The organism is Skermanella sp. TT6, assembly GCF_016653635.2.
Taxonomy (GTDB): Bacteria; Pseudomonadota; Alphaproteobacteria; order Azospirillales; family Azospirillaceae; genus Skermanella; species Skermanella cutis.
On record NZ_CP067421.1, the window covers coordinates 55200 to 285885 of the forward strand.

Sequence of the window (230686 nt, forward strand, 5' to 3'; positions counted from 1 at the left end):
GTCGGACCCTGGGTCGGCGCCCAGATCTCCACCGTATCGCCGGTCACGAGCGCCGTGGCGTTCATCGGCTCCATGGCCGCGTGGGCGACATGGTCGCTCATATAGTCCACGTCGATCACCGTCGCGGCCCCGGAGATCGCGGCCTGCGCGTCGCCGGCCGCATGGGCGGGAACGCCCTGCCTTGCCGGATCGCGGCCGATGGCGCGGTACTCGTCGAGCAGGCGCCGGCTCGTGTAGTCGCGGACCCGTGACCCGGTGCTCCAGGCGACCTTGAGCAGCTCCTTCGCCCGCCTGGTCGCCTCGACCGTCTCGCCGATGATGCCGACGCCATAGGGCAGCGGAACGATATGGGTGACGCCCGGCACGGCCCTCGCCTCGGCGTCGTCGATGGCCTCGGGCCGCTCGCCCTGGACCGGCGCCCGCAGCACCGCACCGTGGAGCATGTCCGGAAGCTGGACGTCGATGCCGAAGATGGCGGTGCCGTCGACCTTCGAGGGCACGTCGACCCGCCGGACCGTCCGCTTTCCGACATAGCGCCAGCTGTCGCTCGGCTTCAGGTCGGCCTCGCCCGCCTGCGGAAGCGGGTCCGGAAGCGTTCCGTTCACGGCGATCTCACCGTAATCGAGCGCGCGGCCCGAAGCCGGGTGGACGACCCTGTTGGGCTCGGTCGCAAGCTCGCTCACCGGCACGTCCAGCATGCCGGCGGCGGCCGCCAGCAGGACCATGCGGGTCTGGGCACCGGCCAGCCGGAGCAGCCCGTGGTAGCCGCGGGTGGACGCGCTCCCGCCGGTGAGCTGGATGCCGTAGAAGCCCGGATTGCCGTAGGTCTCCGCGTCGGAGGGGGCCTGGACGATGCGCACGCGGTCCCAATCGGCATCCATTTCCTCGGCGATGAGCAGCGGAAGCGTGGTCATGATCCCCTGCCCCATCTCGACGGCCGGCGAGACGATGGTCACCGAACCGTCGGCCGCGACCGTCACCCAGGCGTTCGGACGGAAGGCGCCCTCGGCGGCCCGGGCGATCGCAGCGCCGTGGGCCAGGTCGGGCAGGCTCCCGAACGCGACCGCGACGCCGAGGCCGCCGGCCGTGACGAGGAAGCTGCGCCGCGACAGCGCGCGGCTCCTGGTCTGCATGGTGCGGTCCATGGCTCAACCCTCCCGTGCGGCGCGCTGAATGGCGGCGAGGATGCGGACATAGGTCCCGCAGCGGCAGATGTTGCCGTCCATATGCTCGATGATCTGCTCGCGGGTGGGCAGCGGCGTGCGCCCGAGGAGCGCCGCCGCCTGCATGATCTGACCGGACTGGCAATAGCCGCATTGCGGCACCTGCTCGGCGATCCAGGCTTTCTGCAGCGGATGCCCGCCATCGGGCGAGAGGCCCTCGATGGTCGTGACCGCGCGTCCCTCGACATCCTCGAGCCAGGTAACGCAGGAGCGCACCGGCGCTCCATCGACATGGACGGTGCACGCACCGCACTGCGCGATGCCGCAGCCGTATTTCGTGCCGGTGAGCTTGAGGTGTTCGCGGATGACCCACAGCAGCGGGGTATCGGGCCCGGCGGCGATATCCACCGCGCGCCCGTTGATCGTGAACGCCGTCATGAACGCTTCTCCTCTGGCTGATGGCTTCCGAGACGGTGCGGAGCGCCGGCACCCGGGAAGCCGGAGCGGATTGCCCCCAGGATAGGCAGGCGCCGGAATACGGTCTATGCTGCGGGGTCCGAGTTATCTTCGAGATCGTCCAGGGAAGGTCCATGGATCCGCTGTCAGATGTGCTGGCCCTGCTGAAGCCGCAAAGCTACGTGTCCGCGGGGTTCGACGCCGGCGGCGACTGGTCGATCCGGTTCTCGAACCAGCAGAACCGCATGAAATGCTACGCCGTCCTGTCGGGAGAGTGCTGGTTGTCCGTCGAGGACGTCGCCGAGCCGGTGAGGCTGAGATCGGGCGAGTGTTTCGTGCTGCCGAGCGGGCGGGACTTCCGTCTCGCCAGCGACGTCGCGCTGCCGCCGGTCGAGTCCGGCGCGTTCTTTCCGCCGGCCCGGCCGGGGGGCGTCGTGACGGTCAAGGGCGGCGGCGATTTCTATCTGGTCGGCAGCCGCTTCGCGGTCAGCGGCAGGAACTCGGGCAGCCTCCTCCGAATGCTTCCGCCCATCGTGCATGTGCGCAGAGCATCCGAGCAGGCGGCGCTCCGCTGGTCGGTCGAGCGGATGCGGGAGGAGTTGCGCGAGCAGCGGCCGGGCAGCGCGCTCATCGCGCAGCATCTCGCGCACATGATGCTGGTCCAGGCCCTGCGTCTGCACCTCGACGACGGGCCGGCCGGCGGCGTCGGATGGTTCTTCGCGCTCGCGGACAAACAACTCGGCGCGGCGATCGCCGCCATCCACGCCGACCCGGCGTATCGCTGGACGTTGAAGGAACTGGCCGAACGCGCCGGCATGTCCCGGTCGAGCTTCGCCCTGAAGTTCAGGGAGATGGCCGGGGAGACCGCGATGGAGTACCTGGCGCGCTGGCGCATGCTGCTTGCCGGCGACAGGTTCGAGAATACCAGCCAGTCCGTATCGGCCGTCGCCCTGTCGCTCGGCTACGAGTCCGAAAGCGCCTTCAGTACGGCCTTCAAGAGGGTCATGGGCTGCACGCCCCGGCAGTATGGCCGCGATCCGGCGCCGACCCCTGTCCCCCGCGGGCAGGGGAACGGTCATTCACCGATGATGCGCGCCTCCCGCACGTAACCGAAGTCGCCGTGGCCCGGCCAGGCTCGCCCGTCGGGATAGCGCAGCTCGCTCCCGGCAAGATCGCCCTCGTCCGCGAGCCTCATGTTGACGCCCATCATGGTGTTTCCGAACTTCGCGACGGCGCCTTCGGTCAGCGTGAAATGCGTCGTCGATCCGCACCTAGGGCAGAAACGGATTTCAGCCCCCGGCTCCGCCTTGTCCTCCCGGATGTAACTGCTTGCCGTCCCCTCGACCCCGACCTGGGATGGATGGAAATAGGCCCAGCGGACGCCCGCCTTGCTACAGAGCGTGCAGTTGCACTCGTTGATGTAGTCCGGCCGCCTGTCCAGTTCGATGCGGACCTGGCCGCAATGGCAGGAGAGCTTCAGCATAAGGGATCTACCTCGGGGTTGGTGAAAAACGGGCGGCTGAAACGCAGGGAGTCCGCCGGCGGTTGCCCGGACGGACTTGTATCAGAATGTTCCAGGGTGCCGTGCGTCGGCGTTTCGGCCGCCGCGGCTGATACAAATCGGTACAAGGGCGGACAATCCCGGCACAGGGCTGCGACAGGCAGCCGTTACGGTGATCCTCGAACCGCGGGGAAGACTGAAGGGAATGTTCTCGCGGTTTCGCAGGGCAGAATCGGCGATGTCCGCGGCGCCTGCGTCTTGCAACATCGTTTCTCGGCAACATGGTCCCCTCGATCCCGGAAAGGAGCATGGCCGCTCCCTGGGATCACCGGACGGATCGGCACATCCAGTGGAGACTGCATGGTATCCCTCATCGTCACCGGCTTGATCGACGACATCGAAGCGATGGACGGCAAGCCTCTGCCGTGGCACCTGCGCGAGGATCCCGGCCGTCCCGCCGTCGCCAACCGGATGTTCGACGCCGCCGGCGAGCGGCGCACCCGGACGGCCGTGCCGGGAAGCGAGGCATGATGATCCCGAAATGCATCCATCCGCTCCCCGATCCGTGCGGCGGCGACCCGATCCCCCGGCAAGCCCGATGGTCGGATCGGGTGCGCTTCTTGCGATCCTGGATCACGGAGCCGTTGCGGGTCGCCGCCGTCACGCCGTCCAGCGCATCGCTCGCCCGGCTGATCACGTCGGAGATCGGCGCCGCGCAGTCGCCGGTCCTGGAGCTTGGCCCCGGGACCGGTGTCTTCACCAAGGCGCTGCTCGACCGCGGTTTGAACCAGACCGACCTGACGCTGGTCGAGTATGGGGCCGAGTTCGTGACGGTTCTGCGCGAGCGGTTTCCGCAGGCGAGGATCCTGCACCAGGATGCATCCAGGCTTTCGGCTCCCGATCTGTTTCCGGGTGCGACGGCCGGAGCAGTCGTAAGCGGCCTCGGCCTCGTCTCGATGCCGCCCCGGACCGTCATCGCCATACTCACGGGCGCGTTCGCCTGCCTGCGGCCCCGCGGGGCCTTCTACCAGTTTACCTATGGCCCGCGCTGCCCGGTTCCGCGGCCGATCCTCGACCGGCTCGGACTGAAGGCGCAGCGCATCGGCAGCACCGTCAGCAATCTGCCGCCCGCGGCCGTCTACCGCATAAGCCGGCGCGGACCGCATCTGCCGGAATGGAGGAAACCGTCACCATGACCGGCTGCCCCAACCGAAGAAAAAGGCCATGCGACCCATGACGAAATGGACCACGGACAGCATGCCCGCCCAGAACGGGCGCTCGGTCGTCGTCACCGGGACCGGCGGCCTGGGCTATGAATGCGCCCGGGTACTGGCGCGGGCCGGCGCGGACGTCGTCCTGGCCGGCAGGAACCCGGCCAAGGGCGACGAGGCGGTGCAGCGGATCCGAGCAGCCGACCGCGACGCCAGGATCAGCTTCGAACCGCTCGATCTGGCGGATCTGGCTTCGGTCGCCGCCTTCGGCGAAAGGATGCGGTCGGCCCGCACGGGCCTCGACCTGCTGATCAACAATGCCGGCATCATGATACCGCCGAAACGGCAGGAAACGGCCGACGGGTTCGAACTCCAACTCGGCACCAACTATCTCGGGCACTTCGCCCTGACCGCACAGCTCCTTCCCTTGCTGCGGCAGGGAAGGAGCCCCCGCATCGTCCCGATAAGCAGCGTCGCCGCCCGGAGCGGGACGATCGACTTCGACGATCTGAATGCCGGACGGAACTACGACCCGATGTCCGTCTACAGCCAGTCGAAGCTCGCCTGCCTCATCTTCGCCTTCGAACTGCAACGCCGCAGCGACGCCGGAGGGTGGGGCATCGAGAGCATCGCCGCGCATCCGGGAATAGCGCGAACCGACCTTCTTTACAATTCCACGAGCCGGTGGGACATCGGCCGCCTGGTGCGATCGACCCTCCCGTTCCTGTTCCAGCCGGCGGCGAAAGGGGCCTTGCCGGCGCTCTACGCCGCGACGTCGCCCGACGCCAAGCCGGGCGGATACTACGGTCCCGACAGGTTCAGCGAGACGCGCGGACATCCCGCTCCGTCCCGGGTCCCGCCGCGGGCCGAAGACAAGGCGGTGGCCGCACGGCTCTGGCAAGTTTCCGAGGCGCTGACCGGCGTGACCTTCGGTGGAATGGCGTCGGGCATCGGTCCGGGCGGCAGGGAGTTTTCCGCACCATGAACCCGCCGTCGGAGGACACCCCTGACGGTCCGTCGGACAGGAGGATCGCCGTGCTCCGGGGCTGCCGGCGCCTCGGCACCGCCCCGGCTGCGCACAGTGGACGGCGAAACCCCGAACACCGCCCGGAACTGGCGGGACAGGTGCGCGCAATCGGCGAAGCCGGCTTCCAGCGCGATGTCGGTGATCGTATCGTCGGTATTGACGAGCCTCCAGCGGACATAGCTGAGCCTCAACCGGCGGTAACAGGTGAGCGTCGGCATGCCGGTTTCCATCCGGAACAGACGGTCGAGATGGCGGATGCTCAGTTGCACCCGTCCGGCGATCTCGGCGGCCGAAAGGGGGAAGCTTAGGTTCTGTTCCATCAGGAGCATGGCCCTGCGGACGCGTTCGTTGGTCACGGGCGACGCGCTCGGCGGCTGGGGCTGGGGCTGACCCGGCTGCCGCATCCTGTCGGCCAGCAGGATATGCATGGCCTTCTGCGCCGCGGCATTGCCGACGTGCCGCTCGATCAGCCACGCGGCCAGGTCGGCCGCCGCCGTGCCGCCGGGACAGGTGATCCTGTCGCCATCGACCAGGAACAGCTGGTCGGCCACGAAAGGCTGGCCGGGGAACCGCTCCGCGAAATCGCGGTGATGGTACCAGCTCACGCAGCATCTGCGCCCCGCCATCAGGCCGGCCTCCACCAGCGCGAAGGTCCCCGTGCACAGGCCGATCAGCGTGACGCCCCTGGCGGCCGCCTCCCGAAGGTAGGCCAGCGTCATCGTGTCGAGCTGCGGCCCGTCGTCCAGCAGCCCGCCGACGACGACGATGCAATCGAAGTCGCGCACGTCCCGCAGGTCGTCCCAAGGAAGGATGTCCAGGCCGCAACTCGACCGGACCGGCTCCCGTCCCAGTCCCATGACGGTCCAGCGGCAGCGGATCTGGCGGCTGCCGTCGCCCTCGTCCGCGGCGAGGCGCAGCACATCCAGGAAGCTCGACAGCGGCGTCAGGGTGAAATTGCGGGCGAGCAGGAAACCGACCGACAGCCGCGGCCGGACCCCGTCCCACGACCGGGTGCCCCATGACCGGCTGCCGGTCCGGCGCGGCGCCGTCCCGCCGCTCGATACCGGCCGATAGGCGGGCGTGCCCATGTTCATGCCTCAGGTCCCTCCCCTTCCGCCGCCCCGGATGGGCGTCCCGGGGCCAAGCTGCCCCGGTCCGCAATCGGCTTCCAGCGTGTTTGCGACATGTTTCCGCGTTGGAGCGCACCGCGCGGCTGCCGAGGCTCCGCATGAGGCGGCCGATGGGCGTGGTCAGGCCTTTCCCGCGCCGCCGTCCCTGCCGAGCACGCTGCCCGCCGAGGCGCATACGATGAACGCGATGGCGGTCCACTGCACCCAGCTGAGCCGCTCGCCCAGCATGAAGAGGCCGATCAGCGACGCCACGGCGGGCGAGGCGCTGACGACCAGCCCGAACACGTGGCTGGGCAGGCGCCGAAGCGCCAGCATCTCCAGCGAATAGGGCGCCATGCTCGACAGGATCGCGACCGCGAGTCCGCCGAGCAGCACGCCCGGCGCCAGCAGGGCGCCGCCCGCATGAAGGATCCCCAGAGGCACCGTGAAGGTCGAGGCGACCAGCATGCCCCAGGCGACCGCCTGCCCGCCGGGCAGGGAGGAGGCACGTTTCCCGAAGACGATGTAGAGCGCCCAGCAGAGCGCGGCCCCCGCGGCGAAGGCCACTCCCAGCGGGTCGAGCGCAGCCCCGGTCCCCTCCACCGGCAGCAGCATCGCGAGCCCGGCCGCCGCGCAGGCGATCCACAGGAAATCCCTGAGCCGCCGGGAGCCGAACAGCGCCACCGCGAGAGGCCCCGTCACCTCGATGGCGATGGCGATGCCGATCGGGATCAGTTCCATCGCGCGGTAGATGCTGAGGTTCATCGCCCCCAGCGTCACGCCGTACACGAGCACGTTGCGCAGGTCCCGCCGGCCCAGACGGCTGCGCCAGGGCCGCCAGACGGCAGTCAGCAGCACGGCGGACAGCCCCACCCGCAGGGCAGTGACCCCCTCGGCCCCGACCAGGGGGAACAGCGATTTCGCCGAGGCCGCCCCGATATACTGCGACAGCAGCGAGGCCAGCAGGAACAGCAGCGGCAGTGCCGTGGACTCTTCCCTGCGGACGGGGTCGGGCTTGGAGGATGCGTCGGCCACGCGCTTGGCTCCGGATGCGGGCCGCGTCGGGCCCGGAAAGGTTCTGGAAGAAGGATAGTCCGGCAGAGCCGGGTCGGGCGGTCAATTCGACATCATCGCGTGCAAGGAGGCGCCGGATCGGCGCCCATGGCCGATTGCTCCTGCCGGAATGGCCGAACCGAACAAGCGCCGTCCGGTCCGTTGCCGCATGCTGGGAAGAAATGGAGGATCGCCATGGCGAACGATCATGCCCCCGTCCCGCTCTCCTGGCAGGAAGCCGGAATTCCCCGGATCCTGTGGGAGCAGCTTTCCCTCGCGTCCGCTCCGGTGCGCCTGCATCTCCATCCGCCCGTGCTCACCGTTCAGGACGCGGAGGAGCATTGGCGCGGCATCGACGGCGTCCATACGAAGAACCTCTTCCTCAAGGACGCGAAGAAGGTGTTCTGGCTGGTGACCCTGCCGCACGACCGCGCGGTGAACCTGAAGGACCTCGCCGGAATCATCGGCTCCGCCAAGCTGTCGTTCGCCTCGCCGGACGCCCTGGCCCAGGTGATGGGCGTGATGCCGGGCGGCGTCAGTCCGCTTGCCCTGGTCGCGGACGAGCGGCGCGTCGTCCGGCCGGTGCTCGACCGGCGCGTCCTGGCGGGCGACCGGATCAACCTGCATCCCATGACCAACCGGGCCACGCTGTCGATGCACCCGGACGACCTCTCGGCCCTCCTCGGCCGGCTCGGCTACCGTCCGGCAGTCGTGGACATCGCCTGATCCTCCCGTCACAGACCATTCCCATGGAGTTCCCGATGCGTCCGGACCAGAAGCATTTCTTCATGAACGTCGCCTGCCCCAGCCGGCCGGGCATCATTTCCGCCATCTCCACGCATCTGTCGGACCGTGATTGCGATATCGTGGAAAGCGCGCAGTTCGTCGATCCCGACGGGCAGCGATTCTTCCAGCGGATCGCCTTCGACGCCCCCGACGCCATCGGCGGGGAAGCGGAACTGGCCGAAGGCCTGCGGCCGATCATGCGCCGCTTCGACATGGACCTCGCCATCCGGGACGCGCGGCGACGCCCGAAGGTCCTGATCATGGTGTCCAGGATCGGCCATTGCCTGAACGACCTGCTTTACCGGCACAGCATCGGCGCGCTGCCGGTGGACATCGTCGGCGTGGGGTCGAACCACGACATGTTCCGGCCGCTGGTCGAGCGCGCCGGCATCCCGTTCTTCCGCCTGGACGTGAACCCTGCGACCAAGGCGGAGGCGGAAGCGGCCCTGCTCGATTTCATCAAGGGCAACAGCGTGGAACTGATGATCCTCGCCCGCTACATGCAGGTGCTGTCGGAGGAGTTCTGCGCCAGGCTGGCGGGCCGGATCATCAACATCCATCACTCGTTCCTGCCCAGCTTCAAGGGCGCCAAGCCCTACCACCAAGCGCACGAGCGGGGCGTCAAGCTGATCGGGGCCACCGCGCACTACGTCACCGAGGATCTCGACGAGGGACCGATCATCGAGCAGGAGGTCTCGCGGGTGGACCACGCCATGAGCCCGGACGACCTCGTGGCGATCGGCCGCGACGTGGAGAGCGTGGTCCTGGCCCGGGCGGTCCGCCTGCACATCGAGATGCGGACGATGGTGCATGGCCGCCGGGTCATCGTGTTCCGCTGAGCGCCCGCCCGATGTCGAACGCCTTGATGGTTCCGATCGACATCGGGATCACCGCCGCCTGGGCGGGATCGAAGCCGGTCGGAACCGCACACCGGATCGGTCCGGGACACTGTCGGAACCAAGGCGCCGGGCTGGATCGGCACCGACTCGGACGACGGTTTCATCGAGAGCGTGCCGGACCCGGAAACGTTCCGCCACGGCATCGCCCGCCTGGAAGGCCGTGCCGACCCGAGCGGGGCCGGATCAGTTCGCGGCGCGGACCTTCTCCAGCTGGGCGTTGATGTCCCGCACAAGGGCCTCGTCGGTCTCCTTGGTGAACTTGGCGATGACCGGCTGCAGCTTCTCCGCCATGCGGGCCCGCTCCGCGTCCGAAACCTCGGTCACGGTCATGCCCGATGCCTTCAGCTCTTCCAGCGCCGCCGCGTTCATGTCGCGGGACACCTTGCGCTGGTAGGGCTTCACCTCCTCCGCCGCGTCGAGCAGCAGCTTCTGCTCGTCCGCCGTCAATTTGTCCCAGAACCTCTTGCTGCTCAGGACGATCAGCGGATTGTAGGTGTGGTTGGTGGTGGAGACGTGCTTCTGCACCTCGTTGAACTTGGAGGAAAGGATCGAGGCGAGCGGGTTCTCCTGTCCATCCACGGTCCCCGTCTCCAGCGCCGTGTAGAGCTCCGGCAGGGGCAGCGGCACGGCGTTGGCGCCCATGGCGTTGAACGCGTCGATATAGAGCGGCACCTGGATCACCCGGATCTTCAGGCCCTGGATGTCTTCCCACTTTGCGACGGGATGCCGGTTGTTGGTCAGGTTCCGGAAGCCATGCTCCCAGTAGGACAGGCCGACGATCCCCTTGGCCTGGAGCTTGTCGATCAGCGACCGGCCGGCCGGGCCGTCCAGGATCGCGTCGCTCTCCTGGGCGTTCCGGAACAGGAAGGGGAAGTCGAACACGGAGAATTCCTTGACCAGGCCGACCAGCAGGGACGGCCCCATCATGGCCATCTCGACCGTGCCGCCCTGGAGCGCCGAGACGGTCTGGACGTCGCCGCCCAGGACACCGCCCGGGAACAGCTTGATCTTGATCTTGCCGCCGCTCTTCTCCTTGACGATCTCTGCGAACTTCTCGGCCCCCGCGCCCCAGTGGTTGTCGATGTTCTGCACGAAGGCGAACTTGACGGTGCGGTCGCGGATGTCGGCGGCGTGGGTCGTGCCGGCGATCAGCAGGGCTCCGGTCGCGAGCAGTCCCGCGCACAGGCTTTTCAGCGTGTTGCTCATGTCTTACCTGGTCTGTTCTGAAGGGGGAATGGCGCCTGGGCCGTCAGTAGGTCGTGCGGCCGCCGCTCAGGTCGAACACCGCGGCGGTCGTGAAGGAGTTTTCCTCCGACAGCAGCCAGGCCACCATGGCGGCGATCTCGGTCAGCTCGACGAAGCGGTCGCGCGGGATGCGGACCCGCATGTACTCGATGAATTCCGGCGTCAGCTGATCCAGGATCGGCGTCTTGGCCGTCGTCGGCGTGATGCAGTTGACCGCGATGCCCGTCTTGGCCAGTTCCTTGCCGAGCGACTTGGTCAGGCCGATGACGCCCGCCTTGGCCGCGCTGTAGGCGGCGAGGTTCGGGTTGCCCTCCTTGCCGGCGACGGAGGCGATGTTGACGATCCGGCCGTAGTCGTTCTCCTGCATGATCGGCACGACCGACCGGCAGCAGTTGAAGGTACCGGTCAGGTTCACCTCGACCACGCTCCGCCATTCCTCGGCGGAATAGCCCGTCAGCGGCTTGACCGGGCCGGTGACGCCGGCGCCGTTGACCAGCCCGTCGATGCGCCCGAAGGCCTCGCGGGTGCGCCGGGCCGCCGCCTCGACCGAGGCGACGTCGGCGACGTCCACGGCGCAGGCGATCGTGCCGTTCGCCAGTTCGCCGGCGCTCGCCTCGGCCTCGTCGCCCAGCCGATCCCACAGGGCGACCCTGGCGCCCGACCGCACGAGGCGGTCGGCGATCGCGTAGCCGATGCCGCGGGCGCCGCCGGTGACGACCATGCACTTGCCGGCCAGATCGATCTTGTTCATCGCTTGGCTCCCATTGTTCTTTCGCGGGCTCGTCTTTCCCGGCCGCTGGATCAGGCGGCGGCGACCTTCTGCCGCTGCACGCCCAGGCCCTGGATCTCCACGCGCATGGTGTCGCCGTCCTTCAGGTAGCGCGGCGGCTTCATGCCCAGCCCGACGCCCGGCGGCGTGCCGGTGGTGATCACGTCGCCCGGCATCAGGGTCATGAACTGCGAGATGTAGGACACCAGGAAGGGAACCTTGAAGATCATGGTCCGGGTCGAGCCGTCCTGGACCACCTCGCCGTTGACGGCCAGCGTCATGGCCAGGTCGTCGACGTTCTCCACCTCGTCCCGGGTCACCATCCAGGGTCCCAGCGGGCCGAAGGTCGGGCAGCCCTTGCCCTTGGTCCACTGGCCGCCGCGCTCCAGCTGGTACGAGCGCTCGGACACGTCGTTGCAGACGCAATAGCCCGCGACATGGTCCAGCGCGTCGGCCTCGGCGATGTAGCTGCCCTGCCTGCCGATCACGATGGCCAGCTCGACCTCCCAGTCGGTCTTCTCCGAGCCGGGCGGGATGAGCACGGTGTCGTCCGGCCCGACGATGCAGGACGGCGCCTTGTTGAACAGGACGGGCTCCTCCGGAACGGGCATGCCGCTCTCGGCCGCGTGGTCGGCGTAGTTCAGGCCGACGGCGATGAAGTTGCCGACGCCGGTGACGCAGGAGCCGAGCCGGGTGCCTTCCGGCACCGCGGGAAGCTGCGCGGGGTCGAGTGCGCGCAGGCGATCCAGGCTGTCCGGGGCGAGGGCCTTGCCATCGATGTCCGCCACGACGGACGAGAGGTCGCGCAGGCGGCCGTCGGCATCGATCAGGCCGGGCTTTTCCGCGCCCGGGGCACCAAAGCGAACCAGCTTCAAAACGTAACCTCCTGATCACGGACGCCGAAAGGCGTCGTGTTTTTGAATATGTTTCGTTATCATACTGATCACATGGTTTTTGTATGCAGTCAACATTTTTCGATGAATAGCAGGATTTTCGAAAATCCGGCCACCGAGGCGCGAGAGGGCAGCCATGACGGACCGTGACGAGCCGCGCACCCTGGCGGGCGATGCGTACGCGACGATCCACCAGGCGATCAGGACGGGCTCGCTCCGGCCGGGCCAGCGCCTGCGTTTCGCGGAGCTGCAGAGCCTGTGCAGGATGAGCGTCAGCCCCGTGCGCGAGGCGCTGGCGCGTCTCACCGCGGAAGGCTTCACCATCTCGGACGACCACCGAGGCTTTCGGGTGGCTCCCCTGTCCCGGGCCGAACTCCGGGACATCGTCGAGAACCGCAAGCTGCTGGAAGGCGAGGCCCTGCGCCTGTCCATCCTGCACGGTGATGCCGAGTGGGAGAGCCGCGTCCTGGCGACCCATCACCTGATGTCCCGCGTCCCGCGGGAGCGCGACGACATCCCCTCGGCCGTCCGGGAGGAGTGGGAGCAGAAGCACGCGGCCTTCCACAAGGCCCTCGTCTCGGCCTGCGGTTCCCCGATCCTCACGGACCTGTGCGGGAAGCTCTTCGGCAAGGCGGACCGCTACCGCCGGATGTCGATCAGCATCCCCGGGCAGACCCGCGACGCCGCCCAGGAGCACAGGGAGATCATGGAGCTGTCGATCGCGCGGAAATCCGACCAGGCGGTCGAAGCGCTGCGCGACCACTACCAGAACACGGCGGACGCCGTTGAGAAGCTGTTCGAGACCGACGCCGATTTCACGTCGGCCCTATGACCGCGTAGGCGCCGGACGGCAGCAGCGTCATGCGAATCCAGGTAACTTTCGGATTAACTCCGGCAAGAGGCCGAAACGTTACTTACAGTTGAGAATAACGTTATTACGGCCAGCGAGTTCGTTATTTGATATCCTGCGGCCGACTTCTGGCCAGGCGGGGGGTGTATAGTCACACGTTCATTTTATTCTCAAGTTACTCCCTGCGAGAACATCAGCCATACCAGTCCAGGTGGTAGGGTTTCCTTCAGCGGCAACCCACCGAAACAAATCCAAGAAAAGAGGCTGACATGGGATTTTCAGTTCGACAGGGCCGGCGGGCTTTCCCCGCCGCCTCGGCCGCCCTCGCCCTGGTGCCGCTGGCCGGCATCCTGCTGACCGGATGCGTCGAACCGGGAGTCCGGGAACCCCTGGTCGTCTCCCCGCCATCGGCCATAGCCCCCCTGCCCTCCGACGCCGGCTCCGGCGTCCCGTCCGCCGAGGCGGGCATGAAGCTCGTCCAGCCGTCCTTCGAGATGCGGACGGTGCAAGCGCTGGTCGGACAGGCAGAAAACACGGCGGCGTCGCGCCCGCCCCTGGACCATGGCGCGGTCGCGCTCCCCGCCAGGGCGTTCGAAACCCCGTCCGTCGCGCAGGCCAACCTGATCCAATCGCCGTCGATGCCGAGCTTGACGATGGCCGACCGGGTCGTGGCCCTGCAGACCCAGACCATGCTCGCGGGCCTGGCCTGCGGCCGGGTCTGGGCGGACCCGTCGGCGTTCCAGAGATACGCCGATTTCACCGTCCGCAACTCGTCCCTGCTCCGTCGCTCCCAGTCGGAGGTCGCCGGGCGACTGGGCGGCGTGGAAGCCTTCGACAGGATGCACACCCGCATATCGAACGGCGAGTCCAGGCGCCTGATCGACCTCGGCGACGCGGTCTATTGCGCGGAGATGAGAAAGCCGTTCTACGTCGTCGTGGCGCTCGACGAGCCCCGCCTCGCCGGGATGGCCATGGACCATGAAACCGTGATCGCGTCGCTGCAGTAGGGCGGAGCGGCCGGGGGCACGCACCCGGACGGTGCGGCCCGGGTGCGAGGCCACCATCTCCCGCCGCCGGCGGTCTCCGGCCAAGCTGACCCGACCCGCGGTCCGGCGCCCGCGCGACGGCACGCGGGGTATCGAGGTTCAGGACTGGGTCGCCGTCGTAGGCTTCGGCAACCAGGACTTCGCCGAGCACGCGCTGCCGAGGCGGCGGCGGGGCACCCCTCATCCGGCGGAGGAATAGGGCGGCCTGGTGAATCGCGCGGGTGAGAGGGTGAAGATCTCGCAGCCCGTCTCCGTGACGCCGACGCTGTGCTCGAATTGCGCGGAGAGGCTCCGGTCCCGGCTCACGGCCGTCCACCCGTCGCTGAGAACCTTCACGTCCGGCCGGCCCGCGTTCACCATCGGCTCGACCGTCAGGAACATACCCGGCAGCAGTTCCGGGCCTTCGCCGGCCCGTCCGTAATTCAGGATGTTCGGCGCGTCGTGGTAAACGCGCCCAAGGCCGTGGCCGCAGAAATCACGGACGACGGTGAAGCGCTCCGCCTCCACGCACCGCTGGATCGCAAAGCCGATGTCGCCGACCGTCCCGCCGGGCCGGATCGCCCCGATGCCGCGCATCATCGCCTCGTAGGTCACGTCGATGAGGCGCTGGGCGCGCAGGCCGATCTTGCCGACCCCGTACATGCGGCTGCTGTCGCCATGCCACCCGTCGAGGATCACCGCCAGGTCGATGTTGAGGATGTCGCCTTCCGCCAGCCTCCGTTCGCCGGGAATGCCGTGGCAGACGACATGGTTGAGCGAGATGCAGGTCGCGTGGGCGTAGCCGCGGTAGCCCAGCGAAGCCGGCTTGGCTCCGTGGTCGAGGATGTATTCGTGGCAGAGCCGGTCAAGCTCCGCCGTGGCGATGCCCGCCCCGACATGATCGGTGATCATGTCCAAAGTGGACGCGGCGAGCCGGCCGGCGGCCCGCATCCCGGCGAAATCCTCCGCGGTGTGCAGCTTTATGCTTCGGTGAACGGCAAGACGGGTCATCAGCGGTCCCGGATCAGCGGAGAGAGGGCGGCTGCGCCGCGCGACGGCCGGCTGCCCGCGTCCTGCGTGACGGCGACGGGCATCCCGGCATGGAGTTCGGCGATCATCCGCTCCGCGAAGGATGGCAGCGCAGCCCCCCTGGAGAGGTGGGGGCGCAGGATGGCGATAGGCGCGTCGAAGATCAGGAACCTGGCCCTCGCCAGTTCCTCGTCACGGACGGTGCCATCCCCGCACGCCACAACGCAGGCCCGGAAGGCGCCGTCCAACTCGTCCTCCAGCGTCTCGAGCGCCTCCCGCAGCGGCGCCGGGGGTGGGCTGTCCTCGAACAGGGTGACCGGCTCGTTCAGGAGCAGGAAGCGGGCGCGGTGCCCGTTCTCCCTGGACCAGGGCAGGATGGCCAGGGCCGCCTCCCGCGGACGCCCCTCGCGGAGCAGAGGAGCCAGGACCCCGACGAAGGAAGCGTAGGCCGTGTTCCAGGCCATGCCGATGACGGCCGCGCGGGACTCGAAGCGATGATAGATCGACCCCGTCGGCGCCCCCACCCGCCGGGCGATCGCCTGCATGGTGGCGGCAGCGGGGCCGCCCTCGGCCACCAGGGCCGTCGCGGCGTCGACGAAGTCCTTCTCGGAAAAGCGTGCGGTCCTGACCATGACAATTAGAATAATCGTTTTAGAATGTTCCGTCTACTTGATTCCGCGGCCGGGACGACAGTTCCTCCCGGCCGCCCGGCGGTCGAAGGGGCCGGTGGCGCGCGGAAGGTCGCCGCCGGTACCGGCCTGGATCCGATCGAACAGAAATGCCATCGTATCGTCGGTCATCATGCCTCTCCGGAATCCTGATCTCACCCCAGCGGAAGGACAATGGCACCGTGAAGGGAGGAAAGTACGACATGAGACCGATCTCGATCATGGTGGCGCCGAACGGCGCCCGGCGGACCAGGGGCGACCACCCGGCCCTGCCGATGACCGCCCGGGAGTTGGCCGACGCGGCGGCCCGCTGCCTGTCGGCGGGCGCCGCGATGATCCACGTGCATGTCCGGGACGACGCCGGCCGCCACGTGCTCGACGCGCCGCGCTATCGCGACACCTTCGCGGCGATCCGGGACGCGGTCGGCGACGGCCTGGTCCTGCAGGCCACGACCGAGGCGGTGGGACGCTACGCACCGCGGCAGCAGATGGCCCTGGTCCGCGACCTGCGGCCGGAGGCCGTGTCGATCGCCCTCCGGGAACTCGTTCCCGACGCCGCCGCCGAGCCGGCCGCGGCCGCCTTCCTCGGCTGGCTGGCCGAAGAGCCGATCGCCCCCCAGTTCATCCTCTACTCTCCGGACGAGATCGGCCGGTTCGACGACCTGCGGCGGCGCGGCGTGATGCCCGACCAGTTCCGGGACCTGCTGTTCGTGCTCGGCCGGTACGCCGAGAACCAGCAGTCCGATCCGGCGGACCTGCTGCCCTTCGTCGCGGCCAACGTGGAGCGCCACTCCTGGACCGTCTGCGCCTTCGGGCGCAACGAACTCGCCTGCGCGGCGGCGGCGATGGTTCTGGGAGGCGATGTCCGCGTCGGGTTCGAGAACAATCTGCACCTGAGGGACGGAACCCCGGCACCGGACAACGCGGCCCTGGTCGCCCAGGCCGTCCGGGCGGCCGAGGCGGTCGGAGTGGCCTGCCTCGACGGCCCCGCCGCGCGGGACCGGCTGCGGCGTCCTCCGTCCTGACGGCGGGCGCCAGAGGCGCCCGTGCACCGGCTTCGGCGATGGGAAAGCAGGGCACGGACGCCGGGGATGTCACCGATTCCCTCCCCGGGGTGCCCGGAAGCGCCTTCGGGTCCTTTCCCGCAGGCCGGCCGGGCCTCAGCGGCGGCAGGGCTTGACCGGCAGCAGGCTGCCCCGAAGATACGGGCCGGCTTGCTTCAGGGCCGGCTTACTTCAGGATCGTCCTGATTTTCTCGGCAACACCGTTGCCGATCGCCGCGTGGGCGGTCGCGGTGAAATGGATGCCGTCCACCCCGTCGGTCGCGGTCAACTTGCCGACGTCGAGGAAGTCGGCCCCGGCCGCCGTCGCGATCGCCTCGTAGTAGGCCGGCAATGCCTTCGACTTCTCGACCCCGCCCGCGAACCTCTCGGCCCGCTCCGGCGGCGCCACCGTGCCGAGCGGGGGCGGACAGAGGATCAGGACCTTGGGTGCGGGATAGGAGGTGCCGACCCCGCCCTTGGTCTGGGCCACGATGTCGGCCAGCTTTCCCACCCCGAGCGCGATCCGCAGGGGCGACCGGTTGAACATCTTCTTCACGTCGTTGGTGCCGAGCATGATCACGACGAGATCGAGCGGCAGGTGCGTCGCGATGGCGGCCGGCAGATAGGCCGACCCGTCGAGACCGGCCCCGGAGATCTGCGGCAGCGTCGGGTCGGGCAGGTCGGTCGTGCGCGCGCTCAGCCCCTCGTCGATGACCTCGTAATCCGGCCCGAGCGCCGCCTGGAGGACACCCGGCCACCGGACGTCCGCCGGATAGCGGGTGGTCGGGCCGCTTTCGACGGGAACATAGCCCCAGGTGTTGGAATCGCCGTAGACCATGATGCGCTTGGTCGCCCCTTCTGCCGCCTGCGCGGCGTTCCCGCCGAGCAGCACCAGGGCCGTCATGGCCCCGATCAGGCCGCGTCGGATGGTCGATATGAACCGCCGGCGTGTGATATGCATGATCCCCCCTTGTTGTCAGCATCGAACAGTTGCGGACCATTACTACCGCCCAATCACAGGTTTGACCATTTCAGATGTTCGCACGATGCCGGTTCCGCCTCAGCCGGCCCTGCATCCCCTCTCCCAAGGAGGAAGGATCGGGCCGCGGCCCGCCGATCCGGCGCACGCCCCTCACAGCACGGATCCGGCCATGACGACCGCCGATGCTCTCGACGCCCTGCCCACCCCGGCCCTCATCCTCGGCGTCTGCTCGCGCGACGACATCGCCCTGTCGGTGCTGACCACGGTGATCGGGCACCGGCGCGACCGCGGCTGGTGACGGAACCGGGACAGGCGGCCTGCCGCTTGGCCGGCCCCTCATCGGCGATCAGGGGGGATCCTGCTGAGCAGGAACACCGCGGAGGTTTCGCCATAGGCAGGCAGCGGCGTCGCCGCGATCCGCGGATTGCGCCGGAGGAATTCGTCGAAGGCGCGTTTTTCCCCAAGGTTCTGCGTAGCGAGCCCGCCCGCGTGCCAGTCATCGAACAGGACCACCGCATGGTCGGCGATCATCGGTTCGCAGAATGCCAGCGCGTCCCGGGCCGAAGTGTAGATGTCGCAGTCGATCATGATGATGCCGACGCGGCCGATCCGGTGCCTGCGGATCAGGTCCGGGACCAGGGTGTCCTTGAACCAGCCTTTGATCAGGAACGTCCGTTCCCAGTCCACGCCACGCCGGGCGAGCAGTTTTCGGGCGAACCGCATCGATGACTTGAGCTGGCCGCTGCTCCAGAGCTGGTTATCCTGATGATCCGCTTCGGGCGGCAAACCCTCGAAGCTGTCGAAGCCGAAGAGACGGACCGTCCCGGTTCCCGTTCGCACCAGGGCATCATGCATGCAGGCCATGGAGGATCCGTAGCAGACACCGAATTCCAGGTAATCTCCGGGGAACCCGCCGTCGTTGAGATCGTGCAAGCGCCGGAGGGCATCGACGTAGCAGGCGGTGAGATCCCCTTCAGGCACCAGCCCCTTGCCAGCCAGCGCGCACCGCTGGCTTCTCAGGCGATAGAACCATCTGTGGACCGCGCGCGCGGGATGGAACAGTCCGAGGCGCATCAGCAACCGGTATCGCGGCTTGTCGAAACGTCCGGGTCCCAAAGGCCGGGCGAACTGGTCGAAGTCGATCATCGTGCGAGAACCCCCAGTCGATGAACCATCGATCGATCCCGTTCCAGCTCACGATACCGGCACCACGGTCATCCAGGCGCGACACTCGGTCGACCTGCCGCGCATCGGGCGGTCCCGGGAATTCCCATCCGCAAAAGGTCCGTCAGCGGATCGCCGACCGCAGGGAAGGGAAACAAGGATGGTTCAGCGTAAAAACCCGCCCGATCCCGTAGAATTCCAAATCCACCACAGTCGAATGGGACGTATCATGATCGGATCAACGAAGACGGTATGCATCACGACCCGGCGTGTCAATGAACCTCTCGCCCTCTGATTGTATACTCTCCGCGGCAGCGCAGTATGGCTGAAGGTAATAGTTACCGGATCGACTTAAGAGTATCGCGATTACGGCATAGTACATGGATAGACATGATCCAGGAGATACCCGCGGGAGCCATGCTGGCGGCTCGGGTCCTCCAGGCTCATCATCGCCGGCCCTGGGACCGGACGACAAGGTCGATCAGTCCGTCGCTCCGGTCATCGTACCGCCGGATGCGCGTGGCCGCCCGTGCCGTCCACGCGCCTTCGGCGGCCTCGACCGCGGCCAGCCACTCGGAAACAAGAGGGCGAATGCCGTGCAGCCATGTCCACTCGTCCGGTCGTACCGCCACGAAGGTCCCGTCGTCCCGCTCGGAATACAGCCGGCCGGAGGTCGAAGCCGTATCCCAGGCAGCGGAGCAGCCGGTGCCGTGGCTGTGGATCCTGATCAGATCATCCGTGGTGGAGAACACGACCTCCAGAATATCCCGCACCGGCCGCTCGCGGCGGCCTGATACCGGGCAAGGCGGAGCGGCGGTCGGGACAGTGACCCGGCATGGCAACGGCATCATTCCTCCCTTCAGGATACTTGGCGGTTTTCCGTTCAAGCTTCTTGTTGATGGGGAATTTTTAAATGCCCGTCCTTCCGCTTTCCAGGCATAAACCTGCCTTGCCCGCGAGTCTTTCGGCAGAGGGAGTAGGACGTTGCGGAAGTCTATGCTCAAGACGCCTGTGCTATTGAGATATAGCGGCCGAGACAACTGTAATCTGTCCCTGATCTTGTGCTAAGGATGCAATCCTTGACTACACTTCGACCTCTGGAAGGGTCGGAAGGACCTCGGAAAAAGGCGTTCCGGCAATCCGTGGCGCAGGTCCCCGGGGGGCGCGCCCGCAACATCGATACCGGCCCGGCGCGTACCGCCAGGCCCTGTCCGGAAACCTTGCGCGATGCAGACAGGCGACACCGAAGGCGGCAGGGACATGGGAGATCGACGGTCCGAATTCCTGGGCAGTCTTCCGGACGGACTCGCCAGGCCTCCGGTGCCGCTCGATGAGCCGCAGCGGCTCATCGCGCTGAACCGGTACGATCTGCTCGACACGCCACCGGAGCGGGCCTTCGACCACATCACGCGACTGGCCGCGCGCGTGCTCGGCACGCCGATCTCGCTGGTCACGCTGATCGACGAAAACCGGCAATGGTTCAAGTCCCGATACGGCCTCGACGCTCCCTGGACCCGGCGGGAACTGGCCTTCTGCTCCTATACGATCCTCGATACCGAAACCCTGGTCGTTCCGGACGCCATGGCGGATGACCGCTTCGCCGCAAATCCCCTGGTGACCGGGGACCCGAACATCCGGTTCTACGCCGGGGCTCCGCTGGTCACGCCGGAGGGACATGCGCTGGGCACCCTGTGCGTGATCGACCGTTCGCCCCATCCGGAGTTCGGGGGCGAGCAGCGGCGGCTCCTGCGGGATTTCGCCGACCTCGTGATGACCGAGATCGAGGCCCGCTCAGCCGCGCTGGCCTTGCGGCGGAAGGTTCGCGAGCACCAGGAGACCGAGCGGCAGCGACAGCGGTCCCTGGCCGAGAAGGAAACCCTGCTGCGCGAGGTCCACCACCGGGTCAAGAACAATCTCCAGGTGGTCGACGCGCTGCTCGCCCTCCAGATCCGCCATACTCCGGTGATCGCCGAGAACCTGCGGGAACTGCGCTGTCGGGTGTACTCCCTCGGCCTGGTCCATCAAGAGCTTATGCAGTCGGGGGATCTGGAGACGATCAACCCAGGGGAGTTCCTCCGCGACCTGACCCGGACCCTGGCCATCCATCACGCAGCGCCGGGGAGCGGCCCGACGCTGGATGTCGCGGTCGAGTCCGGGAACGCCGCCATCAGGATCGACCTCGCGATCCCTTTGGGGTTGCTGGTCACCGAACTGGTCTCCGATGCGTACAAGCATGCCTTCGCGCCCGACCGACACGGCGCCATCGGTGTTTCGCTGACTTTCACGGGCGGAGGGAAGGCCCGCCTGATCGTCTCCGACGACGGTTCCGCCCTGCCGGACACGGTCTCTCCTTCCGCGATCGGTCAGCGGATCGTCACCGAGCTGGTGGATCAGCTGGATGGTGACGTCGCCAAGGACGAGGCCCATGGCACCCGGATCATCGTGACGTTCCCCTGCCTTACGGAACCGTCGTGCTGACCGGCGATGGCCCGGATCGCGCGCTTCCTCGCCCCGAAGTCCGGCCTGAGCATCAGCCCGGCCCCGTGGAACTTCCGGCGGTCGCCGCCTCGCTCTTCCGGGCGGGTCCCGATCATCGCGAAACCCGGACGAGCGCCTGCATTCCGTTGGTCCAGGCAAGCGTTCCGCAGGAACCGATCACGGGGAGCGTCTCCGGCCGCAGAACCAGGATGTACCGGGCCGGGATGCCTTCGCCATCGCACCCCTTCCGAAACAGGGCTTCGCGCCATTGCACGAGACCCCACCAGCGGTGGATTTCGTCCGCATTCGTGGGGACGAACTTCCAGCTCACCAAGGTCGGACGATCGAGCAGGCGGTGAAGGCCCACGAACTTGATGTCTATGTCGCCGATCGGCTCGACTACCACGACGTCCCGGGGCTCCGTGAGCGCCTGAACGGCCGCTATCGTTTCCAGGCCGCTCGGGGAGAGTCCGCTCCTCACTTTCAAAACGAACTGCAAGGCGACATTGCCAAGGAACAGGCCGATGATGCCGAAGATCAGGATCCGCTTTATCTGAACCATGTCCGGCTGCCGAACCGTCCGTACCAGCAACACTGAAGCCAGGCAGGCCAGCAACAGGGTCAGCGCCGCGGGACGAAACAGGTAGAACTTGCCGAACGAACCGGTATGGCGGTCGGCCCAGCTGATCGCCATCGCCAGCAGAAGATAGATGCCCAGCCCGGTCAGCATCAGCGCGAACACGCGCAGGGGCCGGGGCGCCATCTGCGCCGTGTAGTAACCGCAAACGCATATCACTGCCGTGGAAACGGCCCCCCTCGCCCACCGGTACAGGCCATTGGGATCAGCGAACGGGGCAACATGATGGGGATTGCGTATGATGGAGTATATGTAGTCCGCCGTCGGTCCATCCGTCCCGGCGGGCGGGGCCGCGGGGCCGATCTGGTCCCGCACGAGGATTACCAGCAAAGGCGCGATCAGGATCCCATAGAGGGCCATCGCCGACGCCGCCGTCCGCCACCGCCCATGCAGCGCGGCATACAAGGCGCCGGCAACCACCATCCAGAAGCCGCCGATCAGGAAGTGAAGGTATGTCGCGAGCACGCCGGCGGCGACGACGGACTTCCACCGGCCGGACACCGCCGCAGCGAACGCCAGGAACACGAAGCCATAGGCGAACGTCTTGGCCTCCACGCCCTCGAACAGCCATTCGCTGCCCATCAGGTCCGGGCCGAGCAGGTTGAACAAGGCCAGGACCAGGAGGCCGTCGAGCAGGGTCAAACCCAGGCTCCGCAGCAGGGCGGCGAAGCCAAGCGCATAGAGCGCCGCGCAAAGGACCCGCAGAACACCGTGGGCGGCGTCGTAGCCGAGCCAGGCAACCGCCTGTCCGGTCAGGAACATGTTGAGGAACCGCGCGTTCGACCGGTCGAAGATGGCGCTGTATTCGGAAAATGCCGTCGGAGCTACCCACTGATACGCCAGCATGAAATAATTTTCTTCGTTGCTGTGCCAGGAGACAGGCAGGAGCAGCACCGCGAAGACCATGAACATACCCGCCAGCAGGATCGGTAGCCGGTCCTGCCGGTCGGACCAGGCCATGGCTCGGGAGATCCAATATGCTGGCCATGCCGGACGCAGTGACCGGGCGGCAGCTCCCGGCCGAGCTTTCGACTTGTCGTCAAGAGCGAGCTCCGAGGGCATGCTTCCTTTTTCCTTCCTGATGCATCCTGGAGCCTTCTCCTGGTCGCGCCTTTTCAAAGAATACAAAATGCTTGTTGAGCAAGAAGCCGGCAGAGAACGTCACCAGAACCGAGCATAGCTTTGCGGCCAGGCTTGACATCGCGAACAAAGCCGCATGCAGGGCTAAAGTCGACAAACCAAGGCATAGGGCTGTCACACCTGCAAATCTGACGAAGCGATCCAGGCGAACGAATTCACTCCCGCTTCGTCGAAAAGTGAAAAGCCCGTTCATCCAGAAGCTGTTCACTGAGCCGAGCGAGAAACTGACCACGTTGGCCGTCAGCGGGTGGATTTGCAGAGCAACTGTCAACACAGTATAGACCAGCAGGTCGATCGCCGTGTTCATAACCCCGATGGCCGCGAAGGAGACAACCTTCAGGAATTGTCCCGACGCAACAGGTCTCAAGGCGGCGGCGTCACGGAAACGGGCATAAACCCTATGCATGCCGACGAATTTCATTGTGTCCGCCAGTTTCCTGGCCGTGCTCGCGGCGGTCCTGGATATCCGAGACCTGCCTGTACAAAGCAAGGATATGCCTTTGTTCGGAGGGTCTGAGGGAAGAGAAGTCGGCCGGCAAACCGTAAGGAACGCCGCCAATGAGCACTGTATCCACAAGGAAAAGGGGGCGGCCCTTTATTTCCTGGAACAAGCGGCCCAAATACTCTCCCAGGATCCCCAGCACCAGAAGCTGAGCTCCGGAGAATATCGCGATCGCGGTGACGACGCTGGCCCAGCCTGTGACCGTTGCACCCTGCCACCATTGCCAGACCGTATAGATCACCAGGAAGAATGCTATGATGGCGGTTCCCGCGCCGAGCCAGGACGCCAAGCGGAGCGGCACCGTCGAGAAGCTGGTGATGGCGTCGACCGCAAAGCGGACCATCTTCTGCAGAGGGTATTTCGTGGTGCCCGCAAACCGCGCATTCCGCTCGTAAGGCAATGCTACCTGTCGACCGCCGATCCAGCTTACCATGCCGCGGATGAATCTCTGGCGCTCCGGCATGGCCAGGAGCGCCTCGACCACCCGCCGGTTCATAAGTCGGAAATCACCCGCGTCGCGAGGAATGGGGACGGTCGTCAGGTGGGTCAGGAAGCGGTAGAACGTTGCAGCCGTGAGAAGCTTGAACCACGTTTCTCCTTCCCGCGATGTCCGCTTTCCGTACACGACGTCCGCGCCCAGGTCCATGGTGCCCATCATCGGCTTCAGCAGTTCGGGCGGGTCCTGAAGATCAGCATCGATAAGCATCACTCGGTCACCGCGGGCAACCGAAAGACCTGCAGTGGCGGCCAGCTGATGACCGTGATTTCTGAAGAGGCGGACCCCGACGACCCGGGGATCGCATTCGGACAGTGCCTTGATGATCGACCAGGTGCCGTCCTTGGATCCATCGTCAACCAGGATGATTTCGTAGTCCTGATCGACCGTGTCCTGGCATGCCGCGGTGACGCGCCCCCAGAATTCGCGAAGCCCCTCTTCCTCATTGTAACACGGAGCCACGACGGATACGGACGGCGGTCCGCTGGATACCCCATGAAGTTCCATGCCCAACATCTCATCAGCATACTCGCGCTGGCAGCCGATCGAAGCCCGGCGAGCGGAACATTTCGAAAATCTTTCAGAAGTCCTGAATGATCGTCTGGACGATCAAGACGATCAACATCTCAACGTGATAAGAACCGTCTCCGATAAGGCCACCTAATCGCAGCATAATTCCGGGCGTTCGGCCAATAACCTTCGAGATATGGGGGAGTGTACATAAGGTGAGTATTGCGTTCTCAAGCCATCGTTGTTCCATTTACCCGGGTTCACACCTCCAGCACTGAGCGGCTGTGCGCAAACGCGCAATGCGTATTTGGCTCGAAGGCTGCGGATCTGGCTTCGTCGCGGCGCTCCCGTGGTAGTCCGCCGGCCGATGTGGACTGCCCGGCCGTTGAGCGCTGGTCAGGACCTGTCGATGCCCGGGATGCCGCCAATCCCCTCGGTCAGGAATTCCACCAGCATCCGGACCCGCGATATGCCGGCACGCTCCGGCACGATAAGCATGCTCAGGGGCACGGACGGCGGTGCATGACCGCGCAGGACGATCTCGAGCCGGCCATCTGCCAGAAGATCGTCGACGAGCCATCGATGCGCGGGCGCGATGCCACGTCCGGCGACGAGAGCTTCTCGTGCGGCGAGCCCATGATCCACGCGGAGACGTCCCCTGAAAGACGCCTCGCCGTGCGAGCCATCCGAACCCCGCAGAACGAGCCTGTCGCTGCCTGCGATGTTCGACATGCGGATGCCTTCATGGCTTGACAGATCTTCGGGCACCGACGGCCTCCCTCGCTTCGCGAGATATGCAGGCGCCGCCACCAGAAGGCGCCGGGACTCTCCAAGGCTCCGGACTTTCATCGAGCTGTCGCTGAGCGGGCCCAGGCGCAGCGCAATATCGACGCCTTCCCGCACCAGGTCGATTCGTTCGTCGGTGAGGCTGAGATCGACGCCGATCTCGGGATAGCGATCCTGAAAGGCGAAGATCAGCCGGCTGACGTGCAAGACGCCCAGGGCCGCCGTACAGGAGATCCTGATCGTTCCGGCCGGAGCACCGCGAGCGCCAAGCGCCTCGTCGCCGGCCTGCTCCACCAGCCGCAGGATCTGGACGCAGTTGGCATAGTAGCCGCCACCTTCCTCAGTCAGCGTGACGCGCCGCGTGGTCCTGCTGAGCAACGGCACGCCCAGAGCGTCCTCGAGTTCCCTTAGATGCCGCGTCACCGTGGACTGTCCGACTCCCAGCTCGCGGGCGACTGCGGAGAGACTCGCCCGCTCGGCCACACGGACAAAGGTGCGCATGCGTTCGAGCGTGACTTCCGATTTATCCATTTTCCGGCTGGATGTTATCCATTCTTCACATCTACCGGATTATTCGGCCCGCGTCCATCCTGCGTCGGCGTCCCAAATCGGAGAACCGACCATGAAAACACTGTTCGTCTTTGCTCATCCTGACCCGCGCTCGCTCAACGCAGCGCTTCGCGACGTCGCCGTGGGCGAGCTTAGGTCGCGCGGGCACGAGGTGCTCGTTTCCGACCTTTACGCACAAGGCTGGAAGCCGCAGATCGACCGGGCGGACTTTCCGTCGCTTCCGCCGGATCGGCGGCTGAAGGTGCCCGCGGCGTCGGGAGAAGCGTTCGCGGCAGGCGCGCTTACGCCGGACGTCGAGGCGGAGCAGGAAAGGCTCCTGTGGGCCGACGCGCTGATCCTCCAGTTTCCGCTCTGGTGGTTCACCATGCCTGCGATCCTGAAGGGATGGGTCGATCGAGTTTACTCCTACGGCTTCGCCTATGGCGTCGGGGAGCACAATGATCGGCGCTGGGGAGATCGCTACGGAGAAGGCACATTGGCCGGCAGGCGGGCGATGCTGATCGTGACCGCCGGCGGCTGGGAGGAGCATTACTCCGCGCGAGGGATCAACGGGCCGATCGAAGACCTGCTGTTCCCGATCAACCACGGCATCCTCCACTATCCTGGCTACGACGTCCTCCCGCCCTTCGTTGTCTATCAGGCGGACCGGGTGGACCAGGAGCGCTTCTCGCTCACCGCCGAGCGCCTGCGCGAGAGGATGCGCACCCTCGCCGCGACGCCGCCGATCCCCTACCGGCAGCAGAACGGCGGCGATTATCTTATCCCGGGCATGCAACTGCGGCACGGCCTGGGCGATCCGGACGCCACGGGATTCGCCCTGCACCTGGACGATCGGGACATGGTCGCTTCGGCAGCCTCGGAACCCGGCGTCGTGCGGCGGCAGACTTCATCGGGTGAATCCGCCTTATCTCCAGCGGAGCCACGGAAGCGATGAACTCATGTCAGCGGACATGGCGGCGCGGCTGTCGGCGGAACGTCGTCGATGGCGTTCGGCGTCGCTTCGCCGGCATCAGGCGGCGGGAAGACCGCGCACCCCGGCCAGGAGTTCGTCGAAGAACGCCGCGTGCGGGTCCGGCAGGGTACCCGCCGCCCAATAGGCGAAGGCATCGCAGTACCACTCCTCGGCCACGGAGTTGTGGTCGGACAGGAGCTTCCGCGACACCGGATCGGCCAGCCAGCCGAGACGCCGCATGCGGCTCAGGAAGTCGGCGTGTTCGGCCGCGATACGTCGGCGCACTGCGCCGGCGCCGGTCTCCCGGGCCTCGAGAAGATCAAGGACGAAGTGGGCGTATTCGTGCAGGACGACGAAGGCGACCTCCCACTCGGGGTCTGCGGCCCGCTGCGCCAGGTCAGCGAGCCAGGCCAGGTTCAGCCGGATCTCGGCCGTGCCCTTGGTGTGCAGGCCGATCGCCGCGCCCGGCCGATGAAGCTCCTCGACGAAGTAGGAGACGCTGCACGGCGGCAGGCGGTCCAGGCCCCTGGCACCCAGCAAGCGGTTGGCCAGCGCCGCCGAGGGCGCGACGAACTCGTCGGCCACCTGCGACCGCTCGATGAACTGGGCCGATGACAAGAACCGCATGATGCCTCTCCGCTTCCCAGGGAATCCGCCTCCCCTGGGAACAGGTGGGGGCGAGGTACGGTCCTCCCTATGGGTCCTCTCCGTTCGAGGGTCCACGCGCCCCGGTACCGGACGCTCACGGGAGCTTGGCGCGCCACCAGCCGGAGCTTGCCTCCGCCCGCAGGATGTCGACCGCGATGCGTTCGACTTCCCGCGCGGCGCGGGTCAGGGGTCGGCTGTTGGCATGGGCGATGTGGACCGAGCGTTCGACGACGGGTTCCACGATGCGCGCGACCGAGAGGGCGGCGGCGGGCTCGTCGCTTTCCAACGCCGCGAGCGACAGGATGGTGTGGCCGGCGCCGCGGCGGACGAGGCGCTTGATCTGGCTGAAGGCGTCGATCTCGATCGTCACGTTCAGGCTGATGCCGGCACGCCGCGCCGATTGTTCGACCAGCGAGCGGAGGCCGTGCTCCCGTCCCGGCAGGACGAACTTGAGCGGCTCCAGCCGGTGGAACGGCGCCTCGCCTCCTTCCGCGACGCCGCGGAGGGAGGCTTCGTCACGGCCGGCGAGGTAAAGCTCCTCGGTCAGGAGCCTGGTGCTCTCGATGCCGGAATTGGGTTGCGCGCCGTAGAGCAGGCCGACATCGACCTGCCCCTCGAGCAGCCAGTGCGCGATGTAGCCGCTCATGCTTTCGACGACGCGCAATGTCACGTTGGGCAGCGCCGCCTGGGTCCGCTCGATCAGGGGAACGGCCAGGATGGTCACGAGCGAGGTCGGAATCGCGAAGGTCACGCGGCCGACCGGGCTGTCGGAGCGTGACCGGAGGCTTTCCCGGGCGTCGTCGGCGGACTTGAGGATCAGCCGGGCATGGCGGATGAGTTCCTGCCCCTCGCTGGTCGCCACGACGCCGCGGGCCGAGCGCTCGAAGAGGACGACGCCGAGCTCCTCCTCCAGGTTCCGCAAGTGGGTGCTGATCGAGGGCTGCGCCACGTGCAGCGCCTGGGACGCCTTGAGGATGGAGCCATGTTCCGCGATCGCGAGAAAATACCTGAGCTGGCGGAGATCCATCTGCGGCGGCGTCGTCCTTCGGGTAGCCGGTCAAGTCCGGCCTAATCTGGCGAGCGGGCGGAACCCCTGTCCACGGCGCATGCGGATATCGCTTCGTGCCGGATCAGCACCGCCCGCGCCTGGTCGACCACGGGAAGGTCGAGCATCCGGCCCTTGTGGCGGACGGCGCCCCTGCCCTCGCGCAGGCCGGCCTCGAAGGCGGCGATGATCTCCTCCGCGTCCCGGACTTCCTTGGCGGAGGGGGCGAAGGCCTCGTTGAGGATCGCCACCTGGTCGGGATGGATGCAGAAGCCGCCCTCGAAACCCAGCCGGCGCGCCTCCTGGATGACGCGGCGGAAGCGGTCCAGGTCGGTGTAGTCGGCCACCGATCCGACGTAGCCGATCGGCAGGCAGCCGGCCGCCCGCGCCGCCGCCACCGCCATGACGTTGGGGACGTAAAGGCTTCGGTCGTCGGGTACCATGCCCATGGACACCGCCAGATCCTCGGCGCCCACCGTGATGCCGAGGACGCGCGGGGATGCTGCGATGGCCCGCATCTCGCCGAGGCCGTCGGCGGTCTCGATCATCGCGACGAGGCCGGTGTGGCCGCGGGGCAGACCCTGCTCGAACTCCAACTCGTCCAGGATCTCGCCGACCGCGCGGATGTGGCTGGCGTCCGGCACCTTGGGCAGCGTCAGCGCCATGACCTCGGCGCAGACGCTGGACTCGATGTCGGCGACGGCCTGGCGCCACGGCCGGTTGATCCGGACGACGACCTGGACGCCCTCGCGGGCCAGGCGGGCCGCGGCGGCGCGGACCATGCCGCGGGCCTCGGCCTTCTGGTCGGGCGGGATGCTGTCCTCCAGGTCCAGCTGGATGACGTCGGCGCCCCGCTTGGGAGCGCCGGCGAGGAACCGTTCGTTGTTGACGGGAACGAACAGCATCGAGCGCCAGATCGGCAGCTTCTTGGTGGCCCAGGTCCGGGTCATACCGGCATCTCCCGTTCGCGCGGCGCCATCGCGGCCCCGAGTTCCGCCAGGATCTCGGCGTTGTGCTGGCCGAGGCGCGGCGCCGGGCGGCGCATGCCGCCGGGCGTGCCGGACATCCGGGGAATGACGTTGTGCATGGGAAGCGTTCCCATGTCCTCGTCCGGCAGCTCGACGATGACCTCGCGGCCGCGGACGAAGGGATGGTCGACCAGGTCGGCGATCGAGCAGACGGGACCGACGGTGACGCCCGCCGCCTCGAACAGGTCCAGGTTCTGCTCCTGGGTGCGCGTGGCGATGACGGCGCCGATGATCAGGTCCAGCTCGTCCCGGTGCCGGACGCGGTCGTCGTTGGTCCGGAACCGCGGATCGGCGATCAGCTCGGGGCGGCCGATGGTGGTGAAGATCCGCTCGGCCATGGATTGCATGGAGCCGGACATCGCCACGTACTTGCCGTCGGAGCAGAGATAGACGTTGCGCGGCGCCGTGTGGGTGGACTGGTTGCCGGCCCGGTTGGACGGCACGCCGGTCAGCCGGTACTGCGCGGCCTCCGCCCCGATCATGGAGAAGATCGGCTCGAACAGGGACAGGTCGATCACCTGCCCGCCCTTCTCGCCCCGGACGGCGTGGCGGAGTGCGGCCAGCACGGCCGACGAGCCGTAGAGCCCCGCGACCATGTCGGCCATCGCCAGCGGCGGCAGGACCGGCGGACGGTCGGGAAAGCCGTTGAGGTGGGCGTAGCCCGACATCGCCTCGACCAGCGTCCCGAAGCCGGGCCGCCTGGCGTAGGGGCCGGTCTGGCCCCAGCCGGAGATGCGGAGGATGACCAGGCCCGGATTGCGCCGATGCAGCGCGTCCGGCCCGAGGCCCCAGCGCTCCAGCGTGCCGGGAACGAAGTTCTCCACGACGACGTCGGCGGTCTCGACCAGGCGCAGCAGGATGTCCTTGCCGCCGTCGGTCTTGATGTCGAGCGCCATGCTGCGCTTGTTGCGGGAATAGACCTTCCAGTAGATCTCGACGCCCTCGACCCGCCAGTTGCGCAGGTCGTCGCCCTTCTGCGGGTGCTCCACCTTGATCACGTCGGCCCCCTGGTCGGCCAGCACGTGGGTCACCATGTTGCCGGCGACCAGCCTGGACAGGTCGAGTATCCTCACCCCATCCAAGGGGCCGCGGCTGTTCTCGTCATAATGCGGCATATGTCGCGTTCCAGTAGGGTGGGTGGTCAGATCTCGATGACGGGCTTGATTTCCTCGAACTTCCGCATCCGCTCCAGCGCGGTGTTGACCTCGTCCAGGCGAAAGCGGCCGGTGATCATGCGGTCGAACGGGATCGTCTCCTGGTGGCGTTGGACGAACTGCAGCGCCTTCCAATAGCTGGCGGCGTCGCCCGAGAACGAGCCGATGACCTGGAGGTTCTTCTTGACGATCATCGACGGCTTGATCTCGGTGCCGGCGTCGCCCAATTGGCCGACGACCAGATAGCGGCCTCCCTTGCGGGCGATTTCCAACCCTTCGGAGAAGGCGGCGGGGTGGCCGGTGAACTCCATGACGATGTCGGCGCCGCGCCCGCCGGACAGCTCGCGCACCCTGTCGGCGCGTTCCGCCGCGGAGGTCGTCTCGACCGGGATGACCTCGTCCGCGCCGAAGGCCAGCGCCATGTCGAGCCGGGCCGAGGGCCCGCCGATCACGATGACGCGCCTCGCGCCGCCGACCTTGGCGACCGCCGCCGCCAGCAGGCCCAGCGGACCGGCTCCCTGGATCGCCACCGTGTCGGTGGGGGCGATCGGCCCGATCTGCGAGGTGGCGTTCATGACCGAGCGGAAGGCGCAGCTGCACAGGCTGGCGAGGTCGTTGGGAACGTCGTCCGGCACGCGGATGCGGCCCGATTCCGGCAGGACGTAGCCGTATTCCGAAAATCCGCCCATCAGGAACGGCGGCTTCTCCATCGACTCGTACATATAGGCCTTGCGGTTGTCGCACAGCGTCGGCTGGCGGGCGACGGTGCAGTAGAAGCACGAGCCGCAGGCGGTGTGGGTGTAGACGATGCGGTCGCCGACCCGGAGCGGGTTGCCGATGCTGTCGCGGTCCGAGCCGGAGCCGAGCGCCACGATCCGGCCGACCATCTCGTGGCCGATGATGATGGGCAGATCGACCTTGAGCGACAGCGTGCCGCGCGACAGGTGGACGTCGGTGCCGCAGACGGAGCAGGTCTCGATCCGGGCCAGGATCGCGCCGGGCTCGATCTCGCGCGGGACCGGCACGTCCTCGATCCGGAGCGGCTCGCCGAACCGGCGCAGGACGGCGGCGCGGGAGCTGGTGGGAAGGGCTGTCATGAGGTGTCTCCGGATCAGAAAACGCGGTACCAGAGGGGCAGCGCGGGAATGTAGGTGATGGCGGCCAGCGTCAGCAGCGTCGCCAGCAGGAACCAGCCGAAATACGGCGCCATCTCGAACAGGCCGGCCCCGGTCGTCCGCGCCGCCACGTAGAGGTTGGCGGCGAGCGGCGGCGTCAGCAGGCCGATCTCGATGTTGGTCACCAAGATGATGCCGAAATGGACCGGGTCGATGCCGAACCGGTCGGCGGCGGGCGCCAGCAGCGGCCCCATCAGGAGCACGGCGGCGTTGGTCTCCATGAACATGCCGACCAGCAGCAGGACCAGGTTGACCATCGCCAGGAAGACCAGCGGACTGTCGGTCACGCTCACCGCGAAGCTGGCGATGTCCTGCGGGATCTGGGCCAAGACCAGCGCCCGGTTGAAGATGGCGGTGAAGGCGATGATCGTCAGGATCGCGGCGGCGGTCCGCGCCGTGGTGCCGAACACGCCCGGCAGCTCGTCCGCCCTCAGCGTCCGCTGGAGCAGCGTCACGGCGATGGTGTAGAGCGCCGCGACGGCCGCCGCTTCCGTCGGGGTGAACAGGCCGCTGTAGATTCCGCCGAGCACGAGGACCGGCAGCAACAGCGACGAGGCGGTGCGGAGATTGTGGCGGTTCCGCGAGAGCGCCCGCCCGGCCTCGGGGGCGGGACCTTCCCGGCCGCCGGCCAGGGCGCGGCGGGCCAGCATCGCGTGGGTCGCGAAGAAGGCGCAGGCCATCACCAAGCCCGGCAGGAGCGTCGCCAGGAACAGTTCCGTGATCGACACGCCGACGATCGAGCCGTAGAGGATCAGCGGGATCGACGGCGGGATCAGCACGCCGAGCAGGCCGGCCGCCGCGACGAGGGAGGCGATATAGCCGCGCCGGTAGCCGCGCCGTTCCATCTCCGGCCCGACCGTGCCGCCGATGGCGGCGACCGTCGCGACCGACGACCCGGTGATGGCGCCCATCAGGGCGCTGGCGCCGATCGCGATATGGCCGAGCCGGGCCGGCAGGCGCCGAAGCAGCAGGTCGCAGAATGCCGTCAGGCTCTCCGCCAGGCCGCCCCGGTTCATGACCTCGCCGACCAGCAGGAACAGCGGAATCGCCAGCAGCGGGAAGCTCATGACGCTGTCGTAGGGAACCGAGCCGAGGCTATCCAGCCACAGGTCGAAGGTCTCGACGTTCAGCAGCACGACCAGCGCGAAGGCGACGCCGATCGGCGTGCCGATCAGCAGGAGCATCGCAAGGCCGAAGATGATCGGCGTCATGACGATCCTCCGGAATTGGGCAGTCCTGGATGGGGCAGTCCTGGATGGGGCTGGCCGGTGACCAGGCGGTAGAGGTCGGCCAGCGCGTGGAGGATCATCAGGGCGCTGCCCAGGACCATGAACCCGGCCGGCACCGCCACGGGCGTGCCCAGGTCGATCAGGTTCTCGTTGGATTCATAGGCGTAGGCGAAGAATTCCCACGCGACGTAGAGGAAGATGCCGGCGAACAGGAGCTGCGACAGCATGGCGCCCGCGTGGGCGATCGACCGCAACAGCTTCGAGGGAAGCTGCTGGGCGATCTCGACGCTGATATGGGCGCGGGCGTAGGTGCAGAGCGCAGCACCTACGAAGGTCAGCGGCGCCATGGCGACGATGCCCAGTTCGCTGACGTTCGGGACCGGCAGTTCGAAATAGCGCGCGACGACGCTGAACACGATGGTGACGAGCATCACCACGAGGGATGCCCCGGCGATGAATGCCTCCACCCGGTAGATCCCGCGTTCGACCCGGTCGAGCGCCGAGGACCCGGGACCCGGCGCCACCGCGACGCCGGGTTCCATCTGGGTTTGGTCCATCTGGATTGGCTCCGCCATGGACATCAGTCCAGGTCCGCGATCTCGGCGCGCAGCAGCTTGACGCGCTCCTCCCCATAGATCTTGCCCAGGCCGTCCCACTGCGCCCGGCCGAACTCGGCGAACTCCTTCAGGGTCTCGGGGGACAGCTCGGTGACCTGGACGCCGCCGGCCGCGATCCTGGCGAGGAATTCCTTGTTGAGCGCCCGGTTGTTCTCGATCTGCTTGCGGCTGACCTCCGCCGCGGTGTCGCGGATCATGGCGCGCTGCTCGTCGCCGAGGCGGCTCCAGAACCGGTCGCCGGCGACGATGGTGCCCATGGCGTAGACGTGGTTGGTCGTCGTCATGAACTTCTGGGCTTCGAACAGGCGCGAGTTGTAGGTGATGCTCGGCCCGTTGTCCTGGCCGTCGACCGTGCCCTGCTGGAGGCCGGTGAACAGTTCCGGGAACGGCATCGTGACCGGCTGGGCCCCCGCGGCGGCGAAGAAGCCCTTGATGCCGGCGGAACCGGGCACCCGCAGCTTGAGGCCCTGGAGATCGGCGATCTTCTCGACCGGCCGGCGGGAGTTGGTGACCGAGCGGAACTCCAGCTCGAAGAAGCCCAGCGGCTCCATCCTGTGCTTGCGCAGCGTTTCCCGCAGAGTCTTCTGGAGGATGCCGTCCTCGTTGTAGAAGACTTTGTCGGCCTGCGCGAAGTCGTCGACGATGTACGGCAGGTAGTGGATGTCGAGCAAGGGATCCAGGCCGGTCAGCGAGCCGGGATTGAGGAACGCCAGTTCCAGCGAGCCCCGCGCCAGCTCGCGGCCCAGCGTCTCGTCGCCGCCGAGCTGGCTGTTGGGGAACACCGAGATGTCGATCTCGCCGTTCGACCGCTCCTTGATCAGGCGGGCGAATTCCTGGCTGGCCTGATCGACCGGGCTGTTGGTGGCGAAGACGTGGCCCAGGCGGCCCCGCATCTCGCGGGCCTCCGCCGGCATGGCGTCGAGGGCCGCGAAGGCAAGCGCGCAGGCACAGGCACCGAACAGGGCGCGACGGGACAACATGGGCGATCCTCCCCTTGGGATTTACGGTTGATTATCGTTGATTGGTCCAGGCTGGGCTTGGTTTAGGCTGGCGGCCTGACGGGCGGTCAGCCGTGCTTGAGGACGACCGTCTTCGCCACGGTGAACTCGCGCAGCGCCTCGAACCCCTTCTCGCGGCCATGGCCGCTCTTCTTGACGCCGCCGAACGGCAGTTCGATGCCGCCGCCGGCGCCGTAAGCGTTGACGAAGACCTGCCCGGCCCGCACCGCGCGCGCCAGGCGCAGCTGACGGGCGCCGTCCCTGGTCCAGATGCCGGCCACCAGCCCGAAGTCGGTCCCGTTGGCGATCCGGATCGCGTCGGCCTCGTCGTCGAACGGGATGGCGGACAGCACCGGCCCGAAGACCTCCTCGCAGGCCAGCGGGTGCTTGAGCGGCACGGGGCCGAACAGCGTCGGCTTGACGTAGAAGCCGCCTTCGGGAGCGCCCTCGGTGATGACGCCCTCGGCGAGGACCGGCACGCCGTCGGACTTGGCCTGGGCCAGGAAGCCCCGGACGCGGTCGAGCTGACCGGCGCTGATCACGGGACCGCAATCCAGGTCGTCGCCATGGGGACCGACGCGCACCGCCGCGACCCGACGGGCGAGATCGGCGATGAAGGTGTCGAAGATCGAGCGCTGCACCAGCACGCGGCTGCCGGCGGAGCAGGTCTGCCCGGCGTTCTGGACGATGGCGTTGACGATGCTGTCGATCGCCAGACGCTGGTCCGCGTCCTCGAACACGATCTGCGGCGACTTGCCGCCAAGTTCCAGGACGCAGGGAACATGGTGCTCCGCCGCCGCCTTCTGGACCAGCGTGCCGACCTCGGGCGAGCCGGTGAACGACAGGAAGTCGATGCCGGGATGGGCGGCCAGCGCCGCGCCGGCTTCCTCGCCGTAGCCGGTCACGACGTTGATGGTACCGGGCGGAAAGCCGATCTCCATGGCGATCTCGGCGAGCCGGATGCAGGACAGGCAGGCCTCCTCGGCCGGCTTGAGCACGGCGGCGTTGCCGGCGGCGAGGCTGGGGCCGAGCGTGCGGCCGAACATCTGGGCGGGGTAGTTCCAGGGGATGATGTGGCCGGTCACGCCGCGCGGTTCGCGCAGGATCATGACGGTGTAGCCGTCCAGGAACGGGATGGTGTCGCCGTGGATCTTGTCGGCGGCGCCGCCGTAGAATTCGAAGTACCGGGCGGCGTTGACGATGTCGGCGCGGGCCTGCTTGAGCGGCTTGCCGGTGTCGCTCGCCTCGATTTGGGCCAGTTCCTCGGCGTTCTCCAGGATCCGCTGGCCGAGACGGGTCAAGAGGCGGCCCCGCTCCAGCGCCGGGGTCTGGCCCCAGCCGCCCTCAAAGGCGCGGCGGGCGGCGCGGACCGCCTTGTCGACATCCTCGGCGGTGCCGCGGGCGATGCGGGAAATCTCTTTTCCGTCGCTCGGGCTCAGCATCGGAATTGTCTGGCCACTCGACCCCGAAGACCAATTGTTATTGATGAGAATCTGGTCGAAAGGCATGCGTCCTCACTCTCGTGGTGTGCGGTCCAGAGATTTTCTTTGAGCTCTGACGGAGGTTTTCGGTGTTTTTACTGATTGTGCTCAGTCGCACCGCTGGAGATGACGTATCGATACAACTCCATCTTCCCCCCTGCCGCATTTTTTTTCTTGTCGGCTTCGAGAATAGACGTGTCCGGAATATGTGGGAAATACCAATTAACGAACGTGGCTATCGGAATAAGCTATAACCAGCGGCAAGGGGCGCGGATGAGCCTATATCCGCAGCGGCGGTTGCTCGCCCGCGATCCCGGGAGTCATGGCGGGCGGAACGCTTTCGGGAGCGGCAACGCGCTGCGGCGTGCCGGGAAGTCGGGATGTTCGTGATGACGTCGGAACGGAAATGCCGCTCCCGGCCCGGATCACGGGGCCGCGTCTCCGGCCTTCCGGACGGAATAATGTATGGGCTTGAAGCTGCCGCCGTTGCTCGCCGGCGCCGAACAGGCCGTGAGGCCGATCACCAGATCCATCCGCGCCCTGAAGACGATGCGGTCTCCCGCCTTGCTCAAGGGCGGCAGCACCTTGAACCTGCCGGTCTCGCCGTCCACCGGCACGTTCATGAAGCAGTTGAACGCGACGGGGATGGCATCTTCCCCGATCCCGTAGGGACGCAGGGCCCCGGCGAGGTTGCCGTGGCAGCCCTGGTGGGGCGGCTCGTCGTCGTAGCAGAGCCGGAAGGTCGCTTCGCTGCAGGGGGTGAGCAGGAAATCGTGGCGCCCCACGGTATCCTCGACGATATCGAGCATGACGTTCGAGCGGTTCGAATAGAGTTTGTCGCCCGTCGTCAGATAGATCCGCTCGGCGTAATCGAGCGTCCTGCCCGAAGAGATCATTTCGCGGGTATCCGCCCGGGAGACGGCGAGAAGGTCGGCGACCTGGCCGCCTTCCGGATCGATCACCGCCAGCGTGTCCCCGGCATCCAGTTCGAATGCCGTGCCGCTGCGCGGCGGGATGGCGACGATTGTTCCGTATGCGGTTCCGTATGCCTCAGGCATCGCGTTTCCCCAGGAAATCATGCAGGGTGTCGATCGGGTGGGGGTGTACCGGCGGGGCAAGCTTCCGGCTGTAGGGACAGGCCCAGTCCGGTTCGATGATCCGGCCGCTGTACTGCCTTGCCTCCGAACTTTCACCGTGCCGGGCAAGCATCGGATTGACGTCGCCGGCAAGCTTCACGTCCCGGTCGAGGATGGCCGCGCGCAGCTTCTCATAGCGATTTTGATCGCGCAGCATCTGGAACTGGTCATGAAGGTTGAAGATCATGGCCGGATGGGAGAAACGGCGCGCCGGCCGGCTGGCTTGCGGATGGAGCCCGACGACGAAGAAGGCCTGTCCGCCGAAGCTGAGCGCGAAATGAGGGTCGTCGGGGTCGGCGCTCACACGGGGATCGTGTTGCTGGCCCCGCCAGGCATCCTTGTCGGTCAGGGATTGGACCCGATCCCACAGGTTGCGTTCGAAATCCTCCTCGGCAAGGCGGGCCGGCCCCTGGAAGATGACGGCGAAACTGGTGAAGAGCGTCGGGTCCTGGGTGTATTCCCAGGCGAAACGCATCAGCCGCTCCTGGATGGCGACGTCGTCCCAGGAGCTATCGATGCTCCGTGCGGTGTAGACCGTCATTCTTCCCTTCTGGACGGCCGACTTCGCGCCGACGCAGGGAAACCCCTGGTCCAGGATGAACTCCCTGATGTCCGCCTCCGGATTGAATTGCTCGCCCTTCGTGGCCGCGCTTGCGTCCGTCAACTTCGAGGTCCTCGATCGTGAACCACGTAAACCCATGTGTTCGCGAAAGGTTCCGCGAGGAGGGGCGGCGGCTCGGGAACGGGCGATCAAGGACCGGCAGGCACGGGCGCCCCCTCCGCGGCGCAGATCCGGATGACCCGGGGCGGCCCGCCCACGGCTCGCATTCCTTCGGCGCGTGGGCCGCATGCCGCGGCCGGTCAGTCGTTTCGGGGGCGGGGCGGCTCCTTTTCCAGCAGGGTCCGGATCTCGGCCAGTTCGGTCCGAAGTGCCGCCACCTCCCCTGCCACGGTCATGGCTTCCTCATGTATCATCGCCTTCTCGGCCTTGGTCTGGTCTTCCTGCAAGGTCTGCATCGAGTTGACGATGATCGCGATCACCAGATTGAGCACGGCGAAGCTGGTGACGATGATGAACGGCACGAAGAACAGCCAGGACCAGGGATAGACCTCCATCACGGGACGGACGATGCCCATCGACCAGCTTTCGAGCGTCATGAGCTGGAAGAGCGTGTACATCGAGGCGCCGATCGAGCCGAACCAGTCGGGGAAGCTGGCGGCGAACAGTTTCGTCGCCAGCACGGCCGACACGTAATAGATCAGCGCCAGCACGAGGCCGATCGACCCCATGCCGGGCATGGCGTGCATCAGCGCCTCGATGACGCGCCGAAGCTGGGGCATGACCGACAGCAGGCGCAGGACGCGAAGGATGCGCAGGGCGCGCAGGATCGAGAAATTGCCGGTCGCGGGAATGACCGAGACGCCGATGACCGCAAGGTCGAAGAGATTCCAGCCGCTGGCGAAGAAGCGGCGGCGATAGACCACCAGCTTGGCAGCCAGTTCCGCGACGAAGATGCCGAGGATGATGCGGTCGATGACGTACAGCGCCGCGCCGGCCCGGGCCATGGCCGTTTCCGAAGTTTCCAGGCCGAGCGTCACGGCGTTGATCAGGATGATCACGACGATGAACCGCTGGAATGACTCGGCTTCGACGACGCGCTTGAGGTGCTCGATTGACATTAGGACATCGGAAATTGTTCGACCTGTCATCAGGGGCGGTGGATACCTATCGATATGCACCGGCAAGCGCAGGACATACATCGGGAACTCTGCGGTTGTCCACCGTTCGCGACAGCCGCCGGATCCCGTCCCGGGCGCGGATCGGGGCTTTCGGGTCGTGGATGCGGCGGCGAAAGCCAACCTTTCCCGGCGCCCGAGCCGAGACTTCCAGGCATCCCGCGGGATAAGTCAGCCGACTATCGAAGCCCGTTTCGGGCCACGGCTGTCCGGCACGATGATTGCTGATCAACCCTAAGCTGATGCTCAGGATGCTTCATCTTCCCTTTTTCGTCATGCCCGGACTTGATCCGGGCATCGTTCACGGGAAGCATCGGAGCCTCCGTGCCTTGAGATCCGCGGGTCAAGCCCGCGGATGACGAACCGAAGGAGAAAACGGTCACTAGAAATGTTCTCAATGGTTGATTAGCAAGTACCGTGCCGGACAGTCGTGGTTTCGGGCCGTCCATGACGCCTGCCGGCCGGCCCAAGCTCTGGTCAGCCCTCCTTCAGGATTAAAACACGTCTCGGTTTGAACAGATGAGAATAAATTTGTTAAAATCATGTATATCGCGGCTGTGAATGAGGCGAAATTCCATATTCTTGAATGTTCTTCACCGATGATGCCTGCGGTTCGGGGGCTATCCGTCGTCGCCTGATACCGCGGCGCAGTGGGTGGAGCTTCTCCACATCGCCCTGACGCTGCCGGTGTCCTTCCGCCGACTGCTGCGTGCCCCTTCGGTCGGGCGAGCTTTTTGCCGATCCGGGAGAGCCTGCCATTCCTCGGTGCCGGCACCCTGGAAATCCGGGAAATCCCGACTGCGATCCTGATCCGGTCCACCAACTCGAAGCCGCTGGAGAAAATCATGGCGACTGTATACTTCTACGCGCCGCCCGTCGAACCCGACCCTCAGCAGACCATGTATCCCCACACCGCCATCGCGCTTTGCGAGGGCTTGGCCATGCTGGGCTTTTCACTTTACGCGCCGCGCCCCTACTGGCGGACCTCCGCGCAGACGAACGAAACCCTGTTCAGGCACGATCCGGACGTAACGCCCGACGATTGCGACATCGTGATCTTCGACTCAGGAATGATCCAGTTCCACGATGGGCTGGAATTCATCCTGAACCTGAAGCCGAACTCCACCCAAGTTCGGGTTCTTACGCACCACACCGACCAGAGCAGCCTTGACCAGCACAGGCTGGTGACGCTCTATCCGAAGCGGTTCGACCTGATCCTCAGCGCACATCGCTGCGTGGACCAGAAGTTGCCCTCCAACGTCAAGCCGTGGGCACTGGGGCTGTCGAAGCGCCAGCTTCGCGAACTCTCCCACATCCCGCCGTTCGACCAGCGTGAACGGACCCTGCGCTATAATTTCCGCCATGTCGGCAAGATGCAGTCGGTTCGAAAGGCGGCACAGGACCTCTTCTATCCGATTTCCGATGCGGCGCTCCCGGCATCCTTTTCCGCGATGGGCATGCCCGAAGAGGCTTACCATCATCTGATGTGGAAGCAGACAGGCCGGCGACATACCCCGGTCTTCTACGAAGAGTTGATGTCCGTGATGGCGACGGCGTCCTTCTGTGGCTGGTTCATTCCGTCCTGGCCCCGCAGTCAGGCCAATCCGCTGTTCGTCCTGATGTGGCGCCTGATGCGCCGGTACGACCTGAAGGGCAGGCGCATCACCCAGTGGGACAGCTGGCGCTTCTGGGAGGCCATGGCGGCCGGTTGCGTCAGCATCCACGCCGATTTCGACAAGTACGGCATGGCCCTGCCGGTGCGTCCGACCAACTGGGAACATTATATCGGCATTGATTTCGACCGCGCCCAGGACGCCATAGACCGGATCGTCGCCGAACCGGCGGTGCTCGAACGTATCTCGGTCCAAGGTCGCGCCTGGGTTCTCGATCATTACAGCCCGGTACCCGTCGCGGAACGGTTCCTCCGTCTGATCGGGCGCGAGGCACCCCGCATCGCCGATTCCGCGCCCCTGGAACGACGCATGGTATCAGCCGGCCGGTAGGGCGGGAACCCGTCCGCGGACGGGCATGCCAGCGAGGCCGCGCGCCGGCGGAAGGGGGCCTCGATCTTCCCTCGACATGGCGGCTCCGGCGCACTTCGCGGACTGCGAGGGTGTCAGGTCCGCCTGTCGGCAGGTCTCCACCGGCGGCGTGCGTCCGCACTGCGGGACCCGGTATCCGCCGTTTGATGGGGTCCATCATGGTCGGCGGCTTGTCTGCTGCTCGACTCGCCCCGGACGCCGACGGAGCCGGCCGGAGAGGTGGTTGCGGTTCGGACGGCGGCAACCATATGCTGCTGGCCCGGCAGCCGTTGACCGCAGCTCCGGACATGGCTCGCCGCCCTTTCGTCCTTCAGCCCAAGATCAGTTCGAAGTCACGCCCGGCTCGCCATAACGGTGATGGACTGTCCGTGAACCGCGTTCGAAGGAACTTCGGAGGAAACCGCCAAATGACCGTGATCGTCCATCCGACCCGACCGGCCGCGCCGGCGGAAGACCTGCTCGCCCGCTGGCGCAGGATTCCCGTTTCGGTCATCGTGGACCTCGTACCGGATCGCCAGATCGATCCGGCGATCGCGGCCCTGCGTCCGGCGGGCCAGCAGCCCGCCCTCTTCGGCAGGGCCGTCACCGCGCGCTGCGCCCCGCCCGATTTCGGCGCGGTGCTGCACGCTCTGGAACATGTCGAACCGGGCAACGTGCTGGTGATCGCAGCGGGGGGACACCCGGCGCATGCGATGATCGGCGACGTGCTCGGGGGACACCTCCATCGCAAGGGTGCCGCAGGCGTCGTCTGCGACGGCGCTGTCCGCGACACTGCGGTCCTGGCGACGATGACCGGGTTCGCGGTCTATTCTCGCGCCGTCAATCCCCGCGGACCGACCGCGGCTGCCGAAGGCGAGGTCAACGGAACGGTCGAGGTCGGAGGCTGCCCCGTCGATCCCGGAGACCTGATCATCGGCGACGGCGACGGGTTGGCGGCGCTCGCGCCGGCGCACCTGGAGAGCCTGATCGACGCGGCGGAGGCCAAGCTGACGCTCGAGGCGGAATGGACGGAGCGACTGGCGGCGGGCGACAAGGTCCGCGATATCTTCGGGCTGGCCTGAATCTGAACCGCGCCGGGATTTCCGGAGGCCGATTTGGTCGGGTCGCGCCGCCATGGCGACATCCTCGGTTTCAGCATGGTGCCGTGGCATCGATTCATCAATCGAATGGCGAACTTGGAGGGAATGGCTATAATCCCCACTTGATAGCCGATCCAGTCGATCCGAGGAGACAAGGCATGACAGCGCACGCTTACATCGTCGATGCCGAGAGCTTGCCGGCCCGCAGCTCCACGGAGGTGCAGGACAAGTGGGGCACGGTCGCCCGGGAAGTTCGTGCCAAGGGCCGCATCGCGGTCACGAGCCGCGGTCATGCGGATATGGTCATCATGTCCAGGGAGGAATACGACCGGGTGATGCAAGCCTTGTCCGTTCCAGGTGCAGCCGCGGAAGATCCCGTTGCCGATCTGACCCGGCGTTTCGATGAGCGTATCGCTCGGATGAAAGACGGGACAATGGCAGACAAGATCAAAAGGCTGCGCGCCATGACCGGCCAGGTCCCAAACCCGCCGATCGCCGGCGAGAGCTTCTGAGCGTTGCCGGAAATCCTGGTCCTGGCCGGTGTCAACGGTGCCGGGAAGAGCTCGGTCGTCGGAGCACGGCTGGCGGCGAACGATATCGATTGGTTCAATCCGGATGAGTATACCCGTGGCCTGATCGCCCATGGGTCCAGTCCGGGCGAGGCGAATGCCCGTGCCTGGGAGTATGGCAGGGAGCGCCTTGAGGAGGCTATCCGGACCAGGATGGATTTCGCGTTCGAGACGACCCTGGGCGGCAAGACGATTTTGTCGCTTCTCCGTCGGGCGGCGGCCACCCACGATGTTCATGTGCTGTATGTCGGATTGGCGAGCATCGATCTTCATCTCCAGCGCGTGGCCCTTCGGGTCTCCAGGGGTGGCCACCCGATTCCGGAGCAGAAGGTTCGTGAACGCTGGCAGGCGTCCCGGGCCAACCTCTGTCGACTGGTCCCGGTGCTGGCATCTCTCCAGGTTTTCGACAACAGCGTCACGGTACTGCCCGGAGCCGAAGTGCCTCCTCCGATCCTGGTGATCGACCACGAGCGCGGCAAACCTCCCTACCCCGCTCCCGATGATCTGGATCGCCTTGCGCCGGTTCCGGAGTGGTCGAAGTGTATTCTCGAAGCGGTTTTCCAGGTATCGCCCTGATTGCCCGGAGCGGGCACCGGCGAGCCGATGGGCGCAGTGCTCTCCCCCGTGTTCGCACACCATCCGCACGGCGCGCTCGCAATCTTCAGGAGAGTATCTCGGTGGGACGGGGCGGCAGCACGCCGCCCCTGGCATTCAAAGCTTGCGGGATCGGATCATGAAGGTCTGGTAGCTGTACTCGGCGATCTGGTGCCACAGATTCTGCTCGTTGCGGAACCCCGTCAGATGGTCATGGAGGCGCTTGAACATTTCGTTCTCGCCGCCGATCTCCGCGAACACTTCGTTGGCGGACTTGTAGCAGGCATCCATCACGTCCTGCGGAAAAGACCGCAACTGCGCGCCACCTGCCACAAGGCGCCGGATGGCGACCGAATTGAGCTGGTCGTACTTGGCGATCGTCAGGGTCATGGCATCTTGGGCGGCGACCCGCATCAAAGCCTGGTCGAACGGCGTCAGCGCGTCCCACCGGCCCTTGTTGATCAGGAGGAAGATCGTGGATGATGCCTCCCACCAGCCCGGATAATAGTAGTACGGCGCGATCTTGTAGAGCCCCAGCCGTTCGTCGTCGTAGGGGCCGACCCACTCGGCCGCATCGATCGCTCCCCGTTCCAGCGCCGGGTAGATGTCACCGGCGGCGATCTGCTGGGGCACCACCCCGAGCTTGGCGACGATGCGGCCCGCCAGCCCGCCAACCCGCATCTTCAGACCGCGCAGGTCCTCGACCGACTTGATCTCCTTGCGGAACCAGCCGGCCATCTGGGCATTGGTGTTGCCGATCGGCAGGCCGAACACGTTGTACCTGCCGAACAGCTCGTTCAGCAGGTTCAGCCCGCCGGCCTGGAACAGCCAGGAGTTCTGCTGGCGCGTCGTCAGGCCGAACGGCATGGCGGACCCGAAGGTGAAGGCCGGGTCCTTGCCGACATAGTAGAACGGGGAAGTGTCGCAGCATTCCACGGTGCCGTTCTGGACGGCGTCGAGGGCCTGCAGCCCGCCCACGATCTCGCCGGAGGCGAAGTGCTGGATCTGCATCCGCCCCTGCGACAGCTCACCGAGTACCTGGATGAAGATCTCCCCGGCTCCGTAGACGGCATCGAGCGAAGCAGGATAGCTCGACGTCATGCGCCAGCGCAGTTCCGTGGCGGCGGTCTGGGCCGATGCGGCACCGGCAGCCGCCAGGGTCGCGGCTGCGGAAACGCCGGCGATACTGCCGGCCAAGATGTCTCGGCGATTGATCACGGGGTGCCTCCTCCTGTTGTCTTGTTTTTGTACGTAAGCAACCTCTTTTTCCAACCCACACGCCCGAATTCGATAGCGGCACGACTACGGCATGCCAAGCATCGGTGTAGTCACGGATTTGCTCGCTGAGCCGACGGCATGGACTTGCCCGGGTTTTCGCCCCTCGGATCCCGTCACCTGCTCAGAATTTCGGTTCGTAACCGTTCTCCCCGACGGCGATCATTTCAGCTTCCAGGGTGCCTCCGCTACCTCTCTCGGCAGACGGAACGTAAACATGCGCACCTTCTCGAAGCGCTTCCATGTCGGTCTGGGAAGCCGTCAATATCGTGGCATCCGGCGGAATCACGACGGTAGCTCCCCCCTGAGGATATGATAATCCAACGACCCGGCCGCCGGGTTCGTCATGGATCTCCCTGACCACACCGTTTCGCATCATGCTGTCCGGCGTCAGGTTCCAGGTCAGGTAGGTTCCGCTTTCTCCGGATGAGCCTTGAGGATAGATAACCACGACCTTGGCCATGATCTTCTCTTCCTGCGCAGCCGGTCCCGCGACCGCGATCGACGCCTCGGTCGTCACCGAGTCCGGACTTGCGGGAGACAGGCTGTAGAAAGTCACGTCAGGCGCCAGCGTAAGGTCAGTTTCGCCGTGGGAAGTCGTGATGGTGATCCGGTTTTCGTCGATGCTTGAGATTCGGCCCTGCACGTGAACCGGTTTCTCATCCTTGTCGGTCATGGTCTGCGCCAGCGCGCCTGTCCCGAGCGCGAGAATGATGGCAATGGCTGGGGAGGTGATGCTGATACGGGCGATCATGGTCAATCCTCTGTGGCTCGATGATCTGCAGCCGGGATTTGGTGCTGCAGTGGCGCGTAACGGGGCTCGACACTCCGGTCGGGCCATTGCCCGACCGGAGTGTCCGCGAGATGAAGATCACGATCTCCCGCGGGGCCGGTATCATAAGGACGTCCCGGCAGATTACGCCGGCCGCAGATCCTGCCGACCGATCGGCAAGGTGCGGATGCGTTTACCGGTCGCTGCGAAGATCGCGTTGCAGAGGGCCGGCGCGAAGGGCGGAACGCCCGGCTCGCCGACCCCGCTCGCCGGCACATCGTAGCCGTGCGGAATGATGTGGGTCCGCACGACGAGCGGGGAGGTGTCCATCCGCGCGACCTCGAAGGTATCGTAGTTGCCCTGGACCGCCCTGCCCTCCTCGAAGGTGATCTCGCTGAACATGGTGGAACTCATCCCCATGACCGCAGCGCCCTCGATTTGCGACCGGATGCGTTCCGGATTGACCGCGAAGCCGCAGTCGATCGCAGTGTCGACCTGGGGAATAGTCAGATTGCCCTGATCATCGATCGCCACCTCCATCGCCGTCGCCACGTAAGTCAGGAAGCTGCGATGCACGGCGATGCCGAGACCATGCCCCTTGGGCATCTGGCGACCCCAGCCGATCTGCTCCGCCGCGACCCTGACGACGTTCGCAAGGCGCCCGGTGTCGATCGGATAGGTGTCGTAGGGATCGCCGTAGTTCCAGAAATCGTCCACCACGCCGGCTGCCTTGATGTCGATCTTCCTGGATGGGCCGATCAACTCCAGGAGAAAGTCCTTGGGGTCCCTGCCCAACTCGTGCGCGATCTCGGCCACGAAGGACTGGACGGCGAAGGCGTGCGGGATGTTCGATACCGACCTGAACCAGCCGATCCTGGTATGCGCCTCGGCCTCCCCGTTCTCGCACCTGATGTTGGGGATCGCGAACGGCACGTCGACGACGCCCATCGCGAGTTCGAGAGAGTGCTCGTACTTCGGGTCCGGCATGAAGGTGGACATCAGGCTGGGCGCCACGGTGCGGTGCAGCCAGCCCGTCACTTTACCGTTGCCGTCCAGGGCGGCTTCCAACCGATTGAAGCAGACAGTGTGATAGAAGCTGTGCTGGATATCGTCCTCCCGTGTCCAGTTCAGCTTGACCGGGGTTCCGCCGAGCGCCTTCGATATCAGGACCGCCTCCTGGGCGTAGTCGGACTGGGACTTGCGGCCGAAGCCGCCGCCCAGCAAGGTGACGTGCACCGTCACCTTCTCGATCGGCAGGTCGAGCAACTTCGCCAGATCCTCCCGGCAGCCGTAGGGATACTGCAGCGGCGCCCATACCTCGCACTGGCCGTCACCCGCCACGGCCGTCGCGACCATCGGCTCCATCGGGGCACAGGCGAGGTGCGGGACATAATATTCAGCCGACATCTTCTTCGCGGCACCGGCAAAGGCCTTTTCAGGATCGCCCTCATCCCGGACGATCTTGGCGGGGCCTCGGGCGGTTCGCTCCATCGCCGCCTTGTACGCCGCGCTGTCGTAGGACGCATTCGACCCGTTGTCCCACTCGATCTTGAGCGCCTCGCGCCCCTTGATGGCAGCCCAGGTGCTGTTGGCGACCACGGCGATACCACCCAGCGGGGTGTACTTGACCCTGGGATCCTGTGTCGGGATCTCGATGATCCTCTCGACTCCAGGAACCTCGAGGGCCTCCTTGTCGTCGAACGTCTTGACCCTCCCGCCGACGACAGGCGGCCGGGCGACGACGGCATACTTCATGCCGGGCCGTACGACATCCTGCCCGTACTGCGCCTTGCCGGTCGTGATGTCGTGCAGGTCGTAGATCCCGATGTTTCCCTTGCCCATATACCGGAACTCGGCATCCGGCTTCAGGTTGAGCTGCTCGATCGGCGGCACGGGAATGTCCATGGCGGCCTGGGCGAGGTCCCCGTAGCCCAGCTTGCGGCCGGATGCCTGGTGCAGGACCTCGTGGTTTCTGGCCCGGACCTCGCCGACCGGCACTTTCCACTGGTTGGCCGCTGCCTGTTCGAGCATCTGGCGCATGGCTGCGCCGCACTGCCGCATCGGCTGGATGAAATGGCGCATGCTGCGCGAGCCGTCGGTGTCCTGATTGCCGTAACGCGGCTCATCGGCAAGCGCCTGGACAAGCTTCACCCGAGTCCATTCGGCTTCCAACTCATCCGCGACCACCATGGGCAGACTGGTCCGGATGCCGGTTCCCATCTCCGACCGGTGCGTCACGATCGTGACCGTGCCCGAAGGATCTATGCTGATGAAGACATGCGGGTCGTTGACCGTTCCGTGCGGCATCTCGCCGGCGCCGGTGGCATAGGCCGCTGCCGCCGATGCCCGACCGATCGGCAGGAACTGCAGGGCCACGATCAGGCCGGCCGCGGAGCCGGCACCCTTGAGAAAGCTGCGGCGGCTGACATTCTGGATGAGCGCTCGTGCGGGCATGGCTCAGGCTCCCGTTCCGGCCGCTTTGACGGCGGCGTGGATCCGCTGGTAGCAGCCGCAGCGGCATAGGTTTCCCGCCATGGCCGTGGTGATCTGCTTGTCGTCCGGATTCGGCGTCGAGGCGATGAAGGCGGCGGCCTGCATGATCTGCCCCGACTGGCAGAACCCGCATTGCGGCACGTTGGCTTCGCGCCAGGCGCGCTGGACCGGATGGTCGCCTCGCGGGTCCAGCCCCTCGATCGTGGTCACCGGCCCCTGGACATCGCCGACGAAAGTGACGCAGGAGCGCACGGCCTCGCCGCCGACATGGACGGTGCAGGCGCCGCACGCGGCGATGCCGCAACCATATTTGGTGCCGGTCAACCCGATCGTGTCCCGGATGACCCATAGCAAGGGGGTGTCGGGCGGAACATCCACCTGGTGTTGCTGCCCGTTAACGGTCAACGTAATGGCCATCGAGCCTCTCCCTTCCAGCTTGTGGCTTGCCAGTTTCTCGGTTCCTGTTTCATTCAGTGCCGGCCCTGACGGATCGTTTTTCGGTAGGGAGGCCGCACTGTTCCCAGAGTTCCCTTACTGCTTCGGCGATCCGCCCGACGCGGTTTCATTGCCAAGGAGCGGCTCGGCGATGGATTGCGCTTTCTCCAGGTGCTGCCTCAGGACCGGCAGCTGCTGCGTTGCGAAAGCGCGGAGCCGGTCGTCCTCACTGACTGCGGCCTGGGCCTCGTAGAGCCTGACCGCCTCGACGTGACTCTTCACCTGGCCTGCCATGTACTCACGGTCGAACTCCTGGCCGGAGAGGTTCGAGAGGTTGCTCTCCTGCTGCCGGGCAGCCGCCTGCTCCGCACTCAGCGGCGTGCCGCCCTTGCTGCCTCCGGGCGGAAAGCCCTGCTCCTCGGCAATCCTCAGAAGTTCGGCATTCGCTTTCTCATGATCGCGTACCATGCTCTCGGCGAAAGCCTTGACGTCGGAGCCGTCCGCCTTGCTCGCCGCGAGCTTCCCAGCCTCGACCTCGGCCATTCCGGCGGCGGTGGCCTCCTCGACGAATTTGGCGTCGGATATCGCGGGCGTATCCGCGCCGGTGGTGACCGTTGTCTGGGCCTGGGAGGCGGAGCCGCAGAATGCGAGGACCAGCGCGCAGAAGGCCGCGGCTGTCGTGACACGGATATGGATGGACATGAGTCCTCCCCGAGGTTGTCTTGTTGATCCGGAGCGAGCCGTCATCTCTTTTCCATCACGTTCGCGAACACCTCGATCTCCAGCGAGGAGCCGGCACCCCGGACAGCCATGAGGCGGATGGTGTCCGCCCTGATCAGGGGCGTGGCCTTGCCGTGATGGACGTCGGTCGCCACCGTCTTGCCATCGGCCTCGACGTCGAAACGAACGTCATCGGGTCTGTCCGCGACGACCTTCCAGAGGATCTCGACGGTACGGGGTGGAAGCTTGAGCTGGAAGGGTTCGCTGCTCACGGGGCCGCCATCGGCCGCCGGTGCGATCGGAACGGTGCGGACGAGGGTTTCCTTCATACTCGGATTGTTGTGGGCAAGCGCCGTCTGGCCGAGGAGGCCGAGAAATGCCGCGCACAGAAGGCTTCGGCGCACTGCCGGGATGCCGGCCCCGGTCATGACGCGGAGGCCCGCGTCACCAGGACGCTTACGGAATCCTCATAGGTCTTTCCTTCCTGGCCGGCTCCCCGGAACAGGTTCGTCTGCATCCGGAGAGTGCGGCCGTCGATGGACTTGGTGCATTCCTGCTTGACGAACATGCCCCCTATCTCCGTCTCGCCGGCTTGCCGCGGGAGATCCCTGCACGTCCAGTCCCGGGGTCCGTAGTGATCCCGGACTTTCAGGGACAGGAGAAACGCCTTCTTCCTCAGGTACGGGCTGGCCTTCGAGTCCGTCACGATGCGCAGGTCCTCGATCATGCCGTTGTCCGCGACGGACATGGTGAGGATTACCGGGTGTCCGGCAATCTTGGTTCCCTCCCACCGGTCGGCGAACCTGGCCAGCTGCTTGTCCTCCTCGAACTCGAAGTGGATCCGGCGCAGTCCCCCGGCGTCGGCAGGACAGCTCCTGTACTCGGTCCAGTCCGAGAGAGGCGGCCCGGCCCGGTCCGCACAGGCGAACCCGGTCAAGCCGACCGCGGAATTCCCGTCGAGCATGGTGCCGACCGTGATCCGACGCACATCGGTCTGGTGCATATCCACGGCGCGGGCAGTGACAGGAGCCGCCGCCACAAGGCACGCGACCACCGCCGAAAGACATGATGTCATTTGTAGCTTCGGCATTGTTTCGCCTCTTCTCCCCAGAAGGCAACGCAATCCGCACGGTCGGGCTTGCCTTTGCCCTTCATGTTGGCGGTGACGTAGTCGGACACGGCTACGATCTCCTCCGGCGACAGGAACTCCGCGGCCTGCGGCGGTTGTTCGACGCCGGCCTCCTTCGGGTTCATCCCGTAGCACCCTTCCGATGACCAGGAATGCCTGTCGTGGAAAGGCATTCTGGTTCCCGGACGACCGCAACGGACCACTTCGATGAGCTGATCCCGGTCCATTCGAGTGTCGCGGAGGGAGAGTGCCGCGCCGCCGTATCCGCCGCCTCCACCACCGTGCCATTTGTGGCAGCCGACACAGTTCGCCTTCTCGTATATCGCCTTGCCTTGATCGGCACCAAGGACCGGGCCGGCCAGGAAAGCCGACGCCATGATCGCAGCGGTCAGAACCAAGCTGAAATTCTTCATTTTCTTGCCGAAACCCCCTGGATACTCCCCTGCTCTCCGATTGTTCCTTCAAGGCTCGAATGTTCTCCCAGCCGGAAAAGGTCCGGGCGGCGTTCGACCGCCGCCCGGCGGGAGATCAAAGGGAGAAGACGTAGAGCATGCTGCTGGGCTGAACCTTCTCCAGGCCCTTGGTTCCGTCGACGAACCACTTCGGCCAAGCTCCGCCCAGGCCCACCAGGATCGCGACATACTGCTTGCCGTTCACCGAATAGGTCATGGGAGGGGCATTGACCCCCGATCCCGTATTGAAGGTCCACAACGGCTCGAGGGTCTTCGCATCCAGGCCGTAGATCTCCCCGGAGGGATGACCCGTGAGGACCACGCCGCCCGCGGTGCTGAGCATGCCGCCAAGCAGGGGATAATGCGTCTTGAACTTGCCCGCGACCTCGCCGGTCGTGACGTCTATCGCCGTCACGCTGCCGTGGATCTGCTCGTGCTGCCGAGGCCCGCCACCGGTGAACCACTCTCGGGGCTGGTAGCTCTCACCGGGAATGATCTCCTCGTTGATCATTTGGTTGCAGCTCTCGATGACCGGGATGTACCAGAGCTTCAGTTGAGGATTGTAGGCGGTCGGCGGCCAGTTCTTGCCGCCCATGTTCCCGGGACAGGAGGTACCGACCGGATTCTCGCGGCTCGGCGCCGTCCCCTCGGCGTACTGCTGGACCTGCGTGGAAGGATCGTAGTTGAGAGGCTTGCCGGTCTTCTCGTCGAGCCCCGGCGTCCAGGTCACCTTCTCGACGAACTTGGCTCCCCACATGAAGTCCCCGGACTCGCGGTCGAGCGCGTAGCCGAATCCATTCCTGTTGGCGTGCAGGGCAAGCTTGCGCGGGGCGCCCCGGATGGTCTCCTCGACGAGCACGTGCTCGGAAACGGCATCGTAGTCATACGGGTCGTTCGGAGTGTACTGATAGTGCCACTTGATCTGGCCGGTGGCAGGATCGAGCGCCAGGGCGCTGTTGGTGTACAGATTGTCGCCCGGCCTGTATTGGCTGTCCCAGTCGGGACCGGGATTGCCGACGCCCCAGTAGATGACGTCCAGTTCCGGATCGTAAGTGCCGGTTACCCAGGTGGAGCCGCCCCCGGTCTTCCAGGCCTCGTAATCGTCCTTCCAGGTATCGTGACCGGGCTCACCCGGTGCGGGGATGGTATGCCGCCGCCAAACCTCCTTGCCGTCGTTCAGGTCGGTGGCCGCGATCCAGCCTCGGATCCCGTATTCCGCTCCGCCGACACCCGTGATGGCCATGTCCTTGACGATGAGGGGGGCACCGGTGATGGTCTCGGCGACGCCGGGATCGGCGATCTTACTCTCCCAGGCGACCTCGCCGGTCTCCTTGTCCGTGGCGATCAGCCGGCCGTCCAAGGTATGCGAAACGACCTTGTCGCGCCAGAGTGCCACCCCGCGATTGTTGACGCCGCAGCACGCCACGGCGCCGGACCATTCCTTGTCCGTCTTGGGGTCCATCTTCCAGACGAGCTTGCCGGAACCGTCACGGACATCGAGTTTGTAGACGCTGCCCCAGCCGTCGGTGACGTACATCATGCCGTCCTCGACGATGGGCGTGCCTTCCAGCCCGCCATGGGGCCATATGCCGCCTTTTTCGATGCCGCCCAAGGCGAAGGTCCAGGCGACCTTCATGTCCTTGATGTTGCTTGCGTTGATCTGGTCGAGCTTGGAATGGCGCTGACCGCTGTAGGATTGGTGATGATGCAGCCAGTTCTGCGGCTCGGCGTCCGGCGCCTTCAGCAGGCGGTCTTGCGTGATGTCCCCGGCCCGTGCCGACGGGGGGATCACCGTGCCCAGCAGAAGGGTCAGGGCCAGGACACTTGCCGCCGACGCTGAACGCCGGACAGCATTGAGCGAATGCTTCATAACTTCCTCCCAGGTAGACTTGGTTTTGTTTTTTATATCCCGAGGCTTGATCTGGAGTTGCGCAGGAGGCCGGCGAGCCGGGCGGTCCTGCAGGCGTCTGTGCGGATTACTTGCTGGAAAAGCGTTGCGGCGCTTCGAGGATCAGACTTCCGCGAGGCGATCGCGGAGATGCCCGAACCAGGGGCGGCACGGGAAATGCGGCGTCGGAAGCGGGGTGTCTCCCGTCTTTCGGAAGTTCAGGCATGATCCGTGCGAGCCTGCCGTGCGAGAGGCGTGCGGCCGGACTCCGCCCCATGGAGGAGACCCGCGGAAAGTTGTGCCGCCGTCAGAGACGACAGGCTCTTTCGGAATACAAGTCGCCGCCATTGTCTTTCCCCGGAATACAGGCTTTGCCGTTTCCATTGGAGCATAGCCTTGTTGATTATACCTACGGTGTCACTTGCCCCCTATTCTCAGGCATGCCTCAACCAGACCGTTCGATTTGCAATCAAAGCATGGTCCAGTCCTGGTGTTCAAGCGGCGAATATGGCGAAGGATGCCTTATTTGGTGACAAAGTCAAATTTCGCAGCGCAATATGAAATCGCTGCATTGCGATAAGGTGCCGCGCCGCGGAATACAGATGAATGGATGCATTCTTGCCCTAAATAACTTAAATAATTACGCGAAACTTGCGCCCCAAATGTGGCAGCTTTTCCGACGTATACCAACCGGGTTGATAGCTGTCCGATGGCAATGAAACTTTATTTGTCTAAAAAGTCGAGAGCCTTCGATGGGGAGCGTCACGAAGTCGAACGACCCAAGCTGGAACCGGCAGTGCCGCCGCCCGTGCCCTTCCGGCCTGCGTCAGGCGAAAACAGCAACCGACCGCCGCAACGACGCTGGCGCGTTGCCCGCATCTCCGCAGTCGCAACCACAGGTGAGGGTAGCGTGATTTTAGTTCAGGAGCGGCCTCCTCCAACCAGGCAGCCGGTCTCCGCGGCCCTCGCGGGAGGGTCCACCTCGGTGACGCCGTGTCGGTCTGGTTCCTGCACCTTCAGGAGTTTACGCCGCCAGCCAATCTCCTATCGACCAAGCGACGCGACCGGTTCAATAACGTGCCTTCAGTTCAAGGGATCGGGAAGGGAAGCCATGCTCAGGGAAAGACATATCCAAGCTGCGTCGGATTTGCTGTATCAATGCTGGCAGGACGGTCGCCGCATAACCGCCCTGCCTGACGAAGTGCGCCCGTCCACCCGTGCGGAAGGCTACGCCATCCAGGCCTTGCTGGATCATAGGACCGCCGGGCCCTTGTTCGGTTGGAAGATCGCCGCGACCAGTCTGGCGGGGCAAGCCCATATCGCTGTCGACGGTCCGCTGGCTGGCCGGCTGCTGTCGGAAAGGGTGTTCGGCGACGGCGCCCGGCTCTCGCTGGCGGGAAACCGGATGCGAGTGGCGGAGCCGGAATTCGCCTTCCGCATGGGCCATGACCTCGTCCCGCGAACATCCGCCTATGGCACGGATGAGGTATTGGACGCAGTGGAAACCCTGCATCCCGCGATCGAGGTGCCGGATTCCCGGTTCGAGGATTTCGTCCGTGCCGGCGCGCCGCAACTCCTCGCCGACGATGCCTGCGCCCATCTCTTCGTGCTTGGGGCCGCCACCGAGGCGCCCTGGCGGTCTATCGATATTGCGCGCCATCCCGTTCAGGCCATGGTCAACGGCGGCGCTCCCTTGACCGGCGGTGGCGAGAACGTGCTCGGTGATCCGCGGATCGCCCTGACATGGCTCGTCAACGAGGTGTCAGCGCTGGGTATCGTGCTGAAGGCGGGTCAGATCGTGACCACCGGCACATGCATGACCCCGATTCCGCTGGCTCCCGGTGACGCGGTCGAGGCGGATTTTGGTGCCCTGGGACGGGTTGCGGTCCAATTCGAGTCCTGAAGGACCTCGCAGCACTCCGGGCAAGTTGCTCAACCGAGAGGCGCCTGTCGCGCTGAAGCGCTTTCCGAACCCGCTTCACGCGGTGGCCTTCCGTCCTCGCCGATGGAGGGTCATCCCGGGGTCTGATTTCCTTGAGAAATCAGCAGTTTGAGCCGTCGCAGCCGTGGCCTGGGCTTGGACGCCGATCCTCATACGGGAAGTCCCGCGGTATAAGGCGACTTCGGATGCCCTGGCGTATGATTGCCCAAAATGTCGCCAGCCCTGGTGCCCACGTGGGCAGAATCTCGCCGCCCGCCCGGCGCGGGCCGGCGCGGTTGCCGCATTCCCAGGTATTCGGCGCTTGGCACGCCCTTTGAATAGCTCTTGGCCTCAGCAGCTAGGGTTCCGGCCGGAAGGGGTTCACATTCCTCCGGTGTTACTGGTCCGAGAGCAGCGACCCGTCCGGTGAACAGCGGACGGGCACACGGCGGGACAAAAGCCCGGGAGGTCTCAAACACGGAGGATGTTGCTCCGATGGGACGTCCCATTGCCCGGCACTCCTCCTATACCCGAGGTGTGACCATGGCGACCGTTCGCCCCGACCTGTTGTATCAAGACCAAATCGATGGCGGCAAACACTGGTCGTTCACGCTCCGGCGCGGCACGATCCTGCGCCTGATCGACCGCGAGGGCGGCGCCAATGTCGGCATGCTGTTCTACAATCCCGCCAACCTGCTGGAGCGATACAACGCGCCCGACACGCTGAAGTGCCAGCACACCTTCAAGCTGACCGCCGGACACTGCCTCTATTCCGACATGGGGCGGGTCTTCTGCTCCATCGTCGAGGACACCGCCGGCTGGCACGACACCGTCTGCGGCAATTCCACCAAGTCCCTGGTGGCGGAGCGCTGGGGCCGCAGGAGCTACCAGGAATACCGCAACGACTGGACCCAGAACGGCCATGACAGCTTCTTGGTCGAGGCGGCCAAGTACGGCCTGGGCCGGCGCGACCTGGCGGCCAACGTCAACTGGTTCAGCAAGGTCCGCACCGAGCAGGACGGCACCCTGGTCTTCGATCCCGAGGGTGCCCGCGCAGGGGCCCACGTGGACCTGCGGTTCGACATGGACACGCTGGTGCTGTTCCACACCTGCCCGCACCCCATGAACCCGGCGGCGGAATACCCGCGCAAGCCCGTCTCGTACGAACTCCGTCGCGGCGATCCGGCGGCAGAGGACGATCCCTGCCGCACCAGCCGCCCCGAGAACGGACGCGGCTTCGCGAACAACCACCTCTACCACCTGTGCGGCTGACCGGAACCGGGACCTGGAACAATGACGAAACAGAGCATCCTTTCCCCCGAGACCGCCGTCTACCGCAGGACCGTCCCCGCCGGCGACTACTGGATCCATGTGGTCAAGGCCGGTCAGGTCTTCCGCATCGTCGACCTGGAAGGGAACCAGGCGGCCGACACCCTCTTCTACAACGCCGCCGACCCGGCCGAGCGCTACAGCGCGGTCGATACCATCCGGGAGCAGCGCAACGTCTATCTCGGCGTCGGCACCCGGCTGATGTCCACGGCCGGCAATCCCATGCTGGAGATCGTCGCCGACACGGTCGGCCGCCACGACACGCTGGGCGGAGCCTGCTCGACCGAGTCCAACACCGTCCGCTACGCGCTGGAGAAGAAGTGCATGCATGCCTGCCGCGACAGCTACCTGCTGGCGGTGGCCGAGCACGAGGAGTTCGGGCTGACCAAGCGGGACATCACCCACAACATCAACTTCTTCATGAACGTGCCGGTCACCCCGGAAGGCGGGCTGACCTTCGCCGACGGCCTCAGCGGGCCGGGCCAGTATGTGGAGATGCGGGCCTGCATGGACGTGATCGTCCTGATCTCCAACTGTCCGCAGCTCAACAATCCCTGCAACGCCTACGACCCGACGCCGATCGAAGTGGTGGTCTGGGACGCGGCGGCATAACGGCGGCCCCGGCACGGATAATCACCATGTTCAGCAAAGTCCTGATCGCCAACCGCGGCGAGATCGCCTGCCGCGTCATCCGCACGCTCGACCGGATGGGCATCGCCTCGGTCGCGGTCCATTCCGAGCCCGACTCCCATTCCCTGCACGTGGCCATGGCCGGCGAGGCGGTCTGCATCGGCCCGGCCGCGGTGTCGGAAAGCTATCTCGACGCCGGCCGCATCCTGGAGGCGGCCCGGGCGACCGGCGCGCAGGCGATCCACCCCGGCTACGGCTTCCTGTCGGAGAACCCGGGATTCGCCGAGGCCTGCGCCGAGGCCGGCATCGCCTTCATCGGCCCGACGCCGGACCAGATGCGCGCCTTCGGCCTGAAGCACACCGCCCGCCGGCTGGCGGCGGAGAGCGGCGTTCCGCTGTCGCCCGGCAGCGGGCTGCTGGCCGGCGCCGGGGAGGCGCTGGAGGCGGCGGCCCGCATCGGCTATCCCGTGATGATCAAGAGCACGGCCGGCGGCGGCGGCATCGGCATGCAGCTCTGCCGCGAGCCGTCGCAGCTGGCCGGGATGTTCGAGGCGGTGTCGCGGCTGTCGCGCAACAACTTCAAGGAGTCCGGGGTCTACCTAGAGAAGTTCGTCGAGCACGCGCGCCACATCGAGGTGCAGATCTTCGGCGACGGGCGCGGCACCGTGGTGGCCCTGGGCGAGCGGGACTGCTCGGCCCAGCGGCGGAACCAGAAGGTGATCGAGGAAACGCCGGCCCCCCATCTCTCCGACGCGCAGCGCCAAGCCCTGTTCGACGCGGCGGAGCGGCTGGGGAAGGCGGTCGGCTACCGGTCCGCCGGGACGGTGGAATTCATCCACGACGCTGAGGCCGGGGAGTTCTATTTCCTGGAGGTGAACACCCGGCTCCAGGTCGAGCACGGTGTGACGGAGGAGGTGACCGGCATCGACCTGGTGGAATGGATGATCCGCCAAGCCGCCGGCGAGGCGCTTCCGCTGGCGGAACACGCGCGACGGGCCGAAGGCGCCTCCATCCAGGTGCGGGTCTATGCCGAGGACCCCGGCCGCGCCTTCCGCCCGTCGGCGGGCATCCTGACCCGGGCGGAATTCCCCGGGGATGCCCGGGTGGAGACCTGGGTCGAGCGCGGCACCGAGGTGACGCCGTTCTACGATCCGCTGCTGGCCAAGATCATCGTGCGCGGCACCGACCGCGCCGACGCCATCGCGAAGCTGCGGACGGCGCTCGACGCCTGCCGGCTCGACGGGATCGAGACCAACCTGGGATACCTGCGCCAGATCGCCGCCGACCCGGCTTTCGCGGAAGGCGGCTTCACCACCCGCTACCTGGAGACCGTGGCCTACCGGGCGCGCTCCATCGAGGTGGTGGCGCCCGGCACGCTGACCAGCGTCCAGGACCATCCCGGCCGGGTCGGCTACTGGGAGGTCGGCGTGCCGCCGTCCGGTCCCATGGACCCGCTGGCCTTCCGGCTGGGCAACCGGCTGCTGGGCAACCCGGAGGGAACGGCCGGGCTGGAGCTGACGGTTTCCGGGCCAACGCTGAAGTTCAACGCGGACGCGCTGGTCTGCCTGGCAGGGGCCGCCATGCCGGCGACCCTCGACGGCGCCGCCGTGCCGTTCTGGCGGCCGGTCGCCGTGCCGGCCGGCTCGACGCTCCGCGTCGGGGCGGCGACCGGCGCGGGATGCCGGGCCTATCTGCTGGTCCGGGGCGGCATCGACGTGCCCGAATACCTGGGCAGCCGGTCCACCTTCACCCTCGGCAAGTTCGGCGGCCATGGCGGCCGGGCGCTGATGCCCGGCGACGTGCTCCATGTCGGGAACGAGGCGGCTGGGGAAGCCGGGACGATCGATCCGGCCCTGGTGCCGGACTACGGCCATGCCTGGGAGATCGGCGTGCTGTACGGCCCCCACGGGGCGCCGGACTTCTTCACCGAAACCGACATCGCGACCTTCTTCGCCGCGGACTGGGAGGTCCATTACAATTCCAGCCGCACGGGGGTGCGCCTGATCGGCCCCAAGCCGGACTGGGCGCGGAAGGACGGCGGCGAGGCGGGGCTTCACCCCTCCAACATCCACGACAACGCCTATGCTGTCGGCACCGTCGATTTCACCGGCGACATGCCGGTGATCCTGGGGCCGGACGGGCCGAGCCTGGGCGGCTTCGTCTGCCCGGCCACCATCGTCCAGGCCGAGCTGTGGAAGATCGGCCAGCTCCGGCCGGGCGACACGGTCCGCTTCCGCCGGCTGACCGCGGCCGAGGCGGCCGGCCTGGAGGACGCGCAGGACGCCGAAGTCGCGACGCTCCGGCCGGTGGACCGGGCCGCCCTGCCGCCGCGGCGGGGCACCGGGCCGGACGAGGCCGTGCTGCACCGGCTTGCCGCCGTTCCGGGCGGGGAGGACGTGGTCTACCGGCGCTCGGGCGACCGCTACCTGCTGGTGGAGTACGGGCCGCTTGTGCTGGACCTGACCCTGCGGTTCCGGGTCCACGCGCTCCAGCGGCATCTGGAAGGTCTCGGGCTGGCCGGCATCCTGGACCTCACCCCGGGCATCCGCTCGCTCCAGGTCCACTACGACAGCCGGGTGCTGGCGATCGAAGACCTGCTGGACCGGCTGGTCGCGGCGGAGCGGGAGCTTCCCGCGATCGACGACCTGGAGGTTCCGACCCGGATCGTCCACCTGCCGCTGTCGTGGGACGACGAGGCGACCCGGCTCGCGATCTCGAAATACATGCAGTCGGTCCGGGCCGACGCCCCCTGGTGCCCGAGCAACATCGAGTTCATCCGCCGGATCAACGGGCTGGACGGCGTCGAGGCGGTCAAGGAGATCCTGTTCGGCGCCAGCTACCTGGTGATGGGGCTGGGCGACGTCTATCTGGGGGCGCCCGTCGCGACCCCGGTCGATCCGCGCCACCGGCTGGTCACCACCAAGTACAACCCCGCCCGCACCTGGACGCCGGAGAACGCGGTCGGCATCGGCGGCGCCTATCTCTGCGTCTACGGGATGGAGGGGCCGGGCGGCTACCAGTTCGTCGGCCGCACCTGCCAGATGTGGAATACCTACCGGAGCACGGCCGAGTTCCCGCCGGGCAAGTCCTGGCTGCTGCGCCACTTCGACCAGATCCGCTTCCACCCCGTCACCCACGACGAACTGATGGCCTTCCGGGCCGATTTCCTCCAGGGGCGGGCGTCGCTGAGGATTACCGAGGAGACCTTCCGCCTGCGCGACTACCGGCGCTTCCTGGAGGAAAACCGGGACTCGATCGAGGCCTTCAAGGCCCGGCAGCAGGCCGCCTTCGAGGAGGAGCGCGCCCGGTGGGAGGCTTCGGGCGAGAACCTGGTGATCGAAAGAAACGACTCTGACCCCATTCCGCTGGAGCATGCGGACATGCCCGACGGGGGCGAGGCCATCGCCAGCCCGGTGTCGGGAAGCATCTGGAAGGTGGCCGGAGCGGCCGGGACGGCCGTCAAGGCCGGCGACGTCCTGGTCATCGTCGAATCCATGAAGATGGAGATCGCGGTCCCCGCCCCCGCCGACGGCACCCTGGTCGAGATCCGGTGCGCCGAGGGGCAGGCCGTCTCGCTGGGCCAGCCGCTCGCCGTCTTCCTCCCCGCAGCATGATGATCGAAGCACCCGACATGACTGAACAGAGCCTCGAAATCGCCGTCCTTTCCCGAGCCTACGCGGACGGCAGCCTGACGCCGGAGGCCGTGCTGGACGGCGTCCATGCCCGGATCGGCGCGATGGGGCTCCGCCCCGTCTGGATCACCCTGCTCGACAAGGCGGACGCGCTGGCCCGGCTCGGCCGGGCGCGGGCCAGGAAGGAGGCGGGAGAGCACCTGCCCCTGTTCGGCATCCCCTTCGCGGTCAAGGACAACATCGACGTGGCCGGCGTGCCGACCACCGCCGGCTGCCCCGACTTCGCCTTCGTCCCCGACCGCTCGGCCACGGTGGTGGAGCGGCTGGAGGCCGCGGGCGCCATCCTGATCGGCAAGACCAACCTGGACCAGTTCGCCACCGGGCTGGTCGGGACCCGCTCGCCCTATGGCATCTGCTCGTCCGTGTTCGACCCGGCCTATGTGTCGGGCGGGTCGAGCTCCGGGTCGGGGGTCGCGGTCGGGGCGGGGCTGGTCAGCTTCGCGCTGGGGACCGACACGGCGGGATCGGGCCGGGTGCCGGCCGCGTTCAACAATGTCGTGGGGCTGAAGCCGACCAAGGGGCTGGTCAGCACCGCCGGCGTGCTGCCGGCCTGCCGGACCCAGGACTGCGTGTCGATCTTCGCCGGCTCCTGCGGGGACGCCGTGGCGGTTCTCCGGGCGGCGACGGGGTTCGATCCGTCGGACCCGTTCTCCCGGCGCGCGCCGGCGGGGGCGGTGCTTCCGGCATCGTTGCCGCCGGGGTTCCGCTTCGGCGTGCCGACGACCGAGGGACTGGAGTTCTTCGGCGACACGGCGGCCGCCGACCTGTTCGCGGCCGCGGTCGCCCGGCTGGAGGAACTGGGCGGCACCCGCGTGGAGTTCGACTACGCCCCCTTCGTGGAGGCGGCGCGGCTGCTCTATGCCGGTCCGTGGGTGGCGGAGCGGCTGGCCGCCATCCGCGGCTTCGCGGAAACGAAGCCCGAGGCGATCCATCCCGTGGTCCGCGAGATCATCCTGGGGGCCGGCCGCTACAGCGCGGTCGATGCCTTCGAGGCGCAGTACAAGCTGGCCAAGCTGACCCGGCGGGCGGAGACCTGGTGGGAACGCATGGACGTGATGCTGCTGCCCACGGCCGGGACCACCTTCACCATCGAGGACATGCTGGCCGACCCGATCCGGCTGAACAGCCAACTGGGCCATTACACCAATTTCGTGAACCTGATGGATCTGTCGGCCATCGCCGTACCCGCCGGGTTCCGCTCCACCGGGCTGCCCTTCGGCGTGACGCTGATCGGGCGCAGCTTCGAGGACGGCAGGCTGGCGCTTCTGGCCGACCGGTTCCACCGGGCGCAGGCTCCCTCCATCGGCGCCACCGGCCATGCCGTCGCCGGCCCGGCGCTGGAGGCGGCCTCGGAAGCGGCGCCTGCGGGAATGGTCCGGCTGGCCGTGGTCGGGGCCCACCTCTCCGGCCTGCCGCTCAACCACCAGCTTACCGGGCGCGGCGCGCGGCTCGTGGGAGCGGACCGCACGGCGGCCGGCTACAGGCTGTTCGCCCTGCCCGGCACCACACCGGCCAAGCCCGGCCTGCTGCGCGACCCCGGCGCTCCCGGCGGGATCGAGGTCGAGGTCTGGGAGCTGGACGCCGCCGGCTTCGGCGGCTTCGTCGCCGAGGTGCCCCCTCCCCTCGCCATCGGCACGCTGGAACTGGCCGGCGGCGGCCGGGTGCAGGGCTTCCTGTGCGAGGCCCACGCGACCGTCGGAGCGCAGGACATAACCAACCACGGCGGCTGGAAGAACTGGCTAGCCGCCCGCTGACCAACCCCGGAGGAGCCTTGCCATGCGGACCCTGTTCAAATCGGTACTCGTCGCCCTGGGCCTCGCCCTTGCCATGACCGCGGCGCAGTCACCCGCGGTGGCGGCGGAGAAACAGTCCTTCAGGATCGCCTGGTCGATCTATGCGGGCTGGATGCCCTGGGGCTACGCCGCCGACAGCGGCATCATGAAGAAATGGGCCGACAAGTACGGCATCTCGGTCGAGATCGTCCAGATCAACGACTACGTGGAATCGATCAACCAATACACCGCCGGAGCGTTCGACGGCTGCGTCATGACCAACATGGACGCGCTGACCATCCCGGCGGCCGGCGGCGTGGACTCCACCGCGCTGATCGCCGGCGACTATTCCGACGGCAACGACGGGGTGGTGCTGAAGGGCGGCGACAGCCTCGCCGAGATCAAGGGCCGGAACGTCAACCTGGTGGAGCTGTCGGTCTCCCACTACCTGCTCGCCCGGGCGCTGGACAGCGTCGGACTGTCGGAACGCGACGTCCGCGTGGTCAACACGGCCGACGCCGACATCGTCTCCGCCTTCGCGTCGCCCGACGTGACCGCGGTCGTGACCTGGAACCCGCAACTCAGCGAGGTGCGCAAGGCCGAAGGTGCTGCCCTGGTGTTCGACAGCAGCAAGATCCCCGGCGAGATCATCGACCTGATGGTCGTCAACACGGAGACGCTGAAGGACAACCCGTCGCTGGGCAAGGCGCTGGTCGGCGCCTGGTACGAGACGCTGGCGCTGATGCAAGACACCGGGCCGAAGGGCACGGAGGCGCTGACCGCCATGGCGACCGCGGCCGGCACCGACCTGGAAGGCTACAAGGCGCAGCTCGCCACCACGAAGATGTTCTACACCCCGGCCGAGGCGGTGGCGTTCGCGTCGAGCCCCGAGCTGGTCAAGGGCATGGACCTGGTCCGCACCTTCTCGTTCGACCATGGGCTGCTGGGCGAAGGCGCCCGGACGGTGGACGCGGTCGGGATCGCCTTTCCCGGCGGGACGGTGCTGGGCGACGACGGCAACGTCAAGCTGCGCTTCGACACCGACTACATGAGGATGGCCCAGGAAGGGAAGCTCTGACCCATGCGCCGGATCATCAACCTGCGTCCCGGCCGGGGCGGCATCGTGCTGTGGGGGGCGCTGCCGTTCCTGGCGGCCGGCGTCGCCTACGCCCTGGCCTCGTCCGCCCGGCTGGCGGCCAACCCGAAGGACAAGCTGCTGCCGCAGCTGGAAAGCTTCGCGGCGGCCATCGGCCGGCTGGCGCTCAACCCCGATGCGCGGACCGGCGACTACCTGATGTGGGTGGACACGCTGGCCAGCCTTCAGCGGCTGGGCATGGGGCTGGGCGTGGCGACCGCGCTGGCGCTGGTCCTCGGTCTGGCGATCGGGTTGATCCCTTATGTGCGGGCGGGCCTGTCGCCCTTCGTCGGCGTGGTCTCCATGATCCCGCCGATGGCGGTGCTGCCGGTCCTGTTCATCGTCTTCGGCCTCGACGAGCTGTCCAAGGTGGTGCTGATCGTGTTCGGCGTGGCGCCGTTCCTGGTGCGCGACCTGGCGCTGAAGGTCGGCGACCTGCCGCGCGAGCAGCTGATCAAGGCGCAGACGCTGGGGGCCTCCACCTGGCAGATCGTTGTGCGCGTGGTGCTGCCCCAGATGCTGCCCCGGCTGATCGACGCGGTCCGCCTGTCCCTGGGGCCGGCCTGGCTGTTCCTGATCTCGGCCGAGGCGATCGCCGCGACCGAGGGGCTGGGCTACAGGATCTTCCTGGTGCGCCGCTACATGGCGATGGACGTCATCTTGCCCTACGTCGCCTGGATCACGCTGCTGGCCTTCCTGTCGGACGCCGGGCTGCGCTGGGTCAACGCCCGCTTCTTCCCGTGGCTGAAGGCCGGAAAGGGGCAGTCATGAGCCGGATATCGGTCAGGAACCTGTGGAAGGAGTATCCCGGCCAGGTGGTGCTGGAGCGGGTCTCCCTGGAGATCGCGTCGGGCGAGTTCTGCGCCCTGGTCGGCCCGTCGGGCTGCGGCAAGACCACGTTCCTGCGCATGCTGCTGGGCGAGGAGAGCCCGACCCGCGGCACCATCGAGCTGGACGGCAAGCCGCTGGTCGCCGAGCCCGGCCCCGACCGGGGCGTGGTGTTCCAGCGCTACTCGGTGTTCCCGCACCTGACGGTGCTCCAGAACGTGATCATCGGGCGCGAGTTCGAGCGCTCGAGGTTCCTGGGGAAACTGTTCGGCCGGGAGCGGCGCGCCGCCGAGCAGGAGGCCTCCGGGATCCTGGAAACGGTCGGCCTGTCCGCCCACCGGGACAAGTACCCCGCCGAGCTGTCCGGCGGCATGCAGCAGCGGCTGGCGATCTCCCAGGCGCTCATCCGGAAGCCCAAGGTGCTGCTGCTGGACGAGCCGTTCGGCGCGCTGGACGCCGGCACCAAGGCCCAGATGTACGAGCTTCTTCTGGGCCTGTGGGACAAGCACAAGATGAGCATCTTCATGGTCACCCACGACCTGAAGGAAGGATTCACCCTGGCGACCCGCGTGCTCGCCTTCGACAAGGTCCGCGTCGATCCCCAGGAACCGGGCGCCTACGGGGCGACCGTGACCTACGACCTGCCCCTGGAGGCCAAGATCGCCGCGAGGCGGGAGGCGGCCCTCCACGCCCCGGAGCCGGTCAGGGAGCCTTCCCCGGCCGTTTCCCTGGTCCCGGCGACTTGAACAGCGCCGGATGCATGGCCTGGGCGCGGGCGCTCAGCAGCCGGTGCAAGACCGCGACCAGCGATCGGAGCCGGGATTTTCCCCAATCCAAGTTGGGATGCCGTAGGTAAGCCAAGCCTGTTCTCCTGCCGAGGTACAGGCTGGAAGCTGTTGCAAATACCGTTCCATCACGCCGGGCTGGCGATCCGTCCCGGTTGCGATGATGCCGCCTGCCGCTTGATCTCCCGCACGAAGCTCTGCACCAGGGCACGTCCCGCGTCGGCGCTGCGGGTCGCGACGAAGTGGGTCGAGGCGAAGTTGTAGGTCTTCGGCTTCAGGGGGCGCATCTGGCCGCGCTGCCTCCAGTCCTCGCCGATGTGGCAGGGCAGGAAGCCGATGAAACGGCCGGACAGGATCATCATGACCTGCGCCTCCATATGCATGACCGTCCCGCAGGGGCGCGGATGGTTGGCGCGGTAGAGGTCGTCGAAATGCAGGTAGCCGCGCACCGCGAAGGGTGCCTCCTCGATCGCCGCGCGGTCGATCCCGTCGTCGGGCACGCCGTAGAGCGGGTGCCTGCTGCCGCAATAGAGCGCGTGGGGTTCCCGGTAGATGGGCTGGTAGGTCAGTCCGGGCACCTTCTGCGACATGGGGCCGATCACCACGTCGCGCGTGCCGTCGGCGACGGCGGCCTCCAGCTCCGTCGGCGTGCCCAGCAGCAGATCCACGAAGACGTCGGGAGCATACTCGCAATAGCGGCCCAGCGCCGTCTGGATGCCCAGCTCCGGCGAGGTCACCACGCCGTCCACGATGCCGACGCGCAGCTGGCCCATCAGCTTGCCCCGGTCGCGGCCGATGCGCGACTGGAAGGCGTCGATTTCCACGAAGAGCCGCTTTGCCGCGTCGTAGGTCGCCTCGCCGAACTCGGTCAGGCGGAACCCGCGGCGCCCGCGCTCGCACAGCGGAGCGCCCAGCTTCCGCTCCAGCGCCGCGAGATGGGTGCTGAGCGTCGATTGCGACAGGTTGAGCACGATCTGGGCATCGGCGAAGCCGCCGGAATCCGCCAGGGTGACGAAAACGCGCAACAGGCGCAGGTCGATGTTGTCGAGGCGTCTCATGGTGCCGGTGCCGATTTCACATCGATGATTTTCAATATATCCGTCTATTAAACCTGATTTTTATAGATGTAAACCTGGGCGATGATCCTTCGAAAGCACTCCAGCGATGAGGGTCACCGATGTTCCGCACAAGTCGAATCGCAGCCGCCGCCCTGGTCCTCGCGACCGTTTCGGTACCCGCCTGGGCAGCCGACACGATCCGGGTGCTGTCCCCCACCTGGCCCGGCTTCGCGCCCGTTTTCGTGGCCGCGGACAAGGGCTATTTCAAGGAACTCGGACTGACGGTCGACATGAAGTTCGAGGACGACCGGGCCAACGTCATGGCGGCCATGATGCGCGGCGACATCGAGGTCGACATGCGCACCGTCGGCGAGCACCAGGGCCGCCCACGCGACGAGGCCACGCCGGGCGTCATCATCGGCACGATCGACAAGTCGGTCGGCGGCGACGGGGTCATCGCGGACGGGTCGATCGGCGGGGTGGCCGACCTGCGCGGCAAGAAGATCGCCGTCGAGCCCAACATCCCGGCCCGCCTGCTGCTTCAGCTCGCCCTGAAGAAGGAAGGGATGAGCCTGGACGACCTGTCGATCGTGGAGATCGCGACCGCCGACACGATCGCCGTCTTCGCCGACAGCTCGATCGCGGCGGTCGGGACCTACCAGCCGTTCCAGTCCCAGGCCATCACCGCCCTGCCGGCCCGCAAGGGCAAGCTCCTGCTGTCCTCGGTGGACAGCGAGATCATCATCGACGTGATCACCGCCCGCCAGGACGACCTGAAGAAGAACCCGACGAAGTACCGGAACTTCCTGGCCGGCGTCTACCGGGCGATCGACCTGTACAGGACGAACCCGGAGGAGTTCATCGAGCTGGCGGCCCCGCATTACAACCTCAGCGAGGATGAGGTGAAGGAGATCATCGACACCAGCCTCGCCTACACGCCGCTGGCCGAGGCCAAGGACCTGATCGGCACTCCGGACCGGCCCGGCCGCCTGCACGGGATCTTCGACACCGTCATGCAGCTGAACATCGAGAACGGCGCCGCCGACACCACGCTGACCGCCGCCAGCCAGATCGACGCCTCCGTCATCTCCCAGGTTTCCCCGTGACCCCGGGGCAGACGACGGCGCTTCGCGGTTCGGACCTCCAGGCCATGGACACCGCAACGAGGGCCGCCGGGACGGCGCCGCCTCCCCGGCGCTCGTCCCTCTGGGCCTTCCGCGGGACCCTGTCGCGCCCAGCCCAGGTCGGGATCGGCGTGGCCGCCAGCGTCGGCCTGCTGCTGGCGTGGGAGGCGGTCGCCCGGCTGGGGCTGGTGAACAGCCTCTTCCTGCCCGCGCCCAGCACGGTGCTGAACGCCATGCTGGTCATGATCCAGAAGCAGGACCTGCTGTGGCACGCCGGCGTCTCGACCCTGCGGGTCTGGGCCGCCTTCGCGCTGGCGGCGGCGATGGCGATCCCGATCGGCATCCTGATGAGCAGCTACCGGGTGGTCGGCGCGGCGCTGGAGCCGATCATCGACTTCATCCGATACCTGCCGGTCCCTGCGCTGGTGCCGCTCTCGATCATCTGGTTCGGCGTGGGCGAGGGAACCAAGCTGTACCTGCTGTGGCTCGGGACCTTCTTCCAGCTGGTCCTGCTGGTCGCCGACGACATGCGCCGCGTGCCGCAGGAATATATCGAGATCGCCCATACCCTCGGGGCCAACACCCGGCAGATGCTGCGCGACGTGGCCTTCCGGGCGATGCTGCCGGGACTGGTGGACAATCTGCGGATCACGCTGGGCTGGTGCTGGACCTACCTGATCATCGCCGAGATCGTCGCCGCGGACAGCGGCATCGGCTTCGTCATCTGGACGGCCCGCCGCTACATGAAGACGCCCGAGGTCATGGCCGGCGTGGTGGTGATCGGCGTGATCGGGCTGGTCACCGACCAGCTTCTCCGGGCGGCCCACCGCCGCGCCTTCCGCTACCTGTGAGCAGGCCCCCCATGACACAGTTCATGACACAGCCCTATCTCGCCTTCGACGGCGTCACCAAGCGGTTCGGCGACCTCGACGTGGTCGCCCAGCCCTTCGAAACCACCATAGCCCGCAACGAGTTCGTCGTCTTCCTGGGGCCGTCCGGCTGCGGCAAGACCACGCTGATGCGCATGATCGGCGGGCTGGACACGCCGTCCACCGGGACGATCCGCCTCGAAGGCGCGCCGGTCGGCGGCCCCGACCACCGGCGCGGCATGGTCTTCCAGTCCTACTCGTCCTTCCCGTGGCTGACGGTCGCCGAGAACGTCCATTTCGGCATGCGCTACCGCCGCGACCTGACGGAGCGACAGAAGCTGGCCCGCCGCGACCATTACCTGGAGCTGGTCGGGCTCTACGAGTTCTCCGACGCCTATCCGAACAAGGTGTCCGGCGGCATGCGCCAGCGCGTGGCGATCGCCCGCACGCTGGCGGCCGGATCGGACGTGATGCTGATGGACGAGCCGTTCGGCGCGCTGGACGCGCAGCGCCGGGAACGGCTTCAGGTCGAGCTGCGGAGCATCCAGCGGCGCGACGCCAAGACCATCGTCTTCGTGACCCACGACGTGGAGGAGGCGGTGTTCCTGGCCGACCGGGTCATCGTCTTCTCCAAGCGGCCCGCGCGGGTCATGGCCGATATCGACATCACCGGGCGCCTCGGCCCCGACCGCCCTCTGGAGCTGCGGGACAGCCCGGAATTCTTCCGGCTTCGGAGCGACGTGCTGAAACTGCTGCGCGAAGCCGCGGGAGACGAGGAATGACCCTGCCCCGCTTCGATAACCGCACTGTGCTGGTCACCGGGGCCAGCCGGGGCATCGGCTTCGGCATCGCCCAGGCCTTCGCCGCCGCCGGGGCGGACCTCCATGTCGCGGCGGAGAACGACGCGATCCACGCCGCGGCGGAGGCGCTGGGCGCCACGGCGCACCGGGCCGACGTGACCCGGGGCGACGAGGTGGGCGCCATGGCGGCTCGCATCGGCGCCTTGGACGTGCTGGTCAACAATGCCGGCCTGGAGCTCATGACCCCGCTGGACGACGCCGGCGCGGAGAACGAGGCGGCCTTCCGGCGCATCATCGAGATCAACATCCTGGGCACCTTCCTGGTGACCCGGGCCGTGGTGCCGGGCATGCGCGCGGGCGGCGCCATCGTCAACACGGCCTCGGTCTGGGGCCGCGTCGCGGAACCCCTGTTCTCCGCCTATGTCGCGTCGAAGCACGCGGTGATCGGGCTGACCAAGACCTGGGCCAAGGAACTCGGCCCCGCCGGCATCCGGGTCAACGCGGTGTGCCCCGGCTGGGTGCGGACGGAGGCCTCCATGCGCTCGCTCGGCCGGATGGCGGAGCGGGCCGGCCGCGGGGAAGCGGATCTTCTGGACGACATCATCGCCGGGCAGGCGCTGCCCGGCCTCATGGAGCCGCCGGACATGGCGGGTCCCTATCTGTTCCTTGCCTCCGACCTCGCGGCCAACGTTACCGGCCAGAGCCTCGGAGCCGACCGGGGGGAAGTGCCGTGGTGACGGATTTGAACGGCCTCAGGGCGCTGGTGACCGGCGCCGCGAGCGGGATCGGCCTCGCCGCCTGCGAGGCCCTGCGCGGCACGGGTGCCCGGGTCGTCGGGCTGGACCGCGCGCCGGCCTCGGCCGACGATGCCGGCCGGGTGGTCGCCGACGTGACCGACGAGGGCCAGGTGATCGAGGCGGTCGCCCTGGCCGCCGCGCGGCTGGGCGGCCTCGACCTGCTGGTGAACTGCGCCGGCATCGAGATCGAGGCACCGCTCCACGCGATCGACATCGCCGACATGGACCGCATGTACGCGGTCAACGTGCGCGGCCCCATCCTGGTCACCCGGGAAGCATTGAAGGCGATGAAGCCGGGTGCCCGCATCGTCAACATCGCGTCGGAGCTGGCCTATCTCGGCCGCCAGGGCGCCTCGGGCTACTGCGCCACCAAGGGGGCGGCGCTTTCGCTGACGCGGTCCTGGGCGCGGGAGCTGGCGCCCGCCATCCTGGTCAACGCCGTGGCCCCCGGCCCGATCGACACCCCGCTGCTGGGCTTCGAGCGCATGACCGACGCCCAGAAGGCGCTGGAGAGCGCCAACCCCCTCGGCCGCATCGGCCGCCCGGAGGAGGTCGCCGCCGCGATCCTCTTCCTGGCGTCCCCTGCCGCCAGCTTCATCACGGGACAATGCATCAGCGTCGATGGCGGCGCGGCGATGCACTGAGAGGAAAAGAACCCATGGTCGAAAGCGTCTTCATGGCCGAACTGACTTGGCCGGAGTTCGCCGCCAAGGTGGCGGAGGGCGTCACCGTCTTCCTGCCCCTGGGCACCACCGAGCAGCACGGTCCCCACATGGCGATGAACGTGGACGTGGTGCTGCCTACCGCCGTGTGCGAGCGGGTGGCGCGCAACGTCGGCGGCATCGTCGCCCCGACGATTCCCTATGGCTACAAGTCGCAGCCCCGCTCGGGCGGCGGCGAGGCGTTCCCCGGCACCACCAGCCTGGACGCCAACACCTTCTCGCTGGTCGTGCGCGACGTGATCCGCAGCCTCGGCACCGACGGCGTGCGCCGGCTGGTGGTGGTGAACGGGCATTTCGAGAATTGCTGGCCGGCGGTCGAGGGCGTCGACTTGGGACTACGCGAGCTTCGTCGCGACGGGATTCGCGACATGCAGGTGATGCGGCTGGAATACTGGGACTTCGTCGGCCGCGACACGCTGGACCGGCTCTTCCCCGAAGGGTTCCCCGGCACCGAGCTGGAGCATGCCAGCCTGCTGGAGACGTCGCTGATGCTTCTGCTGCGGCCCGACCTGGTCGACATGGACAAGGTGCCGTCCGACGGGCCCGCCCAGTTCCCCACATACGACCGCCATCCCGTGCCGGAGGGGTTCGTCCCGGCTTCCGGCGTCCTGGCCCGCGCCCAGGGGTCCTCGGCCGAGAAGGGGCGGCTCCTGATGGACGACCATGTCGAGCGGATCACCCGGGCCGTCCGCGCCGAATTCGGAGTTTGAGCACACAATGAGCGACAAGCGGTTCCAGCCCCTCGATTCCGCCGCCGTGCCCCGGTTCGCCGGGCTGCCGACCTTCATGCGGCTACCCGTGGCCTCGCCGGAGGAGGTGGACGTGGCCCTGGTCGGCGTCCCGTTCGACGGCGGCACGACCAACCGGCCGGGTCCGCGCCACGGCCCGCGCGAGGTGCGCAACCAGTCCAGCCTGGTCCGCCGGGTCCACCATGCGACCGGCATCTGTCCGTTCGACCTGGTGCGCGTCGGGGACTGCGGCGACGCGCCGGTCAACCCGCTCGACCTGATGGAGAGCATCGACCTGATCTCCGGCTACTTCGCCGGGGTGCGCCGGGCAGGCGCCGTGCCGCTGACGGTCGGCGGCGACCACCTGATCACGCTGCCGGTGCTGCGCGGGCTGATCGACCAGGGGCCGGTCGGGCTGATCCATTTCGACGCCCATTCCGACACCTACGACAGCTTCTTCGGCAACCGCTACAACCACGGCACCCCGTTCCGGCGCGCGGTGGAGGAAGGGCTGCTCGACCCGAAGCGCATGGTGCAGATCGGGCTGCGCGGCGCGATCTCGGACGCGGCCAACTACGACTTCGCCAAGGCCAACGGCATCCGCCTGATCTTCATCGAGGAATTCGACGAGCGCGGCCCGAAGGAGGTCATGGCCGAGGCGCGGGCGATCGTCGGCGACCGGCCGACATACGTGTCGTTCGACATCGACATCCTCGACCCGTCCATTGCGCCCGGCACCGGCACCCCGGAGATCGGCGGCATCACGTCGCGCGAGGCCCAGACCATGATCCGGCTGCTGCGCGGACTGGACATCGCCGGGGTCGACCTGGTCGAGGTCTCTCCGCCGTTCGATCCCTCGGGCGCCACGGCGCTGACCGCCGCGACCCTGATGTTCGAACTGCTCTGCGTGATGGCCGAGGGCATGAGCCGAAAAACCGTGCAGCCGTGACGGCGGCGCCTAACGATTAGGCATCGAAGCGCATTCCGCCTGCCGGCACTTCATCGGCGCGTGTCGCCGAAAAGCGCCGGCCGGCGTGAATGCACCGGGAACTCAGTTCAAGTTACTTGAATGGCATGCAAGTTGCTGGAGTGACCTGAGCGCCGGTCCAGGCGTCATGCCCCATCCCGCACAGGAGAGTGCCTTGCCCCTTTCCCAGTTCGTCCGCCTGCTCAAGACCGCGGCCGTGGTGTTCGCCGCCGGCGCCGCTTCCTCCCCCGCCTTCGCCGACCAGCTCGACGACATCCGGAAAAAGCAGGAGATCGTCATCGGGACCGAGGCGCAGTTCCCGCCCTTCGAGTACCTGGAGGACGGCAAGATCGTCGGCTACGCCAGCGACCTCCTGCAACTGGTCGCGGCCGACCTGCCGGGCGTCAGGCTGAACCAGCTGGACGTGCCGTGGCCGGCGATCCTGCCGGGCCTCAGCGCCGGCAAGTTCGACTTCGTGGTCACCTCCGTGACCGTGACCAGGGAGCGGGCCGAGCAGTACGCCTTCACCGTGCCGATCGCCGAGGCCACGGTCGCTCTGGTCAAGCGCAAGGGCGACACCTCCATCACCAAGCCGGAGGACATCGCCGGCAAGGCGGTGGGCTCCCAGACCGCGTCAGCCCAGCTCAAGGCGCTCCAGGCCTTCGACGAGAAGCTCCGCGGCGCCGGCGCGGGGGTGGACGGGATCACGGAGTATGTCAGCTTCGACGAGGCCTATGCCGACCTCGCCGCCGGCCGGATCGACGCCGTGTCGCAGGCGCTGTCCAACTTGGCCCCGCTGGTCAAGGCGCGCGGCGACATGTTCGAGATCGTCGGGCCGACCATCGGCCCCAAGACCTATTACGCTTGGGCCGGCCGCAAGGACCCCGCCAGCGCCTCCCTCGTGAAGCTGTTCAGCGACGGCATCGCAAAGGCCAATGCTTCCGGCAAGATGGCGGAGCTTCAGATGAAGTGGTTCGGCTTCACCATGGAGGTGCCGGCCGACGCGGTGCCCGAGCCGACGATGTGATCAGGCGCCGCGCGCACCCGGGGAACCCCTGATGTTCGATCCCGCCGTCATCGTTCCGTACCTGCCGACCCTGGCCGAGGGCGCCGGGATCACCTTCGCGGTGTCGATCCTGGCGATCCTGCTCGGCATCCCCTGCGGGCTGGCCCTGTGCTTCCTGCGGCAGAGCCGGAGGCGGGGGACGGCGACGGCGGCCGCCGTCTATATCAGCTTCTTCCGGGGCACGCCGCTGCTGGTGCAGCTCCTGGTCTTCTTCTACATCCCCCCGGCCTATGGGATCGAACTGCCGGCCTACCTGACGGCCGTCGCGGTGCTGACCATGAACACCACGGCGTTCCAGGCGGAGATCTTTCGCGGCGGGCTCCAGGCGATCCCGCGCGGACAGGTCGAGGCCGCGCGGATGCTGGGCTTCACCCACGGACAGGTCCGCCGCCGGGTGCTGGTGCCGCAGATGCTGCGCGTCACGCTTCCGGCCCTGACCAACGAGGCGATCGACATCCTGAAGAGCTCCTCCCTGGTATCGGTGATCGCCGTGTCCGAACTGCTGCGGCGCGGGCGGCAGGTCGCCGCCGCCACGTACCACCCGCTGGAGGCCTACGCGGCGACGGCGCTGATGTACCTGCTGCTGGTCTCCCTCATCGCCTATGCCGGACGCCGTGCCGGCCGGCGGCTCAGCCTGTCCCGATGACGCCCATGCCCGACCAGTCCGTCACCCTGCGCTACGCCGAACGGTTCCTCGACGGCTTCCTGACCACGGCGTGGATCTGTGGAGTCTCCATCTGCGCCGCCGTGGCTCTGGGGCTGGCGCTGTTCCTGGTGCGCCGCCTGCCCTTCGCGCCGGCCCGCTGGTTCTACGACGGCTATGTCGGGCTGCTGCGGGGCACGCCGTTCCTGATCCAGGTGTTCCTGCTGTATTACGGCGGCCCCAGCCTAGGCATCCGGCTGTCCGCCACGACGACCGCGCTGATCGGCCTCAGCGTCTATGGCAGCGCCTATTTCGCGGAGATCTTCCGCGCCGGGTTCGAAGCCGTGCCGCGCGGCCAGGTCGAGGCCGCCCGGACGCTGGGGTTCGACCGGGGGCAGATCCTGCGCAACGTCGAGCTGCCCCAGATGGCGGCCCTGATCCTTCCGCCGTCGGTCAACCAGTGCATCATCCTGATCAAGGAATCGGCCGTGCTGTCCGTGATCACCGTGCCGGAGCTGACCACCGTCGCCACGCGGGTCGTCTCGGAAACCTTCAATTTCGCCGAGCCCTACCTGCTGCTGGCGCTGCTCTACTGGCTGCTGGTCGAGACGACGGCCCGGGGCGGCCGGTGGCTGGAACGCGCCACCGGCCGCCATCTGACAACCAGCAAAGGCCCGACCCCATGACCAAGACCCAGGGCGCCGCCGTCCTCGGGCTGCGCGGCGTGCGCAAGAGCTTCGGCGACCATATCGTGATCGACGGGATCGACCTGGACGTCCACCGCTCCGAGGTGATCTGCATCATCGGCCCGTCCGGATCGGGCAAGAGCACCCTGCTCCGCTGCATGAACTTCCTGGAGGAGTATGACGGCGGCGAGGTGGTCATCAACGGGCGTCTGCTGGGATATTCGCAGGACGCCGGGGGAAAGCGCGTGCGCGACCGCGACGTGGTCGTGGACGAGACACGGCGCGGCGTCGGCATGGTGTTCCAGCATTTCAACCTGTGGCCCCACATGACGGCGCTGGAGAACGTCACCGCCGCGCTGCGCCTGGTGAAGCAGATGCCGAAAGCCGCGGCCGACGCGCTCGGGGCGGAGATGCTGGCCAAGGTCGGCCTGTCCGACAAGGCCGGGCAGTACCCGGCCCGCCTGTCCGGCGGGCAGCAGCAGCGGGTCGCGATCGCCCGCGCGCTGGCGATGCAGCCCTCCATCATGCTGTTCGACGAGCCGACCTCGGCGCTCGATCCGGAACTGGTCGGCGAAGTGCTCCAGGTGATGCGCGGCCTCGCGGCGGAGGGCATGACCATGGTGGTCGTGACCCACGAGATGGGCTTCGCCGCCGAGGTCGCCGACCGGGTCGTGTTCATGGACGCCGGCCGCATCGTCGAGCAGGGGCCGCCCTCATCCCTGTTCGGAGCCCCCTCCCATCCCCGGCTGCGCCAGTTCCTGGAGACCTGGAGGCAGCGCAACGCAGGCTTCGCCACGCTCATGTCGGGCGCGGCGGACCAACATCTTCGAGAAGGAAACCAGATCCATGCCCGCTGAACAGCTCGTGACCATTCCCGCCCGCAAGGGCAAGGCCGCCTTCGTCGCCAAGGGGCAGCTGGTCAAGGTCGTCAACACCCACGGCGAGCAGGTGGTCGACACCTGGGCGTTCCGGCGCGACGACATGTCGGAATTCATGTCGAACGAGCATACCCGCGCCCACATGCTGAAGATCATCCCCAAGGTCGGCGACGCGCTGCTGACCAACCGGCGGCGCCCGATCCTGACGCTGGTGGAGGACACCTCCGGCGGCATCCACGACATGCTGATCGCCGCCTGCGACCGCTACCGGTACGAGATGCTGGGCTGCGAGGGCCACCACGACAACTGCACCGACAACCTGGCGTCGGGACTGTCCGAGCTGGGCCTGACCCCGCCGGAGACGCCGAGCCCGCTGAACCTGTTCATGAACATCCCCGTGGCCGCCGACGATACCCTGTCGTTCGAGGCGACGCCGGCCCCGGTCAAGGGCGGCTACGTGGTGCTTCGCGCCGAGATGGACCTGGTGATCGCGTTCTCCGCCTGCCCGCAGGACATCCTGCCGATCAACGGCACCGCCTGCTCGCCAACCGACGCGCATTTCGCCGTGTACGACGCCTGAACGGATGCCGGCCCGTGTCGAAACCTCTCAGCGTTCCGGACGGAGACGGTGTAGAAAAGACGCGGCTTCCGTTGCTGAAGGCGATATAACCTTGACCAGTGCGACACAGGATCACGAAGCGGACATGGCAGCGCCGGAAGTTCCGGCTCCCGATATCCGGATCGGAATCAAGCTGCGCCATGCCCGTCTCGTCAGGGGCCTGCGCATGAGCGACGTGGCGCGGCGGGTCGGCTGCTCGGAAAGCCTGATCTCGAAGCTGGAGCACGACAAGGCGAAGCCATCCTTCGTCATGCTTCACAAGCTGGTGGTGGCGCTGGAGACCAACGTCGCCTATCTGTTCGCCGATGCCGACGATTCCGCCGGCCCGGTGGCACGGGCCGGCGAGCGTCCCGTCATCACCACCGATCCGCTCCGCAACGCCCACGGCATCCGCCTGGAACGGCTGATACCCTATGCGGAGGGCCACCTGCTCCAAGCGAACATCCATATCATCGACCCGGGCAGCGGCAGCGACGGCGAGATCGAGCACGACGGGGAGGAGGTCGGCTATATCCTGGAAGGCGCGCTTGAGCTGACCATCGGCGGACAGATTCACAGCCTGTCGGCTGGCGACTCCTTCGCTTTCCGCTCCGAGCTGAAGCATGGCTACCGCAACCCCGGGGACAGGATGACCCGGGTGCTCTGGGTGAATACGCCACCGACCTTCTAGAGTGGTTTCGCGATCAAATCGATCCGCCCCAGGGAAGCCGAACCGATGCGTTGCGCCATGGGCGCAACCTACGATCGGCGGTCCGCATCACCTCCGCCCTGCATCCAGCCGTAGGTTGCGCCCATGGCGCAACACCGTGCGGCGACTGGGACGGCCGACTGCGAGGACCGGAGCGGTTCAACCTGATCGGGGACTGCTCTAGAGCTGAGCCCGATCAGGCTCATCCGCCCAGGGCAGCCGGACCTGGCGCAAGGTCTATCTCAGTGATACCGGGCCGAGCACGGGGCATCTATCCCTCAGGTCGGAAGCCCACGATCCAGACCATCAGCGCCGCAAACCTTGTCCGGCGTCGAGGTTACTGGTGGCGGTACATGAACGGGCGATGCCTGCCCGCAAGGGGCGGCCGGGCAAGGTTCAGTTTCTCCGCCCCTCGCCCGGCACTCCCTGGCATGCTCCTTAGCCAATCAGGAAGTTTGCCTCGCTCAAGTCACTGGTCTGAAGGCCGACGAACGTGATCGCGCCGACAGTGTCGCCGAGATTGAGAGAGATTCCGTAGGCCTGCTGACTCAGATTGGCCAGGGGATCGAAGTCCCCGCCGAAGCCGCTCAAATCGATGACATCCTGGCTCTTGTCAAAATCAAGGATCGCATCGGTGCCGGCGGTATCGGGACGAAAAATGAACCTGTCTGCTCCGCCGAGCCCGACAAGGAGGTCGTTCCCCTCCCCTCCTTCGATGGTGTCATTGGCGTTCCCACCGATGATCACGTCATTGCCGGCATCTCCGACCAGGATGTCCGGTGCGTGATTCTCCAGATCCAGATTGGCTACGGCCCTGATCAGGTCGTCACCTTCCCCACCGAAGATCGCGTCTGCCGCGACGTCGCCGCCGCGCAGATTGTCATTTCCGGTTTCGCCGAAAACGCGGTCGCCGTCTGGATCGTTCCAGACGACGACGTCGTCGCCCTCGCCGCCATACACGACATCGGCCCCGGCCATGCCGCCGACAATGTCGTTGCCGGCGCCGCCGAAGACCAAGTCGTTGCCGGCTCCCGTGGTGATGGTATCGCTGCCAACGTTGCCATCGATGGTGTCGTCGCCCTCGCCGCCGTCGATCGCGTCGTCGCCCTCAAGTCCGTTGATGAGGTCCGCTCCAGCGAGGCCCTGGATCATGTCGGCTTCAGGAGTGCCAACCAGGAAATCGTCTCCGTCGGTACCAATAAAATCAGGCATTCTATCGTCCTGTTACTTGTTAGGGAAAGCCACTCGCCTCTCTCGCAAGATGCTTGGCGTGGACGTGTCAAAGTATTGACACAAAAGAAATGGAGTCTGTCATGTGTGTCCGAGGGTTCAGACCTTGACCCGTAGGTCTGGCCTCTGACAATGGATCGAGTACTGCTTGCCTTGGGGCGCTGAACGGGTCCGAACGCGGTGAGCATCATGATGCGGGATTGGGTAGACGGACGCTGCAACGCGGGTCGGCGGCGTCAGGACCCAGCACCCGTCCTCTGCTTTCCTGGTTCTCGATCAGGCCGGGTCCCAGCTGGCCATGAGCGTCTTGAGGCCGTGTATGGCGAAGTTCGGCTGCCATGAAGGTTCGTCGGCATCATGCAGCCGCATGCCGGGTAGACGGCTGAGAATGCCGACGAATGCCTCCTGGCCCTCGATTTGGGTAAGCTGGGCGCCCAGGCAGAAGTGTATTCCACCCCCGAACGAGAGCGGCCTGTTGTTCGAGCGGCCAAAGTCGAGAAGATCAGGTTCACCGAACTTGGCGGGGTCGCGGTTCGCTGCCCCGACCAGGCACAGCACGACCTGACCCTCGGCAATGGTCGTTCCGGCGATGTCGGTGTCTTCGAGAGCGGTGCGGCCGACAAACTGCACCGGTGAGTCGTAACGCAGCAGTTCGGTCACAGCCGAGGGAATGAGGCTCGGATCCAGTTGTAGCCGCGCGAGCTGGCCCGGGTTGCGGTGGAGAGCCAGCAGGCCGTTGCCGATCAGGTTGCGTGTCGTCTCGTGGCCCGCGGCGAAGAGCAGCCAGACATTGGCCAGCAGCTCGTCGTCGGTCAACCCGCCTCCGTCCCCGACCTGCACCAGGGCGGTAATCAGATCGTCTTCGGGATCACGACGGCGTCGCTCGAAGAGATTTGTGAAATAGGCGCCCTGCTCCTCGAACATGGCATTGGCTTCGCGTAATTCCGACTCATTCATCGGAACCGGGTCGAGCATGCGGGTGCTTATCGTCGTTTCGTGGAAAAGCCGCGTGTCCTCCGCCGGAACTCCCAACATGTCGCATATCACGGTGACCGGCAGCACGTGAGCGAAGTCGCGGATCACATCCATGGTACCGCGGGGCACCAGCTGATCGAGCAGGTCGCCGACCAGGGTCCGGATGCGCTGCCGCATCAGTACCACCCGGCGGGCCGAAAAAGCTTCGGTAACCAGTCCGCGCAGGCGCGCATGGTTCGGCGGCTCCTGCATCAGCATGGTCATGGCCATCAAACGGAACGCCGTCTGGTCCATCATGCCGCGTCGGTAGATATTCTCGATGTGAGCCTCATACCGGCGTCCGAAGCGTCGATCCCTGAGGATCTCGGAGCAGACGTCGTAAGAGGTTGCGAGCCAGTAGTTGCCGGCGGGATCCCATAGCAGAGGGCTTTGCCGGCGTAGCCGGTGGTATGTCGGGTAAGGATCCCGGATGAAGTCCGGATCTCTCGGATTGAACAGGGGAAGCGGACGCTTCGCAACTTTATCGGCAACGTTATCGATCGTGAGGTCTTCCATCGTCTTGCTTCCTTGGAGTCTTCGGGAGGTTCGCCGCTGGGCTGTCCCATTGTTTTCGCAGGCTCGGACTGTCGGACTGAAAGAACCGGGCATCTCTCCGGGCGGAGTCGAGCCCCGGCCAGCCAGAGCGGTCCACGTAGCCTGCCGTTCCACGCGCTGCACTGTGTTGCGCCATGGGCGCAACCTACGGTTCGATGCAGGGCGGAGGTGATACGGGCAAGCGATCGTGGGTTGGGCCCGTGCCCGACGCATCGGTTCGGCTGCCCCGGGGCGAAGCGACCTGATCGGGCACAGCTCCGGAACGGTTTCGGTCAGTTCGGAGGCGCCTACCGCCGAGCCTTCAGGGAGCCGTCAGCCTCATGACGACGATATCGGTCTTCTCGTCGGGCCCGAATGGTCCCGGAACTTTCCGGCTGATGGGCGGCAGGCTGATCAGGTAGTCGGCGATGGCTCCGGCATCGGACTCGGTCAGGCCGGCGAAAGCGCGCCACGGCATGATCGGTGCCAGGATGCGTCCGTCGGGCCGGACCCCGGTCTTTATCGCGGTGACGATGTCATCCCGGGTCCAGTCGCCCAGCCCCGTTTCATGGTCGGGTGTCAGGTTGGATCCGACGAAGACACCCATGCCCGCGACCTCGAAACCTACGTCCGATCCGGCCAACCCATGGGATAGGTCGGGTTTCCCGAGAAAATAGCCTGGCGTGTGGCAGTCGTTGCATCCTGCCAGGTTCACCAGATACCGGCCCCGCTCGATCTGATCCGCCGAAGCCGGCTCGCGTGCCGGCAACGGCGCCTGGACATGTTTCTCGGCATGGCCTGCCGTTGCCGGGTGGAATATCCATACCGCCATCAGGGCACTTGCGGAAATGGCCAGCAGCAATGCCGGCATCCGCAGTGCTTCGTGCCGGCCTGTCGACCGGGTATGGGGTGCCTGTCCACCTGTCATGGTTCGATGCTCCTGTCCGTCTGACAATCACGACAATGCAGCGGGGACGCTGCAACGGTGTTTCGGGAAACAGGAGATGCGTTGCGTCTGTAACTTGCCCGATCGCGTCCCACGGAGTGGTGGAGGAGCACCCGTTCCGGGTCAGGCCCGCGGGGGAGCGCACCCGACCCGGCGCAAGGTCAGGATGCGGGGTGCGGAAAGCCTGAAAAACCGATCCGCTGAAGGAACTGCTCGCGCACCCGGTCCATCACGGCGAACGTCACCGCCGCGCCGTCGTCGGCCGGGTCCACATGTACCCTGAGCGGGCGCTTGCCGGGGACCGCTGCCACGATGCCGACCACCGCGCGACCGACCGAAGCCGGATCAGCATCTTCGGGCACCGCCGCGGCCAACGCTTGCTGTATGCGGTCTGCGAAACCGTCGCTCCAGGCGGCCGTGTAGGCATCGGCGACAGGCGCATCCTCCGGATGGCCCGCATTGGCAAAATGGTTAGTGCCCTTGGTGAACGCTCCCGGCACGATAATCGAAGTCTCGATGCCGAGGGGGGCCAGTTCCTTCGCGTAGCAGACCGCGAGCGCGTCCATCCCGGCCTTGGCTGCGAAATAGGGACCCAGCAGCGGCGGCACGCCGCCCGCGACGCTGCTGCTCGATATCCAGACCAGAAGGCCAGACTTGGCTGCCCGCATGTGGGGTAGTGCGGCGCGGTTTACCCGCTGCGTGCCCAGGACGTTGACATCATACTGCTGGGCGAGTTGTTCGGGCGTGAACGCCTCCAGCGGCCCGTACATCATGTGACCGGCGTTATGGACCAGCACATCGAGACGCCCGTGTTCATCAATGATGGCGCTTAGGGCGGAGACGACCGATCCTTCGTCCTGTACGTCGAGTTCGATCGAGCGCAGGTCGACCCTGTTCGCCTTGGCAAACGCGGCGTTGTCCGCAACCTTGTCGGCATTCCTTTGCGCCGTATCCCGCATCGAGGCGTAGGCCGTGTGCCCCGCTTGCGCGAGGTCGCGGGCGATCATCTGTCCGAAGCCGCTGGATGCGCCGGTGACGAGTGCGATGAGACTCAAGAGACTACTCCTTGAATTGGCCGTACCTGACGATGATGGGACGTATGACCGGCAGCCGACCCGCTGCAGCGATGCCCAGCTGCGATCTCCAGTACGTCCCGACCGGTTCCGGTCAGATCATGCCGCCGTTCACGCGCAGCACCTGCCCGTTGACCCAGGCGCCATCGGGACCGAGCAGGAACGAGACCGCGCCCGCGATGTCGCCGGGTTCGCCCAGGCGGCCGAGCGGGATCAGCTTCGCCGTACCCTCGATCTGCGCTTCGCTCTTGTCCGCAAGGAACAGCTTTGTCGCGGTCGGTCCCGGGGCGACCATGTTGACGGTAATGCCGCGCGGCGCCAGCTCCTTTACGAGCACGCGGCTCATCGCCTCGACGCCGGCCTTGGTCGCGCCATAGACGCCATATGTGGGTGGCGAGAGGCCGATGACGCTGGTCGAGAAGCTGACGATACGCCCGCCATCGCGTAGCCGCCTGCCGCCCTCGCGCAGGCAGTTGAATACGCCCTTCAGGTTGACAGCGATATGCCGATCGAACGTCTCGTCGTCGGTTTCGACTATCTTCGTCAGTTTCATGATACCGGCGTTGTTGACGATGGCATCGACCCCTCCGAACGCCTGTTCGGTCGCGTCGAAGAGCTGAGATACCTGCGCCGGGTCGCTGACGTCGGCCTTCACCGCGATGGCGTTGCCGCCCGCGGCCTGGACCTGTTGCGCCAGCTCGACAGCCGGCGCTTCGTTGCCCGAAAAGTTGATCGTGACTGCCCAGCCGTCCTGGGCAAGGCGCTCCGCGACAGCCGCGCCGATCCCCTGCGATGATCCGGTGACGATGACCGATCGTTCCGACGATGCCATGTGATGCTCCCGATTGATGAGGGTTCACACGGCAGAACGCGGGCCTCGCCGCTGTGTTTCTTGACTTCGTCCGAAGCGCAACCTCGCCGAAATTAATCGCGATTTGACCGAAGTCGGGAAGCGGATCGGTAGTCGCGCGGTGTCGAACCCACCTCTCGACCAAAGGCGCTGGAGAAAGACCCTGGACTCCTATAGCCGCACATATGCGCGATTTCGGCGATCGTCATGTCGCTGGTCTTCAACATCCGTTTTCCCGCCTCCAGGCGCAGCGTCGTCAGATAGGCGAAGGGCGTGACGCCCATATGCTCGCGGAAACGACGGACGAAATGGTGCACGCTGATGCACGCTTCGTTCGCGAGTTCGGCGAGGGTCAAGTCCTCCCGGAAGCGGGCGGACATATAGTCCAGCACCCTATCCAGCTGTCGATCTCCCAGTAGCGGAGGGTGGCGGGAATCGTCGTCGGGATCCCACCACTGCGAGTGGCGGGCCAGCAAGTGCGAACAAATGAAACGGGCTACCTGCTCGGCATAGATGCCCGGGGCTTCCCGATGCATCGCATTCAGCACCTCGCCCGCCACGGCACCGATCATCATGTCCTTGAACACAAGCGCCGACAGCGGTCGGTCCGCGTGCCGGGTGCCGATGCGCCGATACTCCTCCGCCAGTTCGCCGACGATCATGCCGGACAGATAGAGGTGAAGGGTCTCGAACTGATTGTCCGGATCGAGCGCCTGCCATGTCATGCGCGTCGTCTCGAACGGCGGCGTAAGGCCGGCATTGCCGGCGCCATAGGTCGCCGTATGCCAACGACCCTGCTTGAACACCTGGATGAGGTGGCGTCCGCGTTTCGCGACGACCAGCGTGACGTCGCCGGTGGGCCGCGTCTCGAAGACATCCGTCCTGCCCACCGCGCGATGCTGGTCGAGCAACAGGCCCTGCCAGCCGAGATCACGGCTGGACCGGACAAGCAGGTTTGGCTTCGCGGCCGCGCATTCCAGGCTCAAGGGATCGGACAGGGGGGTCAGGGGTGTGAAATCAGACATTCGCGCTGCTCCCAAGGCCGTCTTTCCAGGCACGCGGCGGGCCGGTCGGCTATCCCGAGCCGCTTCTCGATCTGGCTAACGGTTCTACGCCATACCCGCCGGCCGACCAATGTTCGTTCTTGACGCGCGGGCCACTCAGAATGGTTCGACCGTGGCCATGAAAACGTATCCGACTCCGCGTTCGGTCCGGATCATGCGAGGTGCGTCGGGATCGATTTCGAGCTTGCGCCGCAGCCGCAGCACCTTGACGTCGATGCTGCGATCATAGACGTCCTCATGGATCCGCGTCGCCTGCATCAGGTGGTCGCGCGTCAAGGGCCGCTGCGGTGCCTCCAGGAAGGCCAGAAGCAGGGCATACTCGCCTTTCGTGAGGGCGACCTGCTTCCCGCCGGGATCGAGCAGCCGGCGGGCCCGACGTTCGACGCGCCAGCCACCGAACCTGTATCCGCCGCGTTCCTGCTCGCGCGAGCGGCCGGCCCGGCCCATCTCCTGGCGTCGCAGCACGGCACGCACGCGAGCTATCAGTTCCCTGAGGCTGAACGGCTTGGTCAGATAGTCGTCCGCGCCGAGTTCCAGGCCCAGGACGCGATCGATCTCATCGCGGCGGTGCCCGGTGGTGATGATGACCGGCACGTCGGAGTGGGACCGGATCTGCCTGAGGAGGTCAAGACCGTCCTCCTGTCCAAGCCTCAGGTCGAGGATGATGGCACTGGGCTGCCGGTTCGCCAGATGCCTGCCCAGCTCGAGCCCGCCGGCGAGGGCGATGGCCGGCACACCGTTGTCCTCGAAGTAGCTGGTGACCATGCGGCGGATGGACGGATCATCGTCGATAACCAGAATATAGCCCGTCATGAGGGTGTCGCGCCGGGCACCGGCCTCCATGCGTCGATCCGTGTTCCGACAGGCCGCATCCTCCGGTTCTTCCGGTATGCTGGATATATGTCCTTGCAAGTCCATGGAGTTCCCTGTGTGAGGCAGGGCACCTGCCACCCAGGCCGGGGGCACCCGCCGAAGCGAGGTGGAGCACTGCCTGATGCGCCTCGGCAAGCGCCGGCGCGAGACGATCGTACGGGCCTCGTGCGGCAATGCCGTGGCACGGAAAACCGCTTCCCCCGCCGCGGCAGCCGCAGGTGATCCGGGTCGATACGCGGTCTGCTGCCTAGCATCGCAATGCCATCCGGACAAATTCTACAAAGAACATAGCTCCAGGAGGTAACGCGGAGTAGAAAATTACGGATGTAGGAAATCTCCGGCCTTTCGCAGTGATGCCGTAGCGCCTGTGCGCTTCAAATGTTCGTGAGGATGCATCAGGAGGCGTCATGTCATCTCAGATATCCGATCCGGAAGAATCCCCTCGGCGAAACGGTCGCCGGCGGCGTGGAAAGGAGTCCGGAGGTGCCGCCGGTTCGAAGCGGGTGTGCTTGGCAGCGGTTGCCGGTGCCGCGGCGATCCTCACCCTGGTCAGCGGCTTCGATGCTGTCCTGACCGCGTCCGTGGCAGAGCCGTCGCGACCGCCCGAGCGACACGCGGTCCGGACCGATGAGCCGCTGACCCCGATCCTGAACGTCCCCGACCCGCGTACCGCCGGCGCCTTGCTCGGCGAGCGGCTGTTCGCGGATCCCCGTTTATCCGCGGACGGCTCGCGCAGCTGTGCCACCTGTCACGATCTCGGCACCAATGGCGCTTCCGGGAGGAACCTGGACGAAGGGCTCGATGGGGCGGAGCTTCCGCTCAACACCAGTACCGTCTTCAATGCCGCGCTTAGTTTCAGGCTCAACTGGGAGGGTGCGTTCCGCACCCTGGAGGATCAGGCACGAGCCACGATAGAGAATCCCCGCATCATGGGCAGCAGCGTCGAAGACGTCGTATCCAGGCTGGCCGCGGATCCGGACATGGTGGCCAGCTTCCGCGATGCCTATGGGCGGGAGCCCGATACCGCGGGCCTCCTGGCGGCACTCGCCGATTTCGAGCGGACGCTGGTGACCCCCGACAGCCCTTTCGACCGGTGGCTGGAAGGGGATGACGGCGCCCTTTCGGCGGAAGAGCTGGAAGGTTACGAGGAGTTCAAGTCGCTCGGGTGCGCCGCCTGCCATCAGGGAGGCAACGTCGGAGGCAACCTTTTCCAGAGACACGGCATCTTCTACCCGCTGGCCTCGCCTGAGCCGGAACTCCTTCGCGTGCCCAGCCTGCGGAACATCGAAACCACCCCACCCTATTTCCATGACGGGAGTGCTCCCACCCTGGAAATCGCCGTCCGGAGGATGGCCAGGGCCCAGCTCAACTCCCGACTGACCGATCGGCAGGTGAGCTCCATCGTCGCTTTCCTGCGCGCACTGACCGGAAAATTCCGGGGCCGCCAGGTAGGAGCGCCGTGATGAGGACAGGCCCGTTCGCGGCCGGAGCGGTCGCTCTCGTCCTGCTGCTGACGTGGATAGCCTTCCGCGGCATGAGTGCCGAGTTGGATGACTGGAAGCATGCCTCGACCGTCCTGGAAAAGATCGAAACGGCGAGGAACATGATCGATCGGGACGTCCTGAGCGCTCGCACGGGCATTCTTCGGAACTACGATTCGATCGTCCGGGAAGTCGGCGTCTTGCGGACCAATCTCGAACGCTTGCGCGCCGATACAGGCGATGACGCCGAGATCGGCGATGCGATCCGTGCCCTGCAGGACGCCTTGGCACGGGATGAGGGATTGATCGAGGACTTCAAGAGCCGCAATGCCTTGCTGCAGAACTCCCTGGCCTATTTCGTCGTCCTGAACCGGAACCTCGAAGGCCAGGAACAGTATCAGGGTCAGGGACAGGGCCGGGACTTTGCCGGACAGATCGGGAGGCTTGCCGCCGCCATGCTGCGGCTGACCCTCGATACAACGTCTGGATCGATCGCGCATGTCGATGCCCAACTGGAAGTCCTGTTGATCACGAGCATCGCGACAGGGAACGTGGTGGCTGCGCAGCCATTGCTGGAACACGGGCGCATGCTTCGCGATCAGCTTCCCGCGACGGATGCCCTGCTCAGGAATCTCCTCTCCTCCCCGGCCTCGGGACATATGGAAGCTGTCCAGGGGCTGATCGAGGAGCGTGCCGCAGCGGCCGGCGCCGCAGCCGGCATGTTCCGGTACATGCTCTACATCATTTCCGTGCTTCTGGCATGCATGCTCGTATATCTCGGGGCTCAGCTGCAGGCGCGGGCACGGGCGCTTCGGTTCCGGGCCAACTTCGAGCATACGATCGCGGCCATCTCCACCCGTTTCCTGTCTTCAGGATCGGCTGATCTGACGTCGCATGTGGATCTGGCGCTATCGGAACTTGCCGCCTGCATCGGCGCGGATCGGGCCTATTTCGTCGATGGCCGAACGGCCGGGGTTTACCAGTGGAGCCGGAACGGCGTAGAGCCGGCACCGGGTTGGCCGGAGCGGGCACGACTGCTTGCCGCGGCTTTCGAGCGCGGCGACAACGGTACCATCCATGTTCCGGCGATCAGGCGGATCGCCCGGGCGACCACCGGCGCCAGGGCCGGTCGGGAGATCGACCGGGGCTCGGGCGACGCTATCGATCGGATGGCCGATGCCGGTCTCCATGCATGGCTCGGCGTGGTGTCTTCGAACGCCGAGTGTCCGGGCGGCATCCTCGGTTTCGATGCCCTGCGTCCTGGTCCGATGACCAAGTGGCATGATTACGGCCTGTTCCGCATGGCATTCGACACCATCTCGGCGGCCGTCGAGCGCGATCGGCTGGCCCGCGAGAAAGAGCGGCTGGAGGCCGGCCTGCAGCAGGCGCGCCGGATGGAGACGGTCGGCGCCCTCGCCAGCGGGGTCGCTCACAACTTCAACAACATCGTGGGGGCTATCCTCGGTTACACCGAGATGGCGCGGGAGAGGGTACCGCCCGACAGCCGGTTGGCGGGGAACCTTGATGAGATCCGGCTCGCCGCCGAACGGGCCCTGGCCCTGGTCGACCAAATCCTCACGTTCGGCCGGCGCGGCACCTCGCAGCGGAAGCTGATGCGGGTCCGGGATCTTGTCGATGAGACGGCGTCCATGCTCGAGGCGTCCCTTCCGCCGCGGATCGAGCTCAGGATCAGGGACTCTTCCGGGGATACCAGGATTCCCGCGGACCCGGCCCGCCTCCAGCAGGTGCTGATGAACCTGGCCGCCAACGCGGCGCAGGCGATGGACGGCAAAGGGGTCGTCGACATCGCGATAGCGGGGATCGAGTCCAAGGATGCGGTGCGGCTCGGGTCGGACGAGTTGGGTCCGGGGCGTTACGCAACGCTCACGGTGACCGACAGGGGCCGGGGCATGGATGGCGCGACCCGGGAACGGATCTTCGAGCCCTTCTTTACGACCCGCCCCGAAGGGAACGGGCTCGGTCTGGCCACGGCGCGCGAGATAGTGCGCGAGCATGGCGGTGCGATTTCGGTCCGAAGCGCACCGGGGGAAGGGACGACGTTCGAAGTATGGCTGCCGTGCGCCATCCCGGAAAGCCGTCCGAGCGGGTCGCCGCCCGGGCGGCAGCTTCCGCCGGCCTCCCTGCGTGGCGACGGTGAAGCCGTGCTCATCCTCGACGGCGACGGTCGGCGATTGCTCCGTCTGGAGGAGATCGTGGCCGCGCTTGGCTACGAGCCGGTCGGGGTCACACGGGCGGAAGAGGCTGCGCGTTCGCTCGGCCGGCCAGGGTTCGAGTTCGTGGCGGCGCTGATCTGCCAGCCCCGATCATCGGCCTTCGAGATTTCGGCGCTCCTTCGCCGGGAGGCGCCAGATTTGCCGATCATCCTGGCAACGACATCCGCTGCCGATATACACCCCCCTGTCCTCGCCGCCGCCGGCATCCGCGAGATCGTCCACAGTCCCGTGACCGCTGCGGAGCTTGCTCGCGCCTTGTCGCTTTGTCGGAAAAGTCAGGAAACGGCCGCCGGAGAGGCGAGCTGGGGCACCATGGCTACCGGTCCGCTCTCGCCAACCGAATAGCCCGTTGCTTCGGTGCCATTGCTCCTGCCGGAGTGACATCCGTCATGTTCAGCTGCCCGGCATCTCCTCGATAAGCTTCGACCTGACCTCGGCGGGTGCGCCCTCCGCCCAGAGCAGCAGAGCGTCCAGCGCCGGACACAGGGACTGGCCCCATTCCGTCAGGTGATACTCCACCTTCGGCGGGACCTGGTGGTGGACGATGCGCCCGACCACGCCATCGCTCTCCAACTGACGCAGTTGCTGGATCAGCATCTTCTGGGAAACGCCGGGGATCGCCCGCTCCAGATCGGAGAAGCGCCGCACCTGGCCACCGAACAGCTGGAACAGGATCACGAGCTTCCACCGACCCTCCAGAACCCGGAGCACGTTCTGCACGCTCTGAGCCCCGGAATGAGGCGTGTAGGACGCACGCTTACCTTCAGGTGAGTACCTTACTTTTTCGTCCGTACTTGTCATCCGGAAAGCCTCGTAGCAATTTTCCACCGACGCAATGTAATCCAGGAGAGATCATATGGACACGAGACTGCCGATCGCGATCGCCGCTCCGGAGATCGCGTGATGCCCGCGCTCATCGACCCGGCCGAGTTCCAGGGACGCCGCGTCGTCGTCACCGGCGGCACCAAGGGTACCGGCCGGGCGACCGTCGAAAGGTTCCTGGCGGGCGGCGCCCAGGTCCTGACGGCCGCGCGCAACGGAGCCCATGGCCCCGAGGGAGCCGGGCTCGTGGAGGCGGATCTGACCACCCCGGAAGGATCCTCAAGGCTCGCCGAGGCGGCCATGGAGCGGCTCGGCGGCGTTGACGTCCTGGTGCATGTGCTGGGGGGTTCCACCGCCCCGGGCGGGGGTTTCGCGGCCCTGACGGACGATGTCTGGCGCGCCGAGCTCGACCTGAACCTGCTTTCGGCGGTGAGGCTCGATCGAGCCTTGCTGCCGCAGATGATCGCGCGCGGCGAAGGGGCCGTCATCCATGTCTCGTCCATCCAGCGTCAACTGCCGCTGTACGATTCCACCACGGCCTATGCTGCGGCCAAGGCCGGCTTGACGACCTACAGCAAGGCGTTGTCGAAGGAACTCGGGCCCAAAGGCGTGCGGGTCAACGTCGTCTCGCCGGGCTGGATCTACACGGAAGCCTCGGACGCCCTGGTCAACCGGATCGCCGACAGCACCGGCGGGACGCCGGAGGCGGCGCGCCAAAGCATCCTGGACGCTCTTGGCGGCATCCCCCTGGGACGTCCGGCCCGGCCCGAGGAAGTGGCGGAGCTCATCGCCTTCCTGGCCTCGGAGCGGGCCTCGGCCATCCACGGCGCGGAACACGTCATCGACGGCGGAACGGTGCCGACGGTTTAGGACCCTTGCGGTTTTCCGAGGGTCGATCGCCGGATCGTGCGTCACGGGGTGGTGCGGGAGCGCCGTGGAACACGACCCGGGACCCCGCCGGATCCCTCAGCCGATCGATTCAAGAAAATCCGAAAGAATGGCGTTGACCTGCCCCGGTTGCTCAAGCGTCGCGCTATGTCCGCAAGCGTCGAGAACATGGAGATCGCACCCGATGCGCTCCGCCATCACGGCGCTCTCCGCGGCGGGGCGGGACCGGTCCTCGCGCCCCGCGATGATGATGGTCGGAGCCCGGACCCTGTCCAGGACGTCCAGGGCGTCCTCGCGGCCGAATATCAGGCGGCCGAGAGGCGCGATCGTCTCGCGCAGGCGGGCCGCGTCGTACCGGGCGATCCGGTCGCGCAGGAGGATCGGCAGGTCGGGAGACCGGGTCGCGACATCCGGCGCGAAGAAGAGCGGGATGATATGCGAAACGATCGCATCGTTCACCCGTCCTTCGCGTTCGACCGCATCCAGCATGCCGAAATAGGTGCGGCGGTTCGCTTCGGGTTCCGCGCCGAGATAGCTGTTGAGCAGGGCGAGGCCGGTAACCCGCTCCGGTGCCAGGGCCGCGAGATGCGCGCCCCACATGCCGCCCATCGACGTACCGACCACCGCGAAGCGATCGATGTCGAGGCGGTCCATCAGGGCGAGCATCTGCGCGGCGAGATCGGCATGCCGGCGCGTGTCCGTAGGCATCGGCCCGGAGTCGCCATGGCCCCACATCTCGGGGACGACAAGGCGGTAGCGGGATTGCAGGGCGTCGATCTGGGGCCGCCACATCCGCCAGTCCCAGAGATAGCCATGGCCGAGAAGCACCGCCGGCCCCCGGCCGAACTCGACCAGGGAGAGCGGGCTGCCGGCGATCTCGAGAACGCGGCGGGTGGGCAGGTTGCTTTGAGTCGTCATCGTCTTCCCCATGAGATAGGCGGCGGCCGCAGGGCCGCCGAAGGGCGGTTGCCGGAGTGCCGGCCTTACAGGCCGTGCCTGGCGCGGAGCCGCGCCGCCGCCTGCTCGCCGATGATCGCGCACGGCGCCTGGGTGTTGCCCGTGGTCACGCGCGGCAGGATGGACCCGTCCGCGACCCGAAGTCCGTCGACGCCATACACGGCGAGCGAAGCGTCGACGACCGACATGTCGTCGCGTCCCATCTTCGCCGTGCCGCATTGATGCCAGTAGGTGACCGCCGCATCGCGGATGAAGGCATCCTCCGCGTCGGCATCCAGGACGCCCGGGATGGCTTCACGCGTGACATGGGGCTTGAACGCCTCGGCGTTTCCGAGAGCGCGGCACAGCCTGACGCAGGCCCGGGCCGCTTCCAGGTCGGCGGGGTCGGACAGCATGTTGGCGTCGATTGCCGGGGGCTTGCCGGGATCGGCATCGCGAAGCCGGAGGCGGCCCCGACTCTTCGGCTGCGCCAGCCCCGCGAACATCGTCCAGCCATGTTCGGGAACGCCGAGCGCCGCGGTGCGCTCGCTCGGCACCGGAAACTCGACCTGGCAGAACAGCAGGTCCGGTGCATCGAGCTCGGGTCGGCTCTTCCAGTAGAGCGTCGCTTCGCTGCCGCTGTTGCGCGGCGCGATCGCCTCCTTGCATTCCCACGTGCAGCCGAAGGAGACGTGGTCCTGCATGTTCCGCCCGACTCCGGGCAGATGCTGAAGGACCGGGATCGAATGGCGCTCCAGTTCGGTCCGGTCGCCGATACCAGACAGCATGAGCAGCTTGGGCGTGTTGATCGCGCCGGTGGACAGGATCACCTCGCAGCCTGCCCGGATCGCGAAGATGCGTCCGTCCTTCTCGACCTCGACGCCGCGCGCCCGGCGGCCGTCGAACAGCACGCGCCGTACCTGGGCGCCGGTCAGGATGGTGAGGTTGGAACGGTCGGACCACGGGTGGACATAAGCCCGGTACAGCGACTGGCGCCGGCCATCGCGGACCAGCATGTCGGTCAGGGCGGCGCCGCCCGGCCCCTCCATCATGGCGCCGTTGGGGCTCTCGAACGTCGGGATGCCCAGTTCGCGCGCGGCACCCAACATCGCGTGGGCGAGCGGGTTGGGGTCTTGGGCGGGCTGGACCCAGACGGGGCCGCCGGTGCCGCGGTAGCGCGGGTCCGGGGTTCCCCGCCAGTTCTCGATCCGCCGATAGATGTCCAGGACCGAGTCGTAGCCCCATGCGGCATCGCCGGCCTCGGACGCGAAGAAATCCCAGTCGTTGCGATGGCCCCGCGCCCATACCATCACGTTCACGCTCGAGCCTCCGCCCAGGCCCCTGCCCATCGCCATGGACAGGGCGCGGCCGTGAAGATGCGGGTTGGGTTCGGCTTGGAAGCCCCAGTCGCGCTCGCTTCCCAGGTTGGTCGGCCACAGGGCGGGATCGAGCACCGAGTCGGCCTCGTCGCTTCCGCCGGCCTCGATCAGGAGAACCCGCACATCGGGATTCTCGGCGAGACGGCGGGCGATCACCGAACCCGACGCACCCGCGCCGCAGACGATGAAATCATGGTCGGTATCCGGTTCGGCGGCGAACCGCGGCCGATGTTCCTGCGCATGTCGGGTGTGCTCCGTGTCCTGGCTGGCAGGGTGATGGCTTGGCATCGTTCTTTCCTTTCTAGCGGATGCTGGTCGAGAGCCGGCCGCACGGCCGGAGCCCGGGCAAGAACCCAGGCCCGACCTGGAGGCCTGCCGTGCGGGGGGAGAGGACGCCGAGGATCAGCGCGCCTTGCGCGGGCTTTCCGTCGCGGCCTGGTCGATCACGTCGGCGACGACCTTGGGCTGGGTCATGAAGACCGCGTGGCTGGCCGGCACCTCGGTGACCTCGGCGCCGATGCGGTCTGCCATATGGCGCAGCATGCGAAGGTCGAACGCCTTGTCGTCCGTCGCGATGACGGCCCAGCTCGGCCTGGAGCGCCATGCGGCCTGGGTCAGTTCGGTCTGGAAGGCCGACAGGTTGATCGGCACCTGCGAGTCGCGCATGAAGGCCGCGTCCGCGTCGCTCGCGTCGGCGGCGAAGCCGATCTTGAAGTTCTCCGCCTTCATGACGCCGAAGCCGTCGCCCTGCGTGTCGATGACGAATTCGGCGGGCGTGACGAAGCCTTCATATTGCTGTGCCGTCGTCTCGCCCGCGTCGGGCGAGAGGGCGGAGACATAGACGAGACCGGCGACCTTCGGATCGACGCCGGCTTCGGTGATGACAGTGCCGCCCCAGCTGTGGCCGACGAGGATCGCCGGGCCGTCCTGCCTGGCGAGCGCGCGCTTCGTCGCGGCGACGTCGTCGGCGAGCGAGGTCAGCGGGTTCTGGACGATCGTCACGCGATAGCCCCGCCGCGTCAGATCGTCATAGACGCCGCGCCAGCCGGACCCGTCGGCGAAGGCGCCATGGACCAGCACGACGTTGCGAACCGCCTGCTCCCCGACACCCTGGGCGCCGTGGCCGGCCTGCTGGGCCTGGGCGGCGAACGGCAAGGCGGCCACCACGGCGGCGACGGCGGCGACGCGAAGACTGTTCATCATGGGAGAATTCCTTTCTTGAAGGATGGACGATTCAAGCGGCCAGCGTCAGGCGAACATCCAGGCCGCCGCGCGTGGCATGCGAATAGGGGCAGACGACATGCGCCTGCTCGACCAGTTCCCGGGCGACGGCGGCATCGATCCCCGGCAGCGTGATCGTCAGCGCGACGTCGAGCCCGAAGCCCTGGCCATCGTCTCGCGGGCCGATGCCCACGGCGGCGGTGACGCGGCTTTCGTCGGCGATCTTCACCTTGCGCTTGCCGGCGACGAACTTGAGCGCGCCGAGGAAGCAGGCGGCATAGCCGGAAGCGAACAGCTGTTCGGGATTGGCGCCTTCGCCGCCGGCCCCGCCGAGTTCCTTGGGCGTGACGAGCGCGACGCTGAACGCGCCATCGGTGGTGGCGGCGTGGCCGGTGCGGCCACCGGTCGCCGTGGCTGCGGTACGATAGAGAATGTTCATGGCCCGGGTCCTATATGCCGATAACTGTTATTGCGATAACATAGTGCTTAACACCCGGCCTCACCGTCGTCCAGTGAAAAATATCGCGATATTTATTTTCGCGATGGTATATCCTATATAGCGGGTGAAGGAGCATGCCATGACGAACGAAACCAACCGCCCGGTCCCCTTGGACGACCAGCTCTGCTACGCCATCTACTCGGCGGGCATCGCGATCCAACGCGCCTACAAACCCCTGCTCGACGCGCTCGGATTGACCTATCCGCAGTATCTCGTGCTCAACGTCCTGTGGCGCGAGGACGGGCAGACGGTCGGGCGCATCGCCGAGCAGCTCGCGCTCGAATCGAGCACGCTCACGCCGCTGCTGAAACGGCTGGAGGCGGCCGGCCTGATCCGACGGACGCGGAATCCGGAGAACGAGCGGCAGGTAGTCATCGCGCTGACAGACCAGGGGCGCGCCCTGGAGAATAGGGCCGGATGCCTCGGGGAAACCCTGCTCGAGGCGTCCGGCCAATCCCCTTCGGAACTGGGAGAGCTTAATGTGAAGGTCAGGCAGCTGCGGGATGAGATCTACAGCCGCATCGGGCGCTGGAGCCTCGACCGTACCTGAGACCGGTGCGCAGTCGTTACGCGATCGAAGGGGAAGCGGCGTGCGCCTCGGGCGCGGCCAACCCCGATGCCGGTCAGGGCTTGCGTGACCCTTCTCTTTGTTTCACCTGAAACCCGATTGCCCCGGATTTGAGGCATCCGCGAAACCTGGCTCCGCGATGATCCTGGAGCGTCCCCTCCGCCGGACACGCTCATCGTCAGGAAGAACCAGATGAACACCACGAACCATATTCTTGAAGTATCAACCTCTCATGGCAAGATTGTCGCCGAGGACAATGAGCGAGATGCGCCCATTCTTGTTCTGATCCACGGCAACTCTTCTTGCCGGCGGGTCTTCGATCGTCAGTCCGAAAGTGAACTGGGCAGGACCTATCGGCTCATCACGTTCGATCTACCCGGTCACGGAGAATCCGACGACGCGATCGAACCGGAACGTACCTACACGAGACCCGGACTAGCCGACGCGGTCGTCGAGATGCTCGCCAAGATCGATGTCTCCGAGGCTGCGCTGCTGGGATGGTCTCTCGGCGGACACATCGCGATCGAGATGCTCGGGAAGTTCGGCGGGGTGCAAGGGCTCATCCTTACCGGGACACCCCCTGTCAGAAGCGGTGGCATGGCCGAGGGCTTCAGGCGTCCTCCCCATGCGGGGCTGGCCGCCCGTCAGGATCTATCCGCCGCCGACATCGACCTGTTCGCGCAGATGATGTTCGGCGAACCGGTCGAGCCGTTCCTTCGGGAGGCCATCGGACGAGCGGACGGGCGATGCCGCAGACTGCTGTTCGAGGCGGCGCGCGCAGGCGCAGGCGTCGATCAGCGCGAAGCCATCGAGTCAAGCCCGATCCCGGTTGCGGTCATCAACGGCGGTGCGGATCCTCTCGTAAATCTCGATTACATCAGCAGCGTCGATTATACCAACCTCTGGGAACGGAAATGCCATCGTCTCGACGGTGTCGGTCATGCGCCGTTCTGGCATGCGGCAGACCAATACAATGCCATGTTGGGGAGATTTCTTCAGACCGTGTTTTCTGAATGAGATCGACGTAACCGTTAAACCCGGCTGGACCGGAGGGCGCATGGCGGCGGGATCATCAGCCACCCCGTCTGCCTGTGCCGCAAAGCTCTGCCTATCCGGAGCGGATCGACTTCACGGCAATTCCCAATTCAACGGCGTGAGCGTCAGGTCGCCGGCATCGCTTTCGTCCGGACGGCGGCCCAACCATGTGGTCCAGCCAAGCCGCCCCTGCTGGCCGAGCTTCAGCTTCGGAACCTGGTCGGCGCGGAGGACGAGCCCGAGGGTCCAGTCCAGTTCGTCTCCGACATAGTTGCGCACCAGCGGCACCATCAGGCCGACGCTCTCCCCACCGGGCAGCAGCCGCTCATACTCTTCCAGGGTCAGCGGCCCCATGACGATGCGAAAGCGGTGATAGAACAACCTGATGCGCCGGCCCACCGTGGCGGTGACGCCGAGCGTGCCGTTCTCAGGATCCGCACCGAGTGCCAGGCGCTGGCCCGGTGCGATCTCGACCCATTTCGGATCGAACTCCCGGATCCTGACGGGCATTGCGTAGAAGGCGCTCAGGATGGCCTGAAGCCCTTCGGCATTGCGGGTGTGGGAACCCAGGCGCCCGGCGAAGTGCAGCTTGGCGAGATCCGGCATCCCGTCCCTGCCCCGGAGCTCCGGCATGCCATAGCCCGCCAAGGCGCCGATCCGGGCAGCGAAGCCATCCTCGCCGGGACGGTCGTGGGACACCGTCGGCTCGCTCGCCGCCCAGGCGCGGAACAGCAGCGAGGCCATGCGGTGGTGGAAGATGTCGGCGAAGCAGGCGAACGCTTCATCGCCAGCGTTATGGAGACGCTGATGGGCATACTCGGTCAGGTGCAGCGGCAGCGGACCGTTGGGACCGAACAGGCCGAAGAAGAAGGTCATGATCCGGGTATGGCCACCGTCCGGCCAGACGCTTTCCAGCGCGCGGGGCGGAAAGATCGTGCTCGGTGACTGGCCGAGCCGAACCGGGTCCTCCCCCGGATGCCGTGACTCCCCTATCCTCGGACCGGGCGGCGAGTTGGCATCGATCCGGCGCAGCAAGGCGAAGAAGTCGAATTTCTCCGGCGCCCGACCCGCCTCGCGGAGGATTTCGGACAGCGCGTCGCGAGCCGGCGGGGCGGCGCCGTCGGGCATCAGGCCTGCCGCCGGCGCCCAAGCTTCATCTGCCATCGCATGATCTCCCCGCGCTGCGTCGTCCGCAGGACGCTCTCCGTGAACGAGTTGATCGAGACGTACTGGGCGAAGAAGTGGTCCAGCACCGCGGCGAAGGGAAAACAACCGATCCCCTCGAAGGCGGCTTCATCAAGCGTCGTCTCGATCTCCAGGCCGCGCGCCACCGCCGCAAGGCCGCCCGAAGGAAGACGGCGGACGATGGGACGCGACCGGATATTGCGCGTACCCGCAACCTGCTGCATGGCACCGGCGTCGCCGGGATCGGCGTATAGCCGGAGCAGCGCCCGCAGGGCATCGGCTCCCCCATCACCGGTGTCGGTGAGCGACAGATGGTTGAGCGAGAGATGGCTGATCAGATGCCAGGCGACCTCTCCTTCGGCGGGCGATGGACGGGGCTTGGTGGGACCGGCGATGCAGCGGATCCGGGCGACCGGTGCTCCGATCTCCAGCGTGAAATCGGTCTCGCCGCGACCGACGGGCATCAGCAGCGGCAGGTCGCGGTTGGTACACAGGCACCGGACAGCCAATTGCCGCAGGCTGGGCCGGTAGGGCGCCGCGTGTGCGTCGACGATGGAGACGAAGACGTCGCTCCCCCCATAGGATGTCCGCTGCCCTTCCCTCTGCTCACTGCTGGAGACGAGGCGCGGCGCGCGCCGGATCGTATAATAGGAGCCGCCGGCCGCTTTCGGTTCGAGATCCTGGATGGCATAGAAGGGACGGAAGACCGTGGCGGCCGATCGGTCGTCGTGTTCACCCTGGACATCCAGCACGGAATGCACCTCGACATCGAGCGGACGGACCCGGTCGACGGGAAGATGGTACTCGAAGGTCCGCTCGCTCACGACGATGCGATCCGCCTGCCGCTCGAACAGGTTGACGATCGGGCTGGCGAACAGGACCATGGATTCGCGGGTGAGGCCGCGTTGCAGCCGCGGCTCGATCCGGCGGAGCAGGAAGACGAGTTCGAGGTCCTCGCCGCTCGACGACCGGACGGCGTCCGCCAGCCCTCCGATCTCTACAAACAAGGCCCGCTCCGGCAGGGCGAAGTATTCCTGCAAGGCCCGATAGCCCGTGAAGGAACGCGCCGGGAAGGGCAGCAACGCCTCATCGTCGCCGAACCCGACATGCAGGACATGGGCGGCGGCGATCACTTCCTGCCAGGGCGAGGGACGGACGATGGGCCGGGCGACGACAGCCGTCACGTCGGCCAGCAGCTGTTCGGCCAGCGCGCCGCCGGTACCGCCGGCCGGCGGCAGGTAGAGCCGGAGCGACTTAAGCTTCAGGCGGTCGAAGGGCATGCCGTTGGTCGTGCGAAGCCGCACCCGCAAGGCGGCCGCCATGCCATGCCGCTTGTCGATGGCCAGTCCCGATATCTCGGACGCCGCCGCGAAATAATCGACGGCGGTGATCATGATCGGCCAGAGATGGACATCCTGGGCGGTCCTGAATTCGCACTGGGTGACGGCATCAGCGGCCAGTTGCCCCACCAGGGCCGTCCCGCGCGGAATCAGGTAGCCGTTCTCCAGCCGCCCGCCCTCCCGGTCCGGATCGAAACGCGCGATGCCCAGCGACGGCGTAGGCGCCAGGAAATGAGGGTAAACCATTTCCAGCAGGTGCTGGGTGAAGGCGGGAAACCGGGCGTCGAGCTTCAGTTGGACGCGCGCGGCCAGGAAGGCGAAGCCTTCGAGCAGGCGTTCGACATAGGGGTCGGAGACGTCGGCCGTATCCATGCCGAGCCGGCCGGCGATCTTGGGAAAGGACCGGGCGAACTCGCCTCCCATTTCCCGGATGTGGTGAAGCTCCTGATTGTAGAAGCGCAGGAAGGTTTCGTCCATCTACTCCGCCTCGGCAGGTTGTTCGGCTATCCTGACGGTGTTGCGATCCCGGTCCACTTCCGTCCGGAGCCTCAGGCGAAGCGGCACCGGCTGCGCCCAGAGATCGGCCTCGATGATGAAGACCAGCGTGGTGTCGCTGGAGCCGGCCGGAAGCAGCTTGACCTGGACGCCGCTCATCAGGCGGGGTTCGAAAACCGTCAGCGCTTCCTGGATCGCCCGCTCGAAGTCGCTGCGGTCCGTGGTGCCGCCGCCCTGCCCGGCCATCGGCCGCACGCCGAAGTTCAAGACACTCGTGGCGACCTCCGGATAATCGGAGAGATCGACCGACGAGCCCAGCGGGGTCGCGTTCAACAACCAGGAAACGTCACGCAGGATGACCGCGCGCAGCTGCGAGAGCGAAAAGCTGCGCCCGCCGTCCGTGAGGCGGTCCAGGAGGGAGGGCTGGACGAGATCGCGATAGCTGGCCTTGGACATAGGAGATCACCGGAGCAGGAGGGGGAATTCGGATCGGCGCAGCCGTCAGGCCACATTGCCATTAGAGCCGTGCCCGATCAGGTCGATCCGCCCGAGACAGCTGATGCAATGCGTTGCGCCATGGGCGCAACCTACGATCGTCGGTCCGCATCACCTCCACCCTGTGTCGAAACGTAGGTTGCGCCCATGGCGCAACACAGTGCCGCGAGTGGAGCGGCCAGCCGCGTTGACCGAAGCGGTTCAACCTGATCGGAATCCGCTCTATGTCACCTTGTCGGTGGCGCTGTTGGCGATCTGGCTCCAGGCGCTTTCGCCGGCATCGACCAGTTGGCCGGCCTTGTCCTGTTTCTTGTAGGCGATCTTGCAGGCGCCGAAACGGAAGACGATCGATTCGTCAGGGGCGGGATCGCCGTAGCTCCACTCGATGCGTTCGACCGCCAGCATGGAGAAGGTCCAGGTCAGGAACACGTTGGACTGCGCCTGGGTGCCCGCTCCCTTGTCGCCGGTCGACTTCAGCAATACCAGCTGCACATTATCGAAATGCGCGCCGCTGCCGCAGGCGACGAAGAGATCGGCGGACGCCGTATCTACTTGTTTCCTGATTGAAAACGCCTCGAACTCGGCCTTGCCCGCGCCGGCGCCGGCGGTGTGGGACGTGATGTTCAGCTTGTTCTCGAGCGAGAAGCTCCACTCGTCGCCAAGGGTGATCGCGTTGGCCTTGAGCTTCGACTCACCCTTGGGATGAATGCCGCTCTTCGAGGCTTGCGTGAAGAGAAGATAGGCATCGAAAGACATGATGAACTCCGGTGGAGAAGGATGATCCCTGAACTCACGCCAGCTTGGCGGAAGGCAGCCGGGACACGAGGCGAAGCGAAACCGTCAGCCCTTCGAGCTGGAAATGCGGCCTCAGGTAGAAGCGGGCCTGGTAGTAGCCTGGATTGTCCTGGACCTCCTCGACGATGACCTCGGCGGCGGCCAGGGGTTTCTTCGCCTTGTCCTCCTCGCTCGCAAGGTTCGGAGACGAGTGGACGTAGTTCTGTATCCAGCGATTGAGCCAGGCCTCGACGTCCGACCGGTCCTTGAAGGAACCGATCTTGTCGCGCACCAGGCACTTCAGGTAATGGGCGAAACGCGACGTCGCGAACATGTAAGGCAGCCTGGCGCTCAACTCGGCATTGGCCGAGGCGTCCGGATCGTCGTACTTGACCGGCTTGTTGAGGGTCTGCGCCCCGATGAAGACCGCCATGTCGGTGTTCTTCCGGTGGAGCATCGGCAGCAGCCCGTTCTTGGAAAGCTCCGCCTCGCGCCGGTCGCTGATCGCGATCTCGGTAGGACACTTCAAGTCCACGCCGCCGTCGTCGCTCGGAAAGGTGTGGGCGGGAAGTCCCTCGACCAAGCCACCGGATTCGACCCCGCGGATCTGCGACATCCAGCCATACAGCTTGTAGGAGCGGGTGATGTTGACGCCCATCGCGTAGGCGGCGTTGCACCACAGATATTTGCCGCTGTCGCCGCCGTCGACGTCCTCCTCGAAGGCGAATTCCGCGACGGGGTCGGTCTTGCTGCCGTAGGGCAGGCGTCCGAGCGTGCGGGGCAATGTCAGCGCGATATAGCGCGAGTCCTCGGAGTCCCGCAGCGATCGCCAGGCCGCGTATTCCGGCGTCTGGAAGATCTTGGTGAGATCGCGCGGATTGGCGAGTTCCTGCCAGGATTCCATGTTGAGGAGTTGGGGGGCCGCGGCGGCGATGAAGGGGGCATGCGCCGCCGCCGCGATCTGGCCGAGCGACGCGAGCAGCTCGACGTCGGGCGGCGTGTGGTCGAAGTGGAAGTCGCCGATCAGGCAGCCGTAAGGCTCGCCGCCGATCTGGCCGAACTCCTCCTCGTAGATCTTCTTGAACAGCGGGCTCTGATCCCAGGCGATCCCGCGGTACTTCCGCGCGGAACGCGCCAGCTCCTTCTTGCTGGTGTTCAGCACCCGGATCTTCAGGGTTTCGTCGGTTTCGGTGTTGAAGACGAGCTGGTGAAGGCCGCGCCATGCCGCTTCCAGCTGCTGGAAATCGGGATGATGGATGATCAGGTTCAGCTGCTCGGTCAGCTTGCGGTCGAGTTCCGCGACGATCGCCTGGATCGTGGCGACGGCATCGTCGCCGATCAGCTGGGTCTCGGCCAGCGCCTGCCCTGCCAAGGTCGCCACCGCGCGCTCGATCGCGTCGCGGTACTGTTCGGTGCGCGGCTTGAACTCGCGCTGAAGGAGCTGGGCGAAGCCGTCGTCGGTCAGGGTGGCTTCCGCGACGGGCGGTGCCGCCTGCTGCATCCGGGCCTGCTGCATCTGGTCCATGCTCATGACTGTGCTTCCCCTTCTTCCGATGCGGCGATCTCTTCGGAACCGGCCGGAGCGCCGGCCCTGGCCGACACGACCTTCAGCAACTCCGGGTCGGCGAGAAGCCGGCCCAGCAGGCGTTCGGCGCCGCTCTTGCCGTCCATGTATGTCAGCAGGTTGCCGAGCTCCGTCCGGGCATCCAGGAGCTTCCGGAGGGCATCGACCCGGCGCGCCACGGCGGCCGGCGAAAAGTCGTCCATCTGCTCGAACGTCAGGTCGACCGGCAGGCTTCCTTCGCCGGTCAGGGTGTTTTCGACGTTGATCGCCACCCGCGGCTTCATCGAGCGAAGCCTTGCGTCGAAGTTGTCGATATCGATCTCGACCATCTTGCGATCGGCCAGATCCGGCAGCGGCTCGACGCGCTTTCCGGAAAGATCGGCCAATACCCCCACGACGAAGGGCAACTGCACCTTCCGCTCGCTGCCGTACAGTTCGACGTCGTACTCGATCTGGACACGGGGCGCCCGGTTGCGGCGGATGAACTTCTGGCTGCTTGCTTTCAACATGATCTAATTTTCATCCTCTTCGATCGGTCCAGGACTGCGAAGCCCGGCCACATTGCGGAACTGGGGAGCGCCGTCGGGCGCCAGCTCCATCAGCAGCTCGAGAAAATCCCTCGACACCATCTGCTTGGCCCGCTCCAGCAGGATCGGGACGGGACTCGACGGCTCGTTGGTGCGGTACCATTGGCAGATGCGGTCAAGCAGGCCGATCACGTCGGAGCGGCCGGCTATCCCGCCGGTGATCGATCGCGGCGGATCGTCCTCCCGCCCGGTCCCGGCATCGGCCGGTTCGGCGGTGCGCCCGGGCCGGTGATCGTCGATCACCGACTTGACCTGCGCCAGCAGGTCCCTCAGCGGGTCCAGGCGGATCGCGTCGCCCGGCCCGACACGGGTCCGGATGCTGCCTTCGATGGCGGCCAGCGAGGCAAGACAGGATGCGATCGCGGCGCTCGCCTGGTCGAGCGCCGCCGGACCGGTCTCGCCGAACGCTCCCTCGACCTGGGCCAGCGTCGGACCTTCGCCGTCCGGGTTGCCATGCCGGACCGCCTGCCAGTCGTTGAAGGTGAAGCTGCCGACGCCGCGGGCGGCCGCAAGCGGAATACGCCGGATCTCGGCCAGCAATCCGGCTGAATCGCGGAGATTGGCAAGCGCGTTCAGGCGTATGGTCTGATCGCCCTCGTCGTCCGGGTCGGGGGCAGGGTGCAGTTCGTCCCAGTAGCCGTCAAGGAACCCGGCGATCAGCGAGAGACCGCCGGCAAGCCCGGCGAACCCCTCCGTACCGAGCCAGGCACGAGCCAGGGCGATCGCGATGCGGATGTCCTTGCTTCGCCCGGCAAGTTCGCCCCCCAGTTCCGCGACACGCCGCCAGTCCGGCGCGTCCCCGGCCACGGTCTGGTCGCCGGCCTGCCGCTCGGGTCCTGCACGGGTGGCGCGTTCCAATTCCAGGAAACCTGGATCATAGTCCAGGGGTTCACCGCACGGGGACGCTCCGTCGACGGGCTCAAGCAATTCCGCATGATCAGCGCTCCGCATCTTTCGCCTTCCGGGACTGCGATACACCAGCGGTGCCGATCCGATGATTTTCCGACACTGCATAGCGGGATTATTAAGTCATCTGCCGGAATGATCGTCATACGGGATTGGCATATCGACATGCCGGCAATGAAATCACCCTGAATTACATCGGTGAATATCGCTATTACCTAAACGCATGCAGGAACAGGCCGGAACCTGTCTATGTTGAGACCGTCGAATCTAGCTCTCAACAAGTCCACATCAGGCGGGCCGCGCGAATGTCGTGGAACAACAAGGTCATCTGGTCGGAGGGATTGTTCCTGCGGCCGCAGCACCTTCAGCAAGCCGATCGCTACATGGAGAAGTTCGTCCGCGGCCGAACCCAGGCGCTGCGCGGTTACGGCTGGGGGTTCACCGAACTCCGCATCAACCGTGAACTGCTGAGCCTCGGCAAGATCGCCATCGAACATGCAGCCGGCGTCATGGAGGACGGCACGCCTTTCACCATTCCCGACGAAGCCGATCAGCCGGCCCCCTTCGCTCCCCCCGGCAACCTGCGCAACGCGGTCATCCATCTGGCGCTGCCGGCCTATCAGCCGGGTGCAGCCGAAGCGGATGCCAGGACCGGAGATGAAGTCGTCACCCGCTACACGATCGCGGAACAGGACCTCGCCGACGGCAATGCCGGAGAACGGGAGCAGGTCGCGATCGACATCGGCCGCCTGCGCTTCCGGCTGATCGCCGAAGGCGCCGAACGGACGGGTTTCATCTCCATGCCGATCGTCCGCCTGATGGAGGTCCGAGCGGACCATCAGGTCGTCCTCGACGAGAGCTTCGTTCCTCCGGCGCTCGACTGCGCCTGCTCATCGGTCCTGGCCGGCTACGTGACCGAGATCGAGGGATTGCTGCATCACCGCGGCGAAGCCCTGGCGGCCCGCGTCTCGCAATCCGGGGCCAAGGGCGTCGCGGAAATCGCGGACTTCCTGATGCTCCAGATGATCAACCGTCACGAACCGTCCTTCGCCCATGTGAGCCGGTGTTCCACGGTGCACCCCGAGACGCTGTACGGCCTGATGGTTCAGCTTGCCGGCGAGCTTGCCACCTACGCCCGCCTGGACAAGCGGGCGCCTGCCTGTCCGGCATACCGGCACGAGGATCTGGCGGCGACGTTCCAGCCCGTCATCCAGTCGATCCGCCAGTCGCTGAACACCGTCCTGGAGCAGACGGCGATCCAGGTTCCGCTCCGCGAGCACAGGTACGGGATCCATCTGGCCGAAGTGAACGACCGGACCCTCTTCCGGACCTCGGCCTTCGTCCTGGCGGTACGCGCCGACGTCGAAGCGGAGCGGTTGCGCCGCGCCTTCCCCTCCCAGGTGAAGATCGGCCCGGTCGAGCGGATCAAGGAACTGGTCAACGTGGCTTTGCCGGGAATGGTCGTCGATCCGCTTCCGGTGGCGCCCCGCCAGATCCCGTTCCATGTCGGCGTGACTTACTTCGAGATCGACCGGAACAGCGCCTTCTGGAAGGAGATGCAGACCTCCGGCGGCCTGGCGCTGCATGTCGCGGGTGATTTTCCCAACCTCGAAATGACCCTCTGGGCGATCCGCGGCGATTGAGCGCCGCGACCGGCCCCTTCGTCCCGCCCATCCGTCCAGCCGTGGAGGCACGAACCCATGCCATTGGTCTTGCGCGTCGAGGGACCGGGAACGATCCGGTACCGCGGGTCGGACTTGCCCGAGCTGATCGAGATCGACGACCGGCTGACGGTCGGCCGCGACGAGAGGAACGACCTCGTCCTGAGCGACGAACGACGGGGCATCTCGACCGAACATTGCCGCATCGAACGCATCGACCGGGATTATGCGGTGACCGACCGCAGCCGCAACGGCACCTTCCTCAATGACGACACCGTGGCGATCGGACTTGGCAAGCATGCTCCGCTGAAGGCCGGCGACGTGATCCGGATCGGCGAATTCGCCCTTCATGTCGTCTCGGTACAGGCGCTCATGCCGCTTCCGGTTCCTGAAGAACCGCACCCTCCGCCCGCCGAAGCCTTTTCCGAACCGCAAGTCCCCGGCCCGGCGCGATCGATGTGGCCGCCCGACGACGGCGAACAGCCGGCCGAAGACATGACCTTCCGGGGCGTCGGCAGAAACGCTTTCGCGGACCATCTGCGGCCGGAAGCCTCGGTCTTTGTGGCACCCGCCGTCGGGCGCGAACGGATTCCGGACGATTGGAAATTTCCAGCCGAAACGCCACCCCGCGACATCGGAAGGATCGAACGCCCACCGCCGGCTGACGTGACCAAGCCGGTCGGCATCGACAAGCCGGCCCCGATCGACGATCCGACGGAAGACCCGGCGTCGAAAGCGGTCGATGCGATGCTCAACATCTGCGGGTTGACGCGAGGCGACGTGCCGGACGATCGCCTTGTCGAAGTGATGAGCCGCATGGCGCACGCCTTCCGCATAGCGGTCGGCAATCTCCACGCCATGCTGCTCGCACGCTCGGAAGCCAAGCAGGAATTCGGGGCCGAGCGGACGATGATCGCGCGGCTGGACAACAATGCGCTGAAGTTTCCGATGGACATGAACGCCGCCCTGAGGACGCTGATGATGAACGACATGGCCGGCTTCCTGCCGGCGGAGCGGGCGGTCGCCCAGGCCTTCGACGATATCAAGGCTCATCAGGTAAGCCTGCTGGCCACCACCCAGGCGACGCTTCAGATGCTGGTGCGCCAATTGGCGCCGGGATCGGTCACCGCCGGGATGAAACGCGGCCCCATGGCCGGATGGGTACCGATCCTCGCCAAGGCGCGCGCCTGGGACCGTTATGTTGAGTTGCACGGCAGCATCGACGACGATCTCGCGGCCGGCGACATGAGGATGCCGGCCGACATGTCGCCCCGTGCCTCCGCGCCGCGCTCGGCGGACGGCCGGCCGCTCCGCCGAAGGGCGAAGCCGGCAACTCCCGCGACCGGGAGCCCGACGTCATGACCGCCGACCGGACCGCGATCATTCCCGCCGACGTCTTCCTGGGTCTCCAGCGGGGCTACGACACGGTTGACCCGCCAGGGCAGGACTCGTCCAGGCCGTGGGAGCGGATCAGCCTCGGCCGTACCAGTCCGCTCGTCATGGCGGCGGCACCGCTGCTCAGCCTGTGCGGGCGCATCAGGAGCCAGGCGTCGCATGCCGACGTCGATACCCTGCGCCTGCATGTCCTGGGCGAGATCGACCGTTTCGAGCGCAGGATCACGCCTCTCGGCCTGTCGGCGCGTTCGATCCGGGCGGGCAAGTACGCTCTCTGCGCGACGATAGACGATATCGTCCTCAATACCCCCTGGGGCGGCAACAGTGTCTGGACGACCCGGAGCATGGTCGGCACGCTGTTCAGCGAAACCTGGGGCGGCGATCGCTTCTTCGACCTGCTGGCCCAGCTGAAGCGGGATCCCGGAAACAACATCGACCTGATCGAGCTGCTCTATTACTGCATCAGCCTCGGTTTCGAGGGAAAGTACCGGATAGCGCCGCGCGGCGCGTCGGAACTCGCCACGGTTCGCGAGGACCTGTATCGCCTGATCTGCAACGTCCGGGGCGACTTCGAGCGCGACATCTCTCCGCACTGGCGCGGTACCGGCCTCGGACATCGCGGCCCCGATGCCGTGGTGCCGCCCTGGATCGCCGCGGCAGTGGCTGCGGCCTTGCTGATCCTGCTCATCTGCGGTCTCGCCCTCGCGATCAACCGGCGCTCCGATGCCATGTTTTCGGACTTGGCGGCCCTGCCGCCGGCCGGCGCCGTCGATCTGATCCGTGCGGCCCCCGCCCCGCCGCCCCCTCCCCCGCCGCCGGAGGTCGCCGCCGGCCGGACGGAAGCGCTGCGGAAGTTCCTGGAACCCGAGATCCGCGACGGGCTGGTATCGGTGCGGGAGGATGCCCAGACGATCGGCGTCCGGATCGCGGGGGACGGGATGTTCTCCTCCGGCCGCGCCGACGTGCTTGAGCGGTTCGAGCCCCTGCTAGCCCGCATCGGCCAGGCGCTGAACGACCAGCCGGGCGAGATCCTGGTCACCGGCCATACCGACAGCCTGCCGATCCGCTCCCTGAAGTTCCCGTCCAACTGGGACCTCTCGCTGGCGCGAGCGAAGGCGGCGGCCGCCCTGATCGGCGGGGCCATGGCGGATCCGTCGCGGCTGACCTCGGAAGGGAAAGACTCGAGCCAGCCGGTCGCCTCGAACGACACGGACCAAGGGCGCAAACTGAACCGGCGGATCGAGCTGGTCATCCTCAAGGCCCAATGAGGGAAAAATCGATGATCGATGCTCTGAAGCTGCCGATCTCCCCGCGGACGGGGTTCATTCTCTGCGGCCTCGCCGTCGTTTCCGGGACGGCCTTCGTCATCGGGCCGCTGATTTCGATCGGTGGCGCCGATCCCTTCTCCAGCCTTGCCGGCAGGATCGGCTTCGCCGCGCTGGCACCGGGGATCTACGGCGTGACGAGGCTGGTCGAGAGCTGGAGGACGTTCCGGCAGAACGCGGCCATGCTCGATACGGCGGTCAGGCCGGACGCCGATGCCGCCGGCGGGGCCGAGGACGTCCGGGAAAGCGCGGAGATAGCCCGGCGCCTGCGGGAAGCCCTGTCGGTGCTCAGGAAGCGCCGCTTCCAGGGAGCCGCGGGCAAACGCTGGCTGTACCAGATCCCCTGGTACGTCATCATCGGACCGCCGGGTTCCGGCAAGACGACGGCGCTGGTCAATGCCGGCCTCAGCTTCCCGCTTGCCGACCGGTTCGGCCGGAATGCCATGCGCGGCATCGGCGGGACGCGAAGCTGCGACTGGTGGTTCACCGACGAGGCCGTGCTGATCGACACCGCCGGCCGCTACACGACCCAGGACAGCGATGCCGGCAAGGACCATGCCGCCTGGCTGGGCTTCCTGCGCCTGCTGAGGCGGTATCGCCGCCGCCAGCCGCTGAACGGGCTGCTGGTGGCGATCGCGGTCGACGAGGTGACCGAAGGCGGGGAGGAGGCGCGTCTGGCGCATGCCCGGCTGATCCGCCGACGCATTCAGGAAGTCCAGGCCGAGTTGCAGATCCGCTTGCCGGTCTACCTGCTCCTGACCAAGGCGGACCTGATCTCCGGCTTTATCGAGTTCTTCGACGATCTCGGCCGCGAGGGCCGGCAGTCCGTCTGGGGCTTCACCTTCGACTGGGGTGGAAACCGGGATGGTGATCCGGACGTCACGCCGGTGGACCGCTTCGGCGGCGAATTCGACGCGCTGGTCGGCCGGCTGGACGAAAGGCTGATCGACCGGCTGCATCAGGAAAGCGATGGCGCTCGGCGCAATGTCGTCTACGGCTTTCCGCATCAGGTCGCCAGCATCAAGGACGCGCTGATCCAATTCGTCGAGGAGGCGTTCCGACCGAACTCCTTCGAGCAGGAGATCATGCTGCGCGGCGCCTATTTCGTCAGCGGCACCCAGGTCGGCACGCCGATCGACCGCGTCCTGTCCGCCATGAGAAGGAGCTTCGGGATCGGTCCCCAGCCGAAAGCGGCCGGTATCCAGGCGAAGCGCAGCTATTTCCTGACCCGCCTGCTGCGCGAGGTGGTGTTCGGCGAAGCCGGGTTGGCAAATGCCGATCCCCGGATCGAGCGGCACCGGCGCCGGATCGCCTGGAGCCTCCATGGCGCGATCGCCGTCCTGTGCGTCGCGGCCGCCGGGGTGGCGGGGGCCGGCTACATGCTCAACCGCACGCTGATCGCGAAGGTCGAGGCCGCCGCGGGCGACTACGCCTCGAAGGCGCGGGAGATGGACCTGGACCAGGTCGGCGATCTCGACCTCGCCCGTGTCCTGCCCCTGCTCAACGAGGTGCGCGACTTGCCCACCGGCTATGCGGAACGCGATCTGCCGCGTTCGTGGGTGGCGGGCCTGGGCCTGGACCAGACCGAAAAGCTCGGCTCGCAAACGGTCGGCGCCTATCGCCGCATCCTCGGCTCCGTACTGCTGCCGCGCCTGATCCTGAGATTGGAGGACCAGCTCCGCAGGCGCCCCGACGAACCGGAGTTCCTCTATCAGGCCCTGAAGGCCTATCTCATGCTCGGCGGACAGGGGCCGATGGACCGCGCGTTCGTCGGGCGCTGGTTCGAGTTCGAGATCAGGGCATCCTATCCCGACCAGCAGGACGCCCGGCTGCGGCAGGATCTCGGCGGCCACATCAAGGCCCTGCTCGAGCGTCCGTTGCCGCAAGTCGGCCTGGACGGCGATCTGGTGAGCCAGCTCCGCGCCGTCCTGAAACAGACTTCGCTCGCCAAGCAGACGCTCGACGCGATCGCCGCCGGTCCGGAGGCCGCGGCACTTCCCACCTGGACGATAGCCGATCATGCCGGCCCGGCCGGTACCTGGGTCTTCCGCCGCGCCAGCGGCCTGCCGCTCGCCGACGGCATTCCCGGCCTCTATACCCGCGACGGCTTCTTCAGGACCTTCCTGCCGCTGCTGCCCCATTACGCGGCGACGACGCGGCAGGAGGCGTGGGTCCTTGGCACCGGGCCGGCGACGTCGAGCCCGGAAGCCGAGGCGCAGCACGAACGCGATACCGTCGGTCTCTATCTCCAGGCGTTCGCGCTCCGATGGGACGGGCTGCTGGGCGACGTCGCCGTCAATCCGGCGAAATCCTACGACGATGCGTTGCGCACGCTGAGCATCCTGTCGTCGCCGACCTCGCCGATCCGCCTTCTGGTCGTCTCGGCCGGCACCGAGACCACGCTCGCACAGCCGGCCGGCGACGCGGCGCCCCCGGACCGTCAGGCGATGGCGGACGAGAAGCTCGCCAATCTCCTGCTTCGGCAGCGGAACCCCGACAGCATCGCCGCCCTGGCGGAGCGTTTCAGCGGCGAGCATTTCCGGGAGCTGCACGCCCTGAGCACGGTTCCGCCCGGCAGCCCGGCCGGCGCCCAACCTAGGATCGACGAGGTGATCGTCAGCCTCGGCAATCTCTACCGCTCGCTCAACCAGACCCGCTTCGGGGGAGCAAGCTCCGGGGACGCGCGGGGCGGCGGCCAGATCACGCCGCTGCAAGGCAGCGCCGACGGCGCGGCTGCCCTGGCCGAGATCGATGCGCAGGCCGCCAGCCTGCCGGCCCCGGTGCGCAACTGGATCACCGGCATCAGCCGGACCAGTTCCTCCCTGTCGGCGGACGGCGTTCGTCAACGGCTCACCGATGCGTGGCTTGGGAACGGCGGTCGGTTCTGTGCCCAGGCGACGGCCGGCCGCTACCCCTTCGACAGGAACGGCGCCGACGAAATCTCGCTCGAGGACTTCGCCCGGCTCTTCGCGAAAGGCGGGCTGATCGACAGCTTCTTCGAACAGAACCTGGCTGCCTTCGTGGACAAGTCTTCCAAGCCCTGGCGATGGCGCAAGTTCGGCTCGGTCGATCTGAAGCTGTCGCGGGAGTCCCTTGCCCAGTTCGAGCGGGCGGCACTGATCCGCGACGGCATGTTCCCGCCCGGCAGCGCCAGGCCGGAGGCCGGCTTCCGCTTGACGCTGGTGCGCACCAGTCCCGGAACGGACGGGATCGACGTCTCCGTCGGCGGCAGGACCGCCAGCCTTGTCGCGGGGAACGCCCGGTCGGCGCAACTGAGCTGGCCCGGGAACGATCCCGCCGCCGGCACGAGCGTGACCTTCAGGTCCGGTCTTCCCGACGCGCGTCCGGCCACGATCGCCATCGACGGTCCCTGGTCGCTGTTCCGCCTGCTCGACCGGAGCCTGCTTCGGGCCGACGCCGCGACGCGCGATCGTCTGTCCGTCCGGATCGCCGACGGTCCCGCGGAGGCCGATCTCTTCCTTCAGGAAAGCAGCCTTGCAAACCCGTTCGGGTCCAATCCCGCCGGCGCCTTCCGCTGCCCCGGAACGCTCTGACCAGGAACCTATCTCATGACCGTTCTGCGCATCGGCTATTACGGAAAGCTTCCCGCCAGAGCCGACTTCGTCGGCCGCCGTCTTCCCGAGGATTTCATCGAGCCCTGGGATGCCTGGATGCAATCGGCTCTCTCGGCCGGAGAGGCTGCGGGCGGCGAGGCCTGGAGGCAGCGCTTCCTGGAATCACCCACTTGGCGTTTCGCCCTGCCGGCCGGTTCCTGCGGCCGTACCGGCTGGACCGGAGCCCTTCGCCCGAGCGTGGATGCGGTCGGGCGCTGCTTTCCGTTCGTGCTGGCGGCGGAACTGCCGGGCGCCGCCGACATCCTCGCCGTCATGGATGCCGGTTCGGGATGGTACGAGACCTTGGAAGCGATGGCCGGCGCTACCGCCCGGCCAGACTTCGACCTCGAATGGCTGGACCGGCCGCTGCCGTCCCTCCGGTCCGCCGCCGGCGGCAGGGATCCATGGCCGTCGCTCGGCGGCATCTATTCCGGAGGGCTCTGGCACCGACTCCCCAGCATCCTGGCGGCGACGGCGGCACTGCGCCGGCAGCCATCGTCCGGGCGGGCGGCGGCGATCTGGTGGACGGCCGGCACGCCGGCGTTCGGATCCGGCATCGCCCTGACCTCGGGACTGATCCCTCCCGCCGCCTTCCCCGCCCTGATCGACGGTTCCTGGCGCGACCATGGCTGGACGGTGACGGACGGCACGGCGCAGGCCCACGATCCGGGCCCGGCCCCGCCGGAATGGGATCGGACGGCATGACATCGATCATAAGGAGGTCGCCATGCGGCTGATCGTGAAGTTCAACCTGGTGATCACGCTAGCTTTCTTGACCGGTCTGATCGTGTCGGCCCTGCTGATGCGGGAGAAGTTCGTTGCCGATGCCCGCACCGAGGTCCTCGCGAACGCCCGGATCATGATGCAGTCCAGCGACTCGATCATGCGCTACACCGAGCAGGAGGTCACCCCGCTGCCGCAGGCGCTCGGGCATGACAAGTTCGTCAGGGCGGCGGTACCGTTCTTCGCGGCCGGGTCGATCTTCGAGGACCTGCGCCGGCATTACCCGGACTATTCGGTCCGCAACGTGGCGCTCAACCCGACCAATCCGCGGGATCGTCCGACCGAGTCCGAAGCCGACATCGTGAACGGTTTCCGGTCCTTTCCCGACCGGACCGAAATGGTGACCGAGCGGCAGACGCCGAACGGCCCGATCATGAGCCTGTCGCGCCCGCTGGTCGCGGCGCCGGATTGCCTCGCCTGCCACAGCACGCCGGCCAATGCGCCGCCTGCCATGATCGACACCTACGGCAGCGCCAACGGCTTCGGCTGGCAACCCAACGAGACCGTTGGGGCGCAGATCGTCTCGGTGCCCCTCAGCCTGCCGCTCGCACGGGCCGAAGAGGCCGTCGCCCACCTGCTGCTCACCTGCGGGACGGTCTTCCTGGCCGTCCTCGCCGTGCTGAACCTCTTTCTCTATCACCTCGTCGTCAAGCCGATCCGGGATATGGCGAGGATCGCCAGCGACGTCAGCCTGGGCAAGCCGGACACGCCGGAATACGAGCGCCGGGGCAGCGACGAGATCGCGACCCTCAGCCTGTCGTTCAACCGGATGCGCCGCAGCCTGGAAGGCGCCCTTCGACTGATCGAGGGCACATGACCGCCTTGCCGGAAAATCCGCACGACAGGGAGAGCATCGTCGATGGAACTGCCCCGTGAATTGGGTCGCTATGTCCTGCTGGAGCGTATCGGTTCCGGTGCGATGGGGTCGGTGTTCCGGGGTGAAGACCCGGTGATCGGACGTCCGGTAGCGGTCAAGGCGATCCACGCGAGCCTGCTGAACCCCGGCGACCGGGACCAGCATCTGGCGCGCTTCAAGGTCGAGGTGAAGTCGGCCGGACGCTGCCAGCATCCGAACATCGTGGCGATCTACGACTACCTCGAGCAGGAAGGCGACCCCCACATCGTGATGGAACTGGCACCGGGCAGGTCGCTCCAGCATCTGATGACCGCGCAGCGCCGGCTCCCCGTCACGCATGCGGCCGATCTGGTCGGGCAGCTGCTGGCGGCTCTCGGCCACGCGCACGGGCGCGGCGTGATCCATCGCGACATAAAGCCGGCCAATCTCATCATCGATGGGGATCGGCGGCTGAAGGTCACGGATTTCGGCATCGCCCGCCTGGGCGGCGGCGATATCACGGTCAACGGGATGATGCTCGGCACTCCCGCCTTCATGGCTCCCGAACAACTCAAGGGCGACGATCTGGATCACAGGGCCGACCTGTTCTCCGCCGGCATGGTGCTGCTGCATCTGGTCACCGGCCGCCTGCCCTATGAAGGGGCGAGCCTGGCCGGTTTGCTGGTCGAGCTTGCCTCCGACCGCCCTGTCGATCCCCACCGTGCCGGCGATTTCGATCCGCGCCTGACGCCCGTGCTGAAACGCGCCCTGGCGAAGCATCCCGATGAGCGCTTCGAGACCGCCGGCGCTTTCGCGGAGGCCCTTGCATCGGCCCTGTCGGGGCCGGATGACAGCGAGCTCTGGCCTTCCGAGGCGCCGGCGGCCACCGGCGGCTTGCAATCCGACTTCATCGAGCGCGTCGAGCGCGAATTGATGGAAGTGACCGGACCGATAGCCCGCATCCTGGTGCGCGAAGCGGGGAAACGCGCCGCGTCGGAGGAGCAAATGGTCTCCCGGCTGGCGGCCGGCATTCCCGACGCGCGAAGCCGCGACCGGTTCCTCCATGCGCTCGCGGGGCGCGGGCCGAAGGCGCCCCCTTCCCCTCCCTCTCCCGAGGCCGGCGGCGCTGGATTGCCGATATCGCCCGAGGCGCTGGAGGCGGTACAGACCCTGCTGGTCAGCTTCATCGGACCCTTCGGGCGTGTCCTGGTCCGCCAGGGATCGGTGCGGGCGGCATCGATCAGCCAATTCTATGACCAGTTGGCCGTTCACATAAAGCACGAGAAGGATCGGGAAGAATTCCGCAGGAAATTCCTGGAGAAAGTACCGCCGAAACCTTGACGGCGTTCCGGACCACGCCGCAGCGGCATCGGAATATCGATAGACCGGCTTTGCATGAAGACTTCGCCTCACTGAATGATAACCATGACACGACGATCCCCGACCGCCGGTTTCCGGCATTTCGGGCATGCCCGTTGAAGAAAGTTCGCTGCGATGACGATCATTACCCGCGACACCGTATTCGGCCGGCTCGGCGAGCTCCCGATGAAATCCCTCCAGGGCGCCTTCGAGTTCGCGACCCTGCGCGGCGATACTTACATCGAACCGGTACATTGGCTCGACCGCTGGCTGCGCGCCGAGGACAGCGATGCCTCGCTGATCCTCGACCGGCTACAGGTGCCGCGCGACGCCTTGCTGAAGGACATCGAGGCCGCGCTCTCGGGCCTGGTCCGGGAACGCTCCTCCCGGCTCGACTTCTCCCGCGAGCTCGAACTCGTCATGGAGCGGGGCTGGATCAGCGCAAGCCTGCTGTTCGGCCGATCCAGGATGCGCACCGGCCACCTGCTGCATGGCATGCTCGAGGACACGCGGCTGCGCCGGCTGGCCTGCGACATCTCACCGCTTTTCAAGCGCGTCGAGGCGGCGGTCATCGCGGAGCGCTTCGGCGACCTGACGCGGGGATCGTCCGAGGACGCCATCGATCCTTCAGGCAATGCTTCCCCGGTGGCGGCCGCGCATCTCGCCGGTCACGAGACGGCCTTGGACCGGTATGTCACCGACCTGACCGCCGAAGCGGAGGCCGGGCGGATCGATCCGGCGACGGGCCGCGAACGCGAGGTCCGACTGATCGTCGATATCCTGATGCGGCGCCGGCAGAACAACCCGATCGTCGTCGGCGAAGCCGGCGTCGGCAAGACCGCCGTCGTGGAAGCCCTGGCCGCACGGATCGCCAAAGGCGACGTACCGCCCGCCATGCGCGATGTCAGGCTGCTGTCGCTCGACCTCGCCGCTCTCCAGGCCGGAGCTTCGGCGAAGGGCGAGTTCGAGAACCGCCTGAAGCAGGTGATCACCGAAATCGGCGGATCGGCAAGGCCGATCGTCCTGTTCATCGACGAGGCGCATTCCCTGATCGGCGCGGGCGGGGCCGCCGGAACGGGCGATGCCGCCAACCTGCTCAAGCCGGCGTTGGCGCGGGGGACCCTGCGCACGATCGCCGCCACGACCTGGGCGGAATACAAGAAGCATATCGAGAAGGACCCGGCGCTGTCCCGCCGGTTCCAGGTCGTTCAGGTCGACGAGCCGGACGAGGAGCGCGCCGTCGCCATGCTGCGCGGGATGGTGCCGGTCTTCGCCGAACATCACGGGATCGCCGTCCTGGACGAGGCGGTCGTGGCGGCGGTCCGCTTCTCGCACCGATACATCCAGGCCCGCCAACTGCCGGACAAGGCGGTTTCGGTGCTGGACACGGCATGCGCGAGGGTGGCGCTGAGCCGGAACGCCGTGCCGGCAGGCATCGAGGACTCGATGCGGCGGATCGGGGATCTCGATGCCGAACTGACGGTCCTGGCGGCGGAGCGGCGGGTCGGCCGTCCGGACGAAGCGCGGGAAGACCTGGTTTCCGGCCGATTGGTCGCGGAACGGTCGGCACTGGCCGGGCTCCAGGCGCGTCATGCCGAGGAGTCCGCCCTGGTGTCGCAGATCGTCGCACTGGAAGCCCGTCTGCGCGATCGGGAGTCGCAGGACGAACTCGACAGGCTCCGGGGGCTGCGGGTCGACCTCGCGGCGCTTCAGGGGGATCGTCCGCTGGTGCTGCCCGCGGTCGACGAACAGGCGGTGGCGGCCGTCATCGAAGGCTGGACCGGCATCCCCGTCGGCCGGATGCTGTCCGACGAGATCGACGCCGTCCTGGCTTTGGCCGATACGCTGAAGCGCCGCGTGATCGGCCAGGACCACGCGCTCGACGCCATCGCAAGACGGATCGAAACCGCCCGGGCCGGCCTGGGCGACCCATCCAAGCCCAAGGGCGTGTTCCTGCTGGTCGGCCCGTCCGGCGTCGGCAAGACCGAGACCGCCCTGGCGCTCGCGGAAAGCCTGTTCGGCAGCGACGACAACGTCGTCACGATCAACATGTCGGAATTCCAGGAGGCGCACACCGTCTCGACGCTGAAAGGCTCGCCGCCGGGCTATATCGGATATGGCGAAGGCGGGCGCCTGACCGAAGCGGTGCGCCGCAAACCCTACAGCGTCGTCCTGCTCGACGAGATCGAGAAGGCGCATCCCGACGTCCACGAGATCTTCTTCCAGGTTTTCGACAAGGGCTGGATGGAAGACGGCGAGGGCCGGAGGATCGATTTCCGCAACACGATCATCCTTCTGACGTCGAATGTCGGGTCCGACCTGATCCTGCGGTTGTGCCAGGATGCCGCGCGGCTGCTGGCGCCCGACGGCATTTCCCGCGCCCTTCGCGATCCGCTGCTGGAGGTTTTCCCGGCGGCGCTGCTCGGCCGCCTCTCGATCGTTCCCTATTATCCGCTGACGGACGTGATGCTCGATCGCATCATCGGCCTGCGCCTGGACTCCGTCCGGAACCGCATCGAAGCAAGCTGGAATGTGCCGTTCACCTATGCCGAGACGCTGGTCAGTTATATCCGCGCACGCTGCGACGAGGTGGAAAGCGGAGGAAGGATGATCGACGCCATCATAACCGGAACGCTTCTGCCGGATATCAGCCGGGAGATCCTGAGACGGCTGCAGGACCGGCAGCCGCTGGCCGGCATCCATGTCGGCGCGGACGGGGGAGAGCTGCGCTACGAGTTCACGTGAGGCTTCCGCGCGGCAGGATCGCATCCTGCCACGTTACCGGCGTAACCGTCTTCCGCCATGCTGACATACGACGGCAGCTTGAAGCGACGATGATCCGAAGTCACACGAGGCAAGCGGATGGCCCCGAGGCCGGGCGCCCGCGAAAGACGTAAGGTGACTCACGATCATGCAAACCGGTTTCGGAAGTAGCGTCGAACGACCCCGTCTGCTGTCGGTTGGCTCCCCTCCCCGGCAGGATAGCGGACGGCATCCATCACCGCACAGGCGGGTCAATCTCGCGGGTGTCGATCTCAATCTGTTGGTGGCACTCGAGGCGCTGCTGGCGGAGCGCAACGTAACGCACGCGGCCGACAGGGTCGGTCTGAGCCAGCCGGCGATGAGTCGCGCCCTGGGCCGGCTGCGAGGCCTGTTCGATGACGAGTTGCTGGTGCGATCGTCCTCCGGCCTCGTGCCGACCGCGCGCTCCGAGCAACTGGCGGCCGAACTGCCCGAAGCCTTGAACATGCTGCGCACTCTCCTGGCATCGCGGGAAACGGCGCCGGGATCGTGGGAAGCCACGGTGAACATCGACCTGCCGGATCATCAGGCGCTGGATCTGTTGCCACGGCTGCTCCCCCGCTTGCGGGAAGCCGCTCCGGGCGTCACCGTCGTCACCGCCCCTCTCGGCACCCGGACGCTGCGCGCCCTTGAAAGCGGGGGCGTCGATCTGGCCGTCGGTCAGCTCAGGACCACTCCCTTCGGCTTCTACCGCCGCACCATCCTGACTGATCGGTTCGTCTGCCTGCTGCGCGCGGGTCACCCGGCACTCCAGGGCGGGACGGCGGAGGCGCAAAGCTTGTCCGGCCTCCGCCATGTCGCGATCGCCCCGCCGGCCCTGGAGGAGCCCGGCCTTGTCTACGATGCCGTCGCGATGCTGGAAGTCCCCGACCCTAGTCCGGTCGTGGTCCAGAACACGATGGCGGCGGCGATGCTGGTCGCCGAAACCGACATGGTCCTGACCATACCGCGCCGGACCGCGACCCGCATCGCGCGAATGCTGCCGCTGGCCATCACGGCACCCCCGGCCCCCCTGCCGGCCTACGAGCTGTCGCTGGTGTGGCACGAGCGTCTTCATCGCGATCCGAACTGCGCGTGGCTGCGCGGCGAGCTGGCGGCCTCCCTGGCCCCGGCAGCCGGCCCGTCGGCGGGGAAGGCCGGCGCACACCCCCTCGCCGGAGCCGCGTGAAAGCCGCCCCCCGGAGACCATTGACCGTACCGATCCTCATTTTGAAACGGGAGCATAACGCCATGCCCTATCCGGCCGCATCAGGCGATCTTCTGACCGATAACCGCTACGCGGAATTGTCCTCGCCGGCGCTCGACGCAAGGAAAATCAAGCTCAGGTGGATGAGGGGCGTGGAACGGATCGGTGAACCATTCCTGTTCGAAGCCAAGGTTATCAGCAGCGAACCGATCAGGGATATGTCTCCCCTGATCGGGCAGTCCGCCACGACGGCCCTGAAGCTGTCGGGAGGAAAGACGCGATACTATAACGGTCTCATCACGCGATGCTGCTACGTGGGCATAGACGATACCCGGCGTACGAACTATCTGCTGGAAATCCGCCCATGGCTGTGGCTGCTCGATCAGCGGCGAAACTCGCGCATATTCCAGAACAAGCCGACGCTGGACATCGTCAGGACCATCTTCGCCGACCATCCGCAGGCGACCTTCATCGACCGCACCAAGCCGAGCGGCCTGCCGCCGCTGGAATATTGTGTCCAGCATGAGGAGTCGGACCTTGCCTTCGTCAGCCGGCTGCTGGAACGCGAAGGCATCTATTACTACTTCGACCATTCCGCCGACCGGCACGAACTCGTCCTGGTCAACGACACGTCGGCGCACAAGCCATGCGATCCGGAAGAGATCGAAACCCATCTGAACCTGAAGAACCCGGGCATCCGCGACGACATCATCTGGGAATGGCAGGAGGAGGCGGCCCTGGTCCCCAGCCAGGTGATGCTGAACGACTACGACTTCGAGAAGCCGAACGCCGACCTCAAGCGGATCTGCCCGATCGCCGGGACCGCACCGGGCAAGCGCGAGACCTACCATCATCCGGGCACCTACCGTTCGCTGGCCGAGGGACAGGTGCTCGCAAGGATTCGTGCCGAGGAAATCGCCTGCCGGCAATCCCGCGTCATGGTTTCGGGAAATCTTCGGCCGCTCAAGCCCGGCTATGTCTTCAAGGCTGGCAATCCCTTCGACGTGACCGAGGGCGCCGGCACCCGCCAGAACAGGAAAAGCTACCTGGTAATCGGCACGACCTTCGAAATCCAGGGAGAGGGCGGAACCCGCGAGGACGGCGACCAGGATCGCTGGTTCCTGTACCGGGGCCGGGTCGAAGCCCTGGCGGCGACCACCCCCTACCGGCCGCCCCTGCGGACCCCCGCGCCGGTGGTCGCCGGACCGCAGACGGCACTCGTCGTCGGTCATCCCGGCGAGGAGATCACGACCGACCGTTTCGGCCGCATCAAGGTGCAGTTCCACTGGGACCGCTACGGCAAGAAGGACGGCAACAGCTCCTGCTGGGTCCGGGTCGTCCAGAGCCTGGCGGGACAAGGATGGGGAGGACTGGTGACGCCGCGCATCGGGCAGGAAGTCGTCGTCGCCTTCGAAGGCGGCTGCCCGGACCGTCCGCTGGTGATCGGTGCGGTCCATAACCAGACCAACATGCCCGCCGCCAACCTGCCGCGGGATGCGACCCGCTCCGTCTTCAAGACCCGGACGTCGCCTGACGGACTCGGCGCCGGCAACGAACTGAGGTTCGAGGATCTTCGCGGATCGGAGCATGTCTACCTCAAGGCGCAGCGCAACCACGTGGTCGACGTGACCAACCTGTACGCGGTGGAGGCCGGCGGAAGCGCTACGATCACGTCGAAGTCCCGCACCGTCCTGGAAGGGGCCATGGTTCCGGGCGGCGCGATCGGCAGCAGGATCGAGGTAACGCCGCAGGGAATCGCCTTGCGCGTGACCGGCCCGGCCGGGCTTCAAAGCCTCGTGCTGGGGCCGGACGGAATCACCCTGGAGGGTCTGACGATCAAGCTGATGTCCAAGGGGATGATCTTCACGAAACCCGTGCCGCTGCCCCTGCCCCCGCCGATCGCGGCGGCGTTCGAAGCAGCCCAGGTCCCTCTGGTCGCGAAGGCGCGGACGGACGCCCAGCTGGATGCCGCCGAGGCCGAGCGCGACCGGACCTGAGAACGGCGCCGGCGCCGGTTACGTGCGCCGGGATCCGCCGTGAAGGCGGCATGAGGATCCATGCCGCCTTCATGACCGGCTAGTAAGCGTCGACCGGGTAGCAGGTCACGATCTTGTAGCCGCCCTTGCCATCCGTCTCGACGATGGCGGTCAGCGACCGGAGCTTGCCGTTCCGGCATTCCGCGTAAGCGCCTTGAACTCCCATCGTGCCTTCCGCGATCCTGACGGTGATCGACGACGAGCCGACGGATACGTTGGCCAGGTTGATCCGCTCCTTCTTCTTCGAGGATTTGATCCGCTCGAGATCGCGCTTGCCGTTCGACGTCTTGAAGTAAGCGGATAGTGCCTCATTCTGGTCGCCGGACGACTTGAAGGTCGAAAACTTCGTTCCGACCCGGAAATTATTGTTGAAGCGGGCGATCAGTTCGGCATCGCTCTTGTCGGCATGCCGGTCGCGCGAATGCATCGGCGCTCCACGTTGCGACGGAACACCTTCCGACTTGTCGAGTACCCGCTTGGCATCCTTGTTCTTGAACGTGGTTGATTGCGGCATTCCGGTTTTCCTCTTTTCGCGATCGCGGTCATCGGGACTTCAAGCTCGTAACCGCAGGCATTTCGAGGAAAAGCGCCGCCGACGGCATCAAGTCGGATGCGACGCGGGGACCGGCGGATCATGCTTTCCTCTCCTGCTCCGTTACTTGCGGACAGGATCGGGGAAGCCGGCTACCGGATGATTTCAGCTTTCGGCAACAGTATTGCAGACGTAATCGTGACGGTGTCCGGCCCCATGCAGCATCCGCCGCCGGTTACCGAGTCGAAGGGCCTTGACATGACGACCATACTCTCGATCGTGTCGGCCCTGCAGTTCCGGTCGGCGGAACCAGAGCGTGGTCCGCTTCCGCTTGTCAAGCGATTGCCCCGCGTCGCACGACGCGGCGCTGACCACGGTTCCGCTTCCCTGCCCCTGACTGTCCACGATCCGGGGCGACGCACCCTTTGCAGCCCGGGTACCGCCCTCATTGGCGCAGGTCGGTGACCTTGAGCGCTTCCCACATCCAGCCGAAATCATAGGCCGGGTGACCCTGGGCCCGGCTGCGGTGCGCGGTACCGTTCTCCAGGGACTTCAGCCACTCCGCCACCTTGCGTCGCCCCGCCTTGGACCGGGCCGCCTGCCTCGGGCTCTTGCCGTCGAGCATCGGGATCGGCTGGGACAGGATTTCGCGGTAGTGGCGGTCCTCCACCTCGTGCAGCAGGACGGCCATCTCCTCCGGCGGCAGAGGCGGCTCCGGCGGGGACTGATCGTCGCCCCGGGCCGCCTTCTCCGCCATGACCTGTTCGGGCGTCTGCAGCGCCGTCAGCGGAGCGCCCACCAGCGAGCCCAGCGCGCCGGCCAGCAAGCTCCGGCCCCGCTCGGCCCGCTCGGCCGAGTTGGTCTGCAGCACCAGGGCGGTCCCATCCAGCCGGACCGAGCCAAGAATCCGGGCACCGCTCTCGTCATAGCTCTTGATCATCAACGCACCGGGCGAAATGGCCGACACGGCACCGGTCGCGCCGGCCAGCCACGTCCAGGTCGGCTGCCCCGCCTCCGCTCGGACGAGGTCCGGTAGGCCGTCGAGGCAGCGCTCGATCTCCCCGGACCGGGCGGGGTCCGGGATCGGGAACCGCGTCTCGGAGAAGATCAGCGCGTCGCCGTCGAAGTTGACCATGTCGGGCATGGATTGCCCCAGGGCGCGGCGCAGGGTCGCGGCCAGCCAGGCCTGGGTGAACAGCGGCGCCATCTCGCCGAAGATGGCCGCCTCCACCGGGTACTGGTCTAGGAAGCTGTTTGTAGAAGTCAGGCAGGGGCTTCCTCAGCGACGAGGCGCTTGATGCGCCTGGACAGGATGGAAATGAAGGCGATTTCGATGAAGGCGACGAGGTGCTCCTTGGTCCGCTCAAAGATCGTGTTCAACCGCCGATAATTGGCAATCCAGGAGAAGGAGCGCTCCACCACCCAGCAGATTCCAGTTGGAAGGAATTTTCCGTCGCGGCCACGGGCGATGGGTTCGACGGTAATGCCGAGTTTCTTCCCCGATTTGGCCAGACGCTTGCCCCGGTAGCCGAGGTCGCCCAGCGCCGATCCCCGGAAGCCTTTGCCGGAGAGTTCACGGAGCACCGGGACGATACCCTTCGTATCATGCACGTTGGCTGGCGAGACGTCGATCGCCAGCGGGATGCCGTACTTATCGACGCCCAGGTGAACCTTGACGCCGTTGATCCTCTTGCCGCCATCGAAGCCGCGCTTGAAGCAGCTCGGCGCTGAGCGGCAGGATCTGCTGTCGATCACGACAGCCGTCGGCTCCGCGGCATCACCGCAAGCCAGCCGCCAGGTCCGGCGCAGCCGGTCGAGCAGGCGGCGCCACAGGCCGAGCCGGGTCCAGCGGGCGAACAGGGTGAACAGCGTGTTGAACGGGATGTCGCACAGCTGCCCGATGGCGCGCCACTGCATGCCGCAGAAGCAGAGACACCAGATCGTCATGATCGCCTTGCGCAGTGCCGCTCCAGCCAGCGCCGGCTTCGGTCCGGAACGTGTCGGCTTCGTGCCGTCCGCTTCCATCGCCGCAAGTTCCATCAGAACCTCGTCCACGAAGGCATCGACGTCGGCAATGGCGTCCCAGGAGGCCGGAGAAGTCTTGGCGGGTCTGACGGCGGTACCCATATGCTGCTGGCTCGGCGACTGTTAAGGACGGCCCCGGACATAGCCCGCCAGCTGCCTACACGTCAGCCCTTACTCATCTCAAAGTAGCATCCCGCTCCGCACGGCCCAGGATGCCCCGTCTGCGAACAGGTTCTCAACCGCATGCTTGACCTCGGGCGCCCGGACTCCGTCCGCGTCGCGTAATCCGGACGCGGTGAAAGGGGTCCCTGCGACTGAAACTACCTCGCTGCAACAAAGTAACGTGATCGGCTCGGATGCCGCCGGCAAGGTCGCCGCCGTGATCTACAGCCTGGTGGAAGCCTGCCGGTTGAACGGTATCAACCCGGAAGCCTACCTGACCGACGTCATTGGACGGATCGGCCGCACCACAATCCAGGCGCTCGACACCCTGCTGCCGTTCAACTGGCGACCGCCCGACGCCGGCAATCCCGCCGATCCAGGCCGCATGACCATCGCCCCTCACATCGCTGCCGCCTGATCCGGCCGCGCCGAGGTCTCTACCCATCCGCGGATCCTCTCCCTGCCATCATCAGGAATCTACCCGCGTGACAGCGCTCGAGTAGGTGCCTTCGTCGCTGGTTTACGATGCACACGTTCAGCGGTTTGGTTGGCTGCGTCTTCATCGCGCCGTTAAGGAAGGCCCCGATCAATCGGCTGTCGAGATCATCTTAACGATATTCGATATCAATCTGCGCGTTTGAAGTGTGTAGTAACATAAGAAGCTGCGGGCTACATCTTGTCCATGACGAAACCAGGAGGTTCAAATGGCAAAGGCAAGCCTCTTTACACCGCTCCGGCTTGGGGCGCTTCCCCTTAAGCACCGTGTGGTGATGGCCCCGCTTACCCGCATGCGCTCCAAGCAGCCGGGCGACGTTCCACATGAACTCAACGCGGAGTATTATGGACAGCGCGCCAGCGACGGCGGGCTCCAGATCAGCGAAGCGACCGACATCACGCCTCAGGCACATGGCTATCCTTGGGTACCGGGTATCTATTCGGACGATCAGATTGCCGGTTGGCGCCTCGCGACAGATGCCGTTCACGCAAAAGGCGGCTTTTTCTTCAATCAGATCTGGCACGTCGGCCGCATCTCACATTCGACGATGCAGCCGGGAGGCGCACTGCCGGTCGCGCCGTCTGCGATTGCAGTTTCGGGCGATCACATGGATGCACAGGGCAATGTTGCCCCATTTGAGACGCCGCGTGCGCTTCAGACCGACGAGATTGCTGCGATCATCGGCGATTTCGTCCAGGCTGCCTGCAACTCGCGCAGGGCTGGCTTCGATGGTGTCGAGATCCACAGCGCGAATGGCTATCTGCTGGACCAGTTCCTGCACAATGGCAGCAACCAGCGCACCGACGAATATGGCGGCTCGATCGAAAATCGTGCTCGCCTGCTTCTCGAAGTGGTCGACGCTGTCGCAGCCGCGATCGGTGCAGATCGTGTTGGTGTTCGATTGTCGCCATGGAGCGGCATTCTGGAAATGAAGGACTCGGCTGGCCTAGCGCTGTGGGAATATGTGATCAGGGAGCTCGGCAAGCGCAAAATTGCCTATCTCCACCTGATCGAGCCGCGCTCGGATTTCACCAACGACGAAAAGCCGCTTGACATGGACGCGCCCGACGTCGCTTCGCTGTTCAAGAAGGCCTTCGGCGGTCCGATCATCTCTGCCGGCGGCTTTGTTCCAGAAACTGCGGCAGCGGCCGTAGCCTCCGGCAATTCCGATGCCATCGCTTTTGGCCGCTCGTTTATTTCCAATCCCGATTTGCCAGAGCGAGTCCGGAAGGGCGCTCTGCTGAACAAGCACAATCGGGCGACTTTCTACGGCGGTGGAGCCGAAGGATACACCGATTATCCGTTCCTCAATGCCGCCACGGCTGCCTGATCGATCGGGTCAGCCAGGGGCACTGTCAACTTGATCGGCGTCTGACCGCGGTGGGGGGGCAATGTCACGGCAACAGTGGCGCTCCGAAAGCGGCGACGATAATCTGCCTGGATGCAACCGATCTCGTATGCCCGCCACCAATTTCCGCCGGTCGTCATCCAGCATGCCGTGTGGCTTTATCTCCGGTTCACGCTGAGCTACCGGGACATTGAGGAGCTGCTGGCGGAGCGCGGACTGGATGTCTCCTATGGCCCGACAATCAGGATAGGAATAGCGTCAATCAGGGTCGGAATGGAATGTCGCGGTCGTGACGGAGGGCGGGCGTAGCCCGACCGTAGTCACGACCGCGACACCGACATCCTTTCCTGGAAAAGGACGTCGCTGACGGAAGCGGTGAATGCGGCCAGGATCGAGGATCTTCACGCCAATGAGGAACCGCGATCTTGCCGGGCACACACATCACCGACCGCCAAGTGAGCCTTTACATGAAAAACCGACAAACCAACACTCCCGCCGTCGCTGCGGCCAAGGCCGGGTTCAGCACGTCAACCGCCTACCGCATCGAGCAGGACCCCCGACCACCCTCGCAGAAGATCTCACCGCGGGGCCGGCGCCGTCCGGATCCGCTGGCCGGGATCTGGGACAGCGAGGTGGTGCCGATGCTCAAAGCCGCTCCGGGCCTGCGCTCGATCGCCGTGTTCGCCGAGATGCGCCGGCGGCATCCGGACCTGAGCGAGAAGGTCCGCCGAACGCTGGAGCGCCGGATCCGGGCCTGGCGAGCCGTCAACGGTCCGGACCAGGACGTCATCTTCCGGCAGCACCATGAGCCGGGCAAGATGGGCTTGTCGGACTTCACGGACATGGGCGACGCCGCCGTGTCCGTTGCCGGGCAGCCGCTCGATCACCGTCTCTTCCACTTCCGCCTGGCCTATTCCGGCTGACAGCACGCCCATGTCATCCTGGGCGGCGAGAGCTTCGTCGCCCTGGCCGAAGGGCTGCAGAACGCGCTCTGGTCGCTCGGCGGGGCGCCGGCGGACCATCGCAGCGACAGCCTGTCGGCGGCGTTCCGCAACCTGGACCGGGATGCCGCCGAGGACCTGACCCGCCGCTATGAGGACCTGTGCCGCCATTACGGCATGGTCCCGAGCCGCAACAACCGCGGCCTCGCCCACGAGAACGGCTCCATCGAGAGCCCGCACGGCCATCTCAAGCGCGCCATCGACGATGCGCTGCTGCTCCGCGGCAGCCGGGACTTCCCCGACCTGCCGGACTACCGCCGCTTCATAGACGAGGTGGTCGGCCAGCAGAACGCCCGCCGGGCCAAGGCGATCGAGGTGGAGCGGGCATCGTCAAGTTGTTGGGCGGGAGCCGAGAGCTGGGCGAGCTTGACGGCACATAAAGCAAGGTCGGGCTATGCAGCCGGCTCGATGCCGCAGACGTCGTGCCACGCCTGGAAGGCACGGTCGCGATCGGCGCGGTAGTCGGTTGCAGACGTCAGATGGCGGGGCGGGAGAAAGAGGTTGTTGATCTGATCGTGGGCGGACAGAAAGCGCTGAGCCTGTCGAGCCGACTTGAACCGCTTCATCTGGCGTTCGCGTCGCCTTGTTGGCTGGTGAGAGTTTTCCGCCCGGTTGTTGAGGCCCTTATGCTGGCGGTGCTCGACGCCCGGCATGATCTCCTTCTTGGCCGCGCCGTAGGAGCCCAGTTTATCCCTGATCATGACCCGAGGAGTTCGGCATTGCCGCTTCAGCAGCTTGCGGAGCAGCCGCTTGGCCGCCTTCTTGTCGCGTCGGCGCTGAACCAGAACGTCCAGCACGACGCCGTGCTGATCCACGGCGCGCCAGAGATAGTGCGTCTTGCCGGCGATCTTGAGAACGACCTCATCCATATGCCACTTATCACCGGGCCGGGGCAGCCGCCGGCGGATGATGTTGGCGAACTCCTGGCCAAACTTGAGGGCCCACTGCCGGATCGTCTCGTGGCTGACCTCGATGCCCCGGAAAGCCAGCATCTCCCCGACCATCCGAAGGCTGAGCGGAAAGCGATAGTACAGCCAGACCGTGTAGCTGATCAGTTCCGGAGGGAAGCGGTGGCCGGCATAGAGGGACTTGGTCGAGGTCGTCATGCTGGCCTCATAACCAACCCGTGCTGCTCCGGCAACCCAGCCCGCCGGCAACTTGACAATGTCATCCTACGGCCACTCAACGGATCTCGCTACACCCCCCAGCCCTCATGAATTTTCCCGGCTAGGAGGTGGCGCGGCCGGAACCTGGATGAGGTTCAGGAAGGACATGGCGACCTCGTCACGTTGATTGGTGACGGTCATCCTCATCTGGACCGTCCCGCGATCGGGTTTCGAACGTGACCGAGCGACTGCGACAATCTCCCGTCGGATGCTGAGGATGTCGCCGGGCCGTACAGGCTGCAGCCAATACAGTTGATCAACGCTCAGCCCCAACAGAGGCGTGTCACCGAACGGCTTCTGGTCCACGAAGTCGCGCATGACCAGGGCGGCAACATGCCAGCCACTTGCGATGACGCCGCCGAACCGCCCTTGGGCCGCCGACGGGTCGAGGTGCATGGGCTGCGGATCGAACTTCTCTGCGAATCTCACGATATCCGCTTCGGTCACGGTGACGGGACCGCCTTCCCAGACATCCCCTACCGTCAGGTCCTCCAGGTAGAGCGCCCTCACGGTCAGGTCCTCGCGCCGGGTGCATCCCAACTCGGCTTCGTGCGCCAGGCTGCATTCGTCAGAGGCGTGGCGAACACCGACTTGTTGATGGGAACCTGCGAGTCCCGCAGGAAGGCGGTGTCGCGATCGGTCGCATCGGCCACGAAGCCCGCCTTGAACTTCTCCAGGCTCACGAAGCCGTCGCTCTGTGTGTCGATCACAAACTCGGTGGCGGCGAGGAAGCCTTCGTACTGCTGGGCCGTGGTCTCCCCGACCGCGGGCGCGAGGGCCGAGACGTAGACGAGACCCGCGACCTTAGGATGGATCCCGGCCTCGGTGATGATCGTTCTGCCCCAGCTGTGTCTCACGAGGATGACGCGGCCCGGCTGGCGATCGATGACCCTTCGGGTCGCATCGACGTCGTCCTTGAGCGACGTCAGCGGATTTTGGGCGATTGCGATGCGATAGCCGCGCGCCATGAGGTCGTCATAGACGGTGCGCCACCCTGAGCCGTTGGCGAAGGCGCCGTGGACCAGGACGACGCTAGTGACGTTCTGTCGTCCGTCGGCCGGCTGCGCGTCGGCGGCGCTGGCGATGAAAAGCGCCGCTGCGGCGCCAAGTGCGATCTCTCGAACCTTTGCGGTCATGTCAGGCTCCTTGCTCGTATCTTCGGTGGAAGGTAAAAGATAACGGTATTTGTTTGTAGCCGTTCAGAATGTTAGGCTAGATAACGATTTTCGTGGGGTGACGATGGACTCCGAAGGACTTGAGGTTTTCCTGACGGCGGTGCGGAAGGGCAGTCTTTCCGCGGCGGCAAAGCACCTTAAGCTGACGCCGATGTCCACGACCCGACGGTTAGTGGCCCTGGAGGAGGAGCTTGGCGTCCGCCTTATCCATCGCACGTCCCGGCGTCTGGCGCTCACGCCGGAAGGCGAGGCCTTCCTGCCTTTCGCCGCCGAGCTCGTCAACACCCAGGAAGCTGCGCGGGCCGCGCTCAGCCCGGAGGAGGGCGGCGCGACGGGACTGCTGAGGGTCACGGCGCCCGTGACCCTCGGCCGCAAGAGGATCCTGCCGATCATCCCCGGACTGCTCGAGGAGAACCCGCGCCTCAGGATCGAGCTCGACCTGAATGACGCCATGGTCGACATCGTCGCCTCCGGCGTCGACCTCGCGATCCGGATCGCACCGCTCAAGGATTCCGGGCTGATCGCGCGTCGGCTCGTCGACAATCCCAAGCTGATCTACGCGGCTCCGGCCTACCTGGAGCGCCACGCCGCGCCGCGCACGATCGACGATCTTGAACATCATGAGTGCCTGACGTGGACGAACTTCACCCACTGGCAGTTCGTGGTCGACGGCAAGGACCGGTCGGTTCGGGTGAGCGGCCGGTTCTCCTCGAGCAGCGTCGACGGCTTCTTGTCGGCCTGCGTCGAGGGGCTCGGCTTGGCGCAACTCTCCGCCTGGGACGCCCAGGACGAGGTCGCGAAAGGGAAGCTTGTTTCCGTGCCGATCGACGGCGCGTCGCCGCGGGACCTTGCGATCTGGGCCGTGTTCCCGTCGCGGCGGCAGGTCCTTCCCAAGCTCCGGATTTTCCTGAACAGGTTCCAGAGAAGCTTGGTCTGAGGCGCCCGTAGAGGGTCGCGGTGCAGGCCGCTTAAGCCCGGCGTGCAGTGTGTATCGGCGTGACATTGGTGCGAAAATGGTGACCGAGCTGGCGTCCGGGAGTCAGGTCGGCACCGTCAAGTTGGCGGCGGGTCGGGTTGCCTGAGTAGCGCAGGTCACGTATGGTGCATATTTTCATCGATTTCGGCCAGTTGTGTTCATGGAAACCGGACACCGATGTTCATCGAAACCGGACAGCCGTTTTCATGATTTCGGCCACCCGTTTTCAACCCGGACAGCACCCGTGAAAGGCGAGTTGGGCGTCTGACCTCACAGGCGCGGTATGACTGTCCCCTTTGGTCCAGTCCAGGGGGCGACGCGTGCCGCGGGAAAGGTCAGACGACATTGTCAAGTTGCCGGCGGGCTGGGTTGCCGGAGCAGCACGGGTTGGTTATGAGGCCAGCATGACGACCTCGACCAAGTCCCTCTATGCCGGCCACCGCTTCCCTCCGGAACTGATCAGCTACACGGTCTGGCTGTACTATCGCTTTCCGCTCAGCCTTCGGATGGTCGGGGAGATGCTGGCTTTCCGGGGCATCGAGGTCAGCCACGAGACGATCCGGCAGTGGGCCCTCAAGTTTGGCCAGGAGTTCGCCAACATCATCCGCCGGCGGCTGCCCCGGCCCGGTGATAAGTGGCATATGGATGAGGTCGTTCTCAAGATCGCCGGCAAGACGCACTATCTCTGGCGCGCCGTGGATCAGCACGGCGTCGTGCTGGACGTTCTGGTTCAGCGCCGACGCGACAAGAAGGCGGCCAAGCGGCTGCTCCGCAAGCTGCTGAAGCGGCAATGCCGAACTCCTCGGGTCATGATCAGGGATAAACTGGGCTCCTACGGCGCGGCCAAGAAGGAGATCATGCCGGGCGTCGAGCACCGCCAGCATAAGGGCCTCAACAACCGGGCGGAAAACTCTCACCAGCCAACAAGGCGACGCGAACGCCAGATGAAGCGGTTCAAGTCGGCTCGACAGGCTCAGCGCTTTCTGTCCGCCCACGATCAGATCAACAACCTCTTTCTCCCGCCCCGCCATCTGACGTCTGCAACCGACTACCGCGCCGATCGCGACCGTGCCTTCCAGGCGTGGCACGACGTCTGCGGCATCGAGCCGGCTGCATAGCCCGACCTTGCTTTATGTGCCGTCAAGCTCGCCCAGCTCTCGGCTCCCGCCCAACAACTTGACGATGCCCTCCAACGCCATTTGGTTTCCCGCCGCACCCTGCGCTCCTTCCGGGCGCAGGCCAGGACCGATTGGAACGCTGCGGCCGCTACGGCCTAACCGTCACCTGAAACTTAAGATCTCTGCGTGCTGGTTCTTTTGCCGTGACAATGCCAGGTGAACGGGTACCGCGCGTTCGCGGACTTCAGGAGCGTACTTGGGTGATGCCTGTTTCGTCATGATGACCCCAGTCTCTCAAGAAACGGGGCCTCCGGTAAACCCGGCGCGGTTCAGCACCTCACGAAGTTCGTTACTTTATATAACGCAATGGGCATATAGAACCGAATACCGTGAATAGCTATGTTTTTGTCCATAGCAATTCAGATGAGGCAACCATGGCAAATGATCCTCCTAATGGCCTCGACGTCTTGGCCCTTCGCGATACAGCTGCAGTCATCGCATCCGATCCCGCAAAAGGTGCGGCACGATTCCATGTCCGCACCCTCTGGGACGGAGGAACCCGCAGCCGGTCGACCGTCACCGGGTATGAGCTGGGCGGTCAAGTCATCGAGCGCCGGTTCGAGATCAAGTCCGATGAGCCGCTCGAACTGCTCGGCGGAAATTCGGCACCCAATCCGCAAGAGCTCTTGATGGCGGCCGTCAATGCTTGCATGACCGTAGGCTACGTCGCAAATGCCGCGCTAATGGGTGTTAGCCTTTCGGCCCTGGAGATCGAAATGCAAGGGACGCTCGACCTGCGTGGATTTCTAGGACTTAGCGACGATGTTCCTGCGGGCTACCAGAGCCTTGACTATACAGTCCGGATAGCTGGCGATGGTACAGCTCAACAATTTGCCACAATTCATGAGGCCGTTATGCGGACCTCGCCCAACTACTTCAACATGGCTCACCCGATTTCCATGAACGGGCGCCTCGACATTCTCTAGCCTGCTAAGGCTAGGAATGATTGAGCCCTGGTGGAGGAATACGGTAGCGAGGGCCAGTCCAAGCTGGTGTTTGAACAAGAAGCGGCGATACCTGTACTTGCCCTCGCTAGTTTGGACGTATTCTCGATCATAGAATTTCCGTCAATAACGCATGACACCTACAAGATGAACGAATTCTTCACGCCGAATTTGGGTAACTGCTCACCCCCTAGTTCTGGCCGGTGAGCTGCTGATATTGCACCATTTTCGGGTTCTGCAACCGTGCTCCGTAATGAAGTAACGGCTCGCGGCGGGTTTCGCCACAAGCAATCGTTTTACTTGCTCAGCCGTTCCGCCAAAGAGCAGAGCAAATCGTTACTTTGACACCCCTTAAGCGCATCGTCGCCTAAACCCAATGGCGTCAATGCGTTACCGAGCGTCAGGGAGGTGAGCAATCGCGAATTTGGGGGCTTAGGCGAGAGCGGATGCTTAGTCGGCTCGGCCGGTCTCATACACTCTCAAAAACCTGATGACCGGGCAGTGCGCCGGTCAGGCGGCCCATTTGGTGGAGCATAGACATGGTGACTTTTACTCTCAATGGAACAGAGCGAACATTCGACGGAGATCCCGACACGCCGCTTCTATGGGTCATCCGGGATTTCGAGAAACTGACGGGCACCAAGTACGGCTGCGGCATCGCGCAATGCGGAGCCTGCACCGTCCATCTCGACGGCACGCCGCGTCGATCTTGCGTCACACCGGTTTCCATGATCGGCGGTTCGGAGGTGGTAACCATTGAAGGCATCACGGGTCAGGAGGCCGAAGGGATTAAAACCGCATGGGCGGCCATTGACGTTCCCCAATGCGGCTATTGCCAGTCCGGGCAGATCATGTCAGCAGTCGCCTTGCTGCAGATGGTTCCCAAGCCCACCGACAACGACATCGACAGCGCAATGACAGGAAATATCTGTCGATGCGCCACCTATCATCGCATCCGTGCGGCCATTCACTCGGCCGCTAATTCGATGGAGGGTTGAGCGATGGCTATTCAGGACGTGGGCATCACACGCCGCGGCTTTATCGCCGGATCAGGGCTGGTTATTGCCATTGCCATGGTACCCAAGCTGCTCAAAGCCGCTCAGACCGGGGTTTCGGCCGGCGGCGGCCCGGAACTCGTGCCCATGAATACCTTCGTGAAGATCGGAACCGACGATACCGTCACCATCTTGTCGAAGCATCTTGAGATGGGCCAGGGCCCGTTCACGGGGCTCGCGACGCTCGTGGCAGAAGAGATGGATGCCGACTGGAGTCAGATGCGGGCGGTCCACTCTCCCGCCGACAACGATCTCTATGCTAACTTAGCATACGGCATACAAGGCACCGGGGGATCCACCTCGATCGCCAATTCCTTTGATCAGATCCGTTTGGCTGGCGCCACCGCACGCGCGATGTTGATTGCGGCGGCGGCCGAGGAATGGCAGGTGTCGGCCTCGGAGATCACAGTCAAAAAGGGTCGCATGCGACACCCCGCGATCGGTAAGGAAAGCGGATTTGGTGCCTTTGCCGAAAAGGCCGCACGGCAGCAACCGCCCGCCGAGCCGAGGCTCAAGGCCCCCGAGGATTTTGTCCTGATCGGAACCGATCTGCCGAAGCTCGATACCCAGAGCAAGATCGATGGAACGGCTATCTTTGCGCTGGATGTGACGCCGGACAACGTGATGTTAGCAGTGGTTGCTCATCCCGAGCACTTCGGGGCGACCGTCAAGAGCTTCGACGACAGAGAGACCCGCAAGGTGCAAGGCGTCGTCGATGTCAAACAGGTGCCTTCCGGCATTGCCGTCTATGCCAACAATACCTTCGCGGCGCTGAAGGGCCGCGATGCGCTACGTATCGAATGGGACCTTTCCAAAGCCGAGACGCGATCCTCAGAGGAGCTTGCGACCGAATATGTGAGGCGTTCCAGTGAAACAGGTATCGTGGCGACCGACAACGGCAATGTCGATGAAGCATTCCGCGCGCCCGGCGTACAGACCATCGAAGCGGAGATTATCTTTCCCTTCCTCGCCCATGCGCCGATGGAGCCGCTGGATGCGGTGTTCGTAAAGGCGTCGGACGGTTCGCTCGACATTTATACGGGTTCCCAATTCCCAGCAATGGACCAGCAGGTCGCGGCAGGGATCCTGGGGATGCAGCAATCGCAGGTACGCCTCAACACCCAGATGACCGGCGGCAGCTTCGGGCGCAAGGCTCAGTTCGGCTCCCCATACATGCAGGAAGCCGCCGCCGTTTATGCGGCAAGTGGTGGTTCCCGTCCGCTGAAACACATGTGGACACGGGAGGATGATATTCGCGGCGGTTTCTACCGCCCGATGTACGCTCACAAGATGCGCGGGGCGATCAACCAGGAGGGAAAGATCACCGCCTGGGAGCAGATCATCGTCGGCCAATCAATCATGGGCAAGGTCGATCTCGATGATACCTCGGTGGAGGGCGCGTCAAACCTGCCATATGCCATTCCGAACCTGAAGGTGACGTTGCACAACATCGAACTTGTCGTCCCGCCTCTTTGGTGGCGGTCCGTTGGCCATACTCACACGGGCTTTGCCGTCGAAACCTTTGTCGACGAGCTTTTAGAAAAGATTGGCCGGGATCCGGTGGAAGGTCGCCTGGCGCTTCTTGCGGAGAAACCGAGACACGCGGGGGTGTTGCGAAAGGCCGCAGAAGTCGCCGACTGGGGTAGTGCCGTGCCGGAAGGAAGAGCGCGCGGTGTCGCGGTGGTGGAAAGCTTCCACAGCTATGTCGCGCAAGTTGTTGAAGTTTCCGTCGATCCAGAGGGCATACCGCGCGTCCATAAGGTGTGGTGCGCCGTAGACTGCGGCCTGGCGATCAATCCGAACGTCATAAAGGCCCAGATGGAGGGCGGCATTGGTTACGGCCTCGGAGCCGTACTCTTTGATGCGGTGACGTTGGGAACGGGCGGCAAGATCGTCCAGTCGAACTTCCACGACTACCGGTCGATCCGCATCAATGAGATGCCGGAGGTTGCCGTGGAGATCATTAAGTCGTCCGAGCGTCCGACCGGGGTTGGCGAGCCGGGTGTCCCTCCTATCGGTCCAGCGGTGGCCAATGCTTGGCGGAGCCTGACCGGAACACCCGTTCGACAGCTTCCGATCGTCAACATTGCCTCGGCCTGAGGACAACCTGATGAACTCGAAAATCTGGCTACTCGCCTTCCTAACCTGTCTTCTCGTAGTCGCTGGCATGTCCCTGGTCCCATGGTCGCATGCCCAGGAGGAACAATCGCTCAGACCTGCTGCCTCTTTCAAGTCAATAGACAACGAGGAGGAACGTTCCTTGGCGCTCTTCCAGGAGGCCGGCAAGGTCATCCAGCACCCGCGTTGCGTCAATTGTCATCCTGCCACGGACCGGCCGCTACAAGGTGCCAACATGCAACCCCACCAGCCGCCTGTCTTCCGCGGTGATGGGGGCATGGGCCTTCCGGGCATGCAATGCACAACGTGCCACAGCGCGGTAAATATATCCGTCGTGGGCCAGGCCGAGACGATCAAAAGCATCCCGGGCCATCCCGTCTGGCATCTTGCCCCGATCGAAATGGCTTGGGAAGGCAAGAGCCTTGGCCAAATCTGTCAGCAGATGAAGGACCCCGACAGCAACGGCAACATGACGATGGACGAACTCGTCGAACACATGGCACATGACGAACTTGTGGGCTGGGGGTGGAATCCTGGCGCCGGACGCGGGCCGGTACCTGGCACACAGGAAGAATTTGGAAAGCTTATCAAATCCTGGGTAGAAACGGGAGCAGTATGCCCGCCCTAGCTAAGGTGGTCGGCGCTCGCCACGGAGATGAGCATAGGGACTTCCGCAAATTATCATAATGACGTAATGCTCGAACAAGGTGTAGAGAATTGTTGAGGACAGATAGTATGCTTATCCACCTTGTCTCGTCGCGTTGACAGGTGCCTCAACTATTTAAGCCCGCTCAAGACGGCAGTGCTGACATCAAGGGGCTGCCGTGGATGGCCGCATAAGATCGAGTACTTCGGCAATCGTCGGTGCCGGATCAGACGAACGACATTTGAGAAAATGTCTGCCTCACATTTTGACCAATGAGGGCCCGGAGCGGTGATAGCACCAGCCGATCCCTCCACTTTATCTAAATCGGCGGTGGAGAGACCTACAATGCCGTGCGCTAAATCCGAAGCACCCATGCCGATGCTGTCACATAACCGGGCGACATCAGGCTCCAAAGCGATCCAGATTTAACGCAATCCGCTGTAGCCACTCCGACAACTGCCGAAGCCACCAACGGATACAGCTTTAGGGTACTTTATCACGCACTACTGTAACATTTTCGACCGAAGGCCGTGTAAAACTTCTGTGTACTTCAAATATAAAGAAGGTAGAAGGTGATGATGCAGAGAAAGATCATTGATCCAGGTATCTACGTGGCAGGTGCGGGAGCAATTGGGCTTACTCTCACAGCCCGGCTGATGATTGGCGGGTTTAGGGTCAGGCTAGTTGCTCGAGAAGAAAGCGTTCGATTCATCCGCCAGAATGGACTTCAGCTCATCGACCTCGAAGGGCACCATCATCTCCACCCGGAGGTAGATCTGGCATCCGGCTTCTCCGCTGCTGATATCCTCTTCCTTTGTTCAAAATCGCAGGACCTGCCGCAGCTTTCGCTGTCGGTTCGGCATTTGATCACTTCTGACACACTCGTCGTTCCCGTGATCAACGGACTGCCCTGGTGGTATTTTGACGGGGAGAACGGTGTTTGGAATGGCAACCAAATACGTTCTGTTGATCCCGACAACATCCTAAAGACAACGATTCCTTCGCGACAAATTATCGGCACAACAACCGTGATGACTGTTGAGAGGGTGGATCGAGGCACCGCGAAGACTTTTAACCCTCTCCAGATGACCTTGGGCGAACTTAATGATCGTCCTTCACCCAGACTGGGTGAACTTGTCGCCATACTCGAGAATGCCGGCATCGCGGTGCACGTAGCACCTCGCATTAGGGATGCCGTGTGGACCAAGATTGTAAGAAACCTGATCTCGAACCCTTTAACGGCTATTACGGGAGCAACCTTGCGGGAGAATTTTTGTAATCCATTCCTTGCAGATGTGAGTCGACAAATGCTCGTGGAGATCCTTCCACTGATCGAGGCCTACGGCGCGAGGTTGGATGTCAGTCCGGAGTCCATACTCGAGTTAGGTAAGACGATGGGCAACGTCAAAACGTCGATGCTGCAAGATCTTGAGCAGGGCCATCAGCTCGAACTCGCTGCCATCTGCGATGCAGTAATTGAGCTGGCGCGTGCACGAAGTATTGCCATGCCCGTGACTGAGGCGATTGGCAAGATTGCACATTTTAAAAGCGCTCGACAGCATGTTTCCGACATTCACAACCCCAAGCTGACGGAGCCAAGATCAATAGACTGTTTGGGCACTGTCAACTTGATCGGCGTCTGACCGCGGTGGGGCGGTATGATGGCCTGGGCGCGGCCCAGGCCCGTGATTAGGCGGCCAGCCAAGCGCCGGCGATCTCGACTCAGGTCACGAGGGCCTGGGAACGGGCGGCGCGGTGTTCGATGGCGGTGAGTTGGTTGCGGGGAAAGTGGAAGAGGTTGGCGATGGGGTCGTGGATCGCGACGAAGCGCTGAACGTGGCGGGTCGACTTGAACCGCTTCATCTGGTGTTCTCGTCGGCGGGTTGGCTGGTGTGAGTTTTCCGCCCGGTTGTTGAGCCCTTTAGGGACTATCAGGAATTTCGTGCTTGGCGGGGTTATCCTGAAACAGAAGGAGACCCTGAATGGCCCGACGCAAAGATCCTGTTATTCCCGACGCGATCCTTGACCAACTGCTGGCTGGAGCCGATGCGAAGACGGCGTTCGACCAGAACGGCTTGCTCGACCAGCTGAAGAAGGCGCTGACGGAGCGAGCGCTGAAGGCGGAGCTGGATCATCATCTGGCTGGAGACGAGAGCGGCAACCGTCGCAACGGCTACGGCCACAAGACGGTGCTGACCGAGGGTGGCTCGATGGGCCTGTCCATTCCCCGCGACCGGACGGGGACGTTCGATCCGGCGCTGATCGGCAAATACCAGCGGCGCTTCCCCGGCTTCGACGAGAAGATCATCTCCCTTTCGCCGTTGCCAAGGCAACGGCTGCCGGGCAAGGGATGTACGCACGCGGCATGTCAACCCGGGAGATCACGGGACATCTGCGGGAGCTCTATGGCATCGAGGTGTCGGCCGACCTGATCTCCACGGTGACGGACGCCGTGATCGAGGAGGTGACGGCCTGGCAGAACCGGCCGCTGGAGGCGATCTACCCCCTAGTGTTCCTGGATGCCATCCGGGTCAAGATCCGCGACGAAGGTCTGGTCCGAAACAAGGCCATCCATGTCGCCATCGGCGTTCGGGCCGACGGCGCCAAGGAGGTGCTGGGCCTGTGGATCGAACAGAACGAGGGCGCCAAGTTCTGGCTGCGCGTCCTGAACGAGTTGAAGAACCGGGGTGTGGAGGACATCCTGCTGGCCGTTGTCGATGGGCTGAAAGGCTTTCCCGAGGTGATCGCGGCTGCCTATCCGGAGACGATTGTTCAGACTTGCGTCGTTCATCTGCTTCGCCACAGCATGGAGTTCGCGTCCTGGAAGGACCGCAAGGCCATCGCCGCCGCCCTGAAGACGGTCTAAATGCCATTGAAGCGTTAAACTCAAAGCTGCGCCAGGCGGTACGGGCCAGGGGGCATTTCCCCAATGATGAGGCCGCGCTGAAGCTCCTGTTTCTCGTCTTGAACCGCGCGGAGAAAGACTGGAAGATGCCGCCCCGAGAATGGACGGCCGCCAAAGCTCAGATGGCCGTCATCTTCGGCGACCGGTTCGCAAAGGCGATGACCGCCTGATACTGAACATGCCCCGCCAAGCACGGAATTCCCGACAGTCTCGCCCTTTTATGCTGGCGATGCTCGACGCCGGGCATGATCTCCTTCTTCGCCGCCGCGTAAGATTTCAGCTTGTCCGTCACCACGACGCATGGCGCCCGGCCCTGCTTCTTCAGGAGCTTGCGCAGCAGGCGCTTGGCCGCCTTCTTGTCGCGTCGGCTCTGGACCAAGGCCTCGAGCACGAAGCCGTCCCGGTCGACTGCCCGCCACAAGTAGTGCTTCTTGCCCGCGATGGTGACGACCATCTCGTCGAGGTGCCATTTGTCGCCGCCCCGTGGCCGGTGCCGGCGGATCCCGTTGACGATCTCGCGGCCAAACCTCAAGCCCCATTTGCGCACGGTCTCGTGGCTGACCTCGATCCCGCGCACCGCCAGCACTTCTTCCACCATCCGAAGGCTCAGCGGAAAGCGGAAATAGAGGTAGACCGCGTAGCTGATCACCTCGGCGGGGTATCGGTAGCCGGCGTAGCAAGGAGCGTCGCCATCCCCGTCCCATACCTGCAAGCCACTCGCCTCCGCAAGCCCCGGCGCTCAAGTTGACGATACCCCTTAGATAAGTGACTTTACCCCAGGTCTACAACCCTGCGCATTTCTCAAACGGGCACTTAAAATTCAAGCCCAGACATGTCATTCCTGAGAAGAATAAGAACATACTCTGATTGCATGAGACAAGGCTGCCGATACAAGTAAAGTTCCTGAAGGTGTATCTGGGATACTCAGCAAGAAACGAGCGACTGAAGCCGATCGTTTTGCTGCTTTATGCTTGCATCTCCTCCGCCTTTATCAACAAAAGGAACACATGATGAACCGTCTTCCGCCTGCGATCGTGAATGACTGGAGCCAAACGAAAAAGCGCCTCCTTGTAGCCGTCGGCAAAACGAATATCGGTGATCCCGCAGCGACCAAGCAACTTCAAGAGAGGATTTCTGAACTTTATGAGAGATTCGACCGTGGGCTTGGTCCGAAACTGAAGACCGCCACTCAGGAAAAAGACAAAGAAAAAGCGAGGAAAGCGCTTTGGGAGATTATCAAAATAACCACTGAGTATTATAAAGAAACTGAAAGGTCCACTCGGAGCTGGGAGTTTGGTGGAAATCTTATCAAACAAGCACTCGAAAAGCAGTTGAGAAACATCAAAGAAGCTGCATATTCGACCGTGCGAGCCCTTTGAACGGGCATCGTCAAGTTGTTGGGCGGGAGCCGAGAGCTGGGCGAGCTTGACGGCACATAAGAGCGTCTAACAAAACCTTGATGAGAGGCTGACGCCGCCTATCTGACAGGCATGGCGAAACCCCTTGTCAGCGACGAGATGTGGGCGGTCGTGGCGCCGCTGTTGCCGTCCCGTCCGCCGCGTCTGAAAGGCGGTCGGCCGCCGGTCGATGACCGGGCGGCGCTGACCGGCATCCTGTTCGTGTTGCGAAGCGGCATTCCGTGGGAAATGCTGCCGCAGGAGATGGGCTGCGGCTCGGGCATGACCTGTTGGCGGCGACTGCGCGACTGGCAGGCCGCAGGGGTTTGGGAGAGGTTGCACCACGTTCTTCTGGACCGGCTGGGCAAGGCCAACGCGATCGATTGGAGCCGGGCGGCGCTGGACAGCGCGAGCGTCCCGGCAAAAAGGGGGGCCAGGAGACCGGCCCGAACCCGACCGACCGCGGCAAGCCGGGCTCCAAGCGCCACGTCGTCATCGACGCCAACGGCATCCCGCTGGCCGTGACCCTGTCGGCCGCCAACGTCCACGACAGCCGGATGCTGGAGGCCACCGTCGATGCCATCCCGCCCATCCGCCAGTGCGCCGGCCGGCCCCGCCGCCGTCCCGCCAAGCTGCATGCGGACAAGGGCTATGATTTCCGGCGCTGCCGGCGTGCCTTGCGCCGGCGCGCCATCATTCCTCGGATCGCGCGGCGCGGCATCGACAGCACCGAGCGCCTGGGCCGGCACCGCTGGAAGGTCGAACGCACCTTAGCATGGTTCGCCCGATTCCGGCGGATCTCCGTGCGCTACGAACGCCGGATCGATATCTTTGCCGCCTTCAATCACCTCGCCGCAGCCCTCATCACCTTCCGCTTCGTCGAACGATGGTTATGTTAGGCACTCTTAGCCCCGCGCGTTCATCCGCTGCGGGGCTTTTTTCTGAAAGATACTTCTCGATCATCCAACCCCGTACACTACAGTTGCGTCCGTAGGCGCCTCTACCACAACCGTCCATTTTCTTGCCGACAATCCCTATCCATACGATACTACCCAGGTTATAGAAACCTGATGGATCTACTGGCTAGCATCTTCGGCTTGGGATCAAAGCCCGGAACTTGCTCAAACCTCAGGTCAGACAGCGACACGGAGACAAACCATGCGCTCGCATCACCTGCTCCTCCTGACCACCATCGCCCTAGCTTTCGGCTCGGCTCCCGGCACGGCTCTTGCCGTCCCGACCTATAGCGTCACAGACCTCGGTGACCTCGGCGGAACCTTCAGCCTCGGCTTTGATGTCAACGACGTCGGCCAAGTCACCGGAGCCAGTCTCATTCCGGATGATGTCGGTCAGCATGCGTTCCTGTGGGACTCGGTGAGCGGAATACAGGACCTCGGCACGCTCGGCGGACGCTTCAGCCAGGGCATCGGTATCAACGGCAGAGGCCAGATAACGGGGAACAGCTTATTACCCGGCCCCGAGATCACGGGCAGGGTCCATGCCTTTCTATGGGAACCCGCCACCGGCATGCGGGACCTCGGCACCATCAGCGGGGGTGACGGCTTCAGTCAAGGCACGGATATCAACGACAAAGGCCAAGTGACCGGAAGCAGCAACATCGGCGACCCAAACACCCCAAGCCATGCTTTTGTGTGGGACCCTGCAACCGGCATGCAGGATCTCGGCACTCTCGACGGAGACAAGGTCAGCATCGGCTTGGGCATCAACGTCAGCGGCCAAGTGACGGGTAACAGCGGCACATTCGACGACACGTCAGGCAGCTACGATGCGTTCCTGTGGGATCCGGCTGCGTATTCCGGCGAAAGCGCCCTGGCGTTTCGGTTCAAACCGCCCACCGTTTCGGTGATTTCGCCCACCCGCCCCATGGGACGGGTGGGTGGGCGGCATCGTGATCCATCGTTTTCATCTTATGCTGGTATCGTCGCTCGTGCCAGGGGTCACGATGGCGTTGCAGATCTGGCTGTTTTCTGGTCTGCCGCCCGTACCCGGCGCATGGACTCGCCCGTGAGCTCGATGCGCAATGCCCGGTGAACGACGCGGTCGAGGATCGCGTCGGCGTAAGTGGCATCGCCGATCGACCGGTGCCAGTTCGCCACGGGGATCTGGGTTGCCAGCACCGTGGCGGCACGGTCATGCCGGTCGTCGATCACTTCCATCAGGTCGAGCCGCTGAGCCGCAGTGAGCTCGGTCATGGCCCAGTCGTCGATGATCAGCACCTCCAGGCGGGCCAGGCGGCGCAGGACGCGGGCGAGCGAGCCGTCGAGCCGGGCGGTCGCCAGATCGTCGAGCAGGCGCGTCAGCCGGGTGTAGAAGACGCCGTAGCCTTCCCGGGCCGCCTGGTTGCCCAGCGCACAGGCCAGGAACGTCTTGCCGATGCCGGTCGGGCCGGTCACCAGCAGCGGCTGGTGCTCGCGAACCCAGCGACAACTCGCCAGATCGCGGATCAGCGTGCGATCGAGGCCGCGCGGCGTGCGCCAGTCGAGATCCTCCAGGCAGGCGGTCTGGCGCAGCCGGGCCCGCTTCAGCCGGCTGGCCAGGGCGGTGTTGGCGCGCTCCGCCGTCTCGCGCTCGACCAGCAGGGCAAGCTGGTCGTCGAAGCTGAGCTGGTTGCGCTCGGGCTGGCGCTCGAGGTCTTCCAGGCCGCGCGCCATGCCGTACAGCCGCAGCCGGCGCAGAGCCTCGTGGGTCGGATGCTTCATGCTCTCGGGTCTCCTTGTTCAGTTCCGGTAGTAAGAGGGGCCGCGCAGGTTGGCGTGCTCGCCCAAGCCGTCGGATGAGGCTGGCGGCGGACCGCCGCTGGTGAGCCAGCGCTGGACGTAGCGCCAGGATCGGACATTGGCTTCCAGGGCGGCCTGACAGGCTTGTTCCAGCCGGTCGGCGCCGTGGGCGCCGCCGAGCCGGAGCAGGCCGAGACCGGCACGCACCGCCTGCTCGCGATGTTCCGCCGCCGCCAGGATGCGCTCGAACAGCAGGGTCGCCGCCGAGCCGACCGCGGCGAACTCGGCCTGAAGGTGTTCCGGCGTGTAGCGGGCCACCGCGCGGTGGGAGGCCGGCTGGTGAGCTTCCAGCGTCGTCCGGCTGCCGGCCGAAGCCCGGGGATGGCAGGCGACGCGCCGCCCGCGCAGGAAGATGCTGATCAGGGCGGCGGTCGCGTGGACATCGACCGTCTTGCCGATCGCGGTGTAGGGCACCGAGTAGGCGGCGCCGTCGATCACGACATGGTAATCGGGCGCCAGCTTGTAGCGGCTCCAGGTTCCCGGAACGAAGCGGTCCGCCGGCAGCGGCCGCAGATGGGCACGCTCCCGCTCGGCCAGGATCCGCGCCCGGCAGCTGTCCTTGTCGCCGCTCAGCGGTGCTGCGTTCAGCATGGCCAGGTGCTCCCGGATCGCGGCGTTGGCGGCGTCGAGGCTGACGAAGACGGTGTCGCGGATCGGCGCCAGCACGCGCCGTTCGACCTGCAGCACCGCATTCTCGACCGCTGCCTTGTCCCTCGGCTGACGCACCCGCGTCGGGACGACGGCGATCCGGTAGTGCTGGGCAAGGTCGTGGTAGCCGGGGTTGAGGGTGGGATCGTAGAACGAGGCGTGGCTGACGCCGACCTTGAGGTTGTCGGGCACCAGGCGGGCCGGAGCACCGCCCAGGTGCTCCAGCAGCCGGACGTGGGAGGCCAGCCAGTCCTCCGACCGCTGCGTCCAGGTCGCTTCGGCGTAGATGTAGCCGGAGTACGGCAGGCAGGCGACGAAGATCTGCGCCGGGCGGGCATCGGCGCCGACCCCGATCATCAGGGTCATGCCGGCGTAATCGACTTCCAGCGCGTCGCCCGGCAGATGGTCGCGCCGCATCCGGGGAACTGCCCGGGCGGCCTGCCAGTCCCGGAAGCGCTGGACGAACTGGGTGTAGCGGTAGCCGTCGGGATGGCAAACCAGATACTCCTGCCAGAGCAGTTGGAGCGTCACGCCCCGCCGGCCCAGGTCCCGCTCCACCGCTGCCCAGTCCGGCAGGGGACGTGGCTGCGCCGGCGGTGGCGGGAACAGACGCCGCTCCAGCTCCTCGTCGCTCCACTCCTTCACGTCGCCAAAGCGCAGGTCCGCGCTCTCGAGGCGGCGCAGGTAATCGCGCACCGTCGTGCGCGGCATCCGGCATGCCGCCGCGATCCGGCGCACGCTCGCCCCGAACTCATCGCGCAGCCGCAAGACTTCCCTGATGCGTCGCATGTCCGATCTCCCTCGCGGCATCCCACCCTCCCTGCCCATTGTCGCAAGGACCCCAGTGTAGATGCCGATACAGGATCAGACGCCGCCCATCTCTACTCCCACGTGTGGGCGAAATCGCCGAAACGGCAGGGCGGTTTGAACCGAAACAGGGGGGCGCTTTCCCCCGAAATCAGAGGGCGGATTCAGCCGAAATATGCAGATCCGGCGACCGGCATGCAGGACCTCGGCACCCGTAGCGGCGAGTTCAGCACCGGCAACGACATCAACGACAGCGGCCAGATAACGGGAACCAATCAAATCAGTAACGCAGACTTCCGTGCATTCCTGTGGGACTCGGTGAACGGCATACAGGATCTCGGCACTCTTGGCGGACGCTTCAGCTTTGGAAACGGCATCAACAACAACGGCCAAGTAGTAGGATCCAGCGAAGACGCAAGCCGTTCCGAATATGCGTTCCTGTGGGACGGTACGGGCATGTTCAACCTGAACGACTTGATTACTCCCGGAACAGGATGGACCATCATAAGTGGAGAGGCGATCAATGACGCCGGGCAGATCACCGGTATCGGCATCAACCCGAACGACCAGTTGCATGCCTTTCTGTTGACGCCTGTCAACATGGTGGCAGTTCCGGAACCGGGAACGCTGGCACTGATCGCCGTCGGGGGCATTGGGCTCGGCTTGGTACGGCATCGCAGGCGCCAATACGATGATCGCATGATCCCAAGGTGATTTCGCCTGTCCAAACCTCTTCCGGCGACCGCTGAGCAGGCGGTGAGTCGTCAATATCGCCCATGGTCAGTATCACACAGATCCATCGCGGCCAGTTCCATGCCTGCCCCCAGCTCTCGGAGCTGCATGGACACATGCAGGAGCAAAGCGGGGTGGCCGCCGGTCTCGGCGATGTCGACCATGGCCAGGATCTCATCGAGTACATAGGGTATGAGACGCATCTGCATCCGTAGACAACAGGCGCGAAGGACCTTGTTCCCCGCGCTTCTGATCACTGGCGTTCCCCGCGCCTTTCGCGATTAGAAACGTCACATTGTTCAGGGTGAACCGCGCCGGGTTTACCGGAGGCCCCATTTCTTGAGAGACTGGGGTCATCATGACGAAACAGGCATCACCCAAGTACGCCCCTGAAGTCCGCGAACGCGCGGTTCGGATGGTGTTCGAGCACGAAGGCGAGCACGCGTCGCAGTGGGCGGCGATCAGCTCGATCGCGACGAAGATCGGCTGCACGGCGGAGACGCTGCGGGGCTGGGTCCGGCAGGCCGAGCGCGACCAAGGCAAGCGGCCTGGTCCGACAACGGACGAGCAGGAGCGGATCAAGGCGCTGGAGCGCGAAATCCGGGAACTGCGCCTGAGCGAACGAGATCCTTCGCAAGGCATCTGCGTATTTCGCCCAGGCGGAGCTCGACCGCCCGCTCCGCAAATGATCGCCTTCATCGACGAGCAGCGCGCCGTCCACGGGGTCGAGCCGATCTGCAAGGTGCTGCCGATCGCCCCGTCGACCTACCGCGCCCATGCTGCCCGGCGGACTGACCCGTCAAAGTCGCCGGCCCGCTGGCGAAGCGATGCCGAGGTAAGCGTGGCTATCCGGCGGATCTGGAATGAGAACTTCCAAGTCTACGGCGTCCGGAAGGTCTGGCGGCAGTTGCGGCGGGAAGGCCTTGACGTGGCGCGTTGCACGGTGGCCCGCCTGATGCGGCGTATGGGTCTGAAGGGGGTGACACGCGGCAAGACGGTACGGACGACGATCAGCGACCGGGCGGCACCGTGCCCCGCCGACCGGGTGAACCGCCAGTTCCGGGGGTTCTGTTGCAGCTTTTCGCGGAGCGGCGGACTGGCTAGAAGGGCGTGCTGTGGGGCGAGGGAAGCGACCAAGGCATGCGGAAGCGGAAGAACCCGTTCAAGGGGCGTCAGTTCACGTCGGAGGTGATCCTGTGGGCAGTGCGCTGGTACCTGCAGTTCCCGATTTCCTACCGCGACCTGGAACTGATGCTGCGGGACCGGGGCGTTTCGGTCGACCACACCACCCTCTACCGCTGGATCCAAGCCTACGCGCCGGAACTGGAGAGGCGGTTGCGGCCGCATCTGCGCCCGACGAACGGCTCGTGGCGGGTCGACGAGACCTACATCAAGGTCAAGGGCCGCTGGGTCTACCTGTACCGGGCGGTCGACAGCCGCGGCCAGACCATCGACTTCCGGCTCAGCGCCCGGCGCGACGCCCAGGCCGCCAAACGGTTCTTCCGGAAGGCCCTGGCCCGGCCGAACACGGCCAACCCGCGGACCATCACGGTCGACAGGAATGCCGCCTATCCCAAGGCCGTGACCGACATGAAGCGGGACAAGCGGCTCTGGCGCTTTTCCAAGCTGCGCCAGGTCAAGTACTTGAATAACATCGTGGAGCAAGATCACCGGCGAGTAAAGCGGCTGGTCCGTCCCGGCCTGGGCTTCAAGAGGTTCCGAACCGCGTGGCGCACCCTGGTTGGCTATGAAACTCTGGCGATGATGAGAAAAGGACAGGTGAAGGGGATCAGCGGGGACGACATCGTTGCCCAAGCCGTCTTCGTGAACGCTCTGTTCGACGTTGCCGCCTGAGGATGATCTATACCTGCGGCAGTTTTGTCTCCATCAAAACTTTGCAACAGAACCCCGAGTACTGCGGCAACTCCCAGAGCCACGAGTACCAGCTCTACCTCGCCATCGAGGACATCGACCATACCCGCACCAAGACCAAAAGCCCGCAGACCAACGGGATCTGCGAGCGCTTCCACCGCACAGTGCTCGACGAGTTCTACCGCGTCGCCTTCCGCAAGAAGATCTACACCTCGATTGAGGCCTTGCAGGCGGACCTGGACATCTGGATCCAGCAGTACAACGAGGTCCGATCGCATCAGGGGCGCTGGTGCTGTGGCAAGACCCCGATGCAGACCTTCCTCGACAGCCTTCCTCTTGCAAAGGAGAAACTTATGGCCGCATGATCCCGATCAGACAGTCCGAACCGATCGGACAAGCCACCCACTGTCAGATCAAGTCTTGGTCATTACACCTGAATTCACCAACGAGATCTGGCACGGCTATCTGCCGGACGCGCGGCCGGGAACCGTCTACGCCTACCGTGTGCACGGCCCTTATGAACCGGCACATGGCCACCGGTTCAATCCCAACAAGCTGCTGCTTGATCCTTATGCGAAAGGTTTCGTCGGCGAGATCCAGTGGAACCCGGCGCATTTCGGCTATGTCCTGAACTCTCCGGACCTGGACCTGTCCTTTGACGAGCGGGACAGCGCCCCTTACATGCCGAAATGCAGGGTGGTGGACCCGGCTTTTACCTGGGGCAAGGAACGCAGGCCGTCCATCCCCTGGGAGCGGACCCTCTTCTATGAAACCCACGTCAAGGGCTTCACCAAGCTGCTGTAAAGGGCGGATGAAGCTTCCCCGGATCGGGCGGGTGAATAATCCCCAGACGGTTTATCAGGTTATAGGTCGGTGTCTGGCTGGGCAGAGGTCATTTTCGGTGGTCGTCCCCGGCGGCGTGGTTGAGGTTGAGGGGCAGTGATGGATCGGGTTCGAGTGTTGTCCGGGATCAGGTCGGCGTGGCGGCGGAGCCGGTAGCTGGCTCCCTCGATCTGAACGACAACGGCATGGTGTAGCAGGCGGTCCAGCAGCGCGGTGGCGACGACGGTGCCGCCGAAGACATCGCCCCATTCGGCAAAGCCGCGGTTCGAGGTCAGGATCATCGCGCCGCGTTCGTAGCGGGCATTTACCAGTTGGAAGAACAGGTTGCCGCCCCCCGGGATGACGGGCAGATAGCCGATCTCATCGACGATCAGCAGCTGGGGCCGGCACAGAAAGCGCAGGCGTTCGCGCAGGGTGCCCTCCCGCTCCGCCTTGGCGAGCGAACTGACGATGTCGGCCAGGGTGGCGAAGTAGACCGAACGACCGGACTTGACCGCCTCGACACCGAGGGCCAGCGCCAGATGGGTTTTGCCGCAGCCGGGTTGACCGAGGAAATGGACCGCCTCGTGGCGATCGACGAAGTCGAGCTGGGCCAGCGCCATGATGCGGTCGCGGTCAAGCGAGGGCTGGAAGGAGAAGTCGAACCCGCCCAGGGTCTTGATGTTGATCAGCCGGCCCATCTTCAGCGCGGACCTGACGCGTCGCCCCTCCCGCAGGGTCAGTTCCTCGCCGAGCAGGGTGTCGATGGCCTCCAGGGCCGAGATCTCGCCGCGTTCGATCCGGCGCAGGATATGCTCCAGCACTTCGAGCGCGCGCGGCATGTTGAGACCGACCAGGTGAGCGCGGATGCGGTCGAGCGTGGCGGGGCTGGCCGCCGGATCGAGGGTGGTTGCGGTCATGGGGCACCCTGCTGGCTGGCGAGACGGCGGCCGATCGCGTCGTAGATGGCCAGCGAACGGGGTGTCACCGTGCTGCCCCGAGGAGGCTCGGGCCTGGTCTCCTCCCGGGCCGTCCTGCTGTTGGCCGGCGGCGGCTGGGTACGGTGGCCGGGAGCGATCCGGCGCTGGCCGCGGCCTTCCTGTGCCGGATGGGAGGCGATGAGCATGCCGTCCTCCAGGATGTTGACCGCGCCGGCGGTAATCTGCACCTCGACGGTCCGCCGGCGGGTGCTGTCGGGCACGGAGTAGAGATTGCCGGCAACGGAGACCATGCCGTCGCGGGTGATGCGGCGCTCGAGTGCCAGCACGGTGTTGAAGGGACCGGCCGGGAGGGCCTTGAGGTGATCGCGCTCCTCGGCGAAATGCTCGACGACGACACGCTGGGTGGTGGCGTGCAGGCGAACGTTGGCGACCTGGTCCAGCCACTGGACGAACTGGGCATTCAAGTCGTCCAGATTGCGGAAGGTGCGGGCGAGGAAGAAGTCCTCCCGGACATAGCGGAAGGGCCGCTCCACCTTGCCCTTGGTCTGCGCCCGGTAGGGCCTGCAGGCCTTCGGCAGGAAACCGTAGCAGGCGGCCAGATCGAGGAGCTTGGCATTGTAGGCGATCCCCTTGGCCGGCTGGTCGGGGTCCTCGACGTCACCGAGCACGGCGGTCTTCATGCGGTCATACAGGATCTGCTCGGGCACGCCGCCGAACGCCTCGAAGGCGGCGATGTGGCACCGGAGCACGGTCGGCAGATCCTGGCGGGCGACGAAGCGGGCCCACATCATGCGGCTGTGGCCGAGCACGATCGAGAACAGCCAGACGATCCGCTCGACGTCGGGCTGGTCGGTGAACACGGTCTTGAAGAAGGCGAAATCGACCTGGGCCTGCTTGCCGGGCGGTGTCTCGAACCGGCGCTCGAACTGTGTCTCGGGCCTGGGCCGGACGGTGCGCAGGAAATCCTTCAGCACGGTATAGCCGCCCTGGTAGCCGAGCGCGCGGATATCCCGGAGCAGACGTCGGCCGCTGAGTTCCGGGAAGGCCTGGAGGCGCTCCCGCAGGTAGGGTTCAAAGGGGCCGACAAGGGTCTGCCGCGGGGGCCGCGGCGTGTAGGCGGGCGGCTCCAGCCCATTGGCGATGTACTTGCGGATGGTCTTGCGATCCAGGCCGGTCCGGCGCGCGATTGCCGACACGCTCAACCCCTGGCGGGCGAGATCGAGAATCATGACGAGTTCCCCAAGTGTGACCACCCACGCCCTCCCTCAATCGACTGAGGGGATTATGGGCCAAGGGCGGCTACACGGTTCCGAGGCGCCTGCTCCGGAGCCGTGCCGTTGCGTCAGCCTGGGGAAAGTTCATCCGCCCGATCTGAGGAGTATTCACCCGGCACTTACAGCTGCATCCCGCGGTGCCGCCGAACCTGCGTGGCACCTACGCCGGCTTGGCCGTCAAGGAGGTGGTGGACTATATCAAGAGCTTGGGCGTGACCTCCGTGGAGCTGCTGCCCGTGCATGCCTTCGTTCAGGACCAGCACCTCATCGACAAAGGGCTGGCGAACTATTGGGGCTACAACAGCATCGGCTTCTTCGCCCCGGAACTTCGCTACTCGGCAACCGGCAGGCTGACCGAGTTCAAGGAGATGGTCGCCCACCTCCACGACGCCGGTCTGGAGGTGATCCTGGACGTGGTCTACAACCACACCGCCGAAGGCAACGAGCGCGGCCCGACGCTGAGCTTCAAGGGCATCGACAACGCCAGCTACTACCGGCTCATTCCCGATCAGCAGCGTTACTACATCAACGAAACCGGGACCGGGAACACGCTCAACCTCAGCCACCCGCGCGTGCTTCAGATGGTGACCGACAGCCTGCGCTACTGGGTCACCGAGATGCATGTCGACGGCTTCCGCTTCGACCTCGCCACCATCCTCGGCCGGGAGCCGTATGGCTTCGACGAGGGCGGCGGGTTCCTCGACAGCTGTCTCCAGGATCCGGTGCTGTCCAGCGTCAAGCTGATCGCCGAGCCCTGGGACTGCGGTCCCGGCGGCTATCAGGTCGGCGGCTTTCCGCCGGGCTGGGCCGAGTGGAACGACAAGTTCCGCGACACCGTGCGCGCCTATTGGAAAGGTGACCACGGCAAGCTGCCGGACCTGGCGGCGCGCCTGACTGCTTCCGGCGAAGTGTTCAACCGGCGCGGCCGCAAGCCGTGGGCCAGCGTGAACTTCATCACCGCGCATGACGGTTTTACCCTGAACGACCTCGTCTCCTATAACGACAAGCACAACGAGGCCAATGGCGAGGGCAACAACGACGGCCACTCGAACAACCTGTCCTGGAACCACGGCGCGGAAGGTCCGACCAACGATCCTGGGATCCTGGACCTGCGTTTCCGCCAGAAGTGCAACCTGCTGGCCACGCTGCTGCTGTCCCAGGGCACGCCGATGCTGCTGGCAGGCGACGATCGGCATCGGCCTGCGAAGCCGACGCCGCTATGACGGCATGGCCGTCTTCAGCATTCTTCTTCCAACGGAAACCACCCCATGCGGTCGTCGTCGGCCTCAATCGCCGCCTGCTCGCGCTGATCCGTGTCGCGCCGGAACGCTTCCAACCAGGCGCGGGTATCCGCTTCCGCCACGCCACGTTCGGCCAAATCCGCCACCAGCTCGTCGGTCAGTGCGCGCATTCGTGTCTCGGACTGCATCACCTTGGTAAAGGACTGGTCCCAGGCCGCGGCCCGGTGGAGCCGAACCTCCCACCAAAACTCCCGAATGATATCGAGAACGTAGTGAAAATGAGCGAAGCCACAAGCAAAACGCAGGGTCGGCCCCACATAGCCGATCTCCTGCGGCTCATCAGGCTGGATGAGGAAGTCCGGAATGTCATGCGTCAGCGACATTCCGGGCTTCCATGTAAGTCTGTGCGTCGCGCCGCAGGCTGGATTAGAATTGGTCGATCCATTCCCGCGCCTTCTCCGGCGTCAGCCCCTCGTTCTCCCACAGGATCTGCAGATACTGCCGCGCCTCGGCGGCCTTGGCCTCGTTACGGATGACCTCGCCCAGGTCTCCGCGCCATGCTGCGGCGATCTGCGCCTGGATATAGAAGTCGAGGAATGTTGCCGCCCGCGCCAGGTCGCCATTCTCCAGCAGCTCGTGGAGCGTCGGCCGCTCCGGTTGCGGGGGTGAGGTAAGCCAGGAAAGGTCAAGCATCGGCGGCATCGCGGAATCATGCCACGCGGCGGAGTCCGGGCGCAAGGATCAGCGTGAGCGCTTCTCCGGCGGGCGGGGCAGCTTGCGGCCTCGCTGATCGGGGATCACGACCAGCAGCGCGACGATGCAGGAGGCGAAGGCGAGGGGAGCAATGTGCTCAACGGGACAGAGGCGCATGTTCTTCCTCCTGGCTGAAGATACTAACATTTTGATAACGCATAAGTTGTTTTCTGTCTCCGAGCGGATCATACAGAGGCTCTATTCCCCCTGCAGGCTCGTGAAGAATCCGGAGTACATCTTCGCCGGATAGACGGTTAGAGGAACCTGCACAACGGGCGCTTTGTTTAATTGTAGAAGATGGCGTCTTTAGTAGCATGCAGGAGTGTTTCTAAATGCAGTTCGTCCATTGGCGTGATCTTGGTTCTCCTACCCGGCCAGGATGTGCTACCGTTCCTGAAGGAGTCGTGCAAGTAAATCAACTTCACATTGCCATTGCGGCCAAACACGGTGGACGATGCAGTTTCAGGATCGATGACGCAATCAGAAATGGCAGCGCTGGGCGGGAGTATGATTTGGGAAGGCTGGCGTATCCAGACTGAGCTTGGTGGGGGCGGCACCGAGCATTTATCTGTATTGATTACGTCAATGAAGGGCGGGGCAAATCTACATCCCCGCCATTCATCCGTTTTGATTTGCCTGTTTTCTATAGTTATGCCGCAGCGGGCTGTTGCTTATTCTTTGACTGCCAATCTCCAACGCAGCCCTCGTTCTCATTGCCGACCGTAATTTCACGACACAATCAACCGATCGGCCAATTCCCTTGGGCCATGGCAGCAAACGGCGTCGCAAAGAACATATTCGTTTGAAACCGATCCGTCCCGTTCATAGGGTCGTACAGAGGACTGCTGCTGTTTCGCAGGAACCTATGATATTGTCTATAGTCATCGACCCGCGGCACACTTCCATTACCCGATCTAATCACAATTTGGGTATTGAAAGGCAAGGGCTGTGAATAGACGTTGCTTCCCAAGGGCGTTTGGCCCATTACCATATCGATGATGGTGTCGGTTACATACCAATGGATTGAGTTAGGTTGCCAAGATCCGGGCGAGGGTGTTGGCATTTCAACTCTGCATCGGAAGTTGCTTGCAACCATTTCCCAGTAGCTGCTTCCTGGTGTCGCGCCTAAGTACGTGGCGGTAAAGTCAATCCGTATCAACGCCCCTTCAGCACTTTGAAGATTGCACGTGCCCTCAAACGGCATGATTGTTCCCCTTGTTGCTCGTCAAGCGACACTGGCTGAGCGCGATTTATGTAATCAGCCGTCGATCTAGTCCTCATCATACTCGCACAGGTAGATGATTGCTCCGCTCGGCGCTCCGCCACCGCCTAGCATTCTCATCGCTTCTGCAAAAAGCCGAGTACCGCAGCAGTAAAGCCCGCCGGATCCTGGACTGGACCTCCATGGTCCACGCCTCTTAGAACTTTCAGTTCAGCGTTGGGCATGCACGCCTGGTAAGCCTGAATAACGATGGGGAAAAATGCTTTCGTTTCTTCTCCAGCAAGCAGAAGTGTCGGAGGCTTGAAGTTCTTCAGCATATCGCAGGTGATTGGTGGAGCAGGCGGCGCGGTGAACGCTAGCTTGATCATCCGCGCATTATCCATCCACATTGTTTTCAGATGCTCGGGCTTGTTGTCGAAGCCGCCAGGTGGAATTTGGAAGATCCGGTCGACCAGCATCCTGGAAGCTCCGACATGGTCTCCAGCCTTCGCTGCCTGAACGACGGGGCTGAACAACTCTGTGCGCTCCGTTACCATCTTCTTGGTTTCCGGAGCGTCTGGCGCCATCATCGTGCTCAGCGGCGGCTCATAGAGCACGAGGCTGCGCACGAGCGACGGGTTTTTCACCGCTGCTACCGTGGCAACGGTCCCGCCATAGGACCATCCAACCAGATGAACTGGTCCGGTGCCCAAGGATGAGATGAGTCCGACGAGCTCATCGGCGTGGGTCGCGACGCTGAAGTCCTTTCCGTCGTCCGTCCACGGCTCGGTTCCGGAATATCTCTGTGTGTAAGCGATGAAGCGGTTCTTCTCGGCTATCTTGGACGAAATTGGCGCCCATGCGCGCAGGTCGGACAGGGTTCCATGCACGAAGACGACAGTCTCCCCTGAGCCCTGTTCCAAGTAGGGAACCTGGACACCATTCACTTCAACAGACGACATTTTCTGAGCGCTGGCACTTAGCGGCACGTTACTTATCCACAGCGACAAGAATGCTCCGCCCAGTGCCCGGTAACGCCTCATGGACATGATATTGCCTCGCTGCAACAATCTACGCAACGATACCACAGCCTCGACAATCCTGTGCAATCTTAGAATGAGTATACTGAAAGGTCACCGGACTGCAGGCCGCTTCCATAAGGCATTAGATCACGCTGCAATCGTGCAAGCAGCCGAGTATTTAGCTGACCTTCGGTGTGGTACTGGATGGCAAGCTCACCGTGCAGAAACTCAAAGCCATCGTGGCGATCATGGAGGCGGGCGAGCCTTCAGCGGACAGCGGGCAATCCTAGTGCACAGACGCACTCAGAAGATGCACGAAAAAAGTGTCCAAACCCGCACGCCGATTGCCTTTCGGCTGAATCTTCTGTCGGCGTCTGTGCACTAGCCGCTGCATTCCCGTCCGCTCCCCGTGCGCAGATGACCGTCCTCCGTGAACCATGCGTCGGTGCATTCTCCCGCCAAATCGGCCCGCGCCCGCGCGTCCTCATCGGTCCTGAAGGCCTCCAGCCACGGCAATGACTGCTCCGACGGCACGCCCATCATCTCGGCCAGGTCGTCGACCAGCTCCTGCATCCGCGCCCGGCAGATAATGTCGGCCTCGAGCATGTCGGAGAAATTGCCGTCCGCTGCCGCTTCGCGGAACGCCCAGACCCACCTACTGACCGAACCCAGCCCGCACTCGACATGCACCGCATCGTGGCTGGTGCCGGAAAACCGGATGCCCGGGGACGGGCCGAACTCATAGGTCCGAATGGTGGGGTCAGGGGGCACGGGGCTTCTCGCACTCGTAGACGCTGCCGATCACCTGCTTTGCCTTGTCGGCGAGCTCGGGCCGGGTGTCATCCTTGGCGATGGCGACCAGGCTGGCATAGTCGCCCAAGCCCAGCGTGAACAGGGCATCGTAGAAGGGTTGGGAAATCACACGGCCCTGCTTGTCGCGGTTCATGGTGTCGTTAATGCCCTCCATGACGTGCATTCGGCGGTCGCCGGTCACGAGATCGCAGAACTGGTCGGCACGCGCCGCTGGAGCGGCAAGGAGCAGCACCATCAGAAGCGCGCGCATCAACCGATCCCCTGTGCTTTCGGCGGGCCGGGTAGCGCCCCGTCCGGGTTGCAGCGCCGTTCAAGATCGAGCAGCGTGCGCGCGGCCTTGACGGCGTGCCGGTTCTCCGGCGTCGGCGCCGTGGCGCTCGCTTGCTCCAGATAGCGCAACGCATCGGCGTGCCGGTCCTCGATCAGCGCCCACATGGCCGAGAGTGTCAGGAATTTCGGTTCTCCCGCACTTTGCGTGGATCAGGCGGCCAGGAGGACACGGCGGCGGATGAGATCGAAGTTTCCGCGCCCGTACATCTGCCTCTTGATGAGCTTGAGCTTGTTGATCTGTCCTTCCGCTTGGCCGCTGCTCCACGGCAGGGTCAGAGCGGCCTGGATCGCCGCTTGATCCTGACGGAGGCCGGCGGCAAAGGTTTCGACGACCGGGGTGCCGCAGGACTCCGCTTCATCCAGCCAGCGCGCCAGGATCGCCGGAGAATCCTCCGGGGCTTTTCCCCGAGTGACGCCGCAGGCGCGCACCAGGTCGCCAAACCGGGCGATCAGAGGATTGAGGCGGGCAACCTCGGCATCCTGGGCGATCCACGCCAGTGTCGCCTTCCCGGCTTCGTCCAGGGCGTCCGGGGAACGTACCAGAAGCCAGGCAAGCTGCCGGGCCGACGCCAGTATGCGCTTGCGCTCCGACGGCCGGCCGGATGGTGCCGGGACCTCGCGTCGCCGGTCCACCCACCGATGCAGCTGCTGGACCGATCCGGGATAGCCCCTCTCCCTGATGTCACGCCACAGCTCCGCCACGGTCGCACATCCCTCCGCGAGCCGGCTTTCCACATGATCGAGCCAGGGATCCAGAGCGCTCGCGACGGGGCGCCTTTCGGCGCGCTCGGGGAAGCTCTGCGCGGAGGCGAAGGATCGGACCGTCTGCCGGGAGATCCCATGGCGCGGCTGATCGCCAGGATCGTCTCGCCGGCCTGGAGACATCTATGCACCTCCTCATGCCGGGCCAGGCGCCGGGCACGGCTATCTTGCGTGCGGGCCGTCTCGCTTCGGGTCCGCGAGAAGGTTTCGCGCCGTTGCCGCGGTGACAGGTCGCCGGTGTGCACGGGAGGCAGTCGGCGCAGGCGGCCGTGAATGCCCGCCAGCCAGCGCTCGATCATCTCCCGCAGGTTTCGAAGCAGGTGCCAGCGGTCCACGACCTGGGCCACGCCCGGCGCGCCGAGGCTGGCGCCGCGGGCATACTCGGTGGACCGGTCCCGCGCGATCACGCTGACCGTGTCGTACTCGCGGAGCCATGCCGCCAGGGTCTGCGCCGTGCGATCAGGCAGCAGGTCGACGACATGGTGCTCCTCCAGGTCGACCAGGATGGTGCCGTAGGTCTGCCCTTTCCGGCGCGCCCAATCGTCAACACCCAGGACCCGCGGCGGGGCGCGGACTGGAAGGGGAACGGCGTGCACGAGCCGGAGAACGGTGTCGGCACTGACGGGCATGCCCAGGAACCGCATCAGGCGAGCACCGGTCTCCCCGCCGCAGGCGATGCCGATCCGCCCCTGGATAGCGGCAAGCCGCCGTGTCCGTCGTGCTTTCGGCGCCAGCAGATCCGGTATGGTTTCGGCAAAGGTCAGACGAGCGCAGGCCGGGTTCCGGCAATAGAACCGGCGGACGCTGAGAAGCAGGCGGACCTGGCCGCCCAGGCTTGGCAGATCGGCAGGATGACGCTGGTATCGGCTGTGGACCGCCTGGCTGGCAGTGCCGCAGTCGGGGCAGATCGCCTCGTGCCGTGCACCCTGGGCTGAATCTGGATGCTTGTTGGGCTGATCCGCGTCACATGCTCAACGCAGCAGCCCGGAACTGGGAAGAACTCATTCACATCATGATATGTGATCTCGGCCGGAAGGTTTGCGAGACGTTCTCAGACCAGACATTCCACGCAAAGTGCGGGAGAACCGAAATTCCTGACACTCTCCCAGGCGCGATCGCCTCATCCGTAAACCACACGGTCAGACTGCCCCGCTTCGGACTTGGTCAGTTTCCCCGGTTGGCGGGTGTTGCGAGCTGACATGAAGGCTTCCCTTGATGAGGGTCGGCATGGTTGGCTTACGGCATGTCAGTGCCGCCGCCTCCAGACCTGGACGCCCTGTCCCTCGACGAGCTGAAGAAGCTGGTCGTCCAGCTTTTGATCGAGGTGACAGCGCTGCGCGAGGAGAACCAGCAGCTGGGCGCGGAGAACGCTCGACTGAAGGATCTGCCGAAGAAACCGAAGCTGACGCCGGGCGGCATGGACAAGGCGACGGAACCGGATAAACGAGCCAGGACCAAGGAAGCACCCCGGCAGCGGCGCAAACGGCAGAGTGGCCGACGCACCCCGCCGGTGACGACGGAGCGAACCCTGGTCATCGAGGTCCCATCCGGCTCGCGGCGCCGCGGCTTCGAGAACTATACGGTGCAGGATCTGCTCCTGGCGCCACAGGTCATCCGCTTCCGCCGCGAACGCTGGGTGACACCGGACGGCCAGGAGATCACAGCACCGCTGCCGCCTGAGGTGAGCGGCCACTTCGGCCCCGGGATCGTGCGCTATGTCCTGATGCAGCATGTCCAAGGGCAGGTGACGGTGGAGCGCCTGCGCGCCCAGCTGAAGAGCTTGGGCGTGCGCATCTCGGAGGGCCAGATCATCACCATCCTGACGGCCAACAAGGATGCCTTTCACGCCGAGAAGGACGCCATCCTGGAAGCTGGGCTGGCGAGTGCCGCCTGGGTGACGGTCGATGACACAGCGGCTCGCCACGCCGGGCGCGATGAATACACCACCCACATCGGCAATGACCGTTTCGCCTGGTTCGCCACCCGGCCATCAAAGAGCCGCCTGAACTTCCTCGACCTGCTCCGTGCCGGCGACCCTGTCTATGTGATCAACACCGCGGCGCTGGCCTACCTGATCGAACACGGCGTGCCGGAAAGCATCGTCGCCGCTCTGCTCGCCGCTGGATCCCGAAGCTTTGACGATGATGCGGCGTGGCGGGTCCACCTGGACAGCTTCGGCCTCGGCGCCGGTCAGCGTCGGCGGGTCACCGAGGCCGCCATGGTCGGCGCCATCGTCGCCCGCGGCCTGCTGACCGACACCGTGATCGTCTCCGATGATGCGGGTCAGTTCGATGTTTTCCAGCACGCCCTGTGCTGGATCCATGCCGAGCGCCATCTCCGCCGCATCGTCTGCGTCACCGACGAGCAGCACCGCCTGGTCGATGTACAGCGCCAGCTGGTCTGGTGGTTCTACGCTGATCTCAAGCTCTACAAGGACGACCCGACCGCCATACGCCGCACGGCCCTGCGGGCACGCTTCGACCGGATCTTCGGCCGGATCACCGGCTTCACCGAACTCGACGACACAGTTAGCCGCCTTCACGCCAACAAGAATGAGTTGCTCCTGGTGCTCGACCGGCCCAACATCCCGCTGCATACCAATGGCTCGGAGAACGACGTCCGCAGCTTCGTCACCAAACGCAAAGTCTCCGGCGAGACCCGCTCCGCGGCCGGCAAGCAGGCCCGGGACACCTTCCTCAGCCTGCTGAAAACCTGCTCCAAGCTCGCCATCTCGTTCTGGGACTACCTGGGAGCCAGGCTCAAAATACCGGACGCCGATCGCGTGCCCTGGCTCCCCGATCTCATCCGGCAGAACGTTCCGGCATAGACCAGCTCAGAACGCCGTGACCGCTATCTGCCGGCGAAACTGACCAAGTCCCTACGTTGCTATTGGCGTTTGGCTGACGTGTGCCGGCACCTGCGCGGTGATCGCTCACGACAAGAACCGAAGCGATGTCGGCTGGTTTGTGCTGGGACTGCTGTTCAGCTTTTTTGCGCTTGTGGCCATCTGTGCGCTTTCCCGAAAGGAAAAGCTCGAAGGATCCAACGACACCAGTGTGAAGCCTATGTCCCAACAGCGCACGGCCTATCTGGCCAACCCCCGTCTGGCGGCCCTGATTTCAGAAGGCGAGAAAAATGCAGCAAAATGGGAAGTTGCTCTTGAAAAGCAATCGGATACATAGCCGGTAATGACCACCGGCGCGCTGACCCTTCGCACCTATCCGCTCGACCTGGTCCGCATCGCCCGCGATCGGTGTGGACGCCAGGGCCAGTACCAGCGCGCTAGGCTGCTCGACCGGTTCGGACCGGACCTCAGCATGCCGGACGTTTTGGGGTGCGTCACCGAATGCCTACGGCGTGGCAATGCGTCTGATCCATGCCACGCCCTCTACCCTGACCTGGTCGACCGCTCGATGACAGCCTCGCTATCCTCATCCAAAGATGGATAGGTACCATACCTAAGCGGAAATTATGTATTAGAGTCTTATTAGAACGTTTGAAATTAAGGAAAGTCTAGCATTCTGAAAACCCGGCTAAAGTTGATGTAACATTAAGTTTATCATGCCGGGACATAGTACACCCTTAACTGTAACATCCGGAACGAATTACTTTATTCTTTCCGGACTGGGGTTGTTATTGGGCAAATGCACCCCGGTACAACTTGCCCGGAGGCACGACCATGATATCAAAAGACCTGAAGAATAAATTGGTTCTGTGCGGTGTGGTACCAGTCCTCTTGCTGGGTAACATCGGCAGCACCCATGCCGAAGGTGCTCTAGTACCCCCTGCTGTTGACCTTGATATTTACACCCCTACTGCTCTGGACAGCACCAGCAAGGATCCCGAAAAGGACACGTTCGGCTATGACATGAGAGGAATAATCCAACCCGGTTCTCCGCCGACGCCTGGACAAGGCCTGGATGCTGAGGGCACAGAACTCGCAATAGTCACTCCGCAGCCGGAGTAGAACCATCATTGAACGGCTAATCTCTATCGTGGACCTCAATCCGTTTCCACCTAGTATTGTTCGGCCCAGTCCGACGACGGCCGGACAACGCTGGTTCCTGGAAAGCGGATTGACGTCCAACGTGCTGGATTTGGTCGCCCGCTCGTTGGTGGCCTCTATGTCCAAACCGTAGGAAGAGATATGTCCGGAATACCATAAGAATTTCCTATAGAATTATTCCCAATTAGTAGAAATTTTTCCAGATTCGGAATCGTCATTAGTAATGAAAGTATGCTTACTGAGACTCCTCTGAGTTTCCAAAAGTTGCGCTTAGACAATCATGTTTTTCCACCGGTTGTCTCAGTATCAACTAACAAATAGCAGTTTCTTGTTCTAGGGAGTTAACATGAAAAGACATGCGATTTTTGGTTTTGCCCTGACAGTGGCTGCGACGCTTTGCACTTCGCCTGGATATGCGAAAGACGGCGCAGACGACAAGCGAGCGGACGACTCCAAGTCGCCTCCGGCAGCAGCGGGACAGTGCAAGGGTCTTCCGAGTCATTCCAACCTCGTAAAAGCCCTCAAGAGCGCGGTTGCGGAGGCGAACGGTGGTTTCGGTCTCCAGATGTGGGCGACAATTGTAGACCGGGACGGGTTCGTATGCGCTGTCGCTTTCTCCGGCGCCGACCGCGACGACCAGTGGCCGGGCAGCCGCGTGATCTCGGCCCAGAAAGCCCATACCGCCAATGCCTTCAGCCTGGACGGCCTCGCCCTCTCGACCGCCAACCTCTATACCGCGGTTCAGCCGGGCGGGACTCTGTTCGGGCTGCAGGAGAGCAATCCTGTCGATCCCAAGGCCGCCTACAAAGGCAACCCGAAGAACTACGGGACCCCGCAGGATGGCATGGTCGGCGAGAAGGTCGGCGGCATCAACGTGTTCGGCGGCGGACTCGGGCTGTATACCAGCGACAGCCAGATCATCGGCGGCCTCGGGGTCAGCGGTGACAGCTCCTGCGCCGATCACAACATCGCCTGGCGGGTGCGTCGCGCGCTCCGTCTCGACCGGAACGGGACCGGTCCCAAAGGCGTGAGTTCCGCCGGGACCGATGCCATTGTTTACGACATCATCCAGTCGCAGGGAACGTTCAGAAGCCCGAGCGGTTGGGGTCACCCGGAGTGCAGCCCGGCAGCCACAGATATCGCGGTTGACATCGGCGCCGGGGTCGAGGGCTTGCCGCAGGCGGCCGCACTGTCTTCACCCGCCCAGTGATCGTCATAGTATGATCCGGGTCGGCATTGCTGGCTCGGATCATGCTCACCTGGGATATTATTCAATATGCCTCCACGTAATCCGGCGACGAGCCGCGTTGATCGCCGATCGACTGACGCCTAGCCGGGAGGCGAGATCCCCCGTCTTCATCGCACTGGCACGGACCATCCTGATGTCGTCTTCGGTCAGGCGAGCAGCGATGTTTTGCTCACCCGGTGCGCAGATCAGAGGGCGACCCCGTGAAAGCCCATCCTCGAGGCTGTGGTGCATAAATCGCGTTGGGACCAGACTTCCCCCCATGTGCTGGATCTCAGGCGACCTTCCGGGAGGCCGGCATGCCGAGGCTGGTCATGCGGTTGATCGCGGCGCAGGCGACCCTGGCCTCGACCTTCTGGGCGGACAGAGTCCGGGCGCGGAGGCTCCGCCGACCAGGACCTTGTACCTGTGGAAAGCGGTTTCCACGAGCGCGCGCTTGCCGTAGCCAGTCGCGGCCTGCCAGCCCATCCGGCCTTTCTCGGCAAGCACCTGGATGTGCCGGTCGCGCTGAGTGGGGTCGGTCTCTGCCGTGTCGCTCAGGACCGCGGTTGATCTGGGTGGGATGACCACCGCGGCGTCGGGATGACGCTCGAGGACAGTCCGGTAGGTGGGATCGCCGTCATACGCGCCGTCAGCAAAGACAGTGGAGACCGGGCCGTCGATCTGATCGAGCAACGGGCCAACCTGGGAGGCATCGCCCTCGTCCGTGGTGGTCAGCTCGGCGGCCAGGATGTCACCGCTGTCCGGATCGATGGCAAGGTGCAGCCGGCGCCAGCTCCGGCGTGGCGTGCCGCCATGTTTCTCATGCCGCCACTCGCCCGCGCCGAAGATCTTCAAGCCGCTGGAGTCGATCACCACATCCACGGGTCCCTTCGGCTTCTTCAAGGCGGTCGTCAACGGCAGGCGGGCGCTGCGCCGAGCCAGTGTCGTATGGTCCGGCACCGGCAGGTCCAGGCCGAGCAGTTCGATGATGGAGCGCAGCAGCCCCTCGGTCTGGCGCCACGGCTGGCCCATCACCAGACGCAGCATGGCCGCGGTCTCGATGACGATGTCCGAGTAAGCCGGCGGTCGACCACGTTGCCCGGTCGCCGCTGGCGCCCAGGCTTCCAGCGCCTCGGGCGTCACCCAGACCGTCAGGCTGCCGCGCTGCTGCAGGGCTCGGTCGTACTCCCGCCAATTCAAAACTCGGTACTTGGCTTTTGGAATCTTGTGACGGCGCGGTTCGTTGTGCTTGTACGGCATGCGGGCTCTCGGCAGCAGGGCGGCCTCTATACACCTGCCCGGGCCGGCCGTGCGATCCTGATTTACGCACCAAAGCCGGGTGAAGTGGAACCTGCCGGCGGACTACCCGATGGTCGCTCCGGCCTATGCTGAGAAACGCAGCGAGTTCGCCAAGGCCATCGGTTTGGGCAAGCACCGGTCTGCGCCTGAAGCCGAGACGGCCCCGGTTCAGCGCTCACGACGTCGGGCAGCGGCCTAATCTTCGCGGCAGGTAGGAGTGCAGGGGGCGCTCCCACCTGGCCTTTGAGTTCAAGGCTCCAGGCCAGATTTCTAAGGGCATCACGGCGGAATAATGCATTTTATCGAAGACATTGTCTGGATGCGATACTTCCTTAACGCTGTAGACGGTCAGCTGGGCAACGATTTTTAGTGCGCTCTTCGTCGGTGACCCGCCACCACGGGTGGTTGGGAGGCGAGGAGTGGTCGCGACAATCCTCGGCGCCGCGCCTGCGCCATTTGCGGATGGTCTCGGTGCTGACGCCGTAGCGCTTGGCAAGTTCGCCGGAGGGTTCAGCGAACGAAGGATTTCGGCACGCACGGCCGGTGTGGTTCTGGCATTGGGATGGATCTGATACATGGGCAGGCCTCCATGGATCGTTCGACCTCCACCGTTTACCGATGATCAGGGTATTCTAGACTGCGGTGGGACCTCAAGCCTGGCCCTGGCGAGCCCCCGCCGCTAGCGCGGCGGCTGCCGGCTTGACCGCCCACCGCCGTTTGGAAGATCTGGCTCTTCATCGGCTGCGACGGACCGGACTGGCTGGTGCTCCCGCGCGCCCAGCGGGCCGGCGAAGTGCCAGGCATAAGCCTCTATCACCCAACATACTTGATCCCTACAACGTTGCGCCGTCAGACAACTAGAGGGCGGAAAACAGCAGTGTCAATGCAAGGACCAGCGAGACGGTCTGCCAGAACCGCACGGGGTTCCGGTCGTAAAGCGGCGGCTTGCGCAGGCTGACAGGGCTACCGCGCGCCAGTCCGCTTTCCAGCTCCGAGGCGAATTCGATCGCGTCGGCAACGCGGTCCCGGCGATCCACGGCCACTGCCCGGTCCAGGACGGCGTCGAGCCAGCCCGGCAGGTCGGGCCGGTAGCGTGACAGGGGCGCCGGCTTGCCGAAGCGCGGCCGGCTGAATGGCTCGACCTCGCCATAGGGGTAGTGGTTGCTGAAGGCCCGGTAGACGGTGATGCCCAGGGCATAGACGTCGCTCAACTCGTCGCCGGCCTGGCCGGCGAGCAGTTCCGGGGCCATGTAGCTGGGCGTCCCGGGAATGTCGGCGGCCGGGAAATCCTCGATCCGGGGCAGGCGCACCACCCCCAGGTCGATCAACCTCAAACCGCCCCGCGGTTCCAGGATCACGTTGTCCGGCTTGATGTCGCGGTGGATGATGCCGGCACGGTGAAGTGCAGCGACCGCCTTGCAAAGCTTGATGGCGATCTCGACACCGTCGCGCAAGTTCAGCCGTGGCTTGCGGCCCAGCCGTTTCTCCAGCGTCTCGCCCTCGTAGAAGGGCATGGTGGAATAAAGGCAGGTCTGGCGCTCCGCCGGCACCTCGATCACCTCGCCGATCCAGGGGCTATGGATGCGCGCCGACACCCAGGCCTCGCGCAGGAAGGCGGAGTGGTGGGTGGCATCGGTCGCGACCATGGGCTGCGGAAACTTCACCACGACCCAGCGGTCGCCGTTGGCGGTGTCGGCGGCCTTGAACAGGCGGCTGTAGCGCCCGTCCGACAGAACGCTGTCCAACCGGAAGCCGTCGACTGTATCTCCCGTCCTGGGCACCGGATCGCGGATCGGCAGGGCGGCGATAGCCGATTCAAGGTCGGCATGCTCCGCCGGAGGCAGGCTGATGACGTCGATGACCAGGGCCGTGATGTTGTCGGTGCTGCCGGCCTGGAAGGCGGAGGCGACGATCTCCCGCGCCGCCTCCTCCGGCGCCAGGCCCCTTATCAGCAGGTCGCGGATGCGGCGGTCTCCCAGGGTGCCGTGGACCCCGTCCGAGCACAGCAGTAAGCGGTCGTGCGGCTTCAATGTCTCGGCCGAATAGTCGAGCCTGACCGACGGCTCGATTCCGATCGCCCGGAACAGCACGTGCCTCAGGTCCGGATGCTTGAGCGTGTGGTCCTCCGTCAGGCGCACTAGGTCGTCGCCGCTCAAGCGGTAGGCACGACTGTCGCCGACATGGAGGACATGGGCCTTCCTGCCGAGCAGGATCAGCGACGTGAAGGTGCAGGACGCATTCTCCAACATCGCGTCGGTCCGGCCGAGTTGGTGTATCCACCGGTTGAAGGCGTCGATCGACGCTGCGGCGGCGTGATGAACGCCGACCGTCGCCGGCTGGGCATAGTAGCCATCGATGAAAGTCCTGACCGCCAACTCCGCCGCGACGCGCCCGCCCTTGGCGCCGCCGACACCGTCGGCCACCGCCGCGACGATCCCCTGCCGAATGCGCTGGAGCGCGGTTCCCTCGTAAAGACCGGCGTAATCCTCGTTCCGCGGGCGCCGGCCCTGTTCCGAAGCGATGCCGAACCGGATCTGGATGCCCTTGGAGCGAACCTCATTCATGCCGATGGAATCCACGCGCCGTCAGGCGCGGAACCGGCCCGGAGACCGCGACCGCCACAGCCGCTCGGCCATTGCCTCGGCCTCCTCGATCAATGAGGCTCGGCCAACGGCCCTCAGGCCCACGGCTGCGGTCGCGATGACCGCCTGCTCGGCGACCGGGTTGTCCAACTCCCCCGCCCACAGCAGGGCGGGGTGGCGTGGATCCAGGTCCTCGGCACGCCACTGGTAGGTCGTTTCCATCCGTTCCGCGAGCCGGGGCGCCCAGAATTCCTCCGCCGCCTGGCCGTCCTCGACGGTCGCGACCACGCACTCCTTCAGGGGGGAGCGTTGCGCCTCGCCGCCGATGCCCTTGAAGATGGCGGCGCAGGGCTGGCCTAGGCGGATCGCGATCTCCTGGTGCAGCGGGCGGTAGGGCGGATGGAACACGCTCTGGATCTGGGCAGGGGCGTCCAGCGGGTTGATGTCGCGGGCGAAGGTGTTGACCGCGGTCCGCACGCCCAGCAGCGGGCGGAGTTGGAACAGCCGTTCCAGGTCGGGACAGAAACCCTGCAGCCTGATATAGGCGAAATTGCTGTTCCGCAGTTCGGCCGCCGCTTGGGTCAGGGATCCACAGGGATGGATGCCCAGCTGGGCGAGCGCAGCGGGGGTCGGGGCGTACCCTTCCGACCCGCCGTCGATGCCCTGCATCAGCACCTTGATGCCCTCTGCCGCCAGCAGCAGCGCCGACAGCACAAACCAGGGCTGCTGTCGGTGCCGGTCGGCGTAGGAGGGCCAGCCCAGGTCGGGAACGATCGGGTCGTCGGGCCGGGCGAGCACCGACTTCGCCGCCCTGACGAATCCGGCAAGCTCCGCTCCCGTCTCTTCCTTGCGCCTCAGCAGCAGAAGGAAGGCGCCGAGCTGGATGGGATCGACCTCGCCGCGCAGGACCATCGTCATGGCCGTTTCGGGCTCGTGCTCCTCCAGGTCGCGGAACAGCTTCGGTCCCTTGCCCAAAGCCCTCGTATATTCGGCGAACGGATGTTCCTGCATGATCGGTGACTTTCCCCGATTTTCATCAACGATATTCTAGCGGACATGCTGGTGCGGTGCAGCATCTTGTTCCATGAGACATCGGTGGCTTCGCTTTGCTCCGCATTGCATGTGAATGCCGGCGCTACCGTCCGCGGTAGTAGCGGTCAAGTGGTAGGAACGAGCGTGACCGCAACTCCGTTCCAGAGTCTCAACCTGATTTTGCACCGACATCATCAAGGAAATACCCCATGGCCAAGGACAACCAGGGGCAAGCCCGAAAGATGGAGATCGATGGCATGCAGAAGGCGAAGCGGCTGAACCACAATGCCGTCGCTAATACAGCGCCTGACAGCAATGATGCCAGCCGCAACGATCCCGAATTGACCTCTCCGGCAATCGGCGTGCCGAAATCGCCCGGATCCCACAGCTGAGCACCGGGAGGGCTAAACATCGGGGCTGTCGCCCAAGATCTATTCAGACTGCCATGATGACAGCAGGTTGAGCAGATATTGGGCAATTATCGTTTCCGACGCGCCTTAATTCCATTCAGTGACCGACGCCGACCAGCCACACCTGTCCGGCGTCGGTGATTTCAAGCACCTTCTCTAAATCGGAAGATCGTTGAGTGCCTCTTAATTGGGTAAGAGCGGGCGGTTCCGCAGCAATGAAGTTATAGATCTTCATCTGTGAAAGATGTTCGCATGACACCAACGTGACAGTTGGCACATAAATTGCGATGCCATTTCCCCGGATGGATGAAGATATAAGCATAAAATCGAAAGATTAATTTTATGTTTTCTCGGCTGAGTTGGGTCGCAGCCGCAGAAAAATCCGGGGAAAGGAGCTCCATGCACTCTAGTTTCTGGAAGGCGGGTCATCCACCGACCCTGTTCGCCGCGTTCCTGTATTTCGATGTCAGCTTCATGGTATGGGTGCTGCTGGGGCCGCTCGGCGTCCAGATTTCCGAAACCCTCGCGCTCAGCCCGGCCCAGAAGGGCCTGATGGTGGCCACCCCCGTACTGGCCGGAGCGTTCCTGCGCGTCGTGCTAGGCCTGATGGTCGACCGGATCGGCCCGAAGCTGACCGGCATCATCGGCCAGCTGCTGGTGATCGGGGCGCTCGGCGCCGCATGGCTGGTCCAACTGTCCGCCCTGTGGCAGGTGATGCTGCTGGCCGTGTTCCTCGGCGTCGCCGGCGCCTCCTTCGCCGTGGCCCTGCCGCTGGCGTCGCGCTGGTACCCGCCCGAGCACCAGGGAACCGCGCTGGGCATCGCCGGCGCCGGCAACTCCGGCACTGTCTTCGCGGCCCTGTTCGCACCGACGCTGGCCGTCTGGTACGGCTGGAACAGCGTCTTCGGGCTGGCCCTCATTCCGCTGGGCATCGCCTTCGTGGCCTTCCTCGTCATGGCGAAGGACAGCCCGGATGCCCCGCCGCCCAAGTCCCTGAAGGAATATCTGGCGGTGCTCCGGGAGGTCGACGCCTGGTGGTTCATGTTCTTCTACAGTGTGACCTTCGGTGGCTTCGTCGGCCTCGCGTCCTCCCTGACCATCTACTTCAACGACCTCTACGGGCTGGGCGCCGTGGAAGCGGGCTACTTCACGGCGGCCTGTGTCTTCCTGGGGTCGGTGATGCGGCCGGTGGGCGGCTATCTCGCCGACCGGATCGGCGGTATCCGGTCGCTCAGCATCATGTATGCCATCGCGGCGGCTTTCCTGATCATCGTCAGCTTCGGCCTGCCCAATGCCTGGCTCGCGCTGATCGCCTTCGGATGCGCCATGCAGGCCCTGGGTATGGGCAACGGCGCCGTGTTCCAGCTCGTCCCCCAGCGTTTCCGGCGGGAGATCGGCGTCATGACCGGGATGGTCGGCATGTCCGGGGGCATCGGCGGGTTCTATCTGGCATCGAGCCTGGGCCTGTCGAAGCAGTGGTTCGGCGACTACCAGGCGGGATTCCTGGTGTTCGCTCTGCTGGCGGTGGTGGCTCTGCTCGGCCTGTCCGGCGTTAAGAGGCGGTGGCGGACGACCTGGGGTGCCGCCCACATGACCGCCGCCAAGGTCTGACGGCATGGCGGGGACGCATGCGGGGACCCGCACGGACACGCACTGTCCGTACTGCGCCTTCCAGTGCGGCATGACCCTGGTCCGGGAAGACGCCTGCGGGGAGGTCCGTTACACCGTGGCCGCCCGCGATTTCCCGACCAATCGGGGCGGACTGTGCCGCAAGGGCTGGACGGCCGCCGACCTGCTGTCGGCACCCGACCGGCTTACCACGCCCCTGATGCGCGACAGCAAGGACGGCCCCCTGCGCCCCGCCTCGTGGAACGAGGCGCTTGACAGGATCACCGACGCGATCGGCCGGACCCAGCGGGAGCATGGTCCGGCCGCCGTCGGCATATTCGGCGGCGGCGGGCTGACCAACGAGAAGTCCTACATGCTGGGCAAGTTCGCCCGCGTGGCGCTCCGTACCCCCAACATCGACTACAACGGCCGTTTCTGCATGGCATCGGCCGCCGCGGCCGGGATGAAGGCGTTCGGCATCGACCGCGGCCTGCCGTTCCCGCTGGAGGATATCGGGAGGGCCGAGGTGATCCTCCTGGTCGGCGGCAACCCGGCTGAATCGCTGCCCGTCATGATGCAGTACTTCGAGGAGCAGAAACGCCGAGGCGGCCGCCTGATCGTCGTCGATCCCCGAGTCACGCCCACGGCGGCGCTGGCGGACCTGCATCTCCAGATCACTCCGGGAACCGACGCCGCGCTCGGCAACGCCCTGCTGAACTCGGTGATCCGGCAAGGCTACCTGGACCTCGACTTCATCGGGCTGCGCACCGTCGGGTTCGAGCAAGTCCGGCGGACCGTGGGCTCCTACTGGCCCGACCGGGGCGAGCGCATCACCGGCGTTCCCGCCGACCGCATCAACGAGGCCGCCCGCATGCTGGGCACCGCCGGGACGGCGATGGTGCTGACCGCCCGCGGGCCGGAGCAGCAGAGCACCGGTGTCGACAACGTGCTGTCTTTCATCAACCTGGCGCTGGCGCTGGGCAAGGTCGGCAAGCCTTTCTGCGGCTTCGGCACCCTGACCGGCCAAGGCAACGGCCAGGGCGGGCGCGAGCACGGCCAGAAGGCCGACCAGCTTCCGGGATACCGCAAGCTGGACAACCCGGAGCACCGGGCGCACGCCGCTTCGGTCTGGGGCGTCGAGGAAGCCTCGCTTCCCGGCCCGGGGCTGTCAGCCTGCGAGCTTCTCGCCGCCCTCGGTCGGGAGGAGCCGGGCAAGCCCGGCATCCGCGTCCTTCTGGTGATGGCCTCCAACATCGCCGTCTCGGCCCCGGATGTGGCGCAGGTCCGGCAAGGCCTGCGGGCGCTCGACCTGCTGGTGGTGTCCGACATGTTCCTGTCCGAGACCGCCGGGATGGCCGACGTCGTCCTCCCAATCGCCCAGTGGGCGGAGGAGGAGGGCACCATGACCAACCTGGAGGGGCGCGTCCAGCTACGGCGCCGGGCCAAGCCGGCGCCCGACGGCGTCCGCACCGACCTCCAGGTGATCAAGGCCCTGGCCGACCGGCTGGGCCGCGGCGCCCACTTCACCGACGATGCCCGCGAAGCGTTCGGCGAGCTTCGCCGGGCAAGCTCCGGCGGCCTCGCAGACTATTCCGGCATCACCTGGGAGCGGGTCGCGGCGGAGGACGGCGTCTTCTGGCCCTGTCCCGATGAGGCCGCTGGCCCTGCCGGCACCCCCCGCCTGTTCCTCGACCGTTTCCCGACACCCGACGGCAGGGCGCGCTTCAGCCCCGTCGGCCACCGTCCCCCGGACGAGGAGCCGGACCAGCATTACCCGCTCTACCTGACCACGGGGCGGGTGCTGTCGCAGTACCAGTCCGGCGCCCAGACGCGCCGGGTGCCGGCGCTGCTGGAGGCGGAGCCCGAAGCTTTCGTCGAGATCCACCCCGGCATGGCCCGAAGCTTCGGCATCCGGAACGGCGACCGGGTGCGGCTCGTCACCCGGCGGGGCGACGCGGTGGTCAAGGCGCGCCTCGTCACGACGATCCGGATGGACACGCTGTTCGTCCCTTTCCACTGGGGCGGCGCGGGGTGCGCCAACCTGCTGACCAACGCCGCCCTCGATCCCGTCTCGCGCATACCGGAGTTCAAGGTCTGCGCCGTCCGCCTGGAAGCGGCGGACTTGCCCCCGAAACATTGAACAACACCCCTCACACCCACTGAACCACGGGAGAAACCGGACATGATGGATTCGACCCCACGCTTCCTCAACGGCGTGTTCGACTTCGAGGGGCGCGGCCTGTCGCGGCCGGCGGAGCTGGACCCGGCGCTGGCCTACACGGTCCCGGCGGACAAGCGCGCCCAGCTGATCTACCTCCGCGCCGGAAACTCGCTGAACGAACTGGTCTACCTGGTGCTGACCAAGGACGGCGCGCCGATGCGCTATTTCCCCATCGGCGCCAAGGACGCGGTCCATGTGCCTCTGGCCGTGGTCGAGGACCTGTTCCCGGAAACCAGGGTGGAGGTCTTCCTCGCGGCGCCCGAGGGCCAGGCCGGCACGCTGGTGCTCGACATCGGCCTGATCGAGATCTGACGGTTTCTCCCTTTGCTGCCATCTTCCCAGGAGAGAGCCATGGGCAAGCGTAAACTGGTCGTCATCGGCAACGGCATGGCGGGCGCCCGCGCCGTGGAGGAAGTGCTCGCCCGCGGCGGCGCCGACCTGTTCGAGATCACGATGTTCGGCGACGAACCCTACGGCAACTACAACCGCATCCTGCTGTCCAACGTGCTGAACGGCAGCCAGGACCCGGCCGACATCGTCATGAACCCGCTGGACTGGTACCGGGACAACGGCATCACCCTGCACGCCGGGTCACCGGTGACCGATATCGACCGGTCGGCCAAGACGGTGCGGTCCGAGGCCGGCGTCCACATGCCCTATGACTATCTGCTGATCGCCACCGGCAGCCGCGCCTTCGTGCCGCCGATCGAGGGCATGACCGGCCCGGGCGGTAAGCTCCGGGACGGCGTGTTCGCCTTCCGCACGCTGGACGACTGCGACGGCATCATAGCGAGGGCCAGGGAGAGCCGGCAGGCGGCGGTGATCGGCGGCGGCCTGCTGGGCCTGGAGGCGGCGCGCGGCCTGATCAACCACGGCTGCCAGGTCCACGTGATCCATATCGGCAAGCACCTGATGGAGCAGCAGCTGGACGCCCCGGCCGGCGCCATGCTGAAGGCGGCCATGGAGTCCATGGGCGTGCAGGTCCATCTTCAGAAATCCACCACGGCCGTGCTGGGCGACGAACGCGGCATCACCGGCCTCGCCTTCAAGGACGGCACAAGCATCGACTGCGACCTGGTCGTCGTCTCCGCCGGCATCCGGCCGAACGCGGAGATCGGCATGCGTTGCGGCCTGACGGTGGAGCGCGCCATCGTGGTCGACAACCACATGCGTTCGGTGGACGACCCCGACGTCTATGTCGTGGGTGAATGCGCCCAGCACCGGGGCCGGGTCTACGGGCTGGTGGCGCCGCTGTGGGATCAGGCGAAGGTGTTCGCCGACCATGTCACCGGGCGCAATCGCGACGCCGCCTACCACGGCTCTAAGCTGGCGACCAAACTGAAGGTGATGGGCGTCGAGGTGGCCGCGATGGGCATCACCGAGCCGACCGAGGAACGGGACGAGGTCGTCCAGTTCACCGAGCCCAAGCGCGGCACCTACAAGAAGCTGATCGTCCGCGATGGCAGGCTGGTCGGCGGCATCCTGATGGGGGACATCAGCAAGGCGGCCTACCTGATGCAGGCCTTCGACCGGGACTCGCCCCTGCCGGACGAGCGGCTGTCCCTGCTGTTCGACTTGGGCGCTCCCGCCGAGAAGGTGACGCTGGAGGAGATGCCGGCCGAGGCCCAGGTCTGCAACTGCAACGGCGTGACCAAGGCCGCGATCGGCGCCTGCGTTTCCGGCGGCGCCCGCACCGCGTCGGCGGTGATGAAGGCGACGCGGGCTGGCATGGGCTGCGGCTCGTGCAAGGGGTTGGTCAACGAACTGGTCGATTTCTACTGCGGCGGCGAGGCGGAGGAAGACCCCTCGGTCCACTACTATGTGCCCGGCGTGCCGCTCGCGACCCAGGACCTGATCGAGGCGATCCTCACCAACGACTTGAAGTCCGTGTCGTCGGTCTTCAAGGTGCTGGCCGGCGGCAAGGAGGATCCCGGCAGCAAGCCCGGGCTCGCCAACCTGCTGTCCACGATCTGGAAAGGCGAGTATGAGGACGAGCGCGACGCCCGCTTCATCAATGACCGCATGCACGGCAATATCCAGAAGGACGGCACCTTCTCGGTCGTGCCCGAAATGCCCGGAGGCGTCTGCACCCCGGACGAGCTGAAGCGGATCGCCGACGTGGCGGTCAAGTACAACGTCCCCCTGGTCAAGCTGACCGGCGGCCAGCGCATCGACCTGGTCGGTGTGCCGCGCGACGACCTGCCTGGCGTCTGGAAGGATCTGGGCATGCCGGCCGGCCACGCCTGGGGCAAGAGCTACCGGACCTGCAAGTCGTGCATCGGCACCGATTACTGCCGCTTCGGGCTGGGCGACAGCATGGCACTGGCGACTAGGATCGAGAACCGATTCCGCGGCATCGACAGCCCGGGCAAACTGAAGCTTGCCACCGCCGGTTGCCCGCGCAATTGCTCCGAGGCCTACGTCAAGGACGTGGGCGCGGTCGCGATCGGCGACGGCAAGTGGGAGATCTATGTCGGCGGCGCCGCCGGCGCCCATATCCGCAAGGGCGACCTGCTGTGCGTGGTCGGCAGCCACGACGAGGCCCTGAAGATCATGGGCCGCTTCATGCAGTATTACCGCGAGACCGCGAAATGGAAGGAGCGGACCTACAGCTACGTCGAGCGCATCGGCATCGCCAAACTCCGATCCATCGTCGTGGACGACAGCGAGGGCATTGGCGAGCGCCTGGACAAGGCGATGCAGGAATCGATCGACGCCTATCGCGATCCTTGGCTGGAAGGCCAGAATCCCGCCACCCCCAACCAGTTCACCTCACTTGTTCCAGCGGAGGGCTGAACCATGTCCGATCGTTTCACCCTGGGTCCCCTGACCGGCCTTCCCGCCGGCGAGGGGCGCACCTTCAAGCTCGGCGACCGCCGCGTCGCCGTCTTCCGCACCAGGGACGGTGCAGTCTATGCCACCCAGGCGAGCTGCCCGCACCGGTCGGGACCGCTGGCCGACGGCATGCTGGGCGGCCACGCCCTTGTCTGCCCGCTGCATGACTGGATGTTCGACCTGAAGACGGGGAGTTCCCTGAACGGCACCTGCGGCATCAAGACCTATGTCGCCAGCGTCGAGCCCGACGGGAACATCACCGTGGAGGTTGACGACGGTCCGGAAATCAATGCCAATCCCGCTGCCGGTCCCATGACATCCGACATCGGCACAGGCACGCCGCCGCCTAGCTGAACGTAATGAAGCATTGACCCTTTCCTCTCCATAGGACCGAAGAAGACATCAGGTCTAAAAAGGTTAGGGACTGCTGCGGGCCATAGCTTCCGGCTAAGTCGGTCCTCTGGTAGACGCCGCCAGCGCGACAAGGCAAATCACGGCGTAGACGCCCAAATCTACGCCGTGGCAAACGATCAGGCTGCAGCCGAAACGCCGGCTTCAGCACCCGTCGGGACGGATGCAATCGTTTTCAGGATCCGGGAAGCGATCTGGTACGGGTCGCCTTGCGAATTGGGACGGCGATCTTCGAGATAGCCTCTATAGCCGTTTCTTACGAAGCTGTGCGGCACACGGATCGATGCGCCCCGGTCAGCGACACCGTAGCTAAAGGAGTGGATCGACTGCGTTTCGTGCTTGCCGGTCAGCCGCATGTGGTTGTCCGGTCCATAGACCGCGATGTGATCATCCCTGGCTTGTTCGAAAGCTGCCATCAGCCTTTCCAAGTATTCCTTGCCGCCTGTCTCGCGCAGATACGTTGTGGAAAAGTTGGCGTGCATGCCGGACCCGTTCCAGTCGGTGTCGCCGAGCGGCTTGCAGTGATACTCGACATCGATGCCGTACTTCTCCGTCAGCCGCTCCAGCAGATACCGGGCAACCCACATCTCGTCGGCGGCCCTTTTTGAGCCCTTTCCGAAGATCTGGAATTCCCATTGGCCCTTCGCCACTTCGGCGTTGATGCCCTCATGGTTGATGCCGGCAGCAAGGCATATGTCGAGATGCTCCTCAACGATCCTGCGTGCTATATCGCCGACCCTGCTGTAGCCGACGCCCGTATAGTAAGGACCCTGTGGTGCCGGATAGCCATTCTCGGGAAACCCCAGCGGCCGGCCGTTCTTGTAGAGGAAGTATTCCTGCTCGAATCCGAACCAGGCACCCTTATCGTCCAGAATGGTTGCCCGCTTGTTCGACGGGTGCGGGGTTTCGCCGTCCGGCATCATCACTTCGCACAGCACAATGGCGCCATCCTTGCGTTCGCTGTCCGGAAAAATGCGGACCGGTTTCAGAACGCAGTCCGAACTGTTTCCCTCAGCCTGCATAGTGGAGCTTCCGTCAAAACCCCATAGAGGAAGCTGTTCAAGCGCGGGAAAATCAGCATATTCCTTGATTTGCGTCTTCCCACGAAGGTTGGGTACTGGAGTGTACCCATCAAGCCATATATACTCGAGCTTGTACTTTGTCATTGCCCGGTTTCTCTGAATCTGTTGATAGGATGCGACAAAAAATCCTGGCGCGTGCCAAGGCGCCAAAGGCGCCCCCGGTCGACAAGGGCATAGATCTTTAAGCATTTACTGTGCCATTGGACCCGGAAGCTTCGCCTCAATCAGCAGAACTGAGGTCTAACCTCCACCCAATCTGGACCCAATCCTCATGTCGTGAGTCAGAGGCGCCGACAGTGCGGCGAAGGCGCTACGAGCACCGCGCGGAGTGGCGACGCTGCTAACCTGGATAATTCATGAGGGTCTGGCGGGGGCGAGTCAAAAGAGCGCAGCGGGGACGCCCAACGAATTGATTTCGTGTAGGATTTTAGTGTTCAGACAAGATCCACACGAAACCCGGAGGCGTTCCCGCCGTGACCAACACTACAGGGTTCCTGCCCGGCTTGTCACCGGTGTGCGGCAAACCGGTGGTTGCCAAGTTTGACGCAGGACGGCTGTCCTCGGACAGCGGCGTCCTGCTGCTCGGCGAGATCGACCGGCGCCTGGGGATCAGCGAGCGTCTGGCCGGCTGCCTCCAGGACCGCCGGGACGCCGGGCGCGTCGTGCACAGCTACGCCGAGATGATCCGCTTCCGCGCCCTGCTGATTGCCTGCGGCTATCCGGACGGCAACGACTGCGACGCGCTGCGCGCCGACCCGGCGTTCAAAATGGCGGTCGGCCGGCTGCCGGAGAGCGGGGCGGACCTGTGCTCGCAGCCGACCGTCTCGCGGCTGGAGAACACGCCGGGGCGCATCGCGCTGCTGCGCATGATGGCGGCGATGGTCGACCTGTGTAAAGGGCGGATGAAGCTTGGTCCATCCGCATTCCCGGTGCACAAGCGGCAAGTGCATTTCCACGTCATATTTTCTCCGATGTCATGCGGCCTCCAGAACCCGATAGCGCAGCAGGTCGAAGCCGGCCCGCCCGCACATGGTACGCTTGATCGTCTTGAGTCGACTGACCTGACCTTCCACCGGGCCGCTGCTCCACGACAGCGACAACCCGGCCCGGACCGCCGCCAAGTCCCGTTTCAAGCCGCCGGCAAACCCGGTCAGCGCCGTTCCCTGCGCTGCCGCGAGCCACGGATCCAATCCGTCGGCCCGCCTCTCTCGGACCATCGCGCGAAACTCCCGCGCCAGCGCGATCACCACGGCCAAGTCCGGCGATCCGGCGAGCAGGGCCTCGACGAACTTCCCTGCGGTCTCGTCGATCTCGTTGGCATCGGCCACCACCAGCCACGCCGCGCGCCGGCCGGAGGGCGCCTTCCAGGCGGTCGTAGACGACTCCAGGTCGGCAGGCCCGGCACCGGTGCCCCGCAGCCGGCGCCGAACCCATTCCTGCACGGTCTTGGGTCGGCCCGAATAGCCCCGGTCGCGGATTTCCCGCCACAGCCGGGCGGTGTTGGTGCAGCCCTCGGCCCAGCGTTGCCGCAGGTACTCGGCATGGCGGTCGATTGTGCTCCCATAAGCCGGTTTGCTCCACGACGGAGGCCGGCCCGCCCGCAACCATGTCCGGATCGTGGCGCGGTCCAGGCCAGTGCTGCGGGAGATAGCACTCTGCGACCAGCCGCGGGCGTGCAGTGCTGCGACTTCCTCGAAACGGGCCTGCCGCGCCGCCCGCTTGTCCAGCGTGCGCTGCTGGCTGCGGGGCAGAGGCCGGGGCTCCGGCGGAGCGTTGGGAACCGGAACCGTCGTCACCGCCGTGGCTGCCTTGGTCGCAGTGCGGATGGCCCGGTGATGCCGGTCGAGAACGCCGGCCAGGGCGTCGCCGAGATTGCGCAGAAGATGCCAACGGTCAGCCACCTGGACCGCGTCCGGAGCTCCGGTCCGGGCGCCGTCGGCATAGGCACCGGCCCGGTCTCGGGCAACGATCTCCACGCCGGGGTGTGCCTTCAGCCAGGCGGCAACTGTTTCTCCGTCGCGATCGGGCAGCAGGTCGATGGGGCGGCTGCGCTCCAGATCGACGATGAGGGTGCCGTAGCGCCGGCCACGCCGCCAAGCCCAATCATCGATGCCGACGACGCGCGGGGTCGGTGCCACCGGGAGGGGAGCCGCCCGGATCAGGCGCAGCAGGGTGTCGCCGCTGACCGGCATGGCGAGGCGGTCCGCTAGGCGGGCGCCCGACTCGCCTCCGGCATGTAGGGCGATGCGGCGTTGCGCCTCGGCGAGGCGGACGGTCCGCCGAACCCTCGGCAGGGCCACCTCCGGCAGGCGCTCGGCGAAGATCCGGCGCGGGCATCTTGGGGCGGAGCAGCGAAAGCGACGGACCTGAAGCTCGAGATGGCCGATCCTCCCCTGCCAGGGGAGATCCCCAAGATGCCGGATGTAGCGGCTGTGGACGCGACGCGAGTGGCGCCGGCACAAGGGACAGGACGCCGTGGCGGCGCGAGCACGAACGGCGACGACAACACGATCAGGGCGGACGACGACCCGCTCAACCGCGAGACCGGCGGGCAGCAGGGACAGCAACGAACTGGACACGGAGAAGACGGCACTCTCGGGGGAAAAGCGTTTCCCCTCATATGGTTATCCTCACCCTCTGGCGCACTCGCCCTGCACCGGGAATGCGGATGGACCTGAAGCTTCCCCGGATCGGGCGGGTGAATAATCCCCAGACGGTTTATCAGGTTATAGGTCGGTGTCTGGCTGGGCAGAGGTCATTTTCGGTGGTCGTCCCCGGCGGCGTGGTTGAGGTTGAGGGGCAGTGATGGATCGGGTTCGAGTGTTGTCCGGGATCAGGTCGGCGTGGCGGCGGAGCCGGTAGCTGGCTCCCCCGATCTGAACGACAACGGCATGGTGTAGCAGGCGGTCCAGCAGCGCGGTGGCGACGACGGTGCCGCCGAAGACATCGCCCCATTCGGCAAAGCCGCGGTTCGAGGTCAGGATCATCGCGCCGCGTTCGTAGCGGGCATTTACCAGTTGGAAGAACAGGTTGCCGCCCCCCGGGATGACGGGCAGATAGCCGATCTCATCGACGATCAGCAGCTGGGGCCGGCACAGAAAGCGCAGGCGTTCGCGCAGGGTGCCCTCCCGCTCCGCCTTGGCGAGCGAACTGACGATGTCGGCCAGGGTGGCGAAGTAGACCGAACGACCGGACTTGACCGCCTCGACACCGAGGGCCAGCGCCAGATGGGTTTTGCCGCAGCCGGGTTGACCGAGGAAATGGACCGCCTCGTGGCGATCGACGAAGTCGAGCTGGGCCAGCGCCATGATGCGGTCGCGGTCAAGCGAGGGCTGGAAGGAGAAGTCGAACCCGCCCAGGGTCTTGATGTTGATCAGCCGGCCCATCTTCAGCGCGGACCTGACGCGTCGCCCCTCCCGCAGGGTCAGTTCCTCGCCGAGCAGGGTGTCGATGGCCTCCAGGGCCGAGATCTCGCCGCGTTCGATCCGGCGCAGGATATGCTCCAGCACTTCGAGCGCGCGCGGCATGTTGAGACCGACCAGGTGAGCGCGGATGCGGTCGAGCGTGGCGGGGCTGGCCGCCGGATCGAGGGTGGTTGCGGTCATGGGGCACCCTGCTGGCTGGCGAGACGGCGGCCGATCGCGTCGTAGATGGCCAGCGAACGGGGTGTCACCGTGCTGCCCCGAGGAGGCTCGGGCCTGGTCTCCTCCCGGGCCGTCCTGCTGTTGGCCGGCGGCGGCTGGGTACGGTGGCCGGGAGCGATCCGGCGCTGGCCGCGGCCTTCCTGTGCCGGATGGGAGGCGATGAGCATGCCGTCCTCCAGGATGTTGACCGCGCCGGCGGTAATCTGCACCTCGACGGTCCGCCGGCGGGTGCTGTCGGGCACGGAGTAGAGATTGCCGGCAACGGAGACCATGCCGTCGCGGGTGATGCGGCGCTCGAGTGCCAGCACGGTGTTGAAGGGACCGGCCGGGAGGGCCTTGAGGTGATCGCGCTCCTCGGCGAAATGCTCGACGACGACACGCTGGGTGGTGGCGTGCAGGCGAACGTTGGCGACCTGGTCCAGCCACTGGACGAACTGGGCATTCAAGTCGTCCAGATTGCGGAAGGTGCGGGCGAGGAAGAAGTCCTCCCGGACATAGCGGAAGGGCCGCTCCACCTTGCCCTTGGTCTGCGCCCGGTAGGGCCTGCAGGCCTTCGGCAGGAAACCGTAGCAGGCGGCCAGATCGAGGAGCTTGGCATTGTAGGCGATCCCCTTGGCCGGCTGGTCGGGGTCCTCGACGTCACCGAGCACGGCGGTCTTCATGCGGTCATACAGGATCTGCTCGGGCACGCCGCCGAACGCCTCGAAGGCGGCGATGTGGCACCGGAGCACGGTCGGCAGATCCTGGCGGGCGACGAAGCGGGCCCACATCATGCGGCTGTGGCCGAGCACGATCGAGAACAGCCAGACGATCCGCTCGACGTCGGGCTGGTCGGTGAACACGGTCTTGAAGAAGGCGAAATCGACCTGGGCCTGCTTGCCGGGCGGTGTCTCGAACCGGCGCTCGAACTGTGTCTCGGGCCTGGGCCGGACGGTGCGCAGGAAATCCTTCAGCACGGTATAGCCGCCCTGGTAGCCGAGCGCGCGGATATCCCGGAGCAGACGTCGGCCGCTGAGTTCCGGGAAGGCCTGGAGGCGCTCCCGCAGGTAGGGTTCAAAGGGGCCGACAAGGGTCTGCCGCGGGGGCCGCGGCGTGTAGGCGGGCGGCTCCAGCCCATTGGCGATGTACTTGCGGATGGTCTTGCGATCCAGGCCGGTCCGGCGCGCGATTGCCGACACGCTCAACCCCTGGCGGGCGAGATCGAGAATCATGACGAGTTCCCCAAGTGTGACCACCCACGCCCTCCCTCAATCGACTGAGGGGATTATGGGCCAAGGGCGGCTACACGGTTCCGAGGCGCCTGCTCCGGAGCCGTGCCGTTGCGTCAGCCTGGGGAAAGTTCATCCGCCCGATCTGAGGAGTATTCACCCGGCACTTACAACCTGTTCTGCGACAGCTTCGCCCAGGTGCCCCGGCGCGTCGTGCTCGACATCGACGACACCGAGGACGAGGTCCACGGCTCGCAGCAGTTGTCGCTGTTCCACGCCAAGCACGACAGCCACTGCCTGCTGCCGATCCACATCTACGACGGCCTGACCGGCAAGCCGGTGGCGGTCATCCTGCGCCCCGGCAAGACCCCGAGCGGGGCCGAGGTCGCCCTGGTGCTGCGCCACGTCATACGCCGGCTGCGCCGCCGCTGGCCGCGGGTCGAGGTCGTCGTGCGCGGCGACAGCCACTACGGCCGCCATGAGGCCATGTCATGGTGCGAGGCCAACGGCGTCGGCTACCTCCTCGGCCTGGGCACGAACGCGGTGCTCAAGGCGCGGGTGAGCGGCCTGGGCGAGGACGCCGCCCTGGCCCGGCTCGACCTCATGGACAAGGCGGCCAAGGTGCGCCACCATGCCGAGTTCCGCTACGGCGCCAAGAGCTGGAGCTGCGAGCGCCGGGTCATCGCGCGCGTCGAGGCCTCGGCCCAGGGCGTGGACTGCCGCTTCGTCGTGACCAACCTGGCCGGCATGCCCGAGGCGCTCTACGAGCGCGGGTACTGCCAGCGCGGCTCGGCGGAGAACCTGATCAAGGACCACAAGCGCCACCTAGCGTCCGACCGCACCTCGTGCACGGCGGCCACCGCCAACCAGTTCCGCCTCCTGGTCCACACCGCGGCCTACTGGCTGCTCCACACCCTGCGCGGCCTGGCGCCCAAAACCTCGTTCTGGCACAAGGCCCAGTTCGACATCCTGCGCGCCCACCTGATCAAGGTCGCCGGCCGGGTCCGGGAAACCGCCGCGCGCGTCGAGGTCGCCCTGCCGTCCAACTTCGCCCATCCCGACAGCCTGCGCCGGCTCTCCGGTCGCATCGCCCGGCTCCCGCCGTGACGCCCCGGGCAGCGTGCCCGTGACCGCAGTCCTTTCCGCCAACCCACATGACCTCGCCCACCGCGCGGCCCGCGCCACGGATCAGCGCGCCTGATACGAGCTCCGCAACCTGGCCGGGCGCCCTTGTGGAAAGGCACGTGAATTATCCGGGCTAATACCTGCAATTCAGCCTTCTTCTCCCGCTCGAAAAGGAACGAATGGACTAGCGTCTTAGCAAGGATCGATCTGAGTCTCACTAGGAGCCTGGCAATACTGGCCAGTGACGACAAAATATATATGACAAAGAACTTCTGTAAAAGTATGCAATCCGTCTTCTGCTTAAAAAGAAGACACCCAATGAGTTTGAACGAACCATGTTGCACCAATGGGAGCAAAACCTGCTCTGCACAAATGAAGACGCATGAATGAAACCGCATTCCCGTGGTAATTTTTTCAAAATCTACATTTCCTCAGAAATGGCCGCGCATCTATTGGTGTCCATCATGAATAGATCAAGCCCGTCACGAAACTCGCGTCTGCGCGCGTATCCGAAGCAATGTTTGGCAGCGGTTGGTACCATGAAGCAGCGGTCCAAGAAGCTGAATGGGACCGCAAGCTTTAGCGTCGCTTGCTGGTCGGTTCCGCCGAGTTCTGGCCAGACTACTGCTGGTCATGCTACCGACCAAAGTAACACTCAGTTCATGGGAGGTGAGGAGGGCGACACCCGAATTGTTGCTCAGTTGCGATGGCGCAGCGTTCGGACCAGAACGTTTGCGGCTCGTGCCTCCCAGTCCGGAGTGTGGGAAGGCGAGCGCATTGAACTGGTACTCAGCCAACTCGGCTTATTTATGCCCGTCCAATGGGGCAAGAAGTTATCGATCACCCATCCAGCGGGTTGGCCCATAGACGGACGAGCCGTGCGGTCCTGTCCCCGCCAGCCCTCGTTACCGGCCCACTCATTACAAAACCAGAACCATTCGCAGTAGCAGGTATCCACTCCATGACCTCGCCATTCCGAGGCGCGGTTTTCATCGTCCGCCATGCAGTCATGGCGAGCTTTCCTGCCCCAAAGGCGAGTTCTCTCTTCCCACAGCTCGCATCGCCGGTCCTTACTTCGATCATTATTCTTAATGGTCGGGCGAAACCCAGGTAAATGTCAGGGAAATCTGATCTGACGTGATACCGATTCCTTGTCGATCCGTCCGGCTTGATAAGAATGGTTTATCCGAGGGCTTCAGGCGGGTTTCCACTTTCTCCAGTGCGGCTATGGCCTCTGCCGCTATGCGTTCATACTCGTCTATTGGGTGTTCTTCTGACTTGCTCATTTTTGGATCCGATGTGCGCGAGGGGACAACCTCCTGAAATTGGAGCCAGCCCACCGATAAGTAGACTGTCGCCGGAGTATGGCAGGCAACAGCCTTCCTGATGAAATCACGGCATGGATTTGTAAATGCTGCAGCGCAGAAAACGTTGTAGCTCTCAGACGGCATATACCAGCAAGATAGACGATTAAGTTGCGTTCATCATGGTCTCTATGCAATCATAAATACGAAGTGTTAGATCGGGCTATGAAATCGGTAGTAGAATTCTAATCGTTAGCCCATGACCCTGATTATTCAGCAGCGACCGACTCCTGGCTTTCCGGCATGGAGACTTCAGCCTTTCGCTGCAGATAGCTGTGGATGTGAGCGGCAACATCGCGGCCGTCACGGATCGCCCAGACCACCAGGCTGGCGCCGCGCACGATATCGCCGGCGGCGAACACACCGTCCAGGTTGGTCATCATGGTGCGGAAGTTCACTGTCACGGTCCCCCAGCGGCTGACCCTCAGGTCGGGCTCGCCGAACAGGGTGGGCAAGTCCTCCGGGTCGAAACCGAGCGCCTTGATCACGAGGTCGGCTTCCAGCTTGTATGTCGACCCCGCGATCACCTGCGGGGTCTGACGACCGGTGGCATCGGCCACCCCAAGATGGATGCGGTGGGCGTTCACGCCCGCGACCAGTCCGTCCTTTCCCTCGAACCCTTCCGGAGCGGACTGCCAGACCAGCTCAACGCCCTCCTCCTCCGCATGGTTCACCTCACGCTGCGAGCCCGGCATGTTGGCGCGGTTTCGGCGGTAGAGGCATTTCACCGATCTGGCGCCCTGACGGATCGCCGTGCGCACGCAGTCCATCGCGGTGTCACCGCCACCGATCACTACCACGTCCTTGCCGGCCGCGTTCAATGCCCCGCTGTCATATTCCGGCACGGAGTCGCCGAGCCCCTGGCGGTTGCTGGCAGTCAGGTATTTCAGCGCGGGAATGATATTGCCCAGGTCCGAACCCGGCGCCTGAAGATCGCGCGCTTTATATACGCCGGCCGCGATCAGCACCGCGCCGTGCCTGGCGCGCAACTCGGCCAGCGTGGCGTCGCGACCGACCTCGAAATTCGTATGGAACACCACTCCCTGCTTGATGAATTGTTCGGCCCGGCGCTGGACGATGTGTTTCTCCAACTTGAAGCCGGGAATGCCATAGATCATCAGCCCACCGATCCGGTCGTAGCGGTCGTAGACATGAACCTCATAGCCTTTGGCGCGGAGTTGCTCGGCCGCCGCCAATCCGCCCGGTCCGGCGCCGATGATGCCGACGCTCTGTCCGCGTTCGGCAGAGGGCATGCGCGGTTTGACCCAGCCCTTCTCCCACGCCGTGTCGGCGATGTAGCGCTCCACGGTACCGATCGTCACCGTGCCGTGCTTCGACTGCTCGATCGTGCAGTTGCCTTCGCAAAGACGGTCCTGCGGGCATATCCGCCCGCATACTTCAGGAAACGTGTTGGCAGCGGCGGCGATCTCGTATGCCTCTTCCAGCCGACCCTCGGCGGTAAACCTCAGCCAATCCGGGATATTGTGGTGAACCGGGCAATGAACCTGGCAGAAGGGCACGCCACACTGCGAGCACCGGGCGGCCTGATCGGCGGCACCGCGGTCGTCGAACCCTTCGTAGATCTCATTGAAGTCATGCCGACGAGCCTCGGCATCGCGCTTGTCGGGCATGCGCCGGTCGACATGAACAAACTGGAGCATTTTCTGCGGCATTACGAGAGCCTCCTCGGCCTAACGGCAAAACCACTGGCGGGCGCGGGCGCGCCGCGTCCTCGCCAACTTGGTCCTGCATTGGATTCACCTGCCCCGACCAGGGCTCGTTGGTGAGACAACGTGCCTTGAATGAGCCGGTTCCCTTATCTCCCGGGCTCAATCACTCCGTCCTGGCCGATTTCTCCTCTCCTGTGACTTCCTTGAAATCAGACTTCCGGATCAGGATGTTGGTTCCCTTTGTGCGGTCCACCACCTGGGAGATCTGCACATCGGAAGCGGCTGACAGATAAGCATAGGCGACGGCACGGTCCATGCCCAACCGTTCCGTCAGAAACCGCAGCGCTTCGCGAATGGAGTCCTGCGTGGCCAGATCCAAGTCCGGGTTCAATCCGACGGGGATCCAGTACTCCTCGGTTTCCGCGAACAGCTTCTTCAAGGTGCCTGAGGCCGAGGGGATCTCCGGATCACCCTGCTTGAGCAATGTGATTCGGAAGGTCGGCCGCTGAGAATGCTCCAAGGCCGTCAAGGCCACCTCGCCGTCGCCCTGCGCCATGTGCGGATCGCCAGTATAGAACATCGCACCCCTGACGAACACCGGCAGGTACAACGTCACTCCTGGCCCGAATTCGTTGACGTCGATGTTGCCGCCGAAGACGTCGGGCGGAATGGAATTGACCGGCTGATCAGTCGCCGCCGCAACGCCCATCAATCCCATGAACGGATTAGCCGGGAAGGTGATCTCCTTGCCGTCCTGGTTCTTTATCACGCCGTACCACTGGTCGCCCTGCTTGCGGATCGGCGTGAAGACCGAGACATTGCCGTAACGGTCCGGGAACTCCGGGGTAGCATCCTCGCCCGGGCTGGTGTTTTCGGGGAATTCGCCGGGCAGCGCTCCCTTGCCATGCCGGTTGGAGATGACGCCGTAAGGAACCCGCGGCACCACCGATAGGACTTCGACCTTGAGAACGTCGCCGGGTTCAGCTCCCTGGATCTCGACAGGGCCGGTCACGATATGCGGTCCGTCTTTTTGAAAATCATGCGGCAGCTTGGAAGACGCGATCCTGCGGGCATCGTCCAGGATCATGTTTTCAGGAACACCATGGGAAGTGAAGAATTTGACGGGATCTCTTCCCTGATCCTCCAGGATCCCCTCGTGGGAAACCGTGTCGAACACGATAGTCGCACCACTTGGAACGGTCAGGACCGGCTTCGTCGTCGCGTTGGGCAGATATCCCCACTTGATGGTATCCAGCGTCGACGGCACATAATACACCCCCTCCGGCAGACCTGGTGCGGCCAGCCTTCCCGGTTTGTCCGCGAGGGGCTGTAAGGGCATTTCCTGGGCAGTGAGGGGGCCGGCGATCAAAAGCAGACCGCAGAACATGGCTTTCTTGAACGGCATGGTCTTCTCCCGCATCCGTGATGACGTAGATGAGAGCGTCCGTTACCTGGTGGTGACGTATCGGCCGACATTGGTGCCGCCCGTTATTATTTCAGCCCTCGACGGCAGGCGTGCCATGAGGTCCACGAAGCCCAACCGATGTACCGAAACGAAGTTCCGCCTCGGCAGTGTGCACCCCTTCACGGATTTCGTCGCAGCCCGTGCCGACCCCGATTGTACCGACTAATGCTCGGCGACAGAAATGACCCAGCGTTAACATGCCTGCTGAGGGCACCGGTGTATCAGGAACGAGAGGAATAAGCCTCATGGATCTCTCGGTTTGCCGGGACCCGACGGCATGCTTTCGTTAAAGGATCTGCGTGCTGACCTTCCTGTCAGATCTTGTCCCTCAGCCACACTGACTCTGCTTCTGACCTTCCATAGCCGGCTGTCCAAAGAATGAGGTGGAGATGGCTCCAGTTACATTCCCGAGACGTAGTTGCAACAAGTCCAGATATTCATGCAAGCCGCTCCGGATAACGGTGTCGATGTTCTGGGCATGGAGCGCTGTCATTATTTCGTCGACCTGCTCCATGGCGGTGTTGCCTCCCTGCAGCATGTAGTGCGATTTCAGCCTCACCAGCAAGCCCTCGATCTGGCGCGCGCAGGTCGCGACCGACCGCGGAAAACTTTCATTGAACAGCAGGAACCCGGCGACCGCGGCCGGGGTCATGCCGCGGGGATAGATACGGCGGAAGGCATGATAGCCCGCAGCCGAGCGCAGTACGGCATTCCACTGACTGACATCCACCGGTGAACCGACCTCTTCGACCGTAGGCAGCAAGGTATGATACTTGATATCCAGTAGCCGGGTGGTCTGGTCGGCGCGCTCGATGCATTTGCCAAGCTGGTAAAAATACCAGCCCTGGTCCCGATAGAAGGTGCCCTCCGTGATTCCGGTATGGGTCTGGCAGGCCTCCTTGACCATGGCGCACAGCCGCGGCAGGTTGTGCTGCATGACGTCCCGCGGCGTCAGTTCTTTCAGTCGGTTATGGAAAACATTGATCTGTGTCCACATCTCAGTGCTGATCAGCGGCCTCAGCGTGCGGGCGTTCTCGCGGGCATAGCGGACCGCCGAAATGATCGAAGTCGGATTTTGTGCATCGAGAACGTAGAACTGCGCGACGGCCTCAGCGGATGCCGTGAGATGACGTTCCATGAACCGCTGCTCGTCGGCATTGATCTGGATGATGGCCTGCCAGTTCCGGGCGCCCTGCCGGTCGCGGGCAAAGGTTTCATTGACGTCGATGATGCGGGCCAGGTTCTCGGCACGCTCCATGTAACGGGCCATCCAGAAAATGGCCTCGGCATAGCGGGCAAGCAGATTACTCAAGAACCCACGTGTCTTTCGACCCGCCTCCCTGTGAGGAGTTGACGATCAGGGTGCCCTTGCGGAGTGCTACCCGCGACAGGCCTCCCGGCAGCACCCAGGTACTTTTGCCAGTGATGGCGAAAGGCCGCAGGTCGACATGGCGCGGCTCGATGGCATTTTCCACCACGGTCGGACAGACCGACAGCGGCACCACCGGTTGGCTGATGTAGTTGGCTGGGTCCGCCAGCAGCTTGGCCCGGCAGGACTCGAGTTCCTCGTGGCTGGCCCGCGGGCCGATGGTGATCCCGTATCCGCCCGCCTCGCCGACCGGCTTGACCACCAGCTTGTCCAGATTGGCCAGCGTGTATTTCAGCGCGTCCGGCTCGCGGCATATGTAAGTCTCGACATTGGGCAGGATCGGCTCCTGATCGAGATAGTATCTGATCATCCGTGGGACATAGCAGTAGACCGCCTTGTCATCCGCCACGCCAGTGCCGACGGCGTTAGCCAGCGCCACGTTGCCCTTCCGGTAGGCCTCCATCAGGCCCGGCACGCCGAGCAGACTGTCCGGCCGGAACGCCAATGGGTCGAGAAACGCATCGTCGAGGCGCCGATAGATGCTGTCGACCCGCACCAGCCCGTTGGTCGTCCTCATGTAGACCCGATCGTTCTCGACCACCAAGTCACGCCCCTCGACCAGCGGCACACCCATCTCACGGGCCAGGAAGACATGCTCGAAATAAGCTGAATTGTACGAGCCCGGCGACAGCAAGACGACCTGAGGGCTGTCGGCTGCGCCGGGGGCGATCTCACTCAGCGCCTCGAGCAGCCTGACACCGTACTGGTCCACCGGGCGGATGCCGATGTCCGCGGTCAGGTCGGGAAAGGCGCGCAACATCATATGGCGGTTCTCCACCACATAGCTGACGCCCGATGGCACCCGGGCATTGTCTTCCAGCACCCGAAAGGTGCCGTCGCCGTCACGCACCAGATCGACACCGAGAGTGTGGACATATGTTCCGAATGGCACGTCCAGACCAATCATCTGAGAGCGGAAATTCGCGTTGGGCAGCACCAGGTCAGCCGGAATGATCCCGTCCTTCAGGATCTTCTGGTTATGGTAGATGTCATGCAGGAATAGGTTCAGCACCGCGGCCCGCTGAACGACCCCGGCTTCAATGTGCGCCCATTCCGCGGCGGACAGCACCCGCGGGATCACGTCGAATGGTAGGGTGCGGTCAACGGCATCGCGTTCGGAATACACGATAAAAGTGATGCCGAGATTGTAGAGTTCCCGCTCGGCGTCCCGCGCCCGCCGGCGCAGAGTCTCGTATCCGATGGCCTCCAAACGTTCGCAGATCACTCTCGTATGCTCGATGGGCTTGTCCCGGCCGCCGAGCAGCTCGTCGTAGAAGCCACTGGGAGCAGGATAATTCCCCGATCGGAAAAGATTGTCGACGGTCATGCTCGCTCTTCCGTCAGAGGTTTCTCAGGTCCAGGGTCAAGGGGAACTCCGCGTTGCGTCGGTCCCCCGGCACATCCACCGGTCCCGGCGTATGGCCGGAGGGCTGGAAGCGATTGCGGCGCCGCCCCGCCGCCTCATCGACGCTGACCGGTAAAGTGTCGTGGGGGCGGCCTTCCGGATCGGCTACGTGATAAGTGCAGCCGCCGATCGACCGCTGTGACCAGGTGTCCAGCAGGTCAAACACGAGCGGGCTGTGGACTGGGATGGTCGGATGCAGAGATGACGGCGGCTGCCAGGAGCGGTATCTCACGCCGGCGACATATTCGCCCTCTACTCCCGTCGGGTTCAGCGGTATCCGCTGCCCATTGCACACCACGGTATGGCGCTGACCGATCATGCCGGTGACCCGCACCTGCAAACGTTCGATTGAACTGTCGATGAAACGGACGGTGCCGCCACCCCCCGGTTCCTCACCCAGGGCATGCCAGGGTTCCAGAGCGTGCCGCAGTTCCAGGGTGATGCCCCGGATCGACACCTCACCATGCACCGGGAAGCGGAAGTCGAAATGCGGAGTAAACCACTGGTCCGGGATGGGATAGCCCTCATTCCGCATGTCGGTCAGAACATCGATCAGGTCCTGCCAGACGAAATAGGGCAGCATGAAGCGGTCATGCAGTTCGGTTCCCCAGCGGCGCAGGCGGCTCCGGTAGGGTCGCCTCCAGAACCGGGCGATCATGGCGCGCACCAGCAATTGCTCTGTCAGGCTCATCTGGGCGCTCGGCGGCATCTCGAAGCCGCGGAACTCCACCAGGCCCAGGCGACCATCGGCTGTGTCCGGTGAGTACAGCTTGTTGATGGCGAATTCAGCCCGGTGCGTATTGCCCTGCATATCGGTCAGCAGATGACGCAGAACCCGGTCGATCAACCAGGGCGGACAGGATTCATCCTGCGTCGCCGCCTCCAACTGGCCGAAGGCGATCTCCAGTTCGTAGAGTGTATCGTGGCGCGCCTCGTCGATGCGCGGCGCCTGACTGGCCGGGCCGATGAACTGGCCGGAAAACAGGTAGGACAGCGCGGGATGATTCTGCCAGTACGTAATCAGGCTGCGCAGCAGATCGGGCCGGCGCAGGAACGGACTGTCCGCTGGCGTCCAGCCACCGATCAGCAGATGGTTGCCGCCTCCGGTACCGACATGACGGCCTTCGGTCGTGAACTTCTCGGTGTCGAGCCCGCACCGGCGCGCGTCCTCATAGAGGTCGTTCGTGGTGCGCACCAGCTCGTCCCAGGAATGGGATGAGTGGACGTCGACCTTGATAACGCCGGGATCCGGCGTAACCGCCAGATTGTCCAGCCGCGGATCGCGCGGCGGCGGGTAGCCCTCGATGATCACCGGCATGCGCAACTCGATCGCGGTCGCCTCGACCAGCGAGAGCAGATCAAGATAGTCTTCCAGCAGGTTCATCGGTGGCATGAAGACGTAGAGCCTGCCCTGGCGTGCCTCGCTGCACAGCGCCGTCCGTACGACCCACCAGGCCGACTCACCCGGCTCGGGAACTTCCGAACGCACCTCGGCCATGGCGTGACGAACTTGCCGGCGCTGGGCGTCTTCGCGACCGTCGGAGGGCAGGGGGTTCCGGCCCAGCGGCACCTGATGAGGCGGCAGCGGGGGGCGGGGTTCGAACGGGTCCTGCTCCCAATGATAGGGATAGTCGGCCTGGCTCGTCCACGGCAGCGATCCCAAAGGTAGCCGGTAGCCGATCGGGCTGTCACCCGGTGCCAGCAGCAGCCTTTCCTGGCGCAGGGGCCAGATACTGGACAGCCAGACCGGCCCCTGCCGGGTCATCCGCCGGCCGATTGGCAGGGCGAAGCCGACCGGTTCGTCCAGGCTGTCGCTGAGCCCCTTGGCAAGACGTGCCCGCTCTTCCGGATCGTCGAGTTTGCTGTCGAGCGGATCGACGCTGACCGGCAGTGCCGTCTCCTGCCGGACGCGGGGCCAGGGATCCTCATAGGCGGCAACCACCAGCGCCGGATCGATGCCCATCTTCCGCGTCAACGCCACCAGGAAGCGGCTTGCCGACCGCACATCGAACCCGTAATCCACGGCTTCCTGAGCCAGCAGATCCGCATTGGCCCATAGTGCATTGCCATCGCGCCGCCAGTAAGCCGTGATCGCCCAATGGGGCAGCGGCTCTCCGGGAGACCATTTGCCCTGTCCGAAGTGTAGCAGGCCCCCTGGCGCGAACCGGTTCTTCAGACGCTCTATCAGACCTGTGGCATATTGGCGTTTGGTTGGCCCAGTGGCGGTGGTGTTCCACTCCGCCGCGTTCCTGTCATCGGTCAACACAAAGGTCGGCTTGCCGGCCATGGACAATCGCACATCGCCCGCGCGGAGCTCCTCATCCACCTTGTGCCCCAGCGCTACGATGGCGGCCCATTGGGCATTGGCGTAGAACCCGCTGGTTCGCGGCTTGTCGTGGATGCGGGTAACCGACAGTTCATGATCGAACTCCACCTCTGCCGGTTCGGCCATGCCGGTGACCGGCACGGCACTGGAGGGGTCGGGGGTGCAGGCCAGGGGGATGTGCCCCTCGGCGGCCATCAAGCCCGAGGTGGGATCGAGCCCGATCCATCCGGCACCGGGCAGGTAGACCTCGGTCCAGGCATGCAGATCAGCAATGCCCGTCGCGGGCCGGTTGAGATGATTTTGATCGGGAGCAAGTTGGATCAGGTAGCCGGACACGAAGCGGGCCGCAAGTCCCAGATGGCGCAGGATCTGGACCAGCAGCCAGGCGTTGTCCCGGTAGGATCCCGTTCTCAGCGTCAGCGTCTCTTCCGGTGTCTGGATTTCGGGTGCGCGCCGGACGACGGAGGTAATATGCCGCTGCAGCCGTTGATTAAGATCCGTCAGGAAGGAGACGGTGTTCTGCTTTTCGCGCCGGACACCCGCCAGCCATTCCGCGAGCCTCGGTCCGACTGGTGCCGTCTCCAGGTAGGGGCGCAGTTCCCGCTGCAGCCAGGGTTCGTAGTCGAAAGGCCACTTCTCCGCGGTAGGTTCCAGGAAGAAGTCGAATGGATTGATGGTCGTCATTTCCGCGACCAGATCGACTTCGACCATGAACTCGCGCGTTGGTTCGGGAAAGACGAACCGGGCGAGATAGTTGGACTGAGGGTCCTGCTGCCAGTTCAGAAAGTGCTGCCGCGGCGTAACCTTCAGCGAATAGCTCAGGATCGGCGTTCGGGAATGGGGAGCAGGCCGGAGCCGGATAATCTGCGGTCCGAGGGACACCAGCCGATCATAGCGATAGGTGGTCTTGTGATTCAGTGCGACATGGATGCTCATAGCGGCAGATCACTGTCCTGGCGGCAGACTAGATGTTGCACATGCCTGTCACAGTGTACCGATGTCAATCGCGATTTAGCAGGGCAGGGTAACGCATGACCTCATGCAGGAACCGCAATCCGGCGAGTTGAGCCTGTTTACTGTGCAAATGCAGCCCTCTTATTGTGCAAGTATAGCCTCCTTATTGTGCACGTAAACGGCAGAAGAATCCGGCGTTGTGGCGGCGCAACATTTTTTGCGGAACTCGATAAGCCTGTCTCCTGTTCTTGCAAATGCCGAACGATCGCGAGAGGACTCAGGATGGCTGAGGACAACGAGGATCAAGCCAGAGAGATGGCTCTGGAAGGTTTACGAAAGCTCAGGGGCGGCAAGGACACGTGTCTGGACGGGCGCGAGCTGATGGAAGAGGCCAAGCGTCTCGATCACGATGCGATTGCTGACATTGCACTGGAGAGTGAAGACATAAACCGGAGCAGTCGCGACAATGCCGAACCCCAACCACCCGACAGCATCACATCTTCGCCAGCCGGGATCGGCGCAGTGACCAGTAATAGGTGACTGAAATCGGACAGCGGCAATGCATCAGGCTATCAGGCCCACTGCAGTCTCGGGGCAAGTTTTCAGCCTAACAGATCAGGTGGTAGACTGTGCCTATTTTCCGGGACCTGATCGAATATGTTCCAACTCTAAAGCGCACCGCAGGATTGGCATCTGAGCACTCATGGTTGCTGCCTGAGGATCACAAGGAAGCCTGCTCATGAATGAGGACTGCCGGGACCAGGCCGAAGCTTTCATCGAGATCTATCCGCAGAGCCGCTACCGTCTCGCTGAAGCCTACGGTTTCGACGCCGCCAAAGAGCATGACGCCTGCGGAGTCGGCTTCATCGCGGCAATCGATGGTGAGCCACGCCGTGCCGTGGTCGAGAAGGGTATCGAGGCTCTCAAGGCCATCTGGCACCGCGGCGCCGTGGACGCCGACGGCAAGACCGGCGATGGGGCCGGCATCCACGTTCAAATCCCGCAAAGCTTCTTCAAGGACTACGTCAGGCTGATCGGTCACAAACCGCCTGACGGCGATCTCGCGGTCGGCCAGGTTTTTCTGCCCCGCCTGACACTGGAGGCGCAGGAACGCTGCCGTACCCTGGTTGAAACCCAGATCCTGAATGTCGGCTACTATATCTACGGCTGGCGCCGGGTTCCAATCAACACCGAGATCATCGGCGAGAAAGCCAATGCTACCCGGCCCGAGATCGAGCAGATCATCATCGGCAACAACAAACAAGTCGATCCCGACCAGTTCGAGCTGGAACTCTACATTCTGCGGCGGCGCATCGAGGCGGCTGTCATGGCCGAACGGGTCAACGACTTCTATATCTGCTCACTCTCGGCACGCTCGCTGATCTACAAGGGCATGTTTCTGGCCGAGCAACTCACCAGCTTCTACCCCGACCTGCTGGATGAGCGTTTCGCGTCGAATTTTGCCATATACCACCAGCGCTATTCGACCAACACATTCCCAAGTTGGTCGCTGGCCCAGCCTTTCCGCATGCTCGCCCACAACGGCGAGATCAACACGTTGAGGGGTAACCTGAACTGGATGAAGGTCCATGAGACCCGCATGGATCACCCCGCGTTCGGTGGTTTTATCGATGACCTCAAGCCCCTGATCCCGTCGGGAGCCTCGGACTCCAGCGCCCTGGACGCCGTCTTCGAGGTGATGGCGCGTGCCGGACGGCCGGCCCCGATGGTCAAGGCCATGCTGATCCCGGAAGCGTGGTCGAACCGCCCATCCATGCCGCAGAACCTCCGTGATCTCTACAGCTATGCCAACAGCGTCATCGAGCCATGGGATGGTCCGGCGGCGATCACCGCCTATGACGGCCGCTGGGTTATGGGCGGTATGGACCGAAACGGTCTGCGCCCGATGCGCTACACCGTCACCGCTGATGGACTGCTGATCGCCGGATCGGAAACCGGCATGGTCAAGGTGGAGGAATCCCAGGTCGTCGAGAAGGGCCGCCTCGGCCCCGGCCAGATGATCGCCGTCGACCTCGCAGCCGGCAAGCTGTATCACGACACGGCGATCAAGGGCGTGCTAGCCGCACGGCAGCCCTACGGAAAATGGGCCTCCAACATCATCAGACTGGACACCCTGGTCAAGTCCGCCCCTACCGAGCCGGTCGAGCTGTCCAGGGACGTGCTCCGTCGGCGCCAGATCGCGGTCGGCGTGACGATGGAGGATCTGGAGAACGCCTTGCAGATCATGATCGAGGAGGCCAAGGAGATTGTCGCCTCGATGGGTGATGATACCCCGCTCGCCGTCCTGTCCGATAAGTACCGGGCGCTGCATCATTTCTTCCGGCAGAATTTCAGCCAGGTCACTAACCCGCCGATCGACTCCTTGCGCGAGAGGCAGGTCATGAGCCTGCGCACACGCCTAGGCAATCTCGGCAACATCCTGGAAGAGGACGCCGGGCAATGCCGGTTCTTGCAGCTGGAAAGCCCGGTGCTGTCCACGGCCGAGTTCAACGCCATGCGCCGCTATATGGGCGACACCGCCAAGGTAATCGACTGCACCTTCGCGGCAGACGGCGGCCCCGGCACGCTACGCGACGCACTTCACCGTATCCGGCAGGACGCCGAGGAGGCCGTACGCCGAGGTGCTGCCCACATCATTCTGACCGACGAGAACACGAACAGCGACCGCGGGCCGGTCCCAATGATCCTGGCCACCGGCGCCGTGAACAGCCATCTCGTGCGCCAGCAGCTCCGGACATATGCCTCCCTGAATGTGCGCTCCGCCGAGTGCATGGATACTCATTACTTTGCGGTGCTGATCGGTGTCGGCGCCACCACGGTCAATGCCTACCTGGCGCAGGAGGCGATCGCCGACCGTCACCGCCGCGGCCTGTTTGGCGACATGAGCCTGGAGGAGTGCCTCGTGCGCTTCAAGAAGGCGGTCGACGAAGGCCTGCTCAAGATCATGTCGAAGATGGGCATCTCGATTATCAGCAGCTACCGTGGCGGCTGTCATTTCGAAGCTGTCGGCCTGTCGCGCGCTCTTGTCGCCGAATACCTCCCGACCATGATCAGCCGCATCTCCGGCATCGGGCTTAGCGGTATCCAGAAGAAGGTCCAGGAGCAGCACGATCTCGCTTTCGACTCCGAGGCAACGGTGCTCCCGATCGGCGGCTTCAACAAATACCGCAGGGGTGGCGAGCGCCACGCCTGGGAAGCCGGCGTGATCCATATGCTGCAGAGTGCCGTCACCTTGGACAGCTACCCGACATTCAGAAAATACACCGAGGCAGTCAATAAGCGGCCGCCGATCCAACTGCGCGATCTGCTGGATTTCAAGGCGACACGCAGCCCGGTTCCTCTGGACGAGGTCGAAAGCATTACCGCGATTCGCAAACGCTTCGTGACACCGGGTATGTCGCTGGGTGCACTTTCGCCCGAGGCGCACGGCACGCTGAATGTCGCGATGAATCGGATCGGCGCCAAATCGGACAGCGGCGAGGGCGGCGAGGATCCCGGTCGCTTCAGACCGGATCGCAACGGGGACAATTGGAACAGTGCTATAAAGCAGATTGCCTCGGGCCGGTTCGGCGTCACCGCCGAGTATCTGAACCAATGCCGCGAAATCGAGATCAAGGTCGCCCAGGGCGCCAAGCCCGGAGAAGGGGGCCAGCTTCCCGGCTTCAAGGTGACCGAGCTGATCGCCAAGTTGCGCCACGCCACCCCTGGCGTCACCCTGATCAGCCCGCCGCCCCACCACGACATCTACTCTATCGAGGACTTGGCGCAGCTGATCTTCGATCTGAAACAGATCAACCCGGATGCTAAGGTCTGCGTCAAGCTGGTGTCGCGGTCCGGCATCGGCACGATCGCGTCCGGCGTGGCGAAGGCCAATGCCGACATCATCCTGATCGCGGGCCACACCGGCGGCACCGGCGCCAGCCCGCAGACCTCGATCAAGTTCGCCGGCGTGCCGTGGGAAATGGGGCTGACCGAGGTGCAGCAGGTGCTGACCCTCAATAACCTGCGCCATCGCGTGCGGCTGCGCACCGATGGCGGCCTGCGGACCGGGCGGGATATCGTGGTCGCGGCCATGCTGGGGGCCGAGGAATACGGCATCGGCACCGCCAGCCTGATCGCCATGGGCTGCATCATGGTCCGGCAGTGCCACAGCAACACCTGTCCGGTCGGCGTCTGCGTGCAGGACGAGGATCTGCGCAGGAAGTTTACCGGCACCCCGGAAAAGGTCGTCAACCTGTTCAGCTTCCTGGCCGAGGAGGTGCGCGAGATCCTGGCCCAGCTGGGGTTCCGTTCGCTTAACGAGGTGATCGGGCGAACTGACCTGCTGCACCAGATCAGCCGCGGGGCCGAGCATCTGGATGACCTGGACCTGAACTCGCTGTTAACGCAGGCCGACCCGGGGAGCCGTGCGCGTTACTGCACGTTAGCGGGCCGCAACGAGGTTCCCGACACGCTGGATGCCCAGATGGTCGAGGATGCACGACCGCTATTCGAGGACGGCGAGAAGATGCTGCTGTCCTACAATGTCCGGAACACTCACCGGGCGATCGGCACCCGCCTTTCCTCGATGATCACGCGGCAGTTCGGCATGACTGGTCTGCAGCCGGGTCACGTCACCGTGCGGCTGAACGGATCGTGCGGCCAGTCGCTTGGCGCCTGGGCAGTGCAGGGCATCAAGCTGATCGTGTCGGGCGATGCCAACGACTATGTCGGCAAAGGGCTGTCCGGCGGGACCATTGTGGTCCGGCCGAGCAACTCAAGTTCTCTTCGGACAAACGAGAACACGATCATCGGCAACACGGTGCTCTACGGCGCGATCTCGGGCAAGCTGTTTGCCGCGGGCCAGGCAGGAGAGCGCCTGGCCGTCCGCAACTCGGGTGCGACGGTAGTGGTCGAGGGATGCGGCTCAAACGGCTGCGAGTATATGACCGGCGGCACCGCCGTCATCCTCGGGCAGGTGGGCAGCAACTTCGCGGCCGGCATGACGGGCGGCATGGCGTTCGTCTACGACGAGGATGGCTCGTTCCCGCTCCAGGTCAACAACGATACGGTTGTCCATCAGCGGATCGGAGTGCGGCACTATGAGGATATGCTGCGCGGTCTGGTCGCGGAGCATGCCGAGGAGACGAAGAGCCGGTTTGCCTGTGAGTTGATCAACGACTGGGATCTGGTGTGCGACCGGTTCTGGCAAGTTGTTCCGAAGGAAATGTTGTCCCGTCTGCAGGTGCCGATCGTCGACGCGGCGTACTCCGCCGCGGAATAACGGCGACCAAAGCAATCAGGGCTGTGGTGTGTCAACCGATCCATCGTTATGGCGGGGATGCGGGCTAGACAGCGACATGACGATTAGATGGCGACTCCATGTAAACCATGAGCAGGAGTGCTAGATTATGCCAGATGCTGAGAAGATTGAGACGTTCAACAGTGGCGACAGGCAGCCTGGGACCGTCACCCTGATCGACGACAGTAATGGACAGCGATATACGCTTCCCGTCCTCGAGGGGACGATCGGACCTCGGGTCGTTGACATTCGCAAGCTGTATGCTGAAACCGGATACTTCACCTATGATCCGGCCTTCACCTCGACGGCCAGCTGCGAAAGTCAGATCACGTACATCGACGGGGATAAAGGGGTCCTGCTTCATCGAGGATACCCTATCGAGCAGCTGGCAACCGACTCTGACTTCCCGGAAGTCTGCTATCTGCTGCTCCACGGCGAACTGCCTTCGGCAGAGGAAAAGGAGCAGTTCACCCGGGACATCACCTACCACACGATGGTGCATGAACAGGTAAGTACGTTCTATCGCGGCTTCCGGCGCGATGCTCACCCGATGGCAATCCTGTGCGGCGTGACCGGTGCCCTGTCGTCGTTTTACCATGACAGCACCGACATTACCGATCCGGTACAGCGCATGATCGCCTCACACCGCCTGATCGCGAAAATGCCGACCCTGGCGGCGATGGCCTACAAGTATTCCGTTGGGCAACCCTTCGTGTATCCGCGCAACGACCTGAGCTATGCCCAGAACTTCCTCCATCTGATGTTCTCGGTGCCGGCCGAACCCTATACCATCAATCCCGTGCTGTGCCGGGCGATCGACCGGATCTTCATCCTGCATGCCGACCACGAGCAGAACGCGTCAAGCTCGACGGTACGTCTCGCCGGATCCTCGGGGGCCAACCCCTTCGCCTGCATCGCGGCCGGCATCGCGTCGCTGTGGGGCCCTGCCCATGGCGGTGCCAACGAGGCGGTGCTGAAAATGCTGACGCAGATCGGCAGACCCGAGCGCATTCCCGAGTTCATTGAGCGCGCCAAGAACAAGGACGATCCGTTCCGGCTGATGGGTTTCGGCCATCGGGTTTACAAGAATTTCGACCCGCGCGCGCAGGTACTGCGCAAAACGTGCCACGAGGTGCTCGGCGAGCTTGGCATCACCAATGAGCCTCTGCTTGATATTGCCATGGAGCTGGAGCGCATCGCCCTTGAGGACGAGTATTTCATCGAACGCAAACTGTACCCGAATGTCGACTTTTACTCAGGGATCATCTTCAAGGCCATCGGTATACCGGTCAGCATGTTCACCGTCCTGTTCGCCATTGCCCGGACGGCCGGCTGGATTGCGCAGTGGAAGGAGATGATTGAAAGTCCGGACATGAAAATTGGCCGTCCGCGGCAGCTCTACACTGGCAGGCCGCAGCGCGACTATGTGCCACTGGACCGGCGGAACTGATGAACTTCGATCGGCTTCCGTTCGATCGTTGCCGGATCAGTTGCCTCCAGCATCGCCCACAGTGTGCTGAGTGCGGTACCCGAGGGGTAGCTTCCCGGTTGGAGCGAACGCATCTCAACGGGCCTAGTTGAACCGGCGCAGTTGGGCTCAGTCCTCTATGGTTGCGGCGTCCGAACAGAGGAGAAATCTTCATGGAGATCACTCGGCGCACGGCGTCGGTCGCGGCAATTCCGCGGAAACAAATCTACCACCACCTCTATTTCCAGGTGCTGTGCGCCATCGTGATCGGCGTGCTGGTCGGGTATTTCTATCCCGAGTTCGGCGCCAGCCTGAAGTGGCTGGGCGACCTGTTCATCAAGCTGATCAAGATGCTGATCGCCCCGATCATCTTCTGCACCGTCGTCCACGGCATCGCCAGCATGGAGGACATGAAGAAGGTCGGCCGGGTCGGCGTGAAGGCGCTGATCTATTTCGAGGTCATGACCACCCTGGCGCTGATCATCGGCCTCGTCGTCGTCAACCTGTGGCAGCCCGGCGCCGGCATGAACGTGGACGTCAACTCGCTCGACACCAAGTCGATCGCGGCCTACACCTCGAAGGCGGCCGAGCAGGGCACCATAGAGTACATCATGCACATCGTGCCGAGCACGGTGGTCGGCGCCTTCGCCGAGGGCGAAATCCTCCAGGTGCTGTTCTTCGCGCTGCTGTTCGGCTTCGCGCTGTTCGCGCTGGGCGAGAAGGGCAAGCCGCTGCTGGGCATCATCGACCAGTCGGCCCACGTCTTCTTCAAGATCGTTGGCATCGTGATGAAGGTGGCCCCGATCGGCGCCTTCGGCGCCATGGCCTTCACCATCGGCAAGTACGGCGTCGGCTCGCTGCTGTCGCTGGGACAGCTGATGCTGGCCTTCTACGCCACCTGCCTGCTGTTCATCTTCCTGGTGCTGGGCACGGTGGCACGGCTGGCCGGCTTCAGCATCGTCAAGTTCATCAAGTACATCAAGGAAGAGCTGCTGATCGTCCTCGGCACCTCCTCGTCGGAATCGGTCCTGCCGCGCATGATCGCCAAGATGGAGCTGCTGGGCTGCGAGAAGTCGGTGGTCGGCCTGGTGATCCCGACCGGCTATTCGTTCAACCTGGACGGCACCTGCATCTACCTGACCATGGCGGCGATCTTCCTGGCCCAGGCGACCGGCACCGACCTGTCGCTCAGCCAGGAGATCGGCATCATCGCCGTGCTGCTGCTGACCTCCAAGGGAGCGGCCGGCGTGACGGGAAGTGGCTTCATCGTGCTGGCGGCGACGCTGGCCTCGGTCGGGACCATCCCGGTCGCCAGCATCGCGCTGATCCTGGGCGTGGACCGCTTCATGTCCGAGGCCCGGGCGCTGACCAACCTGATCGGCAACGGCGTCGCCACCGTGGTGGTCGCCCGCTGGGAAGGCGCCCTGGACACGGAGCGGATGCACCGCCACCTGAACAACGAGACCGACGAGGAAGCCGACAACCCCGAATCCGTCCTGGTGACGGAGGAGGAGACAGCCGACATCGGATTGCGGCCCGTAGCGGGAAGTTTTCCGTCTAACGCCCGCGCCTGACCTGCTCTCTCCGCCCATGAGTGTGATAATTAACATCCATAAAGGGTAGGTCGTACGCAAGTGCCCCACCGGGGACACTGAAGAAAATCAAAGCCCATGGTGACGCAGGAGCACATTGTCGAATGGTCAACGAAGACCGGCTGGAACATATCCTGCCGGAGTCAAATTTCTTCCGCAGTACCCTTAACTCAGCGCCCAGACCTTGCCGGCGCCAGTCAGGAGAATCCTGAAACATGCGGGATCAATCGCTTGAGTTCCTGAAAAAACTTGTGAACACCCCCTCGCCGAGCGGCTATGAACAACGCGTGGCCAAGGTCTACCGGGATTACGCGGAGCAGTACGCTGACCGAGTCACGATTGATGTGCATGGCAGCGTGACGGCTGTGGTGAACCCGAGCGCTTCGATGAAAATCATGCTCGCCGGGCATATGGACGAGATTGGTTTCATCGTGCACTACATCAGCGAGGAGGGGCTCCTCTACTTCAGCGCCATCGGCGGCCACGACAGCATTATTCCGGTTGGGCAGATGGTTTGGGTACACGGGACGCAGCGTGTTCCCGGCGCGATCGGCCGTAAGGCGATCCACCTGCTTGACTCAGAGGAAGCTAAGAAAAAGCCGGAATTGAGGGATCTGTGGATCGACATCGGCGCAAGCTCGCGTGCCGAGGCTGAAACCGCTGTTCAGATCGGCGATGTCGTTACGTACCAGTACGAGTTTCAGCCGCTAGTGGGAGACCGTGCAATGGCGCGCGGCTTCGACAATAAGGCGGGCTTGTTTATCGTGGCCGAGACCTTGCGGCTTCTCAGGGAGGAGGGGGGCCTGCACAATGGTGTGGGGGTGTACGCGGTCGGAACTGTGCAAGAGGAGATCGGGTCCCGTGGCGCCCGGACTTCGGCGTTCGCCATTGGGGCACAGACCGGGCTCGCTGTCGATGTGGATCACGCGGTTGATTATCCCGGTGTCAGCAAAGCCCAGTACGGCCAGCTCGACCTTGGAAAAGGGCCGAGCGTCTCGCGCGGCGCCAATACCAACCCGACTGTCTTCGATCTGATCTGCCAGGCCGCGAGGGAGGAAAACATCCCTTACCAGGCGCGGGTCACGCCGGGGGCGACTCCGACCGACGCCGGCGCGATGCAAATCAACGGGCCAGGCATGGCAACCGGTCTGCTCGGGGTTCCGCTGCGATACATGCATACTCCGTGCGAGGTGGTGAGCCTCAAGGACGTGGAAAATTGCGCCCGCCTGATGGCTGCTTACTGCCGCCGAATTTCACCGGAAACAAATTTCACCCCGCGGTGAGGCAGACGATGATCGGTTCACTCCATCGACCCAGGAAAACCTGACCTTGTTCTTCCAAACCGGGCCAGGAGTGACATCCTTGACCAGAGGTGCTTTCGACATCGTCGCGGGCCGACCAACAAGCAGGAGATCAGACGACCCATGTGTGGCATTTGCGGTGAGATAAGGCTCGATCGAAGCGCCGCCGATGGCAGGGCGGTCAATGCCATGGCCGACGTGCTGGCGCCGCGCGGCCCAGACAGCGCGGGTGCCTTCGCGCAGGGCCGGGTGGCGTTCGGCCACCGCCGCCTCAAGATCATCGACCTGTCCGACGCCGCCCAGCAGCCCATGGTCGACCCGGCCCTGGGCCTGACCATCGTGTTCAACGGCTGCATCTACAATTACCCGGAACTGCGCGCCCAGCTCGAAGGGGAGGGCTACCGGTTCTTCTCCCACGGTGACACCGAGGTGATGCTGAAGGCCTACCATGCCTGGGGGCCGCGCTTCGTCGACAAGCTCTACGGCATGTTCGCCTTCGCGATCTGGGAACGCGAGAGCGGCCGGGTCGTGATGGGCCGCGACCGGCTGGGCATCAAGCCGCTGTACCTGGCCGAGACGCCGGGCATGATCCGGTTCGCCTCGACCCTGCCGGCCCTCGTCGCGGCCGGCGGCATCGATACCGACATAGACCCGGTGGCGCTCCACCACTACATGAGCTTCCACGCCGTCGTGCCGGCCCCCATGACCATCCTCAAGGGCGTGCGCAAGCTGCCGCCCGCGACGCTCCTCACCATCGAGCCGGACGGGACGAAGCGCGAGGAGGTCTACTGGACCGTCAAGTTCGGCCCGCAGGCCGGTGACGGAAGCCTGTCCGAGAGCGACTGGCAGGACCTCGTCCTGGAGACCCTGCGCAAGGCGGTGGAGCGCCGGCTGGTGTCCGACGTGCCGGTCGGCGTGCTGCTGTCGGGCGGCCTCGACAGTTCGATCATCGTGGCGCTGCTGGCCGAGGCCGGGCAGCACGGACTCCAGACCTTCTCGATCGGGTTCGAGACCGTCGGCAACGAGCGCGGCGACGAGTTCCAGTATTCCGACATCATCGCCAAGCGGTTCGAGACCGACCACCACAAGCTGTTCGTGGACAGCAGCCGGACCCTGCCGGAACTGCAGAACTGCGTCTGCGCCATGGCGGAGCCGATGGTCAGCCACGACGCGATCGGCTTCTACCTGCTGTCGCAGGAGGTGGCGAAGCACGTCAAGGTGGTCCAGAGCGGGCAGGGGGCCGACGAGATCTTCGGCGGCTACCACTGGTATCCGCCGATGATGGAGAGCCGCGACCCCGTGGCGGACTATGCGCGCGTCTTCTTCGACCGCGACCAGGCCGAGATGGCCCAGGTGCTCGACCCGCGCATGCTGGGCGACGACTACAGCCGCGCCTTCGTCGAGCGCCACTTCGCCCAGCCCGGCGCCGACCGGCCGATCGACAAGGCGATGCGACTCGACACCAACGTCATGCTGGTGGACGACCCGGTCAAGCGGGTGGACAACATGACCATGGCCTGGGGGCTGGAAGGCCGCGTCCCGTTCCTCGACCACGACCTGGTCGAGCTCGCGGCGCGGGTCCCGCCCGAGCTGAAGATCGCCGAGGGCGGCAAATACGTGCTGAAGGAGGCCGGGCGCCGCGTCGTCCCGTCCGAGGTGATCGACCGGCCCAAGGGCTATTTCCCCATGCCGGCCCTGAAATACCTGCGCGGACCCTACCTGGACCTCGTCCGCGACGTGCTGAACGAGCCCAGGGCGCGCGAGCGCGGCCTGTTCCAGCGGGACTACGTCGATCGCCTGCTGGCGGAGCCGGACAGCCACATCACGCCGCTCCGCGGCTCCAAGCTCTGGCAGGTCGCCCTCTTGGAATTCTGGCTCCAGACACACGGCATCTGAGCATGACCCAGCCTCCCAACCCAAGGTCCCAGCATCGCCTGGAGCGGCGCAATGCGCCGTCGCTCCGCAACTGGTACTCGCGCGACCAGCACCATCCCGACCAGACCGGCTACGAGGAGAACGCGACGGTCGATTGCGGCTGGGGCCGGCTGCTGTTCGCCCACACCTTCCCCGACCTGCCCGAACTGGCCGGGGCGCTGCGGGAGGAGACGCAGGGACGGCGCGACATCGCGCTGTACCTGCGCGACCCGCACGTGGCGCTGTCGCTGGCGCCGCAGGAGCTGTTCCTCGACCCGTCGCACACCTACCGGCTGTGGTTGGAGAACTACCGGCCGAGCCGGCGCCGGCCGCGCGGCTTCACGGTGCGCCGGCTGCGGACGGTGGAGGACGCCGAGGCGATCAACCGCATCTATGCCAGCCGCAACATGGTGCAGGTCCCGCCCCACTTCTTCCACGACAAGCGCAACAGCCGGGTTCTCACATACTTCGTCGCGGTCGACCAGGCGACCGGCAACGTGATCGGCTCGGTCACCGGCGTCGATCACGGGCGCGCCTTCAACGACCCGGAGAACGGCTCGTCCCTGTGGTGTCTGGCGGTCGATCCGCAGGCGTCATTCCCCGGCATCGGCGAGAACTTGGTGCGGACGCTGGCGGAGCATTTCCAGGCGCGCGGCCGCAGCTTCATGGACCTGTCCGTGATGCACGACAACGTCAATGCCATAGCCCTCTACGAGAAGCTGGGGTTCCAGCGGGTGCCGGTGTTCGCCTTGAAGACGAAGAACTCGATCAACGAGAAGCTCTATGTCGGGCCGCCGCCCGACGAGACGCTTAACCCCTACGCGATGATCATCATCAACGAGGCCCGGCGCCGCGGCATCGGGGTCGAGGTGGTGGACGCCGAGGGCGGCTATTTCACCCTCAGCTACGGCGGCCGGTCGATCACCTGCCGGGAGAGCCTCAGCGAGCTGACCACCGCGGTCGCCATGAGCCGCTGCGACGACAAGGCGGTGACGCGCCGGCTGATGGTCAAGGCGGGGCTGAAGGTCCCGGCCCAGCAGGCCGCTGCCAAGCCGGAGGACGACGCCGCCTTCCTGGAGAAGTACGGCTCGATCGTGGTCAAGCCGGCGCGAGGCGAACAGGGCAAGGGCATCACGGTCGATGTCCGTACGCCGGAAGCGGTCGCCAAGGCGGTGGCCGAGGCGCGCAACCATGCGGAGACCGTGCTGCTGGAGCAGTTCTTCCAGGGCGACGACCTGCGGATCATCGTGATCGACTACCGCGTCGTGGCCGCGGCGATCCGCAGGCCGGCCGAGGTGACGGGTACCGGCGAGCACACCGTGCGGGAGCTGATCGAGGCGCAGAGCCGGCGCCGTGCCGCCGCGACCGGCGGCGAGAGCCGCATCCCCATGGATGCCGAGACGGAGCGATGCGTCACCGCCAACGGCTTCTCCATGACCGACGTGCTGCCGGAAGGGCAGGTCCTGCCGGTCCGCAAGACCGCCAACCTTCACACCGGCGGCACTATTCACGACGTCACGGACCGCCTGCACAGGACGTTGGTGGATGCCGCCATCGCCGGCGCCAAGGCGTTGGATATACCCGTCGTCGGTTTCGATTTCCTCGTGCCGTCGGTGACGGGGCCCGACTATGTCATCATTGAGGCAAATGAACGTCCCGGCCTTGCCAATCATGAACCGCAGCCCACGGCCGAACGTTTTGTTGACCTTCTCTTCCCCAATACTAGGCTTCTGTCAAACGGATAAAGGCCGTGACACGACGAGTCCAGCGTCAGGGTGATCGCCGGGGCGGCGGTTGTCGGTTCGAGCGCGGCGGCATCGCGCAGCGCCTCACCGAGCTTCAGGGTGCGGCCGCGCATGCTTTTGTGGCTGATGCCGCTATCGACCGGCAGAAGGTGCCCGAGCACGCCAGCCGCGACCCGCTAAGGCATGAGGGCGGACAAGCGGGCCTGGAGCTGATCGAGTTCGGGCGCCGATCGGCAGCGCACTGGCCAGCCGACAGCGGCCTCCATCGTGCCGCAGCCGGCGCAGCGGAAGCGGGGCAGACGGACGGTGACCTGACCGAACAGGGTAGCGATCTGGCGCGGGCGGTAATTCTTGATGCGACAGGGCTATGCCCAAAAACGCGATGTCGCCGGGACCACTTCGACTCACGATCTCTGTTTTGTTGTGGTCGCTTTGCATTCTTTTCGTGTGCACCGGAAGTGCGGAAGAACCCGAAATATGCAGCATGCTGTCCGGTTGTTTGCGCCGCAGCATGGTTCGGCCACGAGGTTTCACCCTCTACAATAGCGGCCCGCGGAGCTGCTCTCTTTCCGGCACGATGGCGCAATTATTGCATGTTTTGACTTGGCGACCTGACCAGGAAACTGTGGGGAACGAGGAAGGTGAGGCCGATGACGGCAGCGTACGGCACCCATGCGCCCGATCCCGAGCGCCTACGGCTCAAGGAACAGGCACAAGGCTTGCGCGATTGGCAGCTCTGGGGTCCTTACCTTAGCGACCGCCAGTGGGGCACGGTGCGAGAGGACTACAGCGCGGACGGCGAAGCCTGGAACCACGTAACCTATGAGGATGCCAAATCGCGGGCCTACCGGTGGGGCGAGGACGGGCTGGCGGGTTTGTCGGATTCGACCCAGCGCCTGTGCCTGGCGCTGGGACTGTGGAACGGCGCCGATCCGTTGCTGAAGGAGCGGCTATTTGGCCTGTCCGGCCCGGAAGGCAGTCACGGCGAGGACGTCAAGGAACTGTACTGGCACCTGGACGCCGTACCGAGCCACGCCTACCTGCGCATGCTCTACAAGTACCCGCAGCGGGCTTTCCCCTACGAGGAGCTGCGCGCGGCGAACCGGGGCCGTCCCCGGCCGGAGGGCGAGTTCGAGCTGCTGGATACCGGAATCCTGGACGGCAATCGGTACTTCGACGTCTTCATGGAATATGCCAAGGCCGATGAGGCCGACATCCTGATGCGCGTGACCGTGCACAACTATGGTCCCGAGCCTGCCCGGCTGCATGTGCTGCCCCAGCTCTGGTTCGCTAACCACTGGTCCTGGCGGCAGGGCCATCCCAAGCCCTCAATGGCGCTGGACGGGTGGCAATGCGTGGCGGCGGAGCACAGGATGCTGGGCCGCTACACCTTCCATGTGGAGGACGCCGCCGAGTTGCTGTTCTGCGAGAACGAGACCAACCCGCACGCCTTCGGCCTGCCGCCCGGGGAAGGCGTGTTCAAGGACGGGCTGCACGACAGGATTGTCGGCGGCTGGAGAGACGCCGTGCGCCGCGACGGCCCGGCGACCAAGGTCGGCGCTTGGCACGTCCGCACGGTCGAGCCCGGCGGGACCTGGGTGGTGCGCGCCCGGCTAGTCCGCGGCCAGCCGATCCTGCCGCCCTTCACAGGCTTCGACGCGCTGGTCGACCTGCGCCGGTCGGAAGCGGACCGGTTCTACGAGCCTATCCAGCGCGACCTGCAAGGCGACGACGCCCGGTCGGTGCAGCGGCAGGCCTTCGCCGGCATGATCTGGAACAAGCAGTTCTACAAGTTCGACGTCTATCGCTGGCTGCGCGGCGACCCCGCCATGCCACCGCCCCCGCCGGAACGCAAGCAGGGCCGCAATTCGGACTGGCGCCACCTGTCGGCCGAGGACATCATCTCGATGCCGGACAAGTGGGAGTATCCCTGGTTCGCCGCCTGGGACCTGGCGTTCCACTGCGTCCCCTTCGCCCTGATCGACCCGGCCTTCGCCAAGCACCAGCTGCTGCTGCTGACGTCCGAAGACTATATGCACCCCAACGGGCAGATCCCGGCCTATGAATGGGCGTTCGGCGACGCCAACCCTCCGGTCCACGCCTGGGCGGCATGGCGCGTGTTTGAGATCGAGAAGATCGCCAACGGCGGCCGGGGCGACCGGATCTTCCTAGAGCGGATCTTCCACAAGCTGCTGCTGAATTTCGCCTGGTGGGTGAACCGCAAGGACGCTCAGGGCCGCAACGTCTTCCAGGGCGGCTTCCTGGGGCTGGACAATATCGGCGTATTCGACCGCAGCCGGCCGCTGCCGACCGGCGGTTTCCTGGACCAGGCCGACGGCACCGCCTGGATGGCCATGTTCGCGCTGAAGATGATGCGCATCGCGCTGGAACTGGCGTTCGATGACGACGTCTTCGAGGACATCGCGAGCAAATTCTTCGAGCACTTCCTATATATCGCCCAGGCGCTCAACAATATCGGCGAGCGCGGCATCGGCCTATGGAGCGAGAGCGACAAGTTCTTCCACGACGTGCTGAACCTGCCGGACGGTACGATGCACGAGCTGAAGCTGCGCTCCATGGTGGGCCTGACGCCGCTGTTCGCGGCCGAGACGATTGAGCCGGACCTGCTGCACCGACTGCCCCGGTTCGCCCGCCGCCTGGACCTGTTCCTGAGCCGGCGCACCGACTTGGCCAGCCTGGTCTCGCGCTGGAACGAGCCGGGAGTCGGCGAGCGCCGGCTGCTGTCGCTGCTGCGCGGCCACCGGGTCAAGCGGCTGCTGGTGCGGATGCTCGATCCGGAGGAGTTCCTGTCCGACTACGGCATCCGCTCGATGTCGCGGGTGCACGCGGCGGAGCCCTACGTGTTCGAAACCGAGCACGAGCGGATCTCCGTCGGCTACGAGCCGGGCGAGAGCCAGACCTTTATGTTCGGCGGCAATTCGAACTGGCGCGGCCCCGTCTGGTTTCCCATGAACTACCTGATCGTCGAGGCGCTGGAGCGCTTCCACTATTATTACGGCGACGATTTTCTGGTCGAATGCCCGACTGGGTCGGGCAACCTCATGACCCTGAAGGAGATATCGTGCGAGGTCGCAGGGCGGCTGACCCGGCTGTTCCTGAAGGACGGGCGGGGCCGGCGGCCGATCCACGGTAACCGCGAGTTACTCCAGACTGACCCCGCCTTCGCCGACCATGTCTGGTTCCACGAGTATTTCCACGGCGACACCGGCACCGGCCTGGGCGCGTCGCACCAGACCGGCTGGACGGGCTTGGTGGCGAACCTGCTGCTTCGGCAGCCCTGCGCAATACTCCCTTTGCGACAACTCGGCGCGCATCCGGGCAGAGAGTAAGCTTGCCAGAAACATAGGTGACGAGGCATTTCCTGCTCGCCGCAACCTCGGGACGGCGGGTCGGGATCACTGCTTGAACTTTCGTGGAGAGAGCCACCATGTCTTCCATCGATCAGCTTATCGCCGGGTTCAGGGCGTTCCGTGTCTCGAATTTCGAGCACCGCCCCGAACTGTTCGAGCAGCTTGTCAGTCGCGGCCAGGCGCCCGAGGTGCTGATGATCGCCTGCTCGGATTCCCGGGTCGATCCGGCCCTGCTGCTCAACGCCCAGCCGGGCGAGCTGTTCGTGGTGCGCAACGTCGCCAACCTGGTCCCGCCCTACGAGCCCGACGGCCGGCACCACGGCACCAGCGCGGCGCTTGAGTTCGCCGTCCGCGATCTGACGGTCTCGCACATCGTCGTGCTGGGCCATTCTCGCTGCGGCGGCATGGAGGCGCTCCGTAACTCGGCACTCGGCGAACGGTTCGACCGCGAATTCATAACACCCTGGGTCTCCATCGCGCAGGAGGCCTGCCACTGCGCCGATGCCGAGACCCTGGCCGGCCCGGACGGCGCGCGGCTGGTGGAACAGGCCGCCCTCAAGGTGTCGCTGGCCAACCTGATGACTTTCCCGTGGGTGCGCGACCGCGTCGAGTCCGGCGAGCTTCAGCTCCATGCCTGGTGGTTCAACCTGGAGAAGGGCGAGCTCTGGGCCGTCACCGACGACGCGGAGCCACCGGCTCCCATCGCGTAAACGCGGACGGCCGCTTCAGAACAGCTGTTGCACGGCTACAGTGCCGTGCGCGAAATGCGAAGCACCCCTACCGTTCTTTTGGCATTGCCGGGCGACATCACGTTCCAAAGCGATCCAGATTTAACGCAATCCGCTGTAGTGGCTCTGCACAGTGATTATGATGAGTTCAGGCGGTCTGCCTGCGTGTTGCACAGATAGGAGCTATAGCGGAATTTGGGTGACGAGGTGTTCAGGCGGCGCTCTGTGATGTCGGCACGCTGACCTCGATGCCGTCGCGGAATGTGACGCCCTGGATGATCTTGGGCAACTGGTTTTCACCTTTCAGCCGTCGCCAGGTCCGGGATGCTGCCGAGATCAGCTTGAAGACCATGAGCTTGGCGGTGTCCTGCGAAAGCGCGCCCTTGGTGCGGACCGTCCGGTGCCGAACCGTGGCAAAGACACCTTCTATGGGGTTTGTGGTCCGCACGTGATCCCAATGCTCGGCCGGGAAGCTGTAGAAGGCCAGCAGGGCATCGCGGTCCTTGGTCAGGCACTCGACAGCCCCGGAATACTTGGCGCCGTACTTCTTTTCGAAGGTATAAATAGCACGCTCCGCCGCCTTGAGGTCGGGCGCCATCCAGATCTCCCGCAAGTCCTGCTTGACCACGGGCTGGATGGATTTCGCCACCTTGTTGATAACATTGCCAGTTTTATGAAACCAGCACCGCTGGTGCCGTGTTCCGGGAAAGACCTCGTCAAGCGCCTTCCAGAAGCCCAATTCACCATCGGCGACCGCCAGTTCAGGAGCAATCGTGAGCCCGCGCGCCTTCAGGTCGATCAGCAGTTCGCGCCAGCTCTGGGCGCTTTCACGGACGCCGACCTGGAAGCCGAGCAGTTCCTTTTTGCCTTCCGGCGTGGCGCCGATCATCACCAGCATGCACTCGGCAGTGGGCTCCATACGGGCCTGGAGGTAGACGCCGTCGGCCCAGACATAGACGTAGCGCCGGGCCGACAGGTCCCGCCGCTGCCAGCGCGTATAGTCCTCCGCCCAGCTCTCTTTCAGCCGCGCGATGACCGTGGGCGACAGGTTGGGCGCATCCTTGCCCAGCAGAACGCCCAGCGCCTCTTGGAAATCACCGGCCGAGACACCGCGCAGGTACAGGATCGGCAGCAAAGCATCCAAGCTCGTCGTCCGCCGTGCCCAGCGCGGCAGCAGCGGGTTCTGTCAGCTTTCGGGGCAAGTAGAGCTGGTGCCAGGTTGATGCCTACCAGAAGCTGCATCAGGCGGCGGAGATCAGGTCCCGCAACGCGGCCACGCGCTGCAGGTGGATAACCCGCCGACGGGCGAGCGAGACGTTCTGGTTGATGTAGGTGGCCGGGCGCAGGAAGTTGCGGACCTCGTCGAAGGCGCGGCAGAAGCGATGGGCCGCCTCGAAGTTCTTGAAGCCGCGCATCGGCCGATAGCGCCCTTTTATGCCCCGGTGATTTTGTTCGATCACGTTGTTTTTGTACTGACTGGTGCGGTGGTCGACGTCGGTGCCGAGTTCGTCGGCAATGGCCTTGGGATAGCTGGTATGGCCGTCGGTGGTGACCTGCTCCGGCTCGACCTGGGTGACCGACCGGGCGGAGCGGAGGAATGCTTTCGCCGCGGCCATGTCGCGGGTTGCGCTGAGATAGACGTCGACCAGGGTGCCGTCGCGGTCGATCGCCCGGTAGAGATAGCACCATGCGCCGGCGACTTTGACGTAGGTCTCGTCGACGTGCCAGCACCGGCCGGCCTTGCCGGCCCGGCGCTGGCGAAGGCCCTCGGTCAGCAGCGGCGCCAGCCTGGCTTCCCAGTCCCGCACTGCCTCGTGGGTGAACACGAGGCCCCGGATCAGGAACATCTACTGCCTCCGGCATTAGCTAAAGCTCCCGCCAGATCGCGCAGGCTGAGCTTGTAGCGCAACCTCCAGAAGACGACCAGGAACACGATGTCAGTCGGGACCTGGACCCGGTTCAGCGCCGTGCCGGTCCGCTCCTTGAACCGCCGCCCGCAATCCCGGCAGCGAAAACGCCGGAAGCCATGAACCGTTCGCCCCTCCCGCTCGGTGGTCGACGACGAGTGGCAGTGCGGGCAGTCCATGACGGCTCTCTTGATCGCTCAAAAGTGGCCGGGGAACCTATCCGCTGGGGGCGCTCTCGGCAAGCTGCCCCGAGATTTGACAGAACCGCCTGGCGAGGTGCCGGCAGGTTGACATGCGCTCCGGGCGCAATGGCGCTTGCCACGATGATGCCCGAAAACGGCTGGCGTGGCAATCCTGCTGGCGCTGGGCGGGTGCGCTGCTCCTGTCCCGCAAACGGTCGTATCCGGGACGCCGGCCGATCAACGGTGGCAAGCGGGAGTTGACGGTCCAGGAACTCTGTCCCAAAACGAGGTGCTGCGAAGTTCACGAAAAAAGCCCCGCCAGAAGTTTGCGGGGCTCAGGGGTCGTTGCTTGCACTGGAAACAGACACGTTGGAATTCTGGCGTGTTTTGGTTAACGAGCGGTTAACCATGCCTCGTGCCGCCACGGAGTTCTGGAAGAAAGGCCCGCACGAGCTGTCGTGCGGGCAGTCCGGATTTTGTGAGAACCACAGGCTGTCACTGTGGTGAAGCTTGCATAAATTAACCATATCGATAAGCCAATTAGGCTTAACGGTATTTTCCTTCGGAAGAAAGTGCCTCGTATAAACGAAGGGCATAATCGTCTTGTTCGTCAAAATCCTTAAAGCGTTCTATCGTTTCGAGAATGCGCTCCTGTTCAGAACCGCTCAGAGTCTGGCTCAAAGAGATTAAGTCGGCGAGGGCTTGGCGGACGTGATCCTGCATGGCGGAGTCCTCAACTAGTCAAAACCCTGATGTTTCCACTTGGGCATAAGGCTACTCCTCTCACCTGCAATCATAAATAGCGATTTTGCGGTGCATCATAACGCTATCAATCAATGCTGTACCTAAATCGGATGAGCGCCAGTTCTTCCTCATCGCGCCACTCATTGGGGGTGGACAGGCGGGTAATGATCCTCAGAATCTCCTGTTGCTTTGCGGGGTCTGATGTTTCAGACGCAACTACTTTTAGCTCATCTATGATTCGTTGTGTCCGGTCTTCCATAACACACCAACTAAGCTTTAGCCTTCATTCGTAACAATTCCTTATGGCTTTTCATCATAGTGTCATAAAGAAAAGATCCCCGGCGCGGAGGCGACGCGCCAGGGCTTAGAGGATGTTGAGCTGAAGATGCGCTAAATTTGAGTGGCGAGGAGGCGTGAGGCTTAAGGTTGATGAATTGTTGATCTGATAAGGGGTGGCGCGGGATCCAGGAGGATGCGCGATGACGGACAAACCTTACCCAACGGATCTGACGGATCAGCAATGGGAACTGATCAGGCCGTTGCTTGAGCGCAGCCATGGACGGCGTGGCCAGCGGCACTACAGTCTACGGCGGATAGTTGATGGCTGCTTCTATGTTCTGCGGGGTGGTATCCCCTGGCGCATGATGCCTCACGATCTCCCGCCGTGGGAGGATGTCTACTATCATCTGCGCACCTGGCGCCGGAAGGGAGCTATAGCGGAATTTGGGTGACGAGGTGTTCAGGCGGCGCTCTGTGATGTCGGCACGCTGACCTCGATGCCGTCGCGGAATTTGACGCCTTGAATGATTTTGGGCAACTGGTTTTCGCCCTGAAGTCGCCGCCAGGTTCTGGATGCTGCCGAGATCAGCTTGAAGACCATGAGCTTGGCGGTGTCCTGCGAGAGCGCGCCCTTGGTGCGGATCGTTCGGTGCCGGACCGTGGCGAACACGCTTTCTATGGGGTTCGTGGTCCGGACATGATCCCAGTGCTCGGCCGGGAAGCTGTAGAACGCCAGCAGGGCATCACGGTCCTTGGTCAGACACTCGACGGCACCGGAGTACTTGGCGCCGTACTTCTTCTCGAAGGTATCAAGGGCATGCTCCGCCGCCTTGAGGTCGGGCGCCATCCAGATCTCCCGCAGGTCCTGCTTGACCGCGGGCTGGAGCGATTTCGCCACCCTGTTGAGAACATTGGCACTTTTGTGAAACCAGCACCGCTGGTGCCGTGTGCCGGGGAAGACCTCGTCGAGCGCCTTCCAGAACCCCAAGGCGCCGTCGGCGACCGCCAGTTCGGGAGCGATCGTGAGCCCACGGGCCTTCAGATCGATCAGCAGTTCGCGCCAGCTCTGGGCGCTCTCGCGAACGCCGACCTGGAAGCCGATCAGCTCCTTTTTACCTTCCGGCGTGGCGCCGATCATCACCAGCATGCACTCGGCGGTGGGTTCCATACGGGCCTGGAGGTAGACGCCGTCGGCCCAGACATAAACATAGCGCCGGGCCGACAGGTCCCGCCGTTGCCAGCGCGCGTAATCTTCCGCCCAGCTCTCCTTCAGCCGGGAAATGACCGCCGGCGACAGATTGGGCGCGTCCTTGCCGAGCAGCGCGGCCAGGTGCGTTGATGAGATGGACGACCCCCCGTTTCCGGCGCGGCAGCGCCATATGACGGACAGGACGTTTTTCATCAGGGAGATGGTGCGATGTCGGCAGCGTTCATCGGTCTCGATCTGGCGAAGTCGGTGTTTCAGGTTCACGGTGTTGATGGCCAGGGCAAGGTGGTTGTGACGAAGCGTCTGCGGCGGGACGCGGTGCTGGCGTTCTTCGCCAACTTGGCGCCGTGCGTGGTTGGGATGGAGGCCTGTGCCGGGTCGCATTTCTGGGCACGGGAACTTACCCGGCTCGGTCACACGGTGCGCCTGATGGCGCCGCAGTACGTCAAGCCCTACGTCAAGCGCCAGAAGAATGACCGGGCCGACGCCGAGGCGATCTGCGAGGCGGTGCAGCGGCCGAGCATGCGGTTCGTCGCGGTCAAGAGCGAGGAGCAGCAAAGCACCCTGGCGATCCACCGGGTGCGCGAGACGCTGGTCGCCCAGAAGACGCAACTGATCAACGCGCTGCGCGCTCACCTTGCCGAGTTCGGCATCATCGCACCCCAGGGCGCCGGCAAGGTCGTGCAGCTGACCGCCGTGGTGGCCGACCTGGAGGACACCCGGGTTCCCGTTCTGGCACGAAGCGTTCTTCAGAGTCTTGTCGACCAACTGCGCGACACCGAACGCCGGATCGAGGAACTGGACGCCCGACTGGCCGAACAGGCTCAGGCGGACGAGGTGTGTCAGCGGCTGATGACGGTTCCCGGGATCGGCCCGATCACTGCGACAGCACTGACGGCGACAGTCGGCGACGCCACAGTCTTCGAGTCCGGCCGCCATCTGGCGGCCTGGCTCGGCCTGGTGCCGCGCCAGAATTCGAGCGGCGGCAAGGAGCGCCTGGGCGGCATCTCCAAGGCGGGCGACGGTTATCTGCGCCGGCTGCTGGTGCATGGCGCGCGGGCGGTAATGCGCTAGCATGGCACGACGTCGCACTGGCTTGCCGGATTGCTGAAGCGGCGGCCCTTCAACGTCGCGGCGGTGGCGCTGGCCAACAAGCTGGCCCGGATTGCCTGGGCGGTGATGGCGCGCGGCGAGGATTACCGCAAGCCTGCCGTGACGGCTGAATCGGCTTCGGCTTGAGGCGGCCATGAGCGCATCCTTCACAGCGGCCATCCCGACCAGCGGCAGAATAGCACCGTGCTCGCTCCGGCAAGGCCAAGCCGCCTCCGGCGGTGGCCCTGACGGGCCAGCCTTGCCGTTCGCTGCGCGCGGCGCTCCTGAAAAAGACAGGTCGGGACGGAGAGGTGGTTCCGCCGATCGAACAAAGAGGTTGGGATCAGGAGAAAGAACAGGATGAGACAGCGCTGCGGGCTCGGCAGCCGTCACGGCGCCGAGGGCGGCACATCAGGCTCTCCTTCGGTTTGCGAGGGCGACTGACGGCGTGATGACACCACAGGTCGGACCGGGATCGGCCAAACCCGTGTGCACCAATGAGCCACCGAGCTCGCTGCGTTGATTGGGCGTCGATCCGCGGATCTTCATCAGGGCCAGCAGCCTGAAAGCTGCACAACAGGCCGGATAGATGGCAGCAACCGACTCCCTACGTCTGAACGCTGCAGGAAACAAGGCGGGGGGCCGTCCATAGATGGTGCATGGATGCCGCGGTTGCCTGGGCGGACTGGACTCGGTAGGGAACCTGCCCCTTCCTGATCGTCTCGTCTGACCATGCCGCACAAATACAATGCCGACCGTCGCCATCGGATTCCGAGGACCTGCTACAGGGTGACGAACTGGAAGGCCTACGAGGCTGGCCTGCGCCAGCGCGGCTCGCTGACGATCTGGTTCACCGAGGAGGCGGTCACAGCCTGGCGAGCGGCGCCGCGGACCACACCGGGCGGCCAGGCGCGCTACTCGGATCTTGCCATCGAGACGTCGCTGATCCTGAGGACAGTGTTTCACCAGCCGCTGCGCCAGACCGAGGGGTTGGTCGGCTCGTTGCTCGAGTTGATGGGGCTGGATCTGCCGGTGCCGGACCATAGCACCCTGAGCCGACGATCCAGGACACTGGTGGTTGCATATTTTCATCGATTTCGGCCAGTTGTGTTCATGGAAACCGGACACCGATGTTCATCGAAACCGGACAACCGTTTTCATGATTTCGGCCACCCGTTTTCAGCCCGGACAGCACCCGTGAAAGGCGAGTTGGGCGTCTGACCTCACAGGCGCGGTATGATTGTCCCCTTTGGTCCAGTCCAGGGGGCGAGGCGTGCCGCGGGAAAGGTCAGACATGCGACGAGTGAAGGAACTTCTGAGGCTGGCCCACGAACTGGGCTATTCGAAGCGGCAGATCGCGCAGTCGATCCGCATGCCGAAGACGACGGTGGGCGACTACCTGGCGCGAGCCGATGCTGCCGGGCTGCGCTACGCCGATGTCGCCGGGATGAGCGAGGAAGCGGTGGAGGCGCTGCTGTTTCAGCGGGCCGCTCCGCCCGAACAGCGGCCGATGCCGGACTGGGCGTGGGTCTCGGCCGAGCTTGGCAAGCGCGGCGTCACCCTGATGCTGGTCTGGGAAGAATACCGCCAGCAGCACCGGGACGGCTACAGCTACAGCCAGTTCCGGCGCCACTTCCTGGACCACACCAGCGCCGGCGCCGAACCGCGGATGCGGCGGGAGCATGCCCCGGGGGCGGCGTGCGAGGTGGATTACGCCGGTATGACGCTGACCATCAGCACGGCCGAGGGGCCGCGCCAGGGGACTTGGTCAGTTTCGCCGGCAGATAGCGGTCACGGCGTTCTGAGCTGGTCTATGCCGGAACGTTCTGCCGGATGAGATCGGGGAGCCAGGGCACGCGATCGGCGTCCGGTATTTTGAGCCTGGCTCCCAGGTAGTCCCAGAACGAGATGGCGAGCTTGGAGCAGGTTTTCAGCAGGCTGAGGAAGGTGTCCCGGGCCTGCTTGCCGGCCGCGGAGCGGGTCTCGCCGGAGACTTTGCGTTTGGTGACGAAGCTGCGGACGTCGTTCTCCGAGCCATTGGTATGCAGCGGGATGTTGGGCCGGTCGAGCACCAGGAGCAACTCATTCTTGTTGGCGTGAAGGCGGCTAACTGTGTCGTCGAGTTCGGTGAAGCCGGTGATCCGGCCGAAGATCCGGTCGAAGCGTGCCCGCAGGGCCGTGCGGCGTATGGCGGTCGGGTCGTCCTTGTAGAGCTTGAGATCAGCGTAGAACCACCAGACCAGCTGGCGCTGTACATCGACCAGGCGGTGCTGCTCGTCGGTGACGCAGACGATGCGGCGGAGATGGCGCTCGGCATGGATCCAGCACAGGGCGTGCTGGAAAACATCGAACTGACCCGCATCATCGGAGACGATCACGGTGTCGGTCAGCAGGCCGCGGGCGACGATGGCGCCGACCATGGCGGCCTCGGTGACCCGCCGACGCTGACCGGCGCCGAGGCCGAAGCTGTCCAGGTGGACCCGCCACGCCGCATCATCGTCAAAGCTTCGGGATCCAGCGGCGAGCAGAGCGGCGACGATGCTTTCCGGCACGCCGTGTTCGATCAGGTAGGCCAGCGCCGCGGTGTTGATCACATAGACAGGGTCGCCGGCACGGAGCAGGTCGAGGAAGTTCAGGCGGCTCTTTGATGGCCGGGTGGCGAACCAGGCGAAACGGTCATTGCCGATGTGGGTGGTGTATTCATCGCGCCCGGCGTGGCGAGCCGCTGTGTCATCGACCGTCACCCAGGCGGCACTCGCCAGCCCAGCTTCCAGGATGGCGTCCTTCTCGGCGTGAAAGGCATCCTTGTTGGCCGTCAGGATGGTGATGATCTGGCCCTCCGAGATGCGCACGCCCAAGCTCTTCAGCTGGGCGCGCAGGCGCTCCACCGTCACCTGCCCTTGGACATGCTGCATCAGGACATAGCGCACGATCCCGGGGCCGAAGTGGCCGCTCACCTCAGGCGGCAGCGGTGCTGTGATCTCCTGGCCGTCCGGTGTCACCCAGCGTTCGCGGCGGAAGCGGATGACCTGTGGCGCCAGGAGCAGATCCTGCACCGTATAGTTCTCGAAGCCGCGGCGCCGCGAGCCGGATGGGACCTCGATGACCAGGGTTCGCTCCGTCGTCACCGGCGGGGTGCGTCGGCCACTCTGCCGTTTGCGCCGCTGCCGGGGTGCTTCCTTGGTCCTGGCTCGTTTATCCGGTTCCGTCGCCTTGTCCATGCCGCCCGGCGTCAGCTTCGGTTTCTTCGGCAGATCCTTCAGTCGAGCGTTCTCCGCGCCCAGCTGCTGGTTCTCCTCGCGCAGCGCTGTCACCTCGATCAAAAGCTGGACGACCAGCTTCTTCAGCTCGTCGAGGGACAGGGCGTCCAGGTCTGGAGGCGGCGGCACTGACATGCCGTAAGCCAACCATGCCGACCCTCATCAAGGGAAGCCTTCATGTCAGCTCGCAACACCCGCCAACCGGGGAAACTGACCAAGTCCGCGCCAGGCCAGCGTCTTCGTCGGCTGCCTGCCGTTCTCCGGCTACCTCTACGCCGAGGTAACGTGGACCCAGACGGCCGAGGACTGGCTGGCCAGCCACGTCCGGATGTTCACCCACCTTGACGGCGTCGTGCCGAAACTCGTCCCGGACAATCTCAAGACCGGCATCACCCATGCCAGCTTCTACGATCCGGTGGTCAACCGCTCATATCACGAGCTGGCGCGCCATTACGGCACCGGTGTTGTTCCGACGCGGGTCCGTCGCCCAAGAGACAAGGCCAGCGCCGAAAAGGGCGTGCAGGTTGTCGAAACCAGAGTGCTGGCGGCGCTGCGCAATCGCGTGTTCTTCACGCTGGACGAGGCCAACGCGGCGATCCGGGAGCTGGTCGCCGCAGTCAACGCGCGGCCGTTGACGACCGACAGGACGCTGACCCGGCGCAGGCTGTTCGAGGACCGCGAGAAGCCGCTGCTGAAACCGCTTCCGGCCGAGCCCTTCGTGATCGGCCGCTGGTCCCGTTACAAGCTGGCACCCGACTATCACGTCAGCATCGAGGGCGTGGCCTACTCGGCGCCCTACCGGCTGATCGGCAAGCACGTCGATGTGTTCTGCACGGTCAGTCTGGTCAGCATCTTCCACAAGGGCGAGCGGGTTGCGGCCCATGCCCGGCAGGATGGCGAACCGGGGCGGGGGACGGTGACGCTCGACGAGCACCGGCCGCCCAATCACCGCGCCGCGGCGCTCCTGACCCCGGAGGCGGTCCGGGCCGAGGCCGCCGGTCTCGGCGGCGCGCTCGGGCTGCTGGCCGACAGGATCTTCGCCGATGCCGATCATCCCGACCAGGCCGCGCGTCAGGTCGCCGGCCTGCTGCGACTGGGCCGGCTGCACGGGACCGTGGCTCTGCAGGCCGCCGCGACGGCGGCGCTGAGCGCCAACGTGCGCTCCTGCCGCTTCGTCCAGCACCTGCTGGCCAAGGGCCAGGTCCAAGCTCTGGAGGATCCCGCCGGCGGGCTCGGTCCCCATGCCAACCTGCGCGGCCCGGTCTACTATCACTGACGTCCCGGAGAGAAACCATGCATCACGCCAACCTGGAAAAGCTCAAGTCCCTGCGCCTGTTCGGCATGGTCCGGGCGTTGCAGGAGTTGACGGGGCTGGACGACCGCGGCCGGCTCGACTTCGATGATCAGCTCGCCCTGCTGATCGAGCGTGAGACGGCTGACCGGGCCAACACCGCTGTGGAGATGCGGCTCAAGCGCGCCCGCCTGCGGCAGGCGGCCTGCTTCGAGAACCTGGACCTGAAGGCGAGCCGCGGCCTGGACAAGGGGCTGATCCGCGATCTGTTCACCTGCCGCTGGATATGCCAGCACCGTCACCTGATGCTGACCGGGGCGACCGGCACGGGCAAGACCTGGATCGCGTGTGCCCTGGGTAATCAGGCGGCGCGGGAAGGCTTCAGCGTGCTCTACACCCGGCTGTCGCGCCTGCTGGACGATATCGCGACGGCGCGCCTGGGCTCGGGAGCCGGGGCTCTGATGCGGCGGCTTGCCAGGGTCGATCTCCTGATCCTCGACGACTGGATGATGAGTGAGCTGACCGCGCCCCAGCGCCGGGACCTGATGGAGATCGTCGATGACCGCCATGACCGCGGCTCGATCATCCTGGCCTCCCAAATCCCCCTGACCAGCTGGCATCGGGCGATCGGGGATTCCACTTACTCCGAAGCGATACTGGACCGCATTGTTCACGCCGCCTACCGGGTTGAACTTCAGGGCGACTCCCTGCGCAAACCCGCTCGCGGTGGCACCGCCCCTTCCGGCAGCGCCATCGATCAACCCGCTTCCCACCTCGAGAAAACAACCGTAAAGTGAACTTACGTCAGACGCCCACGGCTGGCCCCGCCCCATGGGGCGGGGCCAGCCGTCGCCCTCGCGAAGTGCCTGCCATGGTTGAAGCGCAGGTGGCCGGATTGATGAAAATGCCGGTCGGATTCGTGAACATATGCACTCGGGGCCTTGCTCGACCAGGTCGAAGCGCCCCTCGCCACACTCACTGCCGACGGCGCCTATGACCAGGACAATGTTTACGCTACCGTGGCCGAACACTCTCCAGAAGCCGCGGTTGTTGTGCCGCCACGAACGACGGCCGTGCTCAGCGCCACGGCCGAAACCGACCCAACCCAGCGCGATCGCCATATCCAGGCCATTGCCGAACAGGGCCGGATGGGTTGGCAAAAAACCTCGGGCTACAATGCAGGGCTGTTCAGTTCTCCCCCCGCTGGGTGCCTGGATCGCGCAAAGCGAGTCCTGATGGGGCGTGATGCCGCGTAGAAAGAGTCTACCATCGGGCACGAATGTGTGAATCCTTGATCGGCAATTCCTGACCCTGGGGGTTTGCCATGGTACCGTTCGGCCGGCTTCTCGATGCGTTGAGCGAGGTTCCCGATCCACGACGCGCGGAGGGCAAGCGCTATCCGCTGGCGCCGTTGCTGCTGTTCACCGTGCTGGCGCTGCTGTCCGGCGCGACCTCGTACCGCCACATCATCTGCTTCCTGGAGCAACGCCGGATCGTCCTCAACGCCCTGTTCGGCTGTACCCTGAAGCGAGCGCCGTCGCTCAACACGCTGCGTACTGTCCTGCAGATGCTTGACCGCGACGCCCTGGAAGAGGCTTTTCGCCAACACGCCCGGGACCTGTTGCCGCCGGCGGAACCGGGCCGGATGCCGGTCGTGGCGCTCGACGGCAAGACCCTGAAGGGCAGCTTCGACCATCTCAACGACCAAAAGGCGGCCCAGGCGCTGAGCGCCTTCGCCTCGGCTGCCGCGATCCTGCTGGCGCACACCGAAATCGACGTCAAGAGCAATGAAATTCCGGCTGCCCAGCAGATGATCGCCGAGCTGGGCCTGAGCGGTGTGCTGTTCACGGCCGACGCCCTGCATTGCCAAAAAAACCTTTGAAGCAGCCCGCGACAGCGGCAACGCGCTGCTCGCCCAGGTCAAGGCCAACCAGCCGGGCTTGCTGGCCACGCTCCAGGAGATCGCCGCCGAGCAGCCGCCGGTCGAGCGCTTCGAGAGCGTTGATCCCAAAAGCCATGGCCGTCATGAAACCCGCGAGATCGAGACCTTCGACGTTCCGGACAAACTCGATGCCCAGTGGGACGGCCTGATCGTCCAAGCTGCCCGGGTCTCGCGCCTGACTTGGCACAAGGACACCAGATCCGGCTTCTGGAAGGCAACCGAGGAAGTTTCGTTCTACGCCTGCCAGATCAAACTCGACGCCAAAACGTTCAGCCAGGCGATCCGAAACCACTGGGCAATAGAAAATCGGAGCCATTATGTGCGCGACGTCACGTTCGGCGAAGACAGGTGCCGGACCCGCATCAAGCCCCTACACTTCGCCCGCTTCCGCAGCTTCGCGATCAACATCCTGCGCGCCAACGGCGTCGAAAACATCGCCCGCGAACTCTATGTCAATGCGCTCAACTTCAACAACGCGCTCGCGTATCGCTTCTCATAGCGAGAACTGAACAGCCCTGGGCTACAATGCGAGGGCCGGGGCGGAGGGAACGATGAGTCGATACAAGCGCATCATCGGCAACACCTTGCGCTCCCATGGCCGGCCGTCGCAGGAGGTCGAAACCAGGATCGCCGTCACCGTTCTCAACCGCATGTTCGACTTCGGACGCCCGAACTCTGTCCGCGCCGCTTGAAGATCAACGAATCAGGGAGAAATCCGTGTTCGTCGGCCTCCATGCACCAGAGCACCCACTCGCCGAGCTTGGTGTGCCGGGACTTGGTCATGGTGCCGTAGACCGCCACCGCGCAGGCCCGCTTCTCGCCGACCAGGATGACCAGGCGCTTGCCCCGGGTGACGCCGGTGTAGAGCAGGTTCCGGTGCAGCATGGCCAGGTGCTGCAGCATCACCGGGATCACCACGACCGGGTACTCCGATCCCTGGCTCTTGTGGATCGTCGTGGCGTAGGCGAGCACCACCTGGTCCAGCTCCTCGAAACGATAAGGGACGTCGCGCTCGTCGAAGCGGATCACCAGTTCCGCCCGGTCCGGATCAACCGAAGCGACCCGGCCGATGTCGCCGTTGTAGACCTCCTTGTCATAGTCGTTGACGATCTGCATCACCTTGTCACCCATGCTGAAGGTGAAGCCGAACCGCTCCACCCGCACCGCGCCCGGCGGGTTGATCGCCCGCTGCAGCTCGATGTTAAGCGAGCGGGCGCCAACCGACCCGACGTTCATCGGGCACAGTACCTGGATGTCGCGGATCGGGTCGTAGCCCTGCCGGCGCGGCAGGTGCCGGGCGACCAGGTGGACGACCGCGCGCACGGCCTGCTCGGGCGTGTCGGCGTCGAGCCAGTGGAAGTCGCTGGTCTCTCCCCGGCCCGGCAGCAGCGGCAGCTTGCCGGTGTTGATGCGGTGGGCGTTGGTGATGATCCGGCTGTTCGCCGCCTGCCGGAACACCTCGGTCAGCCGGACCACCGGCACGACGCCGCCGTCGATGATGTCGCCCAGCACCCGTCCCGGCCCGACACTGGGCAGCTGGTCCACGTCGCCGACCAGCAGCAGCGCCATGCCGGGCGGCACGGCTTTGAGCAGCGCGTACATCAGCGGGACATCGACCATCGAGGCCTCATCGACCACCAGCAGGTCGCCATCCAGCGGGGTCTCCTCGGCGCGCTTGAAGCCGCCGGTGCGCGGATCGACCTCGAGCAGCCGGTGCAGGGTCCTGGCCTCCAGCCCGGTTGCCTCGGTCATCCGTTTGGCCGCCCGGCCGGTGGGCGCCGCCAGCAGGATGCGGACACCCTTGGCAGTGAGTATTCTGATGATGCTGTTGACCAGCGTTGTCTTGCCGACGCCGGGGCCGCCGGTGATGACCAGGACCTTGGCGCGCAGCGCCTGGCGCAGGGCGGCCGCCTGGCTCGGCGCCAGCGAGATGCCGGCCCGCGCCTCGACCCACGGGATCGCCCGGGCGACATCGATCCCGGACCAGGGCAGCGGGCCGGCACACAGGGCACTGAGCCGCCCGGCGATGTTGCGCTCGGAGTGGAACAGCCAGCCCAGGAACACCGCCGGCTGACCGCCGATCGTGTCCTCGACCAGGGTGCCTTCCGCGACCTCCTCGGCAAGGCCCTGCCCGACCAGCCCGGTCTCCACCTCCAGCACCTTGGCGGCAGTCTCGATCAGCTCGGCACGTGGCAGGCCGCAGTGCCCCTCAGCCATGGCCCCGGAGAGGACATGCGACAGGCCGGCCCGGATGCGCAGCGGCGAGTCCCGGGCGATGCCGAAGGCGGCGGCGATCCGGTCGGCCGACAGGAAGCCGATGCCGCGTACATCCCGGGCGAGGCGGTACGGGTTCTCGGTGATCAGGCGGATCGCGTCGCTGCCGTAGAGCCGGTAGATCCGGACGCTCCTTGCGGTGCTGATCCGGTGCTCGTGCAGGAAGATCATGATCTCGCGCACGGCGCGCTGCTCGGCCCAGCCCTCGATGATCTGGCGGGCGCGCTGCGGCCCGATGCCGGGCACCTGACGCAGCCGCCCGGGCTCGGTCTCGATGACCTCGAACACGGCATCGCCGAAGGCAGCGATCAGCTTGCGGGCATGGATCGGACCGATGCCGCGGATCAGGCCAGAGGACAGGTACTTCTCAATGCCCTCGGAGGAAGCGGGCGGGGCCGAGTTCAGGAAGGAAGCCTGGAACTGCAGGCCGTGGCTGCGGTCGTTGATCCACTGGCCGGTGGCCTGGATCCGCTCGCCCGGGGTGATCGCCGCCGCCCGGCCCACCACGGTGGTCAGCTCGCGGCGCCCCCGCACCTGGACGCGCAGGACGCAGAAGCCGGTCTCGGCATTGTGGAAGGTCACCCGCTCGACCGTACCGACCAGCATCTCGCCGGCACCCTGCCGCGCGAGGCTCTCCAGGACAGGGGTCACCGCCTCAAAGCTCCAGCGTCAGCAGATCTACTTCCGTCTGCCCGCATCTCATCACGACAGGCAGCCATCGGCTGTCCCAATTCGGTTGGACGAGCGCCCTCGCCTTCGTTTTTCTCGAACCGTGTGCCGAGACAGCTGACAGGATCAATGGGCTGCCGGTCTGCCGAAAACGGTGTCAATGTTTTCGGCATCAAGCACCACGTCAATCCAAGCGTCCAGCTGCTCCACGTCAGCCGCCTGCACCCGGGCACGGTAGGGCTCCGGAACACCGTGGAAGCGTCGCTCAAGCAACCGGAGCAACGTCTCGGCTTTACCTCTGGCTTTTCCCCGGGCCTCACCTTCAATGCGCCCCTGTTCGCGTTCCTGCGCCATGACCGACATCACCGCCTCCCTCTGCTCATCCGGCGCCCGGGCCAGCGCCCCCTCGATCACCCGGCGGTCGACCGCATCGTACGCCCAGTTGATATATATGAACGCACTGACCAGGATTCCGCTACCCAGCAGATCGTCGACCGCCGCCAGCACCGCCGCCCCCTGCCCGTCCGGCCGGTAGCTGTACTTCAGCACCCGCAGCCCACCGCGCGCCACCCGCTGATCGGACAGCTGCTCGTCCGGCACCCGCCCGAGGTCGAGCAGGGCGTAGCGGAAGTCCGGCAGGTAGGGCCGCAGCGCCGGATATGCTGCCACCGTCTCGCCGAACGACAGCGGCACGGTCCACTCCCGGGCACCATGGTAGATCACCAGCGGCACGATCGGCGGGCGCTCGCTGCCCACCGCCCCGCCCTGCTCCAGCCGTTGCCGGTCCAGCCGGCGCCAGATCTCGGCCAGGTAGCCCAGCAGCTGGACCCCGACCTCCGGGTCCGGTGCGCTCTTGTGTTCCAGCAGCACGTAGATGTAGAGCTCGCCGCCGGCCAGGGTCCGGGCCCGGTAGAGCCGGTCGGCCTGGCTGTGGCGCAGGTGGGCCGCGACGAAGTGGGCATCGAGCAGCTCCGGCGCGTCCGGCGCCAGCAGCGCCGCCACCTCGGCCGGCAGGTGTTCGCGCAGCACGGCCGCGGCCACGCCGGGCTCGTCCATCAGCGCCCGGAAAAAGGCGTCATGGGTGACCGGTAGGTTCTGCACGGATGGGCGGCTCCTGGTTGTCGGAGGTCGGATCATGCCGTGCCGGCACCAGCCACGCCAGCCGGATTTCTCACCGATCCCCAGGGCAATCGTTGCCGTTTTCACCTCTCGCTGGAGGAATTCCGGGATCGGGAGGGACGTCCCCACCGGTTGTCAAGGGGCTGAGTAGAGCTGACGGGTGCCCCCTACATCCGATGGTTATGATTTCCGACGGCCCGACGCGCGTCAATCGGGATAGGGGGGCGCCTCGCGGTGCCACCCCTCCCACACCACCGGGCATACGGGTCCGTACCATGGCGGTTCGGCGGATTAAGCGGTGAACGACGTCGCCATCGAGGGCAGGCCCAGGTTCCGGAAGCGGGCGTTGGAGTAGGCGCGGTGCAGGGCGTGGGTGGAACTGAGCCGCCAGGGTCCCTTGGGGCTCCAGACGAGTTCGCTGGCCGCCTTCTCGGACACCCCGAGACGCCGCAGTTCCTGGTAGCGCCGACGCCGCGTCTTCCACTGGACCCACGCGACGCAGCGCAGGCGTCGGCGGATCCACCCGTCCAGGGCTTGCAACTCGGAGAGCTGGCTGAAGCCGAAGTACCCGGCCCAACCCCGCAGGATTGGAGCCAGGTCTGCAATCATCCGCTCCACGGGAATGCCCCTGTGTCGGCGCGTCAGGACGCGCACCCGGTCCTTGAACCGGGTGATCGCCTTAGCGCTGATGCACCGCCGGAATGCCCGGTCGTTCCTGACTGTGAAGCCAAGAAACGAGCGCTCCCACGGTCGGGCAACGGCACTCTTATCCGCGTTGACCTGAAGCTTGAGGCGCCGTTCAATGAAGCGGGTCAGGCTCGCCATGACCCGCTGGCCGGCCTTTTCGCTGCGGACGTAGATGTTGCAATCATCGGCGTACCGCACGAACCGGTGGCCCCGGCGCTCCAACTCGCGATCCAGCTCATCCAGCACGAGATTCGACAGCAAGGGCGAGAGCGGACCGCCTTGCGGAACGCCTTCGCGGCTTTCTTCGAAGAGCCCGCCCCTGAGCACTCCGGCCGTCAGGTAGGCCCGGATAACCCGGAGTACCCGCCGGTCGGAGATCCGCGCCGCCACGGCGGCCATCAGTCTGTCGTGGTGGACCCGGTCGAAAAATTTCGCCAGATCGAGGTCTACGACAAAGTGGTAGCCTTCGATGACATAGGCTTGCGCCTGCGCCACCGCTTGGTGCGCGGAGCGGCCCGGCCGGAAACCGTAGCTGTGCTCGCTGAATGTCGGGTCCCACAGTGGCTGGAGCCGCTGCAGGATGGCCTGCTGGATCACGCGGTCGATCGCGCAAGGAATGCCGAGGTTGCGCGTCCCGCCGGCCGGCTTGGGGATTTCCACCCGTCGAACCGGTTGCGGCTGGTAGCGCCCCTGGAGCAGCTGCCCTTCGACCTCCGGCCAGCACGCCGCGAGAACAGCCGGCAACTGCTTGACGGTGATCCCGTCAATACCGGCTGCCCCCTTGTTGCGGACCACCGCCCGGATCGCTGCTTCCATGTTGTCCGGTGCACAGATCTCCTCCATGAGTCGTTCGTTCACTGCCGGGCTTTCGGGGCCGGGCATCGCCCTGATCACACTCGAGTTGGTATGGCGGCTGCGCTGTGCTCATGAGACACCCGATCTACTCGCCCTTTCCTTCACCCCCTCTCGGGGACCGTTCAGGCCTTCAGCCGGCAAGCCGGCCTACTACGCCTTCTGCTGACTTCTGCACCGCGCTCGGGGAGCCTTGCGACGCCCTCAGTCCTGACGGACACGGTGCAGATCTCCTGGGGTAAGCTCCGCAGCTTTCCTCGCAGCCCCGCCGGATTTACAGCCATGGCCCTTGATGGATATGGACTTCGCGACTGGCTGCCCGCTCGTCCGACCATACCTGCCTCAGATCCGATTCCTGTTCGTCGGGTCGCGATTTCGCTCCACGCTTCCTTCAGACGGTCCCTCGCGGTTCCGCCCTTGCGCTTCGCTCGTACTTCACCTCCATCAGGTTGTACGGGGGACTTTCACCCCCACAAGCTGCTGGGCATGCCCAGCACACAGCCTGGCCCTTTGGGCCACCGCCAAAGGCGGCATGGGCTTGACCCGCGCCGTTCCGCCGGAAGCTCCGCCTCCATCGGATGTAAGGGGCGGAGCCACCGTCTGTTCAGTTGTCGCGCGTTCCGTTCAGGCGGCTTGAGGCTCCCTTGCGGTGCGCTGAGGATCGTAAAGGCTGCGGCTGCGCATCATGGCGCAAGCGGTTTCCAGCAGCCGGTCGCCGACCGTGCGTAGCGCCCGGCCATGACTGTGGCCGGCTTGGCGCAGGGCCTGATAGCGCGCCTTGCAGGTGGCGTCGCATTGGACCGCGACACGGCTCCAGTGATAGACTGCGTCGCGCAGACGCTGGCTGCAGGCCTGACGCATCAGCACGACGCAGCTCTTGCCGCTGCGCCGGGTCACCGGCGCCACGCCGGCCAGCGCCCGCAGAGCCTGATGGTCACCCGCCTTCAGAGGCCCCCCGGCCTCGACCAGCAGAGTGGCGCAGACGATCCTCCCGACCCCCGGCAAGGAGCGCAGGATCGTCACGTCGCTCTGCTGTGGCGATTGCCCCGGCGCCGCCTCCGGTTCCTCCGGAGAGGCCGCCAACTCGGTCAGGATCTGGTCGACCCGCCGCTCGGCCGCCGTGATCTGGCGGGTGACGAGGCGCAGCCGGTCGCGCAAAGCGCCGACATGGGCGCTCGCCGCCTCGACCGTGCCGGGCGCCACCGTCAGCGCCGGGCGACGCAGGCGCCGCATCACCTCGGCGGCGTCGAACCGGCGGACCCGGTGCTTCCTCAGCAGCTTGGCGATCGTGCTCTCGCGCACCCGGAGCGCCTTGGCCGGTGTTGGCGCCAGCGCCCACAGATCCAGAAACCATGCCGCCGACAGGTCGTCGGACAACTCCAGGATCTGCGGGTAATAGCGCCAGAGCTGCTCGCGCATGCGGTTGGTCAGGCGAACGCGCTCGTGCTTGCACTCCTCGGTCATGCGCAATCTTTCGCGCAGTTCGATCAGCCTGGGCTCATCCCGCTTCAAGCGTCGGAAACAGCGGGTGTCGGTGCGCAGGCTGTCGCCCAGCACCCGGGCATCGCGCCGGTCGTCCTTGGCCCCGGAAACCGAAAAGCGGTCCCGGAAGCGGTCGAGTTGCTTGGGATTGAGGGCATGAACCGCAAAGCCACGCTCCATCAAGCTTTCCACGACTGGGCCGTGGGGCAACTCGATGCCAACGGCGATGCGCTCCGGAGCGGCGCCCGTGGTCGCGATCAGCCAGGCCGCCAACGCGGCCAGTTCCTCACCACCATGGCGCACCGCGCGCTCCCCGCGCACCACGCCACGATCATCGGCCAGGCAGACCTGATGAACCTCGCTCGCCCAGTCGATGCCGACATACCAGTCGAACATCTCACTCATCGAAGGGCTCCCATCCACATGGGCCGCCGCAGCCTGGATCCACCCCTGTACTGGCGCTCGCTTGGCGCTGACTCCCCACTGGGCCTCAGCCGCGGCCTGCCGCCGGGGCACGCGTCCCCCCCAGGTGCTCAAAACACAGGGGGCAAAAGGTTGCTCCCGACGGACTGGCCCGATCAGTCAACGGCGCTACAGTACCGCCGACCGTTTGGCCCGTGAAGGGTACAGGGGCTTGCCGCTGATCACTCCCCCGATCCAGCACTGCCGGTTCGCTCCACCAGACCAGCAACGCGCTCGGCGCTGGTTGCAAGATAGCGCAGGCGCCGGGACATCTCCCCGGGGTGGTCAAGCCCGCTCTCATCCAAAAGGCGCTGCAGCGTGCGCACCTCCTGATCAAGGCGGTCAAGCTCGATCGCAATCCGTCTGGTTTTATCCTCGTTCCTTTCCGTCATGGGCGCCTCTCCAAACTACCCCGAACTCTACGGTTATGCGTTCCATGGTCCCTTGCCGGAACCATGACGTCCGCCCGTGATCGAGGACCGAACGTCGTCGTCTGGAGGCGTCGTGATTGCCGGCTTTCCGAACGGCACCAAGAAAGCAGTGGTTACTGAAGCCGCTCGACTAACCGGTGCAAAGCCACCCTTCAGCGGATCGACGCGTCAGATCCTGGCCGATCCCGATCAGTAGGCGGGAGGATCGCTGGCCGGGAAGGACTCGTCCGAACTCTGGTCGGTCTTGTCCCAGGGGCGGCGTGGAGCATCGCGCATCCCGTCCGGGCCCGCCGATCGGACCTGTGCTGAACGGTTGTCACCAGCGGCTGCCGCATCCTCGCCACAGAACGCCATGGGCCGTCTGGTGCAATCCGTCTCAGCCCCGGTTTCCGCCGCGATCTCCTGGCAGGCCCGGGTCCAATGTTCATCCTGCTGGCCCTCGGGACGTCCAGCCCGTTCCCAGATCTCGTAGGCGCGCTGCTGAATCTTCTCTTCAAGACTGCCAACCATCGTCCTTCCCTTCCGATCGGGCCGATTATGCAACGGCCGCTTGTCTGACGTCTCCGCTTTCGGCCCGTGAGGCTCGCTACCGCCACCGCTGCCGGTGCTTCTGTGCCGCCACGGTCTGCCCGGCAACATACCGCATGACGGGGATGTCACCAACCTCACGGCCTTCCGCCAGCGCCCGGGCGGCCGCGCAGAACTCCGTCCAGCGCTCGTCCTCGTCGCTGCGGCTCAGCAGGAAAGCCGTCCAGGCCAGGAGGTCGGTCCAGCGACGCCGCTGCGGCTCGAGAAGCTGCTCCAGCACCACGGCTTCACCCCTGGCCCTGCTCAGGCGCTTGCCGCCGAGCAGCGACTGTACCTGATCGCCGTCCTCGAACCAGCTGTCCAGGAAGGGGTACTCGTCCGCAAGATCACCCCCTTCCTTCAGCAGCTCGTCCAGGGCGGCGGGCCTGCGCGCTTCCAGTTCGATCCCCTGCTCCAGCATCGTCAGCAGTGTTTCGGTCGGCAGCAGTTCCGGCTGGACCGAGTGCAGCCCCACCGTTTCCAGGAGGTCCACCAGCCCGAATGGTGGCAGGGTGCCGGTCCCGAGACCGACCGCCAGAAAATGCGCGATCGCCCTGCCCAGGAACTCGCGGTCGACTGCGTACTGGTCGACACCGCCGCCGGCCTGGAGCAGAATTTCCTCGACCTCGGCCCGGCCCATGCCATGCTGCGCCCAGGCATCCCGAACCCCGATGCCATGTTTGAGCAGCACAGTGCCGAGGGCATGCCGCCGCCCTTCCCGGCAGATCACCAGAATGCTGACCGCGCCCGAACCATCGACACCCGATGCCAGGACATCCCGCACCTGGGCCTCGGGCCAGGAGGCGCACTCCACTCCTTTGCGGCGGCAGGCCTGGATAGCCTGATCCAGGGTCGGCCGGCCACCGCCTGTCTCCGGCATCCAGTTCCGGACCGCGATCATCCGGCGCAGCATGATGGGCGACACCAGCCCCCGGGGTGCCGCTTCCACGAGACTGCGGGCGACGCTCACCCGCACCGTGGCCGACGGATCCAGCAGCCAGCCCACCGCGGCCTCCCGGGCCACCGGCTCACCGGACTGCAGCAGCATTGCCGCCATGGCGCCGCGATGGTCCTCAGGGAATGCGGCGCCCGTCTCGGCCAGATGGGCGTGCAGGGCGAAGACGTCTCCCTTGACGCTCTTCGCCAGATCGGCGGCGAATTCCGCCATCGTCCGGTGTGGGTTGTGGCCATCACCTGATCGGTATTACGCTCGAGCAACTCGATCATGAGGGTACGGAGTTGCTCGCCGGGTTCGAGCTTCGCCGTGGCGAACTCGCCCAGGAGCAGGAGCAGCAGGCCCGGCTCCGCTTCGCCCTCACGTCCGGCGGCGAGCAGCCTGGCTGACACCGCCTCAACCAGGTAGCGTGCTTCGCCGCGACCTGCCTCGACCCCGAAGCGCAGGTACTCCAGCGCCTGCCCGAACAGGAATACACAGGCCGAGATGAGTTTCTGGTTCGGCCGCTTCCTGCGCCCTTCCTCCAGCAGCAGTTCGATCACCTCGAGGGCAACCTCCGGGCTCGCCTCCAGCAGATGCGAGGCTGCCAGTGAATAATCCCCAGGCTGCCCCGCCGTGATCTCCTTAGCTACGAGCTTGGCCAGTTTCGTCAGCTCATTACGCTTCATCAAACGGCACATCCCTTCTTCAACACGCATCAGCACGATGTCTCGACATTCTGGCCATCGCCCCGAATGCAGCGCTGTCCGTCAGGTCGCCTTGCGGCATCTCAAACGCTGCCGTCCCCGGCGCAGGGTGATGCACCGCCAGCCGGCCGTTTTTCCAGAACCCGCCTCCAGGCAGGCACCGATCGGACGGGCTGGTTGCCGGCCGGTCCAGCATCGTCCCGTGGTCACACCAAAGTACCCGGATCCCTGTCAATGTATTTTCGCTCACGCGCGGCCGAGCAGGTTCCTGGCCAGCGTCGGCTCCTCCCTGCGCCGGCGCATGCCCTTGACGATGCTGGCCACGACCGTCAGGAGATCGTCGCTGGCCCGCTTCTTCGGGGCGGCCTTCAGCAGGTCCGCGTCGATGAAGTCATCGCGCGCCAGCCGGCAGGCGACTCGGATGATGCTGTCCCGGGTCCAGGCGCCACCGCCGGGCCGCGGCACCGCGAGGCTGTTGAGCCGGTGCACCGCGGTGTCCCAGGGCTGGGTGGGGCGCAGGCCTGTACCGCCACCAATAACCTGGACACCGGAGAAGGGTTACAGGGGTGCGGACTTCGGACCTGAGGGAAGGATGCCACCATGCTCGGCCCGGTCAAGCACAAGGCGAACAGAGCGGTATCGCGCCGGACCCGCCAACGTGGCAAAGCCCTGCTGGGTGCCCTCATTGACGCCTTGGTCGCATGATCAAACGTCCACCACCCCGAAACCCAGGAAGAGCCTCCGATCATTGGCATGGGACATTTTCGCCAAATGGCATCGGGCCATGCCCGTCAACGAAATCAAATCCCGGCTCCCGCTATGGCAACCTGATCATCTCCCTGACCTTGCCATGTTCCCATTGCCCCTCGTCTTCGGGCCGAAACAGGTTGTAAATGATGGAATCAAAATCAGCCAGCAGCGGATTCCTGTGGTAGATTTACCGTCAGGCAGCAGACTTCATCGAAGTCTCTGGACCGCTCTGCAGAAACGCCACGCACGGATCCTGCAACGAGGAAGGGGCGCCCATGGTCCGTCACTCCGCAGCCCAAGCACCGAATGAAGCGCGAAGCTACCGGGATATTCCCAGGCCTCCCGTCTGGCCAGTGCTCGGTGCAGCTCCGGCACTGCGGCGCGATGCGTTGTCCTTCATGCTGGAGGCGCGCCGGGCGCATGGCGACATCGTCGCGATGCCTTTAGGACTCAGGCCGGCGGTCCAGATCACCCATCCTGACCTCGTCAGGCACGTTCTGATCGAGAACAGTACCAACTACGGGCGCAGCCCCATGACCGACCGGCTGAAATTCATGCTCGGCGAAGGGCTCGTCACGGCGGACGGCGAACGGTGGGCGCGGCAACGGCGAATGATG

At 65.2% G+C, this 230686-nt stretch carries 189 protein-coding genes, 22 pseudogenes, 1 riboswitch and 1 other annotated feature (2 of these 213 only partly in view); of the genes and pseudogenes, 105 read left to right on the forward strand and 106 right to left on the reverse strand.

Annotated elements, in window-relative coordinates:
- Both IGS68_RS28060 and IGS68_RS28065 read right to left on the reverse strand, forming a co-directional pair.
- On the reverse strand, positions 1–1145 hold the 5' portion of the coding sequence (locus IGS68_RS28060; RefSeq protein WP_201082371.1) for a xanthine dehydrogenase family protein molybdopterin-binding subunit. It extends 1075 nt beyond the left edge of the window; the window shows 1145 of its 2220 coding nt (coding positions 1–1145); its start codon is at positions 1143–1145; its stop codon lies off the left edge, out of view.
- Between the two features lie 3 nt (positions 1146–1148).
- Complete coding sequence (locus IGS68_RS28065; RefSeq protein ID WP_201082372.1) at positions 1149–1601, reverse strand: (2Fe-2S)-binding protein; 453 nt, start codon at positions 1599–1601, stop codon at positions 1149–1151.
- 152 nt (positions 1602–1753) lie between these two features.
- Between IGS68_RS28065 and IGS68_RS28070 the strand changes: the two genes are divergently transcribed.
- Positions 1754–2728, forward strand: coding sequence for an AraC family transcriptional regulator (locus tag IGS68_RS28070; RefSeq protein ID WP_201082373.1), 975 nt, complete (start codon positions 1754–1756; stop codon positions 2726–2728).
- Here the strand turns inward: IGS68_RS28070 and IGS68_RS28075 are convergent.
- Positions 2695–3102 (reverse strand): GFA family protein, encoded by a 408-nt coding sequence (locus tag IGS68_RS28075; protein ID WP_201082374.1) that lies wholly within the window; start codon positions 3100–3102, stop codon positions 2695–2697. The two genes, IGS68_RS28070 and IGS68_RS28075, sit on opposite strands and share 34 nt — an antisense overlap.
- 378 nt (positions 3103–3480) lie before the next feature.
- On the opposite strand from IGS68_RS28075, the gene IGS68_RS28080 reads away from it, so the two are divergent.
- The 3 genes from IGS68_RS28080 to IGS68_RS28090 are packed head-to-tail and all read left to right on the forward strand — an operon-like array spanning position 3481 to position 5316.
- Positions 3481–3651 carry a hypothetical protein gene (locus tag IGS68_RS28080; protein ID WP_201082375.1) on the forward strand — a complete coding sequence of 57 codons (171 nt, stop codon included), beginning with the start codon at positions 3481–3483 and terminating at the stop codon, positions 3649–3651.
- Positions 3652–3701: 50 nt separating this feature from the next.
- The gene (locus tag IGS68_RS28085; protein ID WP_201082795.1) at positions 3702–4316 is read left to right on the forward strand and encodes a class I SAM-dependent methyltransferase; all 615 of its coding nucleotides are present in this window, start codon (positions 3702–3704) and stop codon (positions 4314–4316) included.
- 37 nt (positions 4317–4353) lie between these two features.
- On the forward strand, positions 4354–5316 hold the full coding sequence (locus tag IGS68_RS28090) for an SDR family oxidoreductase (protein WP_201082797.1): 963 nt from the start codon (positions 4354–4356) through the stop codon (positions 5314–5316).
- Positions 5317–5456: 140 nt separating this feature from the next.
- Here IGS68_RS28090 and IGS68_RS28095 read toward each other — a convergent pair.
- Both IGS68_RS28095 and IGS68_RS28100 read right to left on the reverse strand, forming a co-directional pair.
- Positions 5457–6452, reverse strand: a pseudogene (locus IGS68_RS28095) (GlxA family transcriptional regulator); the annotation flags it as partial.
- Positions 6453–6608: 156 nt separating this feature from the next.
- On the reverse strand, positions 6609–7502 hold the full coding sequence (locus tag IGS68_RS28100; RefSeq protein WP_201082377.1) for an EamA family transporter: 894 nt from the start codon (positions 7500–7502) through the stop codon (positions 6609–6611).
- A 213-nt stretch (positions 7503–7715) separates the two neighbouring features.
- Here IGS68_RS28100 and IGS68_RS28105 point away from each other — a divergent pair, with 213 nt between their 5' ends.
- Positions 7716–8246, forward strand: a complete 531-nt coding sequence (locus IGS68_RS28105) for a prolyl-tRNA synthetase associated domain-containing protein (protein WP_201082379.1) — start codon at positions 7716–7718, stop codon at positions 8244–8246.
- A 35-nt stretch (positions 8247–8281) separates the two neighbouring features.
- On the forward strand, positions 8282–9145 hold the full coding sequence (gene purU, locus IGS68_RS28110) for a formyltetrahydrofolate deformylase (RefSeq protein WP_247881460.1): 864 nt from the start codon (positions 8282–8284) through the stop codon (positions 9143–9145).
- Positions 9146–9388: 243 nt separating this feature from the next.
- On the opposite strand, the gene IGS68_RS28115 is transcribed toward purU, so the two are convergent.
- The 3 genes from IGS68_RS28115 to IGS68_RS28125 are packed head-to-tail and all read right to left on the reverse strand — an operon-like array spanning position 9389 to position 12094.
- Positions 9389–10411, reverse strand: coding sequence for a TRAP transporter substrate-binding protein (locus IGS68_RS28115; RefSeq protein ID WP_201082381.1), 1023 nt, complete (start codon positions 10409–10411; stop codon positions 9389–9391).
- 43 nt (positions 10412–10454) lie between these two features.
- Positions 10455–11201 carry an SDR family NAD(P)-dependent oxidoreductase gene (locus tag IGS68_RS28120; RefSeq protein ID WP_201082383.1) on the reverse strand — a complete coding sequence of 249 codons (747 nt, stop codon included), beginning with the start codon at positions 11199–11201 and terminating at the stop codon, positions 10455–10457.
- 50 nt (positions 11202–11251) lie between these two features.
- Positions 11252–12094 carry a fumarylacetoacetate hydrolase family protein gene (locus tag IGS68_RS28125; RefSeq protein WP_201082385.1) on the reverse strand — a complete coding sequence of 281 codons (843 nt, stop codon included), beginning with the start codon at positions 12092–12094 and terminating at the stop codon, positions 11252–11254.
- Positions 12095–12248: 154 nt separating this feature from the next.
- Here IGS68_RS28125 and IGS68_RS28130 point away from each other — a divergent pair, with 154 nt between their 5' ends.
- Positions 12249–12944 carry a GntR family transcriptional regulator gene (locus IGS68_RS28130; protein ID WP_201082387.1) on the forward strand — a complete coding sequence of 232 codons (696 nt, stop codon included), beginning with the start codon at positions 12249–12251 and terminating at the stop codon, positions 12942–12944.
- A 287-nt stretch (positions 12945–13231) separates the two neighbouring features.
- Positions 13232–13969, forward strand: coding sequence for a hypothetical protein (locus IGS68_RS28135; protein ID WP_201082389.1), 738 nt, complete (start codon positions 13232–13234; stop codon positions 13967–13969).
- A gap of 219 nt (positions 13970–14188) precedes the next feature.
- Here IGS68_RS28135 and map read toward each other — a convergent pair whose 3' ends face one another.
- Positions 14189–14998: a type I methionyl aminopeptidase gene (gene map, locus IGS68_RS28140; RefSeq protein WP_201082391.1), complete on the reverse strand. Its 810-nt coding sequence runs from the start codon at positions 14996–14998 to the stop codon at positions 14189–14191.
- Positions 14998–15648, reverse strand: a complete 651-nt coding sequence (locus IGS68_RS28145; protein ID WP_201082393.1) for a TetR/AcrR family transcriptional regulator — start codon at positions 15646–15648, stop codon at positions 14998–15000. The genes map and IGS68_RS28145 overlap by 1 nt, the downstream gene beginning before the upstream one ends.
- A 239-nt stretch (positions 15649–15887) precedes the next feature.
- Here IGS68_RS28145 and IGS68_RS28150 point away from each other — a divergent pair, with 239 nt between their 5' ends.
- Positions 15888–16709, forward strand: coding sequence for a beta-keto acid cleavage family enzyme (locus tag IGS68_RS28150; protein ID WP_201082394.1), 822 nt, complete (start codon positions 15888–15890; stop codon positions 16707–16709).
- 205 nt (positions 16710–16914) lie between these two features.
- Here the strand turns inward: IGS68_RS28150 and IGS68_RS28155 are convergent, their stop codons facing one another.
- Positions 16915–17631, reverse strand: coding sequence for an SGNH/GDSL hydrolase family protein (locus tag IGS68_RS28155; protein ID WP_201082802.1), 717 nt, complete (start codon positions 17629–17631; stop codon positions 16915–16917).
- 247 nt (positions 17632–17878) lie between these two features.
- On the opposite strand from IGS68_RS28155, the gene IGS68_RS36440 reads away from it, so the two are divergent.
- On the forward strand, positions 17879–18007 hold the full coding sequence (locus IGS68_RS36440) for a hypothetical protein (RefSeq protein ID WP_412766144.1): 129 nt from the start codon (positions 17879–17881) through the stop codon (positions 18005–18007).
- A 38-nt stretch (positions 18008–18045) separates the two neighbouring features.
- On the opposite strand, the gene IGS68_RS28165 is transcribed toward IGS68_RS36440, so the two are convergent.
- Together IGS68_RS28165 and IGS68_RS28170 are read right to left on the reverse strand one after the other, a co-directional pair.
- On the reverse strand, positions 18046–18855 hold the full coding sequence (locus tag IGS68_RS28165; protein WP_201082395.1) for a TylF/MycF/NovP-related O-methyltransferase: 810 nt from the start codon (positions 18853–18855) through the stop codon (positions 18046–18048).
- Between the two features lie 464 nt (positions 18856–19319).
- Positions 19320–19646, reverse strand: a complete 327-nt coding sequence (locus IGS68_RS28170) for a hypothetical protein (RefSeq protein WP_201082396.1) — start codon at positions 19644–19646, stop codon at positions 19320–19322.
- 454 nt (positions 19647–20100) lie between these two features.
- Between IGS68_RS28170 and IGS68_RS28175 the strand changes: the two genes are divergently transcribed.
- Positions 20101–21351, forward strand: a complete 1251-nt coding sequence (locus IGS68_RS28175) for a sensor histidine kinase (RefSeq protein WP_201082397.1) — start codon at positions 20101–20103, stop codon at positions 21349–21351.
- 112 nt (positions 21352–21463) lie between these two features.
- Here the strand turns inward: IGS68_RS28175 and IGS68_RS28180 are convergent, their stop codons facing one another.
- The 4 genes from IGS68_RS28180 to IGS68_RS28195 form a co-directional block, all read right to left on the reverse strand.
- Positions 21464–22948 (reverse strand): hypothetical protein, encoded by a 1485-nt coding sequence (locus IGS68_RS28180; RefSeq protein WP_201082398.1) that lies wholly within the window; start codon positions 22946–22948, stop codon positions 21464–21466.
- A 79-nt stretch (positions 22949–23027) separates the two neighbouring features.
- Positions 23028–23549: a GtrA family protein gene (locus IGS68_RS28185; protein ID WP_201082399.1), complete on the reverse strand. Its 522-nt coding sequence runs from the start codon at positions 23547–23549 to the stop codon at positions 23028–23030.
- Positions 23527–24633: a glycosyltransferase family 2 protein gene (locus IGS68_RS28190; protein ID WP_201082401.1), complete on the reverse strand. Its 1107-nt coding sequence runs from the start codon at positions 24631–24633 to the stop codon at positions 23527–23529. Before IGS68_RS28190 ends, IGS68_RS28185 begins: the two co-directional genes overlap by 23 nt.
- A 399-nt stretch (positions 24634–25032) precedes the next feature.
- Positions 25033–25953 carry a LysR family transcriptional regulator gene (locus tag IGS68_RS28195; RefSeq protein ID WP_201082403.1) on the reverse strand — a complete coding sequence of 307 codons (921 nt, stop codon included), beginning with the start codon at positions 25951–25953 and terminating at the stop codon, positions 25033–25035.
- 91 nt (positions 25954–26044) lie between these two features.
- Between IGS68_RS28195 and IGS68_RS28200 the strand changes: the two genes are divergently transcribed.
- Positions 26045–26926, forward strand: a complete 882-nt coding sequence (locus IGS68_RS28200) for an NAD(P)H-dependent oxidoreductase (RefSeq protein ID WP_201082804.1) — start codon at positions 26045–26047, stop codon at positions 26924–26926.
- A 75-nt stretch (positions 26927–27001) separates the two neighbouring features.
- Here IGS68_RS28200 and IGS68_RS28205 read toward each other — a convergent pair whose 3' ends face one another.
- The 12 genes from IGS68_RS28205 to IGS68_RS28260 form a co-directional block, all read right to left on the reverse strand.
- Positions 27002–27571: a hypothetical protein gene (locus IGS68_RS28205; protein ID WP_201082405.1), complete on the reverse strand. Its 570-nt coding sequence runs from the start codon at positions 27569–27571 to the stop codon at positions 27002–27004.
- Positions 27572–27686: 115 nt separating this feature from the next.
- A complete protein-coding gene (locus tag IGS68_RS28210) occupies positions 27687–28619 on the reverse strand; it encodes a LysR substrate-binding domain-containing protein (RefSeq protein ID WP_201082407.1) in 933 nt (310 codons plus the stop codon).
- 41 nt (positions 28620–28660) lie between these two features.
- A complete protein-coding gene (locus tag IGS68_RS28215; RefSeq protein ID WP_201082409.1) occupies positions 28661–29587 on the reverse strand; it encodes an HpcH/HpaI aldolase/citrate lyase family protein in 927 nt (308 codons plus the stop codon).
- Positions 29584–30780 carry a CaiB/BaiF CoA transferase family protein gene (locus IGS68_RS28220; RefSeq protein ID WP_201082410.1) on the reverse strand — a complete coding sequence of 399 codons (1197 nt, stop codon included), beginning with the start codon at positions 30778–30780 and terminating at the stop codon, positions 29584–29586. Before IGS68_RS28220 ends, IGS68_RS28215 begins: the two co-directional genes overlap by 4 nt.
- Before the next feature lie 26 nt (positions 30781–30806).
- Complete coding sequence (locus IGS68_RS28225; protein WP_201082412.1) at positions 30807–31916, reverse strand: zinc-binding dehydrogenase; 1110 nt, start codon at positions 31914–31916, stop codon at positions 30807–30809.
- A gap of 14 nt (positions 31917–31930) precedes the next feature.
- Entirely contained in the window at positions 31931–33205 is a 1275-nt protein-coding gene (locus IGS68_RS28230; protein WP_201082414.1) for a TRAP transporter large permease, read from the reverse strand.
- Positions 33202–33780 (reverse strand): TRAP transporter small permease, encoded by a 579-nt coding sequence (locus tag IGS68_RS28235; RefSeq protein ID WP_201082416.1) that lies wholly within the window; start codon positions 33778–33780, stop codon positions 33202–33204. Before IGS68_RS28235 ends, IGS68_RS28230 begins: the two co-directional genes overlap by 4 nt.
- 23 nt (positions 33781–33803) lie before the next feature.
- Entirely contained in the window at positions 33804–34820 is a 1017-nt protein-coding gene (locus IGS68_RS28240) for a TRAP transporter substrate-binding protein (RefSeq protein WP_201082418.1), read from the reverse strand.
- 86 nt (positions 34821–34906) lie between these two features.
- On the reverse strand, positions 34907–36346 hold the full coding sequence (locus tag IGS68_RS28245) for an aldehyde dehydrogenase family protein (RefSeq protein ID WP_201082420.1): 1440 nt from the start codon (positions 36344–36346) through the stop codon (positions 34907–34909).
- A 398-nt stretch (positions 36347–36744) separates the two neighbouring features.
- Complete coding sequence (locus tag IGS68_RS28250; protein WP_201082422.1) at positions 36745–37377, reverse strand: DUF1989 domain-containing protein; 633 nt, start codon at positions 37375–37377, stop codon at positions 36745–36747.
- On the reverse strand, positions 37370–38155 hold the full coding sequence (gene gntA / locus IGS68_RS28255) for a guanitoxin biosynthesis heme-dependent pre-guanitoxin N-hydroxylase GntA (RefSeq protein ID WP_201082806.1): 786 nt from the start codon (positions 38153–38155) through the stop codon (positions 37370–37372). Before gntA ends, IGS68_RS28250 begins: the two co-directional genes overlap by 8 nt.
- Before the next feature lie 161 nt (positions 38156–38316).
- On the reverse strand, positions 38317–39129 hold the full coding sequence (locus IGS68_RS28260) for an ion transporter (RefSeq protein ID WP_201082808.1): 813 nt from the start codon (positions 39127–39129) through the stop codon (positions 38317–38319).
- A 713-nt stretch (positions 39130–39842) separates the two neighbouring features.
- Between IGS68_RS28260 and IGS68_RS28265 the strand changes: the two genes are divergently transcribed.
- The 4 genes from IGS68_RS28265 to IGS68_RS28280 all read left to right on the forward strand — a co-directional run bounded on the left by IGS68_RS28265 (position 39843) and on the right by IGS68_RS28280 (position 43458).
- Positions 39843–41195: a glycosyltransferase family protein gene (locus tag IGS68_RS28265; RefSeq protein WP_201082424.1), complete on the forward strand. Its 1353-nt coding sequence runs from the start codon at positions 39843–39845 to the stop codon at positions 41193–41195.
- A gap of 446 nt (positions 41196–41641) precedes the next feature.
- Entirely contained in the window at positions 41642–42295 is a 654-nt protein-coding gene (locus IGS68_RS28270) for an RraA family protein (RefSeq protein WP_201082426.1), read from the forward strand.
- A 176-nt stretch (positions 42296–42471) separates the two neighbouring features.
- On the forward strand, positions 42472–42825 hold the full coding sequence (locus tag IGS68_RS28275) for a type II toxin-antitoxin system prevent-host-death family antitoxin (RefSeq protein ID WP_201082428.1): 354 nt from the start codon (positions 42472–42474) through the stop codon (positions 42823–42825).
- Positions 42826–42828: 3 nt separating this feature from the next.
- Complete coding sequence (locus IGS68_RS28280; protein ID WP_201082431.1) at positions 42829–43458, forward strand: AAA family ATPase; 630 nt, start codon at positions 42829–42831, stop codon at positions 43456–43458.
- A 135-nt stretch (positions 43459–43593) separates the two neighbouring features.
- Here IGS68_RS28280 and IGS68_RS28285 read toward each other — a convergent pair whose 3' ends face one another.
- From IGS68_RS28285 to IGS68_RS28325, 9 genes are all read right to left on the reverse strand, one after another.
- On the reverse strand, positions 43594–44691 hold the full coding sequence (locus tag IGS68_RS28285; protein WP_201082810.1) for a TRAP transporter substrate-binding protein: 1098 nt from the start codon (positions 44689–44691) through the stop codon (positions 43594–43596).
- A 184-nt stretch (positions 44692–44875) separates the two neighbouring features.
- Positions 44876–45505 (reverse strand): hypothetical protein, encoded by a 630-nt coding sequence (locus IGS68_RS28290; RefSeq protein WP_201082433.1) that lies wholly within the window; start codon positions 45503–45505, stop codon positions 44876–44878.
- Between the two features lie 162 nt (positions 45506–45667).
- Positions 45668–47977 carry a xanthine dehydrogenase family protein molybdopterin-binding subunit gene (locus tag IGS68_RS28295; RefSeq protein ID WP_201082435.1) on the reverse strand — a complete coding sequence of 770 codons (2310 nt, stop codon included), beginning with the start codon at positions 47975–47977 and terminating at the stop codon, positions 45668–45670.
- A gap of 3 nt (positions 47978–47980) precedes the next feature.
- Positions 47981–48433 carry a (2Fe-2S)-binding protein gene (locus IGS68_RS28300; RefSeq protein WP_201082437.1) on the reverse strand — a complete coding sequence of 151 codons (453 nt, stop codon included), beginning with the start codon at positions 48431–48433 and terminating at the stop codon, positions 47981–47983.
- A gap of 114 nt (positions 48434–48547) precedes the next feature.
- A complete protein-coding gene (locus tag IGS68_RS28305; RefSeq protein WP_201082439.1) occupies positions 48548–49153 on the reverse strand; it encodes a DUF4142 domain-containing protein in 606 nt (201 codons plus the stop codon).
- 41 nt (positions 49154–49194) lie between these two features.
- Entirely contained in the window at positions 49195–49599 is a 405-nt protein-coding gene (locus IGS68_RS28310; RefSeq protein ID WP_201082440.1) for a hypothetical protein, read from the reverse strand.
- On the reverse strand, positions 49596–50108 hold the full coding sequence (locus tag IGS68_RS28315; protein WP_201082441.1) for a hypothetical protein: 513 nt from the start codon (positions 50106–50108) through the stop codon (positions 49596–49598). The genes IGS68_RS28310 and IGS68_RS28315 overlap by 4 nt, the downstream gene beginning before the upstream one ends.
- Before the next feature lie 134 nt (positions 50109–50242).
- Positions 50243–50713, reverse strand: a complete 471-nt coding sequence (locus IGS68_RS28320; RefSeq protein ID WP_201082442.1) for a c-type cytochrome — start codon at positions 50711–50713, stop codon at positions 50243–50245.
- Positions 50714–50828: 115 nt separating this feature from the next.
- Positions 50829–52622: a PQQ-dependent dehydrogenase, methanol/ethanol family gene (locus IGS68_RS28325; protein ID WP_201082443.1), complete on the reverse strand. Its 1794-nt coding sequence runs from the start codon at positions 52620–52622 to the stop codon at positions 50829–50831.
- A gap of 1129 nt (positions 52623–53751) precedes the next feature.
- Between IGS68_RS28325 and IGS68_RS28330 the strand changes: the two genes are divergently transcribed.
- From IGS68_RS28330 to IGS68_RS28365, 8 genes are all read left to right on the forward strand, one after another.
- Complete coding sequence (locus tag IGS68_RS28330; RefSeq protein WP_201082444.1) at positions 53752–54543, forward strand: 2-keto-4-pentenoate hydratase; 792 nt, start codon at positions 53752–53754, stop codon at positions 54541–54543.
- A gap of 365 nt (positions 54544–54908) precedes the next feature.
- A riboswitch (guanidine-I (ykkC/yxkD leader) is annotated at positions 54909–55031 on the forward strand.
- Positions 55032–55104: 73 nt separating this feature from the next.
- On the forward strand, positions 55105–55833 hold the full coding sequence (locus tag IGS68_RS28335) for an urea amidolyase associated protein UAAP1 (RefSeq protein ID WP_201082445.1): 729 nt from the start codon (positions 55105–55107) through the stop codon (positions 55831–55833).
- A 21-nt stretch (positions 55834–55854) separates the two neighbouring features.
- On the forward strand, positions 55855–56502 hold the full coding sequence (locus tag IGS68_RS28340) for an urea amidolyase associated protein UAAP2 (RefSeq protein ID WP_201082447.1): 648 nt from the start codon (positions 55855–55857) through the stop codon (positions 56500–56502).
- A 26-nt stretch (positions 56503–56528) separates the two neighbouring features.
- Positions 56529–60134, forward strand: a complete 3606-nt coding sequence (gene uca, locus IGS68_RS28345; RefSeq protein WP_201082449.1) for an urea carboxylase — start codon at positions 56529–56531, stop codon at positions 60132–60134.
- Positions 60135–60151: 17 nt separating this feature from the next.
- Complete coding sequence (atzF, locus tag IGS68_RS28350; RefSeq protein ID WP_201082451.1) at positions 60152–61966, forward strand: allophanate hydrolase; 1815 nt, start codon at positions 60152–60154, stop codon at positions 61964–61966.
- Positions 61967–61988: 22 nt separating this feature from the next.
- Positions 61989–63062 carry a putative urea ABC transporter substrate-binding protein gene (locus IGS68_RS28355; RefSeq protein ID WP_201082453.1) on the forward strand — a complete coding sequence of 358 codons (1074 nt, stop codon included), beginning with the start codon at positions 61989–61991 and terminating at the stop codon, positions 63060–63062.
- A gap of 3 nt (positions 63063–63065) precedes the next feature.
- Positions 63066–63890, forward strand: a complete 825-nt coding sequence (locus IGS68_RS28360) for an ABC transporter permease (protein ID WP_201082454.1) — start codon at positions 63066–63068, stop codon at positions 63888–63890.
- On the forward strand, positions 63887–64693 hold the full coding sequence (locus IGS68_RS28365) for an ABC transporter ATP-binding protein (RefSeq protein WP_201082455.1): 807 nt from the start codon (positions 63887–63889) through the stop codon (positions 64691–64693). The genes IGS68_RS28360 and IGS68_RS28365 overlap by 4 nt, the downstream gene beginning before the upstream one ends.
- A 167-nt stretch (positions 64694–64860) precedes the next feature.
- Here the strand turns inward: IGS68_RS28365 and IGS68_RS28370 are convergent, their stop codons facing one another.
- Positions 64861–65790, reverse strand: a complete 930-nt coding sequence (locus tag IGS68_RS28370) for a LysR family transcriptional regulator (RefSeq protein ID WP_201082456.1) — start codon at positions 65788–65790, stop codon at positions 64861–64863.
- A 119-nt stretch (positions 65791–65909) separates the two neighbouring features.
- Here IGS68_RS28370 and IGS68_RS28375 point away from each other — a divergent pair, with 119 nt between their 5' ends.
- The 13 genes from IGS68_RS28375 to IGS68_RS28435 all read left to right on the forward strand — a co-directional run bounded on the left by IGS68_RS28375 (position 65910) and on the right by IGS68_RS28435 (position 76359).
- Positions 65910–66896, forward strand: coding sequence for an ABC transporter substrate-binding protein (locus tag IGS68_RS28375; RefSeq protein ID WP_201082457.1), 987 nt, complete (start codon positions 65910–65912; stop codon positions 66894–66896).
- Positions 66897–66940: 44 nt separating this feature from the next.
- Positions 66941–67765, forward strand: coding sequence for an ABC transporter permease (locus tag IGS68_RS28380; protein WP_201082458.1), 825 nt, complete (start codon positions 66941–66943; stop codon positions 67763–67765).
- Positions 67766–67776: 11 nt separating this feature from the next.
- Complete coding sequence (locus tag IGS68_RS28385) at positions 67777–68565, forward strand: ABC transporter ATP-binding protein (protein WP_247881462.1); 789 nt, start codon at positions 67777–67779, stop codon at positions 68563–68565.
- Entirely contained in the window at positions 68562–69320 is a 759-nt protein-coding gene (locus IGS68_RS28390; protein WP_201082459.1) for an SDR family NAD(P)-dependent oxidoreductase, read from the forward strand. Before IGS68_RS28385 ends, IGS68_RS28390 begins: the two co-directional genes overlap by 4 nt.
- Complete coding sequence (locus IGS68_RS28395; protein ID WP_371821928.1) at positions 69317–70024, forward strand: SDR family NAD(P)-dependent oxidoreductase; 708 nt, start codon at positions 69317–69319, stop codon at positions 70022–70024. Before IGS68_RS28390 ends, IGS68_RS28395 begins: the two co-directional genes overlap by 4 nt.
- A gap of 14 nt (positions 70025–70038) precedes the next feature.
- Positions 70039–70812, forward strand: a complete 774-nt coding sequence (locus IGS68_RS28400; RefSeq protein WP_201082463.1) for a creatininase — start codon at positions 70039–70041, stop codon at positions 70810–70812.
- Positions 70813–70819: 7 nt separating this feature from the next.
- A complete protein-coding gene (speB, locus tag IGS68_RS28405) occupies positions 70820–71779 on the forward strand; it encodes an agmatinase (RefSeq protein ID WP_201082464.1) in 960 nt (319 codons plus the stop codon).
- 193 nt (positions 71780–71972) lie between these two features.
- Entirely contained in the window at positions 71973–72824 is an 852-nt protein-coding gene (locus IGS68_RS28410; protein WP_247881463.1) for a transporter substrate-binding domain-containing protein, read from the forward strand.
- A gap of 31 nt (positions 72825–72855) precedes the next feature.
- Positions 72856–73509, forward strand: a complete 654-nt coding sequence (locus tag IGS68_RS28415) for an amino acid ABC transporter permease (RefSeq protein WP_201082466.1) — start codon at positions 72856–72858, stop codon at positions 73507–73509.
- A gap of 5 nt (positions 73510–73514) precedes the next feature.
- The gene (locus IGS68_RS28420; RefSeq protein ID WP_201082467.1) at positions 73515–74192 is read left to right on the forward strand and encodes an amino acid ABC transporter permease; all 678 of its coding nucleotides are present in this window, start codon (positions 73515–73517) and stop codon (positions 74190–74192) included.
- Entirely contained in the window at positions 74189–75049 is an 861-nt protein-coding gene (locus IGS68_RS28425; protein WP_201082468.1) for an amino acid ABC transporter ATP-binding protein, read from the forward strand. Before IGS68_RS28420 ends, IGS68_RS28425 begins: the two co-directional genes overlap by 4 nt.
- Positions 75039–75650 carry a DUF1989 domain-containing protein gene (locus IGS68_RS28430; protein ID WP_201082469.1) on the forward strand — a complete coding sequence of 204 codons (612 nt, stop codon included), beginning with the start codon at positions 75039–75041 and terminating at the stop codon, positions 75648–75650. The genes IGS68_RS28425 and IGS68_RS28430 overlap by 11 nt, the downstream gene beginning before the upstream one ends.
- 124 nt (positions 75651–75774) lie before the next feature.
- Entirely contained in the window at positions 75775–76359 is a 585-nt protein-coding gene (locus IGS68_RS28435) for a cupin domain-containing protein (RefSeq protein ID WP_201082471.1), read from the forward strand.
- Positions 76360–76815: 456 nt separating this feature from the next.
- On the opposite strand, the gene IGS68_RS28440 is transcribed toward IGS68_RS28435, so the two are convergent.
- The 7 genes from IGS68_RS28440 to IGS68_RS28470 all read right to left on the reverse strand — a co-directional run bounded on the left by IGS68_RS28440 (position 76816) and on the right by IGS68_RS28470 (position 83931).
- Positions 76816–77589 (reverse strand): calcium-binding protein, encoded by a 774-nt coding sequence (locus IGS68_RS28440; protein WP_201082472.1) that lies wholly within the window; start codon positions 77587–77589, stop codon positions 76816–76818.
- Between the two features lie 294 nt (positions 77590–77883).
- Complete coding sequence (locus IGS68_RS28445; RefSeq protein ID WP_201082473.1) at positions 77884–79137, reverse strand: cytochrome P450; 1254 nt, start codon at positions 79135–79137, stop codon at positions 77884–77886.
- 340 nt (positions 79138–79477) lie between these two features.
- Positions 79478–79987 carry a c-type cytochrome gene (locus IGS68_RS28450; RefSeq protein ID WP_247881464.1) on the reverse strand — a complete coding sequence of 170 codons (510 nt, stop codon included), beginning with the start codon at positions 79985–79987 and terminating at the stop codon, positions 79478–79480.
- 275 nt (positions 79988–80262) lie between these two features.
- Positions 80263–81108, reverse strand: a complete 846-nt coding sequence (locus tag IGS68_RS28455; protein ID WP_371821950.1) for an SDR family NAD(P)-dependent oxidoreductase — start codon at positions 81106–81108, stop codon at positions 80263–80265.
- A gap of 160 nt (positions 81109–81268) precedes the next feature.
- A complete protein-coding gene (locus IGS68_RS28460; protein ID WP_201082475.1) occupies positions 81269–82006 on the reverse strand; it encodes an SDR family oxidoreductase in 738 nt (245 codons plus the stop codon).
- A 92-nt stretch (positions 82007–82098) separates the two neighbouring features.
- Positions 82099–83049: a helix-turn-helix domain-containing protein gene (locus IGS68_RS28465; protein ID WP_201082477.1), complete on the reverse strand. Its 951-nt coding sequence runs from the start codon at positions 83047–83049 to the stop codon at positions 82099–82101.
- 135 nt (positions 83050–83184) lie between these two features.
- On the reverse strand, positions 83185–83931 hold the full coding sequence (locus IGS68_RS28470) for a response regulator (RefSeq protein WP_247881465.1): 747 nt from the start codon (positions 83929–83931) through the stop codon (positions 83185–83187).
- 533 nt (positions 83932–84464) lie between these two features.
- Between IGS68_RS28470 and IGS68_RS28475 the strand changes: the two genes are divergently transcribed.
- Positions 84465–85424, forward strand: a complete 960-nt coding sequence (locus IGS68_RS28475; RefSeq protein WP_371821929.1) for a cytochrome-c peroxidase — start codon at positions 84465–84467, stop codon at positions 85422–85424.
- Entirely contained in the window at positions 85424–88021 is a 2598-nt protein-coding gene (locus tag IGS68_RS28480; RefSeq protein ID WP_201082480.1) for a two-component system VirA-like sensor kinase, read from the forward strand. The genes IGS68_RS28475 and IGS68_RS28480 overlap by 1 nt, the downstream gene beginning before the upstream one ends.
- A gap of 48 nt (positions 88022–88069) precedes the next feature.
- On the opposite strand, the gene IGS68_RS28485 is transcribed toward IGS68_RS28480, so the two are convergent.
- Positions 88070–88477 (reverse strand): winged helix-turn-helix transcriptional regulator, encoded by a 408-nt coding sequence (locus IGS68_RS28485; RefSeq protein WP_201082482.1) that lies wholly within the window; start codon positions 88475–88477, stop codon positions 88070–88072.
- A gap of 102 nt (positions 88478–88579) precedes the next feature.
- Between IGS68_RS28485 and IGS68_RS28490 the strand changes: the two genes are divergently transcribed.
- Complete coding sequence (locus IGS68_RS28490) at positions 88580–89368, forward strand: SDR family oxidoreductase (protein WP_201082484.1); 789 nt, start codon at positions 88580–88582, stop codon at positions 89366–89368.
- Positions 89369–89464: 96 nt separating this feature from the next.
- Here IGS68_RS28490 and IGS68_RS28495 read toward each other — a convergent pair whose 3' ends face one another.
- The 4 genes from IGS68_RS28495 to IGS68_RS28510 all read right to left on the reverse strand — a co-directional run bounded on the left by IGS68_RS28495 (position 89465) and on the right by IGS68_RS28510 (position 93361).
- Positions 89465–90286: an alpha/beta fold hydrolase gene (locus IGS68_RS28495; RefSeq protein ID WP_371821951.1), complete on the reverse strand. Its 822-nt coding sequence runs from the start codon at positions 90284–90286 to the stop codon at positions 89465–89467.
- Between the two features lie 83 nt (positions 90287–90369).
- Positions 90370–91989: a GMC family oxidoreductase gene (locus IGS68_RS28500; RefSeq protein ID WP_201082488.1), complete on the reverse strand. Its 1620-nt coding sequence runs from the start codon at positions 91987–91989 to the stop codon at positions 90370–90372.
- Between the two features lie 114 nt (positions 91990–92103).
- Complete coding sequence (locus tag IGS68_RS28505) at positions 92104–92901, reverse strand: alpha/beta fold hydrolase (protein ID WP_201082815.1); 798 nt, start codon at positions 92899–92901, stop codon at positions 92104–92106.
- A 34-nt stretch (positions 92902–92935) separates the two neighbouring features.
- Entirely contained in the window at positions 92936–93361 is a 426-nt protein-coding gene (locus tag IGS68_RS28510) for an organic hydroperoxide resistance protein (protein WP_201082490.1), read from the reverse strand.
- Positions 93362–93500: 139 nt separating this feature from the next.
- Here IGS68_RS28510 and IGS68_RS28515 point away from each other — a divergent pair, with 139 nt between their 5' ends.
- Both IGS68_RS28515 and IGS68_RS28520 read left to right on the forward strand, forming a co-directional pair.
- Positions 93501–93971 carry a MarR family winged helix-turn-helix transcriptional regulator gene (locus tag IGS68_RS28515; RefSeq protein ID WP_201082492.1) on the forward strand — a complete coding sequence of 157 codons (471 nt, stop codon included), beginning with the start codon at positions 93501–93503 and terminating at the stop codon, positions 93969–93971.
- Between the two features lie 210 nt (positions 93972–94181).
- The gene (locus tag IGS68_RS28520) at positions 94182–95006 is read left to right on the forward strand and encodes an alpha/beta fold hydrolase (RefSeq protein ID WP_201082494.1); all 825 of its coding nucleotides are present in this window, start codon (positions 94182–94184) and stop codon (positions 95004–95006) included.
- Positions 95007–95117: 111 nt separating this feature from the next.
- Here the strand turns inward: IGS68_RS28520 and tssG are convergent, their stop codons facing one another.
- From tssG to tssA, 7 genes are all read right to left on the reverse strand, one after another.
- The gene (tssG, locus tag IGS68_RS28525; RefSeq protein ID WP_247881467.1) at positions 95118–96188 is read right to left on the reverse strand and encodes a type VI secretion system baseplate subunit TssG; all 1071 of its coding nucleotides are present in this window, start codon (positions 96186–96188) and stop codon (positions 95118–95120) included.
- Positions 96152–98026: a type VI secretion system baseplate subunit TssF gene (gene tssF / locus IGS68_RS28530; RefSeq protein ID WP_201082496.1), complete on the reverse strand. Its 1875-nt coding sequence runs from the start codon at positions 98024–98026 to the stop codon at positions 96152–96154. Before tssF ends, tssG begins: the two co-directional genes overlap by 37 nt.
- The gene (gene tssE, locus IGS68_RS28535; protein WP_201082498.1) at positions 98027–98500 is read right to left on the reverse strand and encodes a type VI secretion system baseplate subunit TssE; all 474 of its coding nucleotides are present in this window, start codon (positions 98498–98500) and stop codon (positions 98027–98029) included. It abuts the gene before it with no gap.
- Between the two features lie 261 nt (positions 98501–98761).
- On the reverse strand, positions 98762–99295 hold the full coding sequence (locus tag IGS68_RS28540; RefSeq protein ID WP_201082500.1) for a type VI secretion system tube protein Hcp: 534 nt from the start codon (positions 99293–99295) through the stop codon (positions 98762–98764).
- Between the two features lie 34 nt (positions 99296–99329).
- A complete protein-coding gene (gene tssC, locus IGS68_RS28545; RefSeq protein ID WP_201082817.1) occupies positions 99330–100814 on the reverse strand; it encodes a type VI secretion system contractile sheath large subunit in 1485 nt (494 codons plus the stop codon).
- 26 nt (positions 100815–100840) lie between these two features.
- Positions 100841–101386 (reverse strand): type VI secretion system contractile sheath small subunit, encoded by a 546-nt coding sequence (tssB, locus tag IGS68_RS28550; RefSeq protein ID WP_201082502.1) that lies wholly within the window; start codon positions 101384–101386, stop codon positions 100841–100843.
- A gap of 3 nt (positions 101387–101389) precedes the next feature.
- The gene (gene tssA, locus IGS68_RS28555) at positions 101390–102478 is read right to left on the reverse strand and encodes a type VI secretion system protein TssA (protein WP_371821930.1); all 1089 of its coding nucleotides are present in this window, start codon (positions 102476–102478) and stop codon (positions 101390–101392) included.
- Positions 102479–102675: 197 nt separating this feature from the next.
- Here tssA and tssK point away from each other — a divergent pair, with 197 nt between their 5' ends.
- The 10 genes from tssK (at position 102676) to IGS68_RS28605 (ending at position 119327) form a co-directional block, all read left to right on the forward strand.
- Entirely contained in the window at positions 102676–104013 is a 1338-nt protein-coding gene (tssK, locus tag IGS68_RS28560; protein WP_201082506.1) for a type VI secretion system baseplate subunit TssK, read from the forward strand.
- Between the two features lie 57 nt (positions 104014–104070).
- Positions 104071–105393, forward strand: coding sequence for a type VI secretion system-associated FHA domain protein TagH (tagH, locus tag IGS68_RS28565; protein ID WP_201082508.1), 1323 nt, complete (start codon positions 104071–104073; stop codon positions 105391–105393).
- A complete protein-coding gene (icmH, locus tag IGS68_RS28570; protein ID WP_201082509.1) occupies positions 105390–106694 on the forward strand; it encodes a type IVB secretion system protein IcmH/DotU in 1305 nt (434 codons plus the stop codon). Before tagH ends, icmH begins: the two co-directional genes overlap by 4 nt.
- Positions 106695–106705: 11 nt before the next feature.
- Entirely contained in the window at positions 106706–110305 is a 3600-nt protein-coding gene (tssM, locus tag IGS68_RS28575; RefSeq protein WP_201082512.1) for a type VI secretion system membrane subunit TssM, read from the forward strand.
- A 15-nt stretch (positions 110306–110320) separates the two neighbouring features.
- Entirely contained in the window at positions 110321–111070 is a 750-nt protein-coding gene (tagF, locus tag IGS68_RS28580) for a type VI secretion system-associated protein TagF (protein WP_201082513.1), read from the forward strand.
- Between the two features lie 22 nt (positions 111071–111092).
- Positions 111093–111965, forward strand: coding sequence for a Tll0287-like domain-containing protein (locus IGS68_RS28585; RefSeq protein ID WP_201082515.1), 873 nt, complete (start codon positions 111093–111095; stop codon positions 111963–111965).
- A 42-nt stretch (positions 111966–112007) separates the two neighbouring features.
- The gene (locus tag IGS68_RS28590; protein WP_201082517.1) at positions 112008–113324 is read left to right on the forward strand and encodes a serine/threonine-protein kinase; all 1317 of its coding nucleotides are present in this window, start codon (positions 112008–112010) and stop codon (positions 113322–113324) included.
- A gap of 153 nt (positions 113325–113477) precedes the next feature.
- The gene (gene tssH, locus IGS68_RS28595) at positions 113478–116087 is read left to right on the forward strand and encodes a type VI secretion system ATPase TssH (protein ID WP_201082519.1); all 2610 of its coding nucleotides are present in this window, start codon (positions 113478–113480) and stop codon (positions 116085–116087) included.
- A gap of 301 nt (positions 116088–116388) precedes the next feature.
- Entirely contained in the window at positions 116389–117312 is a 924-nt protein-coding gene (locus IGS68_RS28600) for a LysR family transcriptional regulator (RefSeq protein WP_247881475.1), read from the forward strand.
- 170 nt (positions 117313–117482) lie between these two features.
- Entirely contained in the window at positions 117483–119327 is a 1845-nt protein-coding gene (locus IGS68_RS28605) for a type VI secretion system Vgr family protein (protein ID WP_201082521.1), read from the forward strand.
- A gap of 79 nt (positions 119328–119406) precedes the next feature.
- Here IGS68_RS28605 and IGS68_RS28610 read toward each other — a convergent pair whose 3' ends face one another.
- The 3 genes from IGS68_RS28610 to IGS68_RS28620 all read right to left on the reverse strand — a co-directional run bounded on the left by IGS68_RS28610 (position 119407) and on the right by IGS68_RS28620 (position 122025).
- Positions 119407–119880: an RNase A-like domain-containing protein gene (locus tag IGS68_RS28610; protein ID WP_201082522.1), complete on the reverse strand. Its 474-nt coding sequence runs from the start codon at positions 119878–119880 to the stop codon at positions 119407–119409.
- A 463-nt stretch (positions 119881–120343) separates the two neighbouring features.
- Positions 120344–121129, reverse strand: a complete 786-nt coding sequence (locus IGS68_RS28615) for a hypothetical protein (protein WP_201082523.1) — start codon at positions 121127–121129, stop codon at positions 120344–120346.
- 32 nt (positions 121130–121161) lie between these two features.
- Positions 121162–122025, reverse strand: coding sequence for an IS5 family transposase (locus IGS68_RS28620; RefSeq protein WP_201082525.1), 864 nt, complete (start codon positions 122023–122025; stop codon positions 121162–121164).
- Between the two features lie 241 nt (positions 122026–122266).
- On the opposite strand from IGS68_RS28620, the gene IGS68_RS28625 reads away from it, so the two are divergent.
- The 4 genes and pseudogenes from IGS68_RS28625 to istA (IGS68_RS28640) all read left to right on the forward strand — a co-directional run.
- Complete coding sequence (locus tag IGS68_RS28625) at positions 122267–122503, forward strand: transposase domain-containing protein (RefSeq protein ID WP_201082527.1); 237 nt, start codon at positions 122267–122269, stop codon at positions 122501–122503.
- Between the two features lie 286 nt (positions 122504–122789).
- Entirely contained in the window at positions 122790–123911 is a 1122-nt protein-coding gene (locus IGS68_RS28630) for an alkene reductase (protein WP_201082529.1), read from the forward strand.
- A 111-nt stretch (positions 123912–124022) separates the two neighbouring features.
- Positions 124023–124172: pseudogene (locus IGS68_RS28635) on the forward strand (IS6 family transposase); the annotation flags it as partial.
- A 182-nt stretch (positions 124173–124354) separates the two neighbouring features.
- Positions 124355–125260: pseudogene (gene istA, locus IGS68_RS28640) on the forward strand (IS21 family transposase); the annotation flags it as partial.
- A 62-nt stretch (positions 125261–125322) separates the two neighbouring features.
- On the opposite strand, the gene IGS68_RS28645 reads toward istA (IGS68_RS28640), so the two are convergent.
- The 3 genes and pseudogenes from IGS68_RS28645 to IGS68_RS28655 form a co-directional block, all read right to left on the reverse strand.
- Positions 125323–126036, reverse strand: coding sequence for an IS6 family transposase (locus IGS68_RS28645; protein ID WP_201082533.1), 714 nt, complete (start codon positions 126034–126036; stop codon positions 125323–125325).
- A 105-nt stretch (positions 126037–126141) separates the two neighbouring features.
- Positions 126142–126606 (reverse strand): MaoC family dehydratase, encoded by a 465-nt coding sequence (locus IGS68_RS28650; protein WP_371821931.1) that lies wholly within the window; start codon positions 126604–126606, stop codon positions 126142–126144.
- A 26-nt stretch (positions 126607–126632) separates the two neighbouring features.
- Positions 126633–127232: pseudogene (locus IGS68_RS28655) on the reverse strand (alpha/beta fold hydrolase); the annotation flags it as partial.
- Positions 127233–127335: 103 nt separating this feature from the next.
- Here IGS68_RS28655 and IGS68_RS28660 point away from each other — a divergent pair.
- The 7 genes from IGS68_RS28660 to IGS68_RS28690 all read left to right on the forward strand — a co-directional run bounded on the left by IGS68_RS28660 (position 127336) and on the right by IGS68_RS28690 (position 135831).
- Positions 127336–128208 carry a LysR family transcriptional regulator gene (locus tag IGS68_RS28660; protein WP_201082819.1) on the forward strand — a complete coding sequence of 291 codons (873 nt, stop codon included), beginning with the start codon at positions 127336–127338 and terminating at the stop codon, positions 128206–128208.
- 443 nt (positions 128209–128651) lie between these two features.
- On the forward strand, positions 128652–129365 hold the full coding sequence (locus IGS68_RS28665; protein WP_201082533.1) for an IS6 family transposase: 714 nt from the start codon (positions 128652–128654) through the stop codon (positions 129363–129365).
- A 434-nt stretch (positions 129366–129799) separates the two neighbouring features.
- Positions 129800–130351 carry an OsmC family protein gene (locus tag IGS68_RS28670; RefSeq protein ID WP_201082535.1) on the forward strand — a complete coding sequence of 184 codons (552 nt, stop codon included), beginning with the start codon at positions 129800–129802 and terminating at the stop codon, positions 130349–130351.
- 557 nt (positions 130352–130908) lie between these two features.
- Positions 130909–131367 carry a (2Fe-2S)-binding protein gene (locus IGS68_RS28675; RefSeq protein ID WP_201082537.1) on the forward strand — a complete coding sequence of 153 codons (459 nt, stop codon included), beginning with the start codon at positions 130909–130911 and terminating at the stop codon, positions 131365–131367.
- A 3-nt stretch (positions 131368–131370) separates the two neighbouring features.
- Entirely contained in the window at positions 131371–133524 is a 2154-nt protein-coding gene (locus tag IGS68_RS28680) for a xanthine dehydrogenase family protein molybdopterin-binding subunit (protein WP_201082538.1), read from the forward strand.
- 10 nt (positions 133525–133534) lie between these two features.
- Positions 133535–134170: a hypothetical protein gene (locus IGS68_RS28685; protein WP_201082539.1), complete on the forward strand. Its 636-nt coding sequence runs from the start codon at positions 133535–133537 to the stop codon at positions 134168–134170.
- A 593-nt stretch (positions 134171–134763) separates the two neighbouring features.
- On the forward strand, positions 134764–135831 hold the full coding sequence (locus tag IGS68_RS28690) for a ketopantoate reductase family protein (protein ID WP_201082540.1): 1068 nt from the start codon (positions 134764–134766) through the stop codon (positions 135829–135831).
- Positions 135832–135910: 79 nt separating this feature from the next.
- Here the strand turns inward: IGS68_RS28690 and IGS68_RS28695 are convergent.
- Positions 135911–136111, reverse strand: a pseudogene (locus IGS68_RS28695) (DDE-type integrase/transposase/recombinase); the annotation flags it as partial.
- 59 nt (positions 136112–136170) lie between these two features.
- Between IGS68_RS28695 and IGS68_RS28700 the strand changes: the two are divergent.
- Positions 136171–137263 (forward strand): annotated as a pseudogene (locus tag IGS68_RS28700) (IS256 family transposase).
- Between the two features lie 47 nt (positions 137264–137310).
- Here the strand turns inward: IGS68_RS28700 and IGS68_RS28705 are convergent.
- Positions 137311–137805 (reverse strand): annotated as a pseudogene (locus IGS68_RS28705) (IS6 family transposase); the annotation flags it as partial.
- 295 nt (positions 137806–138100) lie between these two features.
- Between IGS68_RS28705 and IGS68_RS28710 the strand changes: the two are divergent.
- The 3 genes from IGS68_RS28710 (at position 138101) to IGS68_RS28720 (ending at position 140542) form a co-directional block, all read left to right on the forward strand.
- On the forward strand, positions 138101–138472 hold the full coding sequence (locus tag IGS68_RS28710) for a hypothetical protein (RefSeq protein WP_201082541.1): 372 nt from the start codon (positions 138101–138103) through the stop codon (positions 138470–138472).
- 111 nt (positions 138473–138583) lie between these two features.
- Positions 138584–139389 (forward strand): IS5 family transposase gene (locus tag IGS68_RS28715; protein ID WP_201082542.1). Its coding sequence is split into 2 segments (ribosomal slippage): positions 138584–138911 and positions 138911–139389, totalling 807 coding nucleotides; the frame shifts between segments, so codons are not numbered across the junction.
- Between the two features lie 259 nt (positions 139390–139648).
- Complete coding sequence (locus tag IGS68_RS28720) at positions 139649–140542, forward strand: hypothetical protein (RefSeq protein ID WP_201082544.1); 894 nt, start codon at positions 139649–139651, stop codon at positions 140540–140542.
- On the opposite strand, the gene istB (IGS68_RS28725) is transcribed toward IGS68_RS28720, so the two are convergent.
- Together istB (IGS68_RS28725) and istA (IGS68_RS28730) are read right to left on the reverse strand one after the other, a co-directional pair.
- Positions 140449–141210: an IS21-like element helper ATPase IstB gene (gene istB / locus IGS68_RS28725; protein WP_201072657.1), complete on the reverse strand. Its 762-nt coding sequence runs from the start codon at positions 141208–141210 to the stop codon at positions 140449–140451. The two genes, IGS68_RS28720 and istB (IGS68_RS28725), sit on opposite strands and share 94 nt — an antisense overlap.
- 18 nt (positions 141211–141228) lie before the next feature.
- Positions 141229–142746 (reverse strand): IS21 family transposase, encoded by a 1518-nt coding sequence (gene istA / locus IGS68_RS28730; protein ID WP_201072655.1) that lies wholly within the window; start codon positions 142744–142746, stop codon positions 141229–141231.
- 192 nt (positions 142747–142938) lie between these two features.
- Here istA (IGS68_RS28730) and IGS68_RS28735 point away from each other — a divergent pair, with 192 nt between their 5' ends.
- Positions 142939–143457 (forward strand): PEP-CTERM sorting domain-containing protein, encoded by a 519-nt coding sequence (locus tag IGS68_RS28735; protein ID WP_201082820.1) that lies wholly within the window; start codon positions 142939–142941, stop codon positions 143455–143457.
- Between the two features lie 50 nt (positions 143458–143507).
- Here the strand turns inward: IGS68_RS28735 and IGS68_RS36075 are convergent, their stop codons facing one another.
- Complete coding sequence (locus IGS68_RS36075) at positions 143508–143639, reverse strand: hypothetical protein (RefSeq protein ID WP_256445793.1); 132 nt, start codon at positions 143637–143639, stop codon at positions 143508–143510.
- A 194-nt stretch (positions 143640–143833) separates the two neighbouring features.
- Between IGS68_RS36075 and IGS68_RS28740 the strand changes: the two are divergent.
- From IGS68_RS28740 to IGS68_RS28755, 4 genes and pseudogenes are all read left to right on the forward strand, one after another.
- Positions 143834–144538 (forward strand): annotated as a pseudogene (locus tag IGS68_RS28740) (IS3 family transposase); the annotation flags it as partial.
- Positions 144119–144235, forward strand: a sequence feature (AL1L pseudoknot). Its footprint overlaps the pseudogene before it by 117 nt.
- Before the next feature lie 77 nt (positions 144539–144615).
- Positions 144616–145329: an IS6 family transposase gene (locus IGS68_RS28745; RefSeq protein WP_201082546.1), complete on the forward strand. Its 714-nt coding sequence runs from the start codon at positions 144616–144618 to the stop codon at positions 145327–145329.
- A 56-nt stretch (positions 145330–145385) separates the two neighbouring features.
- Positions 145386–145712, forward strand: a pseudogene (locus IGS68_RS28750) (integrase core domain-containing protein); the annotation flags it as partial.
- Between the two features lie 67 nt (positions 145713–145779).
- Positions 145780–146145 (forward strand): annotated as a pseudogene (locus tag IGS68_RS28755) (glycogen debranching protein GlgX); the annotation flags it as partial.
- A gap of 65 nt (positions 146146–146210) precedes the next feature.
- Here IGS68_RS28755 and istB (IGS68_RS28760) read toward each other — a convergent pair.
- Together istB (IGS68_RS28760) and istA (IGS68_RS28765) are read right to left on the reverse strand one after the other, a co-directional pair.
- Positions 146211–147089 (reverse strand): IS21-like element helper ATPase IstB, encoded by an 879-nt coding sequence (gene istB / locus IGS68_RS28760; RefSeq protein WP_201076558.1) that lies wholly within the window; start codon positions 147087–147089, stop codon positions 146211–146213.
- Positions 147086–148363 carry an IS21 family transposase gene (istA, locus tag IGS68_RS28765; RefSeq protein ID WP_201076556.1) on the reverse strand — a complete coding sequence of 426 codons (1278 nt, stop codon included), beginning with the start codon at positions 148361–148363 and terminating at the stop codon, positions 147086–147088. Before istA (IGS68_RS28765) ends, istB (IGS68_RS28760) begins: the two co-directional genes overlap by 4 nt.
- 143 nt (positions 148364–148506) lie before the next feature.
- On the opposite strand from istA (IGS68_RS28765), the pseudogene glgX reads away from it, so the two are divergent.
- Positions 148507–149574, forward strand: a pseudogene (glgX, locus tag IGS68_RS28770) (glycogen debranching protein GlgX); the annotation flags it as partial.
- 47 nt (positions 149575–149621) lie between these two features.
- Here the strand turns inward: glgX and IGS68_RS28775 are convergent.
- From IGS68_RS28775 to IGS68_RS28805, 8 genes and pseudogenes are all read right to left on the reverse strand, one after another.
- A complete protein-coding gene (locus IGS68_RS28775; protein WP_201082548.1) occupies positions 149622–150008 on the reverse strand; it encodes a hypothetical protein in 387 nt (128 codons plus the stop codon).
- 43 nt (positions 150009–150051) lie between these two features.
- Positions 150052–150318, reverse strand: a complete 267-nt coding sequence (locus IGS68_RS28780; protein WP_201082550.1) for a hypothetical protein — start codon at positions 150316–150318, stop codon at positions 150052–150054.
- Between the two features lie 48 nt (positions 150319–150366).
- Positions 150367–150495 (reverse strand): hypothetical protein, encoded by a 129-nt coding sequence (locus IGS68_RS36080; protein WP_256445794.1) that lies wholly within the window; start codon positions 150493–150495, stop codon positions 150367–150369.
- Positions 150496–151716: 1221 nt separating this feature from the next.
- Positions 151717–152628: an alpha/beta fold hydrolase gene (locus tag IGS68_RS28785; protein WP_201082552.1), complete on the reverse strand. Its 912-nt coding sequence runs from the start codon at positions 152626–152628 to the stop codon at positions 151717–151719.
- A 354-nt stretch (positions 152629–152982) separates the two neighbouring features.
- A complete protein-coding gene (locus IGS68_RS28790; protein WP_201082554.1) occupies positions 152983–153372 on the reverse strand; it encodes a hypothetical protein in 390 nt (129 codons plus the stop codon).
- On the reverse strand, positions 153362–153664 hold the full coding sequence (locus tag IGS68_RS28795; RefSeq protein ID WP_201082556.1) for a hypothetical protein: 303 nt from the start codon (positions 153662–153664) through the stop codon (positions 153362–153364). The genes IGS68_RS28790 and IGS68_RS28795 overlap by 11 nt, the downstream gene beginning before the upstream one ends.
- Entirely contained in the window at positions 153664–153849 is a 186-nt protein-coding gene (locus IGS68_RS28800) for a hypothetical protein (protein ID WP_201082558.1), read from the reverse strand. The genes IGS68_RS28795 and IGS68_RS28800 overlap by 1 nt, the downstream gene beginning before the upstream one ends.
- A 45-nt stretch (positions 153850–153894) precedes the next feature.
- Positions 153895–155515: pseudogene (locus tag IGS68_RS28805) on the reverse strand (ISL3 family transposase).
- Positions 155516–155749: 234 nt separating this feature from the next.
- On the opposite strand from IGS68_RS28805, the gene IGS68_RS28810 reads away from it, so the two are divergent.
- From IGS68_RS28810 to IGS68_RS28825, 4 genes are all read left to right on the forward strand, one after another.
- Entirely contained in the window at positions 155750–157333 is a 1584-nt protein-coding gene (locus tag IGS68_RS28810; protein ID WP_247881468.1) for an IS66 family transposase, read from the forward strand.
- 97 nt (positions 157334–157430) lie between these two features.
- A complete protein-coding gene (locus tag IGS68_RS28815; protein ID WP_201082560.1) occupies positions 157431–157688 on the forward strand; it encodes a hypothetical protein in 258 nt (85 codons plus the stop codon).
- A 497-nt stretch (positions 157689–158185) separates the two neighbouring features.
- The gene (locus tag IGS68_RS28820) at positions 158186–158473 is read left to right on the forward strand and encodes a hypothetical protein (protein WP_201082561.1); all 288 of its coding nucleotides are present in this window, start codon (positions 158186–158188) and stop codon (positions 158471–158473) included.
- 385 nt (positions 158474–158858) lie between these two features.
- Positions 158859–159722, forward strand: coding sequence for a GlcG/HbpS family heme-binding protein (locus IGS68_RS28825; RefSeq protein WP_201082562.1), 864 nt, complete (start codon positions 158859–158861; stop codon positions 159720–159722).
- A gap of 310 nt (positions 159723–160032) precedes the next feature.
- On the opposite strand, the pseudogene IGS68_RS28830 reads toward IGS68_RS28825, so the two are convergent.
- Positions 160033–161000 (reverse strand): annotated as a pseudogene (locus IGS68_RS28830) (IS5 family transposase).
- 109 nt (positions 161001–161109) lie between these two features.
- On the opposite strand from IGS68_RS28830, the gene IGS68_RS28835 reads away from it, so the two are divergent.
- Positions 161110–161238, forward strand: a complete 129-nt coding sequence (locus IGS68_RS28835) for a Ros/MucR family transcriptional regulator (RefSeq protein ID WP_371821953.1) — start codon at positions 161110–161112, stop codon at positions 161236–161238.
- A gap of 172 nt (positions 161239–161410) precedes the next feature.
- Here the strand turns inward: IGS68_RS28835 and IGS68_RS35755 are convergent.
- From IGS68_RS35755 to IGS68_RS28845, 3 genes and pseudogenes are all read right to left on the reverse strand, one after another.
- Positions 161411–161616, reverse strand: a pseudogene (locus IGS68_RS35755) (IS481 family transposase); the annotation flags it as partial.
- A gap of 280 nt (positions 161617–161896) precedes the next feature.
- The gene (locus IGS68_RS28840; protein ID WP_201082563.1) at positions 161897–163603 is read right to left on the reverse strand and encodes a bifunctional protein-serine/threonine kinase/phosphatase; all 1707 of its coding nucleotides are present in this window, start codon (positions 163601–163603) and stop codon (positions 161897–161899) included.
- Positions 163604–163624: 21 nt separating this feature from the next.
- Positions 163625–164632, reverse strand: coding sequence for a glycosyl transferase family protein (locus tag IGS68_RS28845; protein WP_201082564.1), 1008 nt, complete (start codon positions 164630–164632; stop codon positions 163625–163627).
- Positions 164633–164862: 230 nt separating this feature from the next.
- On the opposite strand from IGS68_RS28845, the gene IGS68_RS28850 reads away from it, so the two are divergent.
- The gene (locus tag IGS68_RS28850) at positions 164863–165045 is read left to right on the forward strand and encodes a hypothetical protein (RefSeq protein ID WP_201077876.1); all 183 of its coding nucleotides are present in this window, start codon (positions 164863–164865) and stop codon (positions 165043–165045) included.
- Positions 165046–165160: 115 nt separating this feature from the next.
- Here the strand turns inward: IGS68_RS28850 and IGS68_RS28855 are convergent, their stop codons facing one another.
- Positions 165161–165298 carry a hypothetical protein gene (locus tag IGS68_RS28855; RefSeq protein WP_201082565.1) on the reverse strand — a complete coding sequence of 46 codons (138 nt, stop codon included), beginning with the start codon at positions 165296–165298 and terminating at the stop codon, positions 165161–165163.
- A gap of 164 nt (positions 165299–165462) precedes the next feature.
- Between IGS68_RS28855 and IGS68_RS28860 the strand changes: the two genes are divergently transcribed.
- From IGS68_RS28860 to IGS68_RS28880, 5 genes are read left to right on the forward strand one after another with little or no spacing between them, the layout of a single operon-like run.
- Positions 165463–166674: a nitrate/nitrite transporter gene (locus tag IGS68_RS28860; protein WP_201077875.1), complete on the forward strand. Its 1212-nt coding sequence runs from the start codon at positions 165463–165465 to the stop codon at positions 166672–166674.
- Between the two features lie 4 nt (positions 166675–166678).
- On the forward strand, positions 166679–168811 hold the full coding sequence (locus IGS68_RS28865; RefSeq protein WP_201082566.1) for a molybdopterin oxidoreductase family protein: 2133 nt from the start codon (positions 166679–166681) through the stop codon (positions 168809–168811).
- 42 nt (positions 168812–168853) lie between these two features.
- Positions 168854–169204: a hypothetical protein gene (locus tag IGS68_RS28870; RefSeq protein ID WP_371821932.1), complete on the forward strand. Its 351-nt coding sequence runs from the start codon at positions 168854–168856 to the stop codon at positions 169202–169204.
- Between the two features lie 39 nt (positions 169205–169243).
- Positions 169244–171688 carry a nitrite reductase large subunit NirB gene (nirB, locus tag IGS68_RS28875; protein ID WP_201082568.1) on the forward strand — a complete coding sequence of 815 codons (2445 nt, stop codon included), beginning with the start codon at positions 169244–169246 and terminating at the stop codon, positions 171686–171688.
- Between the two features lie 3 nt (positions 171689–171691).
- Positions 171692–172081 carry a Rieske (2Fe-2S) protein gene (locus IGS68_RS28880; RefSeq protein ID WP_201082570.1) on the forward strand — a complete coding sequence of 130 codons (390 nt, stop codon included), beginning with the start codon at positions 171692–171694 and terminating at the stop codon, positions 172079–172081.
- A gap of 176 nt (positions 172082–172257) precedes the next feature.
- Here the strand turns inward: IGS68_RS28880 and IGS68_RS28885 are convergent, their stop codons facing one another.
- On the reverse strand, positions 172258–173304 hold the full coding sequence (locus IGS68_RS28885; RefSeq protein WP_201082572.1) for a glutamine synthetase beta-grasp domain-containing protein: 1047 nt from the start codon (positions 173302–173304) through the stop codon (positions 172258–172260).
- A 389-nt stretch (positions 173305–173693) separates the two neighbouring features.
- On the opposite strand from IGS68_RS28885, the pseudogene IGS68_RS28890 reads away from it, so the two are divergent.
- Positions 173694–174110: pseudogene (locus IGS68_RS28890) on the forward strand (transposase); the annotation flags it as partial.
- 84 nt (positions 174111–174194) lie between these two features.
- Here the strand turns inward: IGS68_RS28890 and IGS68_RS28895 are convergent.
- The 3 genes from IGS68_RS28895 to istA (IGS68_RS28905) form a co-directional block, all read right to left on the reverse strand.
- Entirely contained in the window at positions 174195–175799 is a 1605-nt protein-coding gene (locus tag IGS68_RS28895) for an ISL3 family transposase (RefSeq protein ID WP_201070890.1), read from the reverse strand.
- 147 nt (positions 175800–175946) lie between these two features.
- Positions 175947–176825 (reverse strand): IS21-like element helper ATPase IstB, encoded by an 879-nt coding sequence (gene istB, locus IGS68_RS28900; RefSeq protein WP_201082575.1) that lies wholly within the window; start codon positions 176823–176825, stop codon positions 175947–175949.
- Positions 176822–178099 (reverse strand): IS21 family transposase, encoded by a 1278-nt coding sequence (istA, locus tag IGS68_RS28905; RefSeq protein WP_201076556.1) that lies wholly within the window; start codon positions 178097–178099, stop codon positions 176822–176824. Before istA (IGS68_RS28905) ends, istB (IGS68_RS28900) begins: the two co-directional genes overlap by 4 nt.
- 84 nt (positions 178100–178183) lie before the next feature.
- Here istA (IGS68_RS28905) and IGS68_RS28910 point away from each other — a divergent pair, with 84 nt between their 5' ends.
- Both IGS68_RS28910 and IGS68_RS36370 read left to right on the forward strand, forming a co-directional pair.
- Positions 178184–179179, forward strand: coding sequence for an IS1380 family transposase (locus tag IGS68_RS28910; protein WP_201082576.1), 996 nt, complete (start codon positions 178184–178186; stop codon positions 179177–179179).
- 535 nt (positions 179180–179714) lie between these two features.
- Positions 179715–179780, forward strand: coding sequence for a DUF2735 domain-containing protein (locus IGS68_RS36370; protein ID WP_371821955.1), 66 nt, complete (start codon positions 179715–179717; stop codon positions 179778–179780).
- Between the two features lie 990 nt (positions 179781–180770).
- On the opposite strand, the gene IGS68_RS28920 is transcribed toward IGS68_RS36370, so the two are convergent.
- The 5 genes from IGS68_RS28920 to IGS68_RS28940 form a co-directional block, all read right to left on the reverse strand.
- The gene (locus IGS68_RS28920) at positions 180771–182234 is read right to left on the reverse strand and encodes an NAD(P)-dependent oxidoreductase (protein ID WP_201082577.1); all 1464 of its coding nucleotides are present in this window, start codon (positions 182232–182234) and stop codon (positions 180771–180773) included.
- Between the two features lie 160 nt (positions 182235–182394).
- Positions 182395–183618 (reverse strand): acetamidase/formamidase family protein, encoded by a 1224-nt coding sequence (locus IGS68_RS28925; RefSeq protein ID WP_247881477.1) that lies wholly within the window; start codon positions 183616–183618, stop codon positions 182395–182397.
- A 406-nt stretch (positions 183619–184024) separates the two neighbouring features.
- Positions 184025–185008, reverse strand: a complete 984-nt coding sequence (locus IGS68_RS28930) for an alpha-E domain-containing protein (protein ID WP_201082579.1) — start codon at positions 185006–185008, stop codon at positions 184025–184027.
- The gene (locus IGS68_RS28935; RefSeq protein WP_201082580.1) at positions 185001–186452 is read right to left on the reverse strand and encodes a circularly permuted type 2 ATP-grasp protein; all 1452 of its coding nucleotides are present in this window, start codon (positions 186450–186452) and stop codon (positions 185001–185003) included. Before IGS68_RS28935 ends, IGS68_RS28930 begins: the two co-directional genes overlap by 8 nt.
- A 13-nt stretch (positions 186453–186465) precedes the next feature.
- On the reverse strand, positions 186466–189792 hold the full coding sequence (locus IGS68_RS28940; RefSeq protein WP_201082583.1) for a transglutaminase family protein: 3327 nt from the start codon (positions 189790–189792) through the stop codon (positions 186466–186468).
- Positions 189793–190092: 300 nt separating this feature from the next.
- Here IGS68_RS28940 and IGS68_RS28945 point away from each other — a divergent pair, with 300 nt between their 5' ends.
- The 9 genes from IGS68_RS28945 (at position 190093) to IGS68_RS28985 (ending at position 207213) form a co-directional block, all read left to right on the forward strand.
- On the forward strand, positions 190093–190350 hold the full coding sequence (locus tag IGS68_RS28945) for a hypothetical protein (protein WP_201082585.1): 258 nt from the start codon (positions 190093–190095) through the stop codon (positions 190348–190350).
- Positions 190351–190549: 199 nt separating this feature from the next.
- Complete coding sequence (gene gltB / locus IGS68_RS28950; RefSeq protein WP_201082587.1) at positions 190550–195094, forward strand: glutamate synthase large subunit; 4545 nt, start codon at positions 190550–190552, stop codon at positions 195092–195094.
- Positions 195095–195221: 127 nt separating this feature from the next.
- Positions 195222–196562: a citrate synthase gene (gene gltA, locus IGS68_RS28955; protein WP_201082589.1), complete on the forward strand. Its 1341-nt coding sequence runs from the start codon at positions 195222–195224 to the stop codon at positions 196560–196562.
- A 191-nt stretch (positions 196563–196753) separates the two neighbouring features.
- The gene (locus IGS68_RS28960) at positions 196754–198154 is read left to right on the forward strand and encodes a dicarboxylate/amino acid:cation symporter (protein WP_201082590.1); all 1401 of its coding nucleotides are present in this window, start codon (positions 196754–196756) and stop codon (positions 198152–198154) included.
- A 233-nt stretch (positions 198155–198387) separates the two neighbouring features.
- Positions 198388–199455 (forward strand): M42 family metallopeptidase, encoded by a 1068-nt coding sequence (locus tag IGS68_RS28965; RefSeq protein ID WP_201082592.1) that lies wholly within the window; start codon positions 198388–198390, stop codon positions 199453–199455.
- A gap of 141 nt (positions 199456–199596) precedes the next feature.
- On the forward strand, positions 199597–201369 hold the full coding sequence (locus IGS68_RS28970; protein WP_201082594.1) for an N-acetylglutaminylglutamine amidotransferase: 1773 nt from the start codon (positions 199597–199599) through the stop codon (positions 201367–201369).
- A gap of 2 nt (positions 201370–201371) precedes the next feature.
- Positions 201372–203132: an N-acetylglutaminylglutamine synthetase gene (gene ngg / locus IGS68_RS28975; protein ID WP_201082596.1), complete on the forward strand. Its 1761-nt coding sequence runs from the start codon at positions 201372–201374 to the stop codon at positions 203130–203132.
- Positions 203133–203782: 650 nt separating this feature from the next.
- Complete coding sequence (locus IGS68_RS28980; protein WP_201082598.1) at positions 203783–206482, forward strand: MGH1-like glycoside hydrolase domain-containing protein; 2700 nt, start codon at positions 203783–203785, stop codon at positions 206480–206482.
- Positions 206483–206580: 98 nt separating this feature from the next.
- Positions 206581–207213, forward strand: a complete 633-nt coding sequence (locus IGS68_RS28985) for a carbonic anhydrase (RefSeq protein ID WP_201082599.1) — start codon at positions 206581–206583, stop codon at positions 207211–207213.
- Between the two features lie 229 nt (positions 207214–207442).
- Here the strand turns inward: IGS68_RS28985 and IGS68_RS28990 are convergent.
- The 3 genes and pseudogenes from IGS68_RS28990 to IGS68_RS29000 all read right to left on the reverse strand — a co-directional run.
- Positions 207443–208408 (reverse strand): annotated as a pseudogene (locus IGS68_RS28990) (IS256 family transposase); the annotation flags it as partial.
- A gap of 64 nt (positions 208409–208472) precedes the next feature.
- A pseudogene (locus IGS68_RS28995) lies at positions 208473–209317 on the reverse strand (IS6 family transposase).
- Positions 209318–209866: 549 nt separating this feature from the next.
- Positions 209867–210043: a hypothetical protein gene (locus IGS68_RS29000; RefSeq protein WP_201082600.1), complete on the reverse strand. Its 177-nt coding sequence runs from the start codon at positions 210041–210043 to the stop codon at positions 209867–209869.
- 500 nt (positions 210044–210543) lie between these two features.
- On the opposite strand from IGS68_RS29000, the pseudogene IGS68_RS29005 reads away from it, so the two are divergent.
- A pseudogene (locus IGS68_RS29005) lies at positions 210544–210774 on the forward strand (transposase); the annotation flags it as partial.
- A gap of 29 nt (positions 210775–210803) precedes the next feature.
- Here the strand turns inward: IGS68_RS29005 and IGS68_RS29010 are convergent.
- Positions 210804–211673: pseudogene (locus IGS68_RS29010) on the reverse strand (IS256 family transposase); the annotation flags it as partial.
- Positions 211674–211760: 87 nt separating this feature from the next.
- Here IGS68_RS29010 and IGS68_RS29015 point away from each other — a divergent pair.
- From IGS68_RS29015 to IGS68_RS29025, 3 genes and pseudogenes are all read left to right on the forward strand, one after another.
- Positions 211761–212789 (forward strand): annotated as a pseudogene (locus tag IGS68_RS29015) (IS110 family RNA-guided transposase).
- 585 nt (positions 212790–213374) lie between these two features.
- A pseudogene (locus IGS68_RS29020) lies at positions 213375–213713 on the forward strand (transposase); the annotation flags it as partial.
- 223 nt (positions 213714–213936) lie between these two features.
- Entirely contained in the window at positions 213937–214479 is a 543-nt protein-coding gene (locus tag IGS68_RS29025; protein ID WP_201082602.1) for a transposase, read from the forward strand.
- On the opposite strand, the gene IGS68_RS29030 is transcribed toward IGS68_RS29025, so the two are convergent.
- The gene (locus IGS68_RS29030) at positions 214454–216037 is read right to left on the reverse strand and encodes an IS66 family transposase (RefSeq protein WP_247881468.1); all 1584 of its coding nucleotides are present in this window, start codon (positions 216035–216037) and stop codon (positions 214454–214456) included. The two genes, IGS68_RS29025 and IGS68_RS29030, sit on opposite strands and share 26 nt — an antisense overlap.
- 115 nt (positions 216038–216152) lie before the next feature.
- Here IGS68_RS29030 and IGS68_RS29035 point away from each other — a divergent pair, with 115 nt between their 5' ends.
- From IGS68_RS29035 to IGS68_RS36375, 4 genes and pseudogenes are all read left to right on the forward strand, one after another.
- Positions 216153–217178, forward strand: a complete 1026-nt coding sequence (locus tag IGS68_RS29035) for a Mu transposase domain-containing protein (protein WP_201082829.1) — start codon at positions 216153–216155, stop codon at positions 217176–217178.
- Positions 217179–217195: 17 nt separating this feature from the next.
- Positions 217196–217990, forward strand: coding sequence for an IS21-like element helper ATPase IstB (istB, locus tag IGS68_RS29040; RefSeq protein WP_201082603.1), 795 nt, complete (start codon positions 217196–217198; stop codon positions 217988–217990).
- A gap of 144 nt (positions 217991–218134) precedes the next feature.
- A complete protein-coding gene (locus IGS68_RS29045) occupies positions 218135–218449 on the forward strand; it encodes a hypothetical protein (RefSeq protein WP_201082604.1) in 315 nt (104 codons plus the stop codon).
- Between the two features lie 68 nt (positions 218450–218517).
- Positions 218518–219634: pseudogene (locus tag IGS68_RS36375) on the forward strand (ISAs1 family transposase).
- Between the two features lie 143 nt (positions 219635–219777).
- On the opposite strand, the gene recD2 reads toward IGS68_RS36375, so the two are convergent.
- The 8 genes from recD2 to IGS68_RS29095 form a co-directional block, all read right to left on the reverse strand.
- Positions 219778–222015 carry an SF1B family DNA helicase RecD2 gene (gene recD2, locus IGS68_RS29060; protein WP_201082831.1) on the reverse strand — a complete coding sequence of 746 codons (2238 nt, stop codon included), beginning with the start codon at positions 222013–222015 and terminating at the stop codon, positions 219778–219780.
- A gap of 189 nt (positions 222016–222204) precedes the next feature.
- The gene (locus IGS68_RS29065) at positions 222205–223179 is read right to left on the reverse strand and encodes an Rpn family recombination-promoting nuclease/putative transposase (RefSeq protein WP_201082610.1); all 975 of its coding nucleotides are present in this window, start codon (positions 223177–223179) and stop codon (positions 222205–222207) included.
- Positions 223180–223488: 309 nt separating this feature from the next.
- Positions 223489–224727 carry a group II intron reverse transcriptase/maturase gene (gene ltrA, locus IGS68_RS29070; RefSeq protein WP_201082612.1) on the reverse strand — a complete coding sequence of 413 codons (1239 nt, stop codon included), beginning with the start codon at positions 224725–224727 and terminating at the stop codon, positions 223489–223491.
- 633 nt (positions 224728–225360) lie between these two features.
- Complete coding sequence (locus tag IGS68_RS29075; RefSeq protein WP_201082614.1) at positions 225361–226623, reverse strand: IS110 family RNA-guided transposase; 1263 nt, start codon at positions 226621–226623, stop codon at positions 225361–225363.
- Positions 226624–226862: 239 nt separating this feature from the next.
- Positions 226863–227072, reverse strand: a complete 210-nt coding sequence (locus IGS68_RS29080; protein ID WP_201082616.1) for a hypothetical protein — start codon at positions 227070–227072, stop codon at positions 226863–226865.
- Between the two features lie 228 nt (positions 227073–227300).
- On the reverse strand, positions 227301–227621 hold the full coding sequence (locus IGS68_RS35760) for a DUF2934 domain-containing protein (RefSeq protein ID WP_247881469.1): 321 nt from the start codon (positions 227619–227621) through the stop codon (positions 227301–227303).
- A 76-nt stretch (positions 227622–227697) separates the two neighbouring features.
- Positions 227698–228846, reverse strand: a complete 1149-nt coding sequence (locus IGS68_RS29090) for a hypothetical protein (protein WP_206379360.1) — start codon at positions 228844–228846, stop codon at positions 227698–227700.
- 719 nt (positions 228847–229565) lie between these two features.
- Positions 229566–229808 carry a hypothetical protein gene (locus IGS68_RS29095; protein ID WP_201082619.1) on the reverse strand — a complete coding sequence of 81 codons (243 nt, stop codon included), beginning with the start codon at positions 229806–229808 and terminating at the stop codon, positions 229566–229568.
- Between the two features lie 536 nt (positions 229809–230344).
- Here IGS68_RS29095 and IGS68_RS29100 point away from each other — a divergent pair.
- On the forward strand, positions 230345–230686 hold the start of the coding sequence (locus IGS68_RS29100; RefSeq protein ID WP_201082620.1) for a cytochrome P450. Its footprint extends 1053 nt past the window's final position; only the first 342 of its 1395 coding nucleotides appear in the window; the start codon lies at positions 230345–230347; its stop codon lies beyond the right edge, outside the window.

Excerpts from the sequence above, each read along its gene's own strand:
- IGS68_RS28065 (WP_201082372.1), bottom strand. The coding sequence starts at position 1,601 with ATGACGGCGTTCACGATCAACGGGCGCGCGGTGGATATCGCCGCCGGG.
- IGS68_RS28070 (WP_201082373.1), top strand. The coding sequence starts at position 1,754 with ATGGATCCGCTGTCAGATGTGCTGGCCCTGCTGAAGCCGCAAAGCTAC.
- IGS68_RS28075 (WP_201082374.1), bottom strand. The coding sequence starts at position 3,102 with ATGCTGAAGCTCTCCTGCCATTGCGGCCAGGTCCGCATCGAACTGGAC.
- IGS68_RS28080 (WP_201082375.1), top strand. The coding sequence starts at position 3,481 with ATGGTATCCCTCATCGTCACCGGCTTGATCGACGACATCGAAGCGATG.
- IGS68_RS28090 (WP_201082797.1), top strand. The coding sequence starts at position 4,354 with ATGACGAAATGGACCACGGACAGCATGCCCGCCCAGAACGGGCGCTCG.
- IGS68_RS28105 (WP_201082379.1), top strand. The coding sequence starts at position 7,716 with ATGGCGAACGATCATGCCCCCGTCCCGCTCTCCTGGCAGGAAGCCGGA.
- purU (WP_247881460.1), top strand. The coding sequence starts at position 8,282 with ATGCGTCCGGACCAGAAGCATTTCTTCATGAACGTCGCCTGCCCCAGC.
- IGS68_RS28115 (WP_201082381.1), bottom strand. The coding sequence starts at position 10,411 with ATGAGCAACACGCTGAAAAGCCTGTGCGCGGGACTGCTCGCGACCGGA.
- IGS68_RS28120 (WP_201082383.1), bottom strand. The coding sequence starts at position 11,201 with ATGAACAAGATCGATCTGGCCGGCAAGTGCATGGTCGTCACCGGCGGC.
- IGS68_RS28130 (WP_201082387.1), top strand. The coding sequence starts at position 12,249 with ATGACGGACCGTGACGAGCCGCGCACCCTGGCGGGCGATGCGTACGCG.
- IGS68_RS28135 (WP_201082389.1), top strand. The coding sequence starts at position 13,232 with ATGGGATTTTCAGTTCGACAGGGCCGGCGGGCTTTCCCCGCCGCCTCG.
- map (WP_201082391.1), bottom strand. The coding sequence starts at position 14,998 with ATGACCCGTCTTGCCGTTCACCGAAGCATAAAGCTGCACACCGCGGAG.
- IGS68_RS28145 (WP_201082393.1), bottom strand. The coding sequence starts at position 15,648 with ATGGTCAGGACCGCACGCTTTTCCGAGAAGGACTTCGTCGACGCCGCG.
- IGS68_RS28150 (WP_201082394.1), top strand. The coding sequence starts at position 15,888 with ATGAGACCGATCTCGATCATGGTGGCGCCGAACGGCGCCCGGCGGACC.
- IGS68_RS28155 (WP_201082802.1), bottom strand. The coding sequence starts at position 17,631 with ATGACGGCCCTGGTGCTGCTCGGCGGGAACGCCGCGCAGGCGGCAGAA.
- IGS68_RS36440 (WP_412766144.1), top strand. The coding sequence starts at position 17,879 with ATGACGACCGCCGATGCTCTCGACGCCCTGCCCACCCCGGCCCTCATC.
- IGS68_RS28165 (WP_201082395.1), bottom strand. The coding sequence starts at position 18,855 with ATGATCGACTTCGACCAGTTCGCCCGGCCTTTGGGACCCGGACGTTTC.
- IGS68_RS28175 (WP_201082397.1), top strand. The coding sequence starts at position 20,101 with ATGCAGACAGGCGACACCGAAGGCGGCAGGGACATGGGAGATCGACGG.
- IGS68_RS28180 (WP_201082398.1), bottom strand. The coding sequence starts at position 22,948 with ATGGCCTGGTCCGACCGGCAGGACCGGCTACCGATCCTGCTGGCGGGT.
- IGS68_RS28185 (WP_201082399.1), bottom strand. The coding sequence starts at position 23,549 with ATGAAATTCGTCGGCATGCATAGGGTTTATGCCCGTTTCCGTGACGCC.
- IGS68_RS28190 (WP_201082401.1), bottom strand. The coding sequence starts at position 24,633 with ATGGAACTTCATGGGGTATCCAGCGGACCGCCGTCCGTATCCGTCGTG.
- IGS68_RS28195 (WP_201082403.1), bottom strand. The coding sequence starts at position 25,953 with ATGGATAAATCGGAAGTCACGCTCGAACGCATGCGCACCTTTGTCCGT.
- IGS68_RS28200 (WP_201082804.1), top strand. The coding sequence starts at position 26,045 with ATGAAAACACTGTTCGTCTTTGCTCATCCTGACCCGCGCTCGCTCAAC.
- IGS68_RS28205 (WP_201082405.1), bottom strand. The coding sequence starts at position 27,571 with ATGCGGTTCTTGTCATCGGCCCAGTTCATCGAGCGGTCGCAGGTGGCC.
- IGS68_RS28210 (WP_201082407.1), bottom strand. The coding sequence starts at position 28,619 with ATGGATCTCCGCCAGCTCAGGTATTTTCTCGCGATCGCGGAACATGGC.
- IGS68_RS28215 (WP_201082409.1), bottom strand. The coding sequence starts at position 29,587 with ATGACCCGGACCTGGGCCACCAAGAAGCTGCCGATCTGGCGCTCGATG.
- IGS68_RS28220 (WP_201082410.1), bottom strand. The coding sequence starts at position 30,780 with ATGCCGCATTATGACGAGAACAGCCGCGGCCCCTTGGATGGGGTGAGG.
- IGS68_RS28225 (WP_201082412.1), bottom strand. The coding sequence starts at position 31,916 with ATGACAGCCCTTCCCACCAGCTCCCGCGCCGCCGTCCTGCGCCGGTTC.
- IGS68_RS28230 (WP_201082414.1), bottom strand. The coding sequence starts at position 33,205 with ATGACGCCGATCATCTTCGGCCTTGCGATGCTCCTGCTGATCGGCACG.
- IGS68_RS28235 (WP_201082416.1), bottom strand. The coding sequence starts at position 33,780 with ATGGACCAAACCCAGATGGAACCCGGCGTCGCGGTGGCGCCGGGTCCC.
- IGS68_RS28240 (WP_201082418.1), bottom strand. The coding sequence starts at position 34,820 with ATGTTGTCCCGTCGCGCCCTGTTCGGTGCCTGTGCCTGCGCGCTTGCC.
- IGS68_RS28245 (WP_201082420.1), bottom strand. The coding sequence starts at position 36,346 with ATGCCTTTCGACCAGATTCTCATCAATAACAATTGGTCTTCGGGGTCG.
- IGS68_RS28250 (WP_201082422.1), bottom strand. The coding sequence starts at position 37,377 with ATGCCTGAGGCATACGGAACCGCATACGGAACAATCGTCGCCATCCCG.
- gntA (WP_201082806.1), bottom strand. The coding sequence starts at position 38,155 with ATGGGTTTACGTGGTTCACGATCGAGGACCTCGAAGTTGACGGACGCA.
- IGS68_RS28270 (WP_201082426.1), top strand. The coding sequence starts at position 41,642 with ATGACCGTGATCGTCCATCCGACCCGACCGGCCGCGCCGGCGGAAGAC.
- IGS68_RS28275 (WP_201082428.1), top strand. The coding sequence starts at position 42,472 with ATGACAGCGCACGCTTACATCGTCGATGCCGAGAGCTTGCCGGCCCGC.
- IGS68_RS28290 (WP_201082433.1), bottom strand. The coding sequence starts at position 45,505 with ATGATCGCCCGTATCAGCATCACCTCCCCAGCCATTGCCATCATTCTC.
- IGS68_RS28295 (WP_201082435.1), bottom strand. The coding sequence starts at position 47,977 with ATGCCCGCACGAGCGCTCATCCAGAATGTCAGCCGCCGCAGCTTTCTC.
- IGS68_RS28300 (WP_201082437.1), bottom strand. The coding sequence starts at position 48,433 with ATGGCCATTACGTTGACCGTTAACGGGCAGCAACACCAGGTGGATGTT.
- IGS68_RS28305 (WP_201082439.1), bottom strand. The coding sequence starts at position 49,153 with ATGTCCATCCATATCCGTGTCACGACAGCCGCGGCCTTCTGCGCGCTG.
- IGS68_RS28310 (WP_201082440.1), bottom strand. The coding sequence starts at position 49,599 with ATGACCGGGGCCGGCATCCCGGCAGTGCGCCGAAGCCTTCTGTGCGCG.
- IGS68_RS28320 (WP_201082442.1), bottom strand. The coding sequence starts at position 50,713 with ATGAAGAATTTCAGCTTGGTTCTGACCGCTGCGATCATGGCGTCGGCT.
- IGS68_RS28325 (WP_201082443.1), bottom strand. The coding sequence starts at position 52,622 with ATGAAGCATTCGCTCAATGCTGTCCGGCGTTCAGCGTCGGCGGCAAGT.
- IGS68_RS28330 (WP_201082444.1), top strand. The coding sequence starts at position 53,752 with ATGCTCAGGGAAAGACATATCCAAGCTGCGTCGGATTTGCTGTATCAA.
- IGS68_RS28335 (WP_201082445.1), top strand. The coding sequence starts at position 55,105 with ATGGCGACCGTTCGCCCCGACCTGTTGTATCAAGACCAAATCGATGGC.
- IGS68_RS28340 (WP_201082447.1), top strand. The coding sequence starts at position 55,855 with ATGACGAAACAGAGCATCCTTTCCCCCGAGACCGCCGTCTACCGCAGG.
- uca (WP_201082449.1), top strand. The coding sequence starts at position 56,529 with ATGTTCAGCAAAGTCCTGATCGCCAACCGCGGCGAGATCGCCTGCCGC.
- atzF (WP_201082451.1), top strand. The coding sequence starts at position 60,152 with ATGACTGAACAGAGCCTCGAAATCGCCGTCCTTTCCCGAGCCTACGCG.
- IGS68_RS28355 (WP_201082453.1), top strand. The coding sequence starts at position 61,989 with ATGCGGACCCTGTTCAAATCGGTACTCGTCGCCCTGGGCCTCGCCCTT.
- IGS68_RS28360 (WP_201082454.1), top strand. The coding sequence starts at position 63,066 with ATGCGCCGGATCATCAACCTGCGTCCCGGCCGGGGCGGCATCGTGCTG.
- IGS68_RS28365 (WP_201082455.1), top strand. The coding sequence starts at position 63,887 with ATGAGCCGGATATCGGTCAGGAACCTGTGGAAGGAGTATCCCGGCCAG.
- IGS68_RS28370 (WP_201082456.1), bottom strand. The coding sequence starts at position 65,790 with ATGAGACGCCTCGACAACATCGACCTGCGCCTGTTGCGCGTTTTCGTC.
- IGS68_RS28375 (WP_201082457.1), top strand. The coding sequence starts at position 65,910 with ATGTTCCGCACAAGTCGAATCGCAGCCGCCGCCCTGGTCCTCGCGACC.
- IGS68_RS28380 (WP_201082458.1), top strand. The coding sequence starts at position 66,941 with ATGGACACCGCAACGAGGGCCGCCGGGACGGCGCCGCCTCCCCGGCGC.
- IGS68_RS28385 (WP_247881462.1), top strand. The coding sequence starts at position 67,777 with ATGACACAGTTCATGACACAGCCCTATCTCGCCTTCGACGGCGTCACC.
- IGS68_RS28390 (WP_201082459.1), top strand. The coding sequence starts at position 68,562 with ATGACCCTGCCCCGCTTCGATAACCGCACTGTGCTGGTCACCGGGGCC.
- IGS68_RS28400 (WP_201082463.1), top strand. The coding sequence starts at position 70,039 with ATGGTCGAAAGCGTCTTCATGGCCGAACTGACTTGGCCGGAGTTCGCC.
- speB (WP_201082464.1), top strand. The coding sequence starts at position 70,820 with ATGAGCGACAAGCGGTTCCAGCCCCTCGATTCCGCCGCCGTGCCCCGG.
- IGS68_RS28415 (WP_201082466.1), top strand. The coding sequence starts at position 72,856 with ATGTTCGATCCCGCCGTCATCGTTCCGTACCTGCCGACCCTGGCCGAG.
- IGS68_RS28420 (WP_201082467.1), top strand. The coding sequence starts at position 73,515 with ATGCCCGACCAGTCCGTCACCCTGCGCTACGCCGAACGGTTCCTCGAC.
- IGS68_RS28425 (WP_201082468.1), top strand. The coding sequence starts at position 74,189 with ATGACCAAGACCCAGGGCGCCGCCGTCCTCGGGCTGCGCGGCGTGCGC.
- IGS68_RS28430 (WP_201082469.1), top strand. The coding sequence starts at position 75,039 with ATGCCCGCTGAACAGCTCGTGACCATTCCCGCCCGCAAGGGCAAGGCC.
- IGS68_RS28435 (WP_201082471.1), top strand. The coding sequence starts at position 75,775 with ATGGCAGCGCCGGAAGTTCCGGCTCCCGATATCCGGATCGGAATCAAG.
- IGS68_RS28440 (WP_201082472.1), bottom strand. The coding sequence starts at position 77,589 with ATGCCTGATTTTATTGGTACCGACGGAGACGATTTCCTGGTTGGCACT.
- IGS68_RS28445 (WP_201082473.1), bottom strand. The coding sequence starts at position 79,137 with ATGGAAGACCTCACGATCGATAACGTTGCCGATAAAGTTGCGAAGCGT.
- IGS68_RS28450 (WP_247881464.1), bottom strand. The coding sequence starts at position 79,987 with ATGGCGGTATGGATATTCCACCCGGCAACGGCAGGCCATGCCGAGAAA.
- IGS68_RS28455 (WP_371821950.1), bottom strand. The coding sequence starts at position 81,108 with ATGATCGCCCGCGACCTCGCGCAAGCGGGGCACACGGCCTACGCCTCG.
- IGS68_RS28460 (WP_201082475.1), bottom strand. The coding sequence starts at position 82,006 with ATGGCATCGTCGGAACGATCGGTCATCGTCACCGGATCATCGCAGGGG.
- IGS68_RS28465 (WP_201082477.1), bottom strand. The coding sequence starts at position 83,049 with ATGTCTGATTTCACACCCCTGACCCCCCTGTCCGATCCCTTGAGCCTG.
- IGS68_RS28470 (WP_247881465.1), bottom strand. The coding sequence starts at position 83,931 with ATGGAGGCCGGTGCCCGGCGCGACACCCTCATGACGGGCTATATTCTG.
- IGS68_RS28480 (WP_201082480.1), top strand. The coding sequence starts at position 85,424 with ATGAGGACAGGCCCGTTCGCGGCCGGAGCGGTCGCTCTCGTCCTGCTG.
- IGS68_RS28485 (WP_201082482.1), bottom strand. The coding sequence starts at position 88,477 with ATGACAAGTACGGACGAAAAAGTAAGGTACTCACCTGAAGGTAAGCGT.
- IGS68_RS28490 (WP_201082484.1), top strand. The coding sequence starts at position 88,580 with ATGCCCGCGCTCATCGACCCGGCCGAGTTCCAGGGACGCCGCGTCGTC.
- IGS68_RS28500 (WP_201082488.1), bottom strand. The coding sequence starts at position 91,989 with ATGCCAAGCCATCACCCTGCCAGCCAGGACACGGAGCACACCCGACAT.
- IGS68_RS28505 (WP_201082815.1), bottom strand. The coding sequence starts at position 92,901 with ATGAACAGTCTTCGCGTCGCCGCCGTCGCCGCCGTGGTGGCCGCCTTG.
- IGS68_RS28510 (WP_201082490.1), bottom strand. The coding sequence starts at position 93,361 with ATGAACATTCTCTATCGTACCGCAGCCACGGCGACCGGTGGCCGCACC.
- IGS68_RS28515 (WP_201082492.1), top strand. The coding sequence starts at position 93,501 with ATGACGAACGAAACCAACCGCCCGGTCCCCTTGGACGACCAGCTCTGC.
- IGS68_RS28520 (WP_201082494.1), top strand. The coding sequence starts at position 94,182 with ATGAACACCACGAACCATATTCTTGAAGTATCAACCTCTCATGGCAAG.
- tssG (WP_247881467.1), bottom strand. The coding sequence starts at position 96,188 with ATGGCAGATGAAGCTTGGGCGCCGGCGGCAGGCCTGATGCCCGACGGC.
- tssF (WP_201082496.1), bottom strand. The coding sequence starts at position 98,026 with ATGGACGAAACCTTCCTGCGCTTCTACAATCAGGAGCTTCACCACATC.
- tssE (WP_201082498.1), bottom strand. The coding sequence starts at position 98,500 with ATGTCCAAGGCCAGCTATCGCGATCTCGTCCAGCCCTCCCTCCTGGAC.
- IGS68_RS28540 (WP_201082500.1), bottom strand. The coding sequence starts at position 99,295 with ATGTCTTTCGATGCCTATCTTCTCTTCACGCAAGCCTCGAAGAGCGGC.
- tssC (WP_201082817.1), bottom strand. The coding sequence starts at position 100,814 with ATGCAGCAGGCGGCACCGCCCGTCGCGGAAGCCACCCTGACCGACGAC.
- tssB (WP_201082502.1), bottom strand. The coding sequence starts at position 101,386 with ATGTTGAAAGCAAGCAGCCAGAAGTTCATCCGCCGCAACCGGGCGCCC.
- tssA (WP_371821930.1), bottom strand. The coding sequence starts at position 102,478 with ATGCAGTGTCGGAAAATCATCGGATCGGCACCGCTGGTGTATCGCAGT.
- tssK (WP_201082506.1), top strand. The coding sequence starts at position 102,676 with ATGTCGTGGAACAACAAGGTCATCTGGTCGGAGGGATTGTTCCTGCGG.
- tagH (WP_201082508.1), top strand. The coding sequence starts at position 104,071 with ATGCCATTGGTCTTGCGCGTCGAGGGACCGGGAACGATCCGGTACCGC.
- icmH (WP_201082509.1), top strand. The coding sequence starts at position 105,390 with ATGACCGCCGACCGGACCGCGATCATTCCCGCCGACGTCTTCCTGGGT.
- tssM (WP_201082512.1), top strand. The coding sequence starts at position 106,706 with ATGATCGATGCTCTGAAGCTGCCGATCTCCCCGCGGACGGGGTTCATT.
- tagF (WP_201082513.1), top strand. The coding sequence starts at position 110,321 with ATGACCGTTCTGCGCATCGGCTATTACGGAAAGCTTCCCGCCAGAGCC.
- IGS68_RS28585 (WP_201082515.1), top strand. The coding sequence starts at position 111,093 with ATGCGGCTGATCGTGAAGTTCAACCTGGTGATCACGCTAGCTTTCTTG.
- IGS68_RS28590 (WP_201082517.1), top strand. The coding sequence starts at position 112,008 with ATGGAACTGCCCCGTGAATTGGGTCGCTATGTCCTGCTGGAGCGTATC.
- tssH (WP_201082519.1), top strand. The coding sequence starts at position 113,478 with ATGACGATCATTACCCGCGACACCGTATTCGGCCGGCTCGGCGAGCTC.
- IGS68_RS28610 (WP_201082522.1), bottom strand. The coding sequence starts at position 119,880 with ATGCCGCAATCAACCACGTTCAAGAACAAGGATGCCAAGCGGGTACTC.
- IGS68_RS28620 (WP_201082525.1), bottom strand. The coding sequence starts at position 122,025 with ATGGGTACCGCCGTCAGACCCGCCAAGACTTCTCCGGCCTCCTGGGAC.
- IGS68_RS28630 (WP_201082529.1), top strand. The coding sequence starts at position 122,790 with ATGGCAAAGGCAAGCCTCTTTACACCGCTCCGGCTTGGGGCGCTTCCC.
- IGS68_RS28645 (WP_201082533.1), bottom strand. The coding sequence starts at position 126,036 with ATGACGACCTCGACCAAGTCCCTCTATGCCGGCCACCGCTTCCCTCCG.
- IGS68_RS28660 (WP_201082819.1), top strand. The coding sequence starts at position 127,336 with ATGGACTCCGAAGGACTTGAGGTTTTCCTGACGGCGGTGCGGAAGGGC.
- IGS68_RS28665 (WP_201082533.1), top strand. The coding sequence starts at position 128,652 with ATGACGACCTCGACCAAGTCCCTCTATGCCGGCCACCGCTTCCCTCCG.
- IGS68_RS28670 (WP_201082535.1), top strand. The coding sequence starts at position 129,800 with ATGGCAAATGATCCTCCTAATGGCCTCGACGTCTTGGCCCTTCGCGAT.
- IGS68_RS28675 (WP_201082537.1), top strand. The coding sequence starts at position 130,909 with ATGGTGACTTTTACTCTCAATGGAACAGAGCGAACATTCGACGGAGAT.
- IGS68_RS28680 (WP_201082538.1), top strand. The coding sequence starts at position 131,371 with ATGGCTATTCAGGACGTGGGCATCACACGCCGCGGCTTTATCGCCGGA.
- IGS68_RS28685 (WP_201082539.1), top strand. The coding sequence starts at position 133,535 with ATGAACTCGAAAATCTGGCTACTCGCCTTCCTAACCTGTCTTCTCGTA.
- IGS68_RS28690 (WP_201082540.1), top strand. The coding sequence starts at position 134,764 with ATGATGCAGAGAAAGATCATTGATCCAGGTATCTACGTGGCAGGTGCG.
- IGS68_RS28710 (WP_201082541.1), top strand. The coding sequence starts at position 138,101 with ATGATGAACCGTCTTCCGCCTGCGATCGTGAATGACTGGAGCCAAACG.
- IGS68_RS28720 (WP_201082544.1), top strand. The coding sequence starts at position 139,649 with ATGCGCTCGCATCACCTGCTCCTCCTGACCACCATCGCCCTAGCTTTC.
- istB (WP_201072657.1), bottom strand. The coding sequence starts at position 141,210 with ATGAAGCATCCGACCCACGAGGCTCTGCGCCGGCTGCGGCTGTACGGC.
- istA (WP_201072655.1), bottom strand. The coding sequence starts at position 142,746 with ATGCCGCGAGGGAGATCGGACATGCGACGCATCAGGGAAGTCTTGCGG.
- IGS68_RS28735 (WP_201082820.1), top strand. The coding sequence starts at position 142,939 with ATGCAGGACCTCGGCACCCGTAGCGGCGAGTTCAGCACCGGCAACGAC.
- IGS68_RS36075 (WP_256445793.1), bottom strand. The coding sequence starts at position 143,639 with ATGGTCGACATCGCCGAGACCGGCGGCCACCCCGCTTTGCTCCTGCAT.
- IGS68_RS28745 (WP_201082546.1), top strand. The coding sequence starts at position 144,616 with ATGCGGAAGCGGAAGAACCCGTTCAAGGGGCGTCAGTTCACGTCGGAG.
- istB (WP_201076558.1), bottom strand. The coding sequence starts at position 147,089 with ATGACCGCAACCACCCTCGATCCGGCGGCCAGCCCCGCCACGCTCGAC.
- IGS68_RS28775 (WP_201082548.1), bottom strand. The coding sequence starts at position 150,008 with ATGTCGCTGACGCATGACATTCCGGACTTCCTCATCCAGCCTGATGAG.
- IGS68_RS28780 (WP_201082550.1), bottom strand. The coding sequence starts at position 150,318 with ATGCTTGACCTTTCCTGGCTTACCTCACCCCCGCAACCGGAGCGGCCG.
- IGS68_RS36080 (WP_256445794.1), bottom strand. The coding sequence starts at position 150,495 with ATGCGCCTCTGTCCCGTTGAGCACATTGCTCCCCTCGCCTTCGCCTCC.
- IGS68_RS28785 (WP_201082552.1), bottom strand. The coding sequence starts at position 152,628 with ATGTCCATGAGGCGTTACCGGGCACTGGGCGGAGCATTCTTGTCGCTG.
- IGS68_RS28795 (WP_201082556.1), bottom strand. The coding sequence starts at position 153,664 with ATGCGCGCGCTTCTGATGGTGCTGCTCCTTGCCGCTCCAGCGGCGCGT.
- IGS68_RS28800 (WP_201082558.1), bottom strand. The coding sequence starts at position 153,849 with ATGTGGGCGCTGATCGAGGACCGGCACGCCGATGCGTTGCGCTATCTG.
- IGS68_RS28810 (WP_247881468.1), top strand. The coding sequence starts at position 155,750 with ATGTCAGTGCCGCCGCCTCCAGACCTGGACGCCCTGTCCCTCGACGAG.
- IGS68_RS28820 (WP_201082561.1), top strand. The coding sequence starts at position 158,186 with ATGATATCAAAAGACCTGAAGAATAAATTGGTTCTGTGCGGTGTGGTA.
- IGS68_RS28825 (WP_201082562.1), top strand. The coding sequence starts at position 158,859 with ATGAAAAGACATGCGATTTTTGGTTTTGCCCTGACAGTGGCTGCGACG.
- IGS68_RS28835 (WP_371821953.1), top strand. The coding sequence starts at position 161,110 with ATGGTCGCTCCGGCCTATGCTGAGAAACGCAGCGAGTTCGCCAAGGCC.
- IGS68_RS28840 (WP_201082563.1), bottom strand. The coding sequence starts at position 163,603 with ATGAATGAGGTTCGCTCCAAGGGCATCCAGATCCGGTTCGGCATCGCT.
- IGS68_RS28845 (WP_201082564.1), bottom strand. The coding sequence starts at position 164,632 with ATGCAGGAACATCCGTTCGCCGAATATACGAGGGCTTTGGGCAAGGGA.
- IGS68_RS28850 (WP_201077876.1), top strand. The coding sequence starts at position 164,863 with ATGGCCAAGGACAACCAGGGGCAAGCCCGAAAGATGGAGATCGATGGC.
- IGS68_RS28855 (WP_201082565.1), bottom strand. The coding sequence starts at position 165,298 with ATGAAGATCTATAACTTCATTGCTGCGGAACCGCCCGCTCTTACCCAA.
- IGS68_RS28860 (WP_201077875.1), top strand. The coding sequence starts at position 165,463 with ATGCACTCTAGTTTCTGGAAGGCGGGTCATCCACCGACCCTGTTCGCC.
- IGS68_RS28865 (WP_201082566.1), top strand. The coding sequence starts at position 166,679 with ATGGCGGGGACGCATGCGGGGACCCGCACGGACACGCACTGTCCGTAC.
- IGS68_RS28870 (WP_371821932.1), top strand. The coding sequence starts at position 168,854 with ATGATGGATTCGACCCCACGCTTCCTCAACGGCGTGTTCGACTTCGAG.
- nirB (WP_201082568.1), top strand. The coding sequence starts at position 169,244 with ATGGGCAAGCGTAAACTGGTCGTCATCGGCAACGGCATGGCGGGCGCC.
- IGS68_RS28880 (WP_201082570.1), top strand. The coding sequence starts at position 171,692 with ATGTCCGATCGTTTCACCCTGGGTCCCCTGACCGGCCTTCCCGCCGGC.
- IGS68_RS28885 (WP_201082572.1), bottom strand. The coding sequence starts at position 173,304 with ATGACAAAGTACAAGCTCGAGTATATATGGCTTGATGGGTACACTCCA.
- istB (WP_201082575.1), bottom strand. The coding sequence starts at position 176,825 with ATGACCGCAACCACCCTCGATCCGGCGGCCAGCCCCGCCACGCTCGAC.
- IGS68_RS28920 (WP_201082577.1), bottom strand. The coding sequence starts at position 182,234 with ATGCCGCAGAAAATGCTCCAGTTTGTTCATGTCGACCGGCGCATGCCC.
- IGS68_RS28925 (WP_247881477.1), bottom strand. The coding sequence starts at position 183,618 with ATGTTCTGCGGTCTGCTTTTGATCGCCGGCCCCCTCACTGCCCAGGAA.
- IGS68_RS28935 (WP_201082580.1), bottom strand. The coding sequence starts at position 186,452 with ATGACCGTCGACAATCTTTTCCGATCGGGGAATTATCCTGCTCCCAGT.
- IGS68_RS28940 (WP_201082583.1), bottom strand. The coding sequence starts at position 189,792 with ATGAGCATCCATGTCGCACTGAATCACAAGACCACCTATCGCTATGAT.
- IGS68_RS28945 (WP_201082585.1), top strand. The coding sequence starts at position 190,093 with ATGGCTGAGGACAACGAGGATCAAGCCAGAGAGATGGCTCTGGAAGGT.
- gltB (WP_201082587.1), top strand. The coding sequence starts at position 190,550 with ATGAATGAGGACTGCCGGGACCAGGCCGAAGCTTTCATCGAGATCTAT.
- gltA (WP_201082589.1), top strand. The coding sequence starts at position 195,222 with ATGCCAGATGCTGAGAAGATTGAGACGTTCAACAGTGGCGACAGGCAG.
- IGS68_RS28960 (WP_201082590.1), top strand. The coding sequence starts at position 196,754 with ATGGAGATCACTCGGCGCACGGCGTCGGTCGCGGCAATTCCGCGGAAA.
- IGS68_RS28965 (WP_201082592.1), top strand. The coding sequence starts at position 198,388 with ATGCGGGATCAATCGCTTGAGTTCCTGAAAAAACTTGTGAACACCCCC.
- IGS68_RS28970 (WP_201082594.1), top strand. The coding sequence starts at position 199,597 with ATGTGTGGCATTTGCGGTGAGATAAGGCTCGATCGAAGCGCCGCCGAT.
- ngg (WP_201082596.1), top strand. The coding sequence starts at position 201,372 with ATGACCCAGCCTCCCAACCCAAGGTCCCAGCATCGCCTGGAGCGGCGC.
- IGS68_RS28980 (WP_201082598.1), top strand. The coding sequence starts at position 203,783 with ATGACGGCAGCGTACGGCACCCATGCGCCCGATCCCGAGCGCCTACGG.
- IGS68_RS28985 (WP_201082599.1), top strand. The coding sequence starts at position 206,581 with ATGTCTTCCATCGATCAGCTTATCGCCGGGTTCAGGGCGTTCCGTGTC.
- IGS68_RS29000 (WP_201082600.1), bottom strand. The coding sequence starts at position 210,043 with ATGCAGGATCACGTCCGCCAAGCCCTCGCCGACTTAATCTCTTTGAGC.
- IGS68_RS29025 (WP_201082602.1), top strand. The coding sequence starts at position 213,937 with ATGCGACGAGTGAAGGAACTTCTGAGGCTGGCCCACGAACTGGGCTAT.
- IGS68_RS29030 (WP_247881468.1), bottom strand. The coding sequence starts at position 216,037 with ATGTCAGTGCCGCCGCCTCCAGACCTGGACGCCCTGTCCCTCGACGAG.
- istB (WP_201082603.1), top strand. The coding sequence starts at position 217,196 with ATGCATCACGCCAACCTGGAAAAGCTCAAGTCCCTGCGCCTGTTCGGC.
- recD2 (WP_201082831.1), bottom strand. The coding sequence starts at position 222,015 with ATGCTGGTCGGTACGGTCGAGCGGGTGACCTTCCACAATGCCGAGACC.
- ltrA (WP_201082612.1), bottom strand. The coding sequence starts at position 224,727 with ATGGAGGAGATCTGTGCACCGGACAACATGGAAGCAGCGATCCGGGCG.
- IGS68_RS29075 (WP_201082614.1), bottom strand. The coding sequence starts at position 226,623 with ATGAGTGAGATGTTCGACTGGTATGTCGGCATCGACTGGGCGAGCGAG.
- IGS68_RS29080 (WP_201082616.1), bottom strand. The coding sequence starts at position 227,072 with ATGACGGAAAGGAACGAGGATAAAACCAGACGGATTGCGATCGAGCTT.
- IGS68_RS35760 (WP_247881469.1), bottom strand. The coding sequence starts at position 227,621 with ATGGTTGGCAGTCTTGAAGAGAAGATTCAGCAGCGCGCCTACGAGATC.
- IGS68_RS29090 (WP_206379360.1), bottom strand. The coding sequence starts at position 228,846 with ATGGCGGAATTCGCCGCCGATCTGGCGAAGAGCGTCAAGGGAGACGTC.